Origin of the sequence: Ornithinimicrobium carbonis, from assembly GCF_050703245.1 — a bacterium.
Lineage (GTDB): Bacteria > Actinomycetota > Actinomycetes > Actinomycetales > Dermatophilaceae > Ornithinicoccus.
In genome coordinates this window covers 2,145,225-2,374,955 of the sequence record NZ_CP192647.1, presented here as the reverse complement: position 1 = coordinate 2,374,955, position 229,731 = coordinate 2,145,225, and the positions used below count along the sequence as shown (strand labels likewise).

The following is a 229,731-nucleotide window of genomic DNA, read 5'->3' as shown; positions in this document are numbered from 1 at the left end:
CACCGAGCCCGGGCTGCAGGGCGACCGCTCGACCGGAGGCACCAAGCCGGCGACCCTGGAGACGGGGGCGGAGATCCAGGTGCCGCTGTTCCTCGAGAGCGGCACCAAGGTCAAGGTCGACACCCGCGACGGCTCCTACCTCGGCCGCGTGAGCTGACGTGCCCGCACGCACCAAGGCGCGCAAGCGCGCCCTGGAGCTGCTCTACGAGGCCGAGCAGCGAGGCCTGAACGTGGGGACCCTGCTGGAGGAGCGGATCGCGGTGCCCACCACGCAGCACCCGCTGCCGGAGTATGCCGTGGAGCTGGTCCGTGGGGTCGTGGACCACTGGTCCTCGATCGAGGAGGCGCTGACCACCTGGTCCCAGGGGTGGTCCCTGGACCGGATGGCCGCGGTCGACCGGGCGGCGCTGCGCATCGGGACGTGGGAGATCGTCTGGAACGACGCGGTCCCCGACGGCGTGGCCGTCTCCGAGGCGGTCAACCTCGTGCAGGACCTGTCCACCGACGACTCGCCGCGCTTCGTCAACGGCCTGCTCTCCCGGATCTCCGAGGTCAAGGACACCCTGGCCTGAGACCAGGGCCCCGCGCGAACGGTTCCTGGTCCGGCCCGGTTGAGTCCCGCGCAGGAGCCTGTCGTGGGTGCAGTACAGTGGCGCGCACCGAGCATCATCCTTTAACCACCGTCCTGTGAGGCGGGGAAGGAGACGGGCTGTGCCCCCTGCCCAGAACAGCGCTGGTCCAGGACGTGAGGTCCTCACCAGCAGCGAGATCGACCGGGCCCTGCGCCGGATCGCCCACGAGATCCTCGAGGCCAACAAGGGCCCGGAGAACCTGGTGCTCCTGGGGATCCCCACGCGCGGCGCCCACCTGGCCCGTCGGCTGGCCTCCGCCCTGGAGCAGGTCGAGGGCGTGGAGGTGCCGGTCGGGTCCCTGGACGTGACGATGTACCGCGACGACCTTCGCCGTCAGCCCACCCGGGCCGTCGAGCCCACCGTGGTTCCGGCCGGGGGCGTCGACGACAGGGTCGTGGTCCTGGTCGACGACGTGCTCTACTCCGGCCGCACGGTCCGGGCCGCCCTCGACGCGCTCTCGGACCTGGGCCGACCCCGGGCGGTGCGGCTGGCGGTGCTCGTCGACCGCGGCCACCGCGAGCTGCCGGTGCGGGCCGACTACGTGGGCAAGAACCTGCCCACGTCCACCAGCGAGCGGGTCATGGTCCGGCTCGCCGAGCACGACGGCGAGGGCACCGAGGGCGTGCGCATCGCCGGGCCCGCGGAGGAGCGCTCGTGAAGCACCTGCTGTCCATCGCCGACCTGACGCGCGAGGAGATCCTCTCCGTCCTGGACACCGCCGTCTCCATGCACGAGGTGCAGGACCGCGACGTCAAGAAGCTGCCGACCCTGCGCGGGCGGACCATCATCAACTTCTTCTTCGAGGACTCCACCCGCACCCGTGCCTCCTTCGAGATCGCCGGCAAGTGGATGAGCGCCGACACGATCAACCTCACCGGCAAGGGGACCTCGGTCTCCAAGGGCGAGTCCCTGCGGGACACGGTGCTGACCATCGACGCCATGGGCGTGGACATGATGATCATCCGCCACCCCGCCAGCGGTGCGCCCGCCCAGATCGCCGACTGGGTCGACTGCTCGATCGTCAACGCCGGGGACGGGACGCACGAGCATCCCAGCCAGGCCCTCCTGGACGCGTACACCCTGCGCCGCGCCCTCGGTGACCTGGCCGGGCGGCACGTGGCGATCGTCGGCGACCTGACCCACTCCCGGGTGCTGCGCTCCAACCTGCTCTGCCTGCGCGCCCTCGGTGCCGAGGTGACGCTGGTCGCCCCACCCACCCTGATGCCGAGCGGGGTGTCCTCCTGGTCGGCCAGGGACGGGTTCGAGACCTCCTACGACCTGGACGAGGTCCTTCCCCGGGTCGACGCCGTGATGATGCTGCGCGTGCAGCGCGAACGGATGAGCGGGGGCTACTTCCCCACCGCCCGGGAGTATGCCGTCACCTACGGGCTGACCGCGCGTCGCCTGGCGCTCCTGCCGGACCACGCGGTCATCACCCACCCCGGCCCCATGAACCGGGGGCTGGAGATCTCCGCCGAGGCCGCCGACGCGGCCCGGTCCCTCGTCCTGGACCAGGTCAGCGCCGGCGTGGCCGTGCGGATGTCCATCCTCTACCACCTCCTCGCGGGGGAAGGGAGCACCCAGTGACCCGGCTCAGCCAGCCCAGTCTGCTCGTCGAGGGGGCCGACGTGCTCGGGGGCGGCGCCCAGGACGTCCTCGTCGTCGACGGTCGGATCGCCGCCGTCGGTCCGGAGGCGGCCACCGGGGCACCGTCGGACACCCAGCGCCTCCCGGCGCAGGGCCTCGTCCTGCTCCCGGGCCTGGTCGACCTGCACACGCACCTGCGCGAGCCGGGACGCGAGGACGCCGAGACCGTCGAGAGCGGGTCGCAGGCCGCCGCCGCCGGCGGGTTCACCGCCGTGCTGGCGATGGCCAACACCGACCCGGTCGCCGACACGGCCGAGGTGGCCGAACGGGTCGCCGACCTGGGCCGCCGCGCCGGTTACGTGGACGTCCACCCGGTGGGCGCGGTCACCAAGGGCCTGGCCGGCGAGGAGCTGGCGGAGCTGGGGCTGATGGCCCGCTCCCGGGCCCGGGTCCGGGTGTTCTCCGACGACGGCCGGTGCGTCCACGACCCCCGCCTGATGCGCCGCGCCCTGGAGTACGTCCGGGCCTTCGACGGTGTCGTCTCCCAGCACGCCCAGGACCCCCGCCTGGCGGACGGGCGAGCCTGCTGCCACGAGGGTGAGCTCTCCGGGCGGCTCGGGCTGCCCGGGTGGCCGGCGGTCGCCGAGGAGACGATCGTGGCCCGGGACGTCATGCTCGCCCGGCACACGGGCTCGCGGGTGCACGTCGCGCACGTGACGACGGCGGGCACCGTCGAGGTCCTGCGCTGGGCCAAGGAGCGCGGGATCGACGTGACCGCCGAGGTGACCCCGCACCACCTCATGCTCACCGAGGACCGGCTGGTGGGCTACGACCCCACGTTCAAGGTCAACCCGCCGCTGCGTCCGACGGAGGACGCCGAGGCGCTGCGGGCGGCCCTGGCCGACGGCACGATCGACGCGGTCGCGACCGACCACGCCCCCCACGTGCGGCAGGACAAGGAGCACGCCTTCGTCGACGCGGCGTTCGGCATGCTCGGGCTGGAGACCGCGCTGGGGGTGGTGGGCACCCTGATGGTCCAGGAGGGCCGGATGGGGTGGGCCGACGTGGCCCGGGTGATGTCCCAGGCCCCCGCCAGGATCGCCCGGCTCACCGACCAGGGCCACCACGTGCGGCCGGGGGACCCCGCCACCCTCACCCTCGTCGACCCGGACCGCGTGGTCACCGTGGACGCGACCCGGTCGCGGTCCCTCTCGCGCAACAACCCCTGGAACGGTCTGCGGCTGACCGGGGCGGTCCACCTGACGATGCTGCGCGGGCGGGTCACCGCGCGCGAGGGCCTGGTCTGGGGAGGGGAGGAGCAGTGAGGGCGACCAGCACGGCCGGACCGGCGGTCCTGGTCCTGGAGGACGGGCGCGCGTTCGCCGGGCAGTCCTACGGCGCGGTCGGCACCACCGTCGGCGAGGCCGTCTTCTCCACCGGCATGACCGGCTACCAGGAGACCCTCACCGACCCCTCCTACCACCGGCAGGTGGTGGTGATGACCGCCCCGCACATCGGCAACACGGGGGTCAACCCCCACGACATGGAGAGCAGCCGCATCTGGGTGGCCGGGTTCGTCGTCCGGGACCCCGCGCTGCGCCCCTCCAACTGGCGGTCCCAGGGCGACCTGGACGAGGCGCTGCGCACCTCCGGGGTCGTCGGGATCAGCGGGGTCGACACCCGGGCGCTGACCCGGCACCTGCGGGACCGCGGCGCCATGAGGGTCGGGATCTTCTCCGGCCCCGACGCCGGGCGACCCGTGGAGGAGCTCCTGCGCACGGTCACCCAGGCCCCCCGCATGGCGGGATCGGCCCTGGCCGAGGAGGTGAGCACCCCGCACCCCTACGTCGTCTCGCCGCCGGAGGGCGTGGCCCCGCGGTGGACGGTGGCGGCCCTCGACCTGGGCATCAAGGGCACGACCCCCACCCTCATGGCGGCGCGGGGGATCCGGGTGCACGTGCTTCCCGCGACCAGCACGTGGGAGGAGCTCCTGGCGGTGGAGCCCGACGGGGTCTTCTTCTCCAACGGCCCCGGTGACCCGGCCACCGCGGAGCACGAGACCGCCCTGCTGCGCCGGGTGCTGGACACCGGCCTGCCCTTCTTCGGCATCTGCTTCGGCAACCAGCTCCTGGGACGGGCGCTCGGACTGCCCACCTACAAGCTGGCCTTCGGCCACCGCGGGATCAACCAGCCCGTGCTGGACCGTGCCACCGGCAAGGTCGAGGTCACCGCGCACAACCATGGGTTCGCCGTCGGCTGGCCCGAGGGGACGCCCACCGACGAGGGCGCGGACACGCCGTACGGCCCGGTCCGCTGCTCGCACGTCGCCCTCAACGACGACGTCGTCGAGGGGCTGCGCTGCGTGGACGTGCCCGCCTTCTCGGTGCAGTACCACCCGGAGGCGGCAGCCGGTCCGCACGACGCGGAGCACCTGTTCGACCGGTTCGTGACGATGATGGAGGAGCACCGTGCCCAGGCGTGAGGACATCAGGAGCGTCCTGGTCATCGGCTCCGGGCCGATCGTCATCGGTCAGGCCGCCGAGTTCGACTACTCCGGCACCCAGGCGTGCCGGGTCCTGCGCGAGGAGGGCGTGCGGGTGGTCCTGGTCAACTCCAACCCCGCGACGATCATGACCGACCCGGGGGTGGCGGACGCCACCTACGTCGAGCCCATCACCCCCGAGATCGTCGAGGCCATCATCGCCAAGGAGCGCCCGGACGCCGTGCTGGCGACCCTGGGCGGACAGACCGCGCTGAACACGGCCATCGCCCTGCACGAGGGGGGCGTGCTGGAGCGCTACGGCTGCCCCCTCATCGGTGCCAACGTCGAGGCGATCCAGCTCGGCGAGGACCGGCAGGCCTTCAAGGGCGTGGTGCGACGCTGCGGCGCCGAGGTGGCCCGCTCGGCCATCTGCCACACGATGGAGGAGGCTCTCGCCGCGGCCGAGGACCTCGGTTACCCGGTCGTCGTGCGCCCCTCCTTCACGATGGGCGGCCTGGGCAGCGGGTTCGCCCACGACGAGAAGGAGCTGCGGCTCATCGCGGGGGCCGGACTGCAGGACAGCCCGACCACGGAGGTGCTCCTGGAGGAGTCGATCATGGGCTGGAAGGAGTACGAGCTGGAGGTGATGCGCGACCGCGCCGACAACGTCGTGGTCGTGTGCTCCATCGAGAACCTCGACCCCATGGGCGTGCACACCGGCGACTCGATCACCGTCGCCCCGGCGATGACCCTGACGGACCGGGAGTACCAGCGCCTGCGCGACATCGGGATCGCGATCATCCGCGAGGTCGGGGTCGACACCGGGGGGTGCAACATCCAGTTCGCTGTCGACCCCGACGACGGCCGCATCATCGTCATCGAGATGAACCCCCGGGTGTCGCGCTCCTCGGCGCTGGCGTCCAAGGCGACCGGGTACCCGATCGCCAAGATCGCCGCCAAGATGGCGCTCGGCTACACCCTGGACGAGGTGCCGAACGACATCATCACACCCGGGGGGCTCCGCCCCCCGGGATCCCCCCGGAACGACTCCACACCCGGGGGGCTCCGCCCCCCGGGATCCCCCCGGAACGACTCCACACCCGGGGGGCTCCGCCCCCCGGGATCCCCCCGGAACGACTCCACACCCGGGGGGCTCCGCCCCCCGGGATCCCTCCGGAAGGACTCCGCACCCGGCGGAGCCCACGACGCGACCCGCTTCTACTCGGCGGCCTTCGAGCCGACCCTCGACTACGTCGTCGTCAAGGTGCCCCGGTTCGCCTTCGAGAAGTTCCCGGCGGCCGACCCGACGCTGACGACCACGATGAAGTCGGTGGGCGAGGCGATGTCGCTGGGCCGCAGCTTCACCGAGGCGCTGCAGAAGGCCCTGCGCTCGGTCGAGCGCTCCGGCAGCAGCTTCCACTGGCGCGAGGACGAGTCGCCCAGCCCGGAGATGGCCCGCGCGCTGCTGGAGCAGGCCCGCACCCCGACCGACGGCCGGATCGTCCTGGTCCAGCAGGCGCTGCGCGGGGGGTGCACGGTGGAGGAGGTGCACGACGCCACGGGCATCGACCCGTGGTTCCTCGACCAGATCGAGCTGATCAACGACCTCGCCGCCCAGGTGCGGGAGCAGGCGCGGCCGGCCACCGGCGGGCGGCTCACCCCAGAGCTCCTCCGGCTGACCAAGCGGCACGGCTTCTCCGACGCCCAGCTGGCCGAGCTGAGCGGCATGACCGAGGCCGTCGTGCGCGGCGTGCGGCAGGCCCTGGGGGTGCGGCCGGTCTACAAGACCGTAGACACCTGCGCCGGCGAGTTCGCCGCCCAGACCCCCTACCACTACTCCACCTACGAGGAGGAGACCGAGGTCGCCCCGCGGGAGCGGCCCGCGGTGATCATCCTCGGCTCGGGTCCCAACCGCATCGGGCAGGGCATCGAGTTCGACTACTCCTGCGTCCATGCCTCGATGACCCTGCGCGAGCATGGTTTCGACACGGTGATGGTCAACTGCAACCCGGAGACGGTCTCCACCGACTACGACACCTCCAGCCGGCTCTACTTCGAGCCGCTCACCCTGGAGGACGTCCTGGAGGTGGTGCACGCCGAGCGGCAGGCGGGTCCGCTGGCGGGGGTCGTCGTCCAGCTCGGCGGTCAGACGCCGCTCGGCCTGGCCGCCGCGCTGAAGGCCGAGGGGGTGCCGGTCGTGGGCACCTCTCCCGAGGCGATCCACCTGGCCGAGGACCGTGGTGCCTTCGGCCGCATCCTGGCCGAGACCGGCCTGGCCGCGCCCCGGCACGGCACGGCATACTCGTCCGAGGAGGCGCTCGAGGTGGCCCGGGAGATCGGGTACCCGGTCCTGGTGCGTCCCTCCTACGTCCTGGGCGGCGGGGGGGATGGAGATCGTCTACGACGACGAGACCCTCGCCGGCTACGTCGACCGCGCCACCCTGGCGGGGCCGGACCACCCGGTCCTCGTCGACAGGTTCCTGGACACGGCCGTCGAGATCGACGTCGACGCGATCTACGACGGTCACGACCTCTACGTCGGCGGCATCATGGAGCACATCGAGGAGGCCGGCATCCACTCCGGCGACTCCGCCTGCGTGCTGCCGCCGTTCACGCTGGGCAGGGCCGAGCTGGAGCAGGTGCGGGAGGCGACCCGCCGCCTCGCCGAGGCCATCGGCGTCAGGGGCCTGATCAACGTGCAGTTCGCCCTGGCCCAGGACGTGCTCTACGTCCTGGAGGCCAACCCGCGGGCCAGCCGCACCGTCCCCTTCGTCGCCAAGGCGACCGGGGTCGCCCTCGCCCGGGCCGCGGCCCGGGTCATGCTGGGCGCCACCGTCGCCGGGCTGCGCGAGGACGGCTCCCTGCCGGCGCACGTCGACGGCGGCATGATGCCCACGGACGCGCCATTCTCGGTCAAGGAGGCGATCCTGCCGTTCCGGCGCTTCCGTACCCAGACCGGGCAGGCCGTCGACTCCATCCTCGGACCCGAGATGCGCTCGACCGGCGAGGTCATGGGGATCGACGCCTCGTTCGGGGCCGCGTTCGCCAAGAGCCAGCTGCGGGCCGGCACCAGCCTGCCCACCGGGGGGACCGTCTTCGTCTCCGTCGCCAACCGGGACAAGCGCTCGATGATCTTTCCGGTCAAGCGGCTCGTCGACCTCGGGTTCTCGGTCATGGCCACCGAGGGCACCGCCGACGTGCTGCGGCGCAACGGCATCGAGGCGCAGGTCGTGCGCAAGCACAGCCGCCCCGAGGGCCCCGACGCGCCCGGTCCCTCGATCGTGGACCTGATCACGGCCGGGGAGGTGGACATGGTCATCAACACCCCGTCCGGACGGGACGCCCGCGCCGACGGCTACGCCATCCGGGCGGCGACCACCAGCCTCGACCGGCCGATCATCACCACCGTCCAGCAGCTCGCGGTGGCGGTGCTGGGGATCGAGGCCATGCGCGACGGGCCCCTCCAGGTCGCCTCGCTCCAGGAGCACGCGGCCGCCCTGGACCTCTTCGGCAGGCCGGCCCCGGGCGCTCCCGTCGGTTCCTGAGGCCGGTCCGGTCGTCATGGGCGCACGACGCGGTCCGGTCCGCGAGGCGGGCACCGTCCTGCAGACGGTGCCGGCCGAGGTGGTCTCGGTGCGGTACGCGGGACGCTTCGACGTCGTGGGCCTCACCCTCGGCGAGCAGCACCCGTCCTGGGCGCACGCCAGGCCGGGCCAGTTCGTCCTCGAACCCGGGGACCCCTCGGCCGGCGCGGTCCGGGCCCGCCTGCACTGGCTGGCGGGGGCCGACCAGGACCCCGTCCACGGCACCACCGCCGAGCTGGTGCTGCCGGCCGGACGGTCCCTGGCGCCGGGGGCGCGGCTGCGGCTGCTGGGCCCCCTCGGCCACGGGTTCTCCGCGCCGCGGGAGCCGGTCGAGGTGCTCCTCGTCGGACACGAGGGGGGTGCGGTGCCCCTCCGGTGGCTCACCGCCCGGCTGCGGGCACGGGGCTGCGTGGTCCACCTCGTCCTGTCCGCGGACGACCCCGAGCTGCACCTGGACCTGCCCTTCCTGCGGCGCCACGCACGGACGGTGGTCCTCACCACGTCCGAGGACCTCGGGCCGGCCCTGACGCGGTCGCTGGACGAGCACGGGGACCGGCTCGGGGTGGTGTATGCCGCCGCTCCCGGTCGGCTCGTGCCCGCCCTCGTCGGGACCGTCGCGGCGCGCGGTCTCGCGTGCCGGGTGTCGACGCTGGACCTGGCCGACCCGTCCGTCCTCTGCGGCACGGGCCTGTGCGGTGGGTGCGACGTGGTGCTGCTGGGTGGTCCCCGGGCGGGCCAGGTGCTCCGGTCGTGCCTCGAGGGTCCCGTCGTCCCGGGAGAGTGGCTGGCGGGTGACGCCCGGTGACCGGCGTGCCGCTGGCGTCCCTGCCCCGGGTGTGGCTCGGACCGGGGACGTGCACCGACGCCGCCGCGGTGGCCCGCCTGCCGGGGGCGGACGGGCTCCTCGTCCCGGTCGGCCCGGTGACCCCCGGGGCACCGCTGAGGCGGACCGGGGCCACCCGTGTCCACGGGGCCGGGGTGGGCGGGGTCGAGCACGACGACGCCCGGGGGACGGGGGTGGCGACCGCCGCCGACGACCTCGTCCGTGCCCGGACCGCCGGCCTGAGGGCCTGCCTGTGCGTGCGGGCGGAGCGGCCCGAGGACGTGGCAGCCGCGGTCGAGGCGCTCCTGCGGCACCCCGACGGGGACGTCGTCGCGGCCGTGGAGGTCGACCTGCGCGGGCGTGGCGAGCAGGTGGTGCTGCGGATCGCCGCCCGGGTCCGCGAGGTGCTGGGCCGCTCCGTCCCGCTCCTGGTGAAGGTGCTGGCCGTCGATCCGCAGCTGGTCGCCGTGGCCCGGTCCGCCGTGGCCGGTGGAGCCGGGGGAGTCGTCGTGGCGGGCCAGGTGCCGCTCGCCGGTGGACGCTGGTGGACCGGGCCCTCGACGGCGGCGGTCACCCGCTCGGGCCTGCGCACCCTGCGCGCCGCCGCGGCCGACCACCGGTGGCCGGGGGCGGTGCTGGTCGGCGCCGGGGGTGTGCACTCGGTGGTCACGGCGCGGGCGGCCGTCGCCGACGGCGCGTCCGCCGTCCAGCTGGGCACGGCCCTGTGGGCCGATCCCACCCTGCTGCCGGCGCTGCGGACAGCCCTGGCCGACCGGCCCCCGGGCGACCCCGACCCCGACCCCGACCCCGACCCCGACCCCCGTCCCCCCACCAGGAGCACCCCGTGAGCACCTCCTTCGCAAACCGGCTGGCCGAGGCGCTGGCCCGGTACGGACCCCTGTGCGTCGGCCTCGACCCCCACCCCGGCCTGCTCGCCGACTGGGGCCTGCCCGACGACGCCTCCGGCCTGCGCACCTTCGCCGAGCGCGTGCTGGACGCGGCGGCCGGCCGGTGCGCCGCCGTCAAGCCGCAGGCCGCGTTCTTCGAACGGCACGGTGCCGACGGGGTGCGGGTGCTCGAGGAGGTGCTCCTCGGTTGCCGCGACCGTGGGCTGCTCAGCGTGCTGGACGCCAAGAGGGGGGACATCGGCTCGACCATGACCGCCTACGCCGAGGCGTACCTGGCCGACGGTGCGCCCCTGGCGGCGGACTCGGTGACCCTGAGCCCCTACCTCGGCTACGGCTCGCTTCGTCCTGCGATCGACCTGGCCCGGGCCACCGGCCGCGGTGTGTGGGTGCTGGGACTGACCTCCAACCCGGAGGGTGCCTCGGTCCAGCAGGTCGGCTCCCCGACGGTGGCCGCCCGGGTGGTCGAGCAGGTCGCGGTCGACAACGCCGGGATGAGCCCGTTCGGCGACGTCGGCCTGGTCGTCGGGGCCACCCTGGCGGATCCTCCCTCCGCGCTCGGGCTGGACCTGCGCGCCGCGGCGGCCCCGGTCCTCGCGCCGGGCGTCGGGGCTCAGGGCGCCTCGGGGGCCGACCTCCTGCGCCTGTTCGCCGGCCTGACCGACCGGATCCTGGTCCCGGTGAGCCGGGCGATCCTGGCCGCGGGTCCGGGGGAGCGCGCCCTGGCCGAAGCCGTCACCACCTGGTCGGACGGGCTGCGGGCGGACCTGGCCACAGGCTGACCAGGGAGCATGGGTTGGCACACCCGCCCGGGTGTGGATAGGTTCACCTGCAGCGGACTTCCGTCCGCGCACCGACCCAGACGGAGGAGTTGGACCGTGCCCCTTCCCCAGCTGACGCCAGAGCAGCGAGCCGACGCGCTCGCCAAGGCGGCGGCGGCCCGCCGTGAGCGAGCGGCCGTGAAGAACCGGCTCAAGAACGCCCAGGGTTCGCTCAAGGAGGTCATCACCGAGGGCAAGGAGAACGACGTCGTCGGCAAGATGAAGGTCTCGGCCCTGCTGGAGTCGCTGCCGGGCGTGGGTCGCGTGCGCGCCCGCCAGGTGATGGAGGACATCGGCATCTCCGAGAGCCGTCGGGTGCGCGGGCTGGGTGCCAACCAGGTCGCCCAGCTGCTCGAGCGGTTCGGCGAGAGCTGATCCCCGCGCAGCAGGCCGACGACGCGGGATCCGGTCCGCCGGTCCGCCGGCTCGTCGTCCTCGCCGGGCCGACCGCGGTCGGCAAGGGGACCGTCGCCGCCTACGTCCGCGAGCACCATCCGGGGGTCTGGCTGTCCGTCTCGGCCACCACGCGCGAGCCGCGTCCCGGCGAGGTGCACGGCGAGCACTACTACTTCGTCGACGACGCGGAGTTCGACCGGCTGGCCCGGGAGGGTCAGCTCCTGGAGTGGGCCCTCGTGCACGGGCGGGCCCGGTACGGCACCCCTCGCCGACCCGTGGAGCAGGTCCTGGCCCAGGGACGCCCGGCCCTGCTGGAGATCGACCTGCAGGGTGCACGCAAGATCCGCGAGGCCATGCCCGACGCGCTGTTCGTGTTCCTGGCACCGCCGTCGTGGGACGACCTCGTCGTGCGCCTGGTCGGACGCGGCACGGAGTCGCCCGAGGAGCGGCAGGTCCGGCTCGGCACCGCACGCACCGAGCTGGCGGCGGCCGAGGAGTTCGACGTGACCATCGTCAACGACGACGTTTCCCGCGCCGCCGAGGAACTCGTATCATTGATGGTCGACCCCACCCCAGCAAAGGATTCGTGAGAACGTGACCGGCACCATCGCCCATCCGGACGGCATCACCAACCCGCCGATCGACAGTCTCCTCGAGCGCGCCGACAGCAAGTACGCGCTCGTCATCTACGCCGCCAAGCGCGCGCGCCAGATCAACGCCTACTACTCCCAGCTCTCCGAGGGCCTCCTCGAGTACGTCGGCCCCCTGGTGGAGGCCGACGCCACCGACAAGCCGCTGTCCATCGCGCTCCACGAGATCGACCAGGGCAAGCTGCACCTGGGCGCCATCGAGAGCTGAGGGGGACAGCGCGGATGCGGGTCGTCCTCGGGGTCTCCGGGGGGATCGCCGCCTACAAGGCCTGCCTCGTGCTGCGCCTGCTCACCGAGGCGGGGCACGAGGTCACGGTCGTCCCCACCCGGGCGGCCCTGCGCTTCGTCGGGACCGCCACGTGGGAGGCGCTCAGCGGGCGTCCCGTCGCAACCGAGGTGTGGGACGACGTCCCGGGCGTCGCGCACGTCCGGCTCGGCCAGGAGGCCGACCTGGTGCTCGTGGCCCCCGCCACCGCCGACCTGCTCGCCCGAGCGGCGCACGGCCTGGCCGACGACCTGCTGACCACGACGCTGCTCGTGGCCCGGTGCCCGGTCGTGCTCGCCCCGGCGATGCACACCGAGATGTGGGGCCACGCCTCCACGGTGGACAACGTCGCGACCCTGCGCGGACGCGGCGTGCACGTCGTCGAGCCCGCCTCGGGCCGCCTCACCGGGACCGACAGCGGACCGGGGCGGCTGCCCGAGCCGGAAGAGATCGTCGCGGCCGCGCTGAGGGTCCTCGACGGGTGGTCCGGGACGGACGACGCGGACCCCGCCGTCCAGTCCGGGGCCGACGCCGACCGCTCCAAGCACCTCGCCGGGCGGCACGTGGTGGTGTCGGCCGGCGGCACGCGCGAGCCGCTCGACCCGGTGCGCTTCCTGGGCAACCGGTCGTCCGGCAAGCAGGGGTACGCCCTGGCGGCCGAGGCGGCCCGCCGTGGTGCACGGGTCACCCTGGTCTCGGCCAACGTCGACCTGCCGGCCCCCGGCGGCACCGAGGTGGTGGCGGTCGAGACGGCCCTGCAGCTGCAGGACGCGGTGGGAGAGGCCGTGCGGGACGACGCTGACGTCGTGGTCATGGCGGCCGCGGTCGCCGACTTCCGGCCCGCCGCCTACACGGACCGCAAGATCAAGAAGGAGCACGGCGTCGACGCGGCGGAGGCTCCCGTGGTCGAGCTCGTGCGCAACCCCGACGTGCTGGCCGGCCTGGTCGCCGACCGGGGGGACGCCGGGCGGCCGGTCCTCGTCGGCTTCGCGGCCGAGACCGGTGACGACCAGGGAAGCGTGCTGGAGCACGCCCGGGACAAGCTCGGGCGCAAGGGCTGCGACCTGCTCGTGGCCAACGAGGTCGGTCCCGGGGTGACCTTCGGTCAGGACACCACCACCGTCCACCTGCTCCGTCCCGACGTCGAGGACGTGCGCACCGTCGGGCCGACCGGCAAGGACCGCGTCGCGGTGGCGGTGTGGGACGAGGTGGCCGCGCTCCTGGGGACGTAGCCCGCCGACCGTCGGTCGCGGACCGTAGACTGCGCGGGTCCGTCAGCAGCCGCTGCGCAACGCGAGGAGAGTCGATGGCCCGCCTGTTCACGTCCGAGTCCGTCACCGAGGGGCATCCGGACAAGATCTGCGACCAGATCAGCGACGGCATCCTGGACGAGCTGCTCCGTCAGGACCCGGGCTCGCGGGTGGCCGTGGAGACGATGGTGACCACCGGGCTGGTGCACGTGGCCGGCGAGGTGCGCACCAGCGGCTACGCCAACATCCCCCAGATCGTGCGCGACACCATCCTCGAGATCGGTTACGACAACTCCCACAAGGGTTTCGACGGTCGCACCTGCGGGGTCGAGGTCTCCATCGGGGACCAGTCCGCGGACATCGCCGTGGGGGTGGACACGGCGATGGACAGCCGTGACGACGCGGGCGCCGACCCCTACGACGTCCAGGGGGCGGGCGACCAGGGTCTGATGTTCGGCTACGCCTGCGAGGACACCCCGGAGCTCATGCCCCTGCCGATCTTCCTGGCCCACCGGCTGGCCGAGCGGCTCAGCCAGGTGCGCAAGAGCGGCGAGCTGGACTACCTGCGCCCGGACGGCAAGACGCAGGTCACCATCGCCTACGAGGGGGACCGCGCCGTCCGGCTGGACACCGTGGTCCTCTCCACCCAGCACGCACGGGACATCTCGCTGGAGGACCAGCTGACCCCGGACATCCGCGAGCGCGTCATCGGTCCCGTGCTCGAGGAGGCGCACGAGGCCGGGATCGACCTGCACACCGACGGCTACCGGATGCTGGTCAACCCCACCGGGATCTTCACGATCGGCGGACCGATGGGCGACGCGGGGCTGACAGGCCGCAAGATCATCGTCGACACCTACGGCGGCATGGCCCGGCACGGCGGTGGGGCCTTCTCCGGGAAGGACCCCTCCAAGGTGGACCGCTCGGCGGCCTACGCCATGCGCTGGGTCGCCAAGCACGTCGTGGCCGCCGGGCTGGCCCGCCGGTGCGAGATCCAGGTCGCCTACGCGATCGGGACCGCCCACCCGGTGGGGCTCTACGTCGAGACCTTCGGCACCGGCACGGTGCCGGACGACAAGATCCAGGAGGCGGTCACCCGGGTGTTCGACCTGCGGCCCGCCGCCCTCGTGGACCAGCTCGACCTGCTGCGCCCGATCTACCGCCCGACCGCGGCGTACGGCCACTTCGGGCGCACGCAGGCCCCCGGGGTGGACGACGCGTTCACCTGGGAGCGGCTGGGTCGGGTCGAGGAGCTGCGCCGGGCGGTCTGAGGACGGTCACCGAGGACCCGGGGCAGGCGATGGGCGAGGTTGAGGAGCAGCTGACGCTGGTGCCGCCCCCGGCGGGCGGGCCCCGGCGTCGCCGCTCCGGCACGGCCGGCGACCGGGCCGTCGCCGAGCACGACCCCGTCGCGCGCGTCGTGGTGGACACCCCGCTGGCCCATCTCGACCGGATCTTCGAGTACGCCGTCCCGAGCGAGCTGGACGACGACGTGCGGCCGGGGGTGCGGGTCCGGGTGCGGATGGCGGGCCGGCAGCACGACGGGTTCGTCGTGGGACGGTCCGCCGAGGCCGACCACCCCGGTCGGCTCGTGCCCCTGCTGCGGGTCGTCGGGCACGAGCAGGTGCTGACCCAGGACGTGCTGGCGGCGGCCCGGGAGGTGGCCGACCACTACGGCGGCACGCTGGCCGACGTCCTGCGGCTCGCGGTTCCTCCCCGCCACGCCCGTGCGGAGCGCAGCGGAACCGGGGCCTCTGCGGACCTGTCCGCAGGAGACCCGCCGACCCGTGCGGACCCGCGCCCGGCCGGAGCCGGCCAGCCACCTGCGCCCGGCGAGGTCGCGGACGGCCCTTGGTCCGCCTACCCGGCCGGTCCCGCCCTGCTGCGCCGGCTGCGGTCCGGCGAGGCGCCCGTCGCGGCCTGGACTGCGCTGCCGGGCCGCCCGCCGGAGCAGGACTGGCCGGCCGCGGTGGCCCAGGCCGTCGCGGCGACCCGCGCCGGCGGGCGGGGTGCGGTCGTCGTGGTGCCCGACCGTCGGGACGTCGACCGGGTGCTCACCGCCGTGGCCGCGGTGGTCGGGGAGGAGGACTGCGTGGCGCTCACCGCCGACCTCGGCCCCGAGGCCCGATACCGCGCCTTCCTGCGAGTGCTCAGGGGACAGGCCCGGGTGGTCGTGGGCACGAGGGCCGCCGCCTGGGCGCCGGTGGCCGACCCCGGCCTCCTCGTGTGCTGGGACGACGGCGACGACCTGCACCAGGAGCCTCGCGCCCCCTACCCGCACGTGCGGGAGGTCCTGCGACTGCGGGCGGACCGGGCGCGCGCCGGCCTGCTGGTCGGCGGCCTCGGCCGCAGCGTCCCGCTGCAGGCCTGGGTCACGGCGGGGGTGGCGGCCGACGTGGCTCCCGCCCGCGCGCGCCGTCCGCTCCTCCGCCCCCGCGGTGGTCGTCGCGGGGGAGGGACGGCAGGAGGACCGGGACCCGGCGGCGCGGACGGCGCGCATCCCCAGCCTGGCGTGGCAGGCCCTGCGGGCGGGCCTGGACACGGGTCCCGTGCTGGTCCAGGTGCCGCGGCAGGGGTATGTCGTGGCGCTGGCCTGCCAGGACTGCCGCACCCCGGTGCGCTGCCCGCGGTGCGAGGGTCCCGTCGGCGTCCCCACCGCGGGCCGGGGGCCGGCCTGCCGCTGGTGCGGCCTGGGCGTCGCGGACCGGTCCCGCTGCCGCTCCTGCGGGTCGGAACGGCTGCGGGCCAGCGGGGTGGGGGAGCGCCGTACCGCCGAGGAGCTGGGCCGGGCCTTCCCGGGGGTCCGCGTCGTCAGCTCGGGCGGGGCCCAGGTCGTGGCGTGCGTGGACGACTCGCCCGCCCTCGTCGTGGCGACCCCGGGTGCCGAGCCGTGGGCGCCCGGTGGCTACCGGGCGGCTGCGCTGCTCGACGGGTGGCAGCTGCTCGACCGGGCCAGTCTGGACGCGGCCGTGGAGGCGCTGCGCCGCTGGGCCGCCGCGGCCGCGCTGGTCCGGCCGGCCGCGGGCGGGTCCACCGCCCGCGTCGTCCTCTGCGGGGTTCCGCCGCACGCCCAGGTGCCCGCGGTGGAGGCTCTGGTGCGCTGGGACCCGGTCTGGCTGGCCGCCCGTGAGCTGGCGGACCGGGTCGATCTCGGGCTGCCACCGCTCCGTCGGCACGTGCTGCTCCGCGGAGCACCGGCGGGGGTGGCCGCGTTCGCCGCCCAGCTCGCCGAGGCAGGTCACGTCCTCCTCGGAGAGGTCAGGGCCACCGGTCCGGACGAGGCGGTCGCGGTGCTCGGCGAGGCGCAGGGGAGGCCGCTGGCCGAGGACGTGCGCGCGGTCCGGGCGGTGCGGAGCGCGCGGAAGGCGGACGACCCGGTGCGGGCGGTGCTGGACCCGGTGGAAGGACCCCGCTGAGGGCCGGCTCGGCACCTCCGCCGCACGTCTCAAAGTGGTAACGATCCAGTGACCGTCCGGTCACTTGTGTGGCGTCGGCCCCCTCCTCGTGCCTATGTTGCTCTCGCAACCCCCCGGCTCGGTGCTGACCGGGCGCGCGTCCAGAGTGGGACGCGTGCTCCGGCCCGAGCTTCCCACTAGGAGGAACATTGAAGATCAGGCGCGCGACCATGGCCGTCGTGGCGGCCGGAGCCCTCGCCCTGGCCGGCTGCACGTCCGAGACGGACACCCCCGAGGACACCGGCACGACCAACGAGCAGGGCGGTGGCGGCACCGATGCCGAGACCGACGACGAGGAGTCGACCGCCGGCGGCGACGACGACTCGGCGACGTCCGACGGCGGCATGGCTGCCGGCGGCGACGAGGACACCTCGAAGGCGGACCTGGGCGACGTCCAGACCGCCCAGGACGAGATCTCCTTCTCCACCGGCTCCGAGCAGTACAACGCCTACAACGACAACACCTCGTCGACGAACTCGACCTACAACGCGGTCGTCAACAACCAGCTCATCGGTGGCTTCTGGTACTGGGGCACCGACGGCACCGTGTACCCGAACGAGTGGTTCGGCTCCTACGAGGTGACCAGCGAGGACCCGCTGACCATCGACTACACCATCTCCGACGAGGCGGTCTGGTCCGACGGAACCCCCGTGACGGCCAACGACTACCTGCTCGAGTGGGCCTCCTCCAACCCGGAGTCCCTCGGCGGCGTCGACACCCCGGCTTCGACCCGGTGTCCGACACCTTCGGCGTCTACGTGCCGGACGGCCTGGAGACCGAGGTGGGCTCCAAGGAGTTCACCGTCGTGTACCCCGAGCCCTACCCGGACTGGGAGCTCGTCGTCAGTGGCGCCCTGCCCTCGCACATCGTGGCGGAGCAGGCCGGCCTGGAGCCCGACGCCCTGGCGCAGGCCATCCTCGACGGGGACGGCGAGACCGTGGCGCAGGCCTCGGAGTTCTGGAACACCGGCTGGGTCTTCAACGACTACGAGATCCCGGACGAGTCCCTCGTCTGCAGGGTTCGGTCTGGGAGAAGGACCTGTCCCTGGGTCTGGTCCCGAACGAGGAGTTCTACGGCCCGGCCCCGGCCACGGCCAACCTCACCTTCAAGTTCGCCGACCCGGGCACCCACGTGCAGGCCCTGCAGAACGGTGACATCAACGTCATCGAGCCGCAGGCCACCGTGGACACCATGGACCAGCTCTCGGGAATGGGTGACACCGTCACCACGCTGACCGGGGACGAGATGACCTGGGAGCACCTCGACTTCAACTTCGCCGAGGGTTCGGTCTTCTCCGACGACGAGGGTGGCCTGGCCGCTCGCGAGGCGTTCGCCATGTGCGTCCCGCGGCAGCAGATCGTGCAGAACCTGATCCAGCCGATCAACCCCGAGGCTGAGGTCATGAACCTGCGCGAGAAGTTCCCCTTCCAGGACGACTACCAGGAGGTCCTGTCGGCCGCCTACGACGGCCGGTACGACGAGGTCGACATCGAGGGTGCCGCAGCCAAGCTGGAGGAGGCCGGCGTCGAGACCCCGGTCGAGGTCCGGATCGGCTACTCGGCGCCCAACCCGCGCCGCACCGACGAGGTCACCGCGATCAAGGCCTCCTGCGACGAGGCCGGCTTCAACATCGTCGACGCCGGCGACTCGACCTTCTTCGAGCAGGGCGGGCCGCTGGAGACCGGTGACTGGGAGGTCGCCCTCTTCGCGTGGGCCGGCTCGGGCCAGGTCGCCTCGGGCGAGCCGATCTACTCCACCGGTGGTGGCCAGAACTTCGGTGGCTACTCCAACGAAGAGGTCGACGCCGCCTGGGACGAGCTCGCCTCGTCCAACGACCCGGCCGTCCACCTGGAGCAGGTGAAGAAGATCGAGAAGCTGCTGTGGGACGACCTCTACGGCATCCCGCTCTTCGCGCACCCGGGCGTCATCGGTCACGACGCCTCGCTGGAGAACGTCCGGCACAACTCCACCCAGACGGGTGTGTCGTGGAACGCCGAGCAGTGGGTCCGCGCGAGCTGATCCACGAACGCTAGCGGTCCGGTCCGGGACCTCGTCCCGGTAGGGTCCGCCGCACGCACGGGGCGGGAGGGCACACCAGCCCTCCCGCCGCGTGCCTCCCGCCCCTCAGGGCGCCAGAGCGTGCGAACGCCCGGCCCCGCCTCTTCGTCAACCGCCCCACGGGTCGGTTAGAGTCCCCCCGTCACCCAGCCACGACGACGTGGTCCCAGTGCAGGAAGGTTTCCCGTGCTCCAGTTCATCCTTCGCCGGATCGCCATCTCGGCGGTGATCCTGGTCCTGGGTTCGGCGTTGATGTACTTCGCCACCATCAACGCCGGAGACCCGTTGCAAGACCTGCGGGAGACCCGCGCCGAGAACCGCGACCAGCTCATCGCGGCCCGCGTCCGGAACATGAACCTGGACATGCCGTGGTGGCAGCGCTACCTGACCTGGCTGGCCGGTGCGGGCAAGTGCCTGGTGCTCCAGTGCGACCTGGGCACCACCCGGGACGGGGCCAACGTCAACACGCTGCTGCTGGGCGCGGCGGGGGCCAGCCTCCGCCTGGTCATCGTCTCGGTCGCCCTGGCCATCGTCATCGGCATCACCCTCGGCGTCCTGTCGGCCATCCGGCAGTACTCCGGGTTCGACTACGCCATCACCTTCATGGCCTTCCTCTTCTTCTCCCTGCCGGTCTTCTGGGCCGCGGTGCTGCTGAAGGACTTCGGCGCGATCCGGTTCAACAACTGGATGGCCGATCCACAGCTGACGACGGTGACCATCGGGGTGGTGGCCCTGGTGTTCGCGCTGCTCGTGGCCTCGGTGCTCGGCGGAGACATCCGTCGCCAGGCGCTCACCTTCCTCGTCACCGGTGCAGTGGTCTTCGGGGCGGTCTTCTGGTTCGACCGGATCGGGTGGTGGCGCCAGCCCGCGCTGGGACTGCCCCTCATCATCCTCGGCGGCCTGGCCGCCCTGGCCTTCTTCCTGGTCCTCACGGTGGGACTGCAGCACCGGCGGATCCTCTACGCCGGGCTGGGGACCCTGGCCGTCGGAGTGGTCAGCTACTTCGTCATCCAGCCTCTGCTGCAGGACCCCTCCTGGGGCAGCATCGTCCTGCTGGCGCTGGTCGCCGTGGCGGTGGGGGCCCTGATCGGCTGGTTCTTCGGCGGCTTCGAGAAGAAGGTCTCGATGGTCGTCAACATCGGCACCGCACTGGCCTTCGGGTTCCTGGTCTTCATGGACGAGCTGCTGCGCAACTGGGCCGGCTTCCTCGAGGTGGCGCCCCAGGGACGGCCCATCGCGACGATCGGCGACGCCCGGGTCCCCTCGGAGAGGCTGGACGGGAACTTCTGGATCGAGATCTACAACTGGGGGGTCCAGCTCATCCTGCCGACGATCGTGCTGACCCTGATCTCCATCGCCGGCTACAGCCGCTACACCCGCGCCTCCATGCTGGAGACCATCAACCAGGACTACATCCGCACCGCCCGGTCCAAGGGTCTGTCCGACCGCGTGGTCTACACCAAGCACGCGCTGCGCAACGCGCTCATCCCGATCACCACGATCGTGGCCTTCGACTTCGCCGGCCTGCTGGGCGGCGCGGTCATCACCGAGACCATCTTCGGCTGGAAGGGGCTCGGCGCGATCTTCCGGGACGGCCTGAACACCGTGGACCCGGGGCCGGTCATGGCCTACTACCTGGTCGCCGGTGGCGCGGCCGTGCTGATGAACATGCTGGCGGACATCGCCTACGCCTTCCTCGACCCGCGGATCCGACGGTGACCGGCACCGTGACGCGCCGCCCCCGGACGACGCCCCGACCGGCCACGACCATGCGAAGGAACGACCGATGAACGACAAGCCCCCGACCAGCGGAGGGGACCGGCCCGAGCAGGACCGCCCCGAGGTCCCCGGCAGCGGACGCGAGGGTCTCTCGCCCGTCCCGGCACCGCAGGACAAGGCCGCCCCCCAGGACCCCGACGTCAACGACGAGGTCACCGACGGCACCGGTGCCGACGGGGACCCGGAGATCTACTCGGTCGAGAAGCGGATCGACCTCTCCGAGAAGTCCTACTCCCAGGGCCAGCTGGTGCGTCGGCGCTTCTTCCGGCACCGCGGCGCCATGGTCTCCCTCGTGGCGCTCCTGGGCATCACGGTCTTCGCCTTCACCTCGATCGGCTACGGCCTGATCCCGGGCTGGTGGAACAAGAACTTCTGGGAGGGTGCCCTGGTGGAGAACATGGGCCGACCCACCCTCAAGCTCTGGCCGTTCGAGGTCGGGGAGTACCCCTTCGGCCAGGACAACGCCGGCAAGGACTACTTCGCCCTGACCATGCGCGGGACCCAGCGCTCGCTCATCATCGCCTTCACGGTCGGCATCCTGTCCACGATCATCGGCACCCTCGTGGGAGCGCTCGCCGGCTACTACCGCGGCTGGGTCGAGGCGATCCTCATGCGGGTCACCGACCTCTTCATCGTCATCCCGCTGCTGGTCATGGCCGCGGTCTTCGGCAAGATGGCCGGGGGTGGCATCTGGCCCCTGGCGTTCCTGCTCAGCGTCCTGACCTGGACCGGCCTGGCGCGCCTCGTGCGCGGCGAGGTCCTGTCCCTGCGCGAGCGGGAGTTCGTCACCGCGGCGGAGGCCATCGGCACCAGCTCGGGCCGGATCATCTTCAAGCACATCCTGCCCAACACCATCGGCACGATCATCGTCAGCGCCACCCTGGCCATCGCGGCCGCCATCCTGCTGGAGTCGGCGCTGTCGTTCCTCGGCTGGGGGGTGCGCCCGCCCGACACCTCGCTGGGGCTGCTCATCTCCACCTACCAGAACAGCTTCCAGACCCGGCCGTGGCTCTTCTGGTGGCCCGGCATGATCATCCTGGCGATCGCGCTGTCCGTGAACTTCCTCGGTGACGGCCTGCGCGACGCCTTCGACCCCCGTCAGAACAGGACCGCCGACTGATGACGACCGCGACCGACGACTACGGCGACCAGGTCTTCACCGGGTCGGGCACCCCGGGCGAGGGCGACGAGGTCGTCATGAGCTTCGACGACGTCGACGTCCGGTTCAAGACCGAGTTCGGCAGCGTGCACGCCGTCAAGGGGGTGGACCTGCGGGTGCGACCCGGCGAGGTGGTCGCCCTCGTGGGCGAGTCCGGCTCCGGCAAGTCCGTCACGTCCATGACGGCCATGCGGCTGCTCCCGTCCAACGCCACCATCGGCGGGGCCGTCCAGGTCGCCGGCAAGGACGTGGGCCAGCTCTCGGACCGCAACATGCGACGGCTGCGCGGCAACGACGTGGCCATGGTCTTCCAGGAGCCGATGACCGCGCTCAACCCCGTCCTGACCATCGGTACCCAGATGGTGGAGTCGATGGAGCTGCACCACGTGGCCCGCGGGCAGGCCGCCGTGGACCGCTCGATCGAGCTGCTCGAGATGGTCGGCATCCCCGAGCCGGACAAGCAGATGAAGAAGTACCCGCACGAGCTCTCCGGCGGCCAGCGTCAGCGCGTGGTCATCGCCATCGCGATCAGCTGCGACCCCAAGGTCATCATCGCCGACGAGCCGACGACCGCCCTGGACGTCACGGTGCAGGCGGACATCCTCGACCTGCTCCGCTCGCTGAAGGACAAGCTGAACACCGGCATCCTCCTGATCACCCACAACATGGGGGTGGTCGCGGACATGGCGGACCGCGTCGCGGTGATGTTCAAGGGTGAGATCGTCGAGCGCGGGACGGTGGAGGAGGTGCTGCTGCACCCGCAGCACGAGTACACCAAGATGCTCCTGGGCTCGGTCCCCAAGATGGGGGCCGGCCGTGGCCAGATGGGCATCAGCGTGCGCGAGGAGGTCGACCACGACGCGCCGCTGTCGATCGAGCTGCGCAACCTCGTCATCGAGTACCAGCGGATGGGCAAGCCCCCGTTCCGCGCCGTGGACGACGTGAGCTTCAGGGTGCGCAAGGGCGAGATCGTGGGCCTGGTGGGGGAGTCCGGGTCGGGCAAGTCCACCATCGGACGGTGCGCGCTCGGCCTCATCCCGGCGGCCTCGGGGGAGTTCAGCCTGCTCGGCGAGGACATCACCTCGATGAACAAACGCGACCTGAAGGCGCTGCGCAAGCGCATCGGGGTCGTCTTCCAGGACCCGGCCGCCTCGCTGAACCCGCGGCTGCCGATCGGTGAGTGCATCGCCGAGCCGCTGGTCGTCCACGGGGTCGGCGACCGCAGGAGCCGGCAGGACAAGGTCTATGAGCTGCTCGACGCGGTGCAGCTGCCCCGCGAGGTCTACAACCGCTACCCGCACGAGGTCTCGGGCGGTCAACGCCAACGGATCTGCGTGGCCCGTGCCCTGACCCTGGACCCCGAGCTGCTCGTCGCCGACGAGCCCACCTCGGCGCTGGACGTCTCGGTGCAGGCGCGGGTGCTGAAGATCTTCGCCGAGCTGCAGGAGCAGTTCGGCTTTGCATGCCTCTTCATCAGCCACGACCTGGCCGTGGTGGACCTGCTGGCCCACCAGGTGGTCGTGCTCCAGAACGGCAAGGTCGTCGAGGCCGGACCGCGGGCGCAGATCATGGAGAACCCGCAGGAGGAGTACACCCAGCGTCTGATCGCCGCCGCCCCGGTCCCCGATCCCATCGAGCAGGCCCGCCGGCGGCGGGAGCGCCACCAGCTGCTGCGCGAGCAGGGCGAGGAGGTCGTCGAGCTGCGCCTGGACGACGCGCAGGAGTTCCGGGCCACGATCTCCGACGAGAAGGACCGGCTCTGAGCCGTCGGTCACGGGCGGACGGCGCGTCCCGGTGAGGGTGGTCTTCGCCGGGACGCCGGACGTCGCGGTGCCCGCCCTCGACGCCCTGCTCGCCTCCGAGCACGAGGTGGTCGGCTGCCTCACCCGCCCGGACGCCCGCGCGGGCCGGGGGCGCCGCACCCGCACGTCCCCCGTCCGCACCACCGCCGAGGCCGCCGGCGTCCCCGTCCTGGCCCCGTACCGGCTGCGGGAGGAGGGGGTCGCCGAGCAGCTGCGCGCATGGGACCCGGAGGTGGCAGTCGTCGTGGCCTACGGCGCCCTGGTGCCGCCGGAGCTGCTGGACCTGCCGCGCCTCGGCTGGGTGAACCTGCACTTCTCCCTGCTGCCCCGGTGGCGGGGGGCCGCGCCCGTGCAGCACGCCGTGCTGGCGGGGGACGAGATCACCGGGGCGGTGACCTTCGTCCTGGAGGAGGGCCTGGACACCGGCCCCGTCCTGGGGCGGATGACGGAGCGGGTGCGACCGCGGGACACCAGCGGCGACCTGCTCGCGCGACTGGCCGTCGGCGGAGCGCAGCTGGTGGTGGCCACCGTGGACGGGCTGGAGCGGGGCGAGCTGGTCCCCGAGCCCCAGACGTCCGACGGCGTCAGCCTGGCCCCCAAGCTCACCACCGAGGACGCCAGGATCCACTGGAGCCTGCCCGCCTTCGCGGTCGACCGGCGGGTCCGCGCGTGCACGCCGGCCCCCGGTGCCTGGACCACGTGGCGGGGCGAGCGGCTGCGGGTCGGGCCGGTCGAACCGCTCGCTGCCTCGGACGCACCGGAGGACCTGGGGGCGGGCGAGCTCCTGGCAGGACGTACCGAGGTGGTCGTGGGGACCGCCGGCGGTGCGGTGCGTCTCGGCGAGGTGCAGCCCCAGGGCCGGCGACCCATGCCGGCCCAGGACTGGGCCCGGGGAGTGCGGCCCCGGCCGGGGGAGCGCCTGGAATGACTGACCTGACCCCTCCCGGGCGCAGGGGACCGCGCCGGCGGTCGGCCCGGACGCCCGCCCAGAGGCAGCGCCGTGCCGACCCGGCCCGGGAGGCCGCCTACTCGCTGCTGCGCGCCGTCGCGACCCAGGACGCCTACGCCAACCTCGAGCTGCCCCGCATCCTGACAGCGGCCGGGCTGCGCGGCCGGGACGCCGCGTTCGCCACCGAGCTGGCCTACGGCACGCTGCGGATGCAGGGCCTCTACGACGCAGTCGCGGCGCAGGCGGCCTCCCGTCCGACCTCGGCGATCGACCCTGCGGTCCTCGACGTGCTGCGGCTGGGGATCCACCAGCTGCTGGGCATGCGGGTGCCGGACCACGCGGGGGTGAGCGCCACGGTCGCGCTGGCCCGGCAGCACGTCGGTCAGGGCGCGGCCGGGTTCGTCAACGCCGTCCTGCGCCGGGTCGTGGAGCGCGACCGGAGCGCCTGGATCGACACGGTCACCACCGAGGAGCCGGACGAGACCGCGCGGCTGGCCGTGGAGCACTCCCACCCGGCGTGGATCGTGCGGGCCCTCCGGGCGTCGCTGCTGGCCAACACCGGGACCGACGAGGAGCTCGTGGCCCTCCTCGCCGCGCAGAACGTCGCCGGGTCCCTGTCCCTGGCGGCCCGTCCGGGTCTGGTCGAGGACGAGGAGCTCCGGGAGGCGGGGGCGCACCCCTCACCCACGGCGCGCACGGCCTGGACGCTGCCCTCGGGCGACCCCGGCGCCCTGGCCGCCGTCCGTGACGGCCGCGTCGCGGTGCAGGACGCCGGGTCCCAGCTGCTGACCCTGGCCCTCGCGGACGCGCCGATCGAGGGGCCCGACGCCCGGTGGCTCGACCTGTGCGCCGGGCCGGGGGGCAAGGCGGGGCTTCTCGCCGCCCTGGCCCACGGGCGCGGTGCCCACCTGCGCGCCAACGAGATCAGCCCCCACCGGGCCGAGCTGGTCCGGCAGACCCTGCGGTCGGTGGTGGAGGCAGGGGCCCGGGTCGAGGTGACCGTCGAGGACGGCCGCGACGTCGGGTCCCACGAGCCGGGCCGCTACGACCGGGTCCTGGTGGACGCTCCCTGCACCGGCCTGGGCGCGCTGCGCCGACGCCCGGAGGCGCGGTGGCGACGCAGCCCCCGGGACATCCCGGCCCTGGCCCCGCTGCAGCGTGCCCTCCTGGACTCCGCGCTGGAGGCGACCCGGTCGGGAGGACTCGTGGCCTACGCCACCTGTTCCCCGCACCTGGCCGAGACGCACCTGGTCGTGCGAGACGTGCTCAAGGGCCGCGCCGGCCAGGACGCGGAGCTGGTCGACGTCCGGCCGCACCTGCGCGACCGGGATGGCCGTCCGGTCGCGGGCGTCGGCCGGCCCGATGAGCTCTGGGCGCAGCTGTGGCCGCACCGGCACGGCACCGACGGCATGTTCGTGGCACTTCTGCGCCGCCGCTGAGCGAGGGCTGCCGGTCGCGCCCGGTCGCCGGTCGGCCGGAGCGCGTGCCGCCCGGAGCACGTGCCGCCCGGAGCACGTGCCGGCCCACGGGGGTGCCCCGGCGACGAGGGTGCGCCTCCCTCCCGGTGACCCTCCCACTAGGGTGTGCGCCATGCCCGCGCCCCTGCAGATCAGCCCCTCCATCCTGGCCGCCGACTTCGCCAACCTCGAGTCCGAGCTGCGGCGCATCGGGACGGCGGACTGGGCGCACGTGGACGTCATGGACAACCACTTCGTGCCCAACCTCACCCTCGGGCTCCCGGTCGTGGAGGCACTGGCCCGGGTGAGCCCCCTGCCGCTCGACTGCCACCTGATGATCGAGGATCCGGACCGGTGGGCCCCCGGGTACGCCGAGGCGGGAGCGGGATCGGTGACCTTCCACGTCGAGGCGGCCGCGGACCCGGTGGCGACGGCGCGCGCGATCCGTGCCGCGGGCGCCCGCCCCGCGTTCGCGGTCAAGCCGGGCACCCCTTTCCAGCCGTACGAGGACCTCCTCGACGAGGTCGACATGGTGCTGGTCATGACGGTCGAGCCGGGGTTCGGCGGGCAGTCGTTCATGGACGACCAGCTGCCCAAGGTGCGGGCGGTGCGGGAGGCCGTGCGACGTCGCGGTGCGCAGATCTGGGTCCAGGTCGACGGCGGGGTCTCCGAGGACACCCTCGGCCGGTGCGTCGAGGCCGGTGCCGACGTGCTCGTCGCTGGCTCGGCCGTCTACGGCGCCGACGACGTGCCGGGCCGGATCGCCGAGCTGCGGGAGCTGGCCCAGCGGCACGCCCACGGCTGACGCTGCCGCGCGCCGTAGACTGGGGGAGCGAGGGCTCCCGACGTCCCCCGCCCCCCGTTCCGCCCCGAAGGGATGCCCGTCGTGGACGTCTGGAACGACCTCTTCAACGCCCAGCTGACCGTCGCCGGCCACACCATCGCCTGGCGCGAGGTGGTCGGCAACGTCTTCGGCCTGGCATCGGCCGTCCTCGGGATGCGCCGCACGGTCTGGGCGTGGCCGGTCGGCATCGTCGGCAACGCCCTGCTCTTCACCGTCTTCATGGGCGTCTGGTTCGCCAACCCCCAGGAGCACAGCCTCTTCGGGCAGGCGGCGCGCCAGGCCTTCTTCATCCTCACCAGCCTCTACGGCTGGTGGGCCTGGAACCGCTCCCGCCGGGGGCGGGCCAGGGGAGCCCCCGCGATCACCCCCCGGTGGGCCACGGCGAGCGAGCGCACGGCATACCTGGTCGGTGCCGCGGTGCTCGTCGTCCTGGCCCAGTGGGTCTTCGCCCAGGTCGGGGCCGGCTGGCCGGCGCCACGGTGGTACTACTGGACCGACGCCTGGATCTTCGTCGGCTCGATGCTGGCCACCTACGCGATGGCCCGCGGGTGGGTCGACTTCTGGCTGGTGTGGATCGCCGTGGACCTGGTGGGCGTGCCCCTCCTGTGGCACTCGGGCTACTACCCCTCGGCCGTGCTCTTCGTCGTCTACGGCGCCTTCGTGCTGTGGGGCTTCGTCGTCTGGAGGAGGGCCGCGCGGGTGGAGGCGCCCACCGGCGCAGGCCCCACCCTGGCGCAGGACGGACGTACCCTGGTGGGGTGACCACACCGGCCGAGCGGCGCGACCCGTACGCCACCTTCCGTCCCGTCCGCGGGGCGTGGGTGGCCCGGATCTCCGCCGTGGCCTCCCTCCTCACCTTCGGCCTCGTGGCGGTCTTCTCCCCGATGCCGCTGGGCTCGGACCCCTCCCTCACGGTCCTCAACCGGGTGGCGGTCGCCCTCATCGGTGTCGTCATGGCCGCCTTCCTGTGGAGGTATGCCGTGCTGCGGGCCGAGCCGGGGCCGCGCGGTCTGCGGGTGGTCAACCTCTTCTCGACCACCGAGCTGGAGTGGGCCCAGATCGTGCGGGTCGGGTTCTCCGGGGGTGCGTCCTGGGCCGTCCTGGAGCTCGCCGACACCGAGGAGCTGGCCGTGATGGCCATCCAGCGGGCCGACGGGGAGCACGCCCGGCGGGAGGCGTCCCGGCTCGCGGCCCTGGTGGAGCACCACCACCGCACGGCCGGCGGGGTGGACGCCGGCTGATCCTTCCCCGGGCGACGGTTCCGGGGCCTCTCAGCGGTGTCCCGGCCGCCCCTCGTCGTCCTCGGCCGGATGCTCCCCGGCCGGAGGCTTCTCGGCCCGACGCTCCTCGTCCGTGCGCTCGTCGACGTGGCCCGGGTCGTACTCCTCGCGGGTCGCCGGGACCCGCCGGCGGGCCTCGGCCGGTTCCATCCCGGAGAGCACCAGCAGGTCCACGACGGTGGAGCGCACCTGGGCACGCATGACCTCGGCGGAGAGTCCCGCCTGCGGATGGCTCCACGTGGAGCGCCGCGCCAGGGTGATGAGGTCCTCGCGGACCTCCTCCAGCGGCGCCTCGTGGAGCAGCTGCTCCTGCACGGTCGCGGCGGCCTGGGCCAACGCCTCCACCATGTCGGTGTAGGTCGGGGGGACGAACTCCGCGTCCTCGACGGCGGCGACGGCCCGGCGAGCCAGCACCCGGACGTTGCGGACCGCGAGCCCGAGCGGGCCGATCATCGACTGGATCTGCTCGACCTGCACCCGGTGAACCCCGGAGAGCAGAGGGGCCAGGCGTGCCGCGGCGAGCGCCTCGGCGGTCGCGTCGCGCAGGGCGTCGATCTCGTCCGAGAGCCCCCGGGCCGTGGACAGCGCCCCCTTGGCCCGCTCCACGTCCCGGGTCCGCAGCGCCTGGGTGGTGTCGGTGAGCACCGCCGCCAGGTGACCCACGGCCGCGACGGCGCGCTCGCGGGGACGCTGGGTGGTCGACCGGGTGGGGGCCAGCATCGCCACGACCAGGGCCACGCCGCCGCCGACCACGGCGTCGACCCACCGGCTGAGGGCGGCGCCCTCGGGGGCGACCAGGGTGGTCACCAGCACGCCCTGGATCCCGGCCTGCATCATGAGCAGCTGCCCGGCACCGAGCAGCACCGCCAAGGACATCGCCGTCCCGGCGACCAGGAGGATCTGCCAGGTGCCGGACCCGAACCACTGCACGAACAGGTCGGCGGTGAGGATGCCGATCGCCACCCCGACCGTCAGCTCGACGATGCGGCGGACGCGGTCGCCGTAGGTCAGGCCCAGGCAGATCATCGCGGTGACCGGGGCGAAGAACGGGAGGGTGTGCCCCACGAGGTGCCGCGCGATCCACCAGGCGACCGCGGCCCCGAGGGCGATCTGGGCGATCAGCCAGGCACGCGAGCGCAGCCGCGTGAGCCGCTCCCGGAACGAGCGCGGCGAGACCTCCAGCCGCAGGCGGTCCCAGCCCTCGTGCGAGTACCGGCTCAGCTGCCCGCGGCCCGTGCTCATGGGCCCAGTCTGTCGCAGGGGGTCGTGCTCCCGCTGACGTCCGTGCCCGGTCGCCCGCCCCCCGGTCGCCCGCCCCCCGGTCGCCCACCCCCCGGTCGCCCACCCCCCGGTCGCCCGCCGCCGTGCGCCCCCGGCCCGACGACCGGGCTCTGCGTCGACCACCGGGTCCGGCCGGTCACGGTGTCCACGACGCCGTCCGCGGGAGGACGGGTGCCCAGCACCCGGTCCTCCTGCTCGGCCCAGTGCCGCCAGTGCGGCGCGAACATCTCCCCGTCGCGCGTCAGGGCACGGACCCGGCGCACGCGGGCCGGGGCCTCCAGCCACAGTCGGACCGCGAACCCGTCGGCACAGGGGCTGGCCAGCACCCCCACGCCCTCCACGACGACGACGGGCTCCGGCGGCACGTCCACCCACGGACCGGGCCGGTCGGCGTGCCAGTCCCACGAGCGGTACCGGCCCGCCCCGCCTCCCAGGAGCGGGGCCACCACCTCCTCGCAGAGCCGGGGGAGGGCCGCGGCCAGGCCCGACCACCCGGGGTACAGGTCCTCGAGGTGCACGACCCGCGCCGCGTGACCGGAGCGGTCCAGCAGCTGGGCGGCCGCGGCCGCGAGGTCGGTCTTGCCGGCGCCGCTGCGACCGTCCACGCCGACGAGCACCGGAGCGTCCGCCCCCGGCCGCCCCTGCGCGTCCGCCCCCGGCCGCCCCTGCGCGTCCGCCCCCGGCCGCCCCTGCGCGCCCGCCCCCGTCCGGCCGTGCCGGGCACGGTCCTCGACGCGCTCGAGAAGTCCCGGCCACCACGTCGGTGCCGTGGCGGCCGCGCGGTCGGCCATCGGCTCAGACCGACCGGCGGTGCCGGTCCAGCGCCGCCAGGTCCGGCTCCGCGCCCTCGGTCTCGACGCGGGCGACGTCCGTCCGGCCGAACGCGTGCAGGGTCAGCTCCAGCGGCGTCCCGCGCAGGACGACCGAACCGGCGTCTCCCGGAGGCCGGCGAAGGGAGGCCCGGCCGAAACCGTCGGCGACCGCGACGACGACGCCCACCGGTGCCCGGCCGTAGAGCATCCGGCCGGAGCGGCGCAGCGAGGTCCACAGGGACCTCTGCACCTGCGCCGGCAGGGGAGTGGGCTCCCACCCGGGTCGAGCCCGCACCATGTCCTCCAGGTGGACGGCGAGCTCGGCGACGTTGACCAGGTCGTCCACCGCGGGGACCGACGTGGGCCACCAGCGGGCGGGTCCGCGGCGCACGGCCTCGGCCAGCCCGGCCAGGTCGTGCTCCTCCGCCGTGCGGTCCTGGACCTTCTCGGTGTGCCGCTGGAGCGGGGCCAGGCCGAGCCCGATGCCCGGCAGGACGTCCGGGCGCGACTCCCGGACGACCAGGTGGGCCAGCAGGTCGCGCACCCGCCAGGGGTCGCACAGCGTGGCGGCCTCGGCTCCCAGGTCCAGGGCGGTGGAGGCGATCAGGTCGCGCAACAGGGGGGTCGACGTCATACCCCCATCCCACCACGCCCGGGAGGAGGCGGCCCCGGGGCCGTGAGAAGATGTCCGGTCGGATCCCCCTATCGCCCGCTCCTGACGGAGGTCGACCCAGCATGTCCGCGGCCAGCCCCCCGGTCCCCCGCCCCGCGCCCAGCCGCGCGGTGCTGCGGCGCGGCCTGCGGGTCGTCTGGACCGGGATCAAGGAGCAGCCGCGCCCGTTCGCCGTCGCCGTCGTCGGTGCCGTGCTCTGGGCCGCGGCCACCGTGGGCACCGCCGGGGCCATCGGGTGGGTCACGCGGACCGTCATCACCCCCGCGGTGCAGTCGGGCGCGGTCACCGCGGTCGGCCTGTGGACCATCTTCGGGGTGCTGTTCGCCGTGCTGCTCGTCAACGTCGTGGGCGTCATCCTGCGTCGCGTGTGGGCCACGGTCGCCGGGTTCAACCTGCAGGCGGCCTACCGCCGGCGGGTCACCCGGCAGTACCTCCGGCTCCCGCTGTCCTGGCACCACTCGCACCCCTCCGGCCAGCTGCTGTCCAACGCGCACGCCGACATCGAGGCCACCACCTGGCAGGTCTTCAACCCCCTGCCGATGGCCATCGGCGTGCTGTTCATGCTCGTCATCGCCGGCGCGATGATGGTCGTCGTCGACCCGCTCCTGGCGTTCGTGGGCCTGCTCGTCTTCCCCGGCCTGTTCGCGGCCAACCTCGTCTTCCAGCGGTTCATGTCGCCGCGGATCACCTACGCCCAGCAGCTGCGGGCCGAGGTGGCCGAGGTGGCCCACGAGTCCTTCGAGGCCGGCCTGGTCGTGAAGTCCATGGGCCGGGAGGACCAGGAGGCCGCCCGCTTCACCACCGCGACCCACGAGCTGCGCGACGCCCTCATCGAGGTGGGCCGCACGCGGGGGACGTTCGAACCGGTCATCGAGGCCATCCCCACGCTGGGGACCCTGGCGGTGCTGGGGGTGGGCACCTGGCAGGTCTCCCAGGGTGACCTCGTGGCCGGCGACGTGGTCCAGATGGCCTACCTCTTCTCCATCCTCGCCTTCCCCGTCCGCGCGCTCGGCTGGGTGCTGGCCGAGCTGCCGCGCTCGGTCGTCGGTTACGACCGGGTGCAGCACGTCCTGCAGGCCCAGGGAGGTATGCAGCACGGCGACGGCCTCCTCGCGCGCGAGGGGGGCGCGGTCGGGTCCGAGCTGCGCGGGGTCTCCTACACGCACGAGGGTGAGGACGAGCCGACCGTCCACGACGTGGACCTCGTGGTCCCCGCGGGCAGCACCACCGCCCTCGTCGGGCCGACCGGCTCGGGCAAGAGCACCCTGACCAACCTGGCCCTGCGGCTGGTCGACCCCGGTGCCGGCACCGTGCACCTGGCCGGCCGCGACGTGCGCGAGCTGGCCCACGGCGTCGTGCCGTCGGTCGCCACCCTCGTGGCCCAGCAGACCTTCATGTTCGACGACACCGTGCGGGGCAACGTCACCCTCGGGGAGGACTGCGCGGACGAGGACGTCTGGGAGGCGCTGCGGATCGCCCAGGGCGACGGCTTCGTCCGGGCGCTGCCGCACGGGCTGGACACCGTCATCGGCGAGCGGGGCGGCACCCTCTCGGGAGGGCAGCGGCAGCGCATCGCGCTCGCCCGGGCGATCTGGCGCCACCCGCGGCTGCTCGTCCTGGACGATGCCACGAGCGCGGTCGACCCCTCCGTGGAGCAGGCCATCCTGGCCGGCCTGCGCGAGGCCCGGGACGGCATGACGGTGCTGGTCGTCGCCTACCGGATGGCCACGATCACGCTGGCCGACCAGGTCGTCTACCTCGAGCACGGCCGGGTCGTGGACCAGGGCCCGCACGCCGAGCTGCTCGGGCGGTGCGAGGGGTACGCCGACCTCGTCCACGCCTACGCCCGGGAGGCGGCGGAGCGGGCGGCGGTCGCGGCCGCCGAGGAGCCCGGCGCCCCCGGACCGTCCGACGAGACGGAGCGCGCGTGAGCACCCCGGCCACCCCGCCCGCCTCCAGCCGGATCGAGGCGCAGAGCGACCTGGGCACGATGGCGACCCTGCGCCGGGGGCTGCAGCTCTCGCCCGAGCTGCGCCGGGGACTGGGTCTGACCGTCGTGCTGGCGGTCGTGGCCACCCTGGGCCGCGTGCTCATCCCGTTCGTGGTCCAGCAGACCACCGACAACGGCATCCTGGCCGACGGCGGCCCCGACACCGCCTTCGTGACCCAGGCCATCCTCATGGCCGCCGGGGTGGTCGCCCTCACGAGCGTGGCGCAGTACCTCGTCAACGTCCGGCTCTTCACCTCGGCCGAGTCGGGCCTGGCCACGCTGCGGCGCGCCGCGTTCCGGCACATCCACGACCTGTCGATGCTGACCCAGAGCACCGAGCGACGGGGCTCGCTGGTCTCCCGGGTGACCAGCGACGTGGACACGATCTCGATGTTCGTGCAGTTCGGCGGCCTCATGCTGCTGATCTCCACGGCCCAGATCATGATGGCCACGGTGCTCATGCTCGTCTACAGCCCGGTGCTGGCGCTGGTGGTCTACCTGTGCTTCGTCCCCCTCGTCTTCCTCGTCAAGCGGCTGCAGCCGGTGCTCGGGCGCGCCTACGGGGCCGTGCGCACGCGGGTCGGGGACATGCTCGGCGCGATCAGCGAGTCCATCGTCGGCGCCGTGACCATCCGCGCCTACGGCGTCGAGGAGCGCACCGCCGCCCGGATCGACACCGCGATCGAGGAGCACCGTCGCTCGGCGATCAGCGCCCAGATCCGCTCGGTGATGGCCTTCGTCTCCGGTCAGGCCTTCGCCGGCCTGACCACGGCGGTCGTGCTCGTCGTCGGCACCGTCCTGGCGGTGCGCGGGCAGGTCACCCTCGGTGAGCTGCTCGCCTTCCTCTTCCTGGTCAACCTCTTCACCCAGCCCGTCCTCATGGCCACCGAGATCCTCAACGAGCTGCAGAACGCCGTCGCCGGGTGGCGCCGCGTCATCGGCGTCATCGACACCCCCGCGGACGTGTCCGACCCGGGCGAGGACGGGGTCGCCCTGGACCGGGGGCCGATCACGGTGGAGTTCGCCGGGGTCTCCTACGCCTACCCCGGCGGGGAGCGGGTGCTGCACGACGTCGACCTGCGCATCGAGCCCCACACCCGCGTCGCGGTGGTCGGGGAGACCGGGTCCGGCAAGACCACCCTGGCCAAGCTGCTCACCCGCCTCATGGACCCCGACGAGGGGGCCGTGCTCCTGGACGGCGTGGACCTGCGCACGATCACCTTCGCCTCCCTGCGCAGCCGGGTCGTCCTGGTCCCCCAGGAGGGCTTCCTCTTCGACGACGACCTCAGGGGCAACATCCGCTTCGGTCGCCCGGAGGCCGACGACGACGACATCTCGCTCGCGGTCACCGAGCTGGGCCTGGACGGCTGGGTGGAGGGTCTGCCGCACGGCCTGGACACCCGGGTGGGGCAGCGGGGGGAGTCCCTCTCGGCGGGGGAGCGCCAGCTCGTGGCGATCGCGCGGGCCTACCTGGCCGACCCGGACCTGCTGGTCCTGGACGAGGCCACCAGCGCGGTCGACCCCTCTCCACCGAGGTGCGCGTCCAGCGGGCCCTGGAGGGCCTGACCCGCGGACGGACCTCGGTCGCCATCGCCCACCGGCTCTCCACCGCCGAGGCGGCCGACCTCGTGGTCGTCGTGGACCAGGGACGCATCGTGGAGCTGGGGCACCACCGTGACCTCGTGGACCGCGGCGGGGTGTACACCCGGATGCACGCCTCGTGGGCGGCCCAGCAGGGCGCCGGGCGGGTCTGAGGTATGCCGCGCGCGGCCGCCGCTGCGACCCTGCTCCTGCTCGGTCTGCTGGCGCTCGCGACGACGCAGCCCTGGGTCGCCGGTGTGGTCGAGGCTGCGCCGGGGTCGGTCCGGACCCGGTGGTCGGCCACGGGGGCGGAGCTGGTCCCGTGGGTCCCCGCAGCCTCGCTCGCCGCCGGCGCGGCCACCCTGGTGCTGCTGACCCGGACGACGGGGAGGGTCGTCCGGCCGGTCGACCGCCTCCTGGGGGTGCTCTCGACCGCCGGCTGCCTCACGGCCCTGGCCGGGGCGCTGCTCGTGGTCGCGGGTGGGACCGGGGTGCCGACCGACGTGGTCGTCGCCGCCCCGACCGGCTGGTCCTGGACCGCGCTCCTCGCGGCTGCCGCGGCCACGACCGCGGCCCTGCCGTCCACGGTGGTGCCGACCGGCCGGCCGTCGGTCCCGCCCCCCGTCGGGCCCGGGCCTGCGCGGTCGGACCGGAGGTCACCGGGCGACGACGTCCCCGCCGAACGGCAGCGGCGGCAGGTCGCGCGGACCTGGACCGAGCTGGACGCGGGTCGGGACCCCACCTCCGAGCCGGGTGCTGGCACAATGGCCCCAGCCGCACCGCAGGAGCACCCGCAGGACGACGTCCCGGGGGAGGACGTCGAGCCGGACGGCCCCGCCCCCGGGCACCACGAGACCGACCGTTGACCGAGACACCCGACCAGGAGCCCGCCATGGAGCACGAGAACCACTACCACAGCACGGCCGCGTGGGTCGGGGTGAGCATCATGCTCGTCGCCACCGTGGTGGGGTGCTCGGCCGCGGTCTTCGGTCCGGGCTGGCTGATGTGGGCAGGGCTCGGCCTGTTCGTGGTGGGCGCGCTGGTCTGGTACGCGCTGAGCAAGGCCGGCTACGGCGCCGAGGCCTACGAGGTCGCCCGTCCCCAGGAGAGCGGAAGCGGCGCCCGCACCCGCTGACCGCCGGGCCCGCACCCGCTGACCGCCGGGCCCGCAACAAGGTCGTCCGCGCCCGGTGGCACCGCCGACGGCGCCCCGTGGGGCAGGAGCACCCTGTCCGGGCGACTAGGCTGGGGGACGTGTCGACCGTGCTGGACCAGATCCTCGACGGCGTGCGCGAGGACCTCGCCCGCCGTCGTCGCACCACGCCGCTCGAGGCGCTGCAGGAGCGGGCGGGCCAGTCGCCGCCGGCCCTGGACGCCCGGGCCCGGCTGAGCTCGGGACCGGGGGTGCACGTCATCGCCGAGGTGAAGCGCAGCAGCCCGAGCAAAGGGGCGCTGGCGGCCATCGCCGACCCGGCGTCGCTGGCGGCCGACTACGCCGCGGGCGGGGCCAGCGTCATCAGCGTCCTGACCGAGGAGCGGCGCTTCGGCGGCTCGCTGGCCGACCTCGACGCGGTGCGGGCCCGTGTGGACGTCCCGGTCCTGCGCAAGGACTTCGTGGTGGACCCCTACCAGGTCTGGGAGGCCCGGGCGCACGGGGCCGACCTGGTCCTGCTCATCGTCGCGGCCCTGGAGCAGGACGTGCTCGTCGGTCTGCTCGAACGCACGGAGTCCCTGGGGATGCACGCCCTGGTCGAGGTGCACGACGAGGAGGAGCTGCAGCGGGCGGTCGACGCCGGCACGCGCATCCTGGGCGTGAACAACCGCGACCTGAGGACCCTCGAGGTCGACCGGACCACCTTCGCCCGGCTGGCCCCCGCGGTCCCGGCCGGCACCGTGCGGGTGGCCGAGTCCGGCGTGCGCGGACCGCTGGACGTGATGGACTTCGCCGAGGCGGGGGCCGACGCGGTCCTCGTGGGGGAGGCCCTCGTCACCGGTCGGTCGCCACGGGACGCCGTCGCCGAGCTGGTGGCCGCCGGCTCCCACCCGGCCGTCCACGCCGCGCACGGCGGTCGGCGATGAGCGCGGCGGCCACGGGCGGGTCGACGTCGGAGGAGACGGCCACGCGCGGGACCGCCACCGGCACGCCCGCCGGCCGGTTCGGCGCCTTCGGGGGCCGGTACGTGCCGGAGGCCCTGGTCGCGGCCCTGGAGGAGCTCGAGGAGGCCTGGCGCGAGGCGATGGGCGACCCCGACTTCGTCGCCGAGCTGGACCGCCTGCAGCGCGACTACACCGGGCGGCCCAACCCGCTCACCGAGGTGCCCCGGTTCGCCGAGCACGCGGGCGGGGCACGGGTCTTCCTCAAGCGGGAGGACCTCAACCACACCGGGTCGCACAAGATCAACAACGTGCTGGGCCAGGCCCTGCTGACGGTGCGCATGGGCAAGACCCGGGTCATCGCCGAGACCGGCGCCGGCCAGCACGGCGTGGCCACCGCCACGGCCGCGGCCCTCCTCGGTCTGGAGTGCACGGTCTACATGGGCGAGGTGGACACCCGCCGCCAGGCGCTGAACGTGGCCCGGATGCGGCTCCTGGGAGCCGAGGTGGTGCCGGTGGCGACCGGCAGCGCCACCCTCAAGGACGCGATCAACGAGGCGATGCGCGACTGGGTGACGACCGTGGACCGTACGCACTACCTGCTGGGCACCGTCACCGGTCCGCACCCCTTCCCCACGATGGTGCGCGACTTCCACGCGGTCATCGGCCGGGAGTCGCGCGAGCAGCTGCTCGCGCGCACCGGCCGGCTGCCGGACGCCGTCTGCGCCTGCGTGGGCGGCGGGTCCAACGCGATGGGCATCTTCCACGCCTTCCGCGACGACGAGCAGGTGCGGCTGCTGGGCTTCGAGGCCGGTGGCGACGGGGTCGACAGCGGCCGGCACGCCTCGCGCTTCTCCGGGGGGGAGCCGGGGGTGCTGCACGGGGCGGCCAGCTACGTCCTGCAGGACGAGGACGGCCAGACGCTGCCGACCCACTCGATCTCGGCCGGCCTGGACTACCCGTCGGTGGGACCCGAGCACGCGTTCCTGCACGACACGGGCCGGGCCACCTACGCCCCCGTCACCGACGCCGAGGCCATGGAGGCCTTCGCGCTGCTGTGCCGCACCGAGGGGATCATCCCCGCGATCGAGAGCGCGCACGCCCTCGCCGGAGCCGTGCGCGTGGGCCGGGAGATGGCCGCGCGGGCGGGCGGGCCCTTCGAGGCCGACGACCCCCGGCGCCCGGTGATCCTGGTCAACCTCTCCGGCCGCGGGGACAAGGACGTCGACACCGCCGCGCGCTGGTTCGGGCTGGTCGACGGCGAGGACCTCGTGGAGGCCGAGCAGATCAAGGCCGCCGAACCCGTCGCCGAGGCCGAGGGGAGCGGCTGGTGAGCGCCCTGTCGGAGGTCTTCGACCGGTGCCGCGCCGAGGACCGGGCCGCCCTGGTGGCCTACCTGCCCGCCGGGTTCCCCGATCTCGACACCTCCCTGGAGGCCGTCCGGGCCCTGGCCGCCTCCGGCGCCGACGTGGTGGAGGTCGGCGTCCCCTACACCGATCCGCTCATGGACGGTCCGGTCATCGAGCAGGCCGCCAGCCGCTCGCTGGCCGGAGGGTTCCGGCTGGCCCGGGTCTTCGACCTGGTCCGCGCCGTGCGCGAGGCGGGTGCCGTCCCGGTGGTGATGTCCTACTGGAACCCGGTGCTGCACTACGGGCCCGAACGGTTCGCCTCCGACCTGGCGGCGGCCGGGGGGGCGGGGATGATCACCCCCGACCTGGTGCCCGACGAGGCGGACGCGTGGCTGCAGGCCGCCGACGCGCACGACCTGGACCCGGTCTTCCTCGTCGCCCCGAGCTCCACGGACGCGCGGCTGCGGTCCACCGCCGAGGCCTGCCGGGGGTTCGTCTACGTCGCCTCGACGATGGGGGTCACCGGGACCCGGTCCGCCGTCGGCGGGGACGCCGCCACCCTCGTGGACCGCGTGCGCGCGGTCACCGACCTGCCCCTGTGCGTGGGACTGGGGGTCAGCGACGGGGCCCAGGCCCACGAGGTCGCCGCGTTCGCCGACGGCGTCATCGTGGGGTCGGCCCTCGTGCGGGCCGTGGACCAGGACCCCTCCCTGGAGGCGCTGCGGACGCTCACCGCCGAGCTGGCCGCCGGGGTCCGCCGATGAGCTCTCCGGGCCCCGCCCCCGTGGTCGCGGACCGGGAGACCCCCGGACCCTCCGCACCGGGCCGGTCCTGGACCGGCGTGGTCGGGCTGCTGGCCCGCCTCGTGCTCGGCGGGGTGCTCCTCGTCGCCGGGCTGCTGAAGATCACCGACCTCACCGGGTCCGTGCAGAGCGTGCTGGCCTACGAGCTGTTCTCCTACCCCGTGGCCCGGGCGGTCGGCACGGTGCTGCCCCTCGTCGAGATCGCGGTCGGGCTCCTGCTCGTCGCCGGTCTGCTGACCCGGGCCGCCGCCGCAGCCGGTGGGCTGCTCATGCTCGTCTTCGTCGGCGGGATCGTCTCGGCCTGGGTCCGGGGCCTGTCCATCGACTGCGGCTGCTTCGGCACCGGGGGACCGGTGGCCCCGGGGGAGACCGCCTACCTGCCCGACCTCCTGCGGGACCTGGGTCTGCTGGCGCTCGCCGCCTGGCTCGTGGTCCGCCCGCGCACGCCCCTCGCCCTCGACTCCCTGCTGAAAGGTCGCTGAACACCATGCCCCGTCCCCCGGCCCCCCAGGTCAAGCCCGTCGCCGCCCGGGGCCCGTCCGCGGGCCTCATCGCCGGCGTGGTCGTGCTCGTCGTGGCCCTGCTGGGGGTCCTGGTGTGGGCCGCCACCCGCGGCGGCGACCTCGAGGCGGTGGGCAGCTCCGGCACGCTCCCCGACGGCGGCGGCGTCAGCGTCGGCCCGGGGCTGGACGCCGACGTTCCCCAGGTGCGCATCTACGAGGACCCCCAGTGCCCGTGGTGCGGGCGGCTGGAGAACGCGATCGGGGAGGACCTGGCCGAGCTGATCGAGGCCGGTGAGGTCAACGTCACCTTCCAGATCATGTCCTTCCTCGACGGGGGTCTGGGCAACGACTCCTCCACCCGGGGCGCCAACGCCATGCTCTGCGCCGACGATGCCGGTTCCTTCCTGCCCTTCCACGAGGAGCTCTACGGCAACATGCCGGCGTCCGAGGGTCAGGGCTGGAGCGACGAGCAGCTCATCGGTTTCGGCGAGCAGGCCGGGATCGAGGGTGAGGCGCTGGCCCAGTTCGAGAGCTGCGTGGCGGACCAGACCCACGCCGAGTACGTCCAGGACATGCAGCAGCGGGCCAACGAGGACGGCGTCAGCGGCACCCCGACCGTGTTCGTCGACGGGGAGGAGCTGCCCCAGGAGGACCTCAGCCGGCTGCTCCAGGAGCCCGGAGCCCTGCGCGAGGTGCTCGAGGCCCAGGGTCGATGACCCTGCTCCCCACGGGCGCCGCGACGACGGCTCTCCTCACCGCGATCCCCAGCCCCGAGCAGTCGGTGTGGTGGCTCGGTCCCCTCCCCCTGCGGGGCTACGCCCTGTCCATCCTGGCCGGCATCTTCGTCGCCATGTGGATCACCTCCCACCGGTTGCGGGCGCGTGGCGGCACCGGCCAGGAGATCTACGACATCGCCGTGCCGACCATCGTGCTGGGCATCGTCGGCGGGCGGATCTACCACGTCGTCTCCAGCCCGTGGCCCTACTTCGGCCCCGAGGGTGACCTGGTCGACGCCCTGAAGATCTGGGAGGGAGGTCTGGGCATCTGGGGGGCCGTGGCCCTCGGGGCCGTCGGCGCCTGGTGGGGCGCACGCCGGCACGGCTACTCCTTCCTCGACATCGCCGACGCCATCATGCCCGGCCTGCTCGTGGCCCAGGCGATGGGCCGGTGGGGCAACTGGTTCAACAACGAGCTGTACGGCGGCCCCTCCGACGCGCCCTGGGCCGTGCAGATCCACGAGATGTCCGGTGGGGAGGCGGTGCGCGACGCGGCGGGGGAGGCGGTCGTGCTCGGCACCTTCCAGCCCACCTTCCTCTACGAGGCGCTGTGGTGCCTGCTCGTCGCCGTGGCCATCCTGCTGGTCGACCGGCGGTTCCGGCTCGCCCGCGGCCAGGTCGTGGGCCTGTACCTCATGGGGTACACGCTCGGTCGGTTCTTCATCGAGATCATGCGCACCGACCCCGCCCAGATGGTCCTGGGCCAGCGGATCAACGTCTGGGTCTCGATCGCCGTGTTCCTGCTGGGGCTGGCGATCTGGTGGTGGCGCGGCCGGGTGGGCGACCTGCCCGCCCGCGGCGTCGCGGAACGGCATACCCCCGCCGCGGCGTGAACGCCGCCGTGCCCCGGGCCCGCCCCGGCCGTGGGCCCCGTGCGGGGAGAGCCACCGCCCGGCGACCTCCGGCACCCCCGCGACGGCACTAGGCTTGACCCCATGCGCCGCGCCAAGATCGTCTGCACGCTGGGCCCCGCCACCGACTCCTACGAGCAGATCCTCGCGCTCGTGGAGGCCGGGATGGACGTCGCCCGCCTCAACCTCTCCCACGGCTCCTACGAGGAGCACTACGAGCGCTACCTGCGGGTGCGCCGCGCCAGCGACGAGGCCGGTCACGCGGTCGCCGTGCTGGCCGACCTCCAAGGCCCCAAGATTCGCACCGGCACCTTCGCCGCCGGCCCGGTCACCCTCGCCCGCGGAGACAGCTTCACGATCACCACCCGGGACGTCCCCGGGGACCGCGAGGCCGTGGGCACCACCTACGCCGGGCTGCCGGGCGACGTCCACACCGGGGACGACCTGCTCATCGACGACGGCAAGGTCATGCTCCGGGCGACCGAGGTGTCCGGGACCGACGTCGTCACCGAGGTCGTCGTGGGCGGGGTGGTGTCCAACAACAAGGGCATCAACCTGCCCGGGACCGCCGTGAGCGTGCCGGCGATGTCGGACAAGGACGAGGAGGACCTGCGCTGGGCGGTGCGGTCCGGGGCCGACTTCGTGGCCCTCTCGTTCGTGCGCAGCGCCGCCGACTACGACGACGTCCGCCGGGTGATGGAGGAGGAGGGCCGGATCCTGCCGGTCATCGCCAAGATCGAGAAGCCGCAGGCGGTCGACAACCTCACCGAGATCGTCGAGGCCTTCGACGGGATCATGGTGGCCCGTGGCGACCTGGGGGTCGAGATGCCGCTGGAGCAGGTGCCGCTCGTGCAGAAGGACGCCATCCAGCTGTGCCGGGAGAAGGCCAAGCCGGTCATCGTCGCGACGCAGGTGCTGGAGTCGATGATCGAGAACCCGCGCCCGACCCGCGCCGAGGCCAGCGACTGCGCCAACGCGGTGCTCGACGGGGCGGACGCGATCATGCTGTCCGGGGAGACCTCGGTGGGGGCCTGGCCGGTCCGGGCGGTGGAGACGATGGCCGACATCATCTCGCCACCGAGGAGCACGGGCTGCACCGCATCCTGCCGGTCCTCACCAAACCCCGCACCCCCGGGGGCGCGGTGACGCGGGCGGCGCTGAGCATCGCCGAGTCGCTCGAGGACATCACCTACCTCGTCACCTTCACCCAGAGCGGCGACACGACCACCCGGATGGCCCGGATGCGTCCCGCGGTGCCCATGCTGGCGTTCACCACCGAGCAGCACACCCGGTCCACGCTGGCCCTGACCTGGGGGGTGGAGACCTTCCTGGTGCCCTTCGTGTGGCACACCGACCAGATGGTCATGCAGGTCGAGGAGGTCCTGCTGCGCGAGAAGCGCTGCCAGAAGGGCGACCTCGTGGTCATCGTCGCCGGCTCCCCGCCCGGCGTGTCGGGGACGACCAACGCGCTGCGTCTGCACCGCGTCGGGGACGCGATCTTCGGCCGGGCCCCGGCCTACCAGGACGACCCGCCTCTGGTCTGAGGGCACCCGCCACCCACGGGTATGCTGTGTGCGCGTCGCGCGACCATGCCCGCCGGGGTGGTGGAACGGCAGACACGGGGCACTCAAAATGCTCTGCCCGCAAGGGCGTGCGGGTTCAAGTCCCGCTCCCGGCACCACGACGGCCCCGCCGCCGCTCCCCCGTGGGGGACCGGTGGTGGGGCCCGTCGCCAGGCAGATAGGCTGGACCTCGTGACCAAGGACAGCGCCCCGACGGGGCCGGACGCCGAGGACGGCGCCCTCATGACCCCGACCGACGACGACCAGAGCAGCGCTCCCGAGCCGTCAGGCACCGTCGGGGAGAGCGCGACGGAGGGACCGGACGCGTCCGGCCTGCGCATCGTGCTCGCCGAGGACGAGGCGCTCATCCGCATGGACCTGGCCGAGATGCTCACCGAGTCGGGGCACCAGATCGTGGGGCAGGCGGCCGACGGCGAGCAGGCCGTCGCCCTGGTCCGGGACACCGAGCCCGACCTGGTGGTCATGGACATCAAGATGCCCGGCATGGACGGGATCTCGGCCGCCGAGCAGATCGGCCGGGAGGGCCTGGCGCCCGTCGTCATGCTCACCGCCTTCAGCGACAAGAACCTCGTCGAGCGTGCGCGCGACGCCGGCGTGATGTCCTACGTGGTCAAGCCGTTCAGCGCCGCCGACGTGCTGCCCGCGATCGACATCGCCCGCGCGCGCTGGGCCGAGCGCAAGGCGCTGGAGTCCGAGGTGGCCGACCTGGGGGAGCGGTTCGAGACCCGCAAGCGGGTCGACCGGGCCAAGGGTCTGCTCATGGCCCAGCTCAAGCTGTCCGAGCCGGACGCCTTCCGGTGGATCCAGAAGGCGGCCATGGACCGTCGTCTGTCCATGCGTGAGGTCGCCGACGCGGTGATCTCGGGGATGCCCGGGAAGTAGGGGAGCGCGGGGCAGGTCGCCCCGGCCCGGCGCCCGGGCACCGGGCGACGGGCCTCAGCTCAGCGCGGCGACCACCGAGACCAGCACCGGCGCCACCAGCAGGGCCGGCAGCAGCAGGTCGCCCACGGGCACCTGCCGGATGTTGAGCAGCCGGAAGGAGATGCCCACCAGCAGCAGGCCGCCCACGGCGGTCAGCGCGGCGATGTGGGCCTCCGGCACGATCGCGCCGAGGGTCACCCCCACCAGCGTCAGCGACCCCTGGACCACCGCGACCGACGCCGCCGAGACGAGCACCCCGATCCCGAACGTCGAGGCGAACGCGATCGAGGCGAAGAAGTCCAGGGCCGACTTGAGCACGAGCTGGTCGATGCCCCGGCCCAGGCCGTCCGAGAGCGAGCCCAGAATGGTCAGCGGCCCCACGCAGAAGAGCAGCGAGGCCGTCAGCCAGCCCTCGATGAAGCGTTCCCGCTCGGCGTGCCCCCGCTCCCCGGGGACGGACCGGCGGTGCACCCACCGCTGGACCACCCCGGCCAGGGACTCCAGCCGCTGCTCGATCCGCAGGAGCGAGCCCACGATCCCGCCGACGAGCAGGCTGCCCAGGACGACGAGCACGGCACCCCCTCGCCCACCGCCGCCGCCAGGGCGGGGGAGGTGACGTCGAGCGCCGAGAGGACGGCGACCAGCAGGGTGACCAGCCCCAGGCAGTCGGTGACCACCGAGCGGACCCGGTCGGGGAGCCGGTTGCCGGCGACCATCCCCAGGGTCGCCCCGAGGAGCACGGCCACGACGTTGATCACGGTCCCGAGCCCGGGGAAGGCGCCATCCATGGGCACAGACTAGGTCCGGCGCCCGGCCCCGACGGCCACGGGTCCGGGCGGCGGGGAGCACGGTCAGCCCGCCGGTGGACGCTCCCGCAGGTGGCAGGTCAGCCGGGCGGTGCACACCCTGCGCCCCTCCTCGTCGGTGACGAGGATCTCGTAGGCGGCCACCGACCGACCCAGGGACAGCGGCGTCGCCACCCCGGTGACCCAGCCGGAGCGCACCGCCCGGTGGTGGGTGGCGTTGAGGTCCACCCCGACCGCGACCCGATCCGGGGCGGCGTGCGTGGCCGCAGCCAGGGAACCCACCGTCTCGGCGAGGGCGGCGGAGGCCCCGCCGTGCAGGAGCCCGTAGGGCTGGGTGTTGCCGGCGACCGGCATCCGGGCCACGGTGCGCTCGGCCCCGATCTCGAGCAGCTCCATCCCCATCCGCTCGACGAGGGTCCCGGTGACCGTCCCGTCCAGCCCGGGCAGGTCGGGGGAGGGCGCGGGCTGGGTGCTGTCGGTCATGGGACATAGGCTGCCATGCGTGAGTCGACTGCTGCTGCTGGACGGACACTCGCTGGCCTACCGCGCCTTCTACGCGCTGCCGGTGGAGAACTTCTCGACGACGACGGGTCAGAGCACCAACGCCGTCTACGGGTTCACCTCGATGCTCATCAACGTGCTGCGCGACGAGGCGCCGACCCACGTCGCGGTGGCCTTCGACCGGTCCCGGCAGACGTTCCGGACGCAGGAGTATGCCGAGTACAAGGCCGGGCGAGCCTCGACCCCGGGTGAGTTCGTGGGGCAGGTCGACCTCATCAAGCAGGTGCTGGACGCGCTGCGGATCACGCACGTGGAGGTGGACGGCTACGAGGCGGACGACATCATCGCCACGCTCACCTCGCAGGCCCGGGCTGAGGGCCTGGAGGTGATCATCCTCTCCGGCGACCGCGACGCGTTCCAGCTCGTCGACGAGCGCACGCTGCTGCTCTACCCCCCCGTGCGCGGCGTCTCCGAGACCTGGCGGCTCACCCCGGCGCTGATCGAGGAGAAGTACCTCGTCCGGCCCGAGCGCTACAGCGACCTCGCCGCGATGGTGGGGGAGAGCTCGGACAACCTGCCCGGCGTGCCCGGGGTCGGGCCGAAGACCGCCGCGAAGTGGCTGGCGCAGTTCGGGGACCTGGCCGGGATCGTCGGCGCGGCGGACCAGCTCAAGGGCAAGGCCGGACAGTCGCTGCGCGACCACCTGGACCAGGTGCTGCGCAACCGGCGGCTCAACCAGCTGGTGGCCGAGGTGCCGCTCGAGGTCGGCGTCCCCGACCTGCAGGCCCGGGGCTGGGACCGGGAGGAGGTCCACCGCGTCTTCGACGGGCTGGAGTTCCGCGTGCTGCGGGACCGGTTGTTCGCGACCCTGGAGTCGGCCGAGTCCGAGGCCGAGGAGGGCATCGAGGTGGCCGGCACCCTGCTGGGCGGCGGTGAGCTGACCGGCTGGCTCGAGCAGCACGCGGGCCCCGGCGAACGCCTGGCCCTCGTCGTCCAGGCCGCGCCGCGCACCGCTGCCGGGGCGGGGGAGGCCACCGGGCTCGGGCTCGCGGGGGCCGAGCACGCGGCATACCTGTCGCTGCAGCTCGCCGACGTCGACGACGAACGGGCCCTGCAGACCTGGCTGGCCGACGCCGGCCGCCCCAAGGTCCTGCACGACGCCAAGGGGCAGACCGCCTCGCTGGAGGCCGTCGGGCTGCCGGTGGAGGGGGTGGTCAGCGACACCGCTCTCGCGGCCTACCTGGTGCGTCCGGACCAGCGGTCCTACGACCTGGCCGACCTGGCGCTGCGCTACCTGCACCGTGAGCTGCGGCTGGACGAGGACCAGGACCAGGACCAGGACCAGGGCCAGCTCTCCCTCGGGTGGGACGTGGGGGAGGACGCAGCAGGGACCGGGGACGGCCAGCCCGTCGACGTGGCCGCCGGACGGTCCGCGATGGTGCACGCCCGCGCGGTCCACGACCTGTCCGTCACCCTGGACCAGCAGCTCGCGGACGACGACGAGCAGCACCTGCTCGGTGACGTCGAGCTGCCGCTCGTCGGCGTGCTCCGACGGATGGAGCAGGCCGGGATCGCCGTCGACCTGCCGATGCTGCAGGCGCTGGAGGGCGAGTTCGCCGCCTCCATGGCCCAGGCCCAGCAGGACGCCTGGGACGCGCTCGGCGACGACACGGTCAACCTCGGGTCGCCCAAGCAGCTGCAGGTCGTCCTCTTCGAGACCCTGGGCCTGCCCAAGACCCGGCGGACCAAGACGGGCTACACCACGGACGCGGACGCCCTGGCGGGTCTGTACGCCCAGACGGAGCACCCCTTCCTGGAGGCACTGCTGCGCCATCGGGACAAGGCCCGGCTGAGGGTGACCGCCGAGGGGCTGGTCAAGGCGGTCGCCGACGACGGGCGGATCCACACGACCTACCAGCAGACCATCGCCGCCACCGGTCGGCTCAGCTCGACCGAGCCGAACCTGCAGAACATCCCGATCCGGACCGAGGAGGGGCGCCGGATCCGGGAGATCTTCGTCGTCGGCCGGGACGCCTCGACGGGGACCGCCTTCGAGTCGCTGATGTCGGCCGACTACAGCCAGATCGAGATGCGGATCATGGCGCACCTCTCGGGGGACGAGGGCCTCATCGAGGCCTTCCGCACCGGTGAGGACCTGCACCGCTTCGTCGGGTCCCGGGTGTTCGGGGTGCAGCCGGACGAGGTGAGCCCGCAGATGCGCTCCAAGGTCAAGGCGATGAGCTACGGCCTGGCCTACGGGCTCTCGGCCTTCGGCCTGTCCAAGCAGCTCACGATCTCCACCGGGGAGGCCAAGGAGCTCATGGAGGAGTACTTCGAGCGCTTCGGGGGGGTGCGGGACTACCTCCGCGACGTGGTCGCCGAGGCCCGGCGCACCGGCTTCACCGAGACGATCCTGGGGCGTCGGCGGCACCTGCCGGACCTGCTCAGCGACAACCGGCAGCGGCGGGAGATGGCCGAGCGGATGGCGCTCAACGCCCCGATCCAGGGATCGGCGGCCGACATCATCAAGGTCGCCATGCTGCGCACCGAGGACGCGCTGCGCGAGCAGGAGCTCGCCTCCCGGATGCTCCTGCAGGTCCACGACGAGCTCGTGCTGGAGATCGCGCCGGGGGAGCAGGAGCAGGTGGAGCTGCTCCTGCGCGAGCAGATGGGCGGCGCCGCGGACCTGTCGGTGCCCCTGGACGTGAGCGTGGGAGTGGGTCGCAGCTGGCACGAGGCCGCCCACTGACCCACGCCGTCCCCGTCCGGTCACGGGCCGGCCGGTGAGCGGTCCGGCTGCGGGACGGCTGGATAACGATGTGGGAACGATCCCTGGTCGTGGCCGTGCCACCCTTGTGCTGGGCGGTCCCGACATCTACGTTCAGGGCACCAGGGCGACACAGTGGTCGCCCACATCGACACAAGAGGAGCACCATGAGCCCCACCTCTCTTCGCTCTCGGGCGTCCGTGACCGCCCGCGGGGTCGCCGCCGTCGCCGCCGCCAGCCTCGTGCTGGCAGCGTGCGGGAACGGGGGCGACGACGCCGCCCCCGCCGATGACGACACAGCCTCGGAGGAGACCCAGGAGGACTCGGACGCCACCGGCGCCGCCGGGGAGCGCGACCTGACCCTCGAGGTCGGCACCGTCCTGCCGCAGACGGGCGCCCTGGCCTTCCTGGGCCCGCCGGAGGAGGCGGGCGTGCTGCTCGCCGAGAAGCACATCAACGAGGCGGACGCGGGCATCACCGTCAACGTGACGCTGGGCGACTCCGGCGACCCGGACAACCGCGCCTACGCCACCACGGTGCCACAGCTGCTCAACGCCGGCGTCAACGTCATCGTGGGGGCGGCTTCCTCGGGCGTCTCGAAGCTCTTCATCGACGAGGTCGTCGCCGCCGACACCCTGATGGTCTCCCCGGCCAACACCGCCCCGGAGTTCACCGACTGGGACGACAACGACCTCTACTGGCGCACCGCGCCCTCGGACCTGCTGCAGGGCGAGGTGCTCGGCAACCTGATCGCCTCCGACGGTGTGGTCAACCTGGGGATCATCTACCTCAACGACGCCTACGGCACCGGCCTGGAGGCCCAGCTCACCGAGACGTTCGAGGCCGCCAACGGCACGATCGTGGCCAGTGAGTCCTACAACGCGGGCGACACCACCTTCGACGCGCAGATCAGCTCGGTCATGGCCCAGAACCCCGACGCCATCGCGCTGATCACCTTCGAGGAGGCCACGACGATCATCCCGGCGCTGGACGCGGCGGGCTTCGACACCGGCAGCCTCTACTTCGTCGACGGCAACCTGTCCAACTACGGCGACGAGTTCGACGCAGGCCTGCTCGAGGGTTCCAAGGGCACCCAGCCCGGACCGGACCTGGGGGACGAGTTCCGCAGCGAGCTCAACGACGTCTGGACCGCCGCGGGCAACGACGAGCTGGAGGACTGGAACTACGCGGCCGAGTCCTACGACGCCGTGATGCTCAGCGCCCTGGCGGCCCTGGCGGCCGACTCGGTCGAGGGCCCCGACCTGGCGGCCAAGATGCAGGAGGTCTCCGGTGGCACCGGCGGCGGTGAGAAGGTGAGCGACTTCGCCGAGGCCGCCCAGATCATCGTGGACGGAGGCGTGGTGGACTACGACGGCCCGTCGGGTCCGATCACCTTCGACGAGAACGGTGACCCGACCGAGGCCACCATCGGCGTCTTCGAGTACGACGGCAACAACGAGCTGGTCCGTCAGAACTGACGGCAGGCACGCCAGAAGGGCCCCCGGGACACGTCCCGGGGGCCCTTCTGGCGTGTGCGGCTGGGGGGTGGTGCTTCAGATTCAGGGTGCTTCAGGTTCAGGGTGCTTCAGGAGGCGTCGTCCTGACCCAGGGTGCCCAGGTACAGCCCGATGACCCGTTCGTCGTTGAGCAGTTCACGGCCGGTCCCGGTGTGCGCGTCCTTGCCCTGGTCGAGGACGTAGGCGCGGTCGCAGATCTGCAGGCACCGGCGGGCGTTCTGCTCGACCATGATGGTCGTCACGCCGGCCTCGTTGATGGAGGAGACGCGGATGAAGGCGTCGTCCTGCCGCACCGGGGACAGACCCGCCGACGGCTCGTCCAGCAGCAGCACGTCGGGCCGCATCATCAGCGCCCGGGACATCGCCACCATCTGCCGCTCGCCGCCGCTCAACGAACCGGCCACCTGGTTGAGGCGGTCCTTGAGCGCCGGGAAGATGTCCAGCACGAACGCCAGGTTCTCCTTCACGACCGAGGGCCGCTGGTAGGCCCCCATCTCCAGGTTCTCCTGGATGGTGAGGGTCGGGAAGACGTTCTCGGTCTGGGGGACCAGGCCCACCCCCTTGGCCACGAGCTTGTTGGCCTTGAGGTTGGTGATCTCCTCGCCGCGCAGGCTGATCGTGCCGCTGCGCACGTTGACCAGGCCGAAGATCGCCTTGAGCAGGGTGGACTTCCCGGCCCCGTTGGGACCGATGATGCCGATGAGCTCACCGTCGTAGGCCTGCAGGTTGGTGTCCATGAGGATGTCCACCCCCGGCAGGTAGCCGGCCGTCACGTCCCGGACCTCGACGACGAGGTCTCGTTCCTCGGTCGCCGTGGCAGCGGCCCCGGTGGGGGAGGGGTGCTCGGTGTGCTCGCTCATAGGATGCGGTTGCCCTCCTCGTCGTACCGGCCGGTGATGACACCGATGTCCTGGTCGAGGTGGCTGCCCAGGTAGGCGTCCACCACGGCCTCGTCCTTCATGACCTCGTGCGGCGGCCCCTCGGCCACGATCCGGCCCTCGGCCATGACGACCACCCAGTCGGCGATGTGCCGGACCATGTGCATGTCGTGCTCGACGAAGAGCACCGTCATCCCCTCGCGCTTGAGGTTGACCACGTGGTCCAACAGGGACTGCACCAGCGCCGGGTTGACACCGGCCATCGGCTCGTCCAGCAGCACGAACTCCGGGTCGGTCATCAGCGCCCGGGCCATCTCGAGCAGCTTGCGCTGCCCCCCCGACAGCGCCGCCGCGTAGTCGTCCTTCTTGTCCAGCAGCCTGAACTTCTCGAGCAGGACCAGGGCCCGCTCCTCGTTCTTCCTCTCCTGGGCGCGCCAGGTGAAGGGCAGGACGGAGAACAGCAGGCTCTCGCCCTTCTGCTTGCTGGCCCCGAGCTTCATGCTGTCCAGCACGGTGAGCCGGTTGAGGACCTTGGTCAGCTGGAAGGTGCGGACCTGTCCGCGCCGCGCGGCCTTCCAGGCAGGGATGCCCGACAGGGACCGTCCGTTGAACGACCACTCGCCGGTGTCGGGCCGGTCGAACCCGCTCAACAGGTTGAACAGGGTCGTCTTCCCGGCCCCGTTGGGGCCGATGAGAGCGGTGATGGCGTGCCGCGGGATCTCCACGTGGTCGACGTCCACCGCGTGCACACCGCCGAAGGACCGCGTGATGTGGTCGGCCACGAGGATGGGGTCCTTCTTCGGCACGCCGGGCCGGGCCGGGCCGGTCGCCAGGTCGACGGACTTCTCCGCCCGGACCGTGGGGGCGACGTCCTCGGTGGCCACGAGGTGCTCGTGCTCAGGACCGGGCTGGTCACTTGACAAAGGTCATCTCCTTCTTGTTCCCCAGGATCCCCTGCGGTCGGAACGCGACGAGCAGCATGAGGGCGACTCCGACGAGGACGTAGCGCAGGTAGCCGGCCTGGGTCTCGGTCATCGGCAGCCAGCCCTCGCTGGCCAGGGCGGGCAGGACTCCGGACAGGAAGGCCATCAGCGCCCAGTAGAGGACCGCCCCGAGAACCGGTCCGAAGATGGTGGCCGCACCACCCAGGAGCAGCGCCGTCCACACGAAGAAGGTCAGGCTGGGCAGGTAGTACTGCGGGATGACGGCGGAGGGCAGGGCGATCACGACACCACCGAGGGAGCCGAGCACGCCGCCGAGGATCAGGGCCTGCATCTTGTAGGCGAAGACGTTCTTGCCCAGGGAGCGCACCGCGTCCTCGTCCTCGCGGATGCCCTTGAGCACCCGGCCCCAGGGGCTGCGCATGATGAGCCAGACCAGCAGGACGGCCAGCGCCACCAGCACGAGCCCGAAGATCCGGGCCCACCACTGGTCGGACGTGTAGGACCAGGGGCCCAGCGCGAAGGAGCCTGCCGGGAACGGGTTGGCGGCCCGGAAGCTCGCGTGGTAGCCGCCCAGGCCGTCCGCCGAGTTGGTCCACCGGTCGAACAGCTGGGTCTGGAAGAGCAGCCGGACGATCTCGGCCGCCGCGATCGTCACGATCGCCAGGTAGTCCGCCCGGAGCCGCAGCGTGGGGATCCCCAGGAGCACGGCGAAGACGACGGCGCCGGCGATGCTGACCCCCATCGCCAGCCACCACGGGAAGCCGAAGCTGAGGATGGAGATGGCGTAGCCGTACGCCCCGATCGCCATGAAGCCGGCCATCCCGAAGTTCAGCAGCCCCGCGTAGCCGAAGTGGATCGCCAGCCCGAGCGCGGCGAGCATGAACCCGATCGTCTCCGTGGAGAGCATGAAGCTCAACGTGTTGTTGAGGATCTGGCCCCAGTCCATCGCAGTTCTCCCTTGCCGCTATCCGATGCGTGCTGTTCGACCCAGAAGTCCCTGGGGTCGCACGAGCAGGATGATGATGAGGACGCCGAGGGCCCCGACGTACTTGATGTCCGACGGGATCCACAGGGTGGAGACCTCGACGAGGATTCCGATGATCAGGGCGCCGAGCAGGGCGCCGAAGGCGGTGCCCAGACCGCCGAGCACCACGGCCGCGAAGATCAGCAGCAGGATCTGCATCCCCATGTCCCACTTGATGCCCGGTCGGAAGTAGGCCCACAGCACGCCGGAGAGGCCGGCGAGCGCGGCCCCGGCGACCCACACGATCCGCGTCACGCCCTCGACGTCGATGCCGCTGGCTGCGGCCAGCGGGCGGTTGTCGGCGACGGCGCGGGTGGCCTTGCCGGTCCGGGTGCGCAGCAGCCAGTAGGCCACCCCGAGGAGCACGACCAGGCTCAGGCCCATGCTCACCATGTCGATGGTGGACAGCCTGATCGGACCCAGGATCTGGTGCTTGGTGCCCCCGGCCCCCGGCAGCTGGCTGGTGCCGCCGCCGATGAAGAACTGGAAGACGTAGCGCAGGGCCAGCGAGAAGCCGATGGTGAGGATCATCATCTGCACCAGCCCGATGCCCCGGCGGCGCAGCGGCCGCCAGATCCCGGCGTCGATCAGCCAGCCGAAGGCCCCGCTCAGCACCACGGCGAGCAGGATGGCCAGCCAGATCGGCCAGCCGAGGTCGACCCCGAAGATCAGCGCCACGATCGCGCCCAGCGTGACCATCTCCGCGTGCGCGAAGTTGGTCAGTCCCGTCGTGCCGAAGATGAGGGACAGGCCGATCGAGGCCAGGGCCAGCATGAGGCCGAAGTTCAACCCGTTGATGAGACGCTCGACGAACTGGTCGAGGAAGCTGGTGGTCTCCCGTTCCCCCTCGCCGAGGAAGAAGTTGGCCGGCTGGAAGAACTGCGAGCCGTAGCTGACCGTGAGCGGGTTGTCGCCGGTGACGGTCACCCCCTCCGGCAACGACTCCTCGTCGACCAGCACCTCGTACGGGTCGGTCGTCGGCACCCCGAACCGGGCCTGCCCGCGATCGCTCGTGGTGGCCTCCGCCTCGAACCCACCGCCGCTGATGACGATGCGGGCGCCCTCCACCGGTTCGTTGTCGTAACGGATGTTGACCGTCACGACGTCGTCGTACTCGTCGATCCCCACCTGCGAGGGGTCCGCCCCCCCCTGTGCCAGCGCGGCGGCGGGCGAGAGGGCGACGAGCAGCACTGCGAGCAGCACTCCCAGCAGGTGCCAGGGCCTGCGGGCGCGCGGGCGCTCCGGGGATGAGGTGGTGGGCGGCACTGCTCCTCCAACCTGGAAGGGTCACGGGACGACGTGACGCACCCGGCTCGGGTGCGTCACGTGGGCAGAGCATAGGGGACGGGTGAGGCCCCCGACAGGGGCGGGTCGAGGGCGTGTCCGGATCGTGACCTACCCGGGTGCGGGGGGCCGGTGGCACACGAGGACGGCCGTACCCGGGATCATCGTGCCGCGGGTCGCGCTCCAGCCGCCCCAGACGTGCTCCGCGCCGGTGGGCCATTCGGGCTCGACCAGGTCGGTGAGGACGAGACCGGCGCCGGCCACGGCCCGGACCAGGTCGCCGAGGGTGCGGTGGTGCTCGCTGTAGGTGACGCTTCCGTCGGCGGACTCCTCCACGTAGGGGCGGCGGTCGAAGTAAGTAGGAGTGCGCGACCCGCAGCCCCTCCGGGCCGGGGACGTCCGGGAAGGCCCACCGCACGGGGTGGGGGAGGGAGAAGACGCACCGCCCCCCGGGGCGCAGCACACGCGCCCACTCCGAGAGCGCGGCGGCTGCGTCCGGCACGAAGGCCAGCACGCCGTGGGCGGTGAGGACCACGTCGAAGGTCGCGTCCGCGAACGGCAGGCGCGTGCCGTCGCACTGGACCAGCGCGGGCCGCCGGCCGGACGGCATACCTCGCTGGAGCCGGGCGCCGACGCCCAGCATGGATCCGGACAGGTCCGAGGCCACCACAGCCGCGCCCTGACCCGCGCACCAGCGCGCGCCCTGCCCGGCCCCGGAACCGACCTCCAGGACGCGTGCCCCGTCCAGGTCGCCGAGGAGCCCGAGGTCCGTCTCCGTCCAGCCCTCCGGGCCCCAGGTCAGGTCGTGGTCCCCGAGAAAGGAGCCGTGCTCGGCGTGGTAGCTCTCGGCCTCCGAGTCCCACCAGCTCCTGCTGGCCCGCACGGCCTCGGGGTGAGTCACCGGGCGACGGGCGACCCGGCCGGGCGTAGGCTCGCTGTCCACCGCCCCAGTGTGCCAGCGGTGCGCGAGGGCGCGGCGGCACCCGGCCGAGCGCTTTGACCTGCGCCCGGACCGACGATAAGGTGGGCGGGCGCGTCGCGTGCGCTCGTGCATGCTCTCCGGCGGTCTTCTCCAGGCCGCCGTCGGTCCTCCCTCCGGGGTGGTCCCGGGAGGTGCGGAGCCGGTGACGCACGACCGCCCGTCCATCCTTTCCATGTCCACAATCGGAGCCCCTACTACATGACTGCTACCACGGCCGAGAAGGCCATCTCCCAGATCGCTGTCAACGACATCGGGTCTGAGGAGGAGCTGCTCGCAGCGATCGACGCGACGATCAAGAACTTCAACGACGGTGACATCGTCGAAGGAGTCATCGTCAAGGTCGACCGCGACGAGGTCCTGCTCGACATCGGCTCGGCTACAAGACCGAGGGCGTCATCCCCTCGCGCGAGCTGGCCATCAAGCACGACGTCGACCCGTCCGAGGTCGTCTCGGTCGGCGACGAGGTCGAGGCCCTGGTCCTCCAGAAGGAGGACAAGGAGGGCCGCCTGATCCTGTCTAAGAAGCGTGCGCAGTACGAGCGCGCCTGGGGCTCGATCGAGAAGGTCAAGGAGGAGGACGGCGTCGTCACCGGCACCGTCATCGAGGTCGTCAAGGGCGGCCTCATCCTCGACATCGGCCTGCGCGGCTTCCTGCCGGCCTCCCTCGTCGAGATGCGCCGCGTCCGCGACCTGCAGCCCTACGTCGGCAAGCAGATCGAGGCCAAGATCATCGAGCTGGACAAGAACCGCAACAACGTGGTGCTGTCCCGCCGTGCGTGGCTCGAGCAGACCCAGTCCGAGGTGCGGACCACCTTCCTCAAGGAGCTGCAGAAGGGTCAGGTCCGCTCCGGCGTCGTCAGCAGCATCGTCAACTTCGGTGCGTTCGTCGACCTCGGCGGCGGCGTGGACGGGCTGGTGCACGTCTCCGAGCTGTCCTGGAAGCACATCGACCACCCGGGCGAGGTCGTCGAGGTCGGTGACGAGGTCACCGTCGAGGTGCTGGACGTCGACATGGACCGTGAGCGCGTCTCCCTGTCCCTGAAGGCCACCCTCGAGGACCCGTGGCAGACCTTCGCGCGCACCCACGCGATCGGTCAGGTCGTGCCCGGCAAGGTCACCAAGCTGGTGCCGTTCGGCGCCTTCGTGCGTGTCGAGGACGGCATCGAGGGTCTCGTGCACATCTCCGAGCTGGCCGAGCGCCACGTGGAGCTGCCCGAGCAGATCGTCACCGTCGGTGCCGAGGTGTTCGTCAAGGTCATCGACATCGACCTGGAGCGCCGTCGCATCTCGCTGTCGCTGAAGCAGGCGAACGACGCCCTCACGGCCGACTTCGACCCGACCCTCTACGGCATGGCCGCGGAGTACGACGAGCAGGGGGGAAACTACAAGTACCCCGAGGGCTTCGACCCCGAGACCAACGAGTGGCTCGAGGGCTTCGAGACCCAGCGCGAGAAGTGGGAGAAGGAGTACGCCGACGCCCACGCCCGCTGGGAGGCCCACAAGGCGCAGGTCGAGGCCGCGGCCGAGTCCGCGACCGACGACACGGTCGAGGTCACGCAGTCGAGCAGCAGCTCGTCCTCGTCCTCGTCCTCGTCCTACAGCTCGACCCCGTCGGCCGCCGAGGAGGCGACCGGCACGTTGGCCTCCGACGAGGCCCTCGCCGCGCTGCGCGAGAAGCTCACCGGCAACTGATCCACCCGACCGGGGTCCGGCCCACCAGCCGGCCCCGGTCCGGGAGAGCCCGACCCGCGCCGGGTCGGGCTCTTCTGCGTCACCCCTCTACCCTCTACCCTCTACCGCGTCAGCCCCTACCCTCCGAGGAGAACAGCGCATGAGCGTGACGACCAAGCCCGACGGGCCCCCGGGAGCACCCGCGCCGGCGATCACCCCAGGGCTGGCCCCCCGCGTCTTCTGGCCGGCCGCCGTCCTGATCACCGCCTTCGTGCTGGCGGCGGCGATCTTTCCCGCGCCCATGAACGAGGGCCTGGCCAAGATCAACGAGGTCGTGGTCAACACGATCGGCTGGTACTACGTCCTGCTGACCTTCATCTTCGTCGTCTTCACCATCTGGCTCGCGGTCAGCCGCTTCGGTGAGATCCGGCTGGGCCAGGACGACGAGGAGCCCGAGTTCGGCTACGTCTCGTGGTTCGCGATGCTGTTCAGCGCCGGGATGGGCATCGGCCTGATGTTCTGGGGCGTGGCCGAGCCGCTGTTCCACTTCGCCGGACCTCCGCCCGGCTCCGCCGCGGACACGCCGGCGGGCCTGGCCAACGCCGCGATGGGGCGGACCTTCCTGCACTGGGGGCTGCACGCGTGGGCCATCTACATCATCGTCGGGCTCGGCGTCGCCTATGCCGTGCACCGCAAGAAGCTGCCCGTCTCCATCCGCTGGGCCCTGAGGCCGCTCCTGGGGAGCCGGGTGGAGGGCTGGCTGGGGGACGTCATCGACGTCGTCGCCGTCGTCGGCACCCTGTTCGGGGTCGCGACCTCGCTGGGGTTCGGGGTGAGCCAGGTGGCCGCGGGGCTGGACTTCGTCGGCCTGACCGACGGCGTGGGCGCCTGGGGCCAGGTCGCCCTCATCGCGGGCATCACCCTCATCGCGACCGGTTCGGTGATGACCGGCATCGGCAAGGGCATCAAGTGGCTGAGCAACATCAACCTCGCCCTCGCGGGGCTCCTGCTGCTCTTCGTGCTCGTCGCCGGGCCCACCCTCTTCCTGCTGCGGGACATGGTGCAGGCGGTCGGGTTCTACCTGCAGAACTTCTTCTCGATGAGCTTCTCCACGATGGCCTACCAGGAGGAGGGTCCCGCCTGGCTGGGGGGCTGGACCACCTACTACTGGGGCTGGTGGATCAGCTGGTCGCCCTTCGTGGGGATCTTCATCGCACGGATCTCCAAGGGCCGCACGGTGCGGGAGTTCATCACCGGTGTCCTGCTGGTGCCGACGCTGCTCACCATGGGTTGGTTCACCGTCATGGGCGGCACCGCCCTGCACCGGGAGATCTTCGGCGACGGCGGCCTCGTGGCGGACGACGGCAGCGTGGCGACGAACGAGGCCCTGTTCCAGATGCTCGACGGTCTGCCCGGAGGTCCCTTCCTCTCGGGCCTGGCGATCATCATGATCGTCATCTTCTTCGTCACCAGCTCCGACTCCGGATCCTACGTCGTGGACATGATCTCCAACGGCGGAAACCCTGACCCGCCCGTGTGGAGCCGGGTGATGTGGGCCGTGCTCGAGGGCGCCATCGCGGCGGTCCTCATCGTCGCCGGGGCCGCCGCCGGGGTCGAGGGCGGAGGCCTGCAGTCGTTGCAGACCATGGCCATCATCACCGCCGCCCCGTTCACGCTCGTGATGATCGGCATCATGATCTCCCTCGTGATCGCGTTCAGCGCCGAGGACAGGTGGCGCAACCAGGTCGAACGACGGATCCTCGCCCGCGAGCTCGCGCTGGAGACGCAGGAGCTCCAGGAGGCGGGCCCGACGGGCGACGACCCCGCCCGCCCCTGACCGGGGCCGGGACGCGCCACCGCCCCCTGGCCGGCCCTGGACGGGCCGGCCGGGGGCGGGGCCAGGACGGGCCCGGGGGTCTGGACGGGAACAGGACTGTCGGACGCGGGCGTTAGCCTCCTTGCTATGCGCCCCACCACCGACCTGCAGCGCACGGTCGCCCCGTTCCGCGTCGAGTCCGACTTCAGCCCTGCCGGGGACCAGCCGGCGGCGATCGCGGAGCTGACCCGGCGGATCGGCCTGGGCGAGCAGGACCTGGTGCTGCTGGGCGCCACGGGCACCGGCAAGTCGGCCACGACCGCCTGGCTCGTCGAGCAGGTGCAGCGTCCGACCCTGGTCATGGCCCCCAACAAGACGCTCGCGGCCCAGCTGCGAACGAGTTCAGGGAGCTCCTTCCCCACAACGCGGTGGAGTACTTCGTCTCCTACTACGACTACTACCAGCCCGAGGCCTACGTCCCGCAGACGGACACCTACATCGAGAAGGACTCCTCGGTCAACGACGAGGTCGAACGCCTGCGGCACTCGGCGACCAACTCGCTGCTGACCCGCCGCGACGTGGTCGTGGTGGCGTCCGTCTCCTGCATCTACGGCCTGGGCACCCCCCAGGAGTACGTCGACCGGATGGAGCGGCTGCGGGTCGGGGACACGGTCGTCCGGGACGACCTACTGCGGCGGTTCGTCACCATGCAGTACACCCGCAACGACGCCGCGTTCACCCGAGGCACCTTCCGGGTGCGGGGCGACACCGTGGAGATCATCCCGCAGTACGAGGAGCTCGCGCTGCGGATCGAGTTCTTCGGGGACGAGATCGACCGGCTGTACACCCTCCACCCGCTGACCGGGGAGGTCGTGCGGGAGGAGGAGGAGATGTACGTCTTTCCCGCCTCCCACTACGTGGCCGGGCCCGAGCGGATGGAGCGTGCGATCGCCTCGATCGAGGCTGAGCTCGCGGACCAGCTGGCCCGCTTCGAGCGCGAGGGCAAGCTGCTGGAGGCCCAGCGCCTGCGGATGCGCACCACCTACGACATCGAGATGATGCGTCAGGTCGGGAGCTGCTCGGGCATCGAGAACTATTCACGCCACATCGACGGCCGCGGACCCGGCTCGGCGCCGAACTGCCTCCTGGACTACTTCCCGGAGGACTTCCTGCTCGTCATCGACGAGTCCCACGTGACGGTCCCGCAGATCGGCGCGATGTACGAGGGGGACATGTCGCGCAAGCGGACCCTGGTCGACCACGGGTTCCGCCTGCCGAGCGCGATGGACAACCGTCCGCTGAAGTGGGAGGAGTTCCTCGAGCGGATCGGGCAGACCGTCTACCTCTCGGCGACGCCGGGGAACTACGAGATGGCCAAGGCCGACGGAGTCGTGGAGCAGATCATCCGCCCGACCGGACTGGTCGACCCCCAGGTGGTGCTCAAGCCGACCAAGGGTCAGATCGACGACCTCCTGCACGAGATCGGCGAACGCACGGCCCGCGACGAGCGCGTCCTGGTGACCACCCTGACCAAGAAGATGGCCGAGGACCTCACCGACTACCTGCTCGACAAGGGGGTGCGGGTGCGCTACCTGCACTCCGAGGTCGACACCCTGAGACGGGTGGAGCTGCTGCGCGAGCTGCGGATGGGGGAGTACGACGTCCTCGTGGGGATAAACCTGCTGCGGGAGGGCCTGGACCTTCCCGAGGTGTCGCTGGTCAGCATCCTCGACGCGGACAAGGAGGGCTTCCTGCGCTCGGCCAGGTCGCTGATCCAGACGATCGGTCGCGCAGCCCGTAACGTCTCCGGCGAGGTGCACATGTACGCCGACAGCGTGACCCCGTCGATGGCCGAGGCCATCGACGAGACGAACCGCCGGCGGGACAAGCATGGCCTACAACACCGCCCACGGCGTGGACCCGCAGCCCCTGCGCAAGCGCATCGCGGACATCACCGACATGCTCGAGCGGGAGGACGCGGACACCGAGACGCTGATGGGCAGCGGTCGACGTCAGTCGCGGGGGACCGGTCGCGGGCGGGGTGCGGCCGCGGCCGTGGGCAGCGCCGTCATCGAGCGTCGGTCCACCGAGGCCCTGCCCGCGGTCGAGCTGGCCCAGCTCATCCACGAGCTGAGCGAGCAGATGCACCAGGCGGCCACGGACCTGCACTTCGAGCTGGCCGCCAGACTGCGGGACGAGATCGGGGACCTGAAGAAGGAGCTGCGTCAGATGCGCGACGCGCACTGAGGCCTGTGACAGAATGACCGGGTCCATCGGCGGGAAGTCGGTATCGGTGTGCCCAGCAGGGGACCCGGTGCGGGAGAGTCCTCCGGTCCGCCGCCCGACCGGAAGGTAGCTGCATGACCGTCCCCACGTGGGTGTGGATCGTCACCCTCGTCATCATCGCCGTGATCTTCGCCTTCGACCTGCTGGTCCTCGGTAGGCGTCCGCACGAGCCCTCCCGGAGGGAGGTGTCGGTCGCGCTGACGATCTACGTGAGCATGGCCGTCCTGTTCGGGCTGGGGCTCCTCCTCCTGCAGGGCGGGCAGCTCGCGGGCGAGTTCTTCGCCGGCTGGCTGACCGAGTACTCCCTGTCGGTCGACAACCTGTTCATCTTCCTCATCATCATGGCCAAGTTCGGGGTGCCGAGGAAGTACCAGCAGTTCGCCCTGATGGTGGGGATCGTCATGGCGCTGGTGATGCGGGCGATCTTCATCCTCGTCGGGGCCGCGGCGATCGAGCGCTGGTCCTGGGTCTTCTACATCTTCGGCGCCTTCCTCATCTACACGGCGGTCAAGCTCGCCAGGGAGAACATCGGTCATCAGGGGCACGCCGACGAGGAGTACGAGGAGAACGCGCTCCTGAAGGCGATCGAGCGCCGCTTCCCGGTCACCCAGTCCTGGGACGGCGGAACCAAGCTGCGTGTCCTGGAGGGCGGCAAGCGTGTCCTGACCCCGATGGCGATCGTCATCATCGCCCTGGGCACCACCGACCTGCTCTTCGCCCTGGACTCCATCCCGGCGATCTTCGGGCTGACCCAGGAGCCGTACCTGGTCCTCATGGCCAACGTCTTCGCACTCATGGGACTGCGTCAGCTCTACTTCCTGCTGGGCGACCTGCTCAAGCGGCTGGTCTACCTCGGGCTGGGGCTGGCCGTGCTGCTGGCGTTCATCGGCGTCAAGCTCGTCCTGCACGCCCTGCACGAGAACTCGCTGTTCTTCATCAACGGCGGCGAGCCGATCCACAGCATCCCGGAGATCCCCATCTGGCTTTCGCTCACCATGATCGTGGGCATCCTGGGCGTCACCGCGGTCGCCTCGCTGATCAAGACCCGCAAGGACCGCCAGGAGGGTGCCGTCGCCGAGGGGGACGAGGGGGAGCTGGACCTGGAGGAGGTCTCCCTCTTCGGGGAGCAGCACGAGCGGCGCCGGTCCGACACCCCGGACCTCCCGGGTCCCGCCCCGGAGCGCAAGGATGCCGACGACTGAGTCCGGCGGACGAGCGCCTCAGCTCCCGGTGACGGCCGCCGGGTCCTTCCGGGGGACGCCCCCGCCCGGACGGCCGAGCACGAGGACGCTGGCGAGAACCACGAGCGTCATGCCCACGAGCTGGGTCGGCGACAGCAGCTGACCCAGGATGAGCAGCCCGGCCAGGGCGGCCGCGGCCGGCTCCAGGCTCAGCAGCACGCCGAAGGTCCCCGAGCGCAGGTGCCGCAGGGCCATGAGCTCCAGGCTGTAGGGGATCGCCGAGGAGAGCAGGGCGATCCCCAGCCCCCGCAGGAGGGCCTCGCCCGACCACAGCTCGGCCCCCGCGGTGGCCAGTCCCAGGGGAAGGGTCAGCACCGCCCCGATCGCCATCGCCAGCGCGATCCCGTCCAGCCCGGCGAACCGGGAGCCGGTCCGCCTGCTCAGCACGATGTAGGCGGCCCAGCATGCCCCGGCCGTCGCGGCCAGCCCGATCCCGACCAGGTCGAGCTGCGCCCACGGTGTCGTGACCGCCTCGGAGATGAGCACCACCCCGGCCAGGGCCGCCCCGACTGCGGCGAGGTCGCGCGGCCGGCGGGACAGGACGGCGGCCAGCGCCAGCGGACCCAGGAACTCGATGGTCACCGCCACCCCGATCGGCAGGCGGGCCAACGAACCGTAGAAGGTCAGGTTCATCGCGGTCAGGGCCAGGGCGAACAGGCCGACGACGGTCCAGTCGGACCGGCTGCGCCCCCGCAGCCGGGGGCGGACCAGGACGAGCAGGATCACCGCCGCCAGCACCAGGCGCAGGGCCACCGAGCCCAGCACGCCGACCAGCGGGAGCAGGGTCGCGGCCAGGGCGCCGCCGAACTGGACGGAGACCACCGCGAGCAGCACCAGACCCACCGGATGCACCGTGGGCCGACGACCGGTCCGGGCTGCTGTCACCACCCCCGGTCCCGCCACTCCGGCAGGTGCGGCCGTTCCACCCCCAGGACCGTGTTGTCGCCGTGGCCGGGCAGGACCAGGGTGTCGTCGGCGTACACGTCGAACACCCGGACCTGCAGGTCCTCCAGGAGGATCTCGAAGTCGTCGGGGGACCAGGTCTTCCCGGGGCCTCCGGGGAACAGGCTGTCCCCGGTGAGCAGCACCGCGGGGCTGCCCTCCACGGACAGCGCCAGGGCGACCGAGCCCGGGGTGTGTCCGCGCAGCGCGACGACCGTGAGCGTCAGGTCCCCGACCCGCACGGTGTCGCCGTGACCGAGCCGGACGTCCACCGCGACCGGCAGCTCGTCGGCGTCGTCCTGACCGGCCAGGGTCGTGGCCCCGGTCAGCCGGACCAGGGCGGGGAGCGCACGGTGGTGGTCCCAGTGCCGGTGCGTCGTCAGCACCTGGCCGAGCGGCACCTCGGTGCCCGGCCCGCCCTCCGTCACCCGGTCCGCCCCCGGGTCCTCCGCCAGGAGAGCGCGGACCCGGTCGAGGTCGTCGGCCGCGTCGACGAGCAGCCGCTCACCGGTGGCGGTGCACGTCACCAGGTAGACGTTGTTGTCCATCTCGGACACGCTGCACTTGCGGACGGTCGCAGCGCCCAGGTCCAGGACCCAGCTGGGCCCGCCCGGCTCGACGTGACCGCGCGCCTCGGTGGACGTGCTCATCTCTCCTCCTCGTCGACGACGGGCAGCGCCGTCCGCGGCCCGGCCGGAGTCTACGGTCCGCCCGCCCGGGTGGCCAGGCGCCTCAGACGGTCAACGGACGGTCGGTGGGCCTGATCGGCGCGGGCAGCTCCGTCGCGCCGGTGAGGTAGCGGTCGACCGCCGCGGCGGCCGCCCGCCCCTCGGCGATCGCCCAGACGATGAGCGACTGGCCGCGTCCGCAGTCGCCCGCGGCGAAGACCCCCGGCAGGGTGGTCGCGAAGCGCTCGTCACGCGCGTAGGTGTTCTGCGCGGTCCGGGTGAGCACGTCCGCCGGTGCGGCGCTCTCGTCGGGACCGACGAAGCCCATCGCCAGCAGCACCAGCTGGGCCGGCAGGTCGCGTTCGGTGCCCTCGACCGGCCGGGGACGGCCGTCCACCATCGCCACGTCGACGAGCCGCAGGCCCCGCACGCCGCCGTTCCCGTCGTCGAGCACCTCGACGGTGGAGACGCCGAAGGCCCGCTCACCACCCTCCTCGTGGGCCTCGCTGACCTTGAAGACCATCGGGTAGGTCGGCCAGGGCTGGTGCGCGGGCCGTTCCTGGGGAGGGCTCGGCAGGATCTCCAGCTGGGTCACCGACCGGGCACCGTGCCGGTGGGCGGTCCCCAGGCAGTCGGCGCCGGTGTCCCCGCCGCCGATGATGACCACGTCCTTGCCGGCGGCGTCGATGCCCCGGTCCTCCCCGAGAGCCTCCCGGTTGGCCGGGACGAGGTACTCCATGGCCACGTGGACCCCGTCGAGGTCGGCGCCGGGCACGTCGAGCCGGCGGGCCACGGTCGAGCCGGTGGCCAGCACCACCGCGTCGAAGCGCTCGCGCAGCGTCTCCAGGCTCATGTCGTCGGGGCCCGTCCCCCCGACGGCGACCCCGGTGACGAAGCGGACACCCTCCCCGCGCAGCTGGACCAGCCGCCGATCGAGCACCGCCTTCTCCATCTTGAACTCCGGGATCCCGTAGCGCAGCAGACCACCGACCGCGTCGTCCCGCTCGTAGACCACCACCGTGTGGCCTGCCCGGCCCAGCTGCTGCGCCGCGGCCAGGCCGGCCGGCCCGGACCCGACGACGGCGACCGTGCGTCCGCTGAGCCACTCCGGCTCCTGCGGCCGCACCCGCCCGTTGGAGAAGGCCCGGTCGATGATCGAGACCTCGATCTGCTTGATCGTCACCGGGGGCTGGTTGATCCCGAGCACGCAGGCGGTCTCGCAGGGGGCCGGGCACAGCCGCCCGGTGAACTCCGGGAAGTTGTTCGTGGCGTGCAGCCGCTCGATGGCGTCGGCGAAGTTGCCCCGCCGGGTGTGGTCGTTCCACTCGGGGATGAGGTTGCCCAGCGGGCAGCCGGAGTGGCAGAAGGGAATGCCGCAGTCCATGCAGCGGGAGGCCTGCCGCTGCAGGATCCCGGTCTCCTGCTGGCCGTGCACCTCCTTCCAGTCCTGGATGCGGACCGGGACCGGCCGGCTGGGACGGGCCTCGCGCTCCCGGTGGGTCAGGAAGCCGTGCGGGTCAGCCATGCGAGTCCTCCAGGATGAGCTGCCAGGCGTGCGGGCCGTCGGGATCGTCGCCGCGGGCCTCGACCTCGCGACGGATGCTCAGCACGCTGGCGTACTGACGGGGGGTGACGACGGTGATCCGGGAGGGCCACCCGTCGTCGGCGAGCAGCGCCGCCGCGACGGGGCTGCCGGTGAGCTCGAGGTGCTCCTCGACGAGGGCGCGCACCTCGTCGAGGTGCTCGGTGTCGGTCAGGGGCGTCAGGTGCAGGTCTCCCTGCGCCGTGGCGAGCGGGTTCATCCGCTTCCGGTCCAGGTCGAGCAGGTATGCCGTGCCGCCGGACATCCCCGCGCCCACGTTGCGTCCGGTGGGTCCGAGCACGAGCGCGCGCCCGCCGGTCATGTACTCCAGCGCGTGGTCGCCCACGCCCTCGACGACCGCCGTCGCACCGGAGTTGCGCACGCAGAACCGCTCACCCACCACGCCGCGCACGTTCACCTGGCCCGACGTGGCGCCGTAGCAGAGCACGTTGCCGGCCACGACCTGGCCCGCGGTGCCCGGGACGACGTCGGCCGGCGCCGGTGCCGCCTCGTGCGGTCGGACGACGATGCGCCCGCCCGAGAGGCCCTTGCCGACGAAGTCGTTGGCGTCGCCCTCCAGCCGCAGGGTGATCCCCCGTGGGAGGAAGGCCCCGAGGGACTGGCCGGCCGAGCCGGTGAGGCTCAGCTCGATCGTCCCGTCCGGCAGCCCGTCCGGGCCGGCGGTCCGCGTGACGTGGTACCCCAGCAGGGTGCCCACGGTGCGGTTGACGTTGGTCACCGGGAAGGACGCCCGCACGGGGGTGCCGTCGGCCAGCGCGGGGGCGGCGGCCTCGACGAAGAGGTTGTCCAGCGCCACGTCCAGCCCGTGGTCCTGGGTGGTGGTGCACCGGCGGGCAGCACCCTCAGGAAGCTCCACGCTGTGCAGGACGGGCTCCAGGTCCAGCCCGGAGGCCTTCCAGTGGTCCACCGCCGCCGAGGTGTCCAGCAGGTCGCTGCGGCCGACCACCTCCTCCAGGCTGCGGTAGCCCAGGGAGGCGAGCAGCTCGCGCACCTGCTCGGCGACGAACTCGAAGAAGGTCACCACGTGCTCGGCCCGGCCGGTGTAGCGGGCCCGCAGCTCGGGGTTCTGGGTCGCGATCCCGACCGGGCAGGTGTCCAGGTGGCAGACCCGCATCATCACGCAGCCGGAGACCACGAGCGGCGCGGTGGCGAAGCCGAACTCCTCCGCGCCCAGCAGCGCGGCCACCAGCACGTCCCGGCCGGTCTTGAGCTGCCCGTCGCACTGCACGACGATCCGGTCGCGCAGACCGTTGAGCAGCAGCGTCTGCTGCGTCTCGGCCAGGCCGAGCTCCCACGGGGTCCCCGCGTGCTTGAGCGAGGTCAGCGGGCTGGCGCCGGTGCCGCCGTCGTGGCCGGAGATGAGCACCACGTCGGACTTGGCCTTGGCCACCCCGGCGGCGACCGTCCCGACCCCCACCTGGCTGACCAGCTTGACGTGGATCCTGGCCCGGGGGTTGGCGTTCTTCAGGTCGTGGATCAGCTGCTTGAGGTCCTCGATGGAGTAGATGTCGTGGTGCGGCGGCGGGGAGATGAGGCCCACGCCCGGCGTCGAGTGCCGGGTGCGGGCCACCCACGGGTAGACCTTGCCCGGCGGCAGCTGACCGCCCTCGCCCGGCTTGGCGCCCTGGGCCATCTTGATCTGGATGTCGTCGGCGTGGACCAGGTAGGCCGAGGTGACGCCGAAGCGGCCCGAGGCGACCTGCTTGATCGCCGAGCGCCGTTCCGGGTCCAGCAGACGGTCGACGTCCTCCCCGCCCTCGCCGGTGTTCGACTTGCCGCCGAGCCGGTTCATGGCGATCGCCAGGGTCTCGTGGGCCTCCTGGGAGATGGAGCCGTAGCTCATCGCCCCGGTCGCGAACCGGCGCACGATCGAGCTGACCGGCTCGACCTCCTCGAGCGGGACGGGCTCCCGGTCGGGGGCGAGGGCGAACAGGCCGCGCAGGGTCATCAGCTGCTCGGACTGGTCGTCGACCAGGTCCGTGTACCGGCGGAAGATGTCGTAGCGACGCTCCCGCGTGGCGTGCTGCAGCCGGAAGACCGACTCGGGGTTGAACAGGTGGGGCGGGCCCTCCCGGCGCCACTGGTACTCCCCGCCGACCTCCAGGGCCCGGTGCGGGCTGATCCCCGACAGGGGGTATGCCGTGGCGTGCCGCCGGTGGACCTCCTCGGCGAGCACGTCGAGACCGACGCCGTCGATCTGGCTGGTGGTGCCGGTGAACCAGCGGCCGACCAGCTCGCGGGACAGCCCGACCGCCTCGAAGGTCTGGGCCCCGCGGTAGGAGGCGATGGTGGAGATCCCCATCTTGGACATGACCTTCAGCACGCCCTTGCCGAGCGCCTTGATGAGGTGGCGGATGGCGACCTCGGGATCGAGCCCGTCCAGCTGCTCGCCGGCGGCGCACAGCTGCTCGACGGACTCCATCGCCAGGTAGGGGTTGACCGCGGCGGCCCCGTAGGCCACGAGCAGGGCCACGTGGTGCACCTCGCGCACGTCCCCGGCCTCCACGACCAGGCCGACCCGGGTCCGGGTGTTCTGGCGCACCAGGTGGTGGTGCACGGCGCTGGTGAGCAGCAGCGAGGGGATGGGGGCGTGCTCACGGTCGCTGTGCCGGTCCGAGAGCACGACGAAGAAGGCGCCGGCCGCCACCGCCTCGTCCACCTCGCGGCAGATCTCCTCCAGCCGCTCCTCCAGGGCCGCGGCGCCACCGTCGACGCGGTACAGGCCCCGGACGACGACGGCCCCCAGCTCGGGGTGGTCCTCCAGGTCGATGCGGCGCAGCTTGGCCAGCTGGTCGTTGTCGATGACCGGGAAGTCGAGGACGACCTGCCGGGCGTGCTCCGGAGTCTCGTCCAGCAGGTTCGGCTCGGGTCCGGTCGAGCTCGCCAGGGAGGTGACGATCTCCTCGCGGATGGCGTCCAGCGGCGGGTTCGTCACCTGGGCGAAGGCCTCGACGAAGTAGTCGAAGAGCAGGCGCGGCCGCTCCGAGAGCACGGCCACCGGGGTGTCGGTCCCCATCGCGCCGAGCGGCTCGCCGCCCGACTGGGCCATCGGCGCCAGCAGGATGCGCAGCTCCTCCTCGGTGTACCCGAAGATCTGCTGACGACGGGTGACCGAGGCCCCCGTGTGCCGCACGTGGATCTGCTCGGGCAGCTCGTCGAGCCGGACCAGGTTCTCCTCCAGCCACCGCCGGTAGGGCTGGCGCGCCGCCAGCTCCTTCTTGACCTCACGGTCGTCGAGCACGCGTCCCTGGGCCAGGTCGACGAGGAACATCCGCCCCGGGGCGACCCGCCCGCGGCCAGGACCCGCTCCGGCGGCACCGGGAGCAGCCCCGTCTCGGAGCCGAGCACGACCAACCCGTCGTCGGTGACCCACCAGCGAGAGGGCCGCAGCCCGTTGCGGTCCAGGACCGCGCCCACCAGCGTGCCGTCGGTGAAGACGAGGTTCGCCGGGCCGTCCCACGGCTCCATGAGCATCGAGTGGTACTCGTAGAACGCCCGGACGTCGGGGTCCATGGTGGCGTCGTTCTCCCACGCCTCCGGAACCATCATCAGCACCGCGTGCGGCAACGAGCGCCCGCCCAGGTGCAGCAGCTCGAGCACCTCGTCGAAGGTCGCGGAGTCGCTGGCGCCGGGGGTGCACACCGGCAGCGCGTCGGCCAGGTCGCCCGGGAAGAGGTCGCTGGCCAGGGCGGACTGGCGCGCGTTCATCCAGTTCCGGTTGCCCTTGACGGTGTTGATCTCGCCGTTGTGCGCCACCACCCGGTAGGGGTGGGCCAGCGGCCACGAGGGGAAGGTGTTGGTGGAGAAGCGGGAGTGCACGACGGCGAGAGCGCTGGCGAACCGCTCGTCGGTCAGGTCCGGGAAGTAGCGGGGCAGCTGGTCGGTCGTCAGCATCCCCTTGTAGGTCATCGTCCGCGAGGACAGGGACACCGGGTATGCCGCGGTGTCCCGCTCGACCCGCTTGCGCAGCAGCCAGGCCCGGCGCTCGAGGGGCAGACCGGACTCCCGGGCCCCCGTGGCGTCGGGGGGCGTGGCCACGACGAGCTGGCGCATCACCGGCATCACCGATCGTGCGGTGGGGCCGACGATCTCCGGGACGACCGGCACGTCGCGCCAGGCCAGCACCTGCAGGCCCGCGTCCTCGACCAGGTGTTCCACCTGTTCCTGCACCTGGCCGTCGCTGCCGTCCGCGGGCAGGAAGAGGATGCCGGCGGCATACTCCCCGCGCGGTGGGAGCTCGACGTCCAGGACCGCCCGCAGGAAGGCGTCGGGCACCTGGACGAGGATCCCGGCGCCGTCCCCGGTGTCGGGCTCGGCGCCCACCGCGCCGCGGTGGTCCAGGTTGTGCAGGGCGGTCAGCCCCTGCGCCACGACGTCGTGGCGGGCCTCGTCGTCGAGGGCGGCCACGAACGCCACGCCGCAGGCGTCGTGCTCGAAGGCGGGGTCGTACAGGCCCTGGGGATGCGGTCCCTGCGCGGGACGCAGGACGGGGACGGGCTCGGTCATGGATCAGCCCTCTCGTCGGGGCGCCGGGCGGCGCTGGGTGGAACGCCCGGGGCGACGCCGGCCCGCGCGAGGAGTGGGGGAAGCATACATATACACAAGGCTGCATGACTACCCTCTGGGATGGGGGTGTGTCGGTCCGGCGACCTACAGTGGTGTCGTGCCGTCCTCCGTACCATCCCGAACCGTTCCGTCCAGCACCGCCCCGCCGGACGGGCCCTCCGGCGGGGCCGCCGCCACGTTCACGCGCGCCCGCCACGACCGGATCCAGGTCCAGGGAGCACGGGAGCACAACCTCAAGGACGTCTCGCTCGAGATCCCGCGCGACGCGCTCGTCGTCTTCACGGGGCTCTCCGGGTCGGGCAAGTCCAGCCTGGCGTTCGACACCATCTTCGCCGAGGGGCAGCGGCGCTACGTGGAGTCGCTGTCGGCCTACGCGCGCATGTTCCTGGGCCAGATGGACAAGCCCGACGTCGACTTCATCGAGGGGCTGTCGCCGGCGGTGTCGATCGACCAGAAGTCGACCAACCGCAACCCGCGGTCGACGGTCGGGACCATCACGGAGGTGCACGACTACCTCCGCCTGCTCTACGCCCGCGTCGGGCGTCCCCACTGCCCCGTGTGCGGGGAGCCGGTCGAGCGGCAGACCACCCAGCAGATCGTCGACCGGCTCGCCGAGCTGCCCGACGGGACCCGCTTCCAGCTGCTGGCCCCCGTGGTGCGCGGGCGCAAGGGGGAGTTCGTCGACCTGTTCGCCGAGCTGCAGGGGTCGGGCTTCGCCCGCGCCCGGGTCGACGGCGAGGTCGTGCAGCTGACCGCGCCGCCGACCCTGGAGAAGCAGCGCAAGCACACGATCGAGGTGGTCGTCGACCGGCTGGTGGCCAAGCACGAGCCGGACGGCGCCCCGACCGCCTCGTTCGCCCGCCGCCTCACCGACTCCGTGGAGACCGCCCTTCGGCTGGCCGACGGGATCCTGCTGGCCGAGATGGTGGACGTCCCCGCGCCGGGGGAGGAGCAGCGGGCGGGCCGGCCGGCACCCGTCGACGCGCACGGGCAGGCACTGCCGCGGGAGCGGCGCTACTCAGAGCGGATGGCCTGCCCCAACGACCACCCGTTGAGCCTCGACGAGCTGGAGCCGCGCAGCTTCAGCTTCAACAGCCCCTTCGGGGCCTGCGCCGAGTGCACCGGGATCGGCTCCGAGCTCGAGGTGGACCCCGAGCTGGTGATCCGGGGGGAGGAGACCTCGATCGCCGACGGCGCGATCATCCCGTGGTCCACGACCGCGGGCGTCAACGACTACTACGCCCGGGTGCTCGGCGGCCTGGCGGAGGACCTGAAGTTCCGCATCGACGTGCCCTGGCGGCAGTTGCCCGGCCGCGCGCGCGACGCGATCCTGCACGGTCACAAGCACAAGGTGCACGTGCGCTACCGCAACCGCTTCGGCCGCGAGCGCAGCTACTCGACGGGGTTCGAGGGGGTCGTTCCCTACGTCAAGCGCAAGCACGCGGAGACCGAGTCCGACAGCAGCCGGGAGCGCTACGAGGCCTACATGCGCCAGGTGCCCTGCCCGGCCTGCAAGGGGGCCCGGCTCAAGCCGGAGATCCTCGCGGTGCTCATCGGCGGGCGCAGCATCGCCGAGGTCTCCCGGATGCCGATCGAGGAGTGCGCAGACTTCCTCGCCCAGGTCGAGTACACCCCGCGCGAGCAGTCGATCGCGGCCCAGGTCAACCGGGAGATCGCCGCGCGCCTGGGGTTCCTCCTGGACGTGGGGCTGGACTACCTCTCGCTCGACCGTCCCGCGGGCACCCTGTCGGGAGGGGAGGCCCAGCGCATCCGCCTGGCCACCCAGATCGGATCGGGTCTGGTCGGGGTGCTCTACGTCCTGGACGAGCCGAGCATCGGCCTGCACCAGCGCGACAACCACCGGCTCATCGAGACCCTCACCCGGCTGCGAGACCTGGGCAACACGCTCATCGTCGTCGAACACGACGAGGACACCATCGGCCAGGCCGACTGGGTCGTGGACATCGGCCCGGGCGCGGGCGAGCACGGTGGCGAGGTCGTGCACAGCGGCACGGTGACCGGGCTGCGCGAGCACCCGACCTCGCTGACGGGGCAGTACCTCTCCGGCCGGCGCGCCATCCCGGTCCCGTCCCAGCGACGGCCGCAGGACGGTCGGGTGGTGACGGTGCGTGGCGCCCGTGAGCACAACCTGCAGGACGTGGACGTGAGCTTCCCGCTGGGCAACCTGGTGGCGATCACCGGGGTGTCGGGGTCGGGCAAGTCCACCCTGGTCAACGACATCCTCTACCACGTCATGGCCAACCAGCTCAACGGCGCCCGGCACGTCCCGGGCCGCCACCGGCGGGTCGAGGGGCTGGACCAGCTCGACAAGGTGGTCCACGTCGACCAGGGGCCGATCGGACGCACGCCGAGGTCCAACCCGGCGACCTACACGGGGGTCTTCGACCACGTCCGGCGGCTCTTCGCCGAGACGGCCGAGGCAAAGGTGCGGGGCTACCTGCCCGGGCGGTTCTCCTTCAACGTCAAGGGTGGGCGGTGCGAGGCCTGTTCCGGCGACGGCACCCTGAAGATCGAGATGAACTTCCTGCCCGACGTCTACGTGCCCTGCGAGGTGTGCCACGGGCCGGCGCTACAACCGCGAGACCCTCGAGGTGCACTTCAAGGGACGGACCATCGCCGACGTGCTGGAGATGCCGATCGAGGAGGCCTCCGACTTCTTCGCGGCGGTGCCGGCCATCAGCCGGCACCTGACGACCCTGACCCAGGTCGGGCTCGGCTACGTCCGCCTCGGGCAGCCGGCCACCACCCTGTCCGGGGGTGAGGCCCAGCGGGTCAAGCTGGCCGCGGAGCTGCAGAAGCGCTCGACCGGCCGCACGATCTACGTGCTCGACGAGCCCACGACCGGGCTGCACTTCGAGGACATCCGTCGCCTGCTGGGGGTGCTCCAGGGCCTGGTCGACAAGGGCAACACCGTGCTGGTCATCGAGCACAACCTCGACGTCATCAAGAGCGCCGACTGGATCGTCGACATGGGTCCGGAGGGCGGCAACGGCGGCGGTACGGTCGTCGTGGAGGGCACCCCGGAGGCCGTGGCCGGCCATCCGGGCAGCCATACCGGCCGGTTCCTCAACGACCTGCTGACCACCGCCCGCCGCTCGACGGCCTGAGGAGGAGCGACCCGATGACCTCTACGCCCGGCACGTCCCGCACCGCCGGCACCACCCCCCCGTCCTGCGGCGCCCCGGCCCGGCGCAGCGTGCTGCGGGCGGGGGGCGCCTCCGCCCTGCTGCTCGGCGCCACGCCGCTGCTGGCCGGCTGCGGCGACGACGGGCAGGCTTCGACCGGGGTGTCGGCCACCGATCCCGACGGCACCGTGCGGGTCCCGGCGGCCGACACCCCGGTCGGCGGCTCGACGTACTACGCCGACCCCAAGGTGGTCGTGAGCCACGTGGAGGAGGGCAGCTACGTCGCCTTCGACGCCGTCTGCCCGCACGAGGGGTGCGCCACCTCGGACCGTCGCGACGACCAGCTGGTCTGCCCGTGCCACAACAGCCGGTTCGACCCCGCCACCGGCGACGTGCTGGCCGGCCCGGCGCCCACCGGTCTGCGGGTGCTGAGCGTCGAGGTCGACGGGGAGGACCTGCTGGTCCGTGGCTGATCCCGCGACCTACCGTCCGCGACCGGGGGAGATCCCCACCGAGCCGGGGGTCTACCGCTTCCGCGACGCGCACGGCCGCGTCATCTACGTGGGCAAGGCCCGCTCCCTGCGCTCCCGCCTGTCCTCCTACTTCCAGGACCTGCGCGCCCTGCACCCCCGCACCCGGCAGATGGTCACGACCGGGGCGAGCGTGGAGTGGACCGTGGTCCGCAACGAGGTGGAGGCGCTCCAGCTGGAGTACTCCTGGATCAAGGAGTTCGACCCCCGGTTCAACGTCAAGTACCGGGACGACAAGTCCTACCCCTACCTGGCGGTCACCATGGGGGAGGCGTTCCCCCGGGCCCAGGTGATGCGAGGGCGCAAGCGTCCGGGCACACGCTACTTCGGCCCCTACACCCACGCGTGGGCCATCCGGGAGACGCTGGACACCCTGCTGCGCGTCTTCCCCGTGCGGACGTGCTCGGGCGGGGTGTTCCGCCGGGCCGAGCAGTCCGGCCGGCCCTGTCTGCTCGGGTACATCGACAAGTGCTCCGCGCCGTGCGTGGGCCGGGTGAGTGCCGAGGAGCACCGGGAGATCGCCCAGGACTTCTGCGACTTCATGGCCGGCGACGCGGAGCGGTTCGTGCGGCGCATCGAGGACCGCATGCGGGCGGCCTCCCAGGAGCTCGACTTCGAGACCGCGGCGCGGCTGCGCGACGACGTCGGTGCCCTGCGCCGGGCCCTGGAACGCTCGGCGGTCGTCCTGCCCGACGCCACCGACGCCGACGTGTTCGGGCTGGCCGACGACGAGCTCGAGGTGGCGGTCCAGGTCTTCCACGTGCGTGGGGGCCGGATCCGCGGACAACGGGGCTGGGTCAGCGAGAAGGGCGCGGAGGACATGGGCTCGATCGTCGAGCACCTGCTCCAGCAGGTGTACGGCCCCGAGGACGGGGAGACCGTCCCGCGCGAGGTCCTCGTCCCGGTGCTGCCCACCGACCCCGAGGACATGGAGGCCTGGCTCTCGGCGCGACGCGGCGGGCGGGTGCGCGTGCGGATCCCTCAGCGCGGGGACAAGCGGACGCTCATGCAGACCGTGGCGCGCAACGCCGACCAGGCCCTGGCCCGGCACAAGGTGGCCCGGTCCGGCGACCTGACCCTGCGCTCGCAGGCCCTGCAGGAGCTGCAGGACACCCTCGAGCTGCCCGAGGCGCCGCTACGGATCGAGTCCTTCGACATCAGCCACGTCCAGGGCACCGACGTGGTCGGCTCCATGGTCGTCTTCGAGGACGGTCTGGCCCGCAAGGCGGAGTACCGCCGGTTCATCGTCCGGGACGGGACGGGGGACGACACGGCGGCCATGCACGAGGTGCTGGGCCGGCGGTTCCGCCACCTCGGCCGGGCACCGGCCGGGACGGACCCCACTCCTGGCACGGACCCGACCCCCGGGCCGGACCCGACCCCCGGGCCGGACCCGACCCCCGAGGAGCCGGCCGCCCAGGATGGCCGGTCCACCTTCCGCTACCCGCCCAACCTCGTCGTCGTCGACGGGGGCCGCCCCCAGGTGGAGGCCGCCCGGGCCGCCCTGGCCGCGGTCGGCGTGCACGACCTGGCGGTCATCGGGCTGGCCAAGCGGCTGGAGGAGGTGTGGCTGCCGGGGGAGGAGCACCCGATCGTGCTGCCCCGCACCAGCGAGGGGCTCTACCTGCTGCAGCGGGTGCGCGACGAGGCGCACCGGTTCGCCAACACCTTCCACCGGCAGCGTCGCTCCCGCAGCATGACGAACAGCCAGCTGGACGGGATCCCCGGCCTGGGCAGGACCCGGCAGCAGGCCCTGCTGGCCCGGTTCGGGTCGGTCAAGGCCCTGCGCCGGGCGGAGGAGGAGGACCTGCTGCAGGTCCCCGGCATCGGGCCGGCCGTGGCCCGGGCGGTGCTGGAACGCCTGCGCGGCAGCGAGCCGGGGATGGCGGTTAACCTGAGCACAGGCGAGGTGCTGGACTGACCTGCCGCACGCGAACGACCACGACAGACGAGGCGCAGTGAATCCCGACCAGCGCACCGGGCCGTCCCCGGCCCCCGGCCCCGACCCGACGACGGCGGCGGTGACGTCGACGGGGACGAGGACCCGGGAGGCCGCGGCAGGACGGCGGCAGGACGTCGTCATCGTCACCGGCATGTCGGGGGCCGGCCGGTCCACCGCCGCCGACGTGCTGGAGGACCGGGGCTGGTACGTCGTCGACAACCTGCCGCCGCCGATGATCCAGCACCTGATGCAGACCACCGCCGACGACCCCCAGCGGCAGAAGGTCGCGGCCGTCGTGGACGTCCGCAGCCGCGACTTCACCACCGAGCTCTCCCGCGCGCTGCACCAGCTCGCCGAGGACGGCTGGCGGCCCCGGGTGGTCTTCGTCGACGCGTCCGACGAGGCCCTCGTGCGCCGCTTCGACGCCGTCCGGCGCCCGCACCCGCTGCAGGGCGAGGGTCTGCTGCTGGACGGTATCCGCCGGGAGCGCCGGATGCTGGCCGACCTGCGCTCCAACGCCGACGTCGTCGTCGACACCACGAGCTACAACGTCCACCAGCTCACTGCCAAGATCGACTCGCTCATCAACGCCGACCACCAGCTCCAGCTCCGCCTGGCGGTCATGTCCTTCGGCTTCAAGTACGGCATCCCCCTGGACGCCGACGTGGTCCTGGACCTGCGCTTCCTGCCCAACCCCTACTGGGACCCCGAGCTGCGCCCCTACACGGGCAAGGACGCGCCGGTCCGTGCCTACGTCCTGGGCCAGGAGCTCGCCGGGACCTACCTCGACCACGCCGAGCAGCTGCTGCGCACCGCCGTGGAGGGATACCTGGCCGAGGGGCGCCGCTACGTGACCGTGGCGGTCGGGTGCACCGGTGGCAAGCACCGCTCGGTCGCCGTCTCCGAGGACCTGGCCCTTCGGCTGGGAGACCTGCAGGGACGCGGGGTGCAGCTGACCACGTTCCACCGCGACCTGGGGCGGGAGTGAGGAGCCCCAGGGTGGTGGCCCTCGGCGGCGGCCACGGGCTGTCCGCCTCCCTCCAGGCGCTGCGGCACACCACCGAGGCGATCACGGCCGTGGTCACCGTCGCCGACGACGGGGGCTCGAGCGGCCGGCTGCGCCAGCAGTTCGACATCCTGCCGCCCGGGGACCTGCGGATGGCTCTCGCGGCGCTGTGCGAGGACACCCAGTGGGGGCACCAGTGGTCCGCCGTCCTGCAGCACCGGTTCGGCGGCCACGGCGAGCTGGCCGGCCACCCGCTCGGCAACCTGCTCATCACCGCGCTGTGGGACCTGGTGCCCGAGCAGGAGGTGCGCGGCCTGGACCTCGTCGGCCGGCTGCTCAACACCCGCGGCCGGGTGCTGCCGATGTCCCTGCTGCCGCTGGACATCGAGGCGACCATGGGCGTCCCCGACGACCTCGGCCACGAGGTGCTCGTCACGGTGCGCGGGCAGTCCCGCATCGCCAAGCACCCCGGCCGGGTCGACGCCATCAGGCTCGTCCCCGAGGCGCCGCCCGCGTGTCCCGAGGCGCTGGAGTCGATCAAGCTCGCCGACGTCGTCGTCCTGGGGCCGGGTTCCTGGTTCACCTCGGTCATGCCCCACCTGCTGGTCCCTGACCTCCTGGAGGCGCTGCACGACACCCCCGCCACCCGGGTGCTCACCCTCAACGTCAGCCTCACCGACGACGAGGCGGCCGGCTACACCGTGGCCGACCACGTCGGGGCGATCCTCAAGCACGCCCCGGGGTTGAGCTTCGACCACGTGATCGCGGACCCGCAGGTGGTGTCCACCGTGGCGGAGCGGACGGCCCTGCAGGAGGCGGTCGCCCGGCTGGGTGCCCACCTCGTGGTGACCACCGTGGGCAAGATGCGCACGCCGGGGGTCCACGACACCCTGCGCCTGGCGGCGGCCTACCGGGACGTCATGGCGACCCTGTCATGAGGCCGGGTGTCGGGGTACCCTGCCGGTCGCAGGTGGGGTTCCTGCCCGGACCGTGCCAGGACCTACCAGGAGGACGAGCGTGGCGATGACCGCCAAGGTCAAGGACGAGCTGGCCAGGCTGCCGGTGACCAGGACGTGCTGCCGCAAGGCGGAGGTGTCCACCATGCTGCGCTTCGCCGGGGGGCTGCACATCGTGGGCGGCCGGATCGTCATCGAGGCCGAGCTCGACACGGCCCAGAGCGCCCGCCGGCTGCGCGCCTCGATGGCCGAGGTCTACGGCAGCAGCAGCGAGCTGGTCGTCATGAGCCCTGGAGGACTGCGCAAGCACACGCGGTATGTCGTGCGCGCCACCTCCGAGGGCGAGGTCCTGGCCCGCCAGACCGGCCTCATCGACCACCGCGGACGCCCCGTGCGCGGTCTGCCCCCGCGCGTGGTCGGCGCCTCGGTCTGCGACGCGGAGGCGGCCTGGCGCGGTGCCTTCCTGGCCCACGGCTCGATCACCGAGCCGGGCCGCTCGACGGCGATGGAGGTCACCTGTCCGGGGCCTGAGGCGGCACTCGCACTGGTGGGCGCGGCCCGCCGGCTCGGCATCCAGGCCAAGGCGCGGGAGGTCCGCGGCGTGGACCGGGTGGTGATCCGGGACGGGGACGCCATCGGCGCCATGCTCACGCGGCTGGGCGCCCACGACGCCGTGCTGGCGTGGGAGGAGCGCCGGATGCGGCGGGAGGTGCGGGCCACCGCCAACCGGCTGGCCAACTTCGACGACGCCAACCTGCGCCGGTCGGCCCGCGCCGCGGTGGCCGCCGGTGCACGGGTGGAGCGCGCCCTGGAGATCCTGGGGGACCAGGTCCCCGAGCACCTCAGGGTCGCCGGCGAGCTCCGCCTGCAGCACAAGCAGGCCAGCCTGGAGGAGCTGGGTCAGCTGGCGGACCCGCCGATGACCAAGGACGCCGTGGCCGGCCGGATCCGGCGACTCCTGGCGATGGCCGACAAGCAGGCCGAGGACCTGGGCGTGGAGGGGACCGAGGCCAACATCACCCCCGACATGCTCGACGACTGAAGACTCCTGCCACGGGCCGAAGCGCAGCCGGGTGGCCGTGCCGAGGCTGCGACAGGGAGGTCCCGGCGAGGTCCGGGGAAGGCCCGGGGGGTGGTCCGGGGAAGGCCCCGTGGGTGGTCCGGGGAAGGCTCCGGGGGTGGTCCCGGGGGCGGTCCGAGAAAGGCTCCGGGGGTGGTCCCGGGCGTGGTCCCGGCGGGGGCTCACCTGCGTTGGGCAGCCCCGCCGGGGGACGATAGGTTGGGACCAGGACGACGGCGTCCTTCGTCGCGGCGCGCGTCCGCGCGCCGCGCCCACCCACGAGGGAAGGTTCACTCATGACCGTTCGCGTAGGTATCAACGGTTTCGGCCGCATCGGCCGCAACTTCATGCGGGCCGTGCTGGCGTCCGGCGCCGACATCGAGATCGTGGGGGTCAACGACCTCACCGACAACGCCACGCTGGCCCACCTGCTCAAGTACGACTCCATCCTGGGCCGTCTCGACGGCGACGTGACCTCCTCCGAGACCGAGATCACCGTGGACGGCAGGGCTGTCAAGGCGTTCGCCGAGAAGGACCCCTCGGCGCTGCCCTGGGGCGAGCTCGGCGCAGACATCGTCATCGAGTCCACCGGCATCTTCACCGACGCCACCAAGGCCCAGGCGCACATCGACGCCGGCGCCAAGAAGGTCATCATCTCCGCGCCCGCCAAGAACGAGGACATCACCCTGGTGATGGGCGTCAACGACAAGGACTACGACCCCGCGTCGCACCACATCATCTCCAACGCCTCCTGCACCACGAACTGCCTGGCGCCGATGGCCAAGGTGCTCAACGACGAGTTCGGCATCGTCAAGGGTCTGATGACCACCATCCACGCCTACACCGCCGACCAGAACCTCCAGGACGGCCCGCACAAGGACCTGCGTCGTGCCCGCGCCGCGGCCCTCAACATCGTGCCGACCAAGACCGGCGCGGCCCAGGCCGTGGCGCTGGTGCTGCCCGAGCTCAAGGGCAAGTTCGACGGCTACGCCCTGCGCGTCCCGGTCCCGACCGGGTCGGCCACCGACCTGACCTTCCAGGCCGGCCGGGAGGTCACCGTCGAGGAGGTCAACGCCGCGATGAGGAAGGCGGCCGAGGGCGAGCTCAAGGGCATCCTCGTCTACACCGAGGACCCGATCGTCTCCAAGGACATCGAGACCGACCCCGCCTCCTGCATCTTCGACTCCGGGCTCACCAAGGTCATCGGCGACCAGGTCAAGGTCGTCGGCTGGTACGACAACGAGTGGGGCTACTCCAACCGCCTCGTGGACCTCAGCCTCCTGGTCGGAGAGAAGCTCTGAGCGGCATGCGCTCGATCGCGGACCTGACCGAGGAGCTGGGCGGCCTGGCGGGACGCACCGTGCTGCTGCGCAGCGACCTCAACGTCCCGCTGGACGGTGACCGGATCACCGACGACGGCCGGGTGCGTGCCTCGGTGCCCACCATCGAGGAGCTGGCCTCCGCCGGCGCCCGCGTCGTGGTCACCGCCCACCTGGGCCGGCCCAAGGGGACCCCGGAGGCGAGGTACTCGCTCCGTCCCGTCGCCGACCGGCTCGGTGAGCTCCTCGGCCGTCCGGTGACCTTCGTCGAGGAGACCGTGGGGGCCACGGCCCGCGCGGCCGTCGAGGCGATGGCCGACGGCGACGTCGTCGTGCTCGAGAACCTCCGGTTCAACCCCGGGGAGACCGCCAAGGCCGACGAGGACCGTGCCGGGTTCGCCCAGGAGCTGGCCTCCCTCGCGGACGCGTTCGTCTCCGACGGGTTCGGTGTCGTGCACCGGGCCCAGGCCTCCGTCTACGACGTGGCCCGCCTCCTGCCGCACGCCGCGGGCGGTCTGGTCCGCTCGGAGGTGGCGATCATGCGCCAGCTGCGGGAGGACCCCCGACGTCCGTACGCGGTCATCCTGGGCGGGGCCAAGGTCAGCGACAAGCTGGGCGTCATCGAGTCCCTCATCACCGTCGCCGACCGGCTCCTCGTCGGGGGCGGCATGGTCTTCACCTTCCTCAAGGCCCAGGGCCACGAGGTGGGGACCAGCCTGCTGGAGCAGGACCAGGTCGACACGGTTAGGGGCTACCTGGAGGCGGCCGCCCAGCAGGGCGTGGAGATCGTGCTGCCGACGGACATCGTCGTCGCGGACGCCTTCTCGGCGGACGCCGCGCACGAGGTCGTGGCGGCCGACGCCATCCCCGCCGACCGGATGGGGCTGGACATCGGACCGGAGTCCGAGGCGCTCTTCGCCGAGAAGCTGGCCGACGCACGGACCATCTTCTGGAACGGGCCGATGGGTGCCTTCGAGATGGAGCCCTTCGCCTCGGGCACCCGGGCCGTGGCCAGGGTGCTGGTGGAACGCACCCGCGAGGGAGCCATGACGGTCGTCGGCGGTGGTGACAGCGCGGCGGCCGTGCGCGACTTCGGGCACGCCGACGCCGACTTCGGCCACATCTCCACCGGTGGTGGTGCGAGCCTGGAATACCTGGAGGGCAAGGAGCTCCCCGGCCTGACGGTGCTGGAGGACCGATGACGACGACGAGGACCCCGCTGATGGCGGGCAACTGGAAGATGAACCTGGACCACCTCCAGGCCACGCACCTCGTGCAGAAGCTGGACTGGACGCTGCGGGACGCCAAGCACGACTTCGCGGCCGTCGAGGTCGTGGTCCTGCCGCCGTTCACCGACCTGCGCTCGGTGCAGACCCTGGTGCAGGGCGACAAGCTGGCGCTCGGCTACGGCGGCCAGGACCTGTCCCAGCACGACGACGGTGCCTACACCGGCGAGATCTCCGGCGCGTTCCTGGCCAAGCTCGGGTGCGGGTACGCCGTGGTCGGGCACAGCGAGCGCCGCGAGCACCACGCCGAGTCCGACGAGCTGGTCGCATCCAAGGTGCGGGCCGCGCTGCGGCACGGGCTCACCCCGATCCTGTGCGTGGGCGAGCCCCTCGAGGTGCGCCAGGCGGGCGAGCACGTGTCGCACGTGGTGTCCCAGCTGCGGGCCGCCCTGGAGGGGCTGGACGCCGACCAGGTCGGCCGGGTGGTGGTGGCCTACGAGCCGGTGTGGGCCATCGGCACCGGCGAGGTGGCCACCCCGGCCGATGCGCAGGAGGTCTGCGCGGCCGTGCGCTCCACCGTGGCCGAGCTGGTCAGCGGGGAGGTTTCGACCTCCCTGCGGGTGCTCTACGGCGGGTCGGTGAAGCCGGGCAACGTGGCCGAGATCATGGCCCAGGAGGACGTGGACGGGGCACTCGTGGGAGGGGCGTCCTTGTCCGTGGAGGACTTCTCCGCGATCTGCCGCTACCGCGAGCACGTCGGCACCGTCTGACCGCCGCGGCGTCCGCGCCGCTTCGTGCTCCGGCCACCCGCTGGGTTAGGCTGTCGGACGCCCGGGACCCTGGTTCCGGGCGTCCGTCATCCGTCCCGAAACGACTGTCGAGGTGTGCACCGCGTGGAGTACGTGCGCTGGTTCCTGAACGGCCTGCTGGTCATCACCAGCGGGTTCCTCGTGCTGCTGATCCTCATGCACAAGGGCCGCGGGGGCGGGATGTCGGACATGTTCGGCGGAGGCATGAGCAGCAGCCTGGGCGGCTCCTCCGTGGCGGAGCGCAACCTCAACCGCATCACGGTGGCGGTCGCCGTGGTCTGGACCGCGGTCATCGTGGCGATCGGGCTGCTCATCCGCTTCGGCTGAGCGGCCGCGCCTCTGGTGCCCGCGCCACCCCACGGGTTACTCTCTACCCCCGGGCCGCTCGTGTCCCACGTCGGTCGCGCGTCCGCTCCCGTGCGGTCGGCCCGGTCCGGCACGGCACGAGGAGAGGCACCCATGGTCGGTAACAACGCGATCCGCGGCAGCAGGGTCGGTTCCGGCCCGATGGGCGAGAGCGAGCGCGGCGACTCCGCCCCCCGCACGGTCGTCAGCTACTGGTGCGCGCGCGGGCACGAGACCCGCCCCAGCTTCGCCCGTGACGGTGAGGTCGAGCTGCCCGAGACCTGGGACTGTCCCCGCTGCGGGCTGCCTGCCGGCACCGACCCCGAGAACCCTCCCCAGGCTCCCCGCACGGAGCCGTACAAGACCCACCTGGCCTACGTCAAGGAGCGGCGTAGCGACCAGGACGGCGCCTCGCTGCTGGAGGAGGCGCTGCGCACCATGCGGGAGCGGGGCGTCGGCGGCGGTACCTGAGCCGGGGACCCGGCGACGACGGTGTGTGAGCCGGGCCCGGTGGCGGTTTCCGAAGGGGGACCCGGCGCGACGGGTCCTGGGCGGGGCGTCGGCCGCGGTGGCTGAGCCGGGCGCCGGTGGCGGTTGAGCGTCGAAGACGCTCCCGCGGTCCGGCACCGTGTCGGGGTGGGCCCGGGCAGCCCCCGGTCACCCCCGGGTCTGCCCCTCGACCTGGGCGGCGGCCGCCTCGTCGACCCACCAGACCGTCTCCTGGCGACCGTGGACGCAGGACGCGGGCAGGTCGTGGTCGTCGGTGGCGTCCAGGGAGGCCGCGACCGCCTCCGCCTTGTCCGGCCCCGCGACGACGAGCCAGACGGCACGGGCGGCGTTGATCGCCGGCAGCGTCAGGCTGACCCGTGACGGCGGCGGCTTGGGGGAGTCCCGCACGGCGGTCGTGGCCGGCTCGACGAGGTCCAGCTCGTCGCGTCCGGGGAAGAGGGAGGCGACGTGCGCGTCCGGACCCACGCCGAGCAGCACCACGTCGAGCTCGGGCACCGGCGAGGGCGCGTCGGCCCACCGGGCCAGCTCGACCGCGTACCGGGCGACCGCCGACTCCAGCCGGGCAGGATCGGCGCCTCCGGGCACCCGGTGGGTGTGCTTGACGAGCACCGGGACCTGGTCCAGCCCTGCTGCGTCGGCCTGCGTGTCGTTGCGGTCGGGGTCCCCCGCGGGGAGGAACCGCTCGTCGCCCCACCACACGTGCACCTGGCGCCAGGAGGCTCGTTCCAGCGCACCCTCCCGGACCAGGTCCGCCAGGCCGCTGACCACGGCCCCGCCCATCGATCCGCCCGTCAGGGCGACGTGGGCCGTTCCGCGCTCGGCGACCGCGTCCTCCACCCGGCGGGCGAGCTCGCGGGCCACCGCCGTCCCGAGGGCGTCCTTGTCGGCGTGCACGCGCAGGTCTGCCCGGGTCGCCTCGGCGAGCCGCTGCTCCACGTGCTCCTGCAGGTCCTCCGCACCGGTCGGTGCCGGGGGTCGGCGGTCCAGCCGGTCGCTGTCCAGGGAGGTCCGGTCGCCGGTGTCCACCGGAGCCGGCCCCTTCGGAGCGGCGCCGCGGCGCACCGCATCCGTCCGGGACCCCCCGCTGCGCACGAGCGGCAGCCCCTCGCACAGGGCCGCGGCGTAGACCTCGTCGGCGTCCAGCCGACGCAGCTCGTCGGCCAGCGCCTCGGCCGGGCCGGGGGTGTGCAGGGCCACCAGGCGGGGGAGGCTGCCCTCCCTCGACAGGGTGGCGGTGTCCGCACCGTCGTCGGTGCGCACCAGGTCCACGGGCCCGCCGTCGCGGTCGAGCCGCACGCTGACGAGGCCCGTCCCGGCGGCGCTGCGGGCGCGCTGGACCGGGCACCGGAGCGCGTGGGCGAGCCACCCGGCGAGCAGGTCGGCCCCGGGGTGGGCCGCCTCGGCCGTCACCGTGGCCGAGGTGACCGGCTCGAACGGTGCCGACTCCAGGGACGAGGCGAGCAGGGCCCGCCAGCGGGTGATCCGGGTCCAGGCCAGGTCGGTGTCGCCCGCCGCGTAGTGCCGGGCGCGTCGGCGCAGCTCGGTGGGCGGTCGGGCGGCGGCCAGGGCGTCGGTGATGCGGCGGTGTGCCATCCGGCCCAGGTCGTCGCCGGCGACGTCGGCGGGGGCGTCGCCGGGCCACCAGGTCACGACGGGGGAGTCGGGCAGCAGCAGCGGCGTGACCACGGCGTCCTCGTGGCGCGTCAGCTCACCGTAGAGACGCAGGACCACGATCTCGCTGGCCCCGGCGTCACCGCCGACGCGGATCTGGGCGTCCAGCCGCCCACGGCCCCGCGCGTTGCCGCGCACCAGCACGATGATCCTGGCGGGGTGCTGCCGGGTGGCGTCGTTGGCGGTCCGCACCGCCTCGTCGGCCCCGTCCTCCTCGACGCTGACGACGAGGGTGAGGACACGGCCCATGGCCATCGCCCCGACGCCGTCGCGCAGCCGGAGCAGCTCCTTGACGACGTCGCGGGTGGAGGTGCTCGGCAGGTCACGGATCACGGCAGCCTCCAGGTGCGCCCGTCACGGCTCATCAGCTCGTCGGCCGACCCCGGTCCCCAGGTCCCGGCCGGGTAGTCCGGGGGCGGGGACGAGGACCGCGCCCAGTGCTCGATGATGGGGTCCAGGATCTTCCAGGAGAGCTCGACCTCCTCGTGCCGCGGAAAGAGCGGCGGCTCCCCGAGGAGCACGTCCAGGATCAGCCGTTCGTAGGCCTCGGGGCTGGACTCGGTGAACGACGCGCCGTAGCCGAAGTCCATGGTCACGTCCCGCACCTCCATCTGGCTGCCCGGCACCTTGGAACCGAACCGCATCGTCACGCCCTCGTCGGGCTGCACCCGGATGACGACGGCGTTCTGACCGAGCTCCTCGGTCGCGGTGTCGGTGAAGGGCAGGTGGGGCGCCCGCTTGAGCACGACCGCGATCTCGGTCACCCGCTTGCCCAGGCGCTTGCCCGCCCGCAGGTAGAAGGGGACCCCCGCCCACCGGCGCGTGTGCACCCCGAGCTTGAGCGCGGCATACGTCTCGGTCGTGGACCCGGGGTCCACCCCGTCCTCCTCCAGGTAGCCCCCGACCTTCGCGTCACCCTGCCAGCCCTCGGCGTAGCGGCCCCGGGCGGTGGCCTCGTCCAGGTCGTCCGGGAGGCGGACGGAGGCGAGCACCTTCTCCTTCTCCGCGCGCACGGCGTCGGCGGTGAAGGCGATGGGCGGCTCCATCGCCGTGAGCGCCAGCAGCTGCAGCAGGTGGTTCTGGAGGACGTCGCGCGCTGCACCGACCTCGTCGTAGTAGCCGGCCCGGCCGCCGATGCCGATGTCCTCGGCCATGGTGATCTGCACGTGGTCGACGTAGTGGCTGTTCCAGACCGGCTCGAACATCTGGTTGGCGAAGCGCAGCGCCAGCAGGTTCTGCACCGTCTCCTTGCCCAGGTAGTGGTCGATGCGGAAGACCGAGTCGGGGGGGAAGACGCCCTCGACGATGTCGTTGAGGGCCTGGGCGCTCTGCAGGTCGTGGCCGAAGGGCTTCTCGATGACCACCCGCCGCCAGGTGCCCGGGCGGGGGTCCGACAGGCCGCTGGCCTGCAGCCGTTCGCAGACCGGGGCGAACCAGGCCGGGGGGATCGACAGGTAGAAGGCGTGGTTGCCCCCCGTGCCGCGGCGCTGGTCGAGCTCGCGCACCGTCCGGGCGAGCAGGTCGAAGGCGTCGGGGTCGTCGAAGGCGCCCGGCACGAACCGGAACCCCTCGGCCAGGGAGCGCCACACCTCCTCGCGGAACTCCGTGCGGGCGTGCGCCCGCACGGAGTCGTGCACGACCTTGGCGAAGTCCTGGTCGGCCCACTCCCGTCGGGCGAACCCCACGAGGGAGAACCCCGGCGGCAGCAGGCCGCGGTTGGCCAGGTCGTAGATCGCCGGCATGAGCTTGGTGCGGGCCAGGTCGCCGGTGACGCCGAACATGACCATGCTGCAGGGTCCGGCGATGCGGGGCAGCCGCTTGTCGTCGGGGTGACGCAGCGGGTTGTGCTCCGGTGTCACCGGGGCCGGGGCGTCGGGCATCAGCCGGCCAGGATGCGACGCAGCTGCTCCAGCCCCTGCGCCTGGTCGGTCAGGTGCAGCCGGAGCACCGGCCGCCCGTGGTCGGCCAGCACCGCGGCGTCACCGGCGGCCTGGGCGGCGATGAACTCCCCGAAGGTGAAGTCCTGGCCGGCGACGGTGAGGTCCTCCTGCGGCTCACCGGTGACCTGGAGGTAGACGCCCTGGGCGGGGCCTCCCTTGTGGTACTGGCCGGTGGAGTGCAGGAACCGGGGACCCCAGCCGAAGGTGACGGGGCGTCCGGTCCGGTCGACGAGGTCCGCCTGGACCTGCGCGAACCCGGCGTGCTCGAGGCGGTCCAGGTAGACCATCACCGCGAGATAGCCCTCGCTGGGGTCGAGCTGGTCGAGCAGCGCGGAGACGGCGCCCTGGAGGGAGTCGGTCCCGGCGGGCAGCCAGCCGGGCCCGGCGGCCCGGACCTCGACAGCGCCGTCGGTCAGGTCCGGCTCGACCCGTGCCCCGCCACCGTCGGCCATGATCTGGCGGGCGGCGTCCTTGGCGCTCTCCACGTCGGGCTGGTCGAAGGGGTTGATGCCGAGCAGACGGCCGGCCACCGCGGTGGCCACCTCCCACAGGAGCAGCTGGGCCCCCAACGAACCGCCGACGGCGATCCGCGAGCCGGTGCTGACGCCGGCGCCCTCCTCGGGTGCGCTGTCCTCGTCCTCCTCGTCGGCGCCGAGATCGAGCTCGACCTCGTCGGCTGCGACGAGGGCGACCACCGTGCAGTCGGCGGTCTCCCGCAGCCCCTGGGCCGGAGGCCGCCCGGAGGGCGTGACGACCGGGAGGACGCCGGTGCCCTCCTTGCCGGTGGACTCGGCGATCAGCTGCTCGGCCCAGTCGGCGAGCCCGACGATGCCGGACCCGGCCTCCGCGAACAGGAGCTTGTCGCGCAGGGGCTCGGTGCCGCCCATCGCGGCGCCCAGGCGCAGGCCCGGGTTGCCCAGGTCGTCGTCGGCGAGCAGGTCGGCGACCTCCTCGGCCTCGTCGAGCAGCTGCCCGACGTCGACCCCGGCCAGGCCGGAGGGGACCAGGCCGAAGGCGGTGAGGGCGGAGTAGCGCCCCCCCACGTCGGGGTCGGCGTTGACGACCCGGTACCCGTCGGCGCGGGAGCGCTCGTCCAGCGGGCTGCCCGGGTCGGTCACCACCACGATCCGGTCGGTCGGGTCGATCCCCGCGTCGGTGAACGCCTGCACGAAGGCCCGGCGCTGGGAGTCGGTCTCCAGGGTCGAGCCCGACTTGGAGCTGACGACGACCGCCGTGCGCCCCAGGTCGGTGGTGACGGCCGAGCGGACCATGTCCGGGTCCGAGCTGTCCAGCGTCACGAGGGGCACGCCGGCGGTGGCGCAGATGACCTCGGGGGCCAGCGACGAGCCGCCCATGCCGCACAGCACGACCCGGTCCACCCCCTGCTCCCGCAGCTGCTCGCGCAGCGCCTCGACCTCGCCCACCAGGGGACGGGAGGAGCGGGGGAGACCGACCCAGGACAACCGGACCGAGGCCTCCTCCTCCGCCTCCGGCCCCCACAGCGTGGGGTCCTGGTCGAACAGGCGGGAGGCGAAGCGCTCCTCCACCAGGGCGGCCAGGTGACGCTCGACCGCGTCGGCGGCGGCCCCGAGCGCCTCGACGGTCAGTGCGCTCATGCCCGTCCCTTCGCCTTGTCCAGCTCGGAGGCCACGGTCTCCAGCAGCTCCTTCCAGGAGGCCTCGAACTTGTCCACCCCCTCGGTCTCGAGCTGCTCCACCACGTCGGTGTAGTCCACACCCACCCGGGCGAGGTCGTCGAGGACCTTCTGCGCCTCCTCGTAGGTACCGGTGACGGTGTCACCGGTCAGCCGGCCGTGGTCGACCGTGGCCTCCAGCGTCTTGGCGGGCATCGTGTTGACCGTGTGGGGCGCGACCAGCCCGGTGACGTACATGGTGTCGGGGTAGTCGGGGTTCTTCACGCCGGTGGAGGCCCAGAGCGGGCGCTGGACGTTGGCGCCGTCGTCGGCCAGGTTCTGCCAGCGGGGGGTGGAGAAGACCTCCTCGAAGGCCTGGTAGGCCAGGCGGGCGTTGGCCAGACCGGCCTTGCCGCGCAGGGCGAGCGCATCCTCGGTGCCGATCTTGTCCAGCCGCCCGTCGATCTCGCCGTCCACCCGGGAGACGAAGAAGGAGGCGACGGAGTGGATGGGGGCCAGGTCGTGGCCCCGCTCCCGGGCCTGCTCAAGACCGGTGAGATAGGCGCTCATCACGCCCCGGTAGCGGTCGAGGCTGAAGATCAGGGTGACGTTGACGCTGATGCCCTCGGCGAGGGTCTGGCTGATCGCCGGCAGGCCCTCGACGGTCGCCGGGATCTTGATCAGCAGGTTGGGGCGGTCGATCTCGGACCACAGCCGCCGGGCCACCTCCACGGTGCGCGCCGTGTCCTTGGCCAGCCGGGGGTCGACCTCGATGGACACCCGGCCGTCGAGACCACCGGTCTGCTCGTGGACGGGGGCGAGGACGTCGCAGGCGTCGCGCACGTCCTGGGTGGTCAGCGCGAAGACCGCCTCGTCCACCGAGGACCCGGACAGCTCGGCCATCTGGTCGCTGTAGGACTCGCCCTCGGCCAGGGCGCTGGCGAAGATCGTCGGGTTGGTGGTCACGCCCAGCACGCCTCGGTCGACGTAGCCCTGCAGGTCGCCGTCGGCGATCATCGGGCGGTTCAGGTCGTCCAGCCAGACGGACACGCCGGCGTCGGCGAGCTCGTGCAGGATCGTGCGGGACTGGCCCTGGTCGGAGGTGGCGCCCTCCTCGGGGGCCTGGGTGGGCTTGCCGTCGTCGTGGTGGCTCATGGTGTCCTCGCTCACTTCTGGGTCTCGTCGGTGGACCGGGTTCCGCCGTCGCCGGCGTCCCCCAGGGTGCTCTGGTCGTCCCCGGGCTCCTGGGGGTCGGAGGTGCCGGGGGCGGAGGGGGCGTCGCCGCTGGCCGCGGCGAGCGACTCCCGGGCGGCCTCGGCGACCGCGTCTGCGGTGAGGCCGAACTCGCGGTAGAGGGTCTCGAAGTCGGCGGAGGCACCGAAGTGCTCCAGGCTGACGATCCGGCCCGCGTCCCCGACCAGCTCTCGCCAGCCCTGGGCCACGCCCGCCTCGACCGATACCCGGGCGCGCACCGCGGGCGGCAGCACCTCCTCCCGGTAGGTCCGGTCCTGCTCGTCGAACCACTCGCGGCAGGGCATCGAGACCACCCGCGTGGGCACCCCGTCGGCCTGCAGCTGGTCGCGGGCGCCCAGCGCCAGCTGGACCTCGGATCCGGTCCCGATGAGGACCACCCGCGGGTCGCCGCCGTCGGCCTCGGCCAGGACGTAGCCGCCCCGGGCCACGCCGTCGGCGGAGGCGAGCACGGACCGGTCGAACGTCGGGACGTTCTGCCGGGTCAGGGCCATCGCGGAGGGGTGGTCGACGGTCTCCAGGATCGTGCGCCAGGCCACCGCCGTCTCGTTCGCGTCCGCCGGCCGGACCACGTCCAGGCCGGGGATCGCGCGCAGGGCGGCCAGGTGCTCCACCGGCTGGTGGGTGGGGCCGTCCTCGCCGAGCCCGATGCTGTCGTGCGTCCAGACGTAGACGACCGGCAGCTGCTGGAGGGCGGCGAGCCGGACGGCCGGGCGCATGTAGTCCGAGAAGATCAGGAAGGTGCCGCCGTAGGGGCGGGTCAGGCCCTCCAGGGCGATCCCGTTGAGGATCATGCCCATGCCGTGCTCACGGATGCCGAAGTGCAGCGTGCGGCCGTAGCGGTGGCCGGGGAAGGCCTCGGTCGCCTTGGAGTCCGGCACGAAGCTCGGCTCGCCCTCCATCGTCGTGTTGTTCGAGCCCGCGAGGTCGGCGGATCCGCCCCACAGCTCGGGCATGACCGGCGCGAGGGCGGTCAGCACCTGGCCCGACGCCTTGCGGGTCGCGATCCCCTTCTCGTCGGCCTCGAAGGTGGGCAGCGCGTCCTCCAGGCCCTCCGGCAGCTCCTTGGCCTGGAGGCGGTCCAGCAGCCGGGCGCTGTCCGGGGCTGCCTCGCGCCAGGCGTCGTACCGCTCCTGCCACCGGGAGTGCGCCTCCTGGCCACGCTCGACGACCCTGCGGGCGTGCTCGACCACCTCGTCCTCGACCGGGAAGGCGGCCTCCGGGTCGAAGCCGAGCAGCTTCTTGGTGGCCGCGACCTCGTCCTCCCCGAGCGCCGAGCCGTGCGAGGCACCGGTGTCCCGGCGGTGGGCGCGGGCCAGGCGATGATCGTGCGCAGGATGACCAGGGTCGGGCGGTCGGTGCGCTCGCGGGAGGCCTGCAGGGCGGCGAACAGGGCGTCGACGTCCTCGGTGTAGGGGCCCTCCTCCCCGGCCTGCTCCTCGACGGCGTCTCCGCTGTCGCCGGCGCGTCCGCGCCAGTCGATGGTCTCCACGTGCCAGCCGTAGGCCTCGTAGCGCTTGGCGACGTCCTCGCTGAAGGAGATGTCGGTGTCGTCCTCGATGGAGATGAAGTTCTGGTCGTAGACCAGGGTGAGGTTGGACAGCTCCTGGTGACCCGCGAGGGAGGAGGCCTCCGAGGAGACGCCCTCCATCAGGTCGCCGTCGGAGGCCACGACCCACACGTGGTGGTCGAAGGGGGACTCCCCGGGGGCGGCGTCGGGGTCGAGCATGCCCCGCTGCCGGCGCTGCGCCATCGCCATGCCGACCGCCGAGGCCAGGCCCGAGCCCAGGGGCCCGGTCGTGATCTCCACGCCGGTCGTGTGGTGCACCTCCGGGTGCCCGGGGGTCGCGCTGCCCCAGGTCCGCAGCGCCTTGAGGTCGTCGAGCTCCAGGCCGTAGCCGGAGAGGTAGAGCTGGATGTACTGGGTGAGGCTGGAGTGCCCGGCGGACAGGACGAACCGGTCCCGGCCCAGCCAGTGGGGGTCGGAGGGGTCGTGGACCATGACGTTCTGGTAGAGCAGGTAGGCCAGGGGAGCCAGGCTCATGGCCGTCCCCGGGTGGCCGTGCCCCGCGTGCTGAACGGCGTCGGCCGCCAGGACGCGGACCGTGTCCACCGCCCGGACGTCCGTGTCGCTCCAGCCCACCTCGTCGGCGATCGGCCGGGTCAGGCTCGCGTCGCGGCCGGCGGTGAGGGTCGGCTCGGTCTGGCTCACGTGTTCTCCTCGGGTTCTGGACGGTCGGTGCGGCCGCCGGCCCGGGGCCGGCACGGCATACCCCGACCTTAGCCGCTCACCCCTGGACGCGCGCCCGTTGCCGACTCTTGCCGGGGCGGCCCCGGGAGGCCCACCGGGGGGTCGTGGGTGCCGGGCCGGGCACGGCCCCGGGTACCATCGAAGGACGTCAGCGTCCCGTGGGGACGACGCCTGCCACCCGAAGGACACCGTGACCACGCTCGACCCGCGCCCCGCGCCCGACGGACCCGCCGACGTCACCGTCGGAGCCTCCCGAGGACGCACCTGGCGGGACGTGCTCCGCGACTACGTGGCGCTCACCAAGCCCCGGATCATCGAGCTGCTGCTCGTGACCACCTTCCCGGTGATGTTCCTGGCCCAGCGGGGGGTCCCGCCGGTGTGGCTCATCGTGGCCACCCTGGTCGGCGGCACCCTGGCGGCCGCGTCGGCCAACGTGCTCAACTGCTACCTCGACCGGGACATCGACGCGCAGATGAACCGCACCTCGGCCCGGCCGCTGGTCACCGGCACCGTCAGCCCGCGGGCCGCCCTGGTCTACGGCGCGGTCCTGGGCGTGGCGTCGGTGCTCTGGCTCGGCCTGCTCGTCAACTGGGTCTCCGCGTGGCTCGGCCTGGCCGCGATCGCGCTCTACGTCGTCTTCTACACGATGATCCTCAAGCGGCGGACCAGCCAGAACATCGTCTGGGGAGGTGTCGCCGGGTGCGTGCCGGTCCTCATCGGCTGGTCGGCCGTCACCGGGTCGGTCTCGTGGGAGGCCGTCATCCTCTTCCTCGTCGTCTTCTTCTGGACGCCGCCGCACTACTGGCCCCTGTCGATGCGCTTCCGCGAGGACTACGCGGCGGCCGGGGTGCCGATGCTGCCGGTGGTCGCCGAGGACGTGGCCGTGGGGCGGCGGATCGTGGCCTACGCCTGGGTGACCGTGCTCACCTCGCTGGTGCTGGTCCCGGTCGCCCCCATGGGCTGGATCTACACGGTGGTCGCGCCGTCGTCTCCGGCGCCCTCTTCGTCGTCGAGTCGCACCGGCTGCTGGGCCGCGCCCGCCGGGGGGTCGCGGGTCCGGCGCTGGGGGCGATGCGGCTGTTCCACTACTCGATCAGCTACCTGACGCTGCTCTTCCTGGGGGTCGCCGTCGACCCGCTGATCCACCTCCCGCTGGCGCTGTGACCCCCGACCTTCCTCCGTGCCCCGGCGACCCGGGTGCCCCCGTCGGAACTCCCCTGGAAGCGTGACCCGATGACCGCCCCGACCTCGACCACCCCCACCACGACCCGGTTCACGTCCGTGCTGGGCCGGCTGCTGCCCGCACGGCCGGACGGGTGGCTGCGTGCCACCGCGTGGGCCTCCCTCCTGGCCAACGCGCTCCTGGTGCTCACCGGAGGGCTCGTGCGCCTCACCGGATCCGGGCTGGGCTGCCCCACCTGGCCCCGCTGCACCGACGACTCCTGGACCTCCACGCGGGAGATGGGGCTGCACGGGGCGATCGAGTTCGGCAACCGGCTGCTGACCTTCCTGCTCGTGGCGATCGCCGTCCTCACCTTCCTGGCCGTGTGGCGCTCGCGGCGGACCCACCCGGGGATGCTGTCCCTGGCCGTGGCGCTCGCCGCCGGGATCGTCGTCCAGGCCGTCGTCGGGGGGATCACCGTGCGGACCGGGCTGAACCCGTGGGTCGTCGGCATCCACTTCATGCTCTCGGCGGTGATGATCGCGGTCGCCGCGGTGCTGGTGGGGCGGGCCCGGCGGGCGTCCCTGCCGCAGGTGGCCCTCGAGCAGCGCGCCGGACAGGTCCACGGGCGGTCGGCCGGCCGGCTGCGCGGCACCGCGGTGGCCGTCGCCGTCCTCGCGTTCGTCGTCGTCTACGTCGGGACGCTGGTCACCGGCACCGGCCCGCACGCCGGGGACTCCGGGCAGGTGGCCCGGCACACCTTCGACGCCTACGTCGTCACGCGCTTCCACAGCGTGCCGGCCTACCTGCTGCTGGCGGTCACCGTCCTGGGCCTGGTCCTGGCCGCCCGGCAGGGCTGGCCCTCCCCGGTGCGGCGGTCGTTCGCGCTCCTCGGTGCCGTGCTGATCGTCCAGGGGCTGATCGGCTACTACCAGTTCTTCACCGGCCTCCCCGTCGCCGCGGTGGCCCTGCACCTGGTCGGTGCGGCGGTGCTCGTCGCGGTCGTCGGCACGGTGCTCGACCGGGCGTATGCGGTCTCGGCCCCCGCGGGCGACGGGGTCGGCGACGACGCCCGGACCGGGGCGACCACGGCCGTCTGAGGGCAGACCGCGACCGTCTCGTCCGGACGGCGGGTGGGGGTCGACCGTCCTCGACCTCGTGCGGGCCGTCCGTCTGCGGCCTCGTGGGTGCCGTCCCTCTGTGGCCCGTGGGTGCCGTCCGTCTGCGGCCCGTTCGACTGCCGCTGCGGCGTGTCGCGTGCTGCAGGAACGGGGTCAGAGCGCGCGACACGCCGCAACGCTGACGGCACGGTGCGCGACACGCCGGGGGCGCTCGGACCGGGCTCGGTCCGTCCGCTCGGACCGGGCTCAGTCGGACCAGCGCAGGGCGCGGCGGGCCACGAGGCCGGCGACCAGCGCCCAGGCGAGCAGCACCAGGGCGGGGACGACGGCCAGCCGGCCCTCGACGAGGGCCGCCCGCAGCCCGTCGCCCAGGGCCGCGGACGGCAGCCACCCGACGACCGCGGCGACGGCCGGCGGCAGCATCGAGCTGACCGGCAGGAGGACCCCACCACCGGCGGCCAGGAGCACCCAGACCAGGTTGGCCAGGGCCAGCACGGCCTCGGCCCGCAGCGTCCCGCCCAGGCAGGCGGCCAGCAGCGCGAAGGCCGCGGCGCCCAGGACGACGACCACGGCGGCGGGCAGCAGACCGCCCGGGCCGGGTCGCCACCCCAGCAGCGCGGCCACCCCGCCGAGGACGATGAGCTGGACGGCGATGACGACGAGCACGGACAGGGCCTTGGCGAGGAGCAGCCCGCCGCGGCCCAGCGGGGTGGTGCCCAGCAGGCGCAGGACCCCCCACCGGCGTTCGAACGCGAGCAGGATCGCCTGACCGGTGAAGGCGGTGGACATCACCGCCAGCGCCAGCACCCCCGGCGTCAGCACGTCGATGCGCTCCCGGCCGGCCCAGGGTCCGGTGGCCAGGTCTGGATAGGGCACCAGTGCCAGGGCCACGAGCGCCATCAGCGGCAGGACGAGGGAGACGACGAGCTGCTCCCCGTGGCTGAGCAGGCCGCGCGTCTCGAACCCGGCCTGCGCCAGCACCCGGCGGGCCGGGGAGGCCGGCGGCGAGGCGGCCGACGCCGGGGAGGCGGGCGGAGGGGCCGACCCGGTGGGTGCGGTCCCGGTCACCGGACCGCCTCGCTGTCGGCGAGCCGGAAGTAGGCGGCCTCCAGCCCCTCCGGACCGGCGACCTCCGCCAGCGTGCCGTCGGCGACCACCCTCCCGGCGACCACGATGACGACGCGGTCGGCGAGGCGCTCGGCCTCGTCGAAGGAGTGGGTGGTCACGACCGTGGCGCAGCCGTCGGCGGCGGTCTCGGTGATGATGGCGTGCACCTCGCGGCGGGCGTGCGGGTCCAGGCCCGCGGTCGGCTCGTCGAGGAAGGCGACCTCGGGCCGGCCGACGAGCGCCGCCGCGAGCGCGACGCGCTGACGCTGCCCGCCGGAGAGCCGACGGACCGTCGTGCGCGAGAAGGAGTCGATGCCCAGCCGGCGGACAAGCCCGGGAACGTCCGCGGGCCGCTCCCAGAACCGGGCGAGGTGCTCCAGCAGGGCCACCGGACGGACCGACTGCGGAAGGCCCCCGTCCTGGAGCATCACCCCGACGCGCGCCCGGTGGGCGGCGGCCGCGCCCCAGGGGTCCTGGCCCAGGACGCGCACCGTCCCGCCGTCGGGCCGCTGCAGGCCCACGGCGATCTCGACCCCGGTCGTCTTGCCGGCGCCGTTGGGTCCGAGCACGCAGGTCACCTCACCGGCGCGGGCCGACCAGGTCAGTCCGCGCAGCGCCTCGACCGCCCCGAACCGACGGACGACCGCGTCCATCTGCACGGTGGGAGGGGGAGCGCTCACGGACGGCAACTCTAGTTGGTCGTGGCCGGACGCCCTGCTTGGACCTGGAGCAGAAATAGGACACAATGGCATGGTGAATTTGGTCGAGGTGCAGGCGGAGTCCCGGACCCGGGACCGCGTGCGCCGCGCCGTGGGGGAGCAGGGGCCGGTCTCGGCGAGCGCCCTGGCCAAGGGGCTCGGACTGACCGCCGCCGCCGTCCGGCGCCACCTCGACGCCCTGGAGCACGACGGCGTCATCGTCGAGCACGTGCCCTCCGGCGGCGCGCCGCGCGGACGGGGTCGTCCCGCCCGGGCCTACGTGCTTACCGCGCAGGGCCAGGAGCAGTTCACCACCGCCTACGACGGCGTGGCCACCGCCGCCCTGCACTACCTCGCCGACACGGTGGGGGAGAGCGCCGTCGAGAGCTTCGCCGACCAGCAGGTCGTCGAGCTCGAGGGTCGCCTGCGCACCGCGATGGCGCGTCACCTGCAGGCTGCGGACGCCGACCCGGAGGACCTGGACGCGCGGGCCTCCGCCCTGGCCGCAGCCCTCTCCGAGGAGGGGTATGCTGCCTCGGCCCGCCCGGTCGGACCCGGTGCCGGGCCGGCCGGCATCCAGCTGTGCCAGGGCCACTGCCCCGTGCGGTCGGTGGCCTCGGAGTTCCCGCACTTCTGCGAGGCCGAGACCGGGGCGATCTCCCGCATCCTCGGGGTGCACGTGCAGCGGCTGGCCACCCTGGCCGGCGGGGAGCACGTGTGCACCACGTTCGTGCCGACGGGCGCCGTCGGCACCCGGGGTCCCACCCCGCAGGAGCGCGCGCGGGCCCGGCCCTACGTCATACCCCGCGCCGGCGCAGCACCCACGGCCGCCACCAGCACGACACCGAGCACCACGACCCACGACCACCACGCCGACGAGAGGTCTGAGCGATGAGCACCAACATCGAGGAGCTGAACCCGGGTCTGAAGGACCTGGGCACCTACGAGTACGGCTGGGCCGACAGCGACGTGGCGGGAGCCACCGCACGGCGCGGCCTGTCCGAAGAGGTCGTCCGCGGCATCTCCGGCATGAAGGACGAGCCGGCCTGGATGCTGGAGCAGCGGCTGAAGGCGCTGCGGCTCTTCGGCAAGAAGCCGATGCCGCACTGGGGCGCCGACCTGTCGGACATCGACTTCGACAACATCAAGTACTTCGTCCGCTCCACCGAGAAGCAGGCCACCAGCTGGGAGGACCTGCCCGAGGACATCAAGAACACCTACGACCGCCTGGGCATCCCCGAGGCCGAGAAGCAGCGGCTCGTCGCCGGCGTCGCCGCGCAGTACGAGTCCGAGGTCGTCTACCACCAGATCCGCGAGGACCTGGAGGAGAAGGGCGTCCTGTTCCTGGACACCGACACCGCGCTGCGCGAGCACGAGGAGCTCTTCCGTGAGTACTTCGGCTCGGTCATCCCGGTGGGCGACAACAAGTTCGCCTCGCTGAACTCCGCGGTCTGGTCCGGCGGCTCGTTCATCTACGTCCCCAAGGGCGTGGAGGTGGACATCCCGCTGCAGGCCTACTTCCGGATCAACACCGAGAACATGGGCCAGTTCGAGCGGACGCTGATCATCGCCGACGAGGGTTCCTCGGTGCACTACGTCGAGGGCTGCACCGCGCCGATCTACAAGACCGACAGCCTGCACAGCGCGGTCGTGGAGATCATCGTCAAGAAGAACGCCCGCGTGCGCTACACGACCATCCAGAACTGGTCGAACAACGTCTACAACCTGGTCACCAAGCGCGCGACCTGCGACGAGGGCGCGACGATGGAGTGGATCGACGGCAACATCGGCTCCAAGGTCACCATGAAGTACCCGGCCGTCTACCTCCTCGGCGAGCACTCCAGGGGCGAGACGCTGTCCGTCGCCTTCGCCGGAGAGGGCCAGCACCAGGACGCCGGCTCCAAGATGGTGCACGCCGCGCCGCACACCTCCTCGACCATCGTCAGCAAGTCGGTGGCCCGTGGCGGTGGCCGGTCCTCCTACCGGGGCCTGGTCCAGATCAACGAGGGGGCCCACCACAGCCGTTCCTCGGTGGTCTGCGACGCCCTGCTGGTCGACCAGATCTCCCGGTCCGACACCTACCCCTACGTCGACGTCCGCGAGGACGACGTGCAGATGGGGCACGAGGCGACCGTCTCCAAGGTGTCCGAGGACCAGATGTTCTACCTCATGTCCCGAGGCATGTCCGAGACCGAGGCCATGGCCATGATCGTGCGCGGGTTCGTCGAGCCGATCGCCCGCGAGCTGCCCATGGAGTACGCCCTCGAGCTCAACCGCCTCATCGAGCTGCAGATGGAAGGAGCCGTCGGCTGATGTCGCTGCTCATCGACGAGAAGACCCACGTGGACCCCGCCGCCCAGCTGGGCGGGGACCACCGCATCCCCGACCAGTCGCGGGCGGCCCGCACCCGGTCCTTCGACGTGGACGCCTTCGGGCTGCCCACGGGCCGTGAGGAGGAGTGGCGCTTCACCCCGGTCGACCGGCTGGGCAACGTGCTCTCCGACACGGCGACGGACGAGGGTGACGGACCCGCGGCTGAGTTCACGGTCGAGGCGCCCGAGTCGTTCGTGGCCGGCACCCTGGCCCCCGGCCAGGCGCCCCGCGGCACCGTCCTCGTGCCGGAGGACCGCGGCGCTGCCGTCGCCAGCGCCAACACCCCCGAGGCGCTGCACCTGCGCATCCCGGCCGACGTGGAGCACCCCGACCCGGTCCGGGTCCGGGTGCACGGCCGCGGCGCCGGGCGGCGCAGCAACGCGCACTACGTCATCGAGGCCGAGCGGCACAGCAAGGCCCTGGTGATCCTCGACCACAGCGGCAGCTGCGACCACACCGGCAACGTCGAGGTCGTCCTCGGCGACGGTGCCGACCTGACCGTCGTCAGCCTGCAGCGCTGGGACGACGAGGCCCTCCACCTGGGACAGCACGAGGCCCTCGTCGGGCGGGACGCGACCTACAAGCACATCGTCGTCACCCTCGGCGGCAGCATCGTGCGGGTCAACTCCAACGTGCGCTACGCCGGCCCCGGCGGCGACGCCACCCTGCTGGGCGTCTACTTCGCCGACGCGGGCCAGCACCTGGAGCACCGCTCGTTCGTGGACCACAACGCCCCCCGGTGCACCTCGCTGGTCACCTACAAGGGCGCGCTGCAGGGCGAGAGCGCCCGCACCGTGTGGGTCGGCGACGTGCTGATCCGCAAGGAGGCCGAGGGCATCGAGACCTACGAGCTCAACCGCAACCTGGTCCTCACCGACGGCGCCCGCGCCGACTCCGTGCCCAACCTGGAGATCGAGACCGGTGAGATCGCCGGAGCCGGCCACGCCAGCTCCACCGGTCGCTTCGACGACGAGCAGCTCTTCTACCTGATGTCCCGCGGCATCACCGAGGACGACGAGGCCCGTCGCCTGGTCGTGCGCGGCTTCTTCGCCGACATCGTGGCCAAGATCGGCGTGCCCGAGGTCGTCGAGACCGTCATGGCCTCCATCGACGAGGAGCTGGCCCTCACCACCGGGGCGGCCACGGCATGAGCCAGCCCGCCGTCGTCGGTCCGGAGCCGGTGCACGTCTGCGCCCTGGGCGACCTGCCCGAGGTCGGGGCGGTCGTCGCCGACCTCGGCGGGCGCCGCGTGTCCATCGCCCGCGACTCCGCCGGCCACGTGCACGCCTTCGACGACACCTGCACCCACGCCAACGTCTCGTTGGCCGAGGGCGAGGTCGAGGGCGAGCTCATCGAGTGCTGGCTGCACGGGTCGCAGTTCGACATGACCACCGGAGAGCCCAGGAGCCTGCCCGCCACCCAGCCGATCGCGGTGCACACCGTGACGCTGGAGGGCGACCAGGTCTGGGTCACCCTCGCCGACTGACCTCCTCCCGCACCCACCCCATACCCCTCTTCGTTCCCCAAGGAGCACCATGACCACCCTGGAGATCCGCGACCTGCACGTCAGCGTCGCCGACGACGACGCCACCGAGATCCTGCGCGGCGTCGACCTGACCATCAGCTCCGGCGAGACCCACGCGATCATGGGTCCCAACGGCTCGGGCAAGTCCACCCTGGCCTACGCCGTCGCCGGCCACCCCAAGTACACCGTCACCAGCGGCCAGGTGCTGCTCGACGGCGAGGACGTCCTGGCGATGGGCGTCGACGAGCGCGCCCAGGCCGGGCTGTTCCTGGCCATGCAGTACCCCGTCGAGGTGCCGGGCGTCACCGTGTCCAACTTCCTGCGCACCGCCAAGACCGCGATCGACGGCGAGGCCCCCAAGCTGCGCCACTGGGTCAAGGACATGAAGGGCGCCATGGAGCTGCTCCGGATGGACCCCGCCTTCGCCGAGCGCAACGTCAACGAGGGCTTCTCCGGCGGTGAGAAGAAGCGCCACGAGATCCTCCAGATGGAGCTGCTGCGGCCTCGGATCGCGATCCTCGACGAGACGGACTCCGGTCTGGACGTCGACGCGCTCAAGGTCGTCTCCGAGGGCGTCAACCGCGTCAAGGAGTCCACCGGCCTGGGCGTCATGCTCATCACCCACTACACCCGCATCCTGCGCTACATCGAGCCGGACTACGTGCACGTGTTCGTCAACGGCCGCGTGGCCGAGTCCGGGGGCCGCGACCTCGCGGACCGCCTGGAGGAGGAGGGCTACGACCGCTTCCTCACCGCGGGCGTCTGAGGACCCTCGGACCCCACCCCCGCCGAGGAGGTATGACGATGGGCCGGCCCACCACGCACCCGGGCACCGCGGAGCCCGCCTCCGCGACCCCCCGGCCGTTCAGCAGCACCGAGCTGACGCGCATGCGCGCGCAGTTCCCGCTGCTGGGCCGCACGGTGCGCGGGGGCCGGCCCCTCGTCTACCTCGACAGCGGGGCGACGTCGCAGAAGCCGCGGGTGGTGCTGGACGCCGAGCGCGAGTTCTACGAGCAGCACAACGCCGCCGTGCACCGCGGTGCCCACCAGCTGGCTGAGGAGGCCACCGAGGCCTTCGAGGGCGCCCGGGAGACGGTGGCCCGCTTCCTCGGTGCCGTCGCCGGTGAGATCGTCTTCACCAAGAACGGCACCGAGGGCCTGAACCTGCTGGCCTACGCCTTCTCCAACGCGGCCGCGCCCGGCGCGATGGACGGCGTCGACGAGGCCTGGGCCGACCGGTTGCGCCTGGGCCCCGGCGACGAGGTCGTGGTCACCGAGATGGAGCACCACGCCAACCTCGTGCCCTGGCAGGAGCTGTGCCGGCGCACCGGCGCGACCCTGCGCTGGATCGGGGTCACCGACGACGGTCACCTGGGCGACCCGGACGAGGTCGTGGGGGAGCGGACCAGGGTGGTGGCGCTGACCCACGTGTCCAACGTGCTCGGGACGCTCAACGACCTCGGCCCGGACTCGCCGGTCGTCGCCGCCGCCCGGCGGGTCGGCGCGCTCGTCGTCGTGGACGCCTGCCAGAGCGCGCCCCACCTGGACATCACCTCGCTGACCGCCCCCGGGTCGGGGATCGACGCCCTGGTGTTCACCGGCCACAAGACCCTGGGGCCCTCCGGCGTCGGGGTCCTGTGGGCCCGCCGCGCGCTGCTGGAGGCGATGCCGCCCTTCCTCACCGGCGGATCGATGATCGAGGTCGTGCGGATGGAGGGCTCGACCTGGGCCCCGCCGCCGGCCAAGTTCGAGGCCGGCGTGCCGATGGCCGCCCAGGCCGTCGGCCTGGCCGCCGCGCTGGAGCACCTCTCCGGCTGGGGCCTGGACCGCGTGCGCGCCCACGACACGATGCTCATGGAGCGGGCGCTGGCCGCGCTGGCCGAGCGCCCGTGGGTGCGCGTCCTCGGCCCGGGCGACCCGGGCCAGCGGGTGGGCTGCGTGTCCTTCGTCGTCGACGAGGTCCACCCCCACGACGTGGGTCAGGTCCTGGACGACGCCGGGGTGGCCGTGCGCACCGGGCACCACTGCGCCTGGCCCCTGCACCGCCGCCTGCGGGTGCCCGCCTCCACCCGGGCCAGCTTCGCGCTGTACACCACGCCGCAGGAGATCGAGGCCTGGACGGACGCCCTGGACCGGGTGCCCACGATCTTCCGGACGGGAGCGGCCTGATGGACCTGTACGGCGAGCTGATCCTCGACCACGCCAAGCGGCCCCAGCACGCCGGGCTGCGCGAGCCCTACGACGTCGAGGTCAACCACGTCAACCCCACCTGCGGCGACGAGATCAGCCTGCGGGTGCACGTGGTCGGCGAGGGGCGCGACGCGGTGCTGCAGGACGTCTCCTACGACGCCCTCGGCTGCTCCATCTCCGTGGCCTCGGCCTCGGTGCTGGCCGAGGAGTCCATCGGCCGGCCGGTCGTGGAGACCCTGGCGACCTACCGCCACCTGCACGACATGCTGACCAGCCGGGGCACCGACCCGGGCGACCCCGAGCAGATCGGCGCGACGCCGTCGCCTTCGCCGGGGTCGCGCGCTACCCCGCCCGCGTCAAGTGCGCGCTGCTGTCGTGGACCGCCTACCTGGACGCCCTCGCCCGGGCGGGGGCCGACATCTCGGCCGCCAGCACCGACGCGGGCCCCGGGCCCGGGTCGGACCGGACGGCCACCGGCGCCGGCCGGGACAGCACGCCCAGATCCTGAGAGACTGGCCCACGAGGCCGGACCGAGCACCACCGACCCCTTTGATGGAGGAACCCATGGAGACCACCGCACCGCCGAACGTGGCGGACATCGAGGAGGCCCTGCGTGACGTCGTGGACCCCGAGCTGGGGATCAACGTCGTCGACCTGGGCCTCGTCTACGGCGTGACCGTCGACGCCGCCAGCCACGTCGTCATCGACATGACGCTGACCTCGGCGGCCTGCCCGCTGACCGACGTCATCGAGGACCAGATCGCCCAGTCCCTCGAGGGTCTGGTCGCCAGCCACCGCATCAACTGGGTGTGGATGCCGCCGTGGGGACCGGACAAGATCACCGACGACGGCCGCGAGCAGCTGCGCGCCCTCGGCTTCAACGTCTGAGCCGGTGGGCCGGGCGGACGGCCCGGACGTGACGGTCGACGTCGCGCCCGAGCGCCTGGACGGCTGGCTCGACCGCTTCGCCGACTCCCACGGGGAGGTCACCTGGTCCGTCGACGACGGGCGGGGGACCTCCCCGTCGTCGTGGCTGGTGCGGGCGGCCGACGGGTCCTGGGCGCGCCTGACCGCCTGGCGCGCGGCCACGGGGGAGCGGGCGACACAGGAGTGGGCGCTCCCCCCGGCCCTGCTCGTGCTGCTGGTCCGGCGCGGAGGGTATGCCGTGGGCCTGGCCGCCCCAGACGCCTCGCTCCCCGCCTCCAAGACCGGCACCCGCCACGTGCAGTCGCGGACCGCCGCCGGGGGGTGGTCGCAGCAGCGCTACGCCCGCCGCCGGGCCAACCAGGCCGACGCCCTCGTCGAGGGGGTCGTCGGCCACGCCGTGCGCGTCCTCGAGGAGGGGGAGCGGCGCACCGGTGCCGTCGCCGGGCTGGTCCTCGGCGGCGACCGGACCCTGGCCGCCCAGGTGCTCGACACGGTGGCGACGGGGCCGCGGACCCGGCTGCACGGCATACCCCGCAGGGAGCTGTGGGACGTGCCGGACCCCCGGCGGTCGGTCCTGGAGGAGGCCGTCCGCCGGGGGCGGGCCGTGCGGGTGACGGTGCACAACGCCTGACCCGGGGCAGGGCCGGGGGCGTCGGGCGGGCTCAGCCGGCGACGGCCACCGGCTCGACGGCGTCGCGGTCGTCCCGGCGCCACGGGTCGCCCTCGCGGGGGGCGTCGTAGCGCTCCCGGTCGAGGATGCCCTGACGCTTGGCCACGATCGTGGGCACGAGCGCCTGCCCGGCGACGTTGGTCGCGGTGCGGCCCATGTCCAGGATCGGGTCGACCGCCAGCAGCAGGCCCACGCCCTCCAGGGGCAGGCCCAGCGTCGACAGCGTCAGCGTCAGCATGACGGTGGCACCGGTGACGCCGGCGGTGGCCGCCGAGCCGATGACCGCGACGAAGGCGATGAGCAGGTAGTCGGTCACGCCCAGGCTGACCCCGAAGAACTGGGCGACGAAGATCGCCGCGATCGCCGGGTAGACGGCGGCGCAGCCGTCCATCTTCGTCGTCGCGCCGAGCGGCACCGCGAAGGAGGAGTAGGCCCGCGGGACGCCGAGGTTGCGCTCGGTGACCGCCTGGGTGACCGGCAGCGTGCCGATCGAGGAGCGGGAGACGAAGGCGAGCTGGATCGCCGGCCACGCGCCGGTGAAGAACTGCCGCACCGACAGGCCGTGCATCCGCAGCAGGACCGGGTAGAGCACGCCGATGACGAGCAGCAGGCCGACGTAGACGGCCAGCGTGAAGCGGCCCAGGGAGCCGATCGTCGTCCAGCCGTAGGACACGACCGCGTTGCCGAGCAGGCCGACGGTCGCCAGCGGGGCGAGCAGGATGACCCACCACAGGACCTTCTGCACGACCGTCAGGGCCGAGCGGGTGAAGGTGAGGAACGGCTCGGCCTCCCGACCCACCTTGATGACGGCGATGCCGACCGCGATGGCCAGCACGAGGATCTGGAGCACGCTGAAGGACAGCGACACCTCGCCGTCGTCGCCGCCGCGCGCGCCCCAGGCCGAGCACGTTGGCCGGCACGATGCCGGTGAGGAAGTCGAGCCAGGAGCCGGTGCGGGAGGGCTCGGCGGCGTCGGCGGCGCTGACGCCGGCGCCGCGCGCAGGGTCGACGACCCACCCCACGACGAGGCCGATGGCGACGGAGACGAGAGCGGTGATCGCGAACCACAGCAGGGTGTTCCACGCCAGGCGGGCGGCGTCGGTGACCTCGCGCAGGTTGGCGATGCTGGAGACGATGGCCAGGAAGACCAACGGCGGCACCAGGGTGCGCAGCAGGGTGACGAAGGTGGAGCCGATGATGGCGAGGGTCTCGGAGAGCCAGGTCGGGTTCTCGGCGCTGGCGCCGGTGGCGCGGGCCACCAGGCCCAGCACCACACCGAGCACGAGGCCGATGAGGACCTGGGTGCCGAAGGACACCCGGGGGAGACGGGAGAGCACGTAAGCGGCCTTTCGGGGCGGACGGACAGGGATGCCGTGCCGCACCCGCCCAGGACGCTCGCGCTGGTCCCGGACGTCGGTGCGACACCGGGGACCAACTGCCCGCACCCGCTGGTCATTCCGCTCGCTTATGGTGATCTGAGTCACCAGTTATGAGCGGTCAGGCGTCGTAGTCGTCCACGCTGCCGGCGTTGAGCACGTCGCACTGGTTCGGGTCGCCCGAGTCGTAGCCGCGCATGAACCAGCCCATCCGCTGCTCGGAGGAGCCGTGCGTCCAGGTGTGCGGGGTCACCTGACCCTGCATGCGCTCCTGGATGGAGTCGTCGCCAACCGCCGCGGCCGCCGACAGGGCGGACTCGATGTCCTCCCGGCTCAACGGCTCCAGCAGCAGGTTGCCGTCGGCGTCGCGGGTGCGGGTGGCGTTGCCCGCCCAGGCCCCCGCGAAGCAGTCGGCCTGGAGCTCGACCCGGACGGCGCCGGACTCGGGGCCCTGCTGGTCCTGCTGGGACGCGCGCAGGGCACCGGTGTAGTTCTGGACGTGGTGGCCGTACTCGTGGGCCAGGACGTACATCTGGCTGAAGTTGCCGCCGTCGGCTCCCAGCTGGCTCTCCATCTGGGAGAAGAACCCGGTGTCGAGGTAGATCGTGCTGTCCACCGGGCAGTAGAACGGGCCGACCTGGCTGCTGGCGGTGCCGCAGCCGGTGTTCACCTGGCCCGTGAAGATGATGGCCTCGGTGGCCCCGGCGTCGGGGGCGACCTGGTCCCAGTAGTCCACGAGGGAGACCATCGTGGCCTTCATCCGGCAGTCCACGTCCTCGTTCGCGTCGGCCCCCGTCTGGCACTCGGCCAGCTCGACGTTCTCCGCCGACGACTGCGTCTGACCGCCCCCACCGCCGAGGATGGCGCCCGGGTCGCCGCCGAAGAGCATCACGACCAGGGCGAGCAGGACGGTGCCGATGCCGCCGCCGACGGCCAGGCCGCCGCCGCCGCCACCTCCGCGCCGGGCCGCGCCCGAGCCGATGTTGGCGTTCTCCCTGAAGGTCATCTGTCCGCCTCTGCCGTTCTCCTGCGCCGGTCGGGCGACCGCACGCCTAGCGCGTAGACTAACCACCCTGGTCGCCGCGCCGCACCCACAGGTGCGGGCCGACCACCATCCACGTCCTGATCCCGCCCGGGGTCGTCGTCGCGCCCCGGAGGAGGGACCCGCCATGATCACCGCCAGCGGCGTCGAGGTGCGCGTGGGCTCCCGCCTGCTCATGGAGGACGTCTCCTTCCGTGTCGGCCCGGGCGACCGCGTGGGTCTGGTGGGCCGCAACGGGGCGGGCAAGACCACGCTGACGCGCATCCTCGCCGGCCAGGGCGATCCGGCCGGCGGGACCGTCACCCGCACGGGGGACGTCGGCTACCTCCCGCAGGACCCGCGCACCGGCGACCTGGGCGTGCTCGGCCGCGACCGCATCCTCTCGGCCCGCGGCCTGGACGAGGTGATCCGCGGGATGCGCCGCGCCGAGGAGCAGATGGCCGCCGGGGAGGGCCAGGTGCGCGAGCAGGCGATGGAGCGCTACGGGCGCCTGGAGGCCCGGTTCACCGCCCGGGGAGGGTATGCCGCCGAGGCGGAGGCGGCGTCGGTCGCCAGCTCCCTCGGTCTGCCCGACCGCGTGCTGGCCCAGCCGCTCCACACCCTCTCCGGCGGTCAGCGCCGGCGGATCGAGCTGGCGCGGATCCTCTTCTCCGGGGCCTCCACCCTGCTCCTGGACGAGCCCACGAACCACCTGGACGCGGACTCGGTGGTCTGGCTGCGCGACCACCTGCGCAGCTACGTCGGCGGACTGGTGATCATCTCCCACGACGTCAGCCTCATCGACACGGTCGTCAACAAGGTCTTCTACCTCGACGCCAACCGGCAGGTGCTCGACGTCTACAACATGGGGTGGAAGGCCTACCTGGCCCAGCGCGAGGCCGACGAGCGCCGCCGGCACCGGGAGCGGGCCAACACCGAGAAGAAGGCCGCGGCCCTCATGGCCCAGGCCGACAAGATGCGCGCCAAGGCGACCAAGGCCGTCGCGGCGCAGAACATGGCCCGCCGGGCCGAGAAGATGCTCGCCGGGCTGGAGGGGGAGCGGGCGTCCGACAAGGTCGCCAAGCTGCGCTTCCCCACGCCCGCGCCGTGCGGACGGACGCCGCTCACCGCCGAGGGGCTCTCCCGCTCCTACGGCTCGTTGGAGATCTTCACCGACGTCGACCTGGCGATCGACCGCGGCTCCCGGGTCGTGGTGCTGGGCCTCAACGGGGCGGGCAAGACCACCCTGCTGCGCCTGCTCGCCGGGGTGGACGCGCCGGACACCGGCGAGGTCGTGCCCGGCCACGGGCTCAAGCTGGGCTACTACGCCCAGGAGCACGAGACCCTCGACGTGCACCGGTCGGTGCTGCAGAACATGAAGTCCGCCGCGCCGGACCTCGACGAGACCGCGACCCGCAAGGTGCTCGGGTCCTTCCTCTTCACCGGGGACGACGTCGAGAAGCCGGCCGGCGTGCTCTCCGGCGGGGAGAAGACCCGGCTGGCCCTGGCGATCCTCGTCGTCTCCGCGGCCAACGTGCTGCTCCTGGACGAGCCCACCAACAACCTCGACCCCGCCTCCCGGGAAGAAGTCCTGTCCGCGCTGCGCTCCTACGAGGGTGCGGTCGTCCTCGTCAGCCACGACGAGGGCGCGGTCCAGGCGCTCGAGCCCGAGCGGGTCCTGCTGCTCCCCGACGGGGTCGAGGACCTCTGGGGACGGGACTACGAGGACCTGATCGCGCTGGCCTGACCGGCCACGGACGAGCGGCACGCCCCCCCCGGGCGCGCCGGAGAAGGAGCGCGGATGACCATCGGCACCGGGATGCGCGGGGGGCATGACCTACCGCAGCTTCACCAAGGACCCCTCCGTCCGCGACCACCGGCTGGAGGCCGGCACCGCGCGGCGGGTGCTGGGCTACGGCCGCCCGTTCCTGCGCGAGATCGTCGTCTACCTGGCCCTGACCATCCTCGCGGGCGTGCTCGTCACCGCCGTGCCGCTGCTGCTGCGGCAGATCATCGACAACGGCGTGGAGGTCGGCGACCGGGACGTGGTCGTGCGGCTCGGACTGGTCGTCGCCGGGATCGCCTTCCTGGAGACCCTCGTGACCGTGGTCAGCCGGTGGCTGGGGTCGCGGATCGGCGAAGGGCTCATCCTCGACCTGCGCGCGGAGGTCTTCTCCCACGTCCTGCGCCAGCCGATCGCCTTCTTCACCCGGGCCCAGACCGGAGCGCTGGTCAGCCGGCTCAACAGCGACGTCATCGGGGCGCAGACGGCGTTCACCTCGATCCTCTCGGGCCTGGTGAGCAACGTCGTCCAGCTGGTCCTCATCCTCGCGGCCCTGCTGTCGATGAGCTGGCAGATCACCGTGCTCGCGCTGCTGCTGCTGCCGATCTTCCTCGTCCCGGCGCGGTTCATGGGTGCCCGGCTCTCGGCCCTGACCCGTCAGCAGATGGGGCTGAACGCGGACATGCACACCCGGATGACCGAGCGGTTCAACGTCGCCGGTGCCCTCCTGGTGCGTCTTTTCGGCCGGCCCGAGGAGGAGGACGCGCAGTACGCCGTGCGCGCCAAGGGGGTGCGTGACGCCGGGGTGGCCATCGCGGTCAACCGGGTCGTCTTCATGGCCGGTCTGGGCCTGGTCGCCTCGCTGGCGACCGCGCTCGTCTACGGCATGGGTGGGCTCATGGCCGTGGCCGGTGAGCTGACCGTCGGCACGCTCGTCGCGATGGCCGCCCTGCTGTCGCGGCTCTACGGACCCCTGACCGCGCTGTCCAACGTGCGGGTCGACATCATGACCGCGCTGGTCTCCTTCGAGCGGATCTTCGAGGTCCTCGACCTGCGACCCCTCGTCCGCGAGGCCGACGACCCGGTGGACATCCCCGACGGTCCGGTCGGGGTCGCGCTCGAGGACGTGTCCTTCGCCTACCCGGCGGCCGACGAGGTGTCCCTGGCCTCCCTGGAGCAGCGGCCCGAGGCGGAGACCCTGGACGGGCGTCCGGTGCTGGAGCACGTCGACGTGCAGGTGCCGGCGGGGTCGATGGTGGCCCTCGTGGGGCCCTCCGGGGCGGGCAAGACGACGCTGACCAACCTGGTGGCCCGCCTGCACGACCCCACCGGGGGAGCGGTCCGGATCGGCGGGGTGGACCTGCGCGAGGCCTCGATGGACTCGCTGCGCCGCACCGTGGGCGTGGTCACCCAGGAGGCGCACATGTTCAACGACAGCGTGCGCGTGAACCTGCTCTACGCCCGCCCCTCGGCGACCGAGGAGGAGCTGTGGCAGGCCCTGCGCGGCGCCCGGATCGAGGACCTGGTCCGGCGGCTGCCCGACGGGCTGGAGACCGTCGTCGGCGACCGCGGCCACCGGTTGTCCGGCGGCGAGAAGCAGCGGCTGGCGATCGCCCGGCTGCTGCTGAAGTCGCCGTCCGTCGTCGTCCTCGACGAGGCGACGGCCCACCTGGACAGCGAGTCCGAGGCAGCCGTCCAGCGCGCCCTGGACCAGGCCCTGGCCGGTCGGACGTCCATCGTCATCGCCCACCGGCTCTCCACCGTGCGCGACGCCGACCTCATCCTCGTGCTCCAGCACGGCCGGGTGGTGCAGCGGGGCACCCACGAGCAGCTGCTCGCCGAGGGCGGCCTCTACCGGACGCTGCACGACACCCAGTTCCGGGAGTGAGCCCCAGTTCCGGGAGTGAGCCCCCGTTCGCGGGAGTGAGCCCCCGTTCGCGGGAGTGAGCCTCGTTCGCCGGAGTGAGCCCCCTTCCGGGAGTGGTCCTCAGGCGTCCTCCTCGTCCCAGATCCGCACCCTGCGCGGCCGGCTGCTGCGCCCGAGGCCCGGTCGTCGGCGGTCTCGCCCCGCCGCTCCTCACGCGCGGTCTGCCGCGCCATGACGAGGACGAGCACCAGCCCCACGGGCACCGTCAGCCACCACTGCAGCGCGTAGGCGAAGTGCGAACCGAGCCGGGTGTCCGGACGGGCCAGCGGCGCGGGTCGGTCCGTCGGGGGCGGCTCCTCGGCCTCCAGGATCAGGTAGGCCCCGACGAGCGGCTGCCCGGTCGCCCCGGCCAGCCCGGGCACGTCGACGGAGGCCAGCTGGCCCTCCGGGAGGTCCCGGCCCAGGTCCGGCTCCGAGGGACGCAGCCACCCGGTGACCGTCACCGGTCCGGCGGGAGGCGGGGGCACCTCGGGCTCGGTGGCCGCCGTCTCCGCGTTCCGGACCCAGCCTCGGTCCACCGCCAGCGCGGCGTCCTCCCCGGTAGCCAGCGGGACGAGCACCTCGTACCCGAAGACGCCCTGATAGGGGCGGTTGCGCACGAGGTGCTGGTCGGAGGCGGCATACTCCCCCTCCACCTGCACCCGGCGCCACTGCTGGTCCGGCGGCAGGGTCCCGTCGGGACGCAGCACCTCGCCCAGGGGCACGGCCGGGGCGTCGTAGTTGGCCTCGACGAGGTCGCGGCGCTCGACCTTCTCCTGGTGCCGCTGCCACTGCCACGCCCCCAGGCCGGCGGCGGCCACGCCGAAGAGCACGGCGAGCAGGAGGTAGGCGATCCACCGGGGTCGCCGCAGCACGGAGAGCACCTCAGCCGTCCGCCTCCGTGAGGTCCTCGACCGGGACCACGTCGATGAGGAAGCCGCGCAGCTGGACGAAGTCCCGCAGGTGCTCGCGGTGGTCGGGGCAGGCGAGCCACACCTTGCGCCGGTCGGCGTCGTGCAGCCGGGGGTTGCGCCACCGCACCGCCGAGTCCGCGCGGCGGCGGCAGCCCTTCGCGCTGCAGGCCAGACGGTCCGGCGGGAGCGGTCCAGGGCCCGGTCCGCCGAGGAGCCCGCCGGTCACGAGGCCTCCCGGTGCTCCGGGTCGTCCAGCGGACGGCTGGAGACCACGGTGCCCACGATCGGGCCGTCGTCGTCCGCGGTGGGGCGGTCTGCGACCCCGGACGGGCGGCCCGCGGCCGCACCGGTCGCGGGGTCACCGGACCCGGGTTCGTCGGCCGCGCCCGAGACCGGTCCCGGAGCGGGGGCGGGCCCCAGCCCCCGCACCGGGGACAGGGGTGCCGGCCCGGTCACGCTGGTCCGGCGGTCGACCGCGTTGGCCACCATGACGGCCACGGAGGGGAGCACGACCGCCGCCGCGACGAGCAGCGAGCCGACGAGGTACCACTCCGAGACGATGGCCCACACCGCGAGCGGGAAGGAGGCGGTCCGGATCCCCATGGCGACCAGGTAGCTGCGCATCCGGCGGCTGCGGTCGGCCTCCACCGACGCACGGGCCGACGTCACCGCCTGGACGGGACGCCTCGCCGGGCCGGGTCTGGCAGGGGTGGGCACCTGTCCACGATACGACTACCGTGACCTCCGTGAGTGCTCCCACCCCCGCCACCGAGTCCGCCGCCCCCTCCGCCGACGCCGCCGGGCCCAGGCCCCAGGCCGTCCTCGTCACCGGCGGCAACCGCGGGATCGGGCTGGCCATCGCCCGGGCCTTCGCCGCGGACGGCCACGACGTGGTGGTCACCCACCGCAGCGGTGAGCCGCCGGAGGGTCTGCAGGGGGTGCGCTGCGAGGTCACCGACAGCGAGAGCGTGGACGCGGCGTTCACCCGGGCCGAGGAGATCCTCGGCCGGCCCGTGGAGGTGCTCGTCGCCAACGCGGGCATCACCCGTGACGGGCTGCTCATGCGGATGAGCGACGAGGACTTCGAGGCGGTCCTGGACACCAACCTCACGGGGGCCTTCCGCTGTGCCCGGCGGGCGGTCAAGGGAATGATCCGGGCCCGGGCCGGACGGATCATCCTCGTCTCCTCCGTCGTCGGGCTGCTCGGCTCGGCCGGGCAGACCAACTACGCGGCCTCCAAGGCCGGGCTGGTGGGGCTGGCGCGCTCGATCACCCGCGAGCTGGGCGGGCGCGGCATCACCGCCAACGTCGTGGCGCCGGGGTTCGTGCGGACCGAGATGACCGACGAGCTGCCCGAGGACCTCCAGAAGACCTACCTCTCGCAGATCCCGGCCGGCCGCTTCGCCACCCCCGAGGAGGTCGCGCACGTGGTGCGCTTCCTCGCCGGGCCGGACGCGGCATACATCAGCGGTGCGGTGGTTCCGGTGGACGGTGGGCTGGGGATGGGGCACTGACGGCGCGTCCGTCCCGGTCACGCCGCCTCCGACGACTGCGGGCGGCCACGCACTAGAGTCTCGCCCATGCTCCTCGACGGCAAGAAGATCCTCATCACCGGTGTCCTCATGGACTCCTCGATCGCCTTCCACGTGGCCCGTATGGCCCAGGAGCAGGGTGCCGAGGTCGTGCTGACCTCCTTCGGCCGCACCTTCCGCATCACCCATCACCCAGACCATCGCCAAGCGGCTGCCGCAGCCGGCCCCGGTCGTCGAGCTCGACGTCACCGACACCGAGCACCTCGACACGCTGGCCGAGCGCGTGGGCGAGCACGTCGACCACCTCGACGGCGTGCTGCACTCGATCGGGTTCGCCCCCAAGGGGGCCTTCGACTTCATGCAGGCCCCGTGGGAGGACGTCGCGACCGCGGTGCACGTCAGCGCCTACTCGCTCAAGGCTCTGGCCGCCGCCTGCCTGCCGCGCATGGGGCCGGGCGGGTCCGTGGTCGGGCTCACCTTCGACGCGCAGTACGCCTGGCCGATGTACGACTGGATGGGCGTGGCCAAGGCGGCCTTCGAGTCCACCAGCCGCTACCTCGCCCGCGACCTCGGCCCGCAGGGCATCCGCTCCAACCTGGTCTCCGCCGGCCCGATCGCCACGACCGCGGCCAAGTCCATCCCGGACTTCCAGCAGTTCGCCAGGTGGGGCGAGCACGCCCCGCTGGGCTGGGACGTCAAGGACCCGGTGCCCGCCGCGCAGGCGTGCGTGGCCCTGCTGTCCGACTGGTTCCCGGCGACGACGGGCGAGATCGTGCACGTCGACGGCGGCTACCACGCCACGGGCTTCTAGCGGGCCTGGCTCTCGACGCACCCGGAGCGAGAAACACGTCCTGCAGCGGGGAGGAACCCGCTGCAGGACGTGTTCCGGCTGCAGGTCGGCGTATGGCGCCACCTGGTGCGGACTGTGGCGCCGGCGGGTCGGGGGCTCAGCCCTCGATGATCGTCCCCTTGCCGACCACGGTGATGCCGGAGTCGGTCACGGTGAATCCCCGGGCCAGATCCTGGTCGCGGTCCACGCCGATGTGCACGCCGGCCGGGACGAAGACGCCCTTGTCGATGATCGCCCGGTGGATCTGGCAGGACCGGCCGACCTCGACCCCGTCCATGAGGACCGAGCGGGTGACGTGGCTGAAGCTGTGCACCTTCACCCGGGGTGAGAGGACGGAGTCGCTGACCGTGGAGCCGGAGATGACGCAGCCCGGCGAGACCGCGGAGTTGACCGCGTGGCCGATCCGGTCGCCGGAGCCGTGCACGAACTTCGCCGGCGGCTGCGGGCCGTAGTTGGTGTAGATCGGCCAGGCCTCGTTGTAGATGTTGAACACCGGGTGCACCGAGACCAGGTCCATGTGGGCCTCGTAGTAGGAGTCGATCGTCCCCACGTCGCGCCAGTAGCCGCGGTCGCGGTCGGTCGCCCCCGGGATGTCGTTGTCCTTGAAGTCGTAGACCCAGCCCTCGCCGGCGTCCACGAACGACGGGACGATGTCCCCGCCCATGTCGTGGGAGGAGTCCTCCTTCTGGGAGTCCTCGATGACCGACCGCTCCAGGGCGTCCGCGGAGAAGACGTAGTTGCCCATCGAGGCCAGGACCTCGTCGGGGGCGTCCGGCAGCCCCTGCGGGGAGGTCGGCTTCTCCAGGAACTCCTTGATGCGGCGCGGGTCCTCCGGGTCGACCTCGATGACTCCGAACTGGTCGGCCAGCGAGATCGGCTGGCGGATCGCGGCGACCGTGCAGTCGGCGCCGCTCTCGACGTGCTGGGCCACCATCTGGGAGAAGTCCATCCGGTAGACGTGGTCGGCTCCGACCACGACGACGATGTCGGGCTTCTCGTCGTGCATGAGGTTCAGGCTCTGGAAGATGGCGTCCGCCGAGCCGGCGAACCACTGCTTGCCCACGCGCTGCTGCGCCGGCACCGGGGCGACGTAGTTGCCCAGCAGGGTCGACATGCGCCACGTCTTGGTGATGTGGGCGTCCAGGGAGTGCGACTTGTACTGCGTCAGCACGACCACCTTCAGGTAGCCGGAGTTGACGATGTTCGACAGGGCGAAGTCGATGAGCCGGTAGATCCCTCCGAAGGGGACCGCAGGCTTGGCCCGGTCGGCGGTGAGGGGCATCAGCCGCTTGCCCTCCCCGCCCGCCAGGACGATCGCCAGGACCTTGAGACGCGAACCGCGCTGCGCTGCCATGGCACGACCCTATGGCCTGCGGGCGACCCTTGGCGAGGGGGGCGGCCCCCCCGGGCGGGGCGGGCGGCATACCCGGCACCCCTGGTCGTGCCGCGCCCGGCACCACTAGGTTGGTCGTGTGCGCATCGACATCCTCACCCGCGAGTACCCGCCCCACATCTACGGAGGAGCGGGGGTGCACGTGGCCGAGCTGACCCGCGCCCTCCGGAGCCTGGAGGGGGTGCAGGTGCAGGTGCGCGCCTTCGACGACCCCGTCGAGGAGGAGGACACCGCCGGGTATGCCGTGCCCCCCGGCCTCGAGGAGGCCAACGGGGCGCTGCGCACGCTGGGGGTCGACCTGCTGATGGCCCACGACGTGGCCGGGGGAGGGGCCGACCTGGTGCACTCGCACACCTGGTACGCCAACCTGGGCGGTCACCTCGGAGGGCTCCTGGCAGACATCCCGCACGTGGTCAGCGCGCACAGCCTGGAGCCGCTGCGGCCGTGGAAGGCCGAGCAGCTGGGCGGCGGGTACGGCATCAGCTCGATGGCCGAGAAGGTGTCCTACGAGGGGGCGGCCGGGATCGTCGCCGTCTCCGCGGGCATGCGCCGCGACATTCTCGCGGCCTACCCCTCGGTCGACCCGGGCAAGGTCCACGTGGTGCACAACGGGATCGACAGCGAGCTGTGGCGGCGGGACACCTCCGAGGAGGCCGCGGAGTTCGTCCGGTCCCAGGGCCTGGACCCGCAGGCGCGCACGGCGGTGTTCCTGGGCCGCATCACCCGGCAGAAGGGGCTGCCCTACCTGCTGCGTGCGCTGCGGTCCGTCGACGACGACGTGCAGGTCGTCCTGCTGGCCGGTGCTCCGGACACGAAGGAGATCGAGACCGAGGTCGTCGGTCTGGTCGACCAGCTGCGCTCGGACCGGGGCGAGGGGGCGGCGCCGGTCGTCTGGATCGGAGAGATGCTGCCGCGCGAGAAGGTGATCGCCGTGCTGTCGCACGCGACGGTCTTCCTGTGCCCCTCGGTCTACGAGCCGCTGGGGATCGTCAACCTCGAGGCGATGGCCTGCGGGGCGCCGGTCGTGGCCACCGCCACCGGCGGCATCCCCGAGGTCGTGCTCGACGGTGAGACCGGCTGGCTGGTCCCGATCGAGCAGGTCACCGACGGGACCGGGACCCCGGTGGACGAGGACCGGTTCGTGGCGGACCTGGGCGAGGCGATCGTCGCGGCCCTCTCGGACCCGGAGGAGGCCGCCCGCCGGGGCGAGGCCGGGCGTCGTCGGGCGGTCGAGCAGTTCGCCTGGACGACGATCGCCGAGCGGACCGTCGAGGTCTACCGGGCCGTGCTGGAGGGCCGCGCCCCGCAGCTGCCCCAGCTGGGCTGACCCCGCTCGCGTCAGGTGCGGCGCCGGTGTCGCAGCCGGCGTGTCGTGCACAGGGGGGCCTCCGGTCCCGGCGTGTCGCGCACAGGGGGGCTTCCGGTCCCGGCGTGTCGCGCACCGTGCCCGCCGCCGCTGCGGCGGGTCGCGTGCTGGGGCCCCGTTCCTGCAACAAGCCCTCCGGCTGTGTCCGTCGTCAGGCCCCCGGTCGCGGTGCGGCTCCCCCTGCCTGGACGTGGATCCGTGTCGATCGGGTCGGCCGAAAGGCCGTACCGGTCGAGAGCCACCCGTCCGGTCAGCACGGCACCCTCGCCGGCCCACAGGAAGGCCGCGACCAGACGGTCGTCGTGGGCCAGCGGACCGCGGTGGGGCGCGAAGACACCGGGGTAGACGGACCGGATGGTCCGACCCTCCGCATGGCGGATCGCATCTCCGGACCACCCCGCATCCCGCAGCTGGGCGGAGGTCGCCAGTCCGCGCTGGTGCTCCATGGCGGGAAAGGTGCGGGCCGGACGGGCCCTCCGACCCTGCCTCGGCGATGCGTCGATCGACATGACGGCGATGGTGACGGTGCGCCCCTGACAGCACGAGCGTCCGCGCCTCGTCCGTGGACAGGGTCCGCCACCGGACGAACGGTGTGGACGATGCGCCGTTGCTGCGTGTCGCGTGCTGCGTCGACGGCGTCAGGCCCCGCGACACGCAACAAGGGCGCCGCACGGTGCGCGACACGCCGGAGGGGGGCGGGGAGGTCGGCGGAGCCGTCAGGACCGTCGGTGTCGGTCCTCGCGGGACGTCTCCGGGAGCCGTCAGGACCGTCGGTGTCGGTCCTCGCGGGAGTCGCCGGAGCAACCGGGAGTGAGCGGGCCGCCGTCCCTACGACCGGTACGCCAGATGCAGGGCGGCCACGTTGGTGGCGTCGGCCAGCGCAGAGGCGGCCCTGGCCTGCAGCCGGCGGAGCAGCTCGGCCCGGGCGGCCGTGCTGGCCGCGTCGAGCGAGCCGGTCACCGAGTCCAGGCCGGCGTCGGCCAGGCGGAGCACCGTCCCGGCCAGGTCGACCACCCGCAGGGCACGGGGCGGCAGACCCCCCGGCAGACCCCAGCTCCCGGCGCCGTCCCGGACGGCCCTGGCCCGGGCTACCCCCCGCTCGGCGTCCGGGCCGAACGGGGGCGCGCCGGTGCGCGCCAGCTGCTCGGTGAGCGCCGTGAGGTCGGTCCGCAGGCCCAGCTCGGTCTGGCCCAGGTCCAGCGCCTCGATCCGGTGGGTGGGCACCGGCTCGGCCGGGTATGCCGTCCAGCGCGCCATCCAGCCCCGGTCACCCTCGGGGCCGAAGGGCTCGATCGTCGGAACCAGCGCGCCACCGACGGCCGGGACGAAGACGCACTCCTGCGAGCGGGTGGCCGCGTCGAGGAGCTCGACCGGACCGCGGGGCATCCCGGCGACGTCCCCTGGGCGCGGCAGCGCCACGAGCACGGCCCGCTCGCCCAGGGAGGCCCACAGCTCGACCGCCTCCACGAGGCCGGCGGACTCGTCCAGGTCCGGAAGGGCGCGACGGGGCAGCTCGGCCGCGGGCGTGCGGCCGCCCAGGACTGCCGTCCCCCACAGGGCGACGCGGACGCTGGCGGGCAGCTCGTGCTCGGACACGGCCCCGATGCTAGGCGCACCGGCGGGAGGCTGCGGACATGCTGCGGGGCTGCGCGGCGCGCCGCGCGGGACTGACTAGAGTGGCGCACCATGAGCGATGTCCTCGAATTCGCCGGTGTGGGCGTGCGCCGTGGGACGACCGACCTGCTCAGGGACGTCGACTGGTCGATCGAGGAGGGCGAGCGCTGGGTCGTCATCGGCCCCAACGGGGCCGGGAAGACGACCCTGCTGCAGCTGGCCGCCGCGCGCATGCACCCCACGACCGGCGTGGCAGGCGTGCTGGGCGAGGTGCTGGGGACGGTCGACGTCTTCGAGCTGCGACCCCGGATCGGCGTCTCCAGCGCCGCGGTGGCGGACCGCATCCCGGACGAGGAGCGGGTCAGCGACGTGGTCGTCACTGCCGCCTACGGAGTCCTGGGCCGCTGGCGGGAGGAGTACGACGCGGCCGACGAGCAGCGGGCCACCGAGCTGCTCGAGGCGCTGGGGTCGCCCACCTGTCCCGACGGCGCTTCGGCACCCTCTCGGAGGGGGAGCGCAAGCGTGTGCAGATCGCGCGGGCCCTGATGACCGACCCTGAGCTCATGCTGCTGGACGAGCCGGCGGCGGGGCTGGACCTGCGGGGCCGGGAGGACCTGGTCGGCCGGCTCAGCCTGCTCGCTCAGGACCTGGAGGCCCCTGCGATGGTCCTGGTGACCCACCACGTGGAGGAGATCCCCCCGGGCTTCACCGACATCCTCATGCTGCGCGACGGCGGGGTGGTGGCCGCCGGCCCGATCGAGGTCACGCTCACCGCCGAGAACCTCTCCTCGACCTTCGGCATCCCCCTGGTGGTCGACCGCCACGGGGAGCGCTGGGCCGCCCGGGCCGAGCAGCCGCCGACGACGGCCGAGGACGCACCGCCCCCGGCGGGCCAGACCGCCCGGTGAGCGTCTGGGAGGTCGTCGCCATCATCCTGGCCGGCCTGGCAGCCGGCACCATCAACACCATCGTGGGGTCCGGCACGCTGGTGACCTTCCCCACCCTCCTCTTCTTCGGCTACCCCCCGGTGTCGGCCAACATCTCCAACAGCCTCGGCCTGGTCCCCGGCGGGATCACCGGGGCCTGGGGCTACCGCCACGAGCTGCGCACCCTCGGCCCCATGCTGCGCCGGCTGGCGCCGGCCTCGCTGCTGGGTTCGATCCTGGGCGCCCTGCTGCTGCTCGTCCTCCCGGCGGCCGCCTTCGAGGCCATCGTGCCCGTGCTGATCTTCCTGGCCCTGGTCCTCGTCGTCCTGGGCCCCCGCCTGTCGGCCTGGGCGGTCCGGCACCACGCGGACCGGATCACCCCGGGCCGGTGGGTCGTGCTGCTGCTGGGGATCCTTGTCGCGGGGATGTACGGCGGCTACTTCGGCGCGGCCCAGGGCGTGCTGCTGCTGGGGATCATGAGCATCCTGCTGCCGCTGGGCCTGCAGCAGATCAACGGGATCAAGAACGTGCTCGGCATGATCGTCAACTTCGTGGCCGCCGTCGTCTTCCTGATCGTCGCCCCCGGCATCGTGAACTGGACGATCGTGCTGCTCATCAGCATCGGCTCCCTCGTGGGCGGGGTGGTCGGGGCGCGGGTGGGCCGGTCCATGCCGCCGGCCCTGCTGCGCGCGGTCATCGTCGTCATCGGGTCGGTGGCCATCGTCAACCTGCTGCTGACCTGATGGACGACCAGCCGGCACCGGACCTCCCGGAGGGGGTCACCTGGATCGAGCGCCCCGACGACCCGCGCGTGCGCGACTACCTGCACCTCACCGACGTCGCCCTGCGCCGTGTGCTCGAACCGGCCGAGGGTCTCTACCTGGCGGAGTCAGACAAGGTCATCGGCCGGGCCCTCGCGGCCGGCCACCGGATGCGCTCGCTGCTGCTGACACCCCGGTGGGTCGAGGACCTCGCCCACCTCGTCGCACCGGCCGTCACCGCGGGCACGCCCGTCCACGTCGCCAGCCCCGCCGTCGTGCAGGAGATGACCGGCTTCCACCTGCACCGCGGGGCGATCGCCGCCATGCACCGGCCCCGGCTGCCGTCGCTCGACGAGGTCCTGGTCGGGGCCGGCAGCGTCGCGGTGCTCGAGGACGTGGTGGACCACACCAACGTCGGCGCGGTCTTCCGCTCCGCGGCCGCCCTGGGGGTGGACGCGGTCCTGGTCACGCCCCGCTGCGCCGACCCGCTGTACCGGCGCTCGGTCCGGGTGTCCATGGGGACCGTCTTCCAGGTCCCCTGGACCAGGGTGGAGCCCTGGCCCGGGGGCGTGGCCACCCTCCAGGGGGCCGGCTTCACCGTCGCCGCCCTCGCGCTGACCGACGACGCGGTGACCCTCGACCGGCTCGCCGCGGACGCCCCCGAGCGGCTCGCCCTCGTCCTGGGCACCGAGGGCGACGGACTGTCGCGGCGGACCGTGGAGGACGCCGACGTGGTCGTGCGCATCCCGATGGGCGGCGGTGTGGACAGCCTCAACGTGGCGGCCGCCTCGGCCGTGGCCTTCTGGGCGCTGCGACCCGAGGGGGCGCCTCCGGACCCTTGACGTCGGGGGACGGCGGACGGACACTGGGCTGTCGGACCCTCACCGCACCGCACCCAGGGGACTGCCATGGGAGACACCCGCAGCCCGGACCGCGCCGACGACCCGGTCGTCACCGATCCGGACAAGTACCACGTGGTCCTGGAGAACGACCGCGTCCGCGTCCTGGAGTACCGCGACGAGCCAGGAGCCCGCACCAGTGCTCACCGGCACCCGGACTCGGTGATGTGCACCCTCTCCGGCTTCGAACGTCGCCTCGCCTACGACGGCGGTTCCCGCGACGTGCGGATGGAGCAGGGTCACGTCGCCTGGCTGCCCGCCCAGGTGCATGCCGGCGAGAACATCGGGCGCACCTCCACCCACGTGATCTTCGTCGAGCTCAAGAACTCCACGACCAGGCCGAGCACCCACCCCGACGCCGCGCCCGCCTGACGCAGGCACGCCCAGGAACGGCTCACACGTCGTAGTCCACGACGACGGGGGAGTGGTCGGAGAGCCGCACCCCGCGGTGGTCACGGTCGACGACCGCCGAGACCGCGGTGCGGGCCAGGCGCGGTGTCGCCAGGTGGTGGTCGATCCGCCACCCCGTGTCCCGCTCGAAGGCCCCGCCCAACCAGCTCCACCACGAGTACGGCCCGTCCGTGCCCGGGTGCAGCGAGCGCACCACGTCGACGAGGGTCCGGGGCGAGAGCAGGTCGTCCATCCAGGCCCGCTCCTCGGGCAGGAAGCCCTCCGAGGTCTGCGCCCGGCGCCAGGCGGCCACGTCGTGCCGGGTGTGCGCCACGTTGAGGTCGCCCACCAGGAGCAGCTCGCGTCCCCGGGCGGCGGCGGCCCGCCGGCTCCGGGTCAGCTGCCGGGCGAAGGCGGCCAGGAAGCGCATCTTGCGCTCGTAGCGGACACCGCCGTCGGACGCCTCCCGCATGCGGGCGGGCACCTGCAACCGGGCCGGCAGCCCTCCCTTGGGCAGGTAGAGGCTGGCGACGGTCACCGGTGCCTCCGCCAGGTCCACCTCGACGTAGCGGCCCTCGTGCGCGTGCCGACCCAGCCCCCGGGCCAGCGGGACCCCGTCGGGTGCGGGGACGGTGTGCAGGTGCTCCTCGCCAGGCCCCCGCACCAGCACGCCCGCGTCCCACGTGCGCACGCCGACCGGTGCCTGCCGCGTCAGCACCGCGACCCCGTTGCGCCCGGCCACCTGCCCCGGCTCGTAGACCACGTGGCGGTCCCCGAACGCCCCCGGCGGCAGGGCCGCCAACGGACAGCGCACCTCCTGCAGGGCGACCACGTCGCAACCGCGGGTGGCCAGCCAGTCGCCGAACCCCCGGCGGTGGGAGGCCCGGATCCCGTTGACGTTGAGGGTGGCGACGCGGAGCACCGCTCGAGGGTATGCGCTGCCGCCGCAGCCGGCTCCCAGCGGGTCGTGCGAGGCTTCGGCACGTGCTGGAGCAGATCTGGGAGCGGGCCCTGACCACGCAGCCCGCCCCGTCGCCGACCGCGCTCCTGGTCCTGGCGCTGCTCGCCCTCCTCGTGACCTGGAGCCCCGTGGGCCACCGGGTGGTGCGCCACCTGGTCACCCTGCTGCACGAGGCCGGTCACGCCGCGGTCGGCGTGCTCGCCGGGAGGCGCGTGCACGGCATACGCCTGCACGCGGACACCTCGGGCCTGACGCTCTCGCGGGGCCGCGCCCGCGGACCGGGGATGGTGCTGATGCTGCTCGCGGGCTACCCGGCGCCGGCCCTGGTCGGCCTGGGCGCGGCCGCGCTGCTGTCCCGGGGGTATGCCGTGGGGCTGCTCTGGGCGCTCGTGCTCCTGTGCGGCGTGGTGCTGCTGCTCGTGCGCAACGTCTACGGGCTGCTGGTCGTGGTGGTAACCGGCGCCGGCGTCGCCGTCCTCTCCTGGGTCGCCGAGCCCCGGTTGCTCTCCTGGGTGGCCGCCGCGCTGGTGTGGGTGGTGCTGCTGGGGGCGCCCCGGTCGGTGGTCGAGCTGCAGCGGCACCGGCGACGTGGTGCGCGGGGCTCGGACGTCGACCAGCTGGCGGGGCTGACCGGCGTCCCCGCCGTCCTGTGGGTGGCCCTGTTCTGGCTGGTGGCGGTGGCCTGCCTGGGGGCGGCGGGCTGGTTGCTCCTGCGCTGAGGCCGGCTACTGGATCCCCTGCTCGATCAGGCGGTCGACCGCGGCGACGGCGTCCGCGTCACCGGCGATCCGGACGGCGGAACGGGGGCCGCGACCCCACGCCCACAGCGCCAGGTCGCGGGCGGTCCCGGTCACCGTGGCGGTGGGCAGCGCCGGGTCCGGCTCCTGACCCGCGCGACGCGCCCGGGCCATGTCGAACTCCGTGCCCGACTCCGGTCCGGTCCCGTGCCACCGGCCCACGTCCACCTGCCACCGGTCGCCGGTGTCGGTGGCGACCAGCTCGACCACGGCCGTGGAGTCGTCCTGGGCCCAGTCCGGGACGTATCCCCACATGACGTCGACGCAGTGCTCCACCGCGCCCGCGGCGACCTCCGGGTCGAGCGGGGAGGGTGGCAGTCCGGCGGTCAGCTCCGCGTCGACGCGGTGCAGCGTGGCCTCGTAGGTCTGCATGCGGCGGGTGAACCCCACCGTCTGGTCCGGGGGCCACCAGGACCAGCGGGGCTCGGCGTCGTCCAGCGCGCCGAGCTGCTCCAGCAGGGCGTCGGTGGCCCGGGCCCGCAGGGCGAGAAGCTCCTCGACGCCGTCCGGCCGCGGGGGCGCGGCCTGCTCCAGGGCCTCGACCCCCTCGTCGTCGCGCACGTCCGACCCCAGCACCTGCGCCCAGAACGCGTGCACCTCGGCCAGGTGGTGGAGCAGGTCACGGGCGTCCCACCCGGGGCAGGTGGGCACCGGTGCCTGCGGGTCGGCACCGGCGAGCACCTCGGCGAAGCGGTCGGACTCGGAGCGGATGACGGCCAGAGGGTCCATGACGTCGCAGGCTAGTCCTGCCGGGCCGGGGCGTCGAGGGCCTCGACCGCTTGCTCCCAGGCCTCCCGCGGCGTGGTGCGCCCTCCCCTGGCCGTCAGGCGCTGCCAGTCGCCGGGGCTGACCGCGTCGCGGGCCGCGGCGGTCCCGTCGGCCAGGCGTCGTGCGTAGGCCTCGGTCGGCGGGATGTCGCTGGCCCGGCGGACGGCCTCCGCCGCCCCCAGGAGCAGCGGGACCGGACCGCGCCGGTCCAGACGGGTGCACAGGACCGCCAGGTGCTCCAGGAGCTCCACGTCGACCTCGTTGTCCCCCAGGGCGAGCATCTGCGCGCCGTGGCCGACCATCCCCTCCCGGGCCGCGGCAAGGTCCCCGGCGGCGAGGTGGGCCTCGGCCAGGTTGAGCCGGTCCACCGCCATGCCCCAGACGTCACCCAGCCGTTCGTCGATCGAGAGCACCTCGCCCAGGAGCCGTCGGGCCGTGTCCGCGTCACCCTCGTCGAGCGCCAGCATGGCCAGGTTGTTCAGGCAGGTGGAGACACGCTCGTCGTCACCGGCGGCCACCGCCAGCCGGTGCGCCGTGCCGAGCAGCTCCCGGGCCGCGTCGACGCGGCCCCGTCGCATCTCGACGAGTCCCAGGCTGTTGGACTCCCGGCCCTGGGTGGCCAGGTCGCCCCGGGCCACGGCCGCGTCCAGGCACCGTCGCAGGATCTCGGCCGCGCGGTCCAGCTCCCCCTGCTGGTCGAGCATGATCCCCAGCCCGTGCCACGCCGCCAGGGCCTCGGGGTCCTGGCTGTCGCCGGCCACCTCGCTGGCGCGGGCCAGCCACCGTCGGCCCTCGTCCTGGCGGGAGGACAGGTGCCAGTGCAGGGTCAGGAGCCGGCACATCTCCAGGCCGGTCGCCAGCTGCGGCGATCCCGGGCGGAGGCACCAGTCGAGGGCCTGGGCGGTGTTGTGGTGCTGCTCCTCGAGGCTGTCCAGCGCCGCCACGTGGTGGGTGCCGCGCAACCGCGGGCACTCCCGGCGCACGAGCGCGGCCGCCACCTCCGCCTGCCGGCGACGGGCGTCGGCCTCCGCCACCGGGTCCTCCCCGAGGCGCTCCTGGGCGTAGGCGCAGACCACCCGCAGGATGCGGAAGCGGGGCTCCCCGGAGGCCTCCTCGTCGGCGTGCACGAGGCTGGCCTCGACGAGGTCGAGGAGCAGGTCGACGACGTCGTCGGCCGGCCGGTCGAGGACGGCCGCGGCGGCGTCCACCCCGAACGGGCCCCGGAAGACGCCGAGCCGGGCGAGGGCGTCGGCCGCGTCCTCGGTCAGCAGGCGCCAGCTCCAGTCGAGGGTGCTGCGCAGGGACAGCTGCCGGTCGGTGCGGTCCACCGCACGCCCGGCCAGGTCGAGGGCGTCGTCGAGGCGGGCCAGGACGGCCCGGGGCGTGAGGAGCCGGCTGCGGGCGGCGACCAGCTCGACCGCCAGCGGCAGCCCGTCGATCCGCTCGCAGACGGCCTCGACCACCGCGCTCGTCGTGGTCGGGCGACCAGCCAGGCCGCTGCCGACGGACGTGCTCGACGTAGAGGTCGACCGCGTCGGCAGGCTCGAGCGGTGCGAGCGGCGCGAGCTGCTCCCCGAGCAGGTGCAGGGGCGAGCGGGAGGTGGCGAGGACCTCCACGCCGGGTGCCTCCGCCAGCACGGAGGCGACGACCGGCGCCGCCGGGGCGAGGTGCTCCAGGTTGTCCATGACCAGCAGGAGCCGCCGACGGGACAGCCCCGCCAGCACCTGCTCCCGCGTGCCCGTGCCGCCCCGGACACCGGCGGCCGCCGCCAGCGCGCCCCATACCTGCTCCTCGTCGGTGGAACGGGCCAGGGGCACGAACCACACCCCGTCCGGCAGCTCGTCGCGGCGGGCGGCGACGGCGATGGCGAGCCGTGACTTGCCGACCCCCCCGGGACCCACGACCGTGACGACCCTGCCGGGGGCCAGCAGGCCCAGGACGAGGTCCACCTCCGTGTCCCGCCCCACGAGGGGCCCGTGGACCGTGGGAAGGTCCGCCGGGGACCCCAGGGAGCGGACCGCCCGGGGCCCGGGAGCCGCGGAGGTCGGGTCCAGCACCACCTCGTGCAGGCGCTGCGGGGCGTCGATGTCCTTGAGCCGGTGCAGCCCGACGTCCCGCAGCCGGACCTGGTCCTCGCCCACGAGGGCGCGGGTGCTCTCGGTGAGCAGCACCTGGCCCCCACCGGCGGTCGAGGCCACGCGCGCGGCGAGGTGGACGTCCATCCCGACGTAGCCGTCCTCGTGCCGCTGGGGGGCGCCGGTGTGCAGGCCCATCCGCACCTTCACGTCGACGTCCTCGGGCCAGGGGGTGGTGGCCAGGCGCTCCTGCGCCTGGACGGCGGCCGACAGCGCGTCCTGGGCCGTGCGGAAGACGACGAAGAAGGAGTCGCCCTCGGTCCCCATCTCGCTGCCGCCGTGGTCGTGGATGGCCTCGCGCATGATCATCCGCTGAGTGCTGAGCACCTCGCGGTAGGACAGGCCAAGGCGGTCCAGCAGCACCGTGGATCCCTCGATGTCGCTGAAGAGCAGCGTCAGGGTGCCCTCGGGCAGCCGGGGGCGGGGGGTCTCCTCGCGCGTGGACGCCTCAGCCATGGGGACCGGGCGGGCGTTCCTCGCGACGGTGCGCCGCGGCCACCTCTTCCAGCGCCCCGGCGTCGAGGGCCGACGCCGGGACCCGGGCCAGCCGGACCGGCGTGCGGGCGGTCACCGTCGCCGACCGGCGGCCACCCTCGAGCGCGGCGCGCTCGCCGATCACGGCACCGGGGCCGAGCTCGGCCAGGACGTCGCCGTCGACGCTGACGTCGAGGACGCCGTCGAGCACCAGGTGCACGTCGGTGCCCTCCTCGCCCTGGCGCACGACGTCCTCGCCCTTGCCGACCTGCACGATCCTGGGGGTCTGCTCCCCCCGCATGATGGTGCTCGAGAGCCGACGCTCGGCCGCCGACTCCGCGGCGATGGTGAGGGCGGGCGAGTCCTGGGACCCCCAGGGGGTGCGGTCGCCGAAGCTGTGGTCCAACCAGTCCTGCAGCTGGGCCAGGCCCGACTTGCTCTGCAGCCTGCCGTCGCTGCCGTAGACCCAGTGCCGGGGGAAGGAGGAGGCGCCGACCAGCTCGACGAGCCGGTCGCCGTCCCTGGTCAGCGTCAGTTGCAGAGTGGTCCACACGATGGGAGCCTGCCACCGCACGTAGGGCGCGTGCTTGACCGGACGGGGGAGGGGGATGCCGGTGCGGCCGCCCACCGTCTGCCGCAGGACCACCCGGTCCTCGGTGATCTCCGGCTCGGCCTGGAGCACCGGGAGGCCGAACCCCATGAACGTGACGGTCGCCACCCGGGCCCGGACGGTGGTGCTGCCCATGAGCAGTCCGGAGTCCTCCCCGTACCCGCCACGGGGCGGACCGTCGCCGAACTCGGCCCAGCCGGTGAGGACGTTGGCGAACCGGAAGCGGTCGTCGTCGCGCAGGGCGCGCACGTCCTCGGGGCCGTCGACGACGTCCCTGGGCGGGTCGTCGTAGTGCGACAGTCCCAGCTCGAAACCGCCGCGCAACCAGTTGCGGACGGACTCCGAGGGGATCCACGACATCGTGATCGCCTGGCCCTTGACGTCCATGGAGGGAAGTCAAGCACCACAGGCAGCGGCCCGCACCTGAAATTGGCCCGGGATCGTCCCTGGGGATGACGTCCCGGTCCTCGCGAGGAGGACCCGGTGGCGCCAGGGGGTGACAGGAGGCCTCCGGTGCCCTAGCGTCCGAGCATGGAGATCACCTTCGACGACGAGAACGACCCGCTGGACCACGTCATCAGCCTCGTGGAGGAGCGCTACGGCGTGCGCCTGCAGGTCGCAGGGCGGCCCGACGAGGGGCCCGGGTCCGACGACGGCGGGGACGGCAACCTGCAGGCGGCCCCCCGGCACGAGGCCCTGCGGAACAAGCAGGACCGCACCTGAGGTCCTGGACCGCCTGACCTGCGGGTCCTAGACCTCGGCGGCCAGACCGTCCACCACCTGCACCCCGCGCAGGTCTGCTGTCAGTGCGCCCGGGAGGCGCAGCTTGCTGCGCCGCACGCCTGATCCGACGACGACCGCCGCGCGGTCGAGGACACGGGCGTCGACGAGGACCGGCCAGTCGGCGGGCAGCCCGACCGGGGTGATGCCGCCGTGCTCCATCCCCGTGCGCGCGACCGCGTCGTCCATGGCCATGAAGGAACACTTGCGCACCTCCAGGGCCTTGCGGACCGTCCGGTTCACGTCGGCCCTGGTGTGACCCAGCACGAGCACCGCGCAGACGCGCTCCTCACCGGAACGGGCGCCGGCCACGACGAGACAGTTGGCCATGTCCGCCAGGTCCATCCCGGTGACCGCCACGAGGTCGGCGGTGTCGGCCGAGGCGGGGTCGATCTCGGCGACCTCGATCCGGCCCACGTCGACGGTGCCCGCGGACCGCATACCCTCCAGCGCCTCGCGGACGGGGTCGGCGAGGAGGTCGGGGCGCTCCAGCGCCGGGACCCAGGCCAGCCTCACAGCTGGTAGGTGCCGGTGATCGACCCCCGGGCCAGGACGTTGCCCAGCGTGCTGAACTGCGCCTTGGCGACCGACGTCCGGGCGTCCAGCCCGGTGTCGGCCACGTCCAGCGCCCACACCGTGAAGACGTAGCGGTGGGCGGGGTCGCCCTCGGGGGGTGCGCAGCCGCCGAAGTCGCGGGTGCCGTAGTCGTTGGCCAGCGTGGTCGCGCCCGCCCCGACCGGCTGACCGAACTCACCGGCACCGGTCGGCAGGGAGGTCACCTCGGGCGGGATGCCCACGACGGCCCAGTGGTGGAAGCCGCCGAGGACGGGCGCGTCCGGGTCGTGGCAGACGAGGAGGTAGGACCGGGTGCCCTCGGGGGCGCCGCTCCAGGACAGCTGCGGGGAGGTGTTGCCGAACCCGAAGCCGGCCGTCGACGGCAGCGGCGAGCCGTCCTCGAAGTCCTCGCTGGTGACCTGCAGCTCGGCGGGCGCGGCCGGCAGGTGCTCGAGCGGGTGCGGGGCAAGGGTGCGTTCCAGGTCCATGGCCCGACCCTAACGAGCGCGCCTGGCGGTCGCACGTGGGGCCGGGAGGCCCGTGGCACAGTGGCCTCATGGCCGACCCCAGGCGCTGCATCCTGCACCTGGACCTCGACGCGTTCTTCGCGGCGGTGGAGCAGCGGGACAAGCCGTCCCTGCGCGGGCGACCGGTGATCGTCGGGGGGACCGGGCACCGCGGCGTGGTCTCGACCGCGTCCTACGAGGCGCGGGTCTTCGGGGCCCGGTCGGCCATGCCGACGGCGGAGGCCCGCCGGCGCTGCCCGCCGGGCACCGCATTCCTCTCGTCCCGGTTCGCCGCCTACCGCGCCAGCTCCCAGGTCGTCATGGAGATCCTGCGCTCCCGCTCACCCCTCGTGGAGCAGGTGTCGGTGGACGAGGCGTACGTCGACCTGGCCGCGGGGGAGGCCCCGCCCGGCTGGGAGGGGGAGGCGGTCGAGGAGTGGTGCGGCCGCCTGCTCGGGGAGATCACCGCCGCGACGGGAGGCCTGACCGCCTCGGTGGGCGTGGCGACCTCGAAGATGATGGCCAAGCTGGCGAGCGAGATGGACAAGCCGGGCGGGACGACGGTCGTCCGGCCCGGGCGGGAGCTGGAGGTGCTGCACCCCCTGCCGGTGCGCGCGGTGCCCGGGGTCGGCCCGGCGACGGCCGCCCGGCTGCGGACGTTCGGGGTCGAGACGGTGGGCGACCTGGCCAGGGTGTCCCGCAGCGACCTCGTCGCGATCTTCGGGACGGCGCACGGGGAGTCGCTGCACCGCCTCGGACGCGCCGAGGACGACCGGGCCGTCGTGGTGGAACGGGAGGCCAAGAGCATCTCGGTCGAGGAGACCTTCGAGACCGACGTCGTCGAACGGCCCCTGCTGGAGGGTGAGCTGGCCCGGATGGCGGCCCGGCTGGCCGGCCGGCTGACGGACGCCACGACGTTCGCGCGCACGGTGACCGTGAAGGTCCGTCAGCACGACTTCAGCACCCAGACACGGTCGGCCACCCTGCCCTTCGCCACCGGGGACGAGACGGTCGTGCTGCGGGAGGGGCGCCGGCTGCTGGCGGGGGTGGACGTGTCCGGGGGGATCCGGCTGCTCGGCCTGGGGGTCAGCGGTCTGACCGACCACGCCCAGGAGGAGCTGGTCGTGCTGGACGGTGCCGTGCACCAGAACCTGCTCCTGCCCGACGCGAGCTCACCGGTCGAGGTGGCCACGGAGGCGGCGGGTCCCCCGAGCGCGGTGGCGACCCGGCTGGGCGGGTCCGAGGGCTGGCGGACCGGTCAGGACGTGCGGCACGACCACCACGGACCGGGGTGGGTGTGGGGCAGCGGACGCGGGCGCGTCACGGTCCGGTTCGAGGGTCCTCGGACGGCGCCGGGGCCGGTCCGGACTTTCACGACCGACGACCCCGCGCTGTCACCGGCGGACCCGCCGGACTGGCGCGCGGAGGAGGGTGAGGACGTCGGTGCGCGGTGAGCGGAGTGGCACGGAGCACCGGTCCGACCGTGCTAATCTTGTCCGTCGTTGCCCGCTCCGGCGGGTGGCACCCTGTCCGGGTGGCGGAATGGCAGACGCGCTAGCTTGAGGTGCTAGTGCCCTTAACGGGCGTGGGGGTTCAAGTCCCCCTCCGGACACGCTGCTGGACACACGCTTGCCCCGCGGTCGCGGTGACCAGCTTCTTCGCGTGGTCGTACTCGAGCCGAATGTCCAGCGACAGATACAGTTTGGCCTTCTCGAGAGGCTCGGCCTTGGCGAGGATGGTGGCGATTCCACCTAGTTCTTGGATCGCATGCTCAATCTGGGCTGGTGTTGGTCGGCTGGGAGCGGATCTCGCACGCATCTGCGCCAGGAGTCCTTCTCTCTCCCGGGAACGCTCGCGCAGTCGTGCCGTGAGGGCCTCGATATCTCCGCCGGTCTCCACTGCTGCCACCAAGGCCGTGATCTTCCGATCGAGCTCGGCTATCTGACGCCGTAGGGAATCGTGCATCTGGTCGACCGGGGCTTCTGCTGCTGTCGAAGCAAGGGTTTCGGGGTTCGTCAACTTGGCAATCCAGGCGTCGAGTGACGGCACGATAGCGTCCTCGCGAACGTAAAGAGAGCGCGGGTGATCCTGCAGTTCGGGAGGTACCGTTCGTGCCCCCCGCAGTGTGCACCGATAAAGTAGGCGACCCGAAGATCGGTCATCTCGATTTGATCGCCAGGCGCCCTGCATGCGACGTCCGCAATGGACGCAGAATAGTACTCCGCGCAACTGATAGGGACGTTCTGTGCGTTTCGCGCGACTCACGGTCGGGGTCGGACTTGCGATCTGTCCACGAGCAGCTGCGAACAAGTCGTTTGATATCAGGGCAGGATGTGTCCCGCTAGTCGACCGTACCCAGGTGTCTTCGTTGCGCCACCGCATTCGGGTCACGTATCCGGCCCCAACATCCTCTGGGTCGATTAGTGTCTCGAACTTTTCCTGTTTGCCCCAGACTCTCACCCCAGTGTATGTCTCGTTTTGAAGTATCGCCCTGACTGACGCGTACGACCAACCCCGCGGATCACGATGGGGGTTGCGGCGGGGGTCGTGAGCAGAGGGCGACGGATGGCCGGCATCCGTCAGCTTTTGGGCGATCGACCGAAGACCGTGCCCCTCTGCGCAAAGCTTGAATATCAGCTGGACCACCGGGGCCGTCACCGGATCAGCGACGAGTCGGTGTGCTCGCTGACCGGAGGCTGCTTTGCCCGGATTTGGGTGAGGGCCTGCGTCTACGAGCTGATACCCGTACGGGGGGCGACCACCTAAGAATCGGTCCGTGGTGGAGGCCAGGTCCTGCATCGCGGCTTTGGTTCGAACCTGCACGCGAGTGCGTTCGCCCTTGGACATCCCCCCGAACAGCATCATCACCATGTCGTGGGCCTCGGACCCAGGATCGACGGGTCCGCCTACCTCTGGGACCCACAGCTGCACGCCGTAGTGGGTAAACACGGGGAAAGTGAGTCCGAACTGGTTGCCATAGAAGGCTCGCTGCGGTTCACCGATGACAACGGCTTCAAACCCTCGATCGGGCTGGCTGAGCAGGTCTAGCAGTCGGTTCGCCTCGGGTCTGCGCTTCCATGGGAGGGAGCGACTCGTTCCGATATCGAAGAACTCCTGCACCACCTGTCCGCCGTGCATCTCCACCAGCTGTTTGGCTCTCCGCAGTTGCCACCCTCTCGAAGCAGCTGGGTCCTGCTGGTCCTCCGTGGACACGCGGCCGTAGAAGGCGACTCGAATCATGCGACCTCCGATGGCCGATCCCGCGACTGCATGGTGGCGACGATGATGTCTGCCAGGATCCGGACAGTCGTACTTGGCAAGGTGTAGTCACATGGTAGGTCTACGCGCAGCGTCGAGGTGAGGTGCTCCGCACCAGGATCGCTCCGCCGAACCAAGTCACTCACCGTGTTGGATCTGGTCCGACGAAGGGACGGTTGGTCGTCGGCTCGGTTCTGTAGGGCTGGTGAAGCTTCCATGGAACCCGGATGCGGGTTCAACCCCCGTAGCGGGTCCACCCGCAGAGCACAGAAGGCTGGGGCCAGTCCCCACGACGGCGACCTAGGCGAGCATGTCAGGACGTGCAACCCGTCAGACTTGGACAACTCCATACCTACTCTTGAACCCCTGCTGACCTGCACGCGGATACCGTCGTTCGGGGAAGGGCCTGCGTACTCGTCGGTGGCGAAGAGTTGTCCACAGGCTGGCCTGCTCGTGCAGGCATGGGCGGAGTCGTTCGGGCTACGGTCCTTCGAATCGAGAACTGGTGGACCCCGGGAGTTGCGATCGGACGCATGGGGACCTCGAGGAGGTAGCGATGATGAGAAGGCATGCTGGCCTGGGGGCTGTCCTGGGGCTCACGGCGGTCATGGTCCTGAACGCCTGCAGCGATGAGCCCCTTGAGGAGACCACCTCTGCACCGGTGCCCACCACGGAGACTCCCTCGCCCTCGGAGTCCGACCCGACGACCGAGGCGCCGGGTGACGACGCGGAGACCACGAGCGCGCCGCCGGAGTTGTCGGTAGAGGAGCAGGACGAGGCCAACATCGAGGAGACGCTGCAGCTCTACACAGTCGCGTTGAGCGACGCCTTCAACGGCGATGAATCGATCGAAGGTATCTATCCGTTTTCTCGGGACGCCGCCCGGGAGAAATGGGTCACCGAGGTGATGGCGGCACAGGCCCAAGAGCTCAGCTTCAGCGGGACCATGGATGTCGAAGCACTCGAGGTCACCGCCGGCGGGAAGACAGCAGAGGCGGTGGCGTGTCTAGACGTGTCGGCTGTCCAAGCGGTTGACGAGGACGGTAACTCGGTCATCACTGAGGATCGATTGGATCGAACGCTGCAGGACTACGTCCTGGAGCGTGACGACTCGGCCCAGTTGGGCTGGTACGTCGTCGAGGACACGAATCGGAACGAGCCGTGCGACGGCTAGCGATCCTGTGGTCCACCCTGACTCTGATCATGGGATCCACCGTCTCCACCCTGGCTAGTGCGCCGGCCCAGGCCGAGCCAGAGTGTCGGGAAGTCAGTCCGATAACGGGCCAGTGCCTCATCTACGTTCCGCCGCCGCCGCCGGACTACCCGGCCCCGCCGAGAGGCGTCCCTGGGGATCCTGGTGATGGCAGTGGTGGTGAGGAGCCGGTGTGTGCTGACCCGCTGGTGGATCGTGTGGTCCCGTGCGTCGTGCACGACTGGTACTGGTCGTATGACTGGGCGTGCTGGACGAAGTACGCCGACCCGCAGCCGCCGTGGAGCGATCCGGCGTGGAGCGGACGGACCGATGGGGCGATCTTCTGGTGCTCCCGGGGGGTGACCCTGACCGACCCGTTCCCTGCGGACACGATCCCTCGGTGGGCACCGTCCCCGCCGTGGGGGGCGCCTCCGGACCCGGAGGAGCTGGCCCGGGCGGCGGTGGAGTCGATGAACCTGAGGGCGATCCAGATCGGGATCGTGCCCGAGCAGGGGCCGGGGCGGGTCGGGCTGGTGGGGTTGCCGACGTGGATGTGGGTGCAGGACCTGGGCGGGTCGACGTGGGGGCCGATCACCAGGACCGCGACGAGCGGGCCGTGGTCGGTGACGGCGACAGCTGAAGTGGAGCGGATCGTGTGGGACATGGGGGATGGGACGACGGTGGTCTGCACGACCCCGGGTACCCCGTACGAGGACCGGTTCGGTGACATGGACAGCCCGGACTGCGGCCACCGGTACACCGAGCAGGGGCACTACAGGGTCTCGGCGACCTCGTACTGGGTCATCAGCTGGGCCGGGCTGGGCCGGTCGGGAACCATCGAGATGGACCTGGTCCAGGAGGGGCAGATCGTGATGGGGGAGGCCCAGGTGCTGAGCCAGTAGCGCAGGAAACGTCACCGGTTCGGCCGCGGGACAGCGCAAGCACCGCGCCCCGACCAGCAAGATCGGGGAGAGACGCACATGGCGAAAAAGTTCGACCAGGCCGACGGTCAGGGCGGCACCGGCGGCTCGATCCCGCCCGGTACCCCGCCACGCACGACGGGGACGACCGCGGTGGCGGCACCGCCGAAGCTGCGCCGCCGGCCGCTGCTGGCTCTGGCGGGTCTGGGCCTGGTGGTGATGGGCGCCCTGCTGGCGGTATGGGTCTACCTGTCCAACACCGATGCCACGAGTGCGGTGGCGGTGCGCGAGACGGTGATGCGGGGGGAGACGATCACCGCGGCGGACCTGATGACGGTCCAGGTGACCCCGGACCCGGCCCTGGCGCTGGTGCCGGCCGGCGACCTGGACTCCTTCGTCGGCCAGCGCGCCGCCCGCGACCTGTCCGCCGGTGCGCTGCTGACCCCCGACGCGGCCGCCGAGCAGGTCGTCCCCGGCGACGGTGAGTCCGTGGTGGGTCTGGCGCTGACATCCGGATTGATGCCTGGGGAACCGTTACAGGTGGGGGACCGGGTGCGGGTGGTGGCCACCCCCGGCCAGGCCGGGGACCCGGCGGCGTTCGAGTCCGCCGACACCGTGTTCGGGGCCGAGGTGGTCGGCGTGACCGCCTCGCTGGAGTCGCCGCAGACGGTGGTCTCGGTCCTGGTCCCGGAGCAGGACGCGGCGAAGATCGCGCAGTGGGCCTCGGCGGGGCGGGCCGCGTTGGTGCTGGACAGCCGCGAGGGCGACTGAGATGGCGGTCATCACGCTGACCTCGGCCTCCGGCTCTCCGGGGGTGACCACGACCGCCCTGGGGTGGGCGCTGTCCCGGGGACGGCCCACCGTGCTGGTGGACGCCGACCCCACCGGCGGTGCGTCCATGCTGGCCGGGTACCTGCGCGGGCAGATGGTGCCCCCGACGCGCTGCTGGAGGCCTGGACGGCCCAGCAGCAGGGCCGGCTGCGGGCGGCGCTGCCGGCGCTGACCATGTCCCTGCCCGACTCCCAGGTCGGGCTTCTGCCGGGTACCCGCTCGCATGCCCAGGCGCGGGGGCTGGTCGGCCTGTGGGAGCCGTTGCTGGCCGCGTTGAAGGCGTTGGAGGGCACGGGGCAGGACGTTCTCGTCGACATGGGGCGTCTGGGGCTGGCCGGGTCGCCCACGCCGTTGCTGCACGGGGCGGACCTGGCCCTGGTGGTCTGCCGGTCCGACCTGGTGTCGCTGTCGGCCCTGCGGTCGTGGCTGGCCACCCTGCACACCGAGCTCGAGGAGGTCGGTGGCGCGTCCTCGCTGGGCGTGGTGATCGTCGGCCCCGGTCGGCCCTACAGCGAGGCCGAGGTCGGCAAGGTCCTGGCCCCGGTGTGCGGCGGCCGGTCCCCGGTCCTGACGTCGCTGGCCTGGGACCCCAAGGCCGCTGCCGCGTTCTCCGCCGGCGCCCAGGTGCGCCGGCTGGGCTCGAGCAAGCTCGTGGCCAGCCTGCGGCACCTCGACGACGCCGCGCGAAAGCGGATCGCGAGCACCACCCACGACCTGGACGAGGTGCGGGCATGAGCATCGAGAACTACGCCGTCCAGCCCGAGGGGACAGCCAGCTGCGACCCGACCGGGCTGCCACTGTTCACCACCCCGCCCACCACGGAAAGCGCCACCACCCCTGGGTCGTCCCGTGGCCGTCGACGCGGGGGATTCACCCTGACCCAGGGCACGGGCGAGCAGTCCAGCCACCCCTCGGCACTTGGTGCTGCCTCCCACCCGGAGCAGGGTCGGGGCGACAACGTCGTGCTCCTGCAGACCAGGGACGCGGGCCGGGCGGGCCGGCACGGCTGGTCCCAGGACACCCTGGACTGGGAGCTGGTGGCCAGCCTGCGGCAGCAGACCGCGGACCGCCTGTCCCAGGAAGGGACCCCCACGGGAGAGGAGGACCGGGGCGCCCAGCAGGAGCGGGGACGGGCGATCATCACCGAGCTGCTGGGTCAGGAGGCCACCGAGCGGCTCCGGGCCGGGGAGGCCGCCTGGGACGCCGACGTTCAGAACGCCCTGTCTCGGGCGGTGTTCGATGCGGTGTTCGGTCTGGGCCGGTTGCAGCCGCTGGTCGATGACCCGCAGGTGGAGAACATCATGATCTTCGGCCACGACCAGGTCACCGTGGAGCTCACCGGGGGCCGGCAGGTCATGGCGGCGCCGGTGGCTGACTCCGACCAGGAGTTGGTGGACTTCCTGTCCTTCGTGGCCTCCCGTTCGGAGGTGAACGCCCGTCCGTTCTCCGCGTCCCACCCCGAGCTGCACCTGCGCCTGGACGGTGGTGCCCGGCTGGCGGCGCAGGCGTGGGTGACGCCGCGGCCGCAGGTGGTGATCCGCCGTCACCGGTTGACCCAGGTGTCCCTGCAGGACCTGGTCGACCTGGGCGCGTTGACTTCGGTCGCTGCGTCGTTCCTGGCCGCGGTGGTCCGCTCGGGCCGGTCGGTGGTGGTCTCCGGTGCTCAGGGTGCGGGCAAGACGACGATGGTGCGGGCGTTGTGCAACGAGATCCCCCGGTATGAGGTCATCGGCACTTTCGAGACCGAGCACGAGCTGCACCTGCACCAGATGCCCGAGCGGCACCCGTACGTGTTCGCGTGGGAGGCCCGGCCCGGGTCGGGTGAGGTCGGCCCGGACGGGTCGCGGGCGGGGGAGTACACGCTGGACCAGGCGCTGCACGGCAGCTTCCGGATGAACCTGAACCGGCAGATCGTCGGTGAGGTCCGCGGCCCGGAGGCCGCGGCGATGCTCAAGGCCATGCAGTCGGGGTCGGGGTCCATCTCCACCACGCACGCGGCCCACGCGGTCGGGGCGGTGGAGAAGCTGGTGACCTGCGTCATGGAGTCCGGGCAGCACGCGACCCACGACTTCGCCCTGCGGGCGGTCGCCTCCGGTGTCGACGTCGTCGTCCACGTCACCAAGGAGACTCAGCCGGCCGACGACGGCACGGCGCAGGTGTCCAGGTTCGTCTCCGAGATCATCGCCGTCGCGCTGGGGGAGGAGCAGACCGGGTACGCGGTCACGCACGTGTTCAGGGCCGACCCCGGGTCCACGGTCGCCCGTCCGCACGTCCTGCCCGACGACTACCGGGACCTGGCCCGGTTCGGCTTCGACCTTGCTGCGTTCGCCCAGGAGCAGGAAGGGACCGGGGCATGAGCACCCTGCTCGTCGCTGTCGCCGGCGCCCTGGTCGCCGGTGGCCTGCTCGCTCTGGGAGCCGGGCTGGCGGCCCGGCCGGTCCCCCCGGCCCGGCCACGGCGGGCCAGCACCCGGCGTGCCCGGCTGAGCCCGCGGACCCGGATGCTGGCAGGCGTCGGTCTGGGCACCGGCGCTCTGGTGGCGGTGCTGACCGGATGGGTGATCGCCCTGGCCGTCGCCCCGCTGGCCCTGGCCGGGATCCCGGTGCTGCTGGCCGCGCCCCCCGCGCAGCGGGAGGTGCAACGCCTGGAAGCGATGGAGGAGTGGGTGCGCACCGTGGCCGGCACCCTGGGGGCAGGGGTCGGCTGGAGCAGGCGCTGCTGCGGTCCCTGCGTTCCACCCCGGAGCCGATCAAACCGGAGGTGACCCGCCTGGCAGGCCGGCTGCGGGCCCGGTGGGCCACCGAGGACGCGCTGCGGGCCTTCGCCGACGACCTGGACGACCCGACCGGGGACCTGATCGCCGCCAACCTGGCCCTGGGGGCCCGCCGCCGAGGCGGCGGCCTGGCCACCGTGCTGGGTGCGCTCGCGCAGTCCGTGGGTGAGGACGTGCGAGCCCGGCGCGAGATCGAGTCCGACCGGGCCAAGCCACGGTCCAACGCGCGCCTGATCACCGGCATCACGCTGTCGGTGCTGGTCTTCCTGTCCCTGTCCGGGAACTACATCGCCCCCTACGGGACCCCCATCGGGCAGGTGCTGCTCGGATCCTTCCTGGCCATGTACGTCGGGATGCTGATCTGGCTGCGCACGATGGCCCGCGGCAAGGCCATGCCGCGCTTCATCGGCGATCCCCGTCAGTTCGAGAAAACCGAAGGCCGTTCTGGCGGGAACTGGGGGGTGGGGTGGTCGTGAGGTGCTCAGCGGGGGCTGCGGTTCGACGAACTGGCGGGTGCGTCGGTGGGCGAGTCGTCGAGGTCGGGGTGGTTGAGGGTGCTGGCGTAGTGCTCGGCGGTGGAGATGGTGACGCCGAAGAAGTCGCAGAGGCGACGCGCGTCGCCGCCGGCGTGGACCTCGGCCAGGATCCGGTCGCGGCGCAGGGAGCTGGCGGACATGCCGAGCTTGGCTGTGAGCCAGGGGACGCGGACCTGTTCCAGGGTGGTCGCCGACTTGGTGTGGATCAGGAAGTGCGGGTTGATGCTGCCTGGCCAGCGGTGGTGCCGGTAGGTGAGCCAGGCCGTGAGCCGGGCCTGGGTCGCGGGTGCGAGCAGGATGGTCCGGTCGGGCAGCATGACGCGGCTGTCGAGGATGTCGACCAGGAGCAGGGCGCAGACCTCTCGGGGTCTCAGGCCGTGGACGGCGATGAGGCCGGTGATCGCGGCCGTGGCCGGGTCGGGGGAGTCGAACACGGCTCGGATGGGTTCGGTGTCGATCGGCATCGGGACGCGCCGTTCGAGGTTGCCGATCCGCATGCGTGCCATCGGGTTGAGGAACAGCACCCGGTGTCCTTTGAGCGTGGTGAAGATCGAGCGCAGCGCGACGCCGAGCTTGACCCGGGCGGAGCCTTCGGCGGGCAGCACGGCCAGGACGTCCTCGCGGGTGATCTCGCGCAGCGAGCGGTGTCCGGCGGCGGCCCAGGCGCGCAGGGTCGGCATCGCCCACTGCGTCCTGGTCCTGATGGTGACGTCGTGGCGGGGCCGGCTGCGCGGCGGCGTGGTGCTGCCGCGGTGCAGGACGTCGAACCAGGTCCTCAGCTCGCTGGCCATGGGCTCGGGCAGTCCCGCCAGCTGACGGGCGAACCAGGCGTGCAGGGGTGGGGGACGGTCCTGCAGCAGGAGCCCGTGGTCGGCCAGCATGGTCAGCGCGAGCCTGGTGGGCAGGCCGTAGGCCCTCAGCTCGAGCAGCTGGCTGGCGCTGACGGGGGGCGCCTGGATGCGGTGTCGGGCCTGCAAGACCCGCAGCGTGATCCGGGTGCGGCGGGTCTGACGGGAGGACCAGCCGTGGCGTGCGGCGTGGTCGAGGGCGTGGTGGTCGAGCTGCGCGGCGAACCGGTTGCTGGGCGGGTCACCGAACCCGAAGCGCCGCGCGGACTCGGTGACGGGGTCGCGCTCGAACAGGTCCAGCTGGTCCGGGCCCGGGGCGGGCAGGTCCTCAGGTGCGAGGGGTTCCTCGCGTTCGGACACCGGGGCTGGTGGGCGTACCTGGTCGGTGGGGCGCCGGTAGTCGCGCCGGGGCCGGGGCCGGTAGCCGTTGCGGGGATCGCCCATGTTCGCGAAGGACAGCTGCTGGCCGGCGCGGCTGGCGGCGAGCACGTCGCGAGGCAGCCCGGCCCGGGCCTGGTCGTGGGTCTGGGTCCAGCACAGCGGCACGCCTGGTGCTCGTTGAGGGTCAGGTCACGGTGGCAGCTGATGCACTCACCGGTGCCGGGGTGGCGGTGGCGCCAGCTGACGCAGGCGGCGCACAGCCAGCGCAGGGTCCGGGTCGCACCCCAGGCCAGGCAGTCGCGGCAGGCCTCTGGGAGCTGGGGTGCGAGCCGGTGGCAGCGGCGGCACAGCCCGGCGGCCCAGTAGTCCCCGCTCGTCCCGCAGCGACGGCACGGCAGGGGCCGGCCCTTGGTCCCTGGTTTGCACTGGTAGCACCAGCCACGGGCCTGGTATGCCTCGGGCCGTTGCGCGCAGCCCTGGCACATCCGGGGCGCGTTCACGCCGGCGGCGTGCTCCGGGTGCGCCCTGTCGTCACCGGACGTCTGGGACGAGGCGAGGACGCGGTCGCCTGTTCAGCGGGCCGGCGGGCGGCCACGGCCTCAGGCTCGCAGATCAGCAGGTCGGTGGGTGTGCACCCGAGCACGAAGCAGATCACGTCCAGGTCATCCAAGCGGATGGTCGTCGGTGTGCCGGCCCACAGGCCCGACATCTTCCCGGCGCTGATCTCCAGGCCTGCCTCGGCCAGCCTGCGGCGCAGCTCGGTCGACTTCCAGATCCCGGCCTCGGCGGCCTTCATCCGCATGTTCCAACGCATCGCCTCATACCTCCTCAGGGGTGCCCGGACCTGCTGCTCCCAGGCGTTGCAGGGCCCGCTCGTTCGCGGCGGCCCAGCAGGTCTCGATGTGGGTGGAGTGCACGTGCACGTACTGCGTGGTCGTCGACAGCCAGCTGTGCCCCAGCAGCTCCTGGATCGCTTTGAGCGTCAGGCCCTGCTCGTAGAGGTGGGAGGCGCAGTAGTGCCGCAGCACGTGCGGGGTGAGCCTGCCGGACCAGCCGGGCAGCCAGACGCCGACCGCCTGACCGAGGCCGGTGCGCAGCGCGTCGGTCCCGATGCGGGTGCAGTGCCCGGTCATGGCGTCGCGCCGTTCGCTGGGCAGCAGCGGCGCGTCGGGGGAGTCGTAGTCGTCGCCGAACTGGTGGCGCACGTCGGTCAGCCACCACTCCAGCAACGCGTCCACCTCGTCGATGGCGGGCACGATGCGGACCTTCGCGCCCCGACCGCGGCTGCCCTTGCCGTGGCGCACGTGCAGCTTGCCCCGGGTCCCAAGCTCGGGGTGCCAGTCCCCGACGTCGAGCATCACGGTCTCGTTGATCCGCAGCCCGACCCGTCGCCACAGCGACGCCGCCAGGTAGTCCCGTGCCGCGGGCAGGTACTTACGGGCTCCCGGCAGCGACTGACGCCAACCGTCGAAGAGGGCGTCGACCTCCTCAGGACGTGGTGGGATGCGGGCCGCGGTCGCGGCAGCGACCGACCGTGGCCGGTTGAACTCATCCATCGGCTGGGTGATGACCACGTCGAACAACGCATGGATGTCGCCCTGGTAGCGACGCAGCAGGAAGTCGTAGAACTTCGCCAGCGCCGCCGCCTTGCCCGCGACCGTGGACCGGGCCAGTTCGCGTTCGCGCCGGGCCGTCCGCAGGTACCTGTCCGCGTCCTCGGCCTGCGCGGTCCACAACGGGCGCCCGAGGAAGTGCGCGAACTCGAAGATCACCGACCGGTCGGCCGCCGCGGTCTTGTCGTTGATGCCCACCGCGCCCAGCGCCAGGGAGTACTGATCGATCAGCTCCTGCTCGAACTCCTCGACGTCCACGCCCTCACGCCGACTGCGGGCGGAGTCCACCGACCGGACCACAGCAAGGGACATCACACCACCACCGCTTCACGAAGCAGGAATCTCTGTCAGCAACCTAGCACCTCCTTCACGAATCGTGATAGGTGCTCACTGTCCGGCATGGTCCCTGCTGGTCCCGGAAGACGCAGGTCACAGTGCTGTCAGGACAAACAGCCCTGCAACGAACTGGATGGAACTGAAACAACCTCCGTGCGGGAGCGTGCGGCATGACCGTCCTGCAGCTGCTGCTGGCCGCCGGCGGGCTCGTCGGCGCCGGGCTGGCCCTGGTGCTGTTCCAGCTGGTCCCGTCCCATCCCGACCTGGGGCAGGCGCTGGCCCGGCTCTCCCCGGCCGGTGCCCGGGAGGCCCAGAACGCCGCCCGGGCGCTCACCCAACCGCGAGTCAAGGGCAGCGACGACATCCGCGACGTGCTCGGTGCCTGGGGTGCCCGGCACCTGCCGGCCAACCTGTGGGGCAAGGTGGCACCGGCCGACCTGGCCGTGCTGGGGATGACCCCGGCGCGGTTCTACGGCGAGAAGATCCTCTACGCCTTCATCGGCCTGGTCGCCGGCCCCCTCCTGTCCGCCGCGGCCATGTTCTCCTTCTCCATCCCGGTGTACGTCCCGGTCCTGGCCACCCTCGTGCTGACCGTGGTGCTGTGGTTCGTCCCGACCTACAACGTGGCCAGCGACGCCCGCGACGCCCGGGTCGAGTTCGCCCGCTCCCTGGGCGCGTTCGTCGACCTGGTCGCCCTGGAGATGACCTCCGGATCCGGCCCGCGGCAGTCGATGGAGGCCGCGGCCGCGGTCGGGGACTCCTGGGTGTTCCGCCGGATGCGGGAGGAGCTGGCCCGCACCCGCTGGTCGGGGATCACCCCCTGGGACGCGCTGCGGCACCTGGGCAACGAGATCGACATGCCCGACCTGCACGAGCTCGCCGACATCATGCGCCTGTCCGGGGAGGACGGCGGACGGGTCTACCCCCAGCTGAAGGCCCGGGCAGCCAGCATGCGGTCAGCGATCCTGTCCGCCCAGACGACCCGCGCCAACGAGGTCAGCGAACGCATGACCCTGCCGATGACCCTGCTCGGGATGATCTTCCTGCTCATCCTCATCACCCCCCAGCTCCTGCGCATGGTGGGGAGCTGACCGACACGAGCCCACCGCGCATCCCAGCCATCACGACCACCCCGATCTCAACCATCCACACCACCAATGAAGGGGAGAACCCATGAAGAAGTCCACGTATCACTACAGCGCCCAGGTCGCGACCTACCCGCAGCGGCTGCGACAGGAGATCATCGCCCGCGGTGAGCGGGGATCGATCTCGGTGGAGACCGTCGTCATCGCCCTGGGCCTGTTCGCCCTGGCCACCGTCATCGTCGGCCTGCTGACCGCCTGGGCCACCGGCAAGCTGGGTGGCCTGAGCTGATGACCCCCAGGCTCGCACCTTGGCCCCGGGGGGCGGCGCGTGTTCTGCGTGCCACGCCCCGGGACCGTGGTTCGAGCTCGGTGGAGGTCGTCGTCCTACTGCCGCTGGTCTTCCTGCTGCTGTTCGGCATGGTGCAGGGCGGACTGTGGTTCCACGCCCGCGCGGTCGCCCTGGGCGCGGCCACCGAGGGGGCCCGTGTCGCCGCCGCCGAGAGCTCCTCGGCCGGCGCCGGGATCTCCGCAGCCACCTCGTTCATCGCCGACGCCGGCAGCGGCGTCGTGATCAACCCAGCCGTCACCGGGTCACGGTCGGCCACGACCGCGACCGTGACCGTCACCGGCAGGCGCAGAGCCTGGTCCCTTTCCTGAACCCGTCGGTGGCCCAGTCGGCCAGCTTCCCGACCGAGAGGATCACCGGAACCTCTCGTGGGTTCGGGATCTCGGAAGGCTTGTACGCCGGGCACTTCGGGGGTGGACGGTGAGGGTGGGTATGCGACCGAGCCTGGGTTCGCCAACTGGCAGCTGCCCGGGCCTCCGCGGCGTTGTCCGGGGTCGACCGCACGCGGGCACGGTGAGCAGGAGTGACGGTCGCAGCAGGGCGCAGGTCGGTGGCGGAACGACCGGTCTCAGGGGCATGAACGGGATGCCCACACACCTCGCCACCGTGTCGAGGAGACCAGTCCCGGGAGGATCCGAGTGATGAGCGATTGGGACGTCTTCGGGTACATCGTGTTTGGTCTGGTCTTCTGCCTGGCCCTCTTCGGGCTGTGCATGACTGCTCACCAGACCGGCGTGTCCGCGGAGCTGCGGTGGTGGCTGCGCCGTTGGTGGTGGGACCGCCGCCACGGGCGTGGTTCCTATGACCTCGTCGCCGAAGAGCGCGCAGTCCGACTTCGGGACGCGTGGGTGGTCGAGATGGAGCCCACATGGAATCCCCACGATCCGGGACGTGAGAACTTCGAGCGGTGGGAGAGGATCGTGGAAGCCTGGAACAAGATGGCGCCCACGTGGGAAGGCACCCCTGAGGACGTCGAGCGGTGGGAGCACACCCGGCGCGAAGCGGCCCTGCGCGCAAGCACCCGGGAAGAGGGTGGATGTGATGAGCGTGCGGAACCGCACCGCCCGTGAGCAGAGTACAGAAGCCGTGGTGGCTGCGATCGGCATTCCCGCCGTCATGCTCTACGTGGCCTTGCTGACGGTCGTTGGCCGGCTCCAGCTCGCGATCGCTCATCAGGCGGTGGAGCTCACTGCTGTGCCGGAACTGATGGGGTTAGGGACGTGATCCGGACGCGCCGGGCCGGGTTCGACCGCGGATCGGTGTCGGTGGAGATGGTGATCCTGGGGCCGGTCCTGCTGTTCTTCGTCCTGGCGGTGCTCTTCGCCGGCCGGTACGCCCTGGCCCAGCAGTCCGTCCAGGCCGCGGCCGCCGAGGCGGCCCGGGCCGCCTCGATCGCCCGGTCGGCCGGGGAGGCGTCCGGTTCTGCGACCGGGGCAGCGTCGGCGTCGTTGGCCAACCAGGACGTGCGCTGCGTCACCCGGTCGGTGTCGGTGGACACCAGCGCCTTCGCGCAGGACCCCGGCACACCCGGGCTGGTCACCGCGACCGTGTCGTGCCAGGTCGACATGTCCGACCTGGCGTTCCCCGGCATCCCCGGCAACCGCACCCTGGAGGCCACCATGTCCTCCCCGATCGACACCTACCGCTCGAGGCAGGGGTAAGACCGCGATGACCACGGGCACGGTGAGCAAGTCCCTGCGGGAGCGTACCGAGCGCGGGTCGGTGGGGGTGTTCGTCATCGTTCTCGCGGCCTCGTTCCTGATCATGGTCGGGCTGGCGGTGGACGTCTCCGGGCACCTGCACGCCATGCAGGAGGCCCGCGCCACCGCCCGTGAGGCCGCCCGCGTCGGGGGCCAGCAGCTGCAGACGCCCACCGGGGTCCGCGGCCTGGGGGCGGTGGCCGACCCCGGCCAGGCAGCGGCGGCCGCGCAGGCGTACCTGGCCAGCGCCGGAGTCACCGGTTCGGCGTCCGTGACCGGCCCGGCCAGCATCAGCGTCGACGTCACCTCGGTCTACCCGACCAAGTTCCTGTCGATCATCGGCGTGCCCAGCCTGAGTGCCACCGGCACGGCGCAGGCACGGATCACCCGGTCCGTGGGAGGAGTGGAGCAATGAGAGTCCGTCGACGCCTTCTCGGCCTGGGCGCACTGGTCGTCCTGGCCGGCATCCTGGTGGGCCTGCCTGCCCTGCTGCTGGCCCTGGGCGGGAACCCGCTGCCGCAGACCCTCCCCAGCCTGGAGCAGGTCCGCGCCGCCCTGCTGACCCCTGACGACGGCACCCTGGCCCTGACCGGGGCCAAGCTGCTCGGCTGGGTGGTCTGGGCCGCACTGACCCTCAGCATCCTCGTCGAGGCCGTCTCGGCGCTGCGCGGCGTCCGGCCTCCGAAGCTGCCTGCCCTGTCCCTGCCCCAGTCCGGCATGCGACCCCTGGTCGTGGCCGCGCTGGCCCTGTTCATCGCCGCCCCCGGCGGAACCGTTCCGGCGGCCACGGCGGCACCCGCCCCGGTCAGTGCGCCGGCGGTGACGGCCTCTGCCCCGGTGACAACCGAGGCACACACGGCCCCCGCCCCGGTCACCCCGGTCCCTGCAGCCACCACCGAGCAGGAGCCCACGCACTCCTACGTGGTGCGCCCTGGGGACACCCTGTGGTCCATCGCTGCCCAGCACCTGGGGTCCGGGCACGACTACCACCGCATCGTCGACCTCAACCCCGAGCGCCTGGCCGGTGGTGCCGACTGGGTCACCCCCGGCATGGTGCTGCACCTCCCGGCGACCGAGGCCGGACCGGCACCGGCGAGCAGGCCGGCCAGGACCAGGAGGTGGTGGTGCAGACCGGTGACACCCTCAGCGGCCTGGCTGCCGAGCACCTGGGGCAGGCCGACCGGTGGCCAGAGATCTACGAGGCCTCCACCGGCACCGTCCAGCCGGACGGGCGACGCCTGAGCGACCCCGACCTGATCTATCCCGGCTGGCGCCTGGGCCTGCCCGACTCGGCCGGGGGCCAGGACCAGGAACGGCCGGCGCCGACCACCGCGGATGCGCGGACTGCCGCGGACGTCGGCACCGCACTGGGGGCGCAGCCAGACACCCCCGACGCAGGCGAGCCGGAGCAGCCCGCCGAGGCGAGCCCGGCAGGTGGCGCGTCCGCCCGGTCGGGCATCACCCTGGGTGCCGCCGCGGGCGCCACCTCCATCGTCGACAGCGCCGCGCAGGCCGGACCCGACACCGGTGGAGACGCCGGTCGCGGCGTCGGAGGGGACGCTGCCGGGAACGGCAGGGGTGCGGATGGGGACGTTGCCCTGGACGGAAGGGACGCTGCCGGAGACGGTGAGGAGGACACCCCTGCGGCGTGGTTGCTGGAGGGCATCGTCGGGTCCGGGGCCCTGCTGGGAGGTGCGCTGTTCCTCGCGCTGACCTTGCGCCGCCGGTCCCGGTTCCGGACCCGCCGCCCAGGGCGTGCCCTCGCCCCGCCGGACCCGGTCCTGATCCCCGTGGAGAAGACGATCCAGACCCGCGGCCGGTCTGCGGCTCCCACCCTGGAACAGGTGGACCAGGCCCTGCGCCGCCTCGGTGGGACGTGCGCCGCGACCGGGGCCCCCGTCCCGGCCGTGGCGGCCGTGCAGCTGGCCGGTGACGGCCTGTGGCTGCACCTGTGGCAACCGGCCGACCTGGACGCCCCGTGGCAGGACACCGGGGACGGGCAGCACTGGTTCCTGCCCGCCGGCACACCGGTGGAACAGATCGGGCCCTGGAGTGAGGATGCTCCTGCACCGTTCCCGCTGCTGGTCTCCATCGGGGCCGGGGACGACGGGTCGGCGTGGATGCTGAACCTGGAGGACCTGGAGGTGGCCCTGACCGGGCAGGCCGAGTACGTGGACGACCTGACCCGCTACCTGGCTGCGGAGGTCGCGGTGAACCCGTGGTCGGCCGGTGTGAGGCTCGACTGCGTCGGTATCGCCTCCGAGGTGGCCCCGATGAACCCGGCCCGGGTGCGCGTCGCGGACGCCGGCGCGCTCGAGGACCTCCTCGCCGAGGTCGTCGGGGTGATCGACCGGGTGGGGGAGCAGGGCGTGCCCACCGCCCGGGTGCGCCAGGACGGTGAGGACACCTGGCCGGCCCGGCTGGTCCTGCTCGCCACCGACGGTGCGGCGCCTGCGGCCACCGACCAGCTGCGCCAGCTGCTGGCCCAGCACGCCGGGAGCACGGGCGCCTGCCTGGTCGTCCGCAGCGGTGCCCCTACCGATACCGCGATGCACATCGAAGCCACCGCCGACGGGCGGGTCCGTATCCCCGCCGCAGGCCTGGACCTGCTCGGTGTGGGCCTGACCGCCGACGAGGCGGCCGGGTGCGCGGCGCTGCTGGCCCACGCCGACACCGAACCGGACGTGCCGATGCCGGCAGCCACCCTCGACAGCGACGAGCACCAGGAGGACTGGCGGGGCTGGGCCGACCAGGCCGGTGCTATCCGGTCCGAGCACACCGCCGGGCGGGACGCGACCGTCGACCAGGACCTGGCGACGCTCCTGCCACAGGACGACGAGCTCTACGAGCAGGAGGCGGCCACCACCGCAGAAGACCTCTCGACGCTGGCCCCCCGGGTGGAGCCCGACGTCGCCCGACAGGTGGTCGAAGCTGACCCCACCCTGGATGCCGACCTGGCCGCGTGGTGGGACCCGGCCGCCCGCGTCCCCCGGCTCACCCTGCTGGGCCCGGTCAAGGCCAAGACGTGGGGCAAACCGTTGGCCGAGCGCAAGGCGTACCTGACCGAGCTGCTGGCCTACCTGGCGCTGCACCCAGGAGGGGTCACCACCGCACAGACGGCAGAGGCGTTCGGGATCACCGAGACCAAGACCCGCGACTACATCGGCCGCTGCCGGGACTGGCTCGGCACCGACCCGGCCACCGGCGAGCTGCACATCCCGCACGCCCAGGACACCCCCGCCAGCCGCGAACGTGGCGTGAACGTCTACCAGGTGCTCGGCCTGCTGGTCGACGTCGACCTCTTCCGCCGGCTCCGCACCCGCGCCACCGCCCGCGGCGGCACCGAAGGCATTCAGGACCTCAAAGCTGCGCTGCGCCTGGTCCAAGGACGCCCCTTCGACCAGCTTCGCCGCGGAGGCTGGGCCTGGCTGTTCGAAGGGGACCGCCTCGACCACCACATGACCTGCGCCGTGGTCGACGTCGCCCACATCGTCGCCACCCATGACCTGCAGACCGGCGACCTGGCCGGGGCTCGCGCAGCAGCGGAGATCGCCTTCCTCGCCGCCCCGAACGAGGAGATCCCCACGCTCGACCTGGCCGTCGTCACCGCACGGGAGGGCAACACGGCCGAAGCGGTCCGCCTGCTGCAGACCGACATCTGCAACCGCACCGACGACCCCGACCTCCCACCGGCCGACCTGCCCGAACGCACCCAACGGATCCTCGACCGCCACGCCTGGCTGGAGGACCGCAAGGAAGCCGTCTGACGAGTGTCTACCCGGGGGGGGGAACCCACCTCAGTGACGACAACGTGCGCGGGGCGGCGTCTCAACGGCAGTGACATGTCAGGGCCCCGATGCTCGTGACGTCGCGAGTCCGCCGACGAGCGCGCACTCATCCTGGATATGTCGGTGTTCCCCACACGCCAAGGTGCGATACATCGCTGTACCGCCGATGTGCGCGCTCTTGTTGGATGGCATACCCATGCACTCATGGGGATGTCTATACCGTTGGTGGAGCGTCGGTCACAGAGCGAACCGTTGGCGGCCGACAGGACGCGTACACGCCCGGCGGTCACCTCGCACCCCGGTCTGGACCTCCTCGGCCGTGTCCCACTCAGCACCCCTTGACCGGGCTTTTTCTCGGGCGGGTCTTATCGGACACCCGAACAGGGATGCACTCGCTGACCTGCATCATTCCCGTTCAAGGTTCCTTAATCGGAACGGCGGCGCTGGAGTATCTGGGGTTCGCCAGCTTGCTGCATCGCCAGCTTGACAGCGCCAAGGTGCCGTAGAGAGGCCGAGCTCTAGCTCGTCAGGGACCCGGCGACGCGCCGCGCTACTGACCCCCGCCCGCCCGGCTGGCGGCGTCTTCGCGTTGCGGGCGGTGTCGTTCAGTCGCGGGAGATGCGAAGGGCGACCCAGAGCCCGCACCTTCGGCAGATGTAGGCCGGTTCGCTACCGAGTGCGTGGAGCGACCTGCGTGGCCGCAGGCGGCCGCAGCACGAGCATCGCTGCTGGGTGTCATCGACCATGTCGCGATGGTGCCACGGGCCCGTGACCCTCGGGGGTTACAGGTAGCGGCAGACGTCTTCGGGGGAGCAGGTGGCCGGGTCGCCGGCGGCGGCGTCCTCGCGCAGGTCGGCGATCTTGGCGCGGAGCTGCGCGAGCTCGGCGAGCTGCCGGTCGATCACCTCGAGGCGGGTGTCGAGCAGGTCGGTGACGTGCTGGCAGGGGGCCTGCCCCCGGTCGCGGATGTCCAGCACCTGGCCGATCTGCGCCAGGGTCAGCCCGGCGGCTTGCCCCCGGCCGATGAAGTCGAGCCGGTCGAGCACGTCGAGCCCGTAGTCCCGGTACCCCGCCGGGGTCCGGTCCGCGGCGGGCAGCAGCCCGAATTCCTCGTAGTACCGCAGGGTCTTGGTTGTCGTGCCTGACGCCTGGGCCACCTCACCGATCCGCATGCCACTCATTCTGCCTTGACCTTCCAGTGCCCTGGAAGGTCGATCCTGAGGGCGATGAAGGAGGAGCTCATGACGGCAACGGCAAAGGGCGGGTCGTATGACCTGGCGGTGATCGGGTCCGGTGGGGCGGCGTTCGCGGCCGCGATCCGCGCCACCAGCCTGGGCAAGCGGGTGGTGATGATCGAGCGGGGCACCGTCGGTGGTACCTGCGTGAACACCGGGTGTGTGCCCTCCAAGGCCCTGCTCGCGGCCGCCGAGGCCCGCCACGTCACACTCGACACCGCCCGGTTCCCCGGCCTGCCGGTCCCCGGCGTCGGGCCGGTGGAGATGCCCGCCCTGGTCGCCGGTAAGGATGAGCTCGTCGGATCGCTGCGCGGCGAGAAGTACGTGGACCTGGCTACCGAGTACGGATGGGACCTCCTGCCCGGGGAGGCCACGTTCGTCGGCACGCCGACCGAGCCGGCGCTGCGCGTCACCGGCCCGGGCGGCACGGTGAAGAGGGTCCGCGCCGCGCGCTACCTCATTGCCACCGGCTCCACGCCCTGGGTGCCGCCGGTCCCCGGTCTCCAGGAGGCCGGTTACCTGACCTCGACCACCGCGATGGAGCTGGACCACGTCCCAGAAATCGCTGCTGGTCATCGGCGGCGGCTATGTCGCCATGGAGCAGGCCCAGCTCTTCGCCCGGCTCGGCGCCCGGGTCACCATGCTGGTCCGCTCCCGCCTGGCGTCCCACGAAGAACCCGAGGCCGCCACCGCCCTGCAGGAGATCTTCGCCGACGAAGGCATCCAGATCATCCGCGGGGCGGTGCCCACCGCGGTCCGCCGCGACCAGGCCGCCGGCGAGGTCGCGGTCACCGCCACCACCGCCGGCGGCGGCTCACAGGAGCTCCGGGGCGCTGAGGTTCTCGTCGCCACCGGGCGCCGCCCGGTCATCGGCACCCTCGGCCTCGACACCGTCGACGTGCGCACCGGCGACCACGGCGCGGTGGTCGTCGACAATCACCTGCGAACCACAAACACGCGCATCTGGGCTGCCGGTGACGTCACCGCCCACCCGCAGTTTGTGTACGTCGCCGCGGCCCACGGCACCATCGTCGCCGACAACGCCCTCACCGGCGCCGGCCGTGAGGTCGACTACCGCCACCTGCCCCGGGTCGTGTTCACCAGCCCCGCCCTGGCCACCGTCGGGATGACCGGCCAGCAGGCCTCCGCCACCGGGATCCGCTACGACAGCCGCGTCCTGTCCCTCGCGCACGTCCCACGCGCGATCGTCAACCGCGACACCCGCGGGCTCATCAAGATGGTCACCGACGCCGACACCGGACGCATCATCGGCATCACCGCCCTCGCCCAGGACGCCGGCGACCTCGCCGCCGCCGGCGTCTACTACATCCTCGACGCCGGCATGACCACCGACCAGGTCGCCAACCTCTGGAGCCCTACCTGACCATGGCCGAAGGCCTCAAGCTCACCGCCCAGGCCTTCACCACCGACATCACCAAACTCTCCTGCGCGCGGCATGAAACCCGCGTATAGGGATCCCCTTGCGGACACATCGTCAGACAGACGCGCGGCCAGACGTGCTGGCCGAACCGACCCTCAGTCGAACCGCCGCAGGCCATCTCGACAGAGACCTCTGACTGCATAACTATGCACTCACTGGGAGACCTCTCAAACGTCCCCATCTGCCGCTTCGAGGTGGCGACGCTGTGCCGCATGGTGTCACGAGATTCGACGCTTCATTGGACGGCGAAACGTCAGCGTCGCAGATGTCCGTCGCCCGGCAGTCCTTGCGACGAGGCCTCACGGCCGGCACCACGGACAAGCGGGAAGTTACAGGCTTAGCCGAGCGACTGTTCGGACCCGGGAGTCGTCACTGTTATGGCTGACTTCTAGGAGCGCCTTGCGCGCCGGGGGGGTAGTCGACCAGCTCGCGGAGGGCTAGCGTGGCGGCCAGCCGGACATCGGGGTGGTCGTCGTGCAACGCGTCGGCTAGGGCGGGAGCAGCCTCATGTGCGCCCGGTGCCCCGATGAAGCACAGTACGTCGGCTGCATGAGCGCGCGCGCTCGGATCATTCGCCGTGGTCAGGGCCGTGCAGATGGTCGGCACAGCTGGCGCTCCGAACTGGGACAGCGCCGTGGTCATCGCATCGCGCGCCGTCTGGTCCGTGTCGCCGAGCCGGTCAACCAGGAGCGGAATGACCGAGGGGTCCGCGATCCGGGCAAGTGCCCACCGGGCCTTGTCCGCGACAAGAGGGTCGGCATCGTCGATGAACCGCGCCACCACGGGAACAGTGTTGGGGTCGGCGAGCTTACTGAGAAGGTGTAGTGCCTGCAGGCGGGTGTTGACATCGCCGACGGAAAGCGCCGACGAAGCTGCGTCTGCGGCTGCCTCAGGGGTCCGGGTCAGGACCCAGGTCAAGGTTTCCCGAACGAAATAGTCAGGTTCTTGCCACAGCAGCTCGGCAATGCGAGGTGCCAGATGCGGCTCGGCTCGCTGACCTAATGCGACAGCTGCGTGTTGACGCATGTCCTTGTCCGGGTGGACCAGGGCGGCGAGTGCGGCCGAAGGGTTGTCGGCTAAAGGCTTACGGGGCTGGTTCACGTGGCCGACGCTAAGCCTCGATCCACCGATGGGCAGGTGGATGGGCCGCTGTAGGACGGGGTCAGGTCTTTGACGGGGCGAGGGTCGTGAGGGCGCGCGTGAACTGCCGGTCTGCCCGGCTTTTCCACTGGGTTCCTGCTGGTAGGGACGGGGGCTGGGGTCAGGCGGGTGCTGCGGCCCGGCCGGGGCGGAGCGCGTCGTAGAGGACGGTCCAGGCGTGCTCCCAGGGCCAGTCTCGGGGTAGGTGCAGGTGGAGGCGGCGGGCGGAGGAGGCGACCCGGGCTGGCAGGTTGACCAGCTTGCGGCGGATCGTGGGCGTCGTCGCCCGCGCCAGGCGGGTGCTGCCGGTCAGGGTGGCCGCGGCGCGGGTGAGGTTGAACGCCATGACCGCGGCGATGAGCCAGGCGGCGTTGGCAGCGAACTTGCCCGAGGGCAGGTGCGCCAGGGCCGAGGCTTTCAGGTCGGCGTGGACGTTCTCGATGACCGCGTGGCCCCGGTGGACCTGGTCGGCGGCCACGGTGTCCCGCTCGGTGGCGGGCGTGGTGGTGAAGAACGCGTGGAAGCGCCAGGTGTCGAACATCGACTCCTGCCCGTCCTTGGCCCTGGGGTTCAGGTCCGGGACGCGGCGCACCACCAGCCGGCCAGTGACCTGCTCGGACTTCTTGGCCGAGGTGAACGCGGTGTAGTCGATCTCGGCGACCTCGGCCCGCGAGACCCACCTGCCGGTGGCCTGGTCGTAGATCGCGTCGGTGTACCTGATCGTGGTCCACGCGTCCTCGGCGATCGCGGCGATGGCGCGCTTGACCGCCGGGTCCAGCCGCACGGTGATCGAGACCTGTGCACCGGCCCTGTCGGCGGCGCCCACCAGGGCGGCGGAGTAGAACGCGGAATCGGCGCGCAGGAGCACCGGTCGCCCGGCCAGGTGGCTGCGCCGGACCAGCGCCAGGGCATCGGTGGCCAACCGGGCCGCGCCACGGGAGGAACCCACGGAACCCTTGCGCAGGCGTTGGGCGGCGATGACCGGGGCGGTCTGCTCGGTGGACACGGTCGCCAGCAGCGCGTTCAACCCTCGGACCCCGCTGTAGCCGAACCCGGCGCCCTGCTTGGCGTAGCCGTGGACCTCCACGATGGTGTCGTCCAGGTCGAGCAGCACCGTCCCGGTGTCGCCGGCCCGGCCCAGCAGCCCGGTGCGCCCGGCCAGGGCGAGGGTGAAGCGGGAGGCGACCGCGTCGCCCTGGCGGACGTGGCCGAAGGTGAACGTGCGCAGGAACGAACCGAGCGTGGAGGGGGCATAGGGCCGTTCGAACAGCTTGCCCATCGCGCCGTGGCGCAAGAGCCCCATATCCTCGATGCTGTCCGCGCCGGCGGCCATACCCGCCACCAGGGCGGCCAGCTTGGCGCCGGCGTTGGCGCCCTTGTCGGTCGGCAGGCTCAGGTGCTCATCGCCCAGGGCGTGCAGGCCGGCTTCTTCGGCCAGCGTCATCAGCGGGACAAGCCCGGCGGCAGACACGAGGTTGGGGTCATCGAACGTCGCGGAGACCACGGGGAGGGTGTGAGAGAGTTGCATCTACGAGATGCCCTTCCGGTTTGGGTGATACGTGCTCTAGACAAGTCGTATCTTCCCAGGTCAGAAGGGCATTTCTCGCTTTCCCACGCCGCTTCACCGGCTCACCCGATCGGTGGATCCAGGCTAAGGCCTCACCGTGCGTGAGGGTCAACCCGCTGGTAGCACCAGCCTCTGCGCCGCCCAGGAATGACTTGCGGGTATCCAGGAGCAGAGCTTTACGACAGGCACCTGCCGCAACTCAAGCACGGTTCGGAGCGCCAGCCGGACACTGGGATCGTTGAGCCCTACGGTTGCTAGTGCCTCTCCGTGTATCCATCACTGGTCGGTCTGTGGCCTCTACTCCGCTTCGCCGCATCCTCCGCGAATGGGTTGCTTGGAGACCGCCGAGGGAAAAGGACGCTGAAGACGTCGACTGAACGCACCAGATCCTGGAGCCGGACAGCCAAACCAAGCGAAGGGCGACGGGCACGCTCATGCCGCCAGGAGGACGGCCGACAGGCACGGTGGAAGCCGCGAGCACTCCTCCGCTCATCGGCGTCGCAGTCAGCGCCTAACCTTGCAGCATGGACAGGTACCCGTCGCGCCACCCTTGGCGACCTGTCGAGCGCTGGTATCGGACCCTGATCATGTTTGCCGGCTCGATTTTCGGCCCTCCTGACACATCTGTGGGTGTTTGAGCGCGGCTGAGTAGGGCGCACGCCGTTCCCTGCCTAGGTTTCTGAGCTGTCAAGGAACAGAAGCCAGTGGTCAGGAGAACGGCGTGCGTGATGTCAGCCTATGGCGCAGTCTGCTCGGGGTCGAGAAGACGGTGCTGGAGCGGGTCGAGTTCGACGAGGACGCCGAGGTGCTGGTGGCGCACGTGCGACCCACCGCCCGGCAGCGGGGCCGGTGCGTGAAGTGTCGACGGCGCAGCCCACGGTATGACGCCGGCCCGGGGCGGCGGCGCTGGCGCGCACTGGATCTGGGCACCATCCGGGCCGAGCTGGAGGCCCACACGCCACGGGTGCGGTGCCGCGCTCATGGGGTGGTGGTCGCCTCGGTGCCGTGGGCGCGCCACGACGCGGGCCACACCTACGCCTTCGACGATCAGGTGGCGTGGCTGGCGACCCAGTCCTCGAAGTCCACCGTGACCGAGCTGATGCGCATCGGCTGGCGCACCGTCGGGTCGATCATCACCCGGGTCTGGGCCGACGTCGAGGCCAGCCACGACCGGTTCGCCGGGCTACGGCGGATCGGGATCGACGAGATCAGCTACAAGAAGGGCCACAAGTACCTGATGGTGGTCGTCGACCATGACGCACGCCGCCTCGTCTGGGCCGCGCCGGGACGCACGAGCGCCACGGTGGGCGAGTTCTTCGACCTCCTCGGCCCCGAGCGCAGCGCCCAGATCACCCACGTCTCGGCTGACGGGGCGGACTTCATCGACACCATCGTCGTCCGGCGGTGTCCTCAGGCGGTGCGGGTGGCCGATCCGTTCCACATCGTGAAGTGGGCCACCGACGCGCTGGATGAGGTCCGCCGCGAAGCGTGGAACGACGCCCGTGCGCTGGCCCGGAAGGAGCCCAGGCGCGGTCCTGGCCGTCCTGGCGCTGACGCCCCACCACGACCAGGCAGCGAGCGGGCCAAGGCGCTCAAGGGTGCCCGGTACGCGTTGTGGAAGAACCCGGAGAACCTCACCGAGAACCAGCAGGCCAAACTCGCCTGGGTCGCTGCCACCGACCCGAGGCTGCACCGCGCCTACCTGCTCAAGGAGGGCCTACGGGTGGTGTTCCAGCTGCCCTACGACGAGGCCGTCGAGGCCCTGGACCGGTGGATCAGCTGGGCCCGCCGGTGCCGCATCCCCGCATTCGTGAAGCTGCAGAAGAGCATCGTCAAGCACCGCGACCGGATCCTGGCAGCGATCGAGCACGACCTGTCAAACGGACTCGTCGAGTCCACCAACACCAAGGTGCGCCTGATCACCCGCATAGCGTTCGGGTTCCACTCCGCCGAGGCCCTGATCGCCCTCGCACTGCTCAACCTCGGCGGTCACCGCCCCGCGCTCCCAGGCCGGAACTGACCCACACATGTGTCAGGAGAGCCCGATTTTCTGCGGGATCCTCTTCCTGTTCCTGGGGGTACCGGAGATGCTAGTTCTGCCCTTCGCAATGCTGATCGTTGTGCTGCTGTGGCCCGTTCCAGCCGGGTGGCGTGACCACCTGCCTCGTCTCGCAGCGGTAGTCGATAGAGTGCAGCGCCGCTAGAGGCAGACATCCGCTTCTGCCGCAGGTCGCGACCTCTGCAGTCGAACACCCGCAGTCGGCCAGCGGATCAGCTCGCCGGCGGCGACGGCTCAAACTCTCGCGTCTCGATCTTCGCAATAAAGCGGTGGCCGCGGCGGCACTGGTACGGCATGCGCAGCGTGACGCCGGGCTGATCCAGCCTCCCGACGCCGGTTGCCGTCACGGGATGGGCGTCGACCCCGCAGGAGGGGCAAGTCCTTGCCGCGATTTCCATAGCAGCCAGCGTGGCACCGTGCCGCTGGTTGGGCAACCACCCGGCCTGCTCCTCTTCAGGACCAGCATCCGCTTCTGCCGCTGATCGCTGGGTGCGGTGCGACCCGTCGCGCTCCTGTGTGGGCCCGGAATTGAAGGAGGTGCTCAGCCCTTGTTGCCGGTGAGCGCGAAGTTGCCACCCAGGCCGATCATCATGCCGCCCCCGGTCGCACGCACCGCGGCGAGACGACGTGGAGAGCGGGCGAACCACGAGGCAGCACTGCTGGCCAGCACGGCCCAGACAGCGTCGCAAACGAACGCGATCAGGACGAAGACGAAGCCCAGAACCATCATCTGCACGGGGATGACGCCGGCATGGAAGTTCACGAACTGCGGTAGGGCTGCGACGAAGAAGACGATGGTCTTGGGATTGGTCACGCCGACGATGAACCCCTGCCGCAGGAGGGTCCAGGACGTCAGTGCTCGGTGACTGTCCCCGCCGTCGGTACCGGTACCTGCTCGACGATGCCGGATCGCCAGAACCCCGAGGTAGATCAGGTATGCAGCACCCAGCATCTTGATCAGGTCAAGTCCAGTGGAGTGGTGTACGACGGTGATCCCTCGATGGGGTTGATCAGGCCGTCAGTGCGGGGACGGTAGCAGCGGTTTCCTCCTGTCCGGTGGTGGTGGGGGCCAGGGCGTGTCGGCAGCGGGTGAGGACGTCGAGGCCGATGTAGCGGCGCTGCTCGGCCCAGGCGTCGTGCTGCGCCCCCGCAAGCGGGAGGTGCCCCCAGCCCAGGACGGCGCCGACGAGGCGGATGATGGCCTCACGGTGGGGGAAGATGCCGACGACGTCGGTGCGCCGGCGGATCTCGCGGTTGAGCCGCTCCTGGGGGTTGTTGGACCAGATCTGGCGCCACACCTCCTTGGGGAAGGCGGTGAAGGCCAGGATGTCGGCGCGGGCGTCCTCGAGGTGGGTGGCGACCGCGGGCAGCTTCCCCGCCAGGGTGTCGATGACCCGGTCGAACTGGGCCTGCACCGACGGCGCGTCGGGCTGGTCGTAGACGGAGTGCAGCAGCGCCTTGACCCAGGGCCAGGAGCTCTTGGGCGTGGCGGCCATGAGGTTGGCGGCGTAGTGGGCGGGAGCACGCGCTGCCACGCGGTGCCGGGCAGGGTCGCGCCGATCGCCCCGACCAGGCCGGCGTGGGCGTCGGAGGTGACCAGCCCGACCGGCCCGGCACTGGTGAGGCCGCGGCCACGAGGTCGCGGAAGAACGCGAGCCAGGAGGCGGTGGTCTCGCCGGTGGCCACCTGCAGGCCCAGGATCTCCCGGTAGCCCTCGGCGTTGACGCCGGTGGCCACCAGCGCGCTCACCTTGACCACGCGCCCGCCCTCACGCACCTTGAGCACGAGCGCGTCGACCGCGACGAAGGTGTAGGGGCCGGCGTCCAGCGGGCGGGTGCGGAAAGACTCCACGTGCTCGTCCAGCTCGGCCGCCATCACCGACACCTGCGACTTGGACAGGCCCGTGATCCCCAGCGCGGTGACCAGCTTGTCCATCCGCCGGGTGGAGACCCCGAGCAGGTAGCAGGTCGCCACCACCGTGGTCAGCGCGGCCTCGGCCCGCTTACGACGCTCGAGCAGCCACTCGGGGAAGAAGGACCCCTCGCGCAGCTTGGGGATCGCCACGTCCAGGGTGCCCACACGCGTGTCCAGGTCCCGGTGCCGATACCCGTTCCGCCGGTTCGTGCGCTCGGTGCTGCGGTCGCCGTAGTCGGCGCCGCACACGCTGTCGGCCTGGGCCGAGAGCAGGCTGTTGATGAAGGACTGCAGCAGCTCACGCATCAGGTCAGGGCTCGCCTGCGCGAGCTGCTCGTGCAGGAACTGATGCGGGTCGATAATGGGTCCAGCGGTCATCGGTGGTGCTCCTCTTCGAGAGTTCTGTGGAAGGTTCACTCGAAGGATCACACCGGTGGCCGCGCCTACCTCAGCAGGACACGCTCACCGGGTGTCGTCGTACACCACTCTGGTGGACTCCACTCTACGCTCGTCCGACCCAGTCGCATTGACGTGGGACGCACGCGTCCGCCGCAACGCATTCCTGCAGGCTGAACCGGAATCACCATAGGGTGCACGGATGAGCACGTTCACCTGCGTCGAGTGCGGTCGAATGTTCAGGGGTCAAGCACGTCGAACGGCGACTGGACGCCGGGTCTGCACCAAGTGCGAGCAGGGTGTTCTCGGCGCAGCGGCGGGGGTCCTCATGGCGCAGCGGCAGGGCGCAGACCCTGTGGCCGGTGCGATCTCCACCCGGGGCTGGCTACAGCGAATCCGCTTGTTGCGCGGAAAGGATCAGTAGTCACCAGCCCTCCAGCGTGACGTCCGACTTTGCCGCATCTGGCATCGTATGCCAAGCAGCGAACCTAGGGTCGGGTGCCGCTCCAGTACGAGTGCTCGCCGGGTGGCAGATCTATGAACTCGTCTTGGGTCTCTTCAGCCATGGCAGTATCGCTGAGGGGAGATGGTCGAGGGCGCCGGGGAACTGCGCTGCCGGAGCTACCTCCGCGTCCGGGGTAAACGTGCAAGCCGAACGCAGCGTCTGGGACGGCGTCCAGTGCAGCAAGTACTGCCGGAAGCTCCCGGAAGGACTCCCGCGCGAGCTCTTCCGCGAACTGCAGTTCTAGGATGACGCCCCACCGAGGGGTGTGCCAGACCCAATCGCTAGCCCCGTTGGTAACCGCCGCTTCGAGAAGCAGCTCGCCATGGGCACGACGCCACCCATCGGCGGAGACGTCGCCTTCCTGGACCTCGATGGTGAGCCAGGCGCTCATGGCCACAGACTAGCCCCAGGCATGCTGCCGACGGGGCTCTTGACCCGACTGATCAAGACGCCGGAGCCATACCCATTTGCCGCTCGTCGCGCGGCCGGAGCGTTTTGCCTGCGCGACCCGTGCGCCAGGCCAACGAGCGTCGGAACGGTGGTCGCCTTCGTTCGCTGGCGGGTCACGAACGCCTTCAGGCCAGGACGGCGCGGACGACGAGCTCGAGGACCGGCCGGATGTCGCTGTCGTCGTGGCGGGCGACGCGATGCAGGATCAGTCCCTCCGCGCACGCCATCATGGCCCGGGTCGCCGCAACCGGGTCCGTGGCGCCCAGCTCTGCAAGTGCCCCCTGCAGGGCGGCCTCAAAGGTTGCCCGACCCCGTCCGAGGCTCTCACGCAAGGCGGGATTGTGGCTCGCCTCCATGAAGAGGACCAGCCGTGCGCTGGTCAGTGTGCGCTGGTCCTCGGTGGTGCGGTCCAGGAGCGCCACCATGGCCTCGAGGAGCTCCTCGGCCGACTGCGGGGCGAACGTGGCTCGCATCCCAGAGATCTCCCGCTCGAGGATGGCGTCCGCCACCCCACGAAGGAGGGCGTCGCGCGTCCGGAAGTAGTTGGACGTGGACCCCGGCGGGAGGTCGGCCCGCTCGTCGATCCGGCGGTGGGTCAAGGCCTTCAGGCCCTGGGTGCCCACCAACTCGATGGCGGCATCGAGGGCACGGTCCCGCAACGATCTCATCTGAGCACTATATGAGTAGTGACACCGTGCCACTACGCGAGTAGTGTGGCGTGGTGAGGCGGGGCGCCTGCCGGGAAGGATGTTCCCCATGCCATCGGTACTGGTCACCGGAGCCGGTCGCGGGATAGGCGAGGCCATCGCGCTGCGACTGGCCCGCGCCGGATGGACCGTTTTCGCCGGCGTGCGCGAGGAACTCACCGGGGAGGGCCTGGGGCGCGAGGACCGCGGCATCACGAGGGTCCTGCTCGACATCACCAACGAGGCGCACGTCGCCGCCCTGGCCGACAACCTGCCCGACCGGCTGGACGCCCTCGTCAACAACGCCGGCATCGGCGTGCTCGGCCCGATCGAGACCGTGTCCATCCCAGACCTTCGCCGCCAGTTCGAGGTCAACCTCTTTGGCCAGGTCGCCGTCACGCAGGCCGTACTGCCGCAGATCCGTACCGGCGGCGGCCAGATCGTCTTCATCTCCTCCACCGGCGGCCGGGCACCGGTGCCCATGGAGGGCGCCTACTGCGCATCGAAGTTCGCGGTGGAAGCAGTCGCGGACGTGCTCCGGGTCGAGCTCCGGCCCTGGCACATCGAGGTGTCCGTCGTAGAGCCCGGCCCCACCGACACCGGCCCGTGGCAGCAGATCCAGCCATTGCTCCATGCCATGGAGCTGGGCATGGCGGCCAACCACCGCGAGCTCTACGCGCAACACATCAGCGGCATGCTCAAGCTGGTCAGCACGCTCCAGGCCCGGACCGTGCCGCCGGACGTCGTAGCCCGCGTGGTCGAGCAGGCCTTGACTGCGCGCCGCCCTCGTGCTCGCTACGCCGCCGGGGCCCAGGCCCGGGCGATGGTCACCATGAACGCAGTCCTGCCCACGCGGTTCAACGACGCCATCGGAGCCCGACTCCTGGGCCTGCGGTAACCCACCCGGTTCAGACAGGCCCGGCACGTCATGGTGCCCAGATGCTGAACCGGGGCCGCCCGGACGACAACGTCGGGACCGGACGCGGGTGTCCGGTCCTGGCCGCCAGTTGGGGCCTGGAGGGGGTGGCACGGCCACGCGACCTTCCGATCATCGTTGCACGTTCAGAATCTATCGTTGTACGATACCTGTGCATTGTTTCTCGACGAAAGAGATGGCTATGAACAGGTGGGTCGTGCTGAGCCTGCGGGTGGTGCTCGCGATCGCGCTGCTGGGCTCGCTGGTGGTGCAGGTGCTGATCGTCCCGCTGCTGTGGCTGGACATGGACGAGGCGGGCGAGGGGTTCCGCACCTCACTGGCGGTGATCGCCGTCCTCGGCATCCTGTGCCTGCAGGTCATCGCCGTGTGCGTGTGGAGGCTGTTGACGATGGCCGCGCGCGGCACCGTGTTCTCCCCGGCCAGCTTCCGTTATGTCGACATCGTCATCGGTGCGATCGCGGCAGGCTCGGTCCTCGTGCTCTGCGTCGCGGTGGTGGCCAGGTTCGCCAACCACGCGGTCGAGGGCGACGCCGTGGCTCCTGGGCTGGTGGGGATCATCTCCGGGCTGGCTCTGGTGGCCGCGGGGGTCGCCCTGCTCGTCTACGTGATGCGCACCCTGCTCGCGCAGGCGGTCGCGCTCGACGTGCAGTCCCGTCAGCTGCGCTCCGAGCTCGACGAGGTGATCTGATGCCGATCGTCGTGGACATCGACGTCATGCTGGCCCGGCGCAAGATGGCCGTGGGCGTGCTCGCCGACAGGATCGGCATCACACCGGCCAACCTCTCCGTCCTCAAGAACGGCCGTGCCAAGGCGGTACGGTTCACCACCCTGGAAGCGCTGTGCGAGGCGCTGGACTGTCAACCGGGGGACCTGCTGCGCTGGGAGCCGGACGGTGATAGCCCGTCCGGCATCGGCTGACCTGCTGCCATGGCTGACCTTCCGGTCACCGTCCACGTCGACGTCCTGGTGGTGGGCGCCGGCCTGGCAGGACTGCGCACCGCCACCCGGCTGGCGGAAGCAGGCCACGAGGTGCTGCTCGTGGACAGCCGGGCCTCGCTGGGCGTGGGGATCCGCACCACCGGCATCTTCGTGCACCGAACCCTGCAGGACTTCCACTTCCCCCCGCACACGCTCGGCCCCGCGATCCGGCGCGTGGTGCTATACCCACCCAGCCACCGCAGACCCGTGGACCTTCGCAGCGAGCGGGATGAGTTTCGCGTGGGCCGGATGGCCGAACTGTGCACCTGGGCCGGGGAGCAGGCCAAGCAGCACGGGGTCCAGATCATGCTCGGCACCACCTACCAGGGCCGCGACGGCACGGCCTACCACCTGCAGGGACCGCACGGAGCAGTCCGGGTGCTCGCCCGCCTGGTCGTCGGCGCCGACGGGGCCCGCTCCCGCGTGGCCAGGGACCTCGGACTGGACACCAACCGTGCCCTGCTCGTGGGTGCTGAGCAGACCTACCCGGTGCACGACCCGACCGATCCGCCACCGACGTTTCACTGCACCCTGGACCCGCGGATCGCCCCTGGCTACCTGGCCTGGGTCGTGCACGACGGCGCCCACGTCCACGTCGGGACCGCTGGGTACCCCGCCCAGTTCCGCCACGGCCTGCGCCAGAGCCTGGCCACCTACCGCGCCCGGGCCCCCGGGCTGTCGACCGCCACGCGCACCGGACCGGTCGAACACCGCGCCGGCCCGATCCCTGTGGGCGGGCTGCTCCGCAGGATCGGCAACCGGGACGGTCTCCTGGTCGGCGACGCCGCGGGGGCCGTGTCCCCGCTGACCGCCGGAGGGCTCGACCCGTGCCTGCGCCTGTCGGACCACGCGGCGCAGATCCTCGACGAAGCCCTGAGGACGGGACGGCGCGAGAGCCTGGACCGCTACGACGCGGCCCCCCTGCGCCGTCGGCTCCGGGGCCGAACAGCTCTTCGGACCGTGCTCGCCCACACCAGCTCACCCCGCCTGGTAGAAGCCGCCTTCACCGGCCTGCGCACGACCCCTGGCCGTGCTGCTGCACGCCAAATCCTGTTCTCCGACAGGTCCTTCCCGATCGACGCCCCTACCGCACCTAGGGAAGGCGGGGACGTCACCCCACGCCAGGGCCGAACCGTTGAGGCGTGCCCCGGCGACGCGCGGGTCACTACTCCCCGTTAGCGGACTTGCCGCCATCGCCTCGGGCCGCACCGACGACAACCGCTGCGTCAGCACCCTCAACGTTGCCTACCGCGGAAGCGCGCCCGTCCAGAAGGACGCCAGCAAGTTCGAGGAGGTCGAAGGCGTCACCATCTGGAAGGACGTCTCCCACGACGGGCAACCCACCCAGGTGCACGTGATCCTGCTCGACAACGACTGGCCCGACGGCGACGACATCTACTTCAAGCACTACCAGGTGCCCACCGCACAGACCGTCTAGGGCAGGCCACACGCCGGCGGGTCCTCCAGCCACCGGCGGGCACGAACGGCCCGTCCTGACCAAGGCCCTACGGGCATCCAGGCGATGATGCTCGTCGTCCACCGTGGGTCCCAAAGACGTCTCACGGCGCCGTGGGTGGGTCGGAGCAGGTGACGGCAAGGTCGTGTCACGACGACGCCTCCGCCACGGAACGGGACCCGAGACCGACCATGGCGTGCTCGACCCTCCGACGGGTACGTGGTGACCTGTGCGGCCCTCCCGGGTGCAGGGGGGGTACTCCCCGGGAGGGCCGCCCGCGGCGGTGGGGTCTGCCCGGCGGTGATGGGCTACCGGGCGACGCGCACGTCCCCCGCGGGCCGGTCTAAGCCGGCACCGAGCAGCGTAACGCTCAGCCGAGCCCCGCGGTCAACGTGGTCGGGGGCTGCGTCAAGGACCGTTTCCAGGGACGTGTGGGGACGTGCCCTGACCTGCGGTTCTTCCAGCGTCCCCACCCTGGCAGGGGCGTGGTGGGGGCCCTGGTGGGGACGTAACCGGGAGCGCTGGCCGGGGAGCTTCTCGTGGGTGTTCGCACGAGAAGAGGAGCTCGAGATGAGTGTGGCGACAGCGTTGGGACTGACCGGGTGGGACTGCGACCTGCTGGCCACGGCCCGGTCCCGGTGGGACACCTGGGCGGGGCTGCACCCGTGCCTGGACGTCGGGGTCGGACCGGAAGGGCTGCGGCAGTGGTCGTTGGACGCCGCCCCGGCCCGGGCGAACGAGGTGCTGCTGGCCCTGGCCGAGCTCGGTGCACCCGACGGCGGGGGAGAGGCCGCGGCCACCGGGATGCTGCTGTGGGTGCTGATGCCGGGGGCGGTGCGCCTGTCCCGGTCGCTGGCCCGGTACGGCCCGGACGTGGACGAGGCGGTCGCGGCCCAGCTGTGGATCAGCGGACGGACTGTGGCCTGGCGCAACCGGGTCAAGGTCGCCCCCTCGGTGATGCTGAGCGCCCGCCGCGGTGTCCTGCTGGACCTGGAGGTCACGGCCCGGTGGGTGGACCATGAGACCCCCTCGCAGGACATGGACCTGCTGCCCGCCCCGGCCCCGGACGGTGGTTCGGCCGGGGCGGTGGACCTGGTGCACGAGCTGCTGGCCGACGCCCGCCGGCGGGGGGTGGTCAGCCGGCAGGACTGCCGGGTGCTGCTGGACCTGTCCGAGCACACCACCACCCGCACGACCACGCTGTGCCGGGCGGGGCTGCTGAGTCGGGCCGCGGCCCACCAGGTCGCCCGCGAGCACGGCTCGTCCCGCACGACCATCTTCCGGCGGGCCCACCGGGCCCTGGAGGCCCTGCAGGCCACCTACGCGGACCGGGCCAGGACCGCATGAACCCCACACCAGCCCCCGGTCTGCATGTGGGCGTCATGGGACCTGCTGCCTCGACACCGGGCACCCCTCGTGCGGCCGACCCGCCCGACACCTGCCGGGCGAGCGTGAGCGTGGCCGAGCTGCGGGCCGCGTGGCACGCGGCCGCAGCCGGCCGCTTCCGCGGGACCATGCAGCAACCCTCGACGGCCCCGGGCGCGCCGGCCACCGAGGGCGAGTGGTCCCCGACGGGGGAGGTGGTCGCGGTGCTCGGGTGCCACGGCTACGCCGGGTGCACCACCGTGGCCGTGGCCCTGGCCGCCGCGACGGACCGCCCGGTGCACCTGCTGGAGACCGCAGCCCCGGGCGCGAGCGGCCTGGTCGGGTACGCCACGGCCGAGCTGGGACCCACCGGCACCGGGTGGGTCCGCGGCCGCCGCGACCACGTGATCCTGGACCGCCGCGAGCACCCCGGCCCGGTGCCCCTGCCCGACCCCGACCCGCCCACCCACCCAGACATCCCCGACCCGGGAGGCACCGCACAGGAACAGCTCACGGTGGTCGACGCCGGGTGCCACCCCGACGGGCTCGAGGCTGCCCCCGGGTGGGTGGGCCCGGCGGTGGCCGCGGCACAGCACCTGGTCCTGGTCACCACCGCCACCGTCCCGGGCATGAGGCGTCTGGAAGAAACCCTGGAACGCCTGGGCCCTCCCACGCCAGGCTGGTGCTGGCCGTGCGTGGCCCGGCCCCTCGCCGGTGGCCCGCGGCGGTGCGGCACAGCACCGGCCCGGCCACCCGGGACCTGCTGACCGGGGTGGTCCCGGTCCCGCACGACCCGGGCCTGGCCGTGCACGGCCTGGACACCCGCCCGCTGCCGCGCGAGCTGGTCGCCGCGGCCACCGACCTCCTGCATGGCCTCGGCCTGACCGGGGCACGACCCGCACCGACGAAAGGCAGCACCCGATGACCACCACGCTCTCTCCCGCCCTGGCCCACGCCGGCTCCCTGGTCGCCCAGGTCTGCCCGCAGGCACCACCGGGGGCGCAGGTCCACGTCGACAACATCCTCGGGTACGTCCTGTGGGGCGTGGGCATCCTGTTCTTCCTCGGCGTCGTCATCGCCGTGGCAGCGATCGCCGGCGGGCGCATGTTCGGCATGCCCCATGCCAGCACCGGCGGCATCATCGGCCTGGTCATCGTCTTCGTCGCCGTGATCGCCTACCTGATCCTGCCCGGGATCCTGGACGCGATGATGGGCACCGGGTGCGTCTGAGATGACCACCACCACACCCGGAGCGTGGGGTCGGGGCAAGCTGCTGGCCATCCTCGCCGCAGCCCTGGCCGCAAGCCTGGGACTGCTGGTCGGCCTGGGCCTGTTCGTCCGGCAGGTCCTGACCGACGAGGCACCCGACCCCCTGGCCGCGCAAGAAACTGCACCCGCCCAGGTGGTGCTGGCGGAGGCGCACCTGCCGCAGGAGGGCCCTGCCCGGCGGGAACGGATCGCGGACACGCCGATGCTGACCGTGGACGACCCACGCGCCTACCGGCAGGGGCAGGTGACCACCACCGTCACCGAGCCCCTGGGCGTCCCCTCGCCGACGACGACCGGTCCGGTGGACGTGCCCACCGGGTTCCCCCGGACGCCCGAGGGGGCGGTGGGACAGCTGGCGGCGATCGACGTGAGTGTGATCCGGGCCATGTCGGTGCCGGCCACGCACGAGATCTACCGGTCCTGGTCCACCGGTGGTGCCGACCCGGCGAGGTGGGTGATGGCCGGCAACGTCACCGACTTCCTCACCGCCGCCGGCCAGGCCGGGCAGACCAAGGAGGCCGGCCTGGTCGTGACCGCTGTCCCGGCCGCCGGCCAGGTCAAAGGCACCGACGGGCCGGACTGGGTGGTCGCCTGCGTCCTGCTGCAGCTGGAGGCGTCCCTGGTCGAGCAGGCCCAGGCCGCGTACGGGCACTGCGAGGCCATGACCTGGACCGGCGACCGGTGGGTCATCGACACCACCCACCGGGTGTCCCCGGCACCCTCGACCTGGCCAGGGACCGACCTTGCCGCCCGGGCCGGGTGGCGCCCCTGGTCCCCCGCACCGGCGCCGGTCGACGCCGGGCCCACCGGGGACGTCACCGGTGGGACGGGGACGTGGGTCGGTCCCTTGGACGGGCGCGGGTCGGGGGGTGGTCGGTGATGCCGAACCCGTTCGAGTACCTGGCGGCCAAGGCGGTCGGGGAGCTGGTGGCCGACGCGTGGACCTCGATCATGCTGGCGATCTGGATGGGCGGGCTGTGGTTCCTGCGCACCGTCCTGGGCCTCGTGGACGCCATCCTGACCCCCGACGTGACCGCTGACGGCCCGGCCGGGCAGGTGTACCGGACCACGTTCTGGCTCGCAATCGCTCTGCTGCTGATCCTGGCGATGGTCCAGCTAGGCGTGGCCGCGTGGCGGCGGGACGGGACCGACCTGGCCCACGCCGGGATCGGGGTGGCCCAGTTCGTCGTCGTGTTCGCCGCCTGGGTCGGGTACGCGGTGATGATCCTGGCCGCCGCCCAGGGCCTGACCCGGTCCTTGCTGCGGGCCATGTTCGGGGTCGAGGCGTTCGCCCACTGGGAACCCTCCGGGACCCTGGTCATCGCGGCCGAGGACGTCACCGACGCCCTGCTGGCCACCGTCCTGGGGTTCCTGGGCCTGGTGCTGTGGCTGGGCGGGGTCGGGTTCCTGCTGGTCATGCTGACCCGGGCCGGGGCCCTGCTGGTGCTGGTGGCCACCGGCCCGATCGCCGCTGCCGGGCTGGCGGCCGGGTTCTCCAGGGGCTGGTTCTGGACGTCGTTCCGGTGGTTCCACGCGGCCGCGTTCACCCCGGTCCTGGTCGCCCTCGTGCTCGGCCTGGGCACCTCGGTCACCACCGGCGTCGTCCAAGGGGAGGCCGACGGGCTGGCCAAGACGATCGGCACCGCGATCCCGGGGGTGTTCCTGATCTGCATCGCGGCGTTCTCCCCGCTGGCCCTGTTCAAGCTGCTGGCGTTCGTGGACCCCGGCACCTCCTCCGGGGCCGCGATGCGCGCCGGGTACGAGGCCCACGGCGGTCTGCGCGGACTCACCGGCCGCGGCGTGGCGACCTCCGGGGCCGCGTCCACCCTCGACGGGCACGGCCGCCCCGCGGGGGAGGTGTCCGCCGAGGGCCAGGCCAACCAACGCGCGGTGACGGCCACGACCAGCCTGGGATCGACCGCCGGCGGGCTGGCCCACCCGGCCCTGGGCGCGGCGGCCGCCGTGATCGGGGCAGGGGTCGGGTCGTTCGTCTCGGCCGGCACCCGCGGCGCCGCGGTGGCCGCGGACCTGGCCAACCAGGCCGGCGTGGGCCACAACACCTACGTCCCGGACTTCCAACCCTCCCGCCCCACCGGCGACCGGCACCGGCTCGCCCACCCCGAACAACGCGGCGAGAACACCGGCAGCGGCGGCGGGGAAGCCGGCGGGGGAGCGGTCCAGGCACCGCCGCCGGCACAGACCAGTCCCAGCACCGGGACCGGGCCGATACCCCCACCCAGCGGTGGCGGCGCCGGGTCCGGTGCGGCAGCCGCCGGTGCCGGCGCCGGGGTGGTGACCCCGTGACGACCCAGCCCAGCCGCAAGGAGCACGACCCCTGCCGGCACGACGTCAGGAAGGACACGGTCATGACCGTCTACCGCGACTACACCCGCGCCCGCATCGGGTGGTTCTTCGGCCTCACCGGCCTCCAGCTCGGCCTCCTGGCCACGGCGGTCCTGCCGGTGGCCTGGTCGATCTCCCAGCAGGACTGGGCCGCGGTGGGCCTGTCGATCCTCGGTTGGGGGGTGCTGTTCGGGATCGTGGCCGTCCCGGTGCGGGGCCGGTCGATGACCGGGTGGATCACCTCGACCGTGTCCCTGGCGGCGGGCACCCTGGCCGGGTGGACCCGGTTCCGGGCGCGGGCCACCACCGGGCAGGCCAGACCCCACGAGCAGGAGCAGGAGCAGGTGGACCTGCCGGGAATCCTGGCCAGCGTCGTGATCCACGAGGGCCCACCCACGGGACACTCCCACCGGCGGGTCGCGTTGATCCAGAACCACTCGATGAGGACGTGGGCGGTCACCGCGTCGATCGTGCACCCGGGACTGGGCATGGCCGAGGCCGAGGACCGGGAGGTCTACGGGCAGGGCCTGGCCGAGCTGCTCGACGCGGCCGTGCGGGCCGAGCTGGCCTGCGAGGTGATCTTCATGGTCCGCACCGTCCCCGAGGACGGTGCCGAGCGGGCCGACTGGGTCCGGCGCCACCGCACGGGCAACGCCCCGGCCCAGGTCAGCGCGATCAACGACGACCTGCACGAGTCGCTGACCGCCGCGACCGTGCGCACCGAGCAGTACGTCACCGTCGTGGTGCCCGAGTCACGGCTGGGCAAGGTGGCCCGGGAGTACGGCGGGGGTATCGACGGCCGCGCCAGGGCCCTGTACGGGACGATGACCGAGGTCGAGTCCCACCTGCGCGGCGGCCTGGGCGTCTCGAGCGTGGAGTGGCTGACCAGCCGCCAGCTGGCGATCGCGTGCCGGACCGGGTTCGCCCCGGGGGACCGGGCCACCATCATCGACGCCCTCGCGGCATCCCAGACCGACGACGACGTGAACACCGACGTGCCGTGGGAGATGGCCGGCCCCTCCGGTGCGGATGCGGCCGTGCGGCACTACTCCCACGACGCCTGGAACTCGGTCTCCTCCACGGTCAAGCTGCCGGTCAAGGGTGCCGCGATGGGGGCACTGGCCCCGGTCCTGTCGGCACACCAGGACGGGGAGCGGCGCTCCTTCATGGTCTGCTACCCCCTGGTGCCGCCGGGCCGTGCCGACCGACAGTCGGCCAACAGCGAGTTCGGTGCCGACCTGGGGCAGTCGTTGCGGGTCGCGGCACGGATGAAGCAGCGCACCAAGGACGTCGACGAGTCGCAGAAGGTGCGCGCCCTGGAGTCCAAGCTGGCCCGCGGCAACTCCCTGACCGTTCCCTACGCGGTGGCCACGGTCACGGTGCCCAAGACGGTCCGGGCGGCCGAGGCCGGCCGGCGCCTCGACTCCTCGATCCGCCGGGCGGGGTTCGCCCCGCTGCGCCTGGACCTGGCCCACGACGTGGCCTTCGCCGCCTCGGTGGTGCCGATGGGCATCAGCCTGACCCGGAAGGCGAGCTGAACCATGAGCACCTCACACAGTCGGAACCCTGGTGGCCGCCGGGGGAGCACCGGCCGGGACGTGGCCCGTCTGCTGGCCGACTTCGGCCACGACGCCCCACCGGCACCGACGCCCGCAAGGCAGGAGCGGGAGCCGCGGGTGTTCCGGCCCACCAGCACCAGAGGACCACGGAAGGCAGATCGTGGTTGGGCCCCGGCGAAAGCGCCGGTGGCGACCTGGCGGATGACCAGTGACCAGGCTCCGGCGTTCTGGCCGTTCATCCCCACCCCCGCGCTTCCACCGACCGGGGCGCAGATGGGCATCGACGTCGCCTCCGGGGCCGCGTTCCACTGCGACCCCCTCGGCTGGGTGGTCCGCCCTGACGTGCCGATCAGCAACCCGAACATCATGTGCTTCGGCAAGCCCGGGATGGGCAAGTCCGGGACCACCAAGGCGTTCATCCTGCGGATGATGGACTTCGGGTACCGGGCCCTGATCCTGGGTGACACCAAGGACGAGTACGAGGGGGTGTGCCGGTTCCTGGGGGTGCAGCCGATCGCCCTCGGCGCCGGCCTGGGGGCCCGGGTCAACCCCCTGGCCCTCGGCCCGCTGGCCCACGGGTGGGAACGGCTGGACGCCGTGGAGGCGCAACGCCGCGCCCAGGCCGTCTTCTCCCGCTGGTTGACCCTGATCCGTGCCCTGGTCGGGTCCCAACGGATCGGGGAGAACCTGGTCCCCTTTGGACCCAGCGACGAGGCCGTGGTCCGCACCGCCCTGGCCGACCTGACCGGGTACGCCGCCGGCGCCACCTCCTTGGCCGAGACCACGCTGCCCGGGCTGTGGCACGCCCTGGACAACCCTGCCCCCGAACTGGTGGCCGCGACCCGGTTCGAGACCACACGGGCGTTCATGGACTCCACGCGCCTGCTGCGCGACGCCCTGGGCCAGCTGGTCAACGGCGCCCTGGCCGGCATGTTCGACGCGCACACCAACGTGCACATCGACTGGCTCGCGCCGATCCAGTCCCTGTCCCTGTCCCGGCTGCCCCAGGAGGCCGTGGGCATCGCCCTGACCTGTCTGGGCTCCTGGGGCGCCGGTCAACGCGAGGTCGTCTCCCGGGCCGACCAGCGCGTGGTCGTCCGTGACGAGGCGTGGCGGCAGCTGCGGCTGGGGCCGGAGGCCGTCAAGGCGTTCGACGCCGACATGCGCCTGTCCCGCGGCTTCGCCGGCCAGGGCGGGGACATCCAGTACGCGGTCGCGCACAAACCTTCCGACCTGCTCTCGGCCGGCGACGAGGGCTCGGTGGCCCAGACCATCGCCCGGGACATGCTGCACCTGGCCGACATCAAGATCCTGCACGGCCAGGGCCCCAAGGTCGCAGGCGAGCTCGACGAGATCCTGGGCCTGGGCCCGTTGGCCGTGCACGCCATCACCACGTGGGCCCGGCAGGAACCTGGTCGCGCCGTGTGGCAGGTGGGGGACCGCATGTACAAGGTGGCCACCGTTCTGCACCCGCTCGAGGCCGCACTGGCCAACACCAACCTTGGTATCGAGTCGGCGGGTTAGAAGTTCGCGTGAAAATCGACAGTCTGGGCGGAAACCTGAGCATCGGCGGTGGTGCGAGGGGACGTAGGTGCTCGTGTTCGATGGGAATTGACGGCGGGCGAGCCTTGTATGGCCAGGGCCTCCCGACTGTAGGAGCTAAGGACGGCGTCTCGTGGCGTGGCCGGACGTCAGCCGTGGTGTCCGCGTGTTCGGCACAGGGTATGTCGGAGGAAGTGCGTAGGGTCCTGCCTCGTGGGTGCGCCGGGAGGAGCAGTGACGAAGCCAGTCCCGGCGTTGGGGAGCGACTTTCGGCGCCTGTGGGTGGCGATGGCTGCGGGTCAGACCGGCTCGGCCCTGGCGATGGGAGCTTTCACGTTCGTGGCGACCGAGGTCCTGCTCGCCACGAGCTTCCAGGTCTCTTTGCTGGCGGCCGCAGGGACCGCCGCGGCGGGACTGCTCGGGCTACCGGTGGGGCCGTGGGTGGAGCTGCGCCGCAAACGACCGGTGATGATCGGTGCGGACCTGGTTCGTGCCGTGGCCTTGTTCAGCGTGCCGATCGCGCACCTGGCAGGCGTCCTGACGTATGTTCACCTGCTCGTGGTGGCGGCGGTCATCGGCTTTGGCCAGCTGCTGAGCCTGACGGCCAGCACCGCCCACCTCAAGGCACTGGTCTCCCGCGAGCAGCGCACGATCGCAGTGAGCCGGATCGACACCACCAGCTGGATCGCCAACAGCAGCGGGCCACCGCTGGGCGGTGTCCTGCTGGGCGTGATCGGCCCGACCATCACGCTCGGCCTGGACGCAGTGGCCCACCTGGCCTCTGCATTCAGCCTGAGCCGTATACGCCAACCCGAGCCAGACCCGGCGCCACGCCCGCCAGATCACCGGTGGGTCAAGGACCTGACCACCGGGTGGAGCTTTGTCCTGGGCCATGCCACGTTGCGGCCGCTGTTCGTCAACGCGATGCTCTTCGGCGCGATGATCATGGGCGCCCAGCCCCTCATCCTGCTGTTCATGCTGCGCGACCTCGGCTTCACGCCCTTCCAGTACGGGCTGACGCTGGGCCTGCCGGCCGCCGCCGGCCTGGCCGGTGCGATGCTGGCCCCACACCTGGAGCGCCGGTGGGGACGGGATCGGGTGATGGTGGTCCTCGGGGCGTTGCGGGCCGTGTGGTTGATCCCGATTGCGTTTGCCCCACCAGGACTGGCCGGTGTAGCGGTGATCATCACCTGCGACACCCTGCTGCTGTTCTTTGCCGGAGCGTTCAACCCGCTCTTTGCCGGACACCGCATGGATGCGGTGCCCGACCACCTGATGGCTCGCGTCTCAGCGGCCTGGAGCGTCTCCAACCGTGTCCTGTGGCCGGTCGCCATGCTGCTCTTCGGTGCCCTGGCTGTGGCCACCTCGACACAGGTCGCCATCCTGCTCAGCGCATTGGCTCTGCTCGTGTCCGGGGTTCTGCTGCCCTGGCGTCTCGTGCGGCAGGACTGAACGACTCCGACGAGAACCGCGTTGAGCACGGAGCCCTTGACTCGCTGCGGAGGCTCCTGATCGTAGGCCGCGCCAGAGCCCAGGCCGGTGCTAGGGGCGCCGTGCAGCTACAGCAGCGGTTCACCGTCGAGGTTCCTGGTCGTCTCCGCCCACAGCTGGGATCGGTCAGGCAGCGTCAGCAGCCCCGTCTTGGACGGTTCGATCATCGTTGTCGCCCCCACGAGCCTGCGCCCGCCCGGGAGTTGCGCTCGATTCTGTCCGGACCCGCCGCCGGGGCGGGACGGGATGGTCAAGGACGCCGCCTGGTTTCAGTCCCGGGGGCTGTTGATCGTGAGGTCGGGGTGTTCGATGGTGGGCAGGTAGCGGGTGGCGCCCTGGACGGACAGGCCGAAGAGGTCGCAGATGCGTCGCAGGTCTGCGGTGGCCTGCAGTTCGTGCAGGATCCTGTCTTCGCGGAGGGACTGTGGCCGCAGGGTGGTGCCGGTCCAGGGCCAGGCCTGTCCGGGTGGGGTGAGGCGTGGCGCGGTCTTGCGGTTGATCAGCAGATGCGGGTTGGCGGTCTCGGGCCAGGTGCGCTGCCGGTCGTCGAGCCACGCAGCGAGCCTGGAGCGGACCGGGGCGGCCAGTGGCAGTACCCGGTCGCCGAGGGTGAGGCAGCCGTCGGCGATGGCGGTGAGTTGGAGGGACCGGAGTTCTTTGCCGGTCAGGCCGTGGAAGGCGACGAGGGCGACGCACAGCGCGAGGGCAGGGTCGGGGGAGTCCAGTCCCTCCCGGACGGTGGCCGGGTCCAGCGGCAGTGGGATGTTGGCCCGGACCTGGGTGCTGGGCAGTCCGCGGGCGGGGTTGGTGAAGAGCAGCTTGCGGCCATGGAGAACCTTGAACAGCGACTTCAGCCCGGTCTCGGCGAAGCGGCGTCGCGCGCCGGTCTGGGCGGCAACCGCGACCCGGACGTCCTGGCTGGTGACCTCGGCAAGGGAGCGGTAGCCAGCCTGGGCCCAGGTGGTGACAGCGGGTGTGACGCCGTCCACGTGCAGCCGGACGGTCTGCGGTTCGCGCGGCAGCTGCCGCGGTGCGGTGCGGCTGCCGTGCACCATGACGTCGACCCACAGCTCGAGGTGCTCGACCATCTGCGGTGGCAGCCCGGCGGTCCTGGTGGTCAGGTAGGTCTGCAGCGGGGTGGGATGGTCCTCGATGAGCAGTCCGGCCTGACGCAGGACGTCCATCGTGGAGGTGATGTTGCCCTGGTAGCGGGGCAGCATCAGGACCTCACTAGCGCGGATCTTCGCGTTCGGCGTGGTGCGCAGGGTCTGCAGCAGCCGCAGGGAGCGGATGACGTCGTTACGCTGCCTGGCCGACCAGCCGAACCGGGCGGCGTGCTCATCGACGATCGAGGCGCAGTAGCGGGTCAGGTCGCTGTCGGCGACCGCGGCCAGGGCGCGGACCATCTTGGGGTCGGGCGCCAAGTCGAACAGGGTGAGCTGGTCAGGCCCGTGGTCCGTGAAACCGGTGCCGGCGGGGAACGGCAGGGAGTTGCGGTTCCGGGCACGCCAGGGGTCGGCGCGCAGACGGGGGGTCTTGCGCCGCTTGATCAGGATGTTGGCGAAGAACAGCTGCTGCCCGTGCCGGTTGGCACCGGCCAGGTCGAGGCTGCGGCCGGGCTCCTGCAGGGACTGGGCCTGGGACAGGCACAAGCGGCAGGCGCCCTGGTCCCCGACGCGGGTGAGGCGGCCGCAGTACTGGCAGGTCTGCTCGGGGCAGTTCGCCCGCCACCACCGGCACGCCCAGCAGGTCCAGTTGTGGCGTGGATAGACGCCCCAGGCCAGGCAGATCTTGCACGAGCCGACGTGCAGCGGGCTTCGCGGGTGGCAGCGGCCGCACAGGCCCTGGCTGAAGTAGTCTTGCTCGGTGCCGCAGGCCGAGCACGCCGGCGGGGGAAAGGGCCCACCGGGCAGGCAGTCGTAGCAGACGTCGACCCGCGGCCGGGTCCAGGCCACACGCGGGCCAGGCAGGATCCGCACATCGGTGGCAGCCGCAGCGGCGCGGACTCCCCGGCAGCTGGCATCGCGTGCTCCCCCCGTCGGTCTATACCGGCGGCGTGGACCGTGGCTTGCCGAACCGCGGCGACACCACGGGCCCACGTGCGCCGGGCGAGGCGCCCTCACCGGTCGCGGCGTTCTCCGCCGCTGGCCGGGCAGCGGCGACCTTGTCCGGCTCGGGTGTCATCAGGTCGTTCGGGGTGCACTCGAGCACGGCGCAGAGAACGTCCAGCTCGGCCAGGCGCAGCGTCGGTGGGCTGCCGGCCCACCATGAGGACATCTTCCCGGCACTGATGTCGAGCCCGGCATCGGCAAGCATCCTGCGCATCTGCGTCGACTTCCAGATCCCGCGCTCGGCGGCGCGAAGCCGCAGGTTCCACTGCATCGTCTCAGCCTTCCTTCTCGGTGATCCCGAAGCGGGCAGCTACCCGCATGTTGGCGCTCTTCCAGGCCAGCTCGACGTGTTCGTCCCGGACGTGGATGTAAGAGGAGGTCGTCGAGAGCCACTGGTGACCCAGCAGCTCCTGCAGTGCCTTCAGGTCCATGCCCGCCTCGTAGAGCGAGGAGGCGCAGTAGTGGCGCAGCACGTGTGGAGTCAACTGTCCCGACCACGCCGGCAGCCATCGCCGGGTCTGGATCGTCAGCGTCCGGCGCAGCGCGTTCGCGCCCACTCGGCCGCAGCGGTCGAGGTCGGTGTCGAACCGCTCGGAAGGGAGCATCGGGGCGTCAGGGTCAGCGAAGTCGCCCCCGTACTGGTGACGAACCTCGGCCAGCCACCAGTCGATCAGCTGGTCCGCGCCGTTGATCGCCGGGACCAGTCTGGGCTTGGGGCCGCGCCCGCCGGAGCCCTTGCCGAACCGGACGTGCAGCTTGCCAAACCCGCCGAGGTCGGGCCGCCAGTCGCGGATGTCGAGCATCACGGTCTCGTTGATCCGCAGCCCGAGGCGACGCCACAGCGACGCGGCGAAGTAGTCGCGGGCGGCTGGCAGATACTTGCGGGCCTGCCCGACCGAGTCGCGCCAGCCGGTGAAGAGGTCCTCGACCTCGGCGTCCGAGGGAGGCACCCGCACCTTGCCCAGCGAGTGGCCGGACTGCCGGTTGAACTCATCTATCGGTTGCCCCACCGTCACCCCGGTCGCGCGTCGGATCGTGCCGCTGTGCCGGGCGATCAGGAACTCGTAGAAGCCTGCCAACGCGCCGGCCTTGCCGGCCCTGGTCGACACCGTCCAGCCCCGCCGTCTCTGCTCGGCCATGAACCGGTCGGCATCCTGACAGGTCGCCTCCCACAGCGGTGTCGTCAGCGACCTCGCGAACTCGATCACCACCGACCGGGTGCCACTGATGTGGTCATCGCTCAGACCTGCTGCCGCCATCGCCAAGGCGTACTGATCGACCAGTTCCTGCTCGAACTCCTGAGCAGCCTGAGCGTCCGGCAGGACCACGTCCTCGGCGCCGCCACCTGGCAGCGCCACCAACTCCATCAGAACTCGACTTCACCAAGGGCGTTCATGCATCGACAGTACAGCAATAGCGTCAGCCAGAGTGACGACGCATCGTTCTGCGCGCCCAACCGCCCCGAGCCGACGTGGCCTGCGCACGAGCAACGTCAAGCAGAAACCGGGCCAGGAGAACCTGAGTCCCTAGAGACAGCCAGGTGAGGGAAGTGAAAAGCGTCCTGGCCGTGATGGCCGCTCTCGCGGTGCTGCTGGGATTTCCCCTGGCCACCGCGGTGCTCGTGGCCTCGGTGGCCACGCCCGCGATGGCGCAGCAGCACCGCACCCTCTTCTGCGAGGGGACCCTGCCCGTCACCGGGGACTGGCGGCCACCGTACGAGACCGCCTATGCCCTGACCCCAGGCTCGGGGTTCGGGCAGCGTTTCCACCCGATCCACAAGGAGTGGCGCCTGCACGCCGGGGTCGACCTTGTCTCCCAGCCGGCGGGCGCCCCGGTGGTCGCCGCCGCGGCCGGCACGGTCACCGGATCCGGGTGGACCAGCGGGGGAGGGAACACTGTCACCATCGACCACGGCGGCGGCATCAGCACCCGGTACCTGCACCTGGCGGAACCCAGCCCGCTGAGGCTCGGGCAGGCCGTCCACCAGGGTCAGCGGATCGGTGTCGAGGGGTCCACCGGGGACTCCACCGGTTCACACCTGCACTTCGAGATCCGCCAGGACGGGCAGCCGATCGACCCGGTCCCGTTCATGCTCGAGCGCGGTGCCCCCCTGAACGGTGTCGCCGTGGCACCCTCCCCACCGGCGGGGGAGGACCCGTTGCCACCGTGGGTGCCTGAACTGCCCGAGGACGGGGAGGGTGGCATCGGGTTCGAGCTGCCCGCCCCGGGGGAGCCGCGCCAGGACTCGCTGCGCAACCCGCCGCTGCCGATCCCGTCGGGCATCCAGGCGTTGTACGAGCAGGCCGGGTCGCAGTACGGCATCCCGTGGGCCCTGCTGGCCGGGATCGGGATGGCCGAGACCGCCCACGGGGCCAACACCGGCACCAGCTGGGCGGGCGCGCGGGGCCTCATGCAGTTCATGCCGGCCACCTTCGCCGCCTACGGGGTCGACGGGGACGGCGACGGCTTGGCGCAGATCGACAACGATGCCGACTCGGTCCATTCCGCGGCCAACTACCTGACCGCCTCCGGGGTGCACCGAGGCGAGGAGGGGGTGCGTGATGCGCTGTTCGCCTACAACCACGCGCACTGGTACGTCAACGACGTCCTGTACTACGCCCAGCAGTACGGGGGCGGGCTGGTGCTGGGAGACCCGTTGCACTGCGAGCCCCAGGGCAGCAACCCCGACCTGCCCCCGGTCAGCAACGGACGGGTCGCGCAGATGCTGGCGTTCGCGGCCGGACAGGAGGGGGACTCCTACATCCTGGGCGCCGGTGGGCCCGACGCCTGGGACTGCTCCTCACTGACCCAGACCGCGATGGCCCAGATCGGGATCACCGCCCCCGCACCGCCCAGGCCCAGCGGGACTGGCTGGGGATGGGCAACGGGTTCCGCGTGCCCCTCGACCAGGCCCGACCGGGGGACCTGTTCTTCTTCGACTCCTACCTGGGCCCGCACACGATCGGGCATGTCGGGTTCGTCTGGGACCCGGCCACCTACACCAGCATCGAGGCCGCCAACCCCACCAAGGGCGTCGGGCACTTCAGCTACGAGCACGCGCTGGACAACAACATCTTCGAGATCTGGCGTCTGGGCAACATCGAGGACACCCCGAAGGCGCCCAGCTGAGTCCCTGGGCCGTCCTCGTCCGCTTCAGGACGCAGAACAGTTCCCCGCCCCCGGAGATGAGGAAGCGATGCAGCAGGACAGGCTGAAGAACCCGCACCCGTGGACCTACGAGATCCCTCTGGCGATCGTGCTGACCTTGATGCTGATCGCGGTGCTGGGGGTGCATACCGGGCGGGCCGTGGCCAACCTCCTCGCCGGCGGAGGTTGGGGTTGGCCCCCCGCCACCGAGCTGTTCAGCAGCCTGCCCGGCCTCCTGCGCGGCGACGCCGGCGCCGGACTGAGCGACCCCGGCGACCTCGCCGAACCGGGGGCGCTGCGGACCTGGGTGCTCATCACGGCGGCCGTCAACCTGCTCGGCGCTCTGGTCCTGGCCGTGGTGGCCTACCGGCGCTGGGGACCGGGCCGGCTGCGGGGGATGGCCTCCAAGGCCGAGGCCGCGTCGCTGCTGGGACTGCCCCGGCTGCGCAGGCACCGGGCCGTGATCCGGCCCGACCTGTTCGGAAAGGCCGCGCGATGAACCTGCCCAGCCCCTTCGGTCGCAGCCGTCGTTTCGACCCTCGGGACGTGGGATGGAACCTTGGACGGTCCACCGCCCCCGCCGGGGTCGATCTGTGGGTGCCGTGGGACCGCACCGCCGGGGTCATCGGGCCACAAGGCTCAGGCAAGACCCTGGACCTGCTCACCCCCGCTCTGCTTGACGCACCCGGGGCGGCGCTGGTCACCCTCACCAAGCCGGACGACCTGCTCCTGACGTTCACCGCCCGCTCCACCCACGGGCGTCCCTGCGTCGTGCTCGACCCGTTCGCCCTGGTGCCTGGGCTCCCGGAGCTCGTGTGGGACCCGATCACCGGGTGCGTGGACGCGGTCGTGGCCGAGCGTCGGGCCAAGGCGTTCACCGCCGGCACGATCAAGGGTGCTGTGGCCGAGGGGTATGGGGACCAGGCCGCCCGGTTCTACGCCGCCGAGGCCGCCAAGGTCATCCAGGCCTACTTCCACGCGGCCGCGCTGACCAGCCGCACCCTGGACGACGTGCTGGAGTGGGTCGCCGACCCACGCTCCACCGTCGAACCCGCCGAGATCCTGCGCACCCACCCCCAGGCCGCCCGGTTCTGGCACGGACTGCTGCACGGGGCCCTCCACGGGGACGAACGGACCGCCGGCAACACCGTCACCACGGTGCAGCAGGCACTGTCGTTGTTCTTCCAGGAACCGATGCGCCAGCGGTGCGTTCCCGGCCCCGGGCGACCGGCGACCAACATCACCGAAGTTCTCGCCGGCGGCGGCACCATCTACCTGCTCGGCCGGGAGGACCCCTACGCCTCGGCCTCCCCGCTGATGACCGCGCTGGCCGAGCACGTCCTGGACACCGCCCTGGGCATGGCCCAACGGTCCGGCTGGGGCAGGTTGTGCCCGCCCCTGCTCGCCTGCCTGGACGAGCTGCCCTCCACCGCCCCCCTGCCCACCCTGCGCACCCGGATGGCCAACGAACGAGCCCTGGGCCTGTCCTTCATCTGGGCCGCGCAGACCCGCGCCCAGCTCGACTCGATCTTCGGCCAGCAGGAAGCCCGCGCCGTGCTCGGCCTGACCAACAACATGGTGCTGTTCGGCGGGTCCAAGGACGTCGCCTTCAACCAGGAGGTCTCCGACCTTCTAGGCAAGGTCCGCGTCGGTCGGGCCACCTGGAACACCGGACACCGCGGTGGACGCACCTACTCGGCCGAGGACATCCCTGTCCTGACCGGATCGGAGATCCGCCAGATCAAGGAACGGCACGCCCTGGTCATCTCCGAGAACGGCAAACCGGTCATGGCCCGGCTCCACCGCTGCATCGACGGCAGACCCGGTAAGCGACTCCTGGCCGACCAGGCCACGCTCCGGGCCCAGATCGGGGGCCACCAGCGCGCCACGATCAGCCCGCAGGCCCGCACCACTGCAGCCCTGGCCGCAGCCCGCCAGCACGGCCTCATCACAGCGGAGCACGACCGGTGAGCACCACCCACCAGGCAGGAGAACAGGGACGGGCACGCTACCCGCTGGCCAGACCCTTCCCCGCCCCCGGCCCGTTGATCGTCCACGCCTACCGGGAGCTCGACATCGCCCTCAACGGGGACGACGCGGCACGCAAGGCCGTCGGCCACCCCAGCAAGCTGCCCCGCCCCTGGGACCCCGGAACCATCGGCGACCCGCCCATGCGGACCGAGCTGTGGGAATGGCTCGAAGCCGTCGTCGAATGGGTCAACAGCGAACACGTCTGGGACCCTTCCTACCTCGTTCCGCCGTGCTGGCCCGCCCACCCCCACCTGGTCCACGAGATCGCCGTCCTGGCCGACCAACGCCGCAAAGCCGGCCAGGCCATCGCCAGCGACGCCCTCGAGGAGTGGCACCGCTACGCCCTGCCCGCCTTCTTCGACCGCCGCAAGACGCGGCTGCGCACAGCCTGCGACAGCCGCCACCACGACTGGCCAGCCAGACCCGCCCACGTCCGCTTCCAGGATGCCCACGAGCACCGGGCCCGGCACTACACCGGCGACGTTGACCACCACCGCCGGCTGCTGCAACCCCCCGACCAGACCCAGCAGATCCCAAGACTGCACCTCGTCGACGGCCACCGGGTCGACCCACGTACCGGTGAGGTGCACTAGGTACAGGGTGCGGAGTCCCCACCTGAGCGCCCGGTGAAGTCGAAGCGCGGGGCGGCGAACACCCGAGCGCGGTCAGGGCCCCGGAGATCCGTGACGTGTCGTGCGTGTTGCTCGTGCAGGTGAACCAGTGCGCCATGATCGCGTACCCGGCCGGTGGACCCGCTGGCACCTTCCGGGTGGCTGCGAGGACGTCCCCCTCGGTCCCGAGAAAGGACACGTCGCGCACGGTCGCCCGCCCGGTTCCGGTCTGTTCCTTGATCTGCTTCACGTCATACCTCCGCGGTGTTGCATGTCACCGCTGGACCCGCGGTCCATGGGTGCGCGCGCAGGTATGCCTGGCGCCCAGGGAACCCGGTGGGAGCCACGCGGGCTTCCCGATTGTTGGGGACCCCGGGGGTTGAAGGTCGCCACGTCACGGTCCCTGACGCTCACCGGAGACTTCGAAGGACCCCTCCGGGGCAGGGCGGAGGGGCGCTCCGGGGCAGGCCGGAGGGTTGGGTGCCTACTTCTTGAGGCGGCGGCTGCCGGCGTGCCAGTCCTCCTGGGTCCCCGGCCGGTCCACGTCCACGCCCAGCCCGGCCAGCTGGGGGGTCTCGCGCAGGCTGCGCTTGAGCTCGGCGAAGCCGGGAAAGGTGGCCAGGCCCACGACGTGGTCCCAAAGCCGTCCGGCCTCCTCCTCGTCCGGCAGCCGGCTGATGACCGGCCCGAAGAACGCCACGCCCGCCGGTGGCCGGAAGTGGATGATCGGGGTGCCGACGTCCTTGCCGGTGAGCCCGAGGGCCTCGTCAGTCTCGGCCTGGATCACCCGGTCCAAGGAGTCGTCGTCCAGGGAGTCCGCGAGTGCGGCGGGCAGGCCGGCCCCTGTCAGGACCGGCTCGAGGAAGTCTCGGGTGCCGCGACGCTCCCGGGTGCCGGTCGCGTCGGGCGTGTCGGTCCAGGTGTCGAAGATGCGGGCGCCGAGGGCGGCGTACAGGCTGCCCACCGCTTCTGGGCCGAGCTCCTGCCGGGCCCGTGCCGCCACCCGCAGCAGCCGCAGACCCGCGGTGTGGCCGGCCTCGTACTCCGGCGGGAAGTGGGCGTCGTAGTCCACCTGGGCGTTGACCAGCCGCAACGAGATGAACCGCCAGTCGACCGTGTAGTCGCGCTGGGCCTGCACGAGCCGCACCCACTTGCTGGTCATCCAGGCGAACGGGCAGACCGGGTCGAAGTAGAAGTGGATGTCGGGGCTGTTCATCGTCTCTCCTGACGTTCGGGTCGGTCCATGGCGGTTGCGCACCGTGAGCGCTCAGGGCGTCACAGGTTCTCGGCGACCGACCGCAGGTACTGCGCCAGCGCCCGGGGCGCGGAGCGCGGGGCGGCCTGCTCGACCACGGCGTTGTAGTTGGTGTTGGTGTTCACGTCGTAGGTCAGGATGCGGCCGTCGACGGACTCGATGAACTCGATGCCGCAGACCTCGATGCCGTTGGTGCGGGCGAAGTCCAGGTACTTCTCGATGATCGGGTGGTCGAAACCCTCGCGCAGGGAGAAGAGCTGCTGCCCGATCTCCGGCGCCAGCGTCGCGCCGGGCGGCATGATCGGCTGCCCGGTCGCCGGGTCGACCGCGCAGGCGTCGGCGGGGCACAGCTGGAAGCCGCCGCGGGCGGTGTCGGCCTCGATGGCGTAGATGAACTCCCCGCCGACGATCTCGACGCGGGTGATGCTCGGACGGGCGGGCACCACATACTCCTGGATCAGGGTAATGCCGTCCTGCGGCTCCTCGAACTCCTCCGAGTCCACGTAGTCCGCCAGCTCGGCGTGGCGCTCGAACTTGCGCACCCCGAGCCCCTTGCCACCCTGGTTGTGCTTGGTGACGAAGGGCGCGGGCACCGCCGCGGCCGCCTGGATCACGTGGTGCCGGCCCACGGCGGCCACGGTGCGGGGGGTCTCGATGCCGGCGGCCCGCAGCCGGGCGAGCTGGTCGACCTTGCTCATCTCCAGCTCCAGCACCTGCCGGCCGTTGACGGTGCGGCGCCCGTGGGACTCCAGCCAGGACAGCACCGTGCGGGTGTAGTCCTTGGACAGGTGGTGCGCGGGTGTGCGCCGAGGCGCTGATCCGCGACCAGAAGACACCCTCGGGCGGGGTGGAGTCCAGGTCCAGGACCCCGTCGGTGAGGAGCCACTCCTGGACGTGGACGCCCTCGGCGGCGAACGCCTCGGCGAAGGGCGGGAACCACTCGGGGTTCTCGTGCAGGGCGAAGATCGTGGGGGTCGTCATGGTCCAGCTCAACTTTCAGAGGTTGCCGTTGCCCAGGCCCCTGCGCCGGACCACAGTCAGGATGCGGTTGAAGAGGTGTCGTGCCGTCCTTCAGGCGGGGCCGGAGGAAGAACTCGTGGTGCAGTCGTTCGCCGGCGAGTAACTGAACCGGCCCGTACCGCCTGCGAGGGCGCGACTCACGTTGCGGTCACTTCGTGCAGTCGTCCGGTGGCGACGTCGAAGACGAAGCCGCGAACCGACTCCTTGTGGGGGATGAAGGGGTTGTTGCGGACCCTCGCCAGTGACTGGCGGACATCCTCCTCCACGTCTGGGAAGCCTCGGCCGCCCACGGCGGGCGCAGGCCGGTCTCGGCACGGATGGACTCCTTGAACTCGTCGTCGGTGAAGGTGAGCATCCCGCAGTCGGTGTGGTGGATGAGGATGACCTCGGTCGTTCCCAGAAGTCGTTGGCTGATGGCCAGGGAGCGGATCTCGTCCTCGGTGACGACGCCGCCGGCGTTGCGGATGACGTGTGCTTCGCCTTCGGCCAGCCCCAAGGCGCGGTACACGTCCAGACGCGCGTCCATGCAGGCGAGGACGGCCACGTGCTTGGAGGGCGGCAGCGGAAGCGGACCGTCGAAGTGGGACGCGTAGGCCTCGTTGTTGGCGAGCAGGGTGTCGGTGACGGTCATCGCTTTCTCCTGGAGTGTGGTCCTGGCTGGGCGTCGAAGACTCATGCGCGAGCGGGCAGGGAGCCTGGCTCACCCGCGAACACTACAACATCTTCGTCTCATCATAAGTGTCAATTATGTCGGGTGGCACCCGTCCACAGCTGCGTCCGACGACGGTCTGAGCACCCAGCCCATGGATGGGTCACTCGACGTGGCCCCACATGGCGGCAACGGTCGATGGCGTCGGCGGCAGTTGCTGCTGTCCAGGGGGCGCCGGGGATCGGTTGATGCCACTGTGCACCTCGATGCGAGATGGGCGCATGCCCGCGAGTTCCACATGGCCAAGGTGCCGCCGGCTTGTGTCTGCCGATTGTGTCCTGTCCTCTGACGGGACCGCGCGTGATGGTGGGCGTCAGGGCCGAGTTTGTGTGGGTGGCCTCGCCTGCGAAAGGGTGGCCCTCTTCGTCTCGTCCTGGGTTACAGCCGCCTTCGTGGGGTTTCTCGGCGCGTGGGCCGGGGGTCGTGGATGGGGGTGGCGACGCCGCTGATCAGGGCGGCCTGATCCAGCAGCTCGACCTGGATGCGGCTGGGACGCCCCATTTCGACTCCCTGGGTGATGACCAGCCCTTGGCCGGGGGCGACGCGGTCGTGGGCGCGCAGGTAGCCGGCGAAGGCGGCGGCGGCCGAACCGGTCGCGGGGTCCTCGACGACTCCGCCCCAGGGGAAGGGGTCTCTGGCTTGCCAGGTGTCGGGGCCTGTCGGGGTCACCAGGTGCACCGTCACCCAGTCGTGGGCGCGGCAGAGGCGTTGCAGGGCGTCGAAGTCGTAGGACAACGTGGCCAGCCGTTGCAGGCTCGGCGTGACGAGGACGGGGTGGTGGTTCCCGCCGTAGCCGATGGCCGGTGGAAGGTTCTGGTCGAGGTCGTCCGTGGACCATCCCAGTGCCCTGAGCAGCTGGGTGAGCAGTTCCTCGGGCAGGGGGTAGCAGCCGAGGTCCGGGCTGCGAAAGGTCCCGATCACCCGGTCTTCTTCGAGCCATGCGCTGATGGCGACGGGGCCGGCCTTGGTCGCGAGTGTGTAGGTACCGGGACGGACCCGCCGGCCGATGGCGACCGCGGTGGCGATCGTCGCGTGGCCGCAGAAGTCGACCTCGCGTTCGGGGGCGAAGTAGCGGATGGGGATCTGGCCACCCGGCCCGGCTTCGAGCGGGCCGGTGACGAACGCGGTCTCGCTGTACCCGACCTCGGCGGCGACGTGTTGCATCTGCTCGGCGGTCAGGTGCGAGGCCTCCAGAACCACACCGGCGGGGTTGCCCCCGCGGGGACGGTCGCTGAACGCTGCGTACCGGTGCACGTCGACGGGGATCGTCATGCGGTTCCTCCTGGCCTCGTATCCCCGTGACGGGGACCCTGGTCCAGTGCCTCGTGCGGGGCTCTCGGGGTCGCGGGAGCATGCTCGAGCAGGCTGTCGACGAACTGGGGCGCCTGCACGGTCTGCACCGCCAGTGTGGTCTCGACCCGTTGGATTCCTGGGATGGGCCAGATGTGCTCGACCAGCAGCTGGCGCAGCTCGGTCAGGTCAGCCACGCGGGCGCGCACCAGCAGGTCGGTCGATCCGGTGACGATCGAGATCTCCTCCACCCGCTCGACGGTGCGAAGCGTCGCGACGATCTGCTCGATGTGGCTGCTCTTGTCGGTCAGCAGCGAGATGTGGGCCAGGGTAGGCATGCCCAGCCGGGCCCAGTCGATGTCCACCGTGAACGCCCGGATGACCCCTCGAGACCTCAGCCGCGCGATCCGTTCGGCCACCGAAGGCCCGGAGAGACCGACGGCGCTCCCCAAGCTCCTCAGGGAGGCCCGGGCATCCGCGGCGAGCAACGAGAGCAACCGGGTGTCCACCGCGTCCAACGACCAGGAGGAGTCGAGATCGGCACCAGTCATGACGGAGATCTTACAACCGATGGCTGCACGCCATACCCACGCCCGATCTGCGAAGTACGATGGGCGAATGGCCAACGTTATGATGGCGTGGGCTAGGCTGGGGGGATGACTCGAGACGCCGTCCACGCAACGTCCGCGCCGGCTGCTGTCGGCCCTTACTCGCACGCCGTCCGAGAGGGGGACATGATCTTTCTCTCTGGCCAGGCGCCGCTGGACCCGGGCACCGGGGCCGTGGTCGAAGGGGGCGTCGAGGCGCAGACCCGGCAGGTGCTCGCCAACCTGGAGGCCGTCCTCTCAGCAGCCGGCGCGAGCTTCGAGGACGTCGTCAAGGCCAACATCTACCTCACCGATCTCGGCGACTTCGCCACCGTCAACGCCCTCTACGCCGAATGCTTCACCGAGCCCTATCCCGCCCGGACCACCATCGGGGTCGCCGGACTACCGCTGGGTATCGCCGTGGAGATCGAGCTGGTCGCCCGCGTGCCCCGCTGAACCCCGCACCACCACAGCCTCGACCGCACCAACGCGGGCACCGGCACAGGTCCTGTCCGCCGGTTTCCCACGACCACCTGACGAAGGAGAAGCCATGGCCTCACAGCCCGCTGCCGCCCAGGACCTACGGACACGGCTGCAAGCAGCCTCCGCTGGGACAGGCGAAGGCCTGCGACGAGGACTGTGGCTCAGCTTCCTCGATCCGTACGGGCTGGAGGTCGCCACCGGTTGCGGCCCGGACTGGGTCGGGGTCGACCTGCAGCACGGCAACATCGAGACGCACCACCTGCCCGGCCTGCTGCGTGTCGCCGAAGCGGCCGGGCTGCCCCTGCTGGCCCGGACGGCCAGCCACGACCCCGCCGCTCTCGGCCGGGTCCTGGACACAGGCGTCAGCGGCGTCATCATCCCCATGGTCGAGTCGGCCGCCCAGGCCCAAGACCTTGTCTCGGCGTGCCGCACCCCGCCGGTCGGGAACCGCAGCACCGGGGGGTGCCGAGCCACGCTCGGCGTCACCCAGCAGCCCGAGCCGCAGCTCGTGCTGCCCATGGTGGAGACGGTCGCGGGCCTGCACAACGCCGCAGACATCCTCGCCGTCCCCGGGATCGACGGAGTCTTCTTCGGACCCTATGACCTGTCCATCTCCGCCGGTCACTCCGGACCGGACTCCACCCAGACCATCCAGGCCCTGCGGCACACCATCAGCCTGGCCCGGACCGCCGGCAAGGTCGTCGGCTTTATGGCTGGAGGTCCCGAACTCATCCAGGTGGCCCCCGAAGCAGACCTCATCGCCGTAGATACCGACACATCAGCACTGCGCCACGGACTCGCACAACTCTTCACCTAGAGCCAGCCCCCAGTGCCAGACCCAGAACACTTCGGCCGCATCATCGCTCCCTGATAAGACCCGGGAGACGCTTCGACACAAACACTGGCAGACCGACCCCCAGCGGGTACGTCATCTGAGGCACGATCAAAGGCCCAGGGGTAGTGCTGTGGACGGTCAGGCGAGCATGGGCGGAACCAGCGCTCCTGGCGGCAAGAGCGGACGGCGCGAGGCTGGCCGCTCGGAGTGGTTCAGGGAAACGTTGCGGTTGGCCTCAGGTTGTGTTCGGCGGCCGGAGGGAGGGGCCGCCGGGTGCTTCCCACGAGCCGTCCGTTGGGATGACGCGCCTGCGCTCGAACCCGCGATACCACGTGCCCTGATGGGTAAGTTGCCCCTGATCCCCCTCCGTGAACTGGCCGTACTCGCGTGGTGGGATCTTGACCTCGATGCGTTCACCACTCCCAACCTCGAACGTGGCGAAGTAAGCGGTCTGCACCGCGCTGTCGCCCGCTCCGCCTTCGGTGTGGGTCCGCTTTCCGACCACCCGTGCGGCGACGGTCTGCTCGGGCAACGCGGAATTGTCGGCGAAGGTCTGCCCGGCTTGGACCAGCTTCACGACGACCACGGTCACGAAGATGATGAAGAAGATGCCCATGAGCACCGGCATCGTGGAGAACAACCCCTCGCCCGGTCCAGCAATAGGGTCGAGAGACACCCCCGGATCGAACTGCACGTCAGGATCCATGGCCGGGCCCGATCCGTTGGCGCCTGCCCACAGCGGCCGCCACATGGTCGTATGCATCAGGCCCACCTCCTCGATGAGTGCCAAGGTTCAACTTGGCCCAGGTCGGACGCTACCGTCCGGCGACGGGTTCCCGCGGCCAGCACCCCCCGATCGGGTCAAGAACCTTTCTTGGGTCCCCGGCAAGCGCTGTCCGTGCCGGGCCAAGCATGTGTTCGGCCAGGCGGACGCCCCGAAGACCTAACGCCCTCCGAGCGGCAATGTCGGACGCGCCGAAGGCTAGCGTCCTCCTGGCGGCAAATCCGGATGCCGGCTCTCGAGTTGGCCGGGCTTAGGTCTCAGAGCGGCTTGACCATGAAGAGGCAGGGATTCGCTTCACCCCACAGGTCGGTCTCCTCAAGCGGGAGAAACCCGGCCTGCTCGTAGAAGTGACGGGTGCGCGCGTACCCGGGGTCCGGATGTGAGCCGCCCAACGTCTTCACCTCGAGCAGCTGAACACCGCGTTCCCGCGCGTCCTGTTCGACGGCCTGGACCATGGCGGTTCCGACACCCTGACCGTGATGGTCGCGGTCGACAACCATGAGGTGGAGCTCAGCCACGTGCGGGAAGTGACGATCGACCAAAGTGAGCCCGATGACGTTCCCGCCGTCATCGCGGACCGTCCACGTCTCCTTGGTACGAGCCGCTTCGATGTAGTCAGCGTTCGCCTCCGGGAGACCGAACCACTCAGCCTCGATCCACCGATGGGCAGGTGGATGGGCCGCTGTAGGACGGGGTCAGGTCTTTGACGGGGCGAGGGTCGTGAGGGCGCGCGTGAACTGCCGGTCTGCCCGGCTTTTCCACTGGGTTCCTGCTGGTAGGGACGGGGGCTGGGGTCAGGCGGGTGCTGCGGCCCGGCCGGGGCGGAGCGCGTCGTAGAGGACGGTCCAGGCGTGCTCCCAGGGCCAGTCTCGGGGTAGGTGCAGGTGGAGGCGGCGGGCGGAGGAGGCGACCCGGGCTGGCAGGTTGACCAGCTTGCGGCGGATCGTGGGCGTCGTCGCCCGCGCCAGGCGGGTGCTGCCGGTCAGGGTGGCCGCGGCGCGGGTGAGGTTGAACGCCATGACCGCGGCGATGAGCCAGGCGGCGTTGGCAGCGAACTTGCCCGAGGGCAGGTGCGCCAGGGCCGAGGCTTTCAGGTCGGCGTGGACGTTCTCGATGACCGCGTGGCCCCGGTGGACCTGGTCGGCGGCCACGGTGTCCCGCTCGGTGGCGGGCGTGGTGGTGAAGAACGCGTGGAAGCGCCAGGTGTCGAACATCGACTCCTGCCCGTCCTTGGCCCTGGGGTTCAGGTCCGGGACGCGGCGCACCACCAGCCGGCCAGTGACCTGCTCGGACTTCTTGGCCGAGGTGAACGCGGTGTAGTCGATCTCGGCGACCTCGGCCCGCGAGACCCACCTGCCGGTGGCCTGGTCGTAGATCGCGTCGGTGTACCTGATCGTGGTCCACGCGTCCTCGGCGATCGCGGCGATGGCGCGCTTGACCGCCGGGTCCAGCCGCACGGTGATCGAGACCTGTGCACCGGCCCTGTCGGCGGCGCCCACCAGGGCGGCGGAGTAGAACGCGGAATCGGCGCGCAGGAGCACCGGTCGCCCGGCCAGGTGGCTGCGCCGGACCAGCGCCAGGGCATCGGTGGCCAACCGGGCCGCGCCACGGGAGGAACCCACGGAACCCTTGCGCAGGCGTTGGGCGGCGATGACCGGGGCGGTCTGCTCGGTGGACACGGTCGCCAGCAGCGCGTTCAACCCTCGGACCCCGCTGTAGCCGAACCCGGCGCCCTGCTTGGCGTAGCCGTGGACCTCCACGATGGTGTCGTCCAGGTCGAGCAGCACCGTCCCGGTGTCGCCGGCCCGGCCCAGCAGCCCGGTGCGCCCGGCCAGGGCGAGGGTGAAGCGGGAGGCGACCGCGTCGCCCTGGCGGACGTGGCCGAAGGTGAACGTGCGCAGGAACGAACCGAGCGTGGAGGGGGCATAGGGCCGTTCGAACAGCTTGCCCATCGCGCCGTGGCGCAAGAGCCCCATATCCTCGATGCTGTCCGCGCCGGCGGCCATACCCGCCACCAGGGCGGCCAGCTTGGCGCCGGCGTTGGCGCCCTTGTCGGTCGGCAGGCTCAGGTGCTCATCGCCCAGGGCGTGCAGGCCGGCTTCTTCGGCCAGCGTCATCAGCGGGACAAGCCCGGCGGCAGACACGAGGTTGGGGTCATCGAACGTCGCGGAGACCACGGGGAGGGTGTGAGAGAGTTGCATCTACGAGATGCCCTTCCGGTTTGGGTGATACGTGCTCTAGACAAGTCGTATCTTCCCAGGTCAGAAGGGCATTTCTCGCTTTCCCACGCCGCTTCACCGGCTCACCCGATCGGTGGATCCAGGCTCAGGCACCCTCGCCAGAAGTCGCTCCGCCGCTTCCGGCACATGCGAGTCCGGACTGCCAGAGCGCATCTGCGACGACACACGATTAACGGCTTGCGGGGAACACCTCCGGTCAGTCGGGAGCGACCGACCGGCGGCATGACCGGATGCCTGGAAACGCAGTCGAGCTTGCGCTCATGTGTGCGGGGGCGTGCTGCGCTGGTCGCGCAGGAAATGCCCCGGCGTCATCCCGGTGACCGCGCGGAAGTCGTGGGTGAAGTGGGCCTGGTCGCTGTAGCCGAGCTCGGCCGCCACGTCGGCCAGAGTGGTGTTCCCGGACTTGAGCGCCTGTACCGCGTCGTGCAGGCGCCGGCGCTTGACCAGCCACTTGGGGGTCAGCCCCACCCGCTGCTCCACCAGACGCTGGAGGCTGCGCTCGGTGAGGCCGAACTCGCGGGCCACGTGCTCGACCCGAGTCACGTCGGGGTTGTGACGGAGCCAGGTGACGATCTGGTTGATCAGTAGTCCCTGCTCGTCCACCGGTAGGTAGGCCGTGAGCCACCGCTCCACCACTGCGATCGCCGCTGCGTGGGCGGCCGGATCGCGCGGGGAGGCCGCCATCGCGGCCCGCACGTCGGGCACCAGACTGCTGGGAACGCCGTCGACCCCGGTCAGGTCGACCCACCTGTCGGTGAGCTCGGCGACGGACCGCCCGAGCAACAGACGTCCGGCGGCCGGTTCAAGCATGGTGCCGACGGCCCAGCCCTCACCATCGAGCGTCACGCTGGAACTGCCCCGCGCCACGCCGTACAGCCTGGCGTAGCTGTCGCTGACGACGACAAGGCAGACGGGGTGCTGCAGGGTGCTCTGCGTGGAGGGCTCAGCTAGGTTCCGCCACACCGGGATCCAGTAACGAGCGACCAGGTCGGCGAGATGCTCGCTCGGGGCGTAGCGGTGTATGGGTGGTGAGGGCCGGCTGACTCCCGTCAGGTGTGCCCGATCGACCGGGTCGACCGGTCGCGGGATCTCGGGCGCAGGCATGTGTCGGATTATCACAAGCGGCGGAGACGTCTGTCCTGTCACGGTTGTCCTATGACCCAGACGACATCGGCCACCACGCCGGATCAGCACGCCCTGACTTTCGTTGACCGGGCCGCCCGGTTCACCAGGATTCTCGCCGCCGCAGGCGAGGCCTGGGACGCCCTGACACCGTGCGCGGGGTGGAGCGTCCGAGACGTCGTCGCTCACGTGATCGACACGCAGCGCGACTTCCTGACCGGTCAGGGCCTGGACGCCGGACCGGTAACTGACCTCGCCGACCCCGCCGCCGCGTGGAACGCCCACCTCGACCACGTGGTGGCCGTGCTGGGAAAGGACCGTGTCGCGGAGAGGGAGTACGACGGCTACTTCGGCCGCACCACCATCGGCGCCACGATGGCGGACTTCTACGGCTGGGACCTGGTCGTGCACGGTTCTGACGTGGCTCGAGCCACTGGGCAGCAATGGTCGATCAGCGATGACGAGGCACAGGCACTACACACCACGGCCGACGGCTGGGGCGAAGCCCTGTACTCCGAGGGCATCTGCGCCGCACCTGTCGAGGTCGCCCGAGATGCCTCTGCAACCGACCGACTCCTCGCTCGGCTTGGCCGCGACCCGCACTGGCAACCCGCCTGAGCAGATGCATCGCCACGGCCTGCCCAGTGCCCGGCAATCGGTGCCGGCAATCGCTCGAGCCGGTCTCACTGATTGTGCTAACAAGCGCTCCGGCCTACGAAACGGCACGTGGCAAATCCGGATGCCGGCTCTCGAGTTGGCCGGGCTTAGGTCTCAGAGCGGCTTGACCATGAAGAGGCAGGGATTCGCTTCACCCCACAGGTCGGTCTCCTCAAGCGGGAGAAACCCGGCCTGCTCGTAGAAGTGACGGGTGCGCGCGTACCCGGGGTCCGGATGTGAGCCGCCCAACGTCTTCACCTCGAGCAGCTGAACACCGCGTTCCCGCGCGTCCTGTTCGACGGCCTGGACCATGGCGGTTCCGACACCCTGACCGTGATGGTCGCGGTCGACAACCATGAGGTGGAGCTCAGCCACGTGCGGGAAGTGACGATCGACCAAAGTGAGCCCGATGACGTTCCCGCCGTCATCGCGGACCGTCCACGTCTCCTTGGTACGAGCCGCTTCGATGTAGTCAGCGTTCGCCTCCGGGAGACCGAACCACTCAGGCACCCTCGCCAGAAGTCGCTCCGCCGCTTCCGGCACCTGCGAGTCCGGACGACAGATCCATCCCATGGCCTAAGCCTGCCAGAGCGCATCTGCGACGACACACGATTAACGGCTCGCGCACGAGTGTTCCGGGGAACACCTCCGGTCAGTCGGGAGCGACCGACCGGCGGCATTTTCGGACGTCCAGCCTCAGCGGCCGCTATGGTCCGGGGCATGAACGTCACAGGGATCGAAGCGTTCCTTCTTCTCGTGTGGATCGTCCCGGTCGTCATCCTCTACTTCGTCGTGCGGCTGGCGGTTCGGCACGGAATCAAAGACGCGCGGCGCGATCACGCCTGACCTCAACGGCAGTTCGCTCATTCGCGCGCCTGGCGGCGGTTGAGGTCGTCCTCAGGTCGCCGGAACCCAGATGCCCACCTCGCGTCCAAGCCCATGCCACAAGGTCTGGAGGCCGCGCATGCGACGACGCTCAGCATTGGCAGGCTCAGCCCTGGCGGTTGTTGCCCTGAGCGGATGCGCCCTGGAACGGCCGAACACGAACGCCGGCTCGATGGCGTCGGAAGGCTCGCCTGCCGTCTCTCGTCTCGAACCTCTCGCCGGTGACGTTGCCACCTGGTCGCTGGCGCCCGACGAGCTCGTGGACCCGAAGACGACGTCTCTCGTCGTCGAGGTGACCCGGCTGGGATGCGCAAGCGGGATCACCGGCACCGTTCTCGACCCGCAGATCCACTACGACGAGACGCAGGTCCTTCTCCGCACCGACGTCGAGAAGATCGGGCCCGGCGCACACGACTGTCAAGGCAACGACGCAGTCCCCGTGGAGATCCACCTGGATCAGCCCCTGGGCGTCCGGGAATTGGTCGACGCCGCCTGCCTGCAAGGAGAGGCCGTGGGCACGGCCGCGTGCACCGAAGCGGTGCGCTGGGCGCCGCCTGCGGGTCTGACTCGCCACGACGGAGTGCCGGACTGGCAGCCACCGCCTGACTACTCCTACGTCGTGCAGAGCTCCTGCGGCGAGCAAGCCTTCATCGGGGAGTACGCAGTCAGCGTCGAGCAGGGCGCCGTCACTGGCGTCGATCCGCTGAGACGGGGCTTCGACGGGATCGGTGTCGACTCCGTGCCCAGCTTGGCCGCCATGCTCGACCTTGCCCGGCAGGCCGAGCGCGAGGGCGAAGCCCAGGTCTGGGTCGACCAAGACGGCGTGCCTCGATGGTTCGACCTGGACCTGCGGCTCGACAGCATCGATGACGAGAACTGCTTCCTCATCACGCACTACGAGGAGCATTGACACCGACAACGAGTCGGGCTGCGGCAGGCACGGACGGCAGATCCGTGCGTTTCTAGAGAGGCTTGATGGTCACGGCTCGGTAGGTGAGGCCGTCCTGGTCTGCAGGCTCGAACTCGAGCGCGACGGTCTGTCCGGGGACGAGTTCTCGGTACCCGGTCGCGTGGATGTGGCTGCAGTGGACCCAGCATCCACCCGGGGTCTGCTGGGAGTCCACGACGCCCCATCCTTCCTCCGGGTGCCACTCGAGCACGACTGCCTCGATCGCGTAGTTCTCTGCACTCGGCTCGGCGGGCTCTCTGGAGGACACCACCTTCTGTGCCGGTTCGAGATCGACCAGGTAACAGCTGCTGGGGTTGCGGTCAGCCGTGATGTCGAGTTGCGCCATTGGGCGCACGTGAAAGACGGGCTGGCGGTCGATCAGCATTACATCCGTGAGTCGCCAGTCACGGCGCACGTCGAGCTGGTGGAATGCTTCCCACTCATAGTCGGGCACGACTTCAAGCCGACCGACCGCTTCACCCATCGCCCCGAGGGACGGGGTCTTGAAGTCGGCGGAGTACCGCTCCAGCGCTTCGTGACCATCCGCGGTCTGTACCGAGCGGACGGCGGCCGGCTCGAGCAGGACCAGACACTCGCCGATGTCGATCACAGCCGCCTGCCGCCAGGCGGCGACCACGACGCCTCGCAGTCGGTGGGTGATGTCACCCTCCGTTGCCGCCCCTGCGGTCCACGCGCCTGTGGTCGTCTCTGCGCTAGGTCCGAACGTGTCGCAGCTCAGTCGCAGCCCCTTGTGAGGCAACACCTCGCCGATGCACAGCTCAGGTACCTCGCCGTCGCCGAGGAGCCAGGTCTCCAGGGTCGCCCACATCCCACAAACCGTAGCGCCCACAGGGCGATACCCGCCCTCGTCCGAGGCAGCGACCTGCGGCAGATTCGGACGAGCGTGGCCGTCCTCAGGGCTCAGGGAACCGAGTCAGGTCAAAGTTGCAGGGCCCAATATCCTGCGCGTCACAGACTTCGACTCGAGCCCACGAGCATATCCGAGTTGTCGCAGAAGGATTCGAGCAGCATCTTACCCGCCAGAGCACCCCGTAGGCTGGCCCATCGTCCAGGACCGCAACCACCCGGCGGGTCAGGCCGCTATCCCACCGCAACTGGGCAGACCGGACAATCGGGCTGAAGTAGAGGCGTTGAACCCCGTTCATCCATGCTGAGGGGTCATATTCCTGGCGGAAACAGTTACCTCGGGCCCCCTCGAACAGAGCCTCGTTTCGCAAGTTCGTCGAACACTCCCCGTCCTTCACGCGCAGTGAACATTACGCGAGCCGGGAATCGCCGTCTATCATATGGAGTATTATGACCTCTGCTTTGCAGATTCTCGGCCCGAAGAGTCCATGGATCATTGGGATCTATCAGGCAAAACGTTGCAGGTTTTCCCGGACCGCCTGGATTGCGGCGATCGTCATCCAACTTGCCAAGCCTCGCAGGTGTGCGACACATCCTATCGGCAAGTTGACTCCACGAAAGAGTGCCGGCAGCCACGAACTCACTCATGATCGGAAGAGCGGTTTCCAGGCCCAGCATCCCCATGGGTGCTGCGGACCAACACCTCCCTTTTTCCGAGTCCGGATGAGGTGCGTGATCGGTCGCGACCACGTCAATCACGCCGTCCATAAGCCCCTTCGTGACGGCTGCAACATCTCGGGCACTGCGTAAGGGGGGATTCACCTTGAACGCTGGATCCTCCCCTGCGCTTTCGTCCGTCAGTGTCAAATGATGAGGCGCAACTTCGGCAGTAATTGGAAAGCCTTGCTCCTTAGCCCATCGCACGACTTCCATCGACCCCTCAGTAGACACATGACAGACGTGAACACGACTGCCGAGATGGTGTGCCATAATGGCATCGCGGGCAATAATCACCTCTTCTGCCATGGGTGGCCATCCTGGTAGGTCCAACTTCTTCGCCATGGCAGCGCCATCGTTGATCTGGGCGCCACGGGTGAGATTCGGATCCTGGGCATGCTGTGCGAGCGTCCCGTCCACGTCTCGAACCATTATCAGGGCCTCTCTCATCAGTGCGCTGTCTGAAAGACAGTGCCCGTCATCCGAGAACCACGTGACCTGAGCCCGAGACGAGGCCATGCCCCTGATGTCTGCAAGTTCTCGCCCCTCAAGCCCTTTCGTGAGCGCCCCAACGGGCCGAACTTCACAGTTTGTCGATGCAGCCGAACCGACCACGCGCTCAACTACTTCGACGGAGTCGGCCACGGGAGTAGTGTTTGCCATCGCAAATACTGTGGTATATCCGCCTGCTGCTGCAGCGCGGGTGCCACTCTCCATGGTCTCTGCCCTCCCGTCGCCCGGGTCACGGAGGTGAGTGTGCAGATCGACCAGGCCCGGAAGAAGAATCAATCCTTTGCAGTCAATCTGGTCAGCGTCGTGGCCGAGTGCGTCCAACCGCACATACGCGCCCTCTGCCACGGCGACGTCGCGAGGATTGGCGCCCTCGATGCTAACGTTGCGCAATACGTAGGGTCGATGCTTCATTTGATACCACCGGATATGTTCTCTCGTGTGTTGAGCAGGAATGTCGGCCCGTCACAGCAGACTAGGGGCGTTTCAGACGACGCCGTGCGGTCTCCTCGAGAGCAGCCATGACAGTAGCCCAATCCACATGCCATATGAGCTTCAATCGACACTTCCACCCGAGAACCCCACCGCGCTCCTAACCTCCGAGCGAGCTCCGCGAGCCGAGTTGACCCACACACAGCAATCTGCTCGGGGCCCGTGTCATTGAATGTCCGGATGAGTCGCTTCTCCAGAATGATGGCATCCGACGAGCCATCAGCGTCGGTCACCGCCCACCGAGTCGCGCCGATCTCATCGTAGGCGCCCCCCACAACGAGAGCTTCCTCGCTCCTTGCACTGTCGACCGCTGTAACGGAGACGCCACGCCGAACCGCGAGTCCAGCCGCAGGGACAAGGGAGCAAGTTCCGATACCCCGGCCGAGAAGGAGGAGATGTCGTGTACCGTCCTGAAGGGTAAACCCTTGGCCCAAGGGCCCCACGAGGACCACGGGTTCTCGTGATGAGGGAGTCCAACGCGACATGCGCCTTGTTCCATTGCCCAATGTTCCGTAAACTAGGACGATTTCTCCAGCGTCGGGGTCCGCTGAATAGATTGCCATTGGCCGGGGTAGCGTTGGCGCCACATCCATCGATTCGGGAAGGGTCACCATCACAAACTGTCCTGGTGCAGCCACAGCAGCGATCTGCGGAGCAGACAAAACTAACTTCCAGTACCTGTCACCTAGATGTTCCTGGAGAACAATCTGCGATCGGGCCAACGTTGGTAGGGGGCGATCTGGCTCTCCAATGGTCGAAAGGCCGGGTATGAGTCCGGACGGAAGTTCAGACACTGCAATCACCGCTTTCTCCTAGCTTGTCTAGGGCCATGATGCTATCTAGCAGCACTTCTACTCCTCGCGCGATCTCGTTAGCGCTCGTCCACTCCTCGGGGACATGGCTCAATCCACCTCTACTAGGCACAAATATCATGGCTGCCGGCGCGACAGCAGCCACCATCTGACTGTCGTGGCTCGCACCGCTGTACATCACACGGTAGGACCTGCCGCGCTGGTCAGCTGCCGTCGTTGTGACATCGCGCAGCCAGGCGGGTAGAACCACTGGGGATGCGTCGCTGAGGAGCCTAGGTGTCAGAGCTACCCTGCGAGCGTCACACACGGCTCGAGCCTGTCGCACGATCTCGTCAGCGATCAACCGTTGCCGTCCGCTGTCAATGTCTCGGACGTCGACCCATAGAGAGACTCGTCCGGGAATGGTAGTAATGCTGCCCGGATGCACATCCACCTTGCCAACGGTCACGCGTGTCCCGCGGTGACGCCCGTCATTGGCGATTCCTTCGGCCAGCAGGATCACTTGTGCTGCTGCCGTAAGGGCATCGGCGCGCAAGTGCATGGGAGTGCTACCCGTATGTGACGCTACGCCCTCCAGGACAAGCTCGAATCGTGTGCTCCCTGAAATCAGGTCCACGAGGCCAATGTCTACGCCGGACTCTTCCAGCTGCCCGCCCTGTTCGACATGGAGTTCCAGAAAGGCCGCCCAGTCGCTCTTCTGCCAAATGGCACGCACTACATCGCTTGGACACCCCCCAGAACGCTGGATTGCATCCGCGATACTGATCCCATTCGAATCTCGAATTCCTTGCAGGGCCTCATAGCTCCAATGACCACCAGCGGCTTTGCTTCCAACACAGGCTTGTCCGAAACGAGCACCTTCTTCACAGACGAACGCGACGAACCGCAGCGGGTGCCTATGCGGTATCTCGTGCCTGACGAGAAGCTCAGCCACATGGACCGCCGCGACAACCCCCGCAATCCCGTCGAAACGGCCACCTCCAGGCACACTATCAAGATGCGAGCCGGTGCCGATTGCGGGAAGCGACTGTAGGCCGACTTTTTCAGCGATGGTATTACCAACTTCGTCGCTTCGCACCGTCAACCCTATATCGCATAGCCAGTCACTGAACTGTTTGTGCGCCCTTTTTTCGCTCGGCGTGAAGCCGATACGAGTGATGCCTTGATCCGCGGGTGTGTCGTTGATCGCTGCGATACTTGCGATAAGTTCAGTGATCCGTGCCGGGTCGGCCACTGGCTTCTCTGTGGCACCTCGCCTGCGCTCATTCATGGTATTCCCATACTAGGGACATGACCGGGATATCGCCCGTCTCGGGAAGTGCAGAGCCTCCAATTAGCGTCGCGATGCCTATGGATTGCGCCCCATGATTCCTGATCAGCGCCTGCATCTGCTGGAGTTCCGGGCCGCTACTGAAGTAGTCACCCACTATCAGAACCCGATCGGTCGCCCTCAACGAACCTTCAACCCCGAGCACGCCAGATGCTTCGTAAGCCTGAATCACGCGCGCCGACAATTCCCGCGCGACGATGTGTCCCAGAACGGACTGCTCATGGTCGTACCAGACCATGACAGCGGTTGGGCGAGTCCCCTGTGCCGCTTTCGCCAGGCTGGAACCGAGCAACTCGGCACCCGACGGGTCCAGGTGGGCTTCGAAGTGACGGGACGGCCGCTCCCATAGCTTGGGCATGCTTATGCCACCGTTCTCAAGCGCGGTCTCTAGATCCATGCCCGCTCTGTTCATTTCAGCCATTCCACTGCTCCTCATCAATGCCGAGATCCTGCAGTCGATACAAGGAACGGTACTGCAATCCAGCGGACCTGAGCCGGCGGGGGGCACCCGCATCACGATCGATCACAGATATAACCACAACTACCTCCGCACCTGCGGCGCTCACCCTCGTCGCGGCTGCGGTGGCGTGCTCTCCAGAGTCGACGACGTCCGTAAGGACAGCTACTCGCTCTCCTTTGTACAGCTCCCCCCTTACCTGGAACTCCTTGGTCGGCCGTATGATCACGAAAGGGAGCCCGGTAGCTAAGGACACAGCCGTCGCCAAAGCGACCCCTCCACCGTCTGTGCCAGCGACACGGTCAACCCGGGATGGAAGTTCCATGGCGATCCTGTCCGCAATCCGCCGAAGGATTGTTGGCTTTGTTTCGAACAGGTACGTGTCGAAGTAGAACTTGCTGTGCTCACCCGACGGCAGAACAAAATCGCCTCTGCGGTACGAGGCCGCAACTATGTCCCGCCCAACTTCGCTGCAAAGGCCACCCATCGGTAATCCGTCCCTCTTTGGAAATTCTATCAGTTCGTGCCTCATCAGCTGACCTCACCAGCAGCCGTAGGAGTATCGACATTCATAGGAAGATGACCAAGTTCTCTACAGATTGCGCCTGTATGTCTCATGAGGGCGTCAATTGTATCCGTGCGTCGCTCACCATGGCATCGCGTCTTGGGCGCAGCCACCGTCACGCTAGCGATCACCTCGTTGTGCGCATCGAAGACCGGCGCACTAATCGCCACCACGGCAGGGTCCAACTCCTCGTCGCAGAGATCATATCCCATCCTTCGTACCATCGACAGATCCTCCGCGACCTCCTCGACCGTAACAGGTGTTTTAGGAGTGAACATCGTCATGGGCGAAGCCGACAGCAGCGCCTGCACCTCTTCGTCCGGACGGAACGCCAGTATGGCGCGTGCCGAGGCAGCCGCGTGGAGTGGCATAGCTTCACCAACACGAACGAACAGTCGTAGTGACCCCGGGCCATCCGAGATCGCCACGCAGACGGCCCGTTCTCCGAGAAACTCCGTTAGGAAGGTTGTCTCGCCGGTTTCCGATGTCAGCGCATGCAAGTGCCTCTTTGCCACTTGGGCTGTATACCGAATGCCGCGAGACAGTCCTATAGCGTCCGGCCCGAGGACGTAAACCTTCCCCACGCGTGTCACGAAATGCTCATCCTCCAAGGATGCCAATAATCGGTGAAGCGTCGACATGGGAAGCCCCAATTCGACCGTGATCTGCAGAAGGGTTGCCCCGTCTGGGCGACTCGCAAGGTACTTCAGGATGCTCGCAATGCGGGTAATCAATTGCATTTCTTACCTTCCCTGTGCGGTTACGATTCGCTCGGTATAGGCTGAGCCTCCACCCAGCCCGGCGCCCTCCCTGCCCTGCGGTTGTTCCCTTCCCCCGGTGAAGCAGGCCGTCCGGGCTCGGTTATAGGGAGATCCAGCTCGGGATCTTTCGTCTCGCCGAGATCGACAGCGGCCGGAGTATCCATTGCCCCCTTCAGATCCGAGATGTGAAGGACATCGAGTTCCGAAAGGAGTTTCGGAAGCTCGTCCAGGATACGATTCATTGTGTCTGGGCGTGTGAAGTTGGCGGTTCCGACTTGCACCGCAGATGCGCCCGCGAGGTAGAACTCGAGGACGTCGGACGCGGTGGCGATTCCACCGCATCCGATGACGGGGATCTCGACCGCGCGAGAGGCCTGGTGCACGGCACGGAGGGCGAGGGGTTTCATCGCTGGACCGCTCACGCCTCCGGTGACATTTCCGAGGACCGGTCGTCGCCTATGTACATCGATCACGAGCCCCACAAACGTGTTTGCTACGGTGAGGCCGTGCGCCCCTGCGGCTTCCGCGGCCCGTGCCAAGGCAGCGATATCCGTTACGTTGGGCGTCAACTTGGCGAATACGGGCAGATCCGTCTGTTCACCAACGCGGTTCACGACTTCTGCGACTCGTTCCGGGACTGAGCCCATCTCGAGCCCCCCATGCTCGAGGTTGGGGCATGAGAGATTGACCTCCACAGCTGCGACTGCCGCGAAACGGTACTCACTTGCGACAAGTTCGGCCAGCCCGGCGGCCATCCGCACGTACTCCTCGACCGTCAGGCCCCCGATGCTTACTATGACGGGGGGGCCTAAAGCGCAGTAGTCGGGAAGCACTGTCGTGCGGAGCCCGGGCAACCCCGGGCTCGGGATCCCGACTGCATTAATCATGCCTCCAGGAGTCTCTCCCAATCGATGGGCAGGGTTGCCGGAGCGAACATCGGGGAACACCGTCTTCGTCACCACCGCACCGAGACCGCTGGTATCAACCACGCTCGCCATCTGAGGGCCAAAGCAACCGGAGGCAGGCATGATGGGGTTCGACAACTGCAGCCCTCCTAAGTCGACCCCGAGTGACTGGAAAGTGCTTGTGTCCTGGACCGTCATTGCATGACCTACTCTCTTCGACTGCGCGGACACTATTTTCTAGGGTGAGATCGCCGATCACATGTTGGCCATTTCTGGACTGCAGACCGTGCCCGAAATGGACGCATCCTCGACGAACTCGTTCGTGAACAGATTCTCAACAGAGATGTCCTCACCCGTGAGGCCCTGGAACTCCTTCACAGCTTCATAGGTCGTGTCCCACGCCTCCGAATTCTGCGCGCCGATAACCTCCTCCGACTCGACCATGTCCACGGTGCAGAAGACCTTGACAGACACGTCCAGCCACTGCTTGGCGGTCAAGTCCCGGTCTGCAGACGGGTTATGCTCCAAGTAGGCCTCCAACGCTGCATCTGGCTCTTCTAAGGCAGCGCTGATGCTCTTGTATGTGGCGCGCAAAAACCTCTCAATGAGATCCTTGTCCGACTCAAAGAAGTCGTTGTTGACAATAAAGGGGAAGCCAGCAAGATTGAAACCGGCCTCCTGCCAGGTGAAGGCGTCGCTCGGGCGGATTTCTTGGAACGTCGGGGCATCCCCAAGGGTGGTAGCGATGCAATCCGCTCTCCCGCTGGCATAGATGGATAGCGATGTCTTAGCCTCAACCGCCACGGGCTCCACCGAGTCAGGCTCAACACTAGCTGCCCGAAGCGCTCCTTCGTACAGTGATGCCTGGACCGTCCCTGGAGGCAGGATTATAGAATGACCTGACAGATCCTCGATGCTTTCGAGCCCCAACTCTTCGTCGCAGAAGAAGGCGAAGCCGGCGTCGGCCCGATACATTCCCACAGCGACGAGGGGGGCTCCCGAATCCACCGCCTGAATAAACGTGGCGCTGAAAGCGTCTCCCATATGCACCTGCCCGGCCGCTACCTGCTGCGACGTCGTAGCTGATCCCGTACCGTAGACAATGTCCAGATTGATGCCTTCATCCTCGTAAAACCCTTCGTCGACGCCATACCAAAGAGGTGCGTGAACACCGTTGGCCACGAAGTCTGTCAACATCGTCAGATCCTGGGCGACCGCTGGCGGACCAGTTGAGTCGTCATCCAGTGGAGCGCCCTGCTCGGCCCCTGGAGTGCAACCTGCAACGAACGCCACCGTTGCCACCAACGGCGCAACGACCACGGCAAGAGCCCGGCCCCTGGACCAGTCTGTCTGTGTCATGATTCTTCTCTCTCTAGGATGTGGAACTGCAACTCCATGGATTACTTCCGGATCATCATTTTTTCAACAAACTCAACCAAATAGAAGAGGGCTATACCCATGACAGAAAGAAGTACGATGGATGCGAAGGCTACGTCGAGCTGCAGGTTCCCCTGCGCATTGGTGATCACGTAGCCCAGTCCACCGTTCCCGCCCAAGAACTGACCCACTACCGCTCCAGTCAATGATAGGGTAATGCCCAATTTCATCCCGCTCATGATGTTCGGCAAAGCAGCAGGAAACCGGACTCGCCAAAACGTTCTTCGTTGCCCTGCCCTCGTGGATCGTGCAAGAAGAATGAGTCCGGGCTCAATCTCCACGAGGCCCACGACCGTGTTGATTACCACTGGGAAGATTGCCAACAGGGCAGCGATCAATACTCGCGGCGTGCTGTCCAAACCGAACCATGCCAGGAACAAGGGTGCAAGGGCGATCTTGGGCACGGCGTTACTTAGGACGAGGAGCGGATTCACCACCCGCTCGATCAAGGGTGACATGGCGATTCCAGCAGCTAACGGCACCCCCACCAAGACTGCAATGACGAATCCGTATATCGTCTCTTGCAACGTTATATAGGCATGTGGTAAAAGCAGGCCCCAAGAGTCGATCAGTGAGCGTCCCACGGCTAAAGGCGACGGCAGAACAAATTCTCTCACATCCAAGAGCAACACACCAAGGTGCCAGACGACTATCACTGCTGCGAGAGTCCCGAGAACAAGGCCTATTTGGACGGTTCTGGAGTCACCGAGACGCTCCGTCAGGCTCTGCTCGGGCATCTCAGCTCGTTGAATTTCTGCTGCACTCTCAAGACTGCTCATTACCGCTCCCCAATTGCGAGTTGTGGTGGTCTTCCTGCCGCCTGCCGTTGCGGTCCGGCGACCACGCGGCTGTCGGCGTAGGCGTACTCCCCTCAAGCATGGCTCGCACGTCGGCCGAAACGTTTAGAAACTCTGGCGTCACTCGGAACTCCGATGTCCGAGGTGTGAAGGTCGGCACATCAACGATTCCCGCGACTCTCCCAGGTCGTGGTGCCAGAACCATCACTCGATTTCCCATAAAAACTGCCTCATTGATGTCGTGAGTCACCAAGAGTGTGGTTACGCCCGCAGACGCGCAGATCGTCGCAACGTCGACGTTAAGTTGCTCCCGAGTCAATGCATCGACCGCGCCGAAGGGTTCATCTAGTAGGAGCATTTGCGGCTCATGCAGGAGAGCCCTACAGAGCGCGACCCGCTGCCTCATGCCCCCTGACAATTGGCTTGGGTAGGAGTTTTCGAAGCCTTCCAAGCCCACCATATGTATCAGGTTTCGCGCTCGGTCTTCCCACTTGGATCTCTTCCATCCCCTCAGGTCGATTTGTGCCATGACATTTCCCAGGACAGTCCTCCAGTGAAATAGATTGTCCCGCTGAAAAGCCACCCCGAGAACCTCGCTAGGGCCCTTTACCGAGTTACCATCGATCGCAAGGTGCCCCGTCGTCAGTGACTCCAAACCGGCGATCATCATAAGAAGTGTGCTCTTGCCGCAACCGCTCGGACCCACAATCGACAGAAATTCTCCCCCGTTTACTCGGAACGAGACATCGCGAAGCGCTTGGACGGGTTGGCCGCCCTTAGTACGAAACGTCTTGCAGACGCTTTCGGCAACTACTTCTGCACCGGCGAGATTATGCATTTTTTTGCCTCACTCCTCGTTCTCCAGATTGAACTGCATTGACTTTGCCTCTCGCACGAAGCGGGCGACTGACGTGTTGTCGGGGAGAATGCCTTGGTGGACGTGATTGCCAGATCGAATCCCGGGGAAGGCTGTTAAGACCGCGCTGGGGACCGTGGGTAGCAAGAACTACGCGCGGCAGATGAGGGTCGGGACAACGGTGGCCAGGCATGATGAGGTTCGGCAGGTGCGCCCCGAGGTGCGACTGAAGGATGCTGGTGTGCTGCACTAGCACGGTTCGCTCACTTCCATGTGGCGGAAACGACTTCTGTGTCGTGAATGTCAGTCAAACTACTGGTGACTTGACGCGATGTCAAGGCTTCGGCCGTAGGGAGGACCTGGCGTGGACCTCGTCACCGAACTGAACCGTGGAGGTGGTCACGTACTTCATCCGAAGGAAGGGGTGGGCGGCGCAGTTAGATCTACAGGCTCTGGGAATTCGTGATTTTCTGTGATATCGAACCGAGCCGAGGCACCGTCATTTGCCCCCGCAGGCGGGCGACGCCGCCGGGTGGCACCGAAGGTGCCGGTGAGGTGGCGGCCAGGGGGTTATCGCCCTGGGGTGCACCACGCCCCCGGCCGGTACGAGCAGTGGTGGCGGCAAGCTGTTGGCGAACACGTGGGGCTGACCGATGGGATTCCGATCTGGACCAACCATCATCGGGCGGGTCATCAATAGGGGGGTTTCGTCCTCACCTGAACAAGGGCTGGACCATCCCACGCAGGCCAGCGGAGGGTTCGTGGCAAGCATGGAGGACGTGCGGAAGGTCTACCACCTGCCCCCGCCCAGCGACACGGGTGCGGGCGATCCGCCCGCGCACGGCGGCGGAGCAGGCGTTCTGCGAGCTCGGCCCCGCCGCCGCGGCGTTTGTCGCCGGCGCTGCGGGCACCGGGCACACCCGGCTCGGTCCCCAGTTGGCCGAGCTCAACGCTCTGACCGCCCGCACTGGCCGCGACGGGCCAGCTCGCCCGCGGGCTGCTCGTCACGGCCAGACCTAGCGGTCGTTCCCCCGAAGGGGTGCTGGGGACTTGGTCCAGGCCGAGATCGCCGCACGGCCACGGCTCCAATGGAACGCACCCGGCTCAAGGCAGCCGGCTTCCCGTGCTCAAGACGATCGAGGGCTTCGACCTGGCCGGCTCCTCGACCCCGGCGCCGCCCTAGCCCTACCTCGCGAGCCTAGAGGGGGTCCGGGCCAAGGAGAGCATCGCGTTCTTCGGCCCGCCGGCACCCACGAGTCCCACACCCTCATCGCGCCGGGGCACGCCGCAGTCACCGGGTGGGATATGTGACCACGGCCGACCTCATCGAGACGCTCCACCGCGGCCTGGCCGACGAACCGTCTGCAGGGCGATCGAGGCCCTGCTGCGCGACGACCTCCTCCTCGGCGACGAGATCGGTTCGCCCCGTTGGACGGCGCCGGCGTCCACTGCTCTTCCGCTTCTTCGCCGCCGCCTACGAAACGCCGCTCTCTCGGCATGGCCTCCCACCACTCCTTCGAAGGCTGGGGACGCTTCACGGTCCGAGCACACCACCGCCGGGTCCAAGTCGACCGGCTCGTGCACCACGCCACCACCGTCGTCATTAGCGGCCCGTCCTACCGCATGCCCCGAGCCTGCGACCGCCGAGGTAGTGCACCTGACCCACTGATCATCCCGGCTCTGCACTCTGCAGGACTTAACGCCGACCGCCCCCTCATGCTGAACCCACGGTTGGATCGCGCCTTGTTCAGCGCCCTCCTAGTCGCCTGACCGGATCGCAACGCCTCCTGTCGCTCCCTCTTCACTTCCATGGGCCGGTAACAACTTCGCCCGTACGGAAGTGTGGCATACTGCTGCGCACTCGAACCCCCACAAGAGGTTCGCGACCACCACGTCTCCTTCAGGGGGTTCCGTCCGATGTCACTGGCTGCCGATCTCAACAAGGCGTGCAGGCTCACAGGGACGTTCCGGCTTCGGTCAGGGCAGGTCCTTGACGAGTACTTCGACAAGTACTCCTTCGAAGCCGACCCCCGCCTACACAGACGTGTCGCTGAAGCCATGGCCGACCTGGTTCCACCTAATACCCAAGTCCTGGGAGCACTAGAGATGGGGGGGATCCCCCTGGGCACCCTCATCTCACAGATCACCGATCTACCAGTAGCCTTCATCCGCAAGGAGGCAAAGGGGTACGGCACTGGTCGTCTTATCGAAGGCGCGCCAGTCGAGAACGTGGTGGTCACGGTCATCGAGGACATCATCACGAGCGGCGGGTCTGTGCGCGCCGCTGCCGTGGCGCTCCGGCATCACCACGCGAACGTATCGACCGCCGTGTGTGCCATCGATCGCAGTCCCCGACCAGGCCATGCACTTCAGGACATTGGTGTCTGGACTGAATCACTCTTCACGCTCGAACAGATGAACGGCCACCAGAACTAGAGACGAGCGGCCCAAAAGTGACCCACACTCCCACACAAGCGCGGTTGATATCTGCGAAAAGAGGACACAGTGACCGACCGGAGATTTTCCACAGTCTCGTCACGAAGCAGTGGCCCCGCAGCCGATCCCCCCACACGCACAGATCACGACTCGCTTGGACCGATTGAGGTCCCTGCTGAGGCGCTCTGGGGCGCGCACACCCAACGTGCCATTGAAAACTTTCCCATCAGTGGGATCCGTATCGGTCGGTACCGCGGTCTAATCCACTCCCTAGGGTGTGTGAAGGAAGCTGCAGCCGCAGCTAACACTGAATTGGGGCTCCTCAAAAAGCCAGTCGGGACGGCCATCATCGAGGCTGCTCGTGACGTCGCCGCTGGTGCTTGGGACGACGAGTTCCCCGTGGATGTCATTCAAGGCGGTGCGGGCACCTCGACAAACATGAATGCCAACGAGGTTATCGCCAACGCCGCTTTGCGGAAGATGGGGCATCCCCTTGGGCGGCACGATATTGTCCACCCGATCGAGCACGTCAACAAGTGTCAGTCCACCAATGATGTGTACCCGACTGCCGTGCGCCTGGCGATTGTGCTCGCAATCCAAAAGATGGTTCAGGAACTCTCCAGTTTGGCTGATGCATTTCTGGAGAGATCGGAGGCATTCAAAGACATCCAGAAAATTGGCCGCACTCAACTTCAAGATGCGGTGCCAATGACCTTGGGCCAAGAGTTTGCTGCATTTGGAAACACCATTTTCGAGGACTGTGACCGGCTAGAAGAGGCTATCCCACTGCTTCTTGAGTGCAACCTGGGTGCCACCGCAATCGGCACCGGAATAACCGCACACCCCCGTTACCAAGAGGTCGTTATCAAACACCTCCGCGCCGTCACCGCCCTACCGATCGAACCTGCTATAGACCTCATCGAAGCCAGTTGGGACACCGGCGTATTCATGCAGGTCTCGGGCATTCTGAAGCGTTCCGCCATTAAACTGACTAAAATTTGCAATGACCTCCGCCTATTGTCAAGTGGCCCTCAAGCGGGGCTTCAAGAGATACTCCTACCGCCACGCCAGGCGGGCTCGTCCATTATGCCAGGGAAAGTCAATCCGGTCATCCCAGAGATGATGAATCAAGTCGTGTTTATAGTTGTGGCAGCTGATTTGACAGTGACTTTGGCGGCAGAGAATGGACAACTGCAGCTTAATGCGTTTGAGCCAGTGATCGCACATACGCTTCTGCAAGCTTTTGAATTGATGGAAAATGGGGTGAGAATTCTTCGGCAACGGTGCGTTGAGGGCATCTCCCCCAACGAGAAGTTCCTCCGCAGTCAGGAAAAAACTGTCACCGCCAGGGCGACCGAACTGGTCCCAACGATGGGATACAAGGCGGCCGCAGCACTGGTGGAGCAGTCATTGATCACTGGGCGAAGCATTGCTGAACTCGCTGAGGAACAAGGTCTTGCCCAAGATGTGGATCCAGCCGAACGATTCCGGCACGGACGTGGAAGGTTCTGAGATGCCGAGGTGCCCGACAGTATTCATGGCGGTCTGAACATGGGGCGCCAGTACCAGTACCGCACCGTCGACGGCCGCGAGACCGTCCAGATCGCCGTGCGCGGCCGCCAGGTGCTGGCGCGCCCGATGCTGAACTTCGGACCTGGTTATACGCTCGAGCAGCGGCGGGCGCTGGGCCTTACCGGCCTGCTGCCGCCAGCCGTCAACAGCATGAACGAGCAGCTCAAGCGGGTCTACCAGCAGTTCTCCAGCCAGCCTGACGCGCTCAGCAAGTACGTGTTCCTCAATCAGTTACAGGACCTCAACGAGATCCTGTTCTACCGGCTCGTGGCCGAGCACATCGACGAGATGCTGCCGATTATCTACACCCCCACGGTCGGCCTCGCCATCCAGCAGTTCAGCTCCACCTTCGACCGTCCGCGCGGGATCTACCTGTCCATCGAGGACCCGGCCGGCATCGACGACGCCTTCCGGGCCAACGGCCAGGGCGCCGACGACGTAGACCTCGTCGTGGTGACCGACTCCGAGGGCATCCTCGGTATCGGAGACCAGGGCGTCGGAGGCATCCGGATCGCTGTGGGCAAGCTAGCCGTCTACACGACCGCGGCCGGCATCCACCCACTGCGGGCCATGCCGGTCGTGCTGGACGTCGGCACGGACAACCCCCGGCTGCTGAACGACCCCGCCTACTTGGGGGGCCGGTACGCACGGGTCCGGGGGCAGCGGTATGACGACTTCCTCGCCCTGTTCGTTGCGAAAGTCAAGGAGCACTTCCCGGCGTCGCTGTTGCACTGGGAGGACTTCGGTGCCGACAACGCGCACCGGCTGCTGGAAACCTACCGCGAGGAGCACTGCTCCTTCAACGACGACATCCAGGGCACAGCCGCGGTGGTCGCCGCCGCAGCGCTCGGGGCGGTCCGCACCAAGGGTAAGCTGCTCAGCGAACAGCGTGTCGTGGTGCACGGGGCGGGCACCGCCGGCATCGGTATTGCGGACCTGATGCGCGACATCATGGTCTCCGAGGGCCTGAGCCGCGAGGAGGCGGAACGGCGATTCTGGGGCCTCGGCAGCCGAGGGCTCCTGCGCACCGGGCACCCCATGCGAAACTTCCAGGAGCGGTATGCCCGCCCGGCCGGTGAGGTCGACCACTGGGTCACCGCGGCGGGCCGCTACGACTTGGCGGACGTCGTCCGGAACGTCAGACCGACCATCCTCATCGGCACCTCGGCGCAGGCCGGGGCGTTTACCGAGGAGATCGTGCGGCTGATGACCGACTCCTGCGAGCGACCGGTGATCATGCCGCTGTCCAACCCGACGTCCAAGGCCGAGGCGCTGCCGGAGGACCTGCTGTCCTGGACCGACGGGCAGGCCCTCATCGCGACCGGCTCGCCCTTCGCCCCGGTGGTCCATGATGGGGTCACCTATGAGATCGCCCAGGCCAACAACGCGCTGGTCTTCCCCGGGATCGGCTTAGGCACCGTTGCCGCCCGCGCGAGCGCGGTGAGCGACAGGATGATCACCGCCGCCGCCCAGGCGGTGGCTGAGATGACCACCGCCCGGCGGCCGGGCAGTGCGGTCCTGCCCTCGATGCGGCAGTTGCGCGCCGTTTCGGCGGCGGTGGCGGTGCGCGTCGCGCAGGCCGCGCAGGAGGATGGCATCGCCCGCCGCACGCTGACCAACCCCATCCAGGACATCCACGACCTGATGTGGGTGCCGAACTACCCCACGGTCGAAGTCGTCGACCGGACGGACGTGCAGTCGGCCCGGCACACCGGCGCTGCGCATACGGAGGACTCGGACGACCCCGCACAGCCGGAGTGACGTTGCGCAAAGCACGCGGTGGTTCTCCGAACGGTCCGTAAGCCGGCCGCTCGACAGGACACCGAGACGGCCCCTTCGCCGAAGGTGCCAGGCTCCATGCGAGATGGGAAGGACGAATGCGCACTACACGGCGCGCCCTGCACGCGGCACGACCGGGTGCCGGCCGAGACTAGCCGTGCTCCCTCTGAGCCTCGATCCGCCGAGCGGGTTTTGTGAGCGTCGTCCGGGATGTTGGAGGGCGGCAGGAGGGGTGGGTCCGGGTTCGGGGCAGGGGGAGTTCGCCGGTCTGCCCGGCTTTTCCACGTGGGTTGTTCCTCGAAGGGGCAGAGAGCGGGGGTCAGGAGGGGGCGTAGGCGGTGTTGAAGAGGCCTTGCCAGGCGTCCTGCCAGGGCCAGTTCGTGGGCAGGTGCAGGTGGAGTCGCCTGGCGCGGTTAGCGATGCGGGCGGGGATCTTGATCAGCTGGTCCCGGATCGTGGCCGGGCGGGCTCGGGCGTGGGCGGCCGAGGCCAGGACGCCGGCGGCGCGGGTCAGGTTGAACGCGATCGCGGCCAGCACGGTCCAGGCACCGTTGGCGCAGAAGGACCCTGATGGTGCGTGGGCGAGCGGACCTGCCTTCAGGTCTGCGATGACCTGCTCGACGATCGCGTGGTCGCGGTGGGAGGCCTCGGCCTCGAGCATGGTCAGCGGGGAGTCGGTGAACACGGCGTGGTGACGGTAGGTCGCGAACAGCTCGTCCTGCCCGGCCCTGACGGCCTGGGGGTTGAGGCGCTTGACGCGGCGCACGATCAGTCGGGCGGTGACGTGCTCGGACTTCTTGCGGGAGGTGAACGCGGTGTAGGAGATCTCGGCGACCTGCGCATCGGAGATCCACCGTTGCTCTTGTTCGTCCCAGATCGCGTCGGTGTACCTGATGTCCACCCACGCCTGCTCGGGGATGCGGGAGATCGCCGCGGTCACGGCCGGGTCCATCCGGGCGGTCAGGGAGAACCTCGCCTTGGCCCGGCGGGCCGCGGCGACCACGGCGTGGTTGTAGTAGGCGGAGTCCGCGCGCACCGTGACCGAACCGGTCGCGCCGGCCTTTCTCGCCGTGGCCAGCGCGTCACCGATCAGCCGTGGCGCGCCGTGCGCGGAGGAGCTGTTGCCCTTGCGCAGCCTCGTGGCTGCGAGCACCGGTGCGCTGGTGGGGGTGGACAGGGTCGCGACCTGCACGTTCAGGCCCTTGATGCCGGTGTAGCCGTACCCGGTGCCCTGCTTGGCGTAGCCGTGGGTGGCGCGGATCGTGTCGTCGACGTCGAGGTAGGCGACCGCCTGGGCACCGGCCAGCAGGCCCGGGACGATGGCGGCCAGGTTCACCAGGACACGGGAGGCGACGGCGTCCAGCTGGCGGAGGTGGCCGAAGGTGTAAGCGCGCAGGTGGGTGCCTAGCGTGGTCGGGGCCCGGTGCCCGGTGAAGACCCGACCCATCCCGCCGTGGCGCACCAGGTCCATGTCCTGGATGCTGTCCGCGCCGGCGATCATGCCCGCGACCAGCGAGCCGATCTTGAGGTCGGCGTTGGCGCCGGCCGAGCCGGCCACGGTGACGTGCCCGGCGACCAGGTCGGGCAGCCCGGCCTTCTCGGCCAGGCCCATCACCGGGACCAACCCGGCGGTGCCGATCAGGTTCGGGTCATCGAAAACGGCGGAGATGTTGTGGCAGACTCGCACTATCGGGTGCTCCTGTTATCTGGTCGAATGGAACTGTCGCAAGTCCCATCGCCCCAGGTCACAGGGGCATTCGTGCGTTACGACCCGGCTTGGTCACCAATCACATCGGCGGATCGAGGCTCAGTGCGGCAGTACCGCGCGTTCGCGACTCGGCCTGTAAGAGAGACTCAACCGCATGCTGATCACTCCTCTCCCGTCCGAGCTGGAACACGATGCGGTACAGCTGTGGCGCGACTGCGGACTGACCCGTCCGTGGAACGATCCAGGCGCCGATCTGGGGCGTGCCCTCGAGGGCCCGTCGTCCACGGTTCTCGCGGCGGTGACGGACGGGCAGCTTCTCGGCACGGTGATGGCGGGGCAGGACGGTCATCGTGGCTGGGTGTACTACCTGGCCGTCCAGCCCGGCCATCGTGAAGCCGGGATTGGGCGTGCCCTGATGAACGCTGCTGAGTCATGGCCACGCGAGCAGGGCATACCAAAGCTGCAGCTCATGGTGCGTGCTGACAACACTGCCGTCATCAAGTTCTACGAACGGCTGGGCTATGTGGATCAACGGGTCGCTGTCCTTGGTCGATTCCTCGACGAGGAGCTACAAGCGCTACGTGAACAGAACTCGTCGGAGCGATTCCGCTAGGACCGCAGGGCAAGGACGAAGCCCGGCCACCAGAAGCGACCAGCGGCAAATGTGCGCGTGTCTGGGAGGCTACGTCCATGGGCGGATTTGACGACGTGGAGGTGCCGGGCGGGGGTTTTGTTCTTCGCGGTCTACGGGCTGACGATGTCGGTGACCTCGTCCAGACCTGCAACGACCCTGATGTTCAGCGCTGGCTGCCGCTGCCCAGCCCGTACCTGGACGCCCATGCACGCTGGTTCATCGAGGAGTGGGCGCCTGCGCAGCTGGAGTCGGGAGCAGGGCTCGTCCGTGCCATCACCGTTGGGGGCCGCTTCCATGGAACGATCGACCTCCGCAAGGCCGACTGGAGAGTGCCGTCGGTTGAGATCAGTTACATGGTCGCCCCCTGGGGGCGCGGTCAGGGTCTGGCCGCCCGGTGCACCCAGCTCTTGTCGACGTGGGCGCTGGCACAGGGCATGAAACGGATCGAGCTACGGGCCGCCGCCGGCAACGACGCCTCTCTGTGCACGGCACGGGCGGCCGGATTCACCGAGGAAGGGGTCTTGCGGCAGGCGGGGATAACACACGCAGGGCCTGTCGACCTGGTCGTCTTCAGCCGGCTTGACTCCGACGACCCATCAACGTAGATCCCTCGGGCGCGTGCGCACCGGGGCCAGTGGTGTGGATTGGGGCGATGGCAGGATCAGGGTCCATGAGGACCGATGCCCGTGAGCTGGCCGCCGCCATCGACGCCGTATGCCGCATCCAGGGAGAATTCACGCTGCGCAGCGGACTCACCTCGCCCGAGTACTTCGACAAGTACCGTTTCGAGACCGACCCGTGCTGCTGGGCAGAGTGACCGAAGCCATGGCGACTTTCCTGCCTGGCGACACGGAAGTGCTCGGGGGGCTCGAGCTGGGTGGCATCCCGATCGCTACCCGGCTCAGCGCTCTGACCGGGCTCCCAGTCATCTTCATTCGCAAGGAAGCCAAGACCTACGGCACCTGCAAGATCGCCGAGGGTGGCGACTTCGCAGGCCGGCGGGTGACCTTGATCGAAGACATCATTACCACCGGCGGAGCTGTCCGGAAAGCCGCTGTGTCACTGCGCGAGCTCGGCGGGGCGGTCCAGGATGTGGTGTGCGTGATCGACCGCTCCGAGCCCGGCCAGAACGCACTCCACGAGATCGGCCTGAGCACCATCTCGGTCCTGACTAAGGCAGATCTCGACGCCGCTAGAACTCGCTAAGTATCCGAGGATCCGGCGGTTCAGAGTGGCTTCGGTCAACATCCGCACATCGGCGTTATGTGGGTGATCGTTGTCAAGAGGCCTCGGTGGTGTCGAGGCTGGTGATGAGCTGGTCGTAGATCGCGGCGCGGCGGGTCTGTCCCTTGGCGCAGGCGTCGGCGCGTTGGGCGAGGAGTGCGGGGCGGAACGCGATGGTGGTCTGGAAGAAGGTGCAGGACTCGCAGATGCTCTCGTACTCGCAGTCCATGACCGTGGGGCGGGTGCAGTAGCCGTTGCCCAGGAGGCGGTGGTGCTCGCGGTTGAGGCGGGCCATGTTGGGTCCGAGGTCCTCGGCCGGGAGCCTGGCGGGGTGGGCGTAGAGGGCGTCGACCTTGGCGGCGACGGCGAAGTACTCCTGGGCGACGGTGCGGTTGGCGATCTTGGCGTAGACCAGGGTCATGTCCAGGGACTTGTGGCCGAGCATCGCGGCGATCGCCTCCAGCGACATGCCTCGGTTGATGGCCTGGGTGGCCAGGGTGTGCCGTAGTCGGTGCGGGTTGATGTGGCCCAGCCCGGCGGCCGCGCCGGCCTTGTTGATGAACCGGGTGACGGCGTGCCGGTCGAGCTGGCGGCCGTTCTCGTAGGGGATGAGCAGCTCGTGCCCAGGGGTGACGTGCGCGGCCCGGTAGGCGCCGATGAGCTCGACCAGGTGGGGGTGCAGGGGCAGGTAGCGGTCCTCGTGGAGCTTGCCGACCGGCACGTGGAGCCAGTAGGTGTCTCCGATGAGGACGACGGCGTCGGACCTCAGGGAGCAGTACTCCCCGACGCGCAGGCCGGTGCGCAGCAGGACCTCCACGGTCAGGCCGATGAGCTGGCGTCTGTCGGCCTGGGCGGCGCGCAGCAGCGCGGAGGCGGAGGGGTCGTCCAGGGCCTTGGGCAGGGCGTGGTCCTGGACGGGGATGTCGCCGTGGAACATCGGCACCCGGGACGGGGCCTCGGGCCATCCCCACTCGTCGATGCGCATGAAGAACATCCGCAGCACCCCGAGCCGGTGGGCGCTGGTGGCCGGGGCCAGGGTCGGTTTGTTCTGTCCCGGGCGGGCCAGCAGCCAGGGTTTGTAGCCTTCGATCTGGGGACGGCCGATCGCCGCGACCGTGCGCACCTGCGGGTGGCACTGGATCAGGTAGGTCGCGAAGGCCCGCAAGCACTGGTCGGTGTTGTGCACGCTGCCCGGGCGCAGGATGCAGGCGATCTGCTCGAGGTAGCGGACCATGACGTCGACGATGTCCGGGACGGCCTCGGTCAGCTGCTCCCAGGTCGCGAACGGGATCGCCGCGTACGGGTTGGGCGGGCGCAGCCGCCGGCGTCCGCGCCTCATGAGGACCCCCCGGGCAGCGCAGGTCCGGGACGGCCGGAGATGCTGGTGAAGACCCGGACCGGGGTCGGTGGTGGTGACAGCGGTGGGTCGATGGCGAAGACCTGCGCGTCGATGACCTCCGAGGCGGTGCGGTACTGGGTGGCGAGCCAGTCCTGGCCCAGGTGCAGGTAGATCCGGGTGGACTCGATCGAGGCGTGCCCGGCCTGTGCCTGCACCGCTTCCAGCGGCATGCCCGCGGTCCGCAGCCGGGTCAGGCAGGTGTGGCGCAGCTGGTGACAGGTCGCCCGGTCCAGCCCGGCACGGCGCCGGGCGCCCTCGAGGATCTCGTCCAGGCCGTCCGCGCTCAACGGGTGTCCGCGCCGGGGCCGTTTGAGGCAGACGAAGACGCGGTCGGTGCCGCCGTCGTCCTGGCCCGTGCCGGCCTCGGCGGGCCGTTCGGTGTTCAGGTAGGCGGCGAGGTGGACGAAGAACGCGGGCGCGATCGGCACGTACCGCTGGTGCCCGCCCTTGCCGTCGGCCACGAACACACGCCGCTCACCGGGTCGCAGGTCCTCCAGCCGCAGGCCCAGGACCTCGCAGCGGCGCAGCCCGCCCAGCAGCATCGCCGCGACCATGGCCCGGTCCCGGTGGGTACGCAGCGCCGCGACGAGGGCGTCGACCTCCACCGGTGCCAGGATCCGCGGCAGCGTCCGAGGTGCCCGCACCAAAGGCACACCCTGACGGGGACGGTTGCGTTCGCGCCGGGTCGGCAGCCCCCGCGGTACCGGGTTGCGGGCCACATCACCGCGCACGCTCAGGAAGGCGTACAGCGCGCTGATCGTCGACAGGCGCCGCCGGACCGTCCGCAAGGACACCCCGCCCGAGGCGGGCGAGCCGTCGACCCCGACCACCGGCAGCACCGGGCCGATCGTCGGCAACTTCTTCAGCCCGGCCCGTTGGGCGGTAATGAACGCGAGCACGTCCCTGCTCGTGACCTGCGCGACCGGCTTGTCCACCACGGTGAAGAAGACCTTCAGGTCATAGATCGCGGCGAGCACGGAGTTCGGTCGCGACCTGCCCGCCAGGAAATCCACGAAGTCATCCAGCAACGGCTCGTCGAACCTGGCCGGGGCCGAACTCGGCAACCGCTCGTCGGCCGGCACGAACCTCAACGACAGAGCTGACATACAGCGCCTCCTCAGCGAGACGGACACCTGCAAAGTACAGGCGCCGGCGATCCGAAGATCACCCACATATCAAGCGGATCCGGTCTGTCACGAGCCTCTCGAAGCGCGCCGAACCACTTGGGGCATCGGGGGTCATCGTCCGGGACCCGCGGGACGGCGAGAAGGCATTTTGGCGGCAGCCCGCTCGGTCTCTGGACGTGCAGGCATTGCGGGTGCCGCGTCCCTTGGCGGGGGTGTGCTGGCCGTGGGGGGAGCGATGACGGCGAGGCGGTAGCGCAGCGCCTGCGCAGGGCGGGAGGACACCAGGGGCTCGTCGGTGATACTTGCCTGGGCAAGAGCCTGTACGTCGTGGCCTTCGTCGTGCAGGTGCTGCATGACGTGAGCCAGGGCCGGCCAGTCCTCCTGGACGGTGAGTCGGGTGTCGAGGCGGTCGGCGAGGGTAGCCCACCGCTGGTCTGGGGCCTGACGGGCGGCCGCTTCGAGCCGGGCTCGCACGTCGCGGGTGTTGTCCAGCTGTCGGGTGGCGACCGCGTGGGGGTCGTCGTGCCAGGCGCGGACGGCCTGGTGCAGGGCCCGGCGGGTGGTCGCCTCGTCGGTGCCGAGCCGGTCGGCGATCTCGGTGCAGGTGCGGTCCCAGCTGGACGGGTCGGCGGTGGCCAGGACCCGGGCCGCCGGCTCGAGCGCCTCGTCGGCGGGCAGGTTGGTCAGCCGCTCCTCCAGCAGGACCTCGGACAGGGGGGATGAGCCGAGGAGCGCGCCGGTCACAGCGTCGGCGCCCTGGTCGTGGAGCATGGCTGCGGGGTCGGTTCCCTCGGGCAGGGGCGTGTGGAAGGTGGGGACGTTGTGCTGGGCGAGGAGCCAGTGGGCCCGTTCGGCGGCCATGCGACCGGCCAGGTCGGCGTCGGTGGCCACGATGACCGGGCCGCCGAGCTGGGCCAGCTGCGCGGCCTGGTCGTCGGTGAGGGCGGTGCCCAGCGGAGCGAGGCCGACGTACCGGCCGTGGGTGGCGAGGGTGATGGCGTGGGCGTCCATCGGGCCCTCGACGAGCACCGGGGTGGCCCCGGTCGCCAGGAGGTTGGCGTCGGCGCCGTAGAGCTGGTGGCCCTTGGAGAACAGGGGGGTGGTGGGGGTGTTGAGGTACTTCGGGCCGGCGTGCGGGGTGTCATCGGTGATGGAGGGGTTGCGGCGGCCGACGAACCCGAGGACCTGCCCGTTGGTGTCGGTGATGGGGAAGACGGCGCGGTCGCGGAGGCGGTCGATGAGGCGGCCGTCTTTGGTGGTGGTGGCCAGCCCGGTGGTCTGTATCTCGGTGTCGGTGACGCCTTGGCTGCGAAGGTGGTCGGTCAGCCGGGTCCACCCGGTCGGGGCGTATCCGGGGCGCACGTGCGGGTGGCCGGCGACGTCCTGGCCGAACCGGTCGGTCAGGTAGGCGCGTGCCCAGCCACCGGCGGTCAGCTGCTGCTCGTAGTAGTGCAGCGCCATCGCGTTGACCTGCGCCAGCCGCTGCACCGGGACGGGTGAATCCTGCGCCTGCACCGCGCGGTCGTAGGCCCGCTGCAGGTCGGTGTCGGTCGGGTCCAGCGGTCCCATGAGCCGGCGGTACTGCGCGGCCAGGGCAAGCCCGGCGTTCACCTGTGCGAGGTCGAGGTCGTCGTCCCGGTCCGTCTGGTCGGTGGCGGGGGAGGCGGTGAGCGTGTCGAGGTGGTCGCGGTACTCGGCGTCGGTGGCCTGCACCGAGACCGGGTGCGGGTCGACAGCGGCCAGCTCGAGGTCCTCCTCGTGGGGGCCGGCGGCGTGGTGCAGGTGGGTCGGGTCGTCCAGGAGGGTGCTGATGGTCCAGGTCATGGCCGCGGCGTCGTCGACATCGGCGCCGGGTGCGGGTGCGGTGGCTGCGAGGTCGGCCAGGGACCAGCCGCGTTGCAGTGCGTGGTCGACGGTGGTGACCAGCGCCGGCCACCAGGTGCTGGCCTGCATCGCCTGGGCCCGGTCGTCCCCGAGCGTGCTGGTCAGGGTCGGCACCCATGCGGTGGACAGGAGCTGGTCGGGTCCGGCGGTGCTGTCCACGGCCGGGGTCAGGTGCTGCGCGACGCGCCACCACAGCGCGGCCGCGGCGTGGTCGTCCGGCAGGGGCCGGGTGCCGGCGGCGTCGCGGACCAGGGCAGCGGCGTCGATCCCGGCTCGGGTGGCGGCGGCCAGGCGCTCGGCCAGGACCGGTGCGAAGGCGTCCCTGACCGCCCCCGGGGCGACCTCGGACAGCAGCGGACCCCACTCGGCCAGGGCGGGGGAGCGGTCGCCCTGGATCTGGGCCCGCAGCTGGCGTTGGTAGGTCGCTGCTGCCTTGGAGGCGTGGGCCGGGCCGGTGGGGCGCAGGTCGTTGGCCTCGACCTGGTTCGCGGCCCGCCAGACGGCGACAGCTGCGAGCACGTCATCGGCCGGGCGAGCCGTGCCTTGTGCCGCCCACTCGGGGGTGGGTGCGGTGAGCGCGTGCTCGGCGACCTCGGTGGCGAGGTCGGTGACGCGCTGGGCGCGGGCGGCCAGGTAGGGCCCCCAGGTCGGGTGGTCGGCGAGGGTGGTGGGGATGCCGGGGATCCACGGCAGCGGCCCGGTGGAGGTGTTGCGCATCCCGGTGTCGTCCAGGCGCCAGTCGACCGTGGCGGCGGGGTCGGCGGCGGTGTCGACCTCCCGGGCGGTGACCGCGCCGGTCAGCGCCTGCACCGGGTCGCCTCCGCCGGCGGCGATGAGGGTCAGGTGTGCCCGCAGGGTCGGCCACGCCGCCGCGTCGGTCATGCCGGGGACGAGACGGTCGGCGGCCTCGTCGAGGCGCTGGAGGCGCTCGGTGCCGACCGTGGTGGCGGCGGCGGTGTAGAGCGCGTCGACGTACCGGGCGGTGGCCTGGCCGAGCAGGACGGCCGGGTCGTCGGCCTGCCGCAGCATGGTGGAGGCCGAGGCGGGGGCCTCGTCCCGGGCCAGGATGGTCTCGAGCATGTCGGTGGCGGTGCGCGGGTGGACCGTGTCCGGCTTGGCGGCGTCGTGCTCGTCGCCGGTGCCGACGACCTCCAGGTAGACGTGGTTGGCGTCCCGGCCGCGGGTCATCATCGTGTAGAGCTGCTGGCGGGACTCCTGGCCGGTGGCCAGGCCGTGGGTGACGTCGACCGACACCCCTTGGGCGGTGTGCACGGTGGAGGCGTACCCGAGCTCGACGTTGGCGGCGACGTAGTCGGCCGGCAGGGTGATCTTGCGGCCGGTGTGGGTGTGCTGCACGACCAGGGCGCCGGCGCCGGTGGTGTCCAGGACGGTCCACCGGTCACCGTTCTTCACCCAGTCGGTCGGTGCGGTCTGCAGGCGCCGGTCGTTGCGGCGTGTGATGACGGTGTCCCCGACCGAGGCGTGGTTGCCGTCGGACAGGGCGACCTCGTCAGTGGGGCGGGGGGCTCCGTCCAGGCGGTGGTCGCGGGCGCGCTGGTTGAGCTCGGCGACAAGATCCCGGGTGGGGGCGAGCATGATCGCGTCCTTGCCGTTGGCCCGGTCGGCGGACCAGGCACCGAAGACGTCCTCGGTCATGGTGGCCAGGTCACCGACGTGCACTCGCCCGGCGTCGAGGTAGAACCCCAGCGCGGAGGGTCGACCGTCGCGCAGCTCGAGGGAGGCGCCGCCTTCGGCGGCTCCGGTGAAGCGCATCAGTTCGGTCAGGTGCAGGGCACCGTGGGTGGCGCGGATGTCGCGCAGCACCCCTCCGGCGCCTACCGCGGCCAGCTGCTGGTCGTCCCCGACCAGCCGGACCGAGGCGCCCCGGGAGGTGATGAACGCCACTGCCTTGTCCAGGGAAAGGGTGTCGACCATCCCGGCCTCGTCGATGACCACCAGGGCCCGTTCGTCGATGTCCGTGGCCCAGGCGGGGAGCTGTTCGGGGTCGTGCTCCAGGTGCCAGACCAGCTTGGCCAGGGTGTCGGCCTGGGTGTCGGCGTTGTCCCGCAGCACCGCGGCGGCGGCTGCGGACGGGGCGAGTCCGACGACGGTCCCGCCGGAGGACTCCCAGGCCCGGGCCAGGGCCCGCATGGCGGTGGTCTTGCCCGACCCTGCGGGAGCGATCGCCAGCTGAAGCCGCGCCCCTGACGTCGCCATGCCCTTGACCAGGGCGGCCTGCCCGGCGTTGAGGTGTACCCCGTTGGCGACCGATTCCAGCAGGGCCACGTCCACGTCCTGCTCGCAGGCGCGGCGCCCGTCCGTGGCCCCGGCAGCGGTGACCAGCCGTCGTTCGGCCTCCAGGACCGCGGTGGAGGTGAACAACTGTGACCCGGCGACGGTGTAGACGCTCGCGCCGTCGGCCCGGCGCAACGGTTCCGGTTCGACGATGGGATCGGCCTTGGCCGAGTTCATCGCCTTGCTGCGTGACAGCGCTGCGTGCGTGAGTTGCTCGACCAGGTCCTCGACCCGCTCCAGTGGGACGTCGGCGGCGCGGACGCGACGCTGGGCCTCGGCCCGCACGTGCCACACCTGCCAGGTGGACCGGGACCCTTGCACGGTGTCGACCACGCGGGCTGCGGTCCGCTCCACCCACGCCTCGTCGACCCGCTCGCCGAGCCCGTGGGTGTGAGCACCGGACAGGGCCGCGTCGACCATCGAGGCCAGCCCGTCCTGGTCCCCGAGGACGGCCAGGGCTTCGGCCCGCCATGTCTGCCGCTGCTGCGCCTCGGAGCGGGGTTCGTGCTTGGCGTCGCGGGTTTCCAGGGTGGCCTGCTGCGCCAGCTGGATGGATTCCACCGGGGTGGGCGGTCGACCGTGCTGTGCCTGGAATGCCTGCGCCAGCTCGCTGCGCCGCGCCTGGATGCTCACCCGCCGGGTCGACCACGCCTGGTTGAGCCGGTCGTCGACACCGACGATCTCGCGCACCGGCCGCCTGTGCGCATCACTGCGAACTGCACGCGCGGCGAAGGTGATCCCCAGCGGTCGCAGGTGCTTCTCCAGGGCCGTGTTGTACGCCTCGGAGGCGGAGACCATCGCCTTGAACAGGGTGCGCCCGTCGACGGAGAGCCACCGCCCGTCCTTGGCGGTCTGCACCTTGTTCGCCACGGCGACGTGGGTGTGCAGGTCCGGGTCCCCGGCGCGGGAGTCGCGGTGGGTGAACGCCGCGGCGACCATGCCGCGCACGTCGACCTGCTGCACGCCGTCCTTACCGGTGCGGGTGAACAGGGCGTGCTTCTCGATGTAGCCCAGGGCGTCGCGGACAGCCGCCTGGTGGGCGGCCTCGATGCTCAGGGCCAGGGGGCGGTCGGCCACGGCCCACAGGGTGGAGACCGACTTCACGGGGGAGAAGGTCAGGTCGAACCCGGCCACGGCGGTGGTCCGTGGTCGGGACTGCTTGGCGATGAGCCCGGCCAGCTCCCGCTCGTCGAACGGGTCGCGGCCGTGCTCGGTGCGGAACATCTCCAGGGCGACCTGGGTGCGGATGCTCGCGCGTTCCTCCACCGGGATCGGGTGGTCCACCGGTAGCCCGAGAGCCTTGTTGTGCTTCTCGAACCGGCGTGCCACCTCGATCCGGAACGGGGTCACGTCGTCCCGTCCTGTGTACACCCGGAACGGACGGCCCAGGCTCTGCCCGGACTCATCACCCAGCGGGTGCTCCCCGGTGCCGAACAGGCGGGTCATGTGCTCGGCGGTGACCTCCTCGCCGGCGGCCAGGCCGGCGATCCCGGCCATGCCGGCGCCGACCCACACCCCCGGAGCCTCGCCCTTAGCGGTGTAGTAGCTGCCCAGCCCGCTGTGGCCGACCTCGGTGGCGTCCTGCCGGGCGACCTGCCGGGTCAGGTAGTCATACCCCGATCCGGCGGTCAGCTTGTGGATGGAGACCGTCACGCTTCCCGAAGGCAGCAAGGGGGTGCGATCGGGGTCCGCAGACTGGACCAGTACGGGGGCTCGTAGTCGGCTTGCATGTACCGGGACGAATCCCGTCGGACGGGCGATCTCGGACCGAAAACGCCGGTGGGGACGTGGTCAACCCAGGTGCGATTCGCGGCCCTTTACTGGTGGACAGCCCTATTCGAACCAGTCGCTATAGCTGGTCGGAAGCATGCGGTGCCCCGCAGGGCAGGCCTTCGGAATGGGAGGCGTCACGCTCCGCCGCTTGGCGCTTCGTAGGGTGCGGGTTGTCAGAGTCCGAATGCGCCGCCGCTGACGAGGATGGCTATGCCGAGGCCGATCAGGACGATTGGGAAGAGCACGTGTTCCCACCGCTCAAGCACCTCGGCGATAGGCCTGCGGGTGGCGACATACCTGGCGAGGAGGACCAGGACGCCGACGAGCAGCAGGAACACGACGCAGAAGATGACCACGGTTGCCGTGCTGACGTTCAGGAACACCGGGACGTAGACGCCGATGTTGTCTCCGCCGTTGGCGAAGGTGACCGCGGCGACAGTCAAGATGCCGACCTTCTTGCCCTCGACCTTCTCGTCGTCGTCGTCACCGTCGCCTCGCCATGCCTGCCACGCCGCCCAGATACCGAGCGCCAGGGGGATGAGCCCGAAGTAGGGAATGGCGCTGGACGGCAGGACCAGCCCGGCTCCCCAGGCGACCAGCAGCGCAGCACCGAGGATCCCGACGAACCCCAGGTACTGCCCCAGCGCGATCCGGGTGGTGGTGCCTCGTTGGCCGGCGCCTCGGGCGAAGAACAGGGAAAGAATGATGATGTCGTCGATGTTGGTGGCCATGAACAGCCCGATCGCCTGCAGCACCGTGGTGGCGGTCACCGGCTGACCTCGCAACCGGCGACGGGGCACTGCGGATCCAGGCACGGGGCGTCCTCGTTCACGGCGAGGGTCACCTCGACCAACGCGAGCAGCGCGTTGGTGAGGTGGGGGTCGGCGATCGCGTAGAGGGTGTGTCGTCCCTGCGGTTCGGCCACGACGATGCCGCAGTCGCGCAGGCAGGTCAGGTGGTTGGACACGTTGGGCCGCGTCAGGCCGAGGTCCTCGGCGAGTCCAGCGGGATAGGCAGGTTGTTCGAGCAGCGACAGCAGGATCCGAGCCCGCGTCGGATCTGCCAGAGCCCGGCCGATCCGGTGCATCGCGTCCAGCCTGGAGGGAGTAGTCAGCATGCGCTGAACTATACAGTGTTTGCTGAACCGACCCGTCGGGTCGGGCGTGCAAGCGAAGTCGTCAGCTTCGGCGTCGGAGGTGGGCCTCGCGTTGGGCGGTGTAGGTGCTCCAGTCTCGTGCGGCCAGTGCGGCCCACCGGGTCGCGGTGTTGGGTGCCAGGCCGAGCACCTCTGCCAGGATCGGGGTGGGCATGCTCGCGGCAAGCTGGAACATGGCGGCGTTGCGGGCTGCCATGGGCTGGATGCCGCGTTCGACGAGCTGGGCGCGGACGTTCTCGGTGGCCAGGTGCTTGCCGGGGATGCCGCCGGGGAAGAGCCAGGTGTCGGGACGGCTGACGTAGGAGGCCTGCCCGCGACAGGTCAGGTGGGTGCGGACGAGGCGGTCGAGCGGGCCCGGCAGCTCGACGGGGAAGGTGTCGAACGTGGCCGTGGTGACGCCGACGGCGTCAACGGTGATCTGGTCGGCGCGCATGCGGGCGACCCGGGCCAGGGGTTGGGCGTAGAGCAGGACGAACAGGCCGGCGACGCGGGCGTAGAGGCGGATCGTGTCGTCGTGCAGGAGCAGCTGGACGTGCGACCACCTGTCCTCGTCGGAGAGGGTGACGGCGGGCTGGGTGGTGGGGCGGGTGGCCACGGACAGATCCCCTCCGAGGCCGGTGCGGGCACACCAGGCCAGGAACGGTCGCAGCGCGAGGGCGCGGGCGCGGTGCTGCTGCGCGTACCGGTCCAGGTCGTCCTGGTCGATGTCGGTCAGGTCGGTGCCGTCCTTGGTGAGCCAGTCATGAAGCGGGCGGTGACGACGATGGTGGCCCGCGCGGCGGAGATCGCGCCGTGGGTGAGGGTCCCGTGATGCTCCTGGCGGCGCAGCCTGCTCAGCACCTGCCAGCGGGCGAACCGGGCCAGGACCTCGGACTGCCCGGCCGGCAGGGTGCTCAGCAGCTCCGCCAGCCACGGGCTGACCCGCTCGAGCTCGGCGTGGAAGGGCGGCAGGACGCCCAGGGCGGTGAGCAGGTCGCGCAGGTAGCTGTTCGTCCTGCTCGCGGGCATGGCCTCGAAGGTCGCGTGGGAGATGTCGAGCTCGCCGCGGGCCATCGCGCCCAGGGTGGCCGGGCCGGTGGAGCGGGTGAACCAGTACAGGGTGCTCTGTGGTCGCGGGCCCGAGATCAGGGCTTCGTACACCGGCCGCAGTCGCGGGTTGATGCCGCCATCGGGGCCGGACAGCAGCGCGGTGGCCTTCTCCTTCAGGGCGCAGTGCCCGCACAGCCGGCCCCACGGGGAGTCCTCCCGTCCGCAGGCGGTGCAGGCGTAGACGGCCTCGTTGCCGGTGCAGGCCGCGCACGCCGGCCGGCGCCGGTCGTCGTAGAAGGCCAGCACCCTGATGTTCGCGCAACCGGGGCAGGGCTGGGCTGTCCGGGCGAAGCGCAGGGTGCAGCGCTGGCAGACCGCCTCCTCCAGGACGACCCGGGTGCACCGGTCGTGGCGCCCGCAGTGCGCGCAGTCCTGGCGCGGCAGCCGCGCCCTTGGGCTCATCCGTCCTCGGGCGGGCGGCGGACCCGGGCACGGATCGGGCGCAGGTCACCGATCCCTGGACCGCGGTCCCCGGTCCCTGTCTTGGCGGTCTGGTCCTCGACGACGGTGGGGACCAGCAGGTCGTTGGGTTCGCAGTCCAGGATGTCGCACAGCGCAGCGAGGACCTCCATGTTCAGCCGTTGCGGGGTCCGGGCCACCAGCCGGTAGACGTGCTCGCGGGACAGGTGGACCCCGCGCTCGGCCAGCAGCGGGACGAGCTCGGAGGTCTGGTACATGCCGTGGGTGGCCATCACCTGGCGCAGGTTCCACCCCATCACGGTGCGGACGGTCATCCCTGGTCCTCCTGATCGGTGGGTGCGTAGACGCGGGCCAGCGCGGCCTTGAGCGTCTTGTCCTTAAAGTCGTTGCTGACCGAGGCGTAGATCGCGGTGGTCGAGGCGTAGGCGTGCCCGACCTGTTCCTGGACGAACCGTTCGGGGTAGCCGAACTCGACCAGGTGGGTGACGTAGGAGTGGCGCAGGCAGTGCAGCGACAGCGCCGGGTCCAGGCCCGCCTGGTTGCGGACCGTGGCGAAGCGGGCGTCGAAGTGGCGCAACGAGACCCGGGAGAGCCGCTCGGTCACCCACAGGGCCGGGTGGCCAGGCACGCCGAACAGCGGCCTTGCCTGCTCGACCCACTGGCGCATCCCCTCGATGGCCCAGTCGAACTCGGGCACCGCCAGGACCGTGCGGCGCCGCGGGGTACCGCCGCGAACGGCCTTGCCGTAGCGGACGTGCACCGAGCCGTAGGTACCCCACCGGGGCACGTGCGGGTTGGGCCGCAGGTCGGCCACGTCCAGGCGGCACAGCTCGTTGCGGCGCAGGCCGAACGCGTAGGCGGTCTTGAAGACCTGCGCGTCGCGCAACGCGCTCAACGCTCCCTTGCGGCCCGAGGACGCGGCCCGTTCGACCTGGGCGTCCAGGTGGTCGAAGAGATCCTGCAGCTCGGCGTACGTCAGCGGCCGTCGTGCCGGGCGGCCCTCGTACTCGTTCAGGTGCGCCACCGTGTTCCACTCGTGGCACACCTGCGAGGGCACAGAGCCGAACCGGTCGCGACACTGACGGGGCCACTCGTACCGGGCGTCGGTCAGGTAGTCGCAGAACATCCGCAGCGCCAGGTGGTACCCGCGGATCGTCGAGGGTGACCGCCGACCGTCCCCGCTGGCCAGGGAGACGGTGAAGTCCTCCACGTCCCCAGGGCCCCACGCCCACGGGTAGGACTCGGCGAACTCGGTGAACCGACGGACCACCCGGACCCGGTCGCCGATGGTCTTCTCACCCAGCAGCCGGGAGGCCTGCTGGCGTCCCCACCCGGTCAGCATCGCCTCGAAGACGGCGCTCTCCTCGTTCAGATGAGCCACGCCGGCGATCAGGACGAGCCCAGCTGATCCGGGTATGCCGACCATCAGGACCGCCGATCCGTCGTTGCCGCAGAAGCCATATTGTTGCTCCTGACGTTACACCTAGTAGGACGTCCCTGGTCAACGAACTCGCGTGGGGACGTCGGCGTCCCTACTAATCCGCAGACCACCCAGTGGGTGTGACTTCTGACGCGATAATGCTCGCTTTGCCCGTGGATGCAAGAGGTGTGTGGGAGTTGAGCGCAGCGGGAATGGGTGGGGACGGTGGTGCTCGACGTCCTCGGGTCGCGAGATCACTCGAGGATCGCTGGAGCCGGGGCGGTCCTGGGCAGTGCCTGTGGGATGTGGAACGTCGATTCGAGGAAGGGTGTGATCGCAGATGGCGAATCAGGCAGCGGCGCAGGAGGCACGGCGTGCGGCCAGGGAGGCCAGGGCGAGGGTTCGGGCCGAGCGTGCCGCGCGGGAGAAGCGGTTGGCCCGAGCAGGGGAGACGGTCGCCGTCGAGCTGGCGCGCCGCGACGCCGCGGTGGCCGATCACGAACGACGCGCAGGTGAGGCACTGCGCACGATGGTTCAGGACGAGCGACTCAGCGTCCGAGACGCCTTGAGGTGGTGCGGCGTGCAGGGCCTGACATCGAGGGAGGCCCTGCGGATGATGCGCCGCCCAGTCGAGAAGGCCATGCGCGGAGGCGAGGCCAACGGGGCACGAGAGGGGTGAACCGGCTCTCCGGCGGGCCGCGGCGCCTCCATTGCCCGTGTCTATCGACGGCAAGGTGCACCGGGACCGTGGGGAGTGCCCATGTGTCTGGCCCCTGCTGTTGCGGTCACCGGCCTGGCCGTGGCGTTCTGGTTGATCAGCGAGACCCTGCTGGTCTCCCTGCTCGCCGTCGCCGGATAGCCCGGGCTGTGGATACCTTCACGCGGTCGTCTTCGCTGTCCGGCATCCTTGGCGGTCGGGAACGACGACGGTGGAGGGACCAAGGGTGGACATTGGGGCGACGGCCGCGCACGAGCGGATGAAGCTTGAAGCGGTCGAGGATGCAGCGGCTGCTTTGGAGCGGGCTGTGCTCGAGGAGAGGCGTGCTCGTGAAGCTCGTGACCGGGCCGTGCGAGCTGCTGTGAAGGCAGGCGTGAGGCCCTCGGTGGTGGCCAAGGCGGCAGGCATCAGTCCGGGGCGTGTGTCCCATCTGACGCTCGCTCCCGGGCACTGACCCGGAGGGGACATCGGGTGGTTTCCCGGCACGGTCTGCGCCCACCTGCTGGCGACGTTCGGTCTGCTCGACGACGTCGACGCGTGCCTGGAAGCCTGCCACCGGGTCGTGGAGCCGCAGGCACCGAAACCTGGAGGACCACGATGACGCAGCCTTCATGCCTGTCGGAGGTGCGGGGTAACGTCATAGCCGTCCAGAACTTGCCGAGGGGTGCGTGTCATCACGTGCCTCGGCGCAGGGTTTCATGGGGCGGGGTCCTGAGTGGGCACCCGCCGGCCGGAGACGTCCTGCAGAGAAGCAGGCAAATGGGGAGAAGGAATGGTTCGTGCCGCTCTGATCGGTGTGCTGATCGCCGTAGCGTCGTTCATCGGGGGACTGGTTCTTCTGACGGTGTCCGTCGTGGCCATGGTCGGGGTGGAGGAGTCGGACCCGGCGGCGGTGTCCTCCGCGCCCGTCCCTGCCGCGACACGGGAGGTTCCTGCCGAGGAGCCGGTGCCGACGACGCCGGAGGAGCCTGCCGACGACGAGGCCGCGGATCAGGCTGCGGAGAGGGAGGCGGCCGACGCCAGGCGGGCCGAGCGTGCCGAGGCACGCGCCGAGGAGGGCAAGCGCATCGCCGCCGAGAAGCGGGCTGCGCAGGAGGAGGCCGCCCAGGAGGCCGCGGAGAAGAAGGCGGCTGAGGAGAAGAAGGCGGCTGAGGAGGCCGCAGAGAAGAAGTCGGCTGAGGAGGCCGCGGAGAAGGAGGCGGCCGAGGAGGCAGAGAAGAAGGCCGCTGAGGAGAAGGCCGCCGCGGGAGAGCTCGCGACGGTCGTGGCCATCGTGGACGGGGACACCGTAGACGTGTCCACCGGTGCCCGCATCAGGATCGCCGGGATCGACACCCCCGAGCGTGGGGAGTGCGGGTACGAGGAGGCCGGTGCCCGGATGATGGAGCTGGCCCGGGACCGTGAGGCGGTCCTGGTCAAGGCGGGCGCGGACAGCATCGACCGGTACGGGCGGCTGATCCGCTACTTGGACGTGGACGGACGCGACGTGGGCCTGACGCTGATCCAGGAGGGCCTGGCCATCGCCCGGTACGACTCCCGCGACGGCTACGGGTGGCACCACCGCGAGGCGGAGTACGTCGCCGCCGACGCCGCCAGCCCGCAGGCCTACTCCTGCCCCGCCCCAGCTGCGCCCCCACCCGCGCCCGAGCCAGCACCGCAACCGCAGCCGTTCGTCCCCCAGCCACCGGCCGGGGGAGGCACCGATCCCCAGTTCGGCACCTGCAAGGAGGCGATCGCCAACGGGTACGGGCCGTACGTCGTCGGCGTGGACCCGGAGTACCACTGGTACCGCGACGCCGACAGCGACGGGATCGTCTGCGAACGCTGACCGACCCGGCCGGCTAGCTCGGGAGGGAGCCGTGCGCGGCCTCCAGGACGGGTCGTGCGCGCGCTGCCACGGGCACCCCCAACAAACAAGTGGCACCGGCACCGGCGGCCGTGAGAGCGCCGTGAGACCGAGACCGATCATCGCTGATGGTGGCGCCGACGATCGGAGATGGTGTCCGATTCGGGCCAGGCTGCGGAGGGGATGCGTGTAACTGGAGGCGGCTGCGGGGGGAGAGGCAGGGCATGTGCTCAGGTGGCCTCGAACGGTAGGGCCCGCGGGAGTGCTTCGTCCGACGGAGGGCAGCATCGAGCAAGTGCACAGCGGGCGGGAGCGCTCCGAATCGGAATCGCTCGGGGTGCGTGCCTGATGGTAAGCAGCGGATCATGACGAGCGCCTGGTGCCTGGCTCACGGGTTGGACGGACTAACATTACGTGCCCGGCGTGGTACGCCAACCACATGACGACGCACGGTCGACACGACGGGGGACCAATGATCAGGGACGCCCACGAGGCCAACGACGCGGTTGGCCCGAACGACTTCGAGATCGCACGGCTCCTCGCCGCCCTACAGGGGTACTTCGCCAAGGACGAGAGTTTCATGCTTGACCGGCTTCAGGAGGTGCTTGCCTGTGGTGACGTGGGCCTTGCCCGAGAGGGCTACGAACTCAAATTCCTCAGAAAGGCGTACGCGAACTTCCTCACCTCCACGAAGACCGAGACGGTGCTCGTCCCCGACCTCGAGCACAACACCGAGGAGGCATACTCCCGGCGGGAGAATCTGTATCTAGTGGGTGACAATCTGGACGCACTGAAGCACCTGCTCGGGTCCCACACCGGTCAGGTCAAGTGCATCTACATCGATCCGCCTAGCTTCAGTGGATATCAGGTGCCAGAGGTAGCGTTCGGGGGCGGAGAGGGCGCCTGTCACGGGCATGTATACGCACCGTTGGCGGGCATTTCCGCGCGGGTCGCGTAGGGCGGGCCCAGCACGGTGGTCGGACGGTTACGGTTGGACGACGCCCCGGAGTCACCTTCGCCGTGACTACGCCGGGGTGACGTGTGCGACGGAAGGACGACGGTGTCGGGCGGTTTCGAAGAGGGCCAGCGCGTCCTCGTCCCTGCCCTCGCCCACTTGGGGTATGTGACGGTTGACATGGCTGCCGTTGACACTGTTGGCGGATGGACGCTGTACGTGAAGGACGACAGGGGCGGGTTTCACCGGGCGGACGTGGCCGGTGACGACGTAGCCGGTGTGCAGGTGCTGGTGCAGGACGGTGCGGCCCGGTCCGAGCGGGTCCTAGCGGGCATGTGGACGCAGTGGATGGCGGGGGCGTCCATGAACGCCCGGTCGACGTTGTTGGCGTCCTCCCCGTTGGAGCCGTTCGCGCACCAGTCGCACGCGGTGTACGGGGCGATGCTGCCGCAGCCGTGGCTGCGGTTCCTCCTTGCGGACGAGCCGGGCACGGGCAAGACCATCATGGCTGGCCTGTACCTGCGCGAGATGCAGAAGTATGGGCTCATCCGCAAGGCGATCATCGTTGTGCCCGCGAACCTCGTTTCCAAGTGGCAGGCCGACTTCGACAGGTTCTTCGGCGGCGGGCTGCGCCGCATCACCGCAGGCACAGTGCGGGAGCACGCCCTCGACCTGGACCACGACATGTGGATCACGTCGTTGGAGCTGGCCGCGGTCAACCCTGCCGTGCAGGAGGCGATCCGGCCCGACCTCGCTGGTTGGGACATCGTCGTGTTCGACGAGGCGCACCGGCTCACCCCGACCGCCCAGTCCTTCCACCGGGTCGGCCGGTTGCTCACCCAGTCGCCCCGTGCGCTGCTGCTGACGGCCACGCCGCACAGGGGGTCGGAGTGGCTGTTCCGGCACCTGCTGCACCTGGTCGACCCTGACATCTACCCCGACCCGGGTGACGACAAGGACCAGCCCCTGGCGCCGTTGCGCCCGGGCACAACCCACTTCCTGCGCCGCATGAAGGAGGACCTGGTCGACTACGACGGGATGACCAAGCTGTTCAAGGGCAGGACCGCGACGAACCTGCGCGTCCCGCTCACGTTGGAGGAGCTGACCGTCTACAACCAGGCGCTGGAGATGGTGGACCAGTTCTTCCCGCCGTCCGCGCAGGCGTTGGCGCGCATGGTGTACGGCAAACGGTCCGCGTCGTGCCTACACTCTCTCGCGGAGACGCTGCGGCGCCGCAGGGACAACATGGGCGGCAAGACCGCGGCGCAGACCGCGATGGAGGTCGACCCGTAGGGGGAGGACGACTCCGAGCGCGAGGTCGAGGAGGTCGTCCATGCTGACTCGCTGTCCGCCCGCGCGGAGAAGAAAGCTATCGGCGGGCTGCTTGCCACCCTCGACGGCATCTTCGCCGACCCCGGTTACGTCCCGTCGAAGTGGAAGCGGCTGACTGACGAGTGCCTCGCCGCGCAGGGCATCCGGCCCGGTGGGACCGAGCAGGCGGTCGTGTTTACCGAGTACGCCGACACCGCAGAGTGGATCACGACTCGGCTCGCCGCGGAGGGCTACTCAGCGCGCACGTACTCGGGCAGGCAGAACCACGCCGAGAGGGACACGGTGCGAGCCGCGTTCATGCGCGGCGACTTCCAAGTGATCGTGACGACCGACGCCGGCAACGAGGGCATCGACCTGCAGGCTGCGCACGTGCTCGTGAACTACGACATCCCGTGGTCGCTCGTCCGGCTCGAACAGCGCATGGGCCGTATCCACCGGGTCGGACAGACCCGGGACGTGGAGCTGTTCAACCTCGTCGCCGTGGACACCCGCGAGGGCGAGACGCTGCACAAGCTGCTGGACAACTTTGTGAACGCCGCGAACGAGCTGAACGGCCAGCTTTTCGACTCCCTCTCCCTCGTGGCTGAGCTGACCGGCGTGGACTACGAGAAGTGGCTCACGGCCCTGTACGGCAACGACGAGGACCGGAAAGCCGAGGCGTTGCGGGCCGCCAGACGGGTCACCAGCACGCAGCTCAAAACCGCCGCCCAGACCGCACGGGCCCAGGAGGCCAGGCTGGCCGAGCAGGTCAGGGTTGTGGAGGCCATGTCGCTGCTGCACCAGGACTACCTCGAACGGATCAACCCCGCGATCGTCGACGCGTACCTCGCCCGGCTCGACGCGTCCGGCCTGCTGCAGGTCCGGCCGACCGCGATGGGCGACGAGGTTCGACTCCTCACCGCGACCCGCCTCCCTGACGGGCTCGGAGGCCAGCCGGCCGCTCTCGTCGCCGTGAGCGGGGACGCGTTGAAGGACGCCGCGATGGCGGACACTCGCGTCCTCCCGCTCGGGCCGGGCGACCCCGCGTTCGCCGCGCTCATCGACCTGGCCGAGGACCAGTTCGAGCCGGACCTGTTCCGCGGCGGCGCTGCCCAGGACCCGACAACCATCACCCCCTACGACCTGTACGCGTACCGGGGCGAGCTCACCGAGGCCGGCGGTCGCCGCCGCACTCAGTGGGCCGCGCTCGTCCGCGTGGACGCCACAGGGAAGGCCACACTGGTCCG

The 229,731-nt window shown here is 71.2% G+C and carries 198 protein-coding genes, 2 tRNA genes and 21 pseudogenes (2 of these 221 running past the window's edge); 136 read left to right on the top strand and 85 right to left on the bottom strand.

Features of this window, described 5'->3' with window-relative positions; translation table 11 throughout:
* From efp to ACQ95T_RS11790, 17 genes and pseudogenes are all read left to right on the top strand, one after another.
* Positions 1–157, top strand: the end of a protein-coding gene (gene efp, locus ACQ95T_RS11870) for an elongation factor P (RefSeq protein ID WP_425943677.1). It extends 404 nt beyond the left edge of the window; only the last 157 of its 561 coding nucleotides appear in the window; its start codon lies off the left edge, out of view; it ends in the stop codon at positions 155–157.
* 1 nt (position 158) lies between these two features.
* A complete protein-coding gene (nusB, locus tag ACQ95T_RS11865; protein WP_425943675.1) occupies positions 159–572 on the top strand; it encodes a transcription antitermination factor NusB in 414 nt (137 codons plus the stop codon).
* Positions 573–711: 139 nt separating this feature from the next.
* A complete protein-coding gene (pyrR, locus tag ACQ95T_RS11860) occupies positions 712–1,290 on the top strand; it encodes a bifunctional pyr operon transcriptional regulator/uracil phosphoribosyltransferase PyrR (RefSeq protein ID WP_425943673.1) in 579 nt (192 codons plus the stop codon).
* Positions 1,287–2,219: an aspartate carbamoyltransferase catalytic subunit gene (locus tag ACQ95T_RS11855; protein ID WP_425943671.1), complete on the top strand. Its 933-nt coding sequence runs from the start codon at positions 1,287–1,289 to the stop codon at positions 2,217–2,219. Before pyrR ends, ACQ95T_RS11855 begins: the two co-directional genes overlap by 4 nt.
* A complete protein-coding gene (locus tag ACQ95T_RS11850; RefSeq protein WP_425943669.1) occupies positions 2,216–3,544 on the top strand; it encodes a dihydroorotase in 1,329 nt (442 codons plus the stop codon). The genes ACQ95T_RS11855 and ACQ95T_RS11850 overlap by 4 nt, the downstream gene beginning before the upstream one ends.
* Entirely contained in the window at positions 3,541–4,701 is a 1,161-nt protein-coding gene (carA, locus tag ACQ95T_RS11845) for a glutamine-hydrolyzing carbamoyl-phosphate synthase small subunit (RefSeq protein WP_431472955.1), read from the top strand. Before ACQ95T_RS11850 ends, carA begins: the two co-directional genes overlap by 4 nt.
* Positions 4,688–5,704, top strand: a pseudogene (gene carB, locus ACQ95T_RS11840) (carbamoyl-phosphate synthase large subunit); the annotation flags it as partial. The gene carA and the pseudogene carB (ACQ95T_RS11840), both read left to right, overlap by 14 nt.
* Positions 5,705–5,911: 207 nt before the next feature.
* A pseudogene (carB, locus tag ACQ95T_RS11835) lies at positions 5,912–8,246 on the top strand (carbamoyl-phosphate synthase large subunit); the annotation flags it as partial.
* A 16-nt stretch (positions 8,247–8,262) separates the two neighbouring features.
* Positions 8,263–9,090 (top strand): hypothetical protein, encoded by an 828-nt coding sequence (locus tag ACQ95T_RS11830; RefSeq protein ID WP_425943663.1) that lies wholly within the window; start codon positions 8,263–8,265, stop codon positions 9,088–9,090.
* Positions 9,087–9,956 (top strand): hypothetical protein, encoded by an 870-nt coding sequence (locus tag ACQ95T_RS11825; RefSeq protein WP_425943661.1) that lies wholly within the window; start codon positions 9,087–9,089, stop codon positions 9,954–9,956. Before ACQ95T_RS11830 ends, ACQ95T_RS11825 begins: the two co-directional genes overlap by 4 nt.
* Positions 9,953–10,795, top strand: coding sequence for an orotidine-5'-phosphate decarboxylase (gene pyrF / locus ACQ95T_RS11820; RefSeq protein ID WP_425943659.1), 843 nt, complete (start codon positions 9,953–9,955; stop codon positions 10,793–10,795). Before ACQ95T_RS11825 ends, pyrF begins: the two co-directional genes overlap by 4 nt.
* Before the next feature lie 96 nt (positions 10,796–10,891).
* Complete coding sequence (gene mihF, locus ACQ95T_RS11815; protein ID WP_425943657.1) at positions 10,892–11,209, top strand: integration host factor, actinobacterial type; 318 nt, start codon at positions 10,892–10,894, stop codon at positions 11,207–11,209.
* The gene (gene gmk / locus ACQ95T_RS11810) at positions 11,209–11,820 is read left to right on the top strand and encodes a guanylate kinase (RefSeq protein ID WP_425943736.1); all 612 of its coding nucleotides are present in this window, start codon (positions 11,209–11,211) and stop codon (positions 11,818–11,820) included. The genes mihF and gmk overlap by 1 nt, the downstream gene beginning before the upstream one ends.
* A gap of 4 nt (positions 11,821–11,824) precedes the next feature.
* Positions 11,825–12,088 carry a DNA-directed RNA polymerase subunit omega gene (gene rpoZ / locus ACQ95T_RS11805; RefSeq protein WP_425943655.1) on the top strand — a complete coding sequence of 88 codons (264 nt, stop codon included), beginning with the start codon at positions 11,825–11,827 and terminating at the stop codon, positions 12,086–12,088.
* A gap of 14 nt (positions 12,089–12,102) precedes the next feature.
* The gene (gene coaBC / locus ACQ95T_RS11800; protein ID WP_425943653.1) at positions 12,103–13,377 is read left to right on the top strand and encodes a bifunctional phosphopantothenoylcysteine decarboxylase/phosphopantothenate--cysteine ligase CoaBC; all 1,275 of its coding nucleotides are present in this window, start codon (positions 12,103–12,105) and stop codon (positions 13,375–13,377) included.
* 74 nt (positions 13,378–13,451) lie between these two features.
* Positions 13,452–14,666, top strand: a complete 1,215-nt coding sequence (gene metK / locus ACQ95T_RS11795; RefSeq protein ID WP_425943651.1) for a methionine adenosyltransferase — start codon at positions 13,452–13,454, stop codon at positions 14,664–14,666.
* 29 nt (positions 14,667–14,695) lie between these two features.
* A pseudogene (locus ACQ95T_RS11790) lies at positions 14,696–15,049 on the top strand (primosome assembly protein PriA); the annotation flags it as partial.
* Between the two features lie 206 nt (positions 15,050–15,255).
* Here the strand turns inward: ACQ95T_RS11790 and ACQ95T_RS11785 are convergent.
* Complete coding sequence (locus ACQ95T_RS11785) at positions 15,256–15,498, bottom strand: hypothetical protein (RefSeq protein WP_431473916.1); 243 nt, start codon at positions 15,496–15,498, stop codon at positions 15,256–15,258.
* A 335-nt stretch (positions 15,499–15,833) separates the two neighbouring features.
* Here ACQ95T_RS11785 and ACQ95T_RS11780 point away from each other — a divergent pair, with 335 nt between their 5' ends.
* From ACQ95T_RS11780 to ACQ95T_RS11730, 11 genes are all read left to right on the top strand, one after another.
* Positions 15,834–16,811 (top strand): hypothetical protein, encoded by a 978-nt coding sequence (locus ACQ95T_RS11780; RefSeq protein WP_431473915.1) that lies wholly within the window; start codon positions 15,834–15,836, stop codon positions 16,809–16,811.
* A 188-nt stretch (positions 16,812–16,999) separates the two neighbouring features.
* Positions 17,000–18,004, top strand: coding sequence for a hypothetical protein (locus ACQ95T_RS11775; protein WP_431472954.1), 1,005 nt, complete (start codon positions 17,000–17,002; stop codon positions 18,002–18,004).
* Entirely contained in the window at positions 17,889–18,869 is a 981-nt protein-coding gene (locus ACQ95T_RS11770; RefSeq protein ID WP_431473827.1) for an ABC transporter substrate-binding protein, read from the top strand. The genes ACQ95T_RS11775 and ACQ95T_RS11770 overlap by 116 nt, the downstream gene beginning before the upstream one ends.
* A 225-nt stretch (positions 18,870–19,094) precedes the next feature.
* Positions 19,095–20,627 (top strand): ABC transporter permease, encoded by a 1,533-nt coding sequence (locus ACQ95T_RS11765; RefSeq protein ID WP_425943645.1) that lies wholly within the window; start codon positions 19,095–19,097, stop codon positions 20,625–20,627.
* 67 nt (positions 20,628–20,694) lie between these two features.
* The gene (locus tag ACQ95T_RS11760) at positions 20,695–21,807 is read left to right on the top strand and encodes an ABC transporter permease (RefSeq protein ID WP_425943643.1); all 1,113 of its coding nucleotides are present in this window, start codon (positions 20,695–20,697) and stop codon (positions 21,805–21,807) included.
* Positions 21,807–23,609, top strand: coding sequence for an ABC transporter ATP-binding protein (locus ACQ95T_RS11755; protein ID WP_425943641.1), 1,803 nt, complete (start codon positions 21,807–21,809; stop codon positions 23,607–23,609). Before ACQ95T_RS11760 ends, ACQ95T_RS11755 begins: the two co-directional genes overlap by 1 nt.
* 31 nt (positions 23,610–23,640) lie before the next feature.
* Positions 23,641–24,576, top strand: coding sequence for a methionyl-tRNA formyltransferase (fmt, locus tag ACQ95T_RS11750; RefSeq protein WP_425943639.1), 936 nt, complete (start codon positions 23,641–23,643; stop codon positions 24,574–24,576).
* The gene (locus ACQ95T_RS11745) at positions 24,573–26,036 is read left to right on the top strand and encodes an RsmB/NOP family class I SAM-dependent RNA methyltransferase (protein ID WP_425943637.1); all 1,464 of its coding nucleotides are present in this window, start codon (positions 24,573–24,575) and stop codon (positions 26,034–26,036) included. The genes fmt and ACQ95T_RS11745 overlap by 4 nt, the downstream gene beginning before the upstream one ends.
* A 151-nt stretch (positions 26,037–26,187) precedes the next feature.
* A complete protein-coding gene (rpe, locus tag ACQ95T_RS11740; protein ID WP_425943636.1) occupies positions 26,188–26,859 on the top strand; it encodes a ribulose-phosphate 3-epimerase in 672 nt (223 codons plus the stop codon).
* 72 nt (positions 26,860–26,931) lie between these two features.
* Entirely contained in the window at positions 26,932–27,660 is a 729-nt protein-coding gene (gene pnuC / locus ACQ95T_RS11735; RefSeq protein WP_425943634.1) for a nicotinamide riboside transporter PnuC, read from the top strand.
* Positions 27,657–28,139, top strand: coding sequence for a PH domain-containing protein (locus tag ACQ95T_RS11730; RefSeq protein ID WP_425943632.1), 483 nt, complete (start codon positions 27,657–27,659; stop codon positions 28,137–28,139). Before pnuC ends, ACQ95T_RS11730 begins: the two co-directional genes overlap by 4 nt.
* 30 nt (positions 28,140–28,169) lie before the next feature.
* On the opposite strand, the gene ACQ95T_RS11725 is transcribed toward ACQ95T_RS11730, so the two are convergent.
* Genes ACQ95T_RS11725 through ACQ95T_RS11715 form a run of 3 tightly spaced genes read right to left on the bottom strand, consistent with a single transcriptional unit; the run spans position 28,170 to position 30,905 of the window.
* Positions 28,170–29,420 carry an FUSC family protein gene (locus ACQ95T_RS11725; protein WP_425943630.1) on the bottom strand — a complete coding sequence of 417 codons (1,251 nt, stop codon included), beginning with the start codon at positions 29,418–29,420 and terminating at the stop codon, positions 28,170–28,172.
* Positions 29,417–30,250, bottom strand: a complete 834-nt coding sequence (locus ACQ95T_RS11720; RefSeq protein ID WP_425943628.1) for a hypothetical protein — start codon at positions 30,248–30,250, stop codon at positions 29,417–29,419. The genes ACQ95T_RS11725 and ACQ95T_RS11720 overlap by 4 nt, the downstream gene beginning before the upstream one ends.
* A 4-nt stretch (positions 30,251–30,254) precedes the next feature.
* Positions 30,255–30,905 carry a TIGR03085 family metal-binding protein gene (locus ACQ95T_RS11715; RefSeq protein ID WP_431472953.1) on the bottom strand — a complete coding sequence of 217 codons (651 nt, stop codon included), beginning with the start codon at positions 30,903–30,905 and terminating at the stop codon, positions 30,255–30,257.
* Positions 30,906–31,006: 101 nt separating this feature from the next.
* Between ACQ95T_RS11715 and ACQ95T_RS11710 the strand changes: the two genes are divergently transcribed.
* The 13 genes and pseudogenes from ACQ95T_RS11710 to ACQ95T_RS11650 all read left to right on the top strand — a co-directional run bounded on the left by ACQ95T_RS11710 (position 31,007) and on the right by ACQ95T_RS11650 (position 43,356).
* On the top strand, positions 31,007–32,875 hold the full coding sequence (locus tag ACQ95T_RS11710) for an ABC transporter ATP-binding protein (protein WP_431472952.1): 1,869 nt from the start codon (positions 31,007–31,009) through the stop codon (positions 32,873–32,875).
* A 59-nt stretch (positions 32,876–32,934) separates the two neighbouring features.
* Positions 32,935–34,688 (top strand): annotated as a pseudogene (locus ACQ95T_RS11705) (ABC transporter ATP-binding protein).
* A 3-nt stretch (positions 34,689–34,691) separates the two neighbouring features.
* A complete protein-coding gene (locus ACQ95T_RS11700) occupies positions 34,692–35,381 on the top strand; it encodes a hypothetical protein (RefSeq protein ID WP_425943622.1) in 690 nt (229 codons plus the stop codon).
* A 26-nt stretch (positions 35,382–35,407) separates the two neighbouring features.
* Positions 35,408–35,650, top strand: a complete 243-nt coding sequence (locus ACQ95T_RS11695; RefSeq protein ID WP_431472951.1) for an HGxxPAAW family protein — start codon at positions 35,408–35,410, stop codon at positions 35,648–35,650.
* 119 nt (positions 35,651–35,769) lie between these two features.
* Positions 35,770–36,594 (top strand): indole-3-glycerol phosphate synthase TrpC, encoded by an 825-nt coding sequence (gene trpC, locus ACQ95T_RS11690; RefSeq protein ID WP_425943619.1) that lies wholly within the window; start codon positions 35,770–35,772, stop codon positions 36,592–36,594.
* The gene (gene trpB / locus ACQ95T_RS11685; RefSeq protein WP_425943617.1) at positions 36,591–37,943 is read left to right on the top strand and encodes a tryptophan synthase subunit beta; all 1,353 of its coding nucleotides are present in this window, start codon (positions 36,591–36,593) and stop codon (positions 37,941–37,943) included. The genes trpC and trpB overlap by 4 nt, the downstream gene beginning before the upstream one ends.
* Positions 37,940–38,722, top strand: a complete 783-nt coding sequence (gene trpA / locus ACQ95T_RS11680) for a tryptophan synthase subunit alpha (RefSeq protein ID WP_425943615.1) — start codon at positions 37,940–37,942, stop codon at positions 38,720–38,722. Before trpB ends, trpA begins: the two co-directional genes overlap by 4 nt.
* Complete coding sequence (locus ACQ95T_RS11675) at positions 38,719–39,243, top strand: MauE/DoxX family redox-associated membrane protein (RefSeq protein WP_425943613.1); 525 nt, start codon at positions 38,719–38,721, stop codon at positions 39,241–39,243. The genes trpA and ACQ95T_RS11675 overlap by 4 nt, the downstream gene beginning before the upstream one ends.
* Positions 39,244–39,248: 5 nt before the next feature.
* Complete coding sequence (locus tag ACQ95T_RS11670) at positions 39,249–39,980, top strand: DsbA family protein (protein ID WP_425943611.1); 732 nt, start codon at positions 39,249–39,251, stop codon at positions 39,978–39,980.
* Positions 39,977–40,873: a prolipoprotein diacylglyceryl transferase gene (gene lgt / locus ACQ95T_RS11665; RefSeq protein ID WP_425943609.1), complete on the top strand. Its 897-nt coding sequence runs from the start codon at positions 39,977–39,979 to the stop codon at positions 40,871–40,873. Before ACQ95T_RS11670 ends, lgt begins: the two co-directional genes overlap by 4 nt.
* Before the next feature lie 102 nt (positions 40,874–40,975).
* Positions 40,976–42,435: pseudogene (pyk, locus tag ACQ95T_RS11660) on the top strand (pyruvate kinase).
* 51 nt (positions 42,436–42,486) lie between these two features.
* A tRNA-Leu gene (locus tag ACQ95T_RS11655) sits at positions 42,487–42,572 on the top strand.
* Positions 42,573–42,645: 73 nt separating this feature from the next.
* A complete protein-coding gene (locus ACQ95T_RS11650; RefSeq protein WP_425943605.1) occupies positions 42,646–43,356 on the top strand; it encodes an ANTAR domain-containing response regulator in 711 nt (236 codons plus the stop codon).
* Positions 43,357–43,410: 54 nt separating this feature from the next.
* Here ACQ95T_RS11650 and ACQ95T_RS11645 read toward each other — a convergent pair whose 3' ends face one another.
* The 3 genes and pseudogenes from ACQ95T_RS11645 to ACQ95T_RS11635 all read right to left on the bottom strand — a co-directional run bounded on the left by ACQ95T_RS11645 (position 43,411) and on the right by ACQ95T_RS11635 (position 44,684).
* Entirely contained in the window at positions 43,411–43,968 is a 558-nt protein-coding gene (locus ACQ95T_RS11645) for a DUF554 domain-containing protein (RefSeq protein ID WP_431472950.1), read from the bottom strand.
* A 98-nt stretch (positions 43,969–44,066) separates the two neighbouring features.
* Positions 44,067–44,111, bottom strand: a pseudogene (locus ACQ95T_RS11640) (hypothetical protein); the annotation flags it as partial.
* Positions 44,112–44,246: 135 nt separating this feature from the next.
* Positions 44,247–44,684 carry a hotdog fold thioesterase gene (locus tag ACQ95T_RS11635; protein WP_425943601.1) on the bottom strand — a complete coding sequence of 146 codons (438 nt, stop codon included), beginning with the start codon at positions 44,682–44,684 and terminating at the stop codon, positions 44,247–44,249.
* A 19-nt stretch (positions 44,685–44,703) separates the two neighbouring features.
* Here ACQ95T_RS11635 and polA point away from each other — a divergent pair, with 19 nt between their 5' ends.
* Positions 44,704–47,451, top strand: a complete 2,748-nt coding sequence (gene polA, locus ACQ95T_RS11630) for a DNA polymerase I (RefSeq protein WP_431472949.1) — start codon at positions 44,704–44,706, stop codon at positions 47,449–47,451.
* A gap of 185 nt (positions 47,452–47,636) precedes the next feature.
* Positions 47,637–48,947, top strand: a complete 1,311-nt coding sequence (locus ACQ95T_RS11625) for an ABC transporter substrate-binding protein (protein ID WP_425943597.1) — start codon at positions 47,637–47,639, stop codon at positions 48,945–48,947.
* A 107-nt stretch (positions 48,948–49,054) separates the two neighbouring features.
* Here the strand turns inward: ACQ95T_RS11625 and ACQ95T_RS11620 are convergent, their stop codons facing one another.
* The 6 genes and pseudogenes from ACQ95T_RS11620 to ACQ95T_RS11595 all read right to left on the bottom strand — a co-directional run.
* Complete coding sequence (locus ACQ95T_RS11620) at positions 49,055–49,846, bottom strand: ABC transporter ATP-binding protein (RefSeq protein ID WP_425943595.1); 792 nt, start codon at positions 49,844–49,846, stop codon at positions 49,055–49,057.
* Complete coding sequence (locus ACQ95T_RS11615) at positions 49,843–50,787, bottom strand: ABC transporter ATP-binding protein (protein ID WP_425943593.1); 945 nt, start codon at positions 50,785–50,787, stop codon at positions 49,843–49,845. Before ACQ95T_RS11615 ends, ACQ95T_RS11620 begins: the two co-directional genes overlap by 4 nt.
* A complete protein-coding gene (locus ACQ95T_RS11610) occupies positions 50,777–51,754 on the bottom strand; it encodes a branched-chain amino acid ABC transporter permease (RefSeq protein ID WP_425943591.1) in 978 nt (325 codons plus the stop codon). Before ACQ95T_RS11610 ends, ACQ95T_RS11615 begins: the two co-directional genes overlap by 11 nt.
* Before the next feature lie 18 nt (positions 51,755–51,772).
* Entirely contained in the window at positions 51,773–53,098 is a 1,326-nt protein-coding gene (locus ACQ95T_RS11605) for a branched-chain amino acid ABC transporter permease (protein WP_425943589.1), read from the bottom strand.
* A 129-nt stretch (positions 53,099–53,227) separates the two neighbouring features.
* Complete coding sequence (locus tag ACQ95T_RS11600) at positions 53,228–53,452, bottom strand: hypothetical protein (RefSeq protein WP_431472948.1); 225 nt, start codon at positions 53,450–53,452, stop codon at positions 53,228–53,230.
* A 145-nt stretch (positions 53,453–53,597) separates the two neighbouring features.
* Positions 53,598–54,170, bottom strand: a pseudogene (locus ACQ95T_RS11595) (class I SAM-dependent methyltransferase); the annotation flags it as partial.
* A 126-nt stretch (positions 54,171–54,296) separates the two neighbouring features.
* Here ACQ95T_RS11595 and rpsA point away from each other — a divergent pair.
* The 4 genes and pseudogenes from rpsA (at position 54,297) to ACQ95T_RS11575 (ending at position 61,072) form a co-directional block, all read left to right on the top strand.
* Positions 54,297–55,789 (top strand): annotated as a pseudogene (gene rpsA / locus ACQ95T_RS11590) (30S ribosomal protein S1).
* A 139-nt stretch (positions 55,790–55,928) separates the two neighbouring features.
* Positions 55,929–57,605 carry a BCCT family transporter gene (locus ACQ95T_RS11585; protein ID WP_425943583.1) on the top strand — a complete coding sequence of 559 codons (1,677 nt, stop codon included), beginning with the start codon at positions 55,929–55,931 and terminating at the stop codon, positions 57,603–57,605.
* Positions 57,606–57,731: 126 nt separating this feature from the next.
* Positions 57,732–59,831: pseudogene (uvrB, locus tag ACQ95T_RS11580) on the top strand (excinuclease ABC subunit UvrB).
* A gap of 113 nt (positions 59,832–59,944) precedes the next feature.
* The gene (locus ACQ95T_RS11575) at positions 59,945–61,072 is read left to right on the top strand and encodes a TerC family protein (protein WP_425943579.1); all 1,128 of its coding nucleotides are present in this window, start codon (positions 59,945–59,947) and stop codon (positions 61,070–61,072) included.
* Positions 61,073–61,090: 18 nt separating this feature from the next.
* Here the strand turns inward: ACQ95T_RS11575 and ACQ95T_RS11570 are convergent, their stop codons facing one another.
* From ACQ95T_RS11570 to gltB, 4 genes and pseudogenes are all read right to left on the bottom strand, one after another.
* The gene (locus tag ACQ95T_RS11570; RefSeq protein WP_425943577.1) at positions 61,091–61,954 is read right to left on the bottom strand and encodes an EamA family transporter; all 864 of its coding nucleotides are present in this window, start codon (positions 61,952–61,954) and stop codon (positions 61,091–61,093) included.
* Between the two features lie 38 nt (positions 61,955–61,992).
* The gene (locus ACQ95T_RS11565) at positions 61,993–62,703 is read right to left on the bottom strand and encodes an MBL fold metallo-hydrolase (RefSeq protein WP_425943575.1); all 711 of its coding nucleotides are present in this window, start codon (positions 62,701–62,703) and stop codon (positions 61,993–61,995) included.
* Positions 62,704–62,785: 82 nt separating this feature from the next.
* Entirely contained in the window at positions 62,786–64,246 is a 1,461-nt protein-coding gene (locus ACQ95T_RS11560) for a glutamate synthase subunit beta (RefSeq protein WP_425943573.1), read from the bottom strand.
* Positions 64,239–68,830: pseudogene (gltB, locus tag ACQ95T_RS11555) on the bottom strand (glutamate synthase large subunit). The gene ACQ95T_RS11560 and the pseudogene gltB overlap by 8 nt, the downstream one beginning before the upstream one ends.
* A 157-nt stretch (positions 68,831–68,987) precedes the next feature.
* On the opposite strand from gltB, the pseudogene uvrA reads away from it, so the two are divergent.
* The 11 genes and pseudogenes from uvrA to ACQ95T_RS11500 all read left to right on the top strand — a co-directional run bounded on the left by uvrA (position 68,988) and on the right by ACQ95T_RS11500 (position 81,700).
* Positions 68,988–72,018, top strand: a pseudogene (uvrA, locus tag ACQ95T_RS11550) (excinuclease ABC subunit UvrA).
* A gap of 14 nt (positions 72,019–72,032) precedes the next feature.
* The gene (locus ACQ95T_RS11545; RefSeq protein ID WP_425943567.1) at positions 72,033–72,509 is read left to right on the top strand and encodes a Rieske 2Fe-2S domain-containing protein; all 477 of its coding nucleotides are present in this window, start codon (positions 72,033–72,035) and stop codon (positions 72,507–72,509) included.
* Positions 72,502–74,487 (top strand): excinuclease ABC subunit UvrC, encoded by a 1,986-nt coding sequence (uvrC, locus tag ACQ95T_RS11540; RefSeq protein WP_425943565.1) that lies wholly within the window; start codon positions 72,502–72,504, stop codon positions 74,485–74,487. The genes ACQ95T_RS11545 and uvrC overlap by 8 nt, the downstream gene beginning before the upstream one ends.
* 172 nt (positions 74,488–74,659) lie before the next feature.
* Complete coding sequence (gene rapZ / locus ACQ95T_RS11535; RefSeq protein WP_431473826.1) at positions 74,660–75,496, top strand: RNase adapter RapZ; 837 nt, start codon at positions 74,660–74,662, stop codon at positions 75,494–75,496.
* An 11-nt stretch (positions 75,497–75,507) separates the two neighbouring features.
* The gene (locus ACQ95T_RS11530) at positions 75,508–76,452 is read left to right on the top strand and encodes a gluconeogenesis factor YvcK family protein (RefSeq protein WP_425943563.1); all 945 of its coding nucleotides are present in this window, start codon (positions 75,508–75,510) and stop codon (positions 76,450–76,452) included.
* A 79-nt stretch (positions 76,453–76,531) separates the two neighbouring features.
* Entirely contained in the window at positions 76,532–77,512 is a 981-nt protein-coding gene (whiA, locus tag ACQ95T_RS11525; RefSeq protein WP_425943561.1) for a DNA-binding protein WhiA, read from the top strand.
* Positions 77,513–77,826: 314 nt separating this feature from the next.
* Positions 77,827–78,831, top strand: a complete 1,005-nt coding sequence (gene gap / locus ACQ95T_RS11520; protein WP_425943559.1) for a type I glyceraldehyde-3-phosphate dehydrogenase — start codon at positions 77,827–77,829, stop codon at positions 78,829–78,831.
* A gap of 5 nt (positions 78,832–78,836) precedes the next feature.
* Positions 78,837–80,051, top strand: coding sequence for a phosphoglycerate kinase (locus tag ACQ95T_RS11515; RefSeq protein ID WP_425943557.1), 1,215 nt, complete (start codon positions 78,837–78,839; stop codon positions 80,049–80,051).
* Positions 80,048–80,845: a triose-phosphate isomerase gene (tpiA, locus tag ACQ95T_RS11510; RefSeq protein ID WP_425943555.1), complete on the top strand. Its 798-nt coding sequence runs from the start codon at positions 80,048–80,050 to the stop codon at positions 80,843–80,845. The genes ACQ95T_RS11515 and tpiA overlap by 4 nt, the downstream gene beginning before the upstream one ends.
* Positions 80,846–80,968: 123 nt before the next feature.
* Entirely contained in the window at positions 80,969–81,211 is a 243-nt protein-coding gene (gene secG, locus ACQ95T_RS11505) for a preprotein translocase subunit SecG (RefSeq protein WP_425943730.1), read from the top strand.
* Positions 81,212–81,343: 132 nt separating this feature from the next.
* Positions 81,344–81,700 (top strand): RNA polymerase-binding protein RbpA, encoded by a 357-nt coding sequence (locus ACQ95T_RS11500; RefSeq protein ID WP_425943553.1) that lies wholly within the window; start codon positions 81,344–81,346, stop codon positions 81,698–81,700.
* Positions 81,701–81,886: 186 nt separating this feature from the next.
* On the opposite strand, the gene pgl is transcribed toward ACQ95T_RS11500, so the two are convergent.
* From pgl to tkt, 5 genes and pseudogenes are all read right to left on the bottom strand, one after another.
* Positions 81,887–83,743 (bottom strand): 6-phosphogluconolactonase, encoded by a 1,857-nt coding sequence (gene pgl / locus ACQ95T_RS11495; RefSeq protein WP_425943551.1) that lies wholly within the window; start codon positions 83,741–83,743, stop codon positions 81,887–81,889.
* Positions 83,740–85,290, bottom strand: a complete 1,551-nt coding sequence (zwf, locus tag ACQ95T_RS11490) for a glucose-6-phosphate dehydrogenase (protein WP_425943549.1) — start codon at positions 85,288–85,290, stop codon at positions 83,740–83,742. The genes pgl and zwf overlap by 4 nt, the downstream gene beginning before the upstream one ends.
* Entirely contained in the window at positions 85,290–86,966 is a 1,677-nt protein-coding gene (locus ACQ95T_RS11485) for a glucose-6-phosphate isomerase (protein WP_425943547.1), read from the bottom strand. The genes zwf and ACQ95T_RS11485 overlap by 1 nt, the downstream gene beginning before the upstream one ends.
* Positions 86,963–88,153, bottom strand: coding sequence for a transaldolase (gene tal / locus ACQ95T_RS11480; RefSeq protein ID WP_425943545.1), 1,191 nt, complete (start codon positions 88,151–88,153; stop codon positions 86,963–86,965). Before tal ends, ACQ95T_RS11485 begins: the two co-directional genes overlap by 4 nt.
* Positions 88,150–90,446 (bottom strand): annotated as a pseudogene (tkt, locus tag ACQ95T_RS11475) (transketolase). Before tkt ends, tal begins: the two are co-directional and overlap by 4 nt.
* Before the next feature lie 229 nt (positions 90,447–90,675).
* Between tkt and ACQ95T_RS11470 the strand changes: the two are divergent.
* Together ACQ95T_RS11470 and ACQ95T_RS11465 are read left to right on the top strand one after the other, a co-directional pair.
* Positions 90,676–91,649 (top strand): annotated as a pseudogene (locus ACQ95T_RS11470) (heme o synthase).
* 69 nt (positions 91,650–91,718) lie between these two features.
* Positions 91,719–92,747, top strand: coding sequence for a COX15/CtaA family protein (locus ACQ95T_RS11465; protein WP_425943540.1), 1,029 nt, complete (start codon positions 91,719–91,721; stop codon positions 92,745–92,747).
* Positions 92,748–93,014: 267 nt separating this feature from the next.
* Here the strand turns inward: ACQ95T_RS11465 and ACQ95T_RS11460 are convergent, their stop codons facing one another.
* Complete coding sequence (locus tag ACQ95T_RS11460; RefSeq protein WP_425943538.1) at positions 93,015–93,836, bottom strand: ABC transporter permease; 822 nt, start codon at positions 93,834–93,836, stop codon at positions 93,015–93,017.
* Positions 93,833–94,528, bottom strand: coding sequence for an ABC transporter ATP-binding protein (locus ACQ95T_RS11455; protein WP_425943728.1), 696 nt, complete (start codon positions 94,526–94,528; stop codon positions 93,833–93,835). Before ACQ95T_RS11455 ends, ACQ95T_RS11460 begins: the two co-directional genes overlap by 4 nt.
* A gap of 100 nt (positions 94,529–94,628) precedes the next feature.
* Between ACQ95T_RS11455 and ACQ95T_RS11450 the strand changes: the two genes are divergently transcribed.
* The 9 genes and pseudogenes from ACQ95T_RS11450 (at position 94,629) to ACQ95T_RS11410 (ending at position 102,219) form a co-directional block, all read left to right on the top strand.
* Positions 94,629–95,468, top strand: coding sequence for a helix-turn-helix transcriptional regulator (locus ACQ95T_RS11450; protein ID WP_431472947.1), 840 nt, complete (start codon positions 94,629–94,631; stop codon positions 95,466–95,468).
* A complete protein-coding gene (sufB, locus tag ACQ95T_RS11445; RefSeq protein WP_425943534.1) occupies positions 95,465–96,886 on the top strand; it encodes a Fe-S cluster assembly protein SufB in 1,422 nt (473 codons plus the stop codon). Before ACQ95T_RS11450 ends, sufB begins: the two co-directional genes overlap by 4 nt.
* Complete coding sequence (gene sufD / locus ACQ95T_RS11440; protein WP_431472946.1) at positions 96,886–98,097, top strand: Fe-S cluster assembly protein SufD; 1,212 nt, start codon at positions 96,886–96,888, stop codon at positions 98,095–98,097. Before sufB ends, sufD begins: the two co-directional genes overlap by 1 nt.
* On the top strand, positions 98,094–98,432 hold the full coding sequence (locus ACQ95T_RS11435; protein WP_425943530.1) for a non-heme iron oxygenase ferredoxin subunit: 339 nt from the start codon (positions 98,094–98,096) through the stop codon (positions 98,430–98,432). Before sufD ends, ACQ95T_RS11435 begins: the two co-directional genes overlap by 4 nt.
* Before the next feature lie 49 nt (positions 98,433–98,481).
* Complete coding sequence (gene sufC / locus ACQ95T_RS11430; protein WP_425943528.1) at positions 98,482–99,237, top strand: Fe-S cluster assembly ATPase SufC; 756 nt, start codon at positions 98,482–98,484, stop codon at positions 99,235–99,237.
* A 38-nt stretch (positions 99,238–99,275) separates the two neighbouring features.
* Positions 99,276–100,640 carry an aminotransferase class V-fold PLP-dependent enzyme gene (locus ACQ95T_RS11425; protein ID WP_425943526.1) on the top strand — a complete coding sequence of 455 codons (1,365 nt, stop codon included), beginning with the start codon at positions 99,276–99,278 and terminating at the stop codon, positions 100,638–100,640.
* Positions 100,640–101,169: pseudogene (gene sufU / locus ACQ95T_RS11420) on the top strand (Fe-S cluster assembly sulfur transfer protein SufU). The gene ACQ95T_RS11425 and the pseudogene sufU overlap by 1 nt, the downstream one beginning before the upstream one ends.
* 56 nt (positions 101,170–101,225) lie before the next feature.
* Complete coding sequence (locus tag ACQ95T_RS11415) at positions 101,226–101,549, top strand: metal-sulfur cluster assembly factor (RefSeq protein WP_425943522.1); 324 nt, start codon at positions 101,226–101,228, stop codon at positions 101,547–101,549.
* 4 nt (positions 101,550–101,553) lie between these two features.
* On the top strand, positions 101,554–102,219 hold the full coding sequence (locus ACQ95T_RS11410; protein ID WP_431472945.1) for an acVLRF1 family peptidyl-tRNA hydrolase: 666 nt from the start codon (positions 101,554–101,556) through the stop codon (positions 102,217–102,219).
* A gap of 31 nt (positions 102,220–102,250) precedes the next feature.
* Here ACQ95T_RS11410 and ACQ95T_RS11405 read toward each other — a convergent pair.
* Positions 102,251–103,595: pseudogene (locus tag ACQ95T_RS11405) on the bottom strand (dicarboxylate/amino acid:cation symporter).
* A gap of 160 nt (positions 103,596–103,755) precedes the next feature.
* Positions 103,756–104,640 carry a KPN_02809 family neutral zinc metallopeptidase gene (gene ypfJ, locus ACQ95T_RS11400; RefSeq protein WP_425943516.1) on the bottom strand — a complete coding sequence of 295 codons (885 nt, stop codon included), beginning with the start codon at positions 104,638–104,640 and terminating at the stop codon, positions 103,756–103,758.
* A gap of 163 nt (positions 104,641–104,803) precedes the next feature.
* On the opposite strand from ypfJ, the gene ACQ95T_RS11395 reads away from it, so the two are divergent.
* A complete protein-coding gene (locus tag ACQ95T_RS11395; protein WP_425943514.1) occupies positions 104,804–106,402 on the top strand; it encodes an ABC-F family ATP-binding cassette domain-containing protein in 1,599 nt (532 codons plus the stop codon).
* 85 nt (positions 106,403–106,487) lie between these two features.
* Complete coding sequence (locus ACQ95T_RS11390) at positions 106,488–108,326, top strand: ABC transporter ATP-binding protein (protein WP_431472944.1); 1,839 nt, start codon at positions 106,488–106,490, stop codon at positions 108,324–108,326.
* On the opposite strand, the gene ACQ95T_RS11385 is transcribed toward ACQ95T_RS11390, so the two are convergent.
* Genes ACQ95T_RS11385 through ACQ95T_RS11375 form a run of 3 tightly spaced genes read right to left on the bottom strand, consistent with a single transcriptional unit; the run spans position 108,290 to position 109,975 of the window.
* The gene (locus ACQ95T_RS11385) at positions 108,290–109,219 is read right to left on the bottom strand and encodes an SURF1 family cytochrome oxidase biogenesis protein (RefSeq protein ID WP_431472943.1); all 930 of its coding nucleotides are present in this window, start codon (positions 109,217–109,219) and stop codon (positions 108,290–108,292) included. The genes ACQ95T_RS11390 and ACQ95T_RS11385 overlap by 37 nt on opposite strands.
* Positions 109,220–109,229: 10 nt before the next feature.
* Complete coding sequence (locus ACQ95T_RS11380) at positions 109,230–109,484, bottom strand: hypothetical protein (RefSeq protein WP_425943508.1); 255 nt, start codon at positions 109,482–109,484, stop codon at positions 109,230–109,232.
* A complete protein-coding gene (locus tag ACQ95T_RS11375) occupies positions 109,481–109,975 on the bottom strand; it encodes a DUF3099 domain-containing protein (RefSeq protein ID WP_431472942.1) in 495 nt (164 codons plus the stop codon). Before ACQ95T_RS11375 ends, ACQ95T_RS11380 begins: the two co-directional genes overlap by 4 nt.
* Before the next feature lie 128 nt (positions 109,976–110,103).
* On the opposite strand from ACQ95T_RS11375, the gene fabG reads away from it, so the two are divergent.
* Positions 110,104–110,772: a 3-oxoacyl-ACP reductase FabG gene (gene fabG / locus ACQ95T_RS11370; protein ID WP_431473825.1), complete on the top strand. Its 669-nt coding sequence runs from the start codon at positions 110,104–110,106 to the stop codon at positions 110,770–110,772.
* Positions 110,773–110,838: 66 nt separating this feature from the next.
* Positions 110,839–111,601: pseudogene (gene fabI, locus ACQ95T_RS11365) on the top strand (enoyl-ACP reductase FabI).
* A 136-nt stretch (positions 111,602–111,737) separates the two neighbouring features.
* Here the strand turns inward: fabI and glgC are convergent.
* Positions 111,738–112,994, bottom strand: coding sequence for a glucose-1-phosphate adenylyltransferase (glgC, locus tag ACQ95T_RS11360; RefSeq protein ID WP_425943500.1), 1,257 nt, complete (start codon positions 112,992–112,994; stop codon positions 111,738–111,740).
* A gap of 118 nt (positions 112,995–113,112) precedes the next feature.
* Between glgC and glgA the strand changes: the two genes are divergently transcribed.
* On the top strand, positions 113,113–114,360 hold the full coding sequence (gene glgA / locus ACQ95T_RS11355) for a glycogen synthase (RefSeq protein ID WP_425943498.1): 1,248 nt from the start codon (positions 113,113–113,115) through the stop codon (positions 114,358–114,360).
* Positions 114,361–115,227: 867 nt separating this feature from the next.
* Here glgA and ACQ95T_RS11350 read toward each other — a convergent pair.
* Positions 115,228–115,995 carry a hypothetical protein gene (locus tag ACQ95T_RS11350; RefSeq protein ID WP_425943496.1) on the bottom strand — a complete coding sequence of 256 codons (768 nt, stop codon included), beginning with the start codon at positions 115,993–115,995 and terminating at the stop codon, positions 115,228–115,230.
* Between the two features lie 90 nt (positions 115,996–116,085).
* Between ACQ95T_RS11350 and ACQ95T_RS11345 the strand changes: the two are divergent.
* The 4 genes and pseudogenes from ACQ95T_RS11345 to ACQ95T_RS11330 all read left to right on the top strand — a co-directional run bounded on the left by ACQ95T_RS11345 (position 116,086) and on the right by ACQ95T_RS11330 (position 118,971).
* Positions 116,086–116,921 (top strand): annotated as a pseudogene (locus ACQ95T_RS11345) (ABC transporter ATP-binding protein).
* The gene (locus tag ACQ95T_RS11340; RefSeq protein WP_425943494.1) at positions 116,918–117,682 is read left to right on the top strand and encodes a sulfite exporter TauE/SafE family protein; all 765 of its coding nucleotides are present in this window, start codon (positions 116,918–116,920) and stop codon (positions 117,680–117,682) included. Before ACQ95T_RS11345 ends, ACQ95T_RS11340 begins: the two are co-directional and overlap by 4 nt.
* On the top strand, positions 117,682–118,542 hold the full coding sequence (locus ACQ95T_RS11335; RefSeq protein ID WP_425943493.1) for a TrmH family RNA methyltransferase: 861 nt from the start codon (positions 117,682–117,684) through the stop codon (positions 118,540–118,542). Before ACQ95T_RS11340 ends, ACQ95T_RS11335 begins: the two co-directional genes overlap by 1 nt.
* 66 nt (positions 118,543–118,608) lie before the next feature.
* Positions 118,609–118,971, top strand: a complete 363-nt coding sequence (locus ACQ95T_RS11330; RefSeq protein WP_425943492.1) for a cupin domain-containing protein — start codon at positions 118,609–118,611, stop codon at positions 118,969–118,971.
* A 22-nt stretch (positions 118,972–118,993) separates the two neighbouring features.
* Here ACQ95T_RS11330 and ACQ95T_RS11325 read toward each other — a convergent pair whose 3' ends face one another.
* Positions 118,994–119,911 (bottom strand): exodeoxyribonuclease III, encoded by a 918-nt coding sequence (locus ACQ95T_RS11325; protein WP_425943491.1) that lies wholly within the window; start codon positions 119,909–119,911, stop codon positions 118,994–118,996.
* A 62-nt stretch (positions 119,912–119,973) separates the two neighbouring features.
* On the opposite strand from ACQ95T_RS11325, the gene ACQ95T_RS11320 reads away from it, so the two are divergent.
* The gene (locus tag ACQ95T_RS11320; RefSeq protein WP_425943490.1) at positions 119,974–120,669 is read left to right on the top strand and encodes a M50 family metallopeptidase; all 696 of its coding nucleotides are present in this window, start codon (positions 119,974–119,976) and stop codon (positions 120,667–120,669) included.
* 6 nt (positions 120,670–120,675) lie between these two features.
* Here the strand turns inward: ACQ95T_RS11320 and ACQ95T_RS11315 are convergent, their stop codons facing one another.
* Entirely contained in the window at positions 120,676–121,476 is an 801-nt protein-coding gene (locus ACQ95T_RS11315) for a maleylpyruvate isomerase family mycothiol-dependent enzyme (RefSeq protein WP_425943489.1), read from the bottom strand.
* Positions 121,477–121,487: 11 nt separating this feature from the next.
* Entirely contained in the window at positions 121,488–122,978 is a 1,491-nt protein-coding gene (locus ACQ95T_RS11310; protein WP_431472941.1) for an ATP-binding protein, read from the bottom strand.
* Between the two features lie 46 nt (positions 122,979–123,024).
* On the opposite strand from ACQ95T_RS11310, the gene ACQ95T_RS11305 reads away from it, so the two are divergent.
* A complete protein-coding gene (locus ACQ95T_RS11305; protein WP_431472940.1) occupies positions 123,025–123,393 on the top strand; it encodes a hypothetical protein in 369 nt (122 codons plus the stop codon).
* Positions 123,394–123,666: 273 nt separating this feature from the next.
* Here the strand turns inward: ACQ95T_RS11305 and ACQ95T_RS11300 are convergent.
* Positions 123,667–124,107: pseudogene (locus ACQ95T_RS11300) on the bottom strand (adenylate/guanylate cyclase domain-containing protein); the annotation flags it as partial.
* Positions 124,100–125,122, bottom strand: a complete 1,023-nt coding sequence (locus ACQ95T_RS11295) for a cyclic nucleotide-binding domain-containing protein (RefSeq protein WP_425943487.1) — start codon at positions 125,120–125,122, stop codon at positions 124,100–124,102. The gene ACQ95T_RS11295 and the pseudogene ACQ95T_RS11300, both read right to left, overlap by 8 nt.
* Before the next feature lie 144 nt (positions 125,123–125,266).
* Between ACQ95T_RS11295 and ACQ95T_RS11290 the strand changes: the two genes are divergently transcribed.
* The gene (locus tag ACQ95T_RS11290) at positions 125,267–125,458 is read left to right on the top strand and encodes a hypothetical protein (RefSeq protein ID WP_425943486.1); all 192 of its coding nucleotides are present in this window, start codon (positions 125,267–125,269) and stop codon (positions 125,456–125,458) included.
* Between the two features lie 27 nt (positions 125,459–125,485).
* Here ACQ95T_RS11290 and ACQ95T_RS11285 read toward each other — a convergent pair whose 3' ends face one another.
* Together ACQ95T_RS11285 and ACQ95T_RS11280 are read right to left on the bottom strand one after the other, a co-directional pair.
* Complete coding sequence (locus ACQ95T_RS11285) at positions 125,486–126,031, bottom strand: YbaK/EbsC family protein (protein ID WP_425943485.1); 546 nt, start codon at positions 126,029–126,031, stop codon at positions 125,486–125,488.
* Entirely contained in the window at positions 126,028–126,558 is a 531-nt protein-coding gene (locus ACQ95T_RS11280; RefSeq protein WP_425943484.1) for a YbhB/YbcL family Raf kinase inhibitor-like protein, read from the bottom strand. The genes ACQ95T_RS11285 and ACQ95T_RS11280 overlap by 4 nt, the downstream gene beginning before the upstream one ends.
* A gap of 68 nt (positions 126,559–126,626) precedes the next feature.
* On the opposite strand from ACQ95T_RS11280, the gene ACQ95T_RS11275 reads away from it, so the two are divergent.
* A complete protein-coding gene (locus ACQ95T_RS11275; RefSeq protein ID WP_425943483.1) occupies positions 126,627–128,030 on the top strand; it encodes a DNA polymerase IV in 1,404 nt (467 codons plus the stop codon).
* A gap of 74 nt (positions 128,031–128,104) precedes the next feature.
* A tRNA-Leu gene (locus ACQ95T_RS11270) sits at positions 128,105–128,188 on the top strand.
* On the opposite strand, the gene ACQ95T_RS11265 is transcribed toward ACQ95T_RS11270, so the two are convergent.
* Positions 128,170–128,625 (bottom strand): hypothetical protein, encoded by a 456-nt coding sequence (locus tag ACQ95T_RS11265; protein ID WP_425943740.1) that lies wholly within the window; start codon positions 128,623–128,625, stop codon positions 128,170–128,172. The genes ACQ95T_RS11270 and ACQ95T_RS11265 overlap by 19 nt on opposite strands.
* A 294-nt stretch (positions 128,626–128,919) precedes the next feature.
* A pseudogene (locus ACQ95T_RS11260) lies at positions 128,920–129,816 on the bottom strand (recombinase family protein); the annotation flags it as partial.
* Positions 129,817–130,339: 523 nt separating this feature from the next.
* Here ACQ95T_RS11260 and ACQ95T_RS11255 point away from each other — a divergent pair.
* The 8 genes from ACQ95T_RS11255 (at position 130,340) to ACQ95T_RS11220 (ending at position 136,026) form a co-directional block, all read left to right on the top strand.
* Entirely contained in the window at positions 130,340–131,008 is a 669-nt protein-coding gene (locus tag ACQ95T_RS11255) for a hypothetical protein (RefSeq protein ID WP_431472939.1), read from the top strand.
* A gap of 251 nt (positions 131,009–131,259) precedes the next feature.
* Complete coding sequence (locus ACQ95T_RS11250; protein ID WP_431472938.1) at positions 131,260–131,928, top strand: hypothetical protein; 669 nt, start codon at positions 131,260–131,262, stop codon at positions 131,926–131,928.
* A gap of 78 nt (positions 131,929–132,006) precedes the next feature.
* Positions 132,007–132,717 carry an SAF domain-containing protein gene (locus ACQ95T_RS11245; protein WP_425943480.1) on the top strand — a complete coding sequence of 237 codons (711 nt, stop codon included), beginning with the start codon at positions 132,007–132,009 and terminating at the stop codon, positions 132,715–132,717.
* A gap of 1 nt (position 132,718) precedes the next feature.
* Positions 132,719–132,949, top strand: a complete 231-nt coding sequence (locus tag ACQ95T_RS11240) for a ParA family protein (protein ID WP_431472937.1) — start codon at positions 132,719–132,721, stop codon at positions 132,947–132,949.
* A gap of 2 nt (positions 132,950–132,951) precedes the next feature.
* Positions 132,952–133,512 (top strand): hypothetical protein, encoded by a 561-nt coding sequence (locus ACQ95T_RS11235; protein ID WP_431472936.1) that lies wholly within the window; start codon positions 132,952–132,954, stop codon positions 133,510–133,512.
* Positions 133,509–135,134 carry a CpaF family protein gene (locus ACQ95T_RS11230; protein WP_425943478.1) on the top strand — a complete coding sequence of 542 codons (1,626 nt, stop codon included), beginning with the start codon at positions 133,509–133,511 and terminating at the stop codon, positions 135,132–135,134. The genes ACQ95T_RS11235 and ACQ95T_RS11230 overlap by 4 nt, the downstream gene beginning before the upstream one ends.
* Complete coding sequence (locus ACQ95T_RS11225; protein ID WP_431472935.1) at positions 135,131–135,541, top strand: hypothetical protein; 411 nt, start codon at positions 135,131–135,133, stop codon at positions 135,539–135,541. Before ACQ95T_RS11230 ends, ACQ95T_RS11225 begins: the two co-directional genes overlap by 4 nt.
* Positions 135,538–136,026, top strand: a complete 489-nt coding sequence (locus ACQ95T_RS11220; protein ID WP_431472934.1) for a type II secretion system F family protein — start codon at positions 135,538–135,540, stop codon at positions 136,024–136,026. Before ACQ95T_RS11225 ends, ACQ95T_RS11220 begins: the two co-directional genes overlap by 4 nt.
* A gap of 5 nt (positions 136,027–136,031) precedes the next feature.
* On the opposite strand, the gene ACQ95T_RS11215 is transcribed toward ACQ95T_RS11220, so the two are convergent.
* The 3 genes from ACQ95T_RS11215 to ACQ95T_RS11205 all read right to left on the bottom strand — a co-directional run bounded on the left by ACQ95T_RS11215 (position 136,032) and on the right by ACQ95T_RS11205 (position 139,240).
* Positions 136,032–137,480, bottom strand: coding sequence for a hypothetical protein (locus ACQ95T_RS11215; protein WP_431472933.1), 1,449 nt, complete (start codon positions 137,478–137,480; stop codon positions 136,032–136,034).
* A 331-nt stretch (positions 137,481–137,811) separates the two neighbouring features.
* A complete protein-coding gene (locus tag ACQ95T_RS11210) occupies positions 137,812–138,129 on the bottom strand; it encodes a helix-turn-helix domain-containing protein (protein ID WP_425943475.1) in 318 nt (105 codons plus the stop codon).
* 4 nt (positions 138,130–138,133) lie between these two features.
* Positions 138,134–139,240 (bottom strand): tyrosine-type recombinase/integrase, encoded by a 1,107-nt coding sequence (locus ACQ95T_RS11205; RefSeq protein WP_431472932.1) that lies wholly within the window; start codon positions 139,238–139,240, stop codon positions 138,134–138,136.
* A gap of 194 nt (positions 139,241–139,434) precedes the next feature.
* On the opposite strand from ACQ95T_RS11205, the gene ACQ95T_RS11200 reads away from it, so the two are divergent.
* The 9 genes from ACQ95T_RS11200 (at position 139,435) to ACQ95T_RS11160 (ending at position 146,162) form a co-directional block, all read left to right on the top strand.
* Positions 139,435–140,355 carry a type II secretion system F family protein gene (locus ACQ95T_RS11200; RefSeq protein ID WP_425943473.1) on the top strand — a complete coding sequence of 307 codons (921 nt, stop codon included), beginning with the start codon at positions 139,435–139,437 and terminating at the stop codon, positions 140,353–140,355.
* 82 nt (positions 140,356–140,437) lie between these two features.
* Complete coding sequence (locus ACQ95T_RS11195; protein WP_425943472.1) at positions 140,438–140,638, top strand: hypothetical protein; 201 nt, start codon at positions 140,438–140,440, stop codon at positions 140,636–140,638.
* A complete protein-coding gene (locus ACQ95T_RS11190; protein WP_431472931.1) occupies positions 140,638–141,006 on the top strand; it encodes a TadE/TadG family type IV pilus assembly protein in 369 nt (122 codons plus the stop codon). The genes ACQ95T_RS11195 and ACQ95T_RS11190 overlap by 1 nt, the downstream gene beginning before the upstream one ends.
* Before the next feature lie 330 nt (positions 141,007–141,336).
* On the top strand, positions 141,337–141,765 hold the full coding sequence (locus ACQ95T_RS11185; RefSeq protein WP_425943470.1) for a hypothetical protein: 429 nt from the start codon (positions 141,337–141,339) through the stop codon (positions 141,763–141,765).
* Positions 141,737–141,919, top strand: coding sequence for a hypothetical protein (locus ACQ95T_RS11180; RefSeq protein WP_425943469.1), 183 nt, complete (start codon positions 141,737–141,739; stop codon positions 141,917–141,919). Before ACQ95T_RS11185 ends, ACQ95T_RS11180 begins: the two co-directional genes overlap by 29 nt.
* A complete protein-coding gene (locus tag ACQ95T_RS11175; protein ID WP_425943468.1) occupies positions 141,916–142,356 on the top strand; it encodes a TadE/TadG family type IV pilus assembly protein in 441 nt (146 codons plus the stop codon). Before ACQ95T_RS11180 ends, ACQ95T_RS11175 begins: the two co-directional genes overlap by 4 nt.
* Before the next feature lie 7 nt (positions 142,357–142,363).
* The gene (locus ACQ95T_RS11170; protein WP_425943467.1) at positions 142,364–142,810 is read left to right on the top strand and encodes a pilus assembly protein; all 447 of its coding nucleotides are present in this window, start codon (positions 142,364–142,366) and stop codon (positions 142,808–142,810) included.
* Entirely contained in the window at positions 142,807–143,637 is an 831-nt protein-coding gene (locus ACQ95T_RS11165) for a LysM peptidoglycan-binding domain-containing protein (protein WP_431472930.1), read from the top strand. The genes ACQ95T_RS11170 and ACQ95T_RS11165 overlap by 4 nt, the downstream gene beginning before the upstream one ends.
* On the top strand, positions 143,520–146,162 hold the full coding sequence (locus tag ACQ95T_RS11160) for a LysM peptidoglycan-binding domain-containing protein (protein ID WP_431472929.1): 2,643 nt from the start codon (positions 143,520–143,522) through the stop codon (positions 146,160–146,162). Before ACQ95T_RS11165 ends, ACQ95T_RS11160 begins: the two co-directional genes overlap by 118 nt.
* Before the next feature lie 803 nt (positions 146,163–146,965).
* On the opposite strand, the gene ACQ95T_RS11155 is transcribed toward ACQ95T_RS11160, so the two are convergent.
* Both ACQ95T_RS11155 and ACQ95T_RS11150 read right to left on the bottom strand, forming a co-directional pair.
* The gene (locus tag ACQ95T_RS11155; RefSeq protein WP_122263854.1) at positions 146,966–147,355 is read right to left on the bottom strand and encodes a heavy metal-responsive transcriptional regulator; all 390 of its coding nucleotides are present in this window, start codon (positions 147,353–147,355) and stop codon (positions 146,966–146,968) included.
* 5 nt (positions 147,356–147,360) lie between these two features.
* Positions 147,361–147,573, bottom strand: a complete 213-nt coding sequence (locus ACQ95T_RS11150; RefSeq protein WP_431473914.1) for a hypothetical protein — start codon at positions 147,571–147,573, stop codon at positions 147,361–147,363.
* On the opposite strand from ACQ95T_RS11150, the pseudogene merA reads away from it, so the two are divergent.
* Positions 147,500–148,891: pseudogene (merA, locus tag ACQ95T_RS11145) on the top strand (mercury(II) reductase). The gene ACQ95T_RS11150 and the pseudogene merA overlap by 74 nt on opposite strands.
* Before the next feature lie 343 nt (positions 148,892–149,234).
* Here merA and ACQ95T_RS11140 read toward each other — a convergent pair.
* A complete protein-coding gene (locus tag ACQ95T_RS11140) occupies positions 149,235–149,960 on the bottom strand; it encodes a HEAT repeat domain-containing protein (RefSeq protein ID WP_425943743.1) in 726 nt (241 codons plus the stop codon).
* A gap of 160 nt (positions 149,961–150,120) precedes the next feature.
* Positions 150,121–151,527 (bottom strand): IS1380 family transposase, encoded by a 1,407-nt coding sequence (locus ACQ95T_RS11135; RefSeq protein WP_425943745.1) that lies wholly within the window; start codon positions 151,525–151,527, stop codon positions 150,121–150,123.
* Between the two features lie 760 nt (positions 151,528–152,287).
* Here ACQ95T_RS11135 and ACQ95T_RS11130 point away from each other — a divergent pair.
* Positions 152,288–153,586: an ISL3 family transposase gene (locus ACQ95T_RS11130; RefSeq protein ID WP_425943747.1), complete on the top strand. Its 1,299-nt coding sequence runs from the start codon at positions 152,288–152,290 to the stop codon at positions 153,584–153,586.
* 580 nt (positions 153,587–154,166) lie between these two features.
* Here the strand turns inward: ACQ95T_RS11130 and ACQ95T_RS11125 are convergent.
* From ACQ95T_RS11125 to ACQ95T_RS11110, 4 genes and pseudogenes are all read right to left on the bottom strand, one after another.
* Positions 154,167–154,577 (bottom strand): LysE family translocator, encoded by a 411-nt coding sequence (locus tag ACQ95T_RS11125; RefSeq protein WP_431472928.1) that lies wholly within the window; start codon positions 154,575–154,577, stop codon positions 154,167–154,169.
* Positions 154,578–154,635: 58 nt separating this feature from the next.
* Complete coding sequence (locus ACQ95T_RS11120) at positions 154,636–155,160, bottom strand: transposase (RefSeq protein ID WP_431472927.1); 525 nt, start codon at positions 155,158–155,160, stop codon at positions 154,636–154,638.
* Between the two features lie 59 nt (positions 155,161–155,219).
* Positions 155,220–155,845 (bottom strand): annotated as a pseudogene (locus ACQ95T_RS11115) (IS256 family transposase); the annotation flags it as partial.
* 1,170 nt (positions 155,846–157,015) lie between these two features.
* The gene (locus ACQ95T_RS11110) at positions 157,016–157,558 is read right to left on the bottom strand and encodes a TetR/AcrR family transcriptional regulator (protein WP_134774141.1); all 543 of its coding nucleotides are present in this window, start codon (positions 157,556–157,558) and stop codon (positions 157,016–157,018) included.
* An 88-nt stretch (positions 157,559–157,646) separates the two neighbouring features.
* Here ACQ95T_RS11110 and ACQ95T_RS11105 point away from each other — a divergent pair, with 88 nt between their 5' ends.
* From ACQ95T_RS11105 to ACQ95T_RS11040, 14 genes are all read left to right on the top strand, one after another.
* The gene (locus ACQ95T_RS11105; protein ID WP_425943750.1) at positions 157,647–158,474 is read left to right on the top strand and encodes an SDR family oxidoreductase; all 828 of its coding nucleotides are present in this window, start codon (positions 157,647–157,649) and stop codon (positions 158,472–158,474) included.
* 220 nt (positions 158,475–158,694) lie between these two features.
* Positions 158,695–159,201 carry a DUF2975 domain-containing protein gene (locus ACQ95T_RS11100; protein ID WP_425943752.1) on the top strand — a complete coding sequence of 169 codons (507 nt, stop codon included), beginning with the start codon at positions 158,695–158,697 and terminating at the stop codon, positions 159,199–159,201.
* Complete coding sequence (locus ACQ95T_RS11095; protein WP_425943754.1) at positions 159,201–159,431, top strand: helix-turn-helix domain-containing protein; 231 nt, start codon at positions 159,201–159,203, stop codon at positions 159,429–159,431. The genes ACQ95T_RS11100 and ACQ95T_RS11095 overlap by 1 nt, the downstream gene beginning before the upstream one ends.
* 9 nt (positions 159,432–159,440) lie before the next feature.
* Positions 159,441–160,670, top strand: a complete 1,230-nt coding sequence (locus ACQ95T_RS11090; RefSeq protein WP_425943756.1) for an NAD(P)/FAD-dependent oxidoreductase — start codon at positions 159,441–159,443, stop codon at positions 160,668–160,670.
* On the top strand, positions 160,627–160,929 hold the full coding sequence (locus ACQ95T_RS11085; protein ID WP_425943758.1) for a hypothetical protein: 303 nt from the start codon (positions 160,627–160,629) through the stop codon (positions 160,927–160,929). Before ACQ95T_RS11090 ends, ACQ95T_RS11085 begins: the two co-directional genes overlap by 44 nt.
* 588 nt (positions 160,930–161,517) lie before the next feature.
* Positions 161,518–162,294 carry a hypothetical protein gene (locus ACQ95T_RS11080; RefSeq protein ID WP_425943760.1) on the top strand — a complete coding sequence of 259 codons (777 nt, stop codon included), beginning with the start codon at positions 161,518–161,520 and terminating at the stop codon, positions 162,292–162,294.
* A gap of 35 nt (positions 162,295–162,329) precedes the next feature.
* A complete protein-coding gene (locus tag ACQ95T_RS11075) occupies positions 162,330–163,079 on the top strand; it encodes a hypothetical protein (protein WP_431472926.1) in 750 nt (249 codons plus the stop codon).
* Complete coding sequence (locus ACQ95T_RS11070) at positions 163,040–163,237, top strand: hypothetical protein (protein ID WP_431472925.1); 198 nt, start codon at positions 163,040–163,042, stop codon at positions 163,235–163,237. The genes ACQ95T_RS11075 and ACQ95T_RS11070 overlap by 40 nt, the downstream gene beginning before the upstream one ends.
* Positions 163,234–163,542, top strand: coding sequence for a hypothetical protein (locus ACQ95T_RS11065; protein ID WP_425943764.1), 309 nt, complete (start codon positions 163,234–163,236; stop codon positions 163,540–163,542). The genes ACQ95T_RS11070 and ACQ95T_RS11065 overlap by 4 nt, the downstream gene beginning before the upstream one ends.
* Before the next feature lies 1 nt (position 163,543).
* Positions 163,544–164,461: a hypothetical protein gene (locus ACQ95T_RS11060; RefSeq protein ID WP_425943766.1), complete on the top strand. Its 918-nt coding sequence runs from the start codon at positions 163,544–163,546 to the stop codon at positions 164,459–164,461.
* A complete protein-coding gene (locus tag ACQ95T_RS11055) occupies positions 164,461–165,885 on the top strand; it encodes a hypothetical protein (RefSeq protein WP_425943768.1) in 1,425 nt (474 codons plus the stop codon). The genes ACQ95T_RS11060 and ACQ95T_RS11055 overlap by 1 nt, the downstream gene beginning before the upstream one ends.
* Positions 165,882–167,462 carry an SCO6880 family protein gene (locus ACQ95T_RS11050; RefSeq protein WP_425943770.1) on the top strand — a complete coding sequence of 527 codons (1,581 nt, stop codon included), beginning with the start codon at positions 165,882–165,884 and terminating at the stop codon, positions 167,460–167,462. The genes ACQ95T_RS11055 and ACQ95T_RS11050 overlap by 4 nt, the downstream gene beginning before the upstream one ends.
* A gap of 222 nt (positions 167,463–167,684) precedes the next feature.
* The gene (locus tag ACQ95T_RS11045) at positions 167,685–169,007 is read left to right on the top strand and encodes an ATP-binding protein (protein ID WP_425943772.1); all 1,323 of its coding nucleotides are present in this window, start codon (positions 167,685–167,687) and stop codon (positions 169,005–169,007) included.
* A gap of 306 nt (positions 169,008–169,313) precedes the next feature.
* Complete coding sequence (locus tag ACQ95T_RS11040) at positions 169,314–170,477, top strand: MFS transporter (RefSeq protein WP_431473824.1); 1,164 nt, start codon at positions 169,314–169,316, stop codon at positions 170,475–170,477.
* Positions 170,478–170,785: 308 nt separating this feature from the next.
* Here ACQ95T_RS11040 and ACQ95T_RS11035 read toward each other — a convergent pair whose 3' ends face one another.
* From ACQ95T_RS11035 to ACQ95T_RS11025, 3 genes are all read right to left on the bottom strand, one after another.
* The gene (locus ACQ95T_RS11035; RefSeq protein WP_431472924.1) at positions 170,786–172,471 is read right to left on the bottom strand and encodes a hypothetical protein; all 1,686 of its coding nucleotides are present in this window, start codon (positions 172,469–172,471) and stop codon (positions 170,786–170,788) included.
* A gap of 88 nt (positions 172,472–172,559) precedes the next feature.
* A complete protein-coding gene (locus ACQ95T_RS11030; protein WP_425943778.1) occupies positions 172,560–172,898 on the bottom strand; it encodes a helix-turn-helix domain-containing protein in 339 nt (112 codons plus the stop codon).
* 4 nt (positions 172,899–172,902) lie between these two features.
* Positions 172,903–173,994 (bottom strand): tyrosine-type recombinase/integrase, encoded by a 1,092-nt coding sequence (locus tag ACQ95T_RS11025; RefSeq protein WP_425943780.1) that lies wholly within the window; start codon positions 173,992–173,994, stop codon positions 172,903–172,905.
* A gap of 182 nt (positions 173,995–174,176) precedes the next feature.
* Between ACQ95T_RS11025 and ACQ95T_RS11020 the strand changes: the two genes are divergently transcribed.
* Genes ACQ95T_RS11020 through ACQ95T_RS11010 form a run of 3 tightly spaced genes read left to right on the top strand, consistent with a single transcriptional unit; the run spans position 174,177 to position 178,398 of the window.
* Entirely contained in the window at positions 174,177–176,273 is a 2,097-nt protein-coding gene (locus ACQ95T_RS11020) for a peptidoglycan DD-metalloendopeptidase family protein (protein WP_431472923.1), read from the top strand.
* A gap of 47 nt (positions 176,274–176,320) precedes the next feature.
* Positions 176,321–177,745: a type IV secretory system conjugative DNA transfer family protein gene (locus ACQ95T_RS11015; RefSeq protein ID WP_425943786.1), complete on the top strand. Its 1,425-nt coding sequence runs from the start codon at positions 176,321–176,323 to the stop codon at positions 177,743–177,745.
* On the top strand, positions 177,742–178,398 hold the full coding sequence (locus ACQ95T_RS11010) for a hypothetical protein (RefSeq protein ID WP_425943788.1): 657 nt from the start codon (positions 177,742–177,744) through the stop codon (positions 178,396–178,398). The genes ACQ95T_RS11015 and ACQ95T_RS11010 overlap by 4 nt, the downstream gene beginning before the upstream one ends.
* Positions 178,399–178,900: 502 nt before the next feature.
* Here the strand turns inward: ACQ95T_RS11010 and ACQ95T_RS11005 are convergent.
* From ACQ95T_RS11005 to ACQ95T_RS10985, 5 genes are all read right to left on the bottom strand, one after another.
* The gene (locus tag ACQ95T_RS11005) at positions 178,901–179,632 is read right to left on the bottom strand and encodes a DsbA family protein (RefSeq protein WP_425943790.1); all 732 of its coding nucleotides are present in this window, start codon (positions 179,630–179,632) and stop codon (positions 178,901–178,903) included.
* 59 nt (positions 179,633–179,691) lie between these two features.
* On the bottom strand, positions 179,692–180,507 hold the full coding sequence (locus ACQ95T_RS11000) for an ATP-grasp domain-containing protein (RefSeq protein WP_431472922.1): 816 nt from the start codon (positions 180,505–180,507) through the stop codon (positions 179,692–179,694).
* Between the two features lie 332 nt (positions 180,508–180,839).
* A complete protein-coding gene (locus ACQ95T_RS10995) occupies positions 180,840–181,322 on the bottom strand; it encodes a beta-class carbonic anhydrase (RefSeq protein WP_431472921.1) in 483 nt (160 codons plus the stop codon).
* 456 nt (positions 181,323–181,778) lie between these two features.
* On the bottom strand, positions 181,779–182,672 hold the full coding sequence (locus ACQ95T_RS10990) for a PhzF family phenazine biosynthesis protein (protein ID WP_425943796.1): 894 nt from the start codon (positions 182,670–182,672) through the stop codon (positions 181,779–181,781).
* Positions 182,669–183,241, bottom strand: coding sequence for an Lrp/AsnC family transcriptional regulator (locus ACQ95T_RS10985; RefSeq protein WP_425943798.1), 573 nt, complete (start codon positions 183,239–183,241; stop codon positions 182,669–182,671). The genes ACQ95T_RS10990 and ACQ95T_RS10985 overlap by 4 nt, the downstream gene beginning before the upstream one ends.
* Positions 183,242–183,346: 105 nt before the next feature.
* Here ACQ95T_RS10985 and ACQ95T_RS10980 point away from each other — a divergent pair, with 105 nt between their 5' ends.
* Together ACQ95T_RS10980 and ACQ95T_RS10975 are read left to right on the top strand one after the other, a co-directional pair.
* On the top strand, positions 183,347–183,733 hold the full coding sequence (locus tag ACQ95T_RS10980; protein ID WP_425943800.1) for a RidA family protein: 387 nt from the start codon (positions 183,347–183,349) through the stop codon (positions 183,731–183,733).
* A gap of 94 nt (positions 183,734–183,827) precedes the next feature.
* Complete coding sequence (locus tag ACQ95T_RS10975) at positions 183,828–184,577, top strand: HpcH/HpaI aldolase family protein (protein ID WP_425943802.1); 750 nt, start codon at positions 183,828–183,830, stop codon at positions 184,575–184,577.
* A gap of 253 nt (positions 184,578–184,830) precedes the next feature.
* Here ACQ95T_RS10975 and ACQ95T_RS10970 read toward each other — a convergent pair whose 3' ends face one another.
* The 4 genes from ACQ95T_RS10970 to ACQ95T_RS10955 all read right to left on the bottom strand — a co-directional run bounded on the left by ACQ95T_RS10970 (position 184,831) and on the right by ACQ95T_RS10955 (position 188,723).
* Complete coding sequence (locus tag ACQ95T_RS10970; protein ID WP_425943804.1) at positions 184,831–185,385, bottom strand: DUF2500 domain-containing protein; 555 nt, start codon at positions 185,383–185,385, stop codon at positions 184,831–184,833.
* 251 nt (positions 185,386–185,636) lie between these two features.
* Complete coding sequence (locus tag ACQ95T_RS10965) at positions 185,637–185,990, bottom strand: GNAT family N-acetyltransferase (protein WP_431473823.1); 354 nt, start codon at positions 185,988–185,990, stop codon at positions 185,637–185,639.
* Positions 185,991–186,173: 183 nt separating this feature from the next.
* Complete coding sequence (locus ACQ95T_RS10960) at positions 186,174–187,580, bottom strand: IS1380 family transposase (protein ID WP_425943745.1); 1,407 nt, start codon at positions 187,578–187,580, stop codon at positions 186,174–186,176.
* Positions 187,581–187,877: 297 nt separating this feature from the next.
* Positions 187,878–188,723 carry a helix-turn-helix domain-containing protein gene (locus tag ACQ95T_RS10955; RefSeq protein ID WP_425943806.1) on the bottom strand — a complete coding sequence of 282 codons (846 nt, stop codon included), beginning with the start codon at positions 188,721–188,723 and terminating at the stop codon, positions 187,878–187,880.
* 51 nt (positions 188,724–188,774) lie between these two features.
* Here ACQ95T_RS10955 and ACQ95T_RS10950 point away from each other — a divergent pair, with 51 nt between their 5' ends.
* Positions 188,775–189,359 (top strand): TIGR03086 family metal-binding protein, encoded by a 585-nt coding sequence (locus tag ACQ95T_RS10950; protein ID WP_425943808.1) that lies wholly within the window; start codon positions 188,775–188,777, stop codon positions 189,357–189,359.
* 153 nt (positions 189,360–189,512) lie between these two features.
* On the opposite strand, the gene ACQ95T_RS10945 is transcribed toward ACQ95T_RS10950, so the two are convergent.
* The gene (locus ACQ95T_RS10945) at positions 189,513–189,971 is read right to left on the bottom strand and encodes a GNAT family N-acetyltransferase (protein WP_075958511.1); all 459 of its coding nucleotides are present in this window, start codon (positions 189,969–189,971) and stop codon (positions 189,513–189,515) included.
* 147 nt (positions 189,972–190,118) lie between these two features.
* On the opposite strand from ACQ95T_RS10945, the gene ACQ95T_RS10940 reads away from it, so the two are divergent.
* Positions 190,119–190,244, top strand: coding sequence for a hypothetical protein (locus ACQ95T_RS10940; protein WP_425943810.1), 126 nt, complete (start codon positions 190,119–190,121; stop codon positions 190,242–190,244).
* A 118-nt stretch (positions 190,245–190,362) separates the two neighbouring features.
* The gene (locus ACQ95T_RS10935) at positions 190,363–191,193 is read left to right on the top strand and encodes a hypothetical protein (protein ID WP_425943812.1); all 831 of its coding nucleotides are present in this window, start codon (positions 190,363–190,365) and stop codon (positions 191,191–191,193) included.
* Between the two features lie 52 nt (positions 191,194–191,245).
* Here the strand turns inward: ACQ95T_RS10935 and ACQ95T_RS10930 are convergent, their stop codons facing one another.
* From ACQ95T_RS10930 to ACQ95T_RS10880, 11 genes are all read right to left on the bottom strand, one after another.
* Positions 191,246–192,061, bottom strand: a complete 816-nt coding sequence (locus ACQ95T_RS10930) for a hypothetical protein (RefSeq protein ID WP_425943814.1) — start codon at positions 192,059–192,061, stop codon at positions 191,246–191,248.
* 371 nt (positions 192,062–192,432) lie between these two features.
* Positions 192,433–193,740, bottom strand: coding sequence for a dihydroorotase (locus ACQ95T_RS10925; RefSeq protein ID WP_425943816.1), 1,308 nt, complete (start codon positions 193,738–193,740; stop codon positions 192,433–192,435).
* Positions 193,737–193,874: a hypothetical protein gene (locus tag ACQ95T_RS10920; RefSeq protein ID WP_431473822.1), complete on the bottom strand. Its 138-nt coding sequence runs from the start codon at positions 193,872–193,874 to the stop codon at positions 193,737–193,739. Before ACQ95T_RS10920 ends, ACQ95T_RS10925 begins: the two co-directional genes overlap by 4 nt.
* A 730-nt stretch (positions 193,875–194,604) precedes the next feature.
* Complete coding sequence (locus tag ACQ95T_RS10915; protein ID WP_431472920.1) at positions 194,605–195,864, bottom strand: Zn-dependent hydrolase; 1,260 nt, start codon at positions 195,862–195,864, stop codon at positions 194,605–194,607.
* A gap of 28 nt (positions 195,865–195,892) precedes the next feature.
* Positions 195,893–196,381 carry a hypothetical protein gene (locus ACQ95T_RS10910; RefSeq protein ID WP_425943822.1) on the bottom strand — a complete coding sequence of 163 codons (489 nt, stop codon included), beginning with the start codon at positions 196,379–196,381 and terminating at the stop codon, positions 195,893–195,895.
* The gene (locus ACQ95T_RS10905) at positions 196,374–196,949 is read right to left on the bottom strand and encodes an orotate phosphoribosyltransferase (protein ID WP_425943824.1); all 576 of its coding nucleotides are present in this window, start codon (positions 196,947–196,949) and stop codon (positions 196,374–196,376) included. Before ACQ95T_RS10905 ends, ACQ95T_RS10910 begins: the two co-directional genes overlap by 8 nt.
* Complete coding sequence (locus ACQ95T_RS10900) at positions 196,949–197,722, bottom strand: IclR family transcriptional regulator (RefSeq protein WP_425943826.1); 774 nt, start codon at positions 197,720–197,722, stop codon at positions 196,949–196,951. The genes ACQ95T_RS10905 and ACQ95T_RS10900 overlap by 1 nt, the downstream gene beginning before the upstream one ends.
* A gap of 20 nt (positions 197,723–197,742) precedes the next feature.
* Complete coding sequence (locus tag ACQ95T_RS10895; protein ID WP_425943828.1) at positions 197,743–198,846, bottom strand: dihydroorotate dehydrogenase; 1,104 nt, start codon at positions 198,844–198,846, stop codon at positions 197,743–197,745.
* A 57-nt stretch (positions 198,847–198,903) separates the two neighbouring features.
* Positions 198,904–199,845 carry an ABC transporter substrate-binding protein gene (locus ACQ95T_RS10890; RefSeq protein WP_425943830.1) on the bottom strand — a complete coding sequence of 314 codons (942 nt, stop codon included), beginning with the start codon at positions 199,843–199,845 and terminating at the stop codon, positions 198,904–198,906.
* 203 nt (positions 199,846–200,048) lie between these two features.
* Positions 200,049–200,822: an ABC transporter permease gene (locus tag ACQ95T_RS10885; RefSeq protein WP_425943832.1), complete on the bottom strand. Its 774-nt coding sequence runs from the start codon at positions 200,820–200,822 to the stop codon at positions 200,049–200,051.
* Positions 200,823–200,850: 28 nt separating this feature from the next.
* A complete protein-coding gene (locus tag ACQ95T_RS10880) occupies positions 200,851–201,720 on the bottom strand; it encodes an ABC transporter ATP-binding protein (protein WP_425943834.1) in 870 nt (289 codons plus the stop codon).
* Positions 201,721–203,655: 1,935 nt separating this feature from the next.
* Between ACQ95T_RS10880 and ACQ95T_RS10875 the strand changes: the two genes are divergently transcribed.
* From ACQ95T_RS10875 to ACQ95T_RS10865, 3 genes are all read left to right on the top strand, one after another.
* Positions 203,656–204,174, top strand: coding sequence for an orotate phosphoribosyltransferase (locus tag ACQ95T_RS10875; RefSeq protein ID WP_425943836.1), 519 nt, complete (start codon positions 203,656–203,658; stop codon positions 204,172–204,174).
* Between the two features lie 69 nt (positions 204,175–204,243).
* Complete coding sequence (locus tag ACQ95T_RS10870) at positions 204,244–205,686, top strand: aspartate ammonia-lyase (protein WP_425943838.1); 1,443 nt, start codon at positions 204,244–204,246, stop codon at positions 205,684–205,686.
* Between the two features lie 96 nt (positions 205,687–205,782).
* Complete coding sequence (locus ACQ95T_RS10865) at positions 205,783–207,507, top strand: NAD-dependent malic enzyme (protein ID WP_431472919.1); 1,725 nt, start codon at positions 205,783–205,785, stop codon at positions 207,505–207,507.
* Positions 207,508–207,844: 337 nt separating this feature from the next.
* On the opposite strand, the gene ACQ95T_RS10860 is transcribed toward ACQ95T_RS10865, so the two are convergent.
* A complete protein-coding gene (locus ACQ95T_RS10860) occupies positions 207,845–209,212 on the bottom strand; it encodes an IS1380 family transposase (RefSeq protein WP_425943842.1) in 1,368 nt (455 codons plus the stop codon).
* 175 nt (positions 209,213–209,387) lie between these two features.
* On the opposite strand from ACQ95T_RS10860, the gene ACQ95T_RS10855 reads away from it, so the two are divergent.
* From ACQ95T_RS10855 to ACQ95T_RS10840, 4 genes are all read left to right on the top strand, one after another.
* Positions 209,388–209,846 carry a GNAT family acetyltransferase gene (locus ACQ95T_RS10855; protein ID WP_425943844.1) on the top strand — a complete coding sequence of 153 codons (459 nt, stop codon included), beginning with the start codon at positions 209,388–209,390 and terminating at the stop codon, positions 209,844–209,846.
* A 77-nt stretch (positions 209,847–209,923) separates the two neighbouring features.
* Positions 209,924–210,472: a GNAT family N-acetyltransferase gene (locus ACQ95T_RS10850; RefSeq protein ID WP_425943846.1), complete on the top strand. Its 549-nt coding sequence runs from the start codon at positions 209,924–209,926 to the stop codon at positions 210,470–210,472.
* A 65-nt stretch (positions 210,473–210,537) separates the two neighbouring features.
* On the top strand, positions 210,538–210,684 hold the full coding sequence (locus ACQ95T_RS10845; RefSeq protein WP_425943848.1) for a hypothetical protein: 147 nt from the start codon (positions 210,538–210,540) through the stop codon (positions 210,682–210,684).
* Positions 210,666–211,073 carry an orotate phosphoribosyltransferase gene (locus tag ACQ95T_RS10840; RefSeq protein ID WP_425943850.1) on the top strand — a complete coding sequence of 136 codons (408 nt, stop codon included), beginning with the start codon at positions 210,666–210,668 and terminating at the stop codon, positions 211,071–211,073. The genes ACQ95T_RS10845 and ACQ95T_RS10840 overlap by 19 nt, the downstream gene beginning before the upstream one ends.
* Before the next feature lie 73 nt (positions 211,074–211,146).
* Here ACQ95T_RS10840 and ACQ95T_RS10835 read toward each other — a convergent pair whose 3' ends face one another.
* The 9 genes from ACQ95T_RS10835 to ACQ95T_RS10795 all read right to left on the bottom strand — a co-directional run bounded on the left by ACQ95T_RS10835 (position 211,147) and on the right by ACQ95T_RS10795 (position 223,615).
* Positions 211,147–212,430 carry a tyrosine-type recombinase/integrase gene (locus ACQ95T_RS10835; RefSeq protein WP_425943852.1) on the bottom strand — a complete coding sequence of 428 codons (1,284 nt, stop codon included), beginning with the start codon at positions 212,428–212,430 and terminating at the stop codon, positions 211,147–211,149.
* Positions 212,427–213,623 carry a tyrosine-type recombinase/integrase gene (locus ACQ95T_RS10830; RefSeq protein WP_431472918.1) on the bottom strand — a complete coding sequence of 399 codons (1,197 nt, stop codon included), beginning with the start codon at positions 213,621–213,623 and terminating at the stop codon, positions 212,427–212,429. The genes ACQ95T_RS10835 and ACQ95T_RS10830 overlap by 4 nt, the downstream gene beginning before the upstream one ends.
* Before the next feature lie 105 nt (positions 213,624–213,728).
* Positions 213,729–219,449 (bottom strand): MobF family relaxase, encoded by a 5,721-nt coding sequence (gene mobF / locus ACQ95T_RS10825; RefSeq protein WP_425943856.1) that lies wholly within the window; start codon positions 219,447–219,449, stop codon positions 213,729–213,731.
* A gap of 293 nt (positions 219,450–219,742) precedes the next feature.
* Positions 219,743–220,339, bottom strand: coding sequence for a cadmium resistance transporter (locus ACQ95T_RS10820; RefSeq protein ID WP_299520917.1), 597 nt, complete (start codon positions 220,337–220,339; stop codon positions 219,743–219,745).
* Positions 220,336–220,686, bottom strand: a complete 351-nt coding sequence (cmtR, locus tag ACQ95T_RS10815; RefSeq protein WP_425943859.1) for a Cd(II)/Pb(II)-sensing metalloregulatory transcriptional regulator CmtR — start codon at positions 220,684–220,686, stop codon at positions 220,336–220,338. The genes ACQ95T_RS10820 and cmtR overlap by 4 nt, the downstream gene beginning before the upstream one ends.
* A 61-nt stretch (positions 220,687–220,747) precedes the next feature.
* A complete protein-coding gene (locus ACQ95T_RS10810; RefSeq protein ID WP_431472917.1) occupies positions 220,748–221,320 on the bottom strand; it encodes a hypothetical protein in 573 nt (190 codons plus the stop codon).
* Positions 221,321–221,436: 116 nt separating this feature from the next.
* On the bottom strand, positions 221,437–222,216 hold the full coding sequence (locus ACQ95T_RS10805; RefSeq protein WP_431472916.1) for a hypothetical protein: 780 nt from the start codon (positions 222,214–222,216) through the stop codon (positions 221,437–221,439).
* Positions 222,213–222,548, bottom strand: a complete 336-nt coding sequence (locus tag ACQ95T_RS10800; RefSeq protein ID WP_425943863.1) for a helix-turn-helix domain-containing protein — start codon at positions 222,546–222,548, stop codon at positions 222,213–222,215. The genes ACQ95T_RS10805 and ACQ95T_RS10800 overlap by 4 nt, the downstream gene beginning before the upstream one ends.
* Entirely contained in the window at positions 222,545–223,615 is a 1,071-nt protein-coding gene (locus ACQ95T_RS10795; protein WP_425943864.1) for a tyrosine-type recombinase/integrase, read from the bottom strand. The genes ACQ95T_RS10800 and ACQ95T_RS10795 overlap by 4 nt, the downstream gene beginning before the upstream one ends.
* Positions 223,616–223,994: 379 nt before the next feature.
* On the opposite strand from ACQ95T_RS10795, the gene ACQ95T_RS10790 reads away from it, so the two are divergent.
* From ACQ95T_RS10790 to ACQ95T_RS10770, 5 genes are all read left to right on the top strand, one after another.
* On the top strand, positions 223,995–224,333 hold the full coding sequence (locus tag ACQ95T_RS10790) for a hypothetical protein (protein WP_425943866.1): 339 nt from the start codon (positions 223,995–223,997) through the stop codon (positions 224,331–224,333).
* 835 nt (positions 224,334–225,168) lie between these two features.
* Complete coding sequence (locus tag ACQ95T_RS10785; RefSeq protein ID WP_425943868.1) at positions 225,169–226,200, top strand: thermonuclease family protein; 1,032 nt, start codon at positions 225,169–225,171, stop codon at positions 226,198–226,200.
* Between the two features lie 457 nt (positions 226,201–226,657).
* On the top strand, positions 226,658–227,176 hold the full coding sequence (locus ACQ95T_RS10780; protein WP_431472915.1) for a hypothetical protein: 519 nt from the start codon (positions 226,658–226,660) through the stop codon (positions 227,174–227,176).
* Positions 227,177–227,392: 216 nt separating this feature from the next.
* Positions 227,393–228,466: an SNF2-related protein gene (locus ACQ95T_RS10775; protein ID WP_431472914.1), complete on the top strand. Its 1,074-nt coding sequence runs from the start codon at positions 227,393–227,395 to the stop codon at positions 228,464–228,466.
* Positions 228,467–228,676: 210 nt separating this feature from the next.
* A protein-coding gene (locus ACQ95T_RS10770; RefSeq protein ID WP_431472913.1) for a helicase-related protein crosses the window boundary here: on the top strand, positions 228,677–229,731 show its 5' portion. The gene runs 760 nt beyond the window's last position; the window shows 1,055 of its 1,815 coding nt (coding positions 1–1,055); it begins with the start codon at positions 228,677–228,679; the stop codon falls past the right edge of the window.

Coding starts and splice junctions, on each gene's coding strand:
- ACQ95T_RS11830 (WP_425943663.1), top strand. CDS start 8,263: ATGGGCGCACGACGCGGTCCGGTCCGCGAGGCGGGCACCGTCCTGCAG.
- coaBC (WP_425943653.1), top strand. CDS start 12,103: ATGCGGGTCGTCCTCGGGGTCTCCGGGGGGATCGCCGCCTACAAGGCC.
- metK (WP_425943651.1), top strand. CDS start 13,452: ATGGCCCGCCTGTTCACGTCCGAGTCCGTCACCGAGGGGCATCCGGAC.
- ACQ95T_RS11760 (WP_425943643.1), top strand. CDS start 20,695: ATGAACGACAAGCCCCCGACCAGCGGAGGGGACCGGCCCGAGCAGGAC.
- ACQ95T_RS11755 (WP_425943641.1), top strand. CDS start 21,807: ATGACGACCGCGACCGACGACTACGGCGACCAGGTCTTCACCGGGTCG.
- ACQ95T_RS11745 (WP_425943637.1), top strand. CDS start 24,573: ATGACTGACCTGACCCCTCCCGGGCGCAGGGGACCGCGCCGGCGGTCG.
- rpe (WP_425943636.1), top strand. CDS start 26,188: ATGCCCGCGCCCCTGCAGATCAGCCCCTCCATCCTGGCCGCCGACTTC.
- pnuC (WP_425943634.1), top strand. CDS start 26,932: ATGCCCGTCGTGGACGTCTGGAACGACCTCTTCAACGCCCAGCTGACC.
- ACQ95T_RS11725 (WP_425943630.1), bottom strand. CDS start 29,420: ATGAGCACGGGCCGCGGGCAGCTGAGCCGGTACTCGCACGAGGGCTGG.
- ACQ95T_RS11720 (WP_425943628.1), bottom strand. CDS start 30,250: ATGGCCGACCGCGCGGCCGCCACGGCACCGACGTGGTGGCCGGGACTT.
- ACQ95T_RS11715 (WP_431472953.1), bottom strand. CDS start 30,905: ATGACGTCGACCCCCCTGTTGCGCGACCTGATCGCCTCCACCGCCCTG.
- ACQ95T_RS11710 (WP_431472952.1), top strand. CDS start 31,007: ATGTCCGCGGCCAGCCCCCCGGTCCCCCGCCCCGCGCCCAGCCGCGCG.
- ACQ95T_RS11700 (WP_425943622.1), top strand. CDS start 34,692: ATGCCGCGCGCGGCCGCCGCTGCGACCCTGCTCCTGCTCGGTCTGCTG.
- ACQ95T_RS11695 (WP_431472951.1), top strand. CDS start 35,408: ATGGAGCACGAGAACCACTACCACAGCACGGCCGCGTGGGTCGGGGTG.
- trpB (WP_425943617.1), top strand. CDS start 36,591: ATGAGCGCGGCGGCCACGGGCGGGTCGACGTCGGAGGAGACGGCCACG.
- ACQ95T_RS11675 (WP_425943613.1), top strand. CDS start 38,719: ATGAGCTCTCCGGGCCCCGCCCCCGTGGTCGCGGACCGGGAGACCCCC.
- ACQ95T_RS11670 (WP_425943611.1), top strand. CDS start 39,249: ATGCCCCGTCCCCCGGCCCCCCAGGTCAAGCCCGTCGCCGCCCGGGGC.
- lgt (WP_425943609.1), top strand. CDS start 39,977: ATGACCCTGCTCCCCACGGGCGCCGCGACGACGGCTCTCCTCACCGCG.
- ACQ95T_RS11635 (WP_425943601.1), bottom strand. CDS start 44,684: ATGACCGACAGCACCCAGCCCGCGCCCTCCCCCGACCTGCCCGGGCTG.
- ACQ95T_RS11625 (WP_425943597.1), top strand. CDS start 47,637: ATGAGCCCCACCTCTCTTCGCTCTCGGGCGTCCGTGACCGCCCGCGGG.
- ACQ95T_RS11620 (WP_425943595.1), bottom strand. CDS start 49,846: ATGAGCGAGCACACCGAGCACCCCTCCCCCACCGGGGCCGCTGCCACG.
- ACQ95T_RS11610 (WP_425943591.1), bottom strand. CDS start 51,754: ATGGACTGGGGCCAGATCCTCAACAACACGTTGAGCTTCATGCTCTCC.
- ACQ95T_RS11585 (WP_425943583.1), top strand. CDS start 55,929: ATGAGCGTGACGACCAAGCCCGACGGGCCCCCGGGAGCACCCGCGCCG.
- ACQ95T_RS11575 (WP_425943579.1), top strand. CDS start 59,945: ATGACCGTCCCCACGTGGGTGTGGATCGTCACCCTCGTCATCATCGCC.
- ACQ95T_RS11565 (WP_425943575.1), bottom strand. CDS start 62,703: ATGAGCACGTCCACCGAGGCGCGCGGTCACGTCGAGCCGGGCGGGCCC.
- ACQ95T_RS11560 (WP_425943573.1), bottom strand. CDS start 64,246: ATGGCTGACCCGCACGGCTTCCTGACCCACCGGGAGCGCGAGGCCCGT.
- ACQ95T_RS11545 (WP_425943567.1), top strand. CDS start 72,033: ATGACCTCTACGCCCGGCACGTCCCGCACCGCCGGCACCACCCCCCCG.
- rapZ (WP_431473826.1), top strand. CDS start 74,660: ATGTCGGGGGCCGGCCGGTCCACCGCCGCCGACGTGCTGGAGGACCGG.
- gap (WP_425943559.1), top strand. CDS start 77,827: ATGACCGTTCGCGTAGGTATCAACGGTTTCGGCCGCATCGGCCGCAAC.
- ACQ95T_RS11515 (WP_425943557.1), top strand. CDS start 78,837: ATGCGCTCGATCGCGGACCTGACCGAGGAGCTGGGCGGCCTGGCGGGA.
- tpiA (WP_425943555.1), top strand. CDS start 80,048: ATGACGACGACGAGGACCCCGCTGATGGCGGGCAACTGGAAGATGAAC.
- ACQ95T_RS11500 (WP_425943553.1), top strand. CDS start 81,344: ATGGTCGGTAACAACGCGATCCGCGGCAGCAGGGTCGGTTCCGGCCCG.
- zwf (WP_425943549.1), bottom strand. CDS start 85,290: ATGCCCGACGCCCCGGCCCCGGTGACACCGGAGCACAACCCGCTGCGT.
- ACQ95T_RS11485 (WP_425943547.1), bottom strand. CDS start 86,966: ATGAGCGCACTGACCGTCGAGGCGCTCGGGGCCGCCGCCGACGCGGTC.
- ACQ95T_RS11465 (WP_425943540.1), top strand. CDS start 91,719: ATGACCGCCCCGACCTCGACCACCCCCACCACGACCCGGTTCACGTCC.
- ACQ95T_RS11455 (WP_425943728.1), bottom strand. CDS start 94,528: ATGGACGCGGTCGTCCGTCGGTTCGGGGCGGTCGAGGCGCTGCGCGGA.
- sufB (WP_425943534.1), top strand. CDS start 95,465: ATGAGCACCAACATCGAGGAGCTGAACCCGGGTCTGAAGGACCTGGGC.
- sufD (WP_431472946.1), top strand. CDS start 96,886: ATGTCGCTGCTCATCGACGAGAAGACCCACGTGGACCCCGCCGCCCAG.
- ACQ95T_RS11435 (WP_425943530.1), top strand. CDS start 98,094: ATGAGCCAGCCCGCCGTCGTCGGTCCGGAGCCGGTGCACGTCTGCGCC.
- sufC (WP_425943528.1), top strand. CDS start 98,482: ATGACCACCCTGGAGATCCGCGACCTGCACGTCAGCGTCGCCGACGAC.
- ACQ95T_RS11425 (WP_425943526.1), top strand. CDS start 99,276: ATGGGCCGGCCCACCACGCACCCGGGCACCGCGGAGCCCGCCTCCGCG.
- ACQ95T_RS11415 (WP_425943522.1), top strand. CDS start 101,226: ATGGAGACCACCGCACCGCCGAACGTGGCGGACATCGAGGAGGCCCTG.
- ypfJ (WP_425943516.1), bottom strand. CDS start 104,640: ATGACCTTCAGGGAGAACGCCAACATCGGCTCGGGCGCGGCCCGGCGC.
- ACQ95T_RS11395 (WP_425943514.1), top strand. CDS start 104,804: ATGATCACCGCCAGCGGCGTCGAGGTGCGCGTGGGCTCCCGCCTGCTC.
- ACQ95T_RS11390 (WP_431472944.1), top strand. CDS start 106,488: ATGACCTACCGCAGCTTCACCAAGGACCCCTCCGTCCGCGACCACCGG.
- glgC (WP_425943500.1), bottom strand. CDS start 112,994: ATGGCAGCGCAGCGCGGTTCGCGTCTCAAGGTCCTGGCGATCGTCCTG.
- ACQ95T_RS11335 (WP_425943493.1), top strand. CDS start 117,682: ATGGACGACCAGCCGGCACCGGACCTCCCGGAGGGGGTCACCTGGATC.
- ACQ95T_RS11330 (WP_425943492.1), top strand. CDS start 118,609: ATGGGAGACACCCGCAGCCCGGACCGCGCCGACGACCCGGTCGTCACC.
- ACQ95T_RS11315 (WP_425943489.1), bottom strand. CDS start 121,476: ATGGACCCTCTGGCCGTCATCCGCTCCGAGTCCGACCGCTTCGCCGAG.
- ACQ95T_RS11295 (WP_425943487.1), bottom strand. CDS start 125,122: ATGGACGTCAAGGGCCAGGCGATCACGATGTCGTGGATCCCCTCGGAG.
- ACQ95T_RS11290 (WP_425943486.1), top strand. CDS start 125,267: ATGGAGATCACCTTCGACGACGAGAACGACCCGCTGGACCACGTCATC.
- ACQ95T_RS11280 (WP_425943484.1), bottom strand. CDS start 126,558: ATGGACCTGGAACGCACCCTTGCCCCGCACCCGCTCGAGCACCTGCCG.
- ACQ95T_RS11275 (WP_425943483.1), top strand. CDS start 126,627: ATGGCCGACCCCAGGCGCTGCATCCTGCACCTGGACCTCGACGCGTTC.
- ACQ95T_RS11245 (WP_425943480.1), top strand. CDS start 132,007: ATGGCGAAAAAGTTCGACCAGGCCGACGGTCAGGGCGGCACCGGCGGC.
- ACQ95T_RS11240 (WP_431472937.1), top strand. CDS start 132,719: ATGGCGGTCATCACGCTGACCTCGGCCTCCGGCTCTCCGGGGGTGACC.
- ACQ95T_RS11235 (WP_431472936.1), top strand. CDS start 132,952: ATGTCCCTGCCCGACTCCCAGGTCGGGCTTCTGCCGGGTACCCGCTCG.
- ACQ95T_RS11230 (WP_425943478.1), top strand. CDS start 133,509: ATGAGCATCGAGAACTACGCCGTCCAGCCCGAGGGGACAGCCAGCTGC.
- ACQ95T_RS11225 (WP_431472935.1), top strand. CDS start 135,131: ATGAGCACCCTGCTCGTCGCTGTCGCCGGCGCCCTGGTCGCCGGTGGC.
- ACQ95T_RS11210 (WP_425943475.1), bottom strand. CDS start 138,129: ATGCGTTGGAACATGCGGATGAAGGCCGCCGAGGCCGGGATCTGGAAG.
- ACQ95T_RS11205 (WP_431472932.1), bottom strand. CDS start 139,240: ATGTCCCTTGCTGTGGTCCGGTCGGTGGACTCCGCCCGCAGTCGGCGT.
- ACQ95T_RS11200 (WP_425943473.1), top strand. CDS start 139,435: ATGACCGTCCTGCAGCTGCTGCTGGCCGCCGGCGGGCTCGTCGGCGCC.
- ACQ95T_RS11195 (WP_425943472.1), top strand. CDS start 140,438: ATGAAGAAGTCCACGTATCACTACAGCGCCCAGGTCGCGACCTACCCG.
- ACQ95T_RS11190 (WP_431472931.1), top strand. CDS start 140,638: ATGACCCCCAGGCTCGCACCTTGGCCCCGGGGGGCGGCGCGTGTTCTG.
- ACQ95T_RS11185 (WP_425943470.1), top strand. CDS start 141,337: ATGAGCGATTGGGACGTCTTCGGGTACATCGTGTTTGGTCTGGTCTTC.
- ACQ95T_RS11180 (WP_425943469.1), top strand. CDS start 141,737: ATGAGCGTGCGGAACCGCACCGCCCGTGAGCAGAGTACAGAAGCCGTG.
- ACQ95T_RS11170 (WP_425943467.1), top strand. CDS start 142,364: ATGACCACGGGCACGGTGAGCAAGTCCCTGCGGGAGCGTACCGAGCGC.
- ACQ95T_RS11165 (WP_431472930.1), top strand. CDS start 142,807: ATGAGAGTCCGTCGACGCCTTCTCGGCCTGGGCGCACTGGTCGTCCTG.
- ACQ95T_RS11155 (WP_122263854.1), bottom strand. CDS start 147,355: ATGCGGATCGGTGAGGTGGCCCAGGCGTCAGGCACGACAACCAAGACC.
- ACQ95T_RS11135 (WP_425943745.1), bottom strand. CDS start 151,527: ATGCAACTCTCTCACACCCTCCCCGTGGTCTCCGCGACGTTCGATGAC.
- ACQ95T_RS11125 (WP_431472928.1), bottom strand. CDS start 154,577: ATGCTGGGTGCTGCATACCTGATCTACCTCGGGGTTCTGGCGATCCGG.
- ACQ95T_RS11110 (WP_134774141.1), bottom strand. CDS start 157,558: ATGAGATCGTTGCGGGACCGTGCCCTCGATGCCGCCATCGAGTTGGTG.
- ACQ95T_RS11105 (WP_425943750.1), top strand. CDS start 157,647: ATGCCATCGGTACTGGTCACCGGAGCCGGTCGCGGGATAGGCGAGGCC.
- ACQ95T_RS11100 (WP_425943752.1), top strand. CDS start 158,695: ATGAACAGGTGGGTCGTGCTGAGCCTGCGGGTGGTGCTCGCGATCGCG.
- ACQ95T_RS11095 (WP_425943754.1), top strand. CDS start 159,201: ATGCCGATCGTCGTGGACATCGACGTCATGCTGGCCCGGCGCAAGATG.
- ACQ95T_RS11090 (WP_425943756.1), top strand. CDS start 159,441: ATGGCTGACCTTCCGGTCACCGTCCACGTCGACGTCCTGGTGGTGGGC.
- ACQ95T_RS11080 (WP_425943760.1), top strand. CDS start 161,518: ATGAGTGTGGCGACAGCGTTGGGACTGACCGGGTGGGACTGCGACCTG.
- ACQ95T_RS11075 (WP_431472926.1), top strand. CDS start 162,330: ATGGGACCTGCTGCCTCGACACCGGGCACCCCTCGTGCGGCCGACCCG.
- ACQ95T_RS11065 (WP_425943764.1), top strand. CDS start 163,234: ATGACCACCACGCTCTCTCCCGCCCTGGCCCACGCCGGCTCCCTGGTC.
- ACQ95T_RS11060 (WP_425943766.1), top strand. CDS start 163,544: ATGACCACCACCACACCCGGAGCGTGGGGTCGGGGCAAGCTGCTGGCC.
- ACQ95T_RS11055 (WP_425943768.1), top strand. CDS start 164,461: ATGCCGAACCCGTTCGAGTACCTGGCGGCCAAGGCGGTCGGGGAGCTG.
- ACQ95T_RS11045 (WP_425943772.1), top strand. CDS start 167,685: ATGACCAGTGACCAGGCTCCGGCGTTCTGGCCGTTCATCCCCACCCCC.
- ACQ95T_RS11040 (WP_431473824.1), top strand. CDS start 169,314: ATGGCTGCGGGTCAGACCGGCTCGGCCCTGGCGATGGGAGCTTTCACG.
- ACQ95T_RS11030 (WP_425943778.1), bottom strand. CDS start 172,898: ATGCAGTGGAACCTGCGGCTTCGCGCCGCCGAGCGCGGGATCTGGAAG.
- ACQ95T_RS11025 (WP_425943780.1), bottom strand. CDS start 173,994: ATGGAGTTGGTGGCGCTGCCAGGTGGCGGCGCCGAGGACGTGGTCCTG.
- ACQ95T_RS11005 (WP_425943790.1), bottom strand. CDS start 179,632: ATGAACAGCCCCGACATCCACTTCTACTTCGACCCGGTCTGCCCGTTC.
- ACQ95T_RS10995 (WP_431472921.1), bottom strand. CDS start 181,322: ATGACCGTCACCGACACCCTGCTCGCCAACAACGAGGCCTACGCGTCC.
- ACQ95T_RS10990 (WP_425943796.1), bottom strand. CDS start 182,672: ATGACGATCCCCGTCGACGTGCACCGGTACGCAGCGTTCAGCGACCGT.
- ACQ95T_RS10985 (WP_425943798.1), bottom strand. CDS start 183,241: ATGACTGGTGCCGATCTCGACTCCTCCTGGTCGTTGGACGCGGTGGAC.
- ACQ95T_RS10980 (WP_425943800.1), top strand. CDS start 183,347: ATGACTCGAGACGCCGTCCACGCAACGTCCGCGCCGGCTGCTGTCGGC.
- ACQ95T_RS10975 (WP_425943802.1), top strand. CDS start 183,828: ATGGCCTCACAGCCCGCTGCCGCCCAGGACCTACGGACACGGCTGCAA.
- ACQ95T_RS10960 (WP_425943745.1), bottom strand. CDS start 187,580: ATGCAACTCTCTCACACCCTCCCCGTGGTCTCCGCGACGTTCGATGAC.
- ACQ95T_RS10955 (WP_425943806.1), bottom strand. CDS start 188,723: ATGCCTGCGCCCGAGATCCCGCGACCGGTCGACCCGGTCGATCGGGCA.
- ACQ95T_RS10950 (WP_425943808.1), top strand. CDS start 188,775: ATGACCCAGACGACATCGGCCACCACGCCGGATCAGCACGCCCTGACT.
- ACQ95T_RS10945 (WP_075958511.1), bottom strand. CDS start 189,971: ATGGGATGGATCTGTCGTCCGGACTCGCAGGTGCCGGAAGCGGCGGAG.
- ACQ95T_RS10940 (WP_425943810.1), top strand. CDS start 190,119: ATGAACGTCACAGGGATCGAAGCGTTCCTTCTTCTCGTGTGGATCGTC.
- ACQ95T_RS10935 (WP_425943812.1), top strand. CDS start 190,363: ATGCGACGACGCTCAGCATTGGCAGGCTCAGCCCTGGCGGTTGTTGCC.
- ACQ95T_RS10930 (WP_425943814.1), bottom strand. CDS start 192,061: ATGTGGGCGACCCTGGAGACCTGGCTCCTCGGCGACGGCGAGGTACCT.
- ACQ95T_RS10925 (WP_425943816.1), bottom strand. CDS start 193,740: ATGAAGCATCGACCCTACGTATTGCGCAACGTTAGCATCGAGGGCGCC.
- ACQ95T_RS10920 (WP_431473822.1), bottom strand. CDS start 193,874: ATGGCATGTGGATTGGGCTACTGTCATGGCTGCTCTCGAGGAGACCGC.
- ACQ95T_RS10910 (WP_425943822.1), bottom strand. CDS start 196,381: ATGGCTGAAATGAACAGAGCGGGCATGGATCTAGAGACCGCGCTTGAG.
- ACQ95T_RS10905 (WP_425943824.1), bottom strand. CDS start 196,949: ATGAGGCACGAACTGATAGAATTTCCAAAGAGGGACGGATTACCGATG.
- ACQ95T_RS10900 (WP_425943826.1), bottom strand. CDS start 197,722: ATGCAATTGATTACCCGCATTGCGAGCATCCTGAAGTACCTTGCGAGT.
- ACQ95T_RS10895 (WP_425943828.1), bottom strand. CDS start 198,846: ATGACGGTCCAGGACACAAGCACTTTCCAGTCACTCGGGGTCGACTTA.
- ACQ95T_RS10890 (WP_425943830.1), bottom strand. CDS start 199,845: ATGTTGACAGACTTCGTGGCCAACGGTGTTCACGCACCTCTTTGGTAT.
- ACQ95T_RS10885 (WP_425943832.1), bottom strand. CDS start 200,822: ATGCCCGAGCAGAGCCTGACGGAGCGTCTCGGTGACTCCAGAACCGTC.
- ACQ95T_RS10880 (WP_425943834.1), bottom strand. CDS start 201,720: ATGCATAATCTCGCCGGTGCAGAAGTAGTTGCCGAAAGCGTCTGCAAG.
- ACQ95T_RS10875 (WP_425943836.1), top strand. CDS start 203,656: ATGTCACTGGCTGCCGATCTCAACAAGGCGTGCAGGCTCACAGGGACG.
- ACQ95T_RS10855 (WP_425943844.1), top strand. CDS start 209,388: ATGCTGATCACTCCTCTCCCGTCCGAGCTGGAACACGATGCGGTACAG.
- ACQ95T_RS10850 (WP_425943846.1), top strand. CDS start 209,924: ATGGGCGGATTTGACGACGTGGAGGTGCCGGGCGGGGGTTTTGTTCTT.
- ACQ95T_RS10845 (WP_425943848.1), top strand. CDS start 210,538: ATGAGGACCGATGCCCGTGAGCTGGCCGCCGCCATCGACGCCGTATGC.
- ACQ95T_RS10835 (WP_425943852.1), bottom strand. CDS start 212,430: ATGAGGCGCGGACGCCGGCGGCTGCGCCCGCCCAACCCGTACGCGGCG.
- cmtR (WP_425943859.1), bottom strand. CDS start 220,686: ATGCTGACTACTCCCTCCAGGCTGGACGCGATGCACCGGATCGGCCGG.
- ACQ95T_RS10805 (WP_431472916.1), bottom strand. CDS start 222,216: ATGAGCCCAAGGGCGCGGCTGCCGCGCCAGGACTGCGCGCACTGCGGG.
- ACQ95T_RS10800 (WP_425943863.1), bottom strand. CDS start 222,548: ATGACCGTCCGCACCGTGATGGGGTGGAACCTGCGCCAGGTGATGGCC.
- ACQ95T_RS10790 (WP_425943866.1), top strand. CDS start 223,995: ATGGCGAATCAGGCAGCGGCGCAGGAGGCACGGCGTGCGGCCAGGGAG.
- ACQ95T_RS10780 (WP_431472915.1), top strand. CDS start 226,658: ATGACGACGCACGGTCGACACGACGGGGGACCAATGATCAGGGACGCC.